The sequence below is a fragment of the Cobetia sp. 10Alg 146 genome, from assembly GCF_029846385.1.
In the GTDB taxonomy this organism is placed as follows: Bacteria; Pseudomonadota; Gammaproteobacteria; order Pseudomonadales; family Halomonadaceae; genus Cobetia; species Cobetia marina.
Genome location: NZ_JARWKT010000004.1, coordinates 230,015 through 428,707 on the forward strand (window position 1 = coordinate 230,015; position 198,693 = coordinate 428,707).

145 protein-coding genes, 7 pseudogenes and 1 CRISPR repeat array are annotated in these 198,693 nt (G+C 58.7%); of the genes and pseudogenes, 64 read left to right on the forward strand and 88 right to left on the reverse strand.

Going from position 1 to position 198,693, the window contains the following annotated elements; translation table 11 throughout:
• Positions 1–246: 246 nt before the first annotated feature.
• The 21 genes from tssM to tssI all read right to left on the reverse strand — a co-directional run bounded on the left by tssM (position 247) and on the right by tssI (position 30,982).
• A complete protein-coding gene (gene tssM, locus QD172_RS09305; protein ID WP_279855585.1) occupies positions 247–2,739 on the reverse strand; it encodes a type VI secretion system membrane subunit TssM in 2,493 nt (830 codons plus the stop codon).
• Positions 2,736–3,755 (reverse strand): type VI secretion system-associated protein TagF, encoded by a 1,020-nt coding sequence (gene tagF, locus QD172_RS09310; RefSeq protein WP_279855586.1) that lies wholly within the window; start codon positions 3,753–3,755, stop codon positions 2,736–2,738. Before tagF ends, tssM begins: the two co-directional genes overlap by 4 nt.
• A gap of 4 nt (positions 3,756–3,759) precedes the next feature.
• The gene (locus QD172_RS09315) at positions 3,760–7,788 is read right to left on the reverse strand and encodes a type VI secretion protein IcmF/TssM N-terminal domain-containing protein (RefSeq protein WP_279855588.1); all 4,029 of its coding nucleotides are present in this window, start codon (positions 7,786–7,788) and stop codon (positions 3,760–3,762) included.
• Positions 7,789–7,799: 11 nt separating this feature from the next.
• Positions 7,800–8,582, reverse strand: coding sequence for a type IVB secretion system protein IcmH/DotU (gene icmH, locus QD172_RS09320; RefSeq protein ID WP_136938000.1), 783 nt, complete (start codon positions 8,580–8,582; stop codon positions 7,800–7,802).
• Positions 8,579–9,922: a type VI secretion system baseplate subunit TssK gene (gene tssK / locus QD172_RS09325; protein WP_136938001.1), complete on the reverse strand. Its 1,344-nt coding sequence runs from the start codon at positions 9,920–9,922 to the stop codon at positions 8,579–8,581. Before tssK ends, icmH begins: the two co-directional genes overlap by 4 nt.
• A gap of 72 nt (positions 9,923–9,994) precedes the next feature.
• A complete protein-coding gene (gene tssJ, locus QD172_RS09330; RefSeq protein WP_279855589.1) occupies positions 9,995–10,603 on the reverse strand; it encodes a type VI secretion system lipoprotein TssJ in 609 nt (202 codons plus the stop codon).
• 10 nt (positions 10,604–10,613) lie between these two features.
• On the reverse strand, positions 10,614–13,322 hold the full coding sequence (gene tssH, locus QD172_RS09335; protein ID WP_279855590.1) for a type VI secretion system ATPase TssH: 2,709 nt from the start codon (positions 13,320–13,322) through the stop codon (positions 10,614–10,616).
• The gene (tssG, locus tag QD172_RS09340; protein ID WP_279855591.1) at positions 13,319–14,446 is read right to left on the reverse strand and encodes a type VI secretion system baseplate subunit TssG; all 1,128 of its coding nucleotides are present in this window, start codon (positions 14,444–14,446) and stop codon (positions 13,319–13,321) included. Before tssG ends, tssH begins: the two co-directional genes overlap by 4 nt.
• Entirely contained in the window at positions 14,410–16,245 is a 1,836-nt protein-coding gene (gene tssF, locus QD172_RS09345; RefSeq protein WP_084208887.1) for a type VI secretion system baseplate subunit TssF, read from the reverse strand. The genes tssG and tssF overlap by 37 nt, the downstream gene beginning before the upstream one ends.
• The gene (gene tssE, locus QD172_RS09350; RefSeq protein ID WP_279855592.1) at positions 16,245–16,733 is read right to left on the reverse strand and encodes a type VI secretion system baseplate subunit TssE; all 489 of its coding nucleotides are present in this window, start codon (positions 16,731–16,733) and stop codon (positions 16,245–16,247) included. The genes tssF and tssE overlap by 1 nt, the downstream gene beginning before the upstream one ends.
• Positions 16,734–16,849: 116 nt before the next feature.
• Entirely contained in the window at positions 16,850–18,349 is a 1,500-nt protein-coding gene (tssC, locus tag QD172_RS09355) for a type VI secretion system contractile sheath large subunit (RefSeq protein ID WP_077377255.1), read from the reverse strand.
• 15 nt (positions 18,350–18,364) lie between these two features.
• Positions 18,365–18,892, reverse strand: a complete 528-nt coding sequence (gene tssB / locus QD172_RS09360; protein WP_077377258.1) for a type VI secretion system contractile sheath small subunit — start codon at positions 18,890–18,892, stop codon at positions 18,365–18,367.
• Positions 18,893–18,985: 93 nt separating this feature from the next.
• Positions 18,986–19,735, reverse strand: coding sequence for a hypothetical protein (locus QD172_RS09365; protein ID WP_084208888.1), 750 nt, complete (start codon positions 19,733–19,735; stop codon positions 18,986–18,988).
• A 46-nt stretch (positions 19,736–19,781) separates the two neighbouring features.
• Positions 19,782–20,240 (reverse strand): copper resistance protein NlpE N-terminal domain-containing protein, encoded by a 459-nt coding sequence (locus QD172_RS09370; protein WP_279855593.1) that lies wholly within the window; start codon positions 20,238–20,240, stop codon positions 19,782–19,784.
• Positions 20,241–21,189: 949 nt separating this feature from the next.
• Positions 21,190–21,573: a hypothetical protein gene (locus QD172_RS09375; protein WP_279855594.1), complete on the reverse strand. Its 384-nt coding sequence runs from the start codon at positions 21,571–21,573 to the stop codon at positions 21,190–21,192.
• Positions 21,574–21,631: 58 nt separating this feature from the next.
• A complete protein-coding gene (locus QD172_RS09380) occupies positions 21,632–22,069 on the reverse strand; it encodes a hypothetical protein (RefSeq protein WP_279855595.1) in 438 nt (145 codons plus the stop codon).
• Positions 22,070–22,343: 274 nt separating this feature from the next.
• Positions 22,344–23,216, reverse strand: a complete 873-nt coding sequence (locus tag QD172_RS09385) for a tetratricopeptide repeat protein (protein ID WP_279855596.1) — start codon at positions 23,214–23,216, stop codon at positions 22,344–22,346.
• A 159-nt stretch (positions 23,217–23,375) separates the two neighbouring features.
• Positions 23,376–24,248: a tetratricopeptide repeat protein gene (locus QD172_RS09390; RefSeq protein WP_176502589.1), complete on the reverse strand. Its 873-nt coding sequence runs from the start codon at positions 24,246–24,248 to the stop codon at positions 23,376–23,378.
• A 3-nt stretch (positions 24,249–24,251) separates the two neighbouring features.
• On the reverse strand, positions 24,252–27,476 hold the full coding sequence (locus QD172_RS09395) for a T6SS effector BTH_I2691 family protein (protein ID WP_279855597.1): 3,225 nt from the start codon (positions 27,474–27,476) through the stop codon (positions 24,252–24,254).
• Positions 27,477–27,480: 4 nt separating this feature from the next.
• Entirely contained in the window at positions 27,481–28,374 is an 894-nt protein-coding gene (locus QD172_RS09400) for a DUF4123 domain-containing protein (protein WP_279855598.1), read from the reverse strand.
• A 1-nt stretch (position 28,375) separates the two neighbouring features.
• Positions 28,376–30,982: a type VI secretion system tip protein TssI/VgrG gene (tssI, locus tag QD172_RS09405; RefSeq protein ID WP_279855599.1), complete on the reverse strand. Its 2,607-nt coding sequence runs from the start codon at positions 30,980–30,982 to the stop codon at positions 28,376–28,378.
• Between the two features lie 301 nt (positions 30,983–31,283).
• Between tssI and QD172_RS09410 the strand changes: the two genes are divergently transcribed.
• The 5 genes from QD172_RS09410 (at position 31,284) to QD172_RS09430 (ending at position 36,916) form a co-directional block, all read left to right on the forward strand.
• On the forward strand, positions 31,284–31,424 hold the full coding sequence (locus QD172_RS09410; RefSeq protein WP_176502593.1) for a hypothetical protein: 141 nt from the start codon (positions 31,284–31,286) through the stop codon (positions 31,422–31,424).
• 86 nt (positions 31,425–31,510) lie between these two features.
• Positions 31,511–32,935, forward strand: a complete 1,425-nt coding sequence (gene aldA / locus QD172_RS09415; protein WP_136938011.1) for an aldehyde dehydrogenase — start codon at positions 31,511–31,513, stop codon at positions 32,933–32,935.
• Positions 32,936–33,107: 172 nt separating this feature from the next.
• Positions 33,108–34,343 (forward strand): mandelate racemase/muconate lactonizing enzyme family protein, encoded by a 1,236-nt coding sequence (locus QD172_RS09420; protein ID WP_176502594.1) that lies wholly within the window; start codon positions 33,108–33,110, stop codon positions 34,341–34,343.
• A gap of 5 nt (positions 34,344–34,348) precedes the next feature.
• Positions 34,349–35,977: a GMC family oxidoreductase N-terminal domain-containing protein gene (locus QD172_RS09425; protein WP_279855600.1), complete on the forward strand. Its 1,629-nt coding sequence runs from the start codon at positions 34,349–34,351 to the stop codon at positions 35,975–35,977.
• A gap of 180 nt (positions 35,978–36,157) precedes the next feature.
• Complete coding sequence (locus QD172_RS09430; RefSeq protein WP_279855601.1) at positions 36,158–36,916, forward strand: IclR family transcriptional regulator; 759 nt, start codon at positions 36,158–36,160, stop codon at positions 36,914–36,916.
• A 304-nt stretch (positions 36,917–37,220) separates the two neighbouring features.
• Here the strand turns inward: QD172_RS09430 and QD172_RS09435 are convergent, their stop codons facing one another.
• The 5 genes from QD172_RS09435 to QD172_RS09455 all read right to left on the reverse strand — a co-directional run bounded on the left by QD172_RS09435 (position 37,221) and on the right by QD172_RS09455 (position 43,482).
• Positions 37,221–38,654 (reverse strand): aldehyde dehydrogenase family protein, encoded by a 1,434-nt coding sequence (locus tag QD172_RS09435; RefSeq protein ID WP_279855602.1) that lies wholly within the window; start codon positions 38,652–38,654, stop codon positions 37,221–37,223.
• A 108-nt stretch (positions 38,655–38,762) separates the two neighbouring features.
• On the reverse strand, positions 38,763–39,722 hold the full coding sequence (locus QD172_RS09440; RefSeq protein WP_279855603.1) for an NAD(P)-dependent oxidoreductase: 960 nt from the start codon (positions 39,720–39,722) through the stop codon (positions 38,763–38,765).
• A gap of 329 nt (positions 39,723–40,051) precedes the next feature.
• Positions 40,052–40,966, reverse strand: coding sequence for a LysR substrate-binding domain-containing protein (locus tag QD172_RS09445; RefSeq protein WP_084208899.1), 915 nt, complete (start codon positions 40,964–40,966; stop codon positions 40,052–40,054).
• A gap of 267 nt (positions 40,967–41,233) precedes the next feature.
• A complete protein-coding gene (locus QD172_RS09450; RefSeq protein WP_279855604.1) occupies positions 41,234–42,490 on the reverse strand; it encodes a Xaa-Pro peptidase family protein in 1,257 nt (418 codons plus the stop codon).
• Between the two features lie 86 nt (positions 42,491–42,576).
• Complete coding sequence (locus QD172_RS09455) at positions 42,577–43,482, reverse strand: phytanoyl-CoA dioxygenase family protein (RefSeq protein ID WP_347882031.1); 906 nt, start codon at positions 43,480–43,482, stop codon at positions 42,577–42,579.
• A gap of 131 nt (positions 43,483–43,613) precedes the next feature.
• On the opposite strand from QD172_RS09455, the gene QD172_RS09460 reads away from it, so the two are divergent.
• The 3 genes from QD172_RS09460 to QD172_RS09470 all read left to right on the forward strand — a co-directional run bounded on the left by QD172_RS09460 (position 43,614) and on the right by QD172_RS09470 (position 48,253).
• Positions 43,614–44,495 carry a LysR family transcriptional regulator gene (locus tag QD172_RS09460; protein ID WP_279855605.1) on the forward strand — a complete coding sequence of 294 codons (882 nt, stop codon included), beginning with the start codon at positions 43,614–43,616 and terminating at the stop codon, positions 44,493–44,495.
• 211 nt (positions 44,496–44,706) lie between these two features.
• Entirely contained in the window at positions 44,707–46,317 is a 1,611-nt protein-coding gene (locus tag QD172_RS09465; protein WP_084208901.1) for a BCCT family transporter, read from the forward strand.
• A 313-nt stretch (positions 46,318–46,630) separates the two neighbouring features.
• The gene (locus QD172_RS09470) at positions 46,631–48,253 is read left to right on the forward strand and encodes a BCCT family transporter (RefSeq protein WP_279855606.1); all 1,623 of its coding nucleotides are present in this window, start codon (positions 46,631–46,633) and stop codon (positions 48,251–48,253) included.
• Between the two features lie 101 nt (positions 48,254–48,354).
• Here the strand turns inward: QD172_RS09470 and iolB are convergent, their stop codons facing one another.
• The 3 genes from iolB to QD172_RS09485 all read right to left on the reverse strand — a co-directional run bounded on the left by iolB (position 48,355) and on the right by QD172_RS09485 (position 51,217).
• Positions 48,355–49,158 (reverse strand): 5-deoxy-glucuronate isomerase, encoded by an 804-nt coding sequence (iolB, locus tag QD172_RS09475; protein ID WP_084208911.1) that lies wholly within the window; start codon positions 49,156–49,158, stop codon positions 48,355–48,357.
• 35 nt (positions 49,159–49,193) lie between these two features.
• Positions 49,194–50,189, reverse strand: a complete 996-nt coding sequence (gene iolG / locus QD172_RS09480) for an inositol 2-dehydrogenase (RefSeq protein WP_088743391.1) — start codon at positions 50,187–50,189, stop codon at positions 49,194–49,196.
• A gap of 107 nt (positions 50,190–50,296) precedes the next feature.
• Positions 50,297–51,217, reverse strand: coding sequence for a MurR/RpiR family transcriptional regulator (locus QD172_RS09485; RefSeq protein WP_176493110.1), 921 nt, complete (start codon positions 51,215–51,217; stop codon positions 50,297–50,299).
• 360 nt (positions 51,218–51,577) lie between these two features.
• Between QD172_RS09485 and QD172_RS09490 the strand changes: the two genes are divergently transcribed.
• The 9 genes from QD172_RS09490 (at position 51,578) to QD172_RS09530 (ending at position 63,801) form a co-directional block, all read left to right on the forward strand.
• On the forward strand, positions 51,578–52,591 hold the full coding sequence (locus tag QD172_RS09490) for a sugar ABC transporter substrate-binding protein (RefSeq protein WP_176502603.1): 1,014 nt from the start codon (positions 51,578–51,580) through the stop codon (positions 52,589–52,591).
• A 73-nt stretch (positions 52,592–52,664) separates the two neighbouring features.
• Entirely contained in the window at positions 52,665–53,783 is a 1,119-nt protein-coding gene (locus QD172_RS09495; protein ID WP_176426449.1) for an ABC transporter permease, read from the forward strand.
• A gap of 110 nt (positions 53,784–53,893) precedes the next feature.
• Positions 53,894–54,676 carry an ATP-binding cassette domain-containing protein gene (locus tag QD172_RS09500; RefSeq protein WP_279855697.1) on the forward strand — a complete coding sequence of 261 codons (783 nt, stop codon included), beginning with the start codon at positions 53,894–53,896 and terminating at the stop codon, positions 54,674–54,676.
• A 118-nt stretch (positions 54,677–54,794) separates the two neighbouring features.
• Entirely contained in the window at positions 54,795–56,786 is a 1,992-nt protein-coding gene (gene iolC, locus QD172_RS09505; RefSeq protein ID WP_279855608.1) for a 5-dehydro-2-deoxygluconokinase, read from the forward strand.
• The gene (iolD, locus tag QD172_RS09510; protein ID WP_279855609.1) at positions 56,783–58,660 is read left to right on the forward strand and encodes a 3D-(3,5/4)-trihydroxycyclohexane-1,2-dione acylhydrolase (decyclizing); all 1,878 of its coding nucleotides are present in this window, start codon (positions 56,783–56,785) and stop codon (positions 58,658–58,660) included. Before iolC ends, iolD (QD172_RS09510) begins: the two co-directional genes overlap by 4 nt.
• A 136-nt stretch (positions 58,661–58,796) precedes the next feature.
• Complete coding sequence (iolE, locus tag QD172_RS09515; protein ID WP_279855610.1) at positions 58,797–59,699, forward strand: myo-inosose-2 dehydratase; 903 nt, start codon at positions 58,797–58,799, stop codon at positions 59,697–59,699.
• Positions 59,700–59,753: 54 nt separating this feature from the next.
• Positions 59,754–61,256: a CoA-acylating methylmalonate-semialdehyde dehydrogenase gene (locus QD172_RS09520; protein ID WP_279855611.1), complete on the forward strand. Its 1,503-nt coding sequence runs from the start codon at positions 59,754–59,756 to the stop codon at positions 61,254–61,256.
• Between the two features lie 100 nt (positions 61,257–61,356).
• Positions 61,357–62,199 (forward strand): sugar phosphate isomerase/epimerase, encoded by an 843-nt coding sequence (locus tag QD172_RS09525; RefSeq protein WP_279855613.1) that lies wholly within the window; start codon positions 61,357–61,359, stop codon positions 62,197–62,199.
• 45 nt (positions 62,200–62,244) lie between these two features.
• Positions 62,245–63,801 (forward strand): sugar porter family MFS transporter, encoded by a 1,557-nt coding sequence (locus tag QD172_RS09530; RefSeq protein ID WP_279855614.1) that lies wholly within the window; start codon positions 62,245–62,247, stop codon positions 63,799–63,801.
• A gap of 139 nt (positions 63,802–63,940) precedes the next feature.
• Here the strand turns inward: QD172_RS09530 and QD172_RS09535 are convergent, their stop codons facing one another.
• The 5 genes and pseudogenes from QD172_RS09535 to QD172_RS09555 all read right to left on the reverse strand — a co-directional run bounded on the left by QD172_RS09535 (position 63,941) and on the right by QD172_RS09555 (position 65,683).
• Positions 63,941–64,336, reverse strand: a complete 396-nt coding sequence (locus tag QD172_RS09535) for a VOC family protein (protein WP_279855615.1) — start codon at positions 64,334–64,336, stop codon at positions 63,941–63,943.
• A gap of 49 nt (positions 64,337–64,385) precedes the next feature.
• Positions 64,386–64,628, reverse strand: a pseudogene (locus tag QD172_RS09540) (transposase domain-containing protein); the annotation flags it as partial.
• Positions 64,629–64,635: 7 nt separating this feature from the next.
• A pseudogene (locus tag QD172_RS09545) lies at positions 64,636–64,743 on the reverse strand (IS30 family transposase); the annotation flags it as partial.
• Between the two features lie 374 nt (positions 64,744–65,117).
• On the reverse strand, positions 65,118–65,348 hold the full coding sequence (locus QD172_RS09550; protein ID WP_279855616.1) for a hypothetical protein: 231 nt from the start codon (positions 65,346–65,348) through the stop codon (positions 65,118–65,120).
• 104 nt (positions 65,349–65,452) lie between these two features.
• On the reverse strand, positions 65,453–65,683 hold the full coding sequence (locus QD172_RS09555) for a hypothetical protein (RefSeq protein ID WP_279855617.1): 231 nt from the start codon (positions 65,681–65,683) through the stop codon (positions 65,453–65,455).
• Positions 65,684–65,826: 143 nt separating this feature from the next.
• On the opposite strand from QD172_RS09555, the pseudogene QD172_RS09560 reads away from it, so the two are divergent.
• Positions 65,827–66,198: pseudogene (locus QD172_RS09560) on the forward strand (helix-turn-helix domain-containing protein); the annotation flags it as partial.
• A gap of 92 nt (positions 66,199–66,290) precedes the next feature.
• A pseudogene (locus tag QD172_RS09565) lies at positions 66,291–67,230 on the forward strand (IS481 family transposase).
• Between the two features lie 40 nt (positions 67,231–67,270).
• On the opposite strand, the gene QD172_RS09570 reads toward QD172_RS09565, so the two are convergent.
• From QD172_RS09570 to QD172_RS09655, 18 genes are all read right to left on the reverse strand, one after another.
• Positions 67,271–68,500 (reverse strand): Gfo/Idh/MocA family oxidoreductase, encoded by a 1,230-nt coding sequence (locus QD172_RS09570; protein WP_279855618.1) that lies wholly within the window; start codon positions 68,498–68,500, stop codon positions 67,271–67,273.
• Positions 68,501–68,861: 361 nt separating this feature from the next.
• The gene (locus QD172_RS09575; RefSeq protein WP_279855619.1) at positions 68,862–69,095 is read right to left on the reverse strand and encodes a transposase; all 234 of its coding nucleotides are present in this window, start codon (positions 69,093–69,095) and stop codon (positions 68,862–68,864) included.
• Positions 69,096–69,151: 56 nt separating this feature from the next.
• Positions 69,152–69,307 (reverse strand): IS66 family transposase, encoded by a 156-nt coding sequence (locus tag QD172_RS09580; protein WP_255317603.1) that lies wholly within the window; start codon positions 69,305–69,307, stop codon positions 69,152–69,154.
• A 24-nt stretch (positions 69,308–69,331) separates the two neighbouring features.
• Positions 69,332–69,520, reverse strand: coding sequence for a hypothetical protein (locus QD172_RS09585; RefSeq protein WP_279855620.1), 189 nt, complete (start codon positions 69,518–69,520; stop codon positions 69,332–69,334).
• Between the two features lie 512 nt (positions 69,521–70,032).
• Positions 70,033–70,416: an IS66 family insertion sequence element accessory protein TnpB gene (tnpB, locus tag QD172_RS09590; protein ID WP_347882033.1), complete on the reverse strand. Its 384-nt coding sequence runs from the start codon at positions 70,414–70,416 to the stop codon at positions 70,033–70,035.
• 396 nt (positions 70,417–70,812) lie between these two features.
• Positions 70,813–70,998 (reverse strand): hypothetical protein, encoded by a 186-nt coding sequence (locus QD172_RS09595; protein ID WP_279855621.1) that lies wholly within the window; start codon positions 70,996–70,998, stop codon positions 70,813–70,815.
• Positions 70,999–71,158: 160 nt separating this feature from the next.
• Entirely contained in the window at positions 71,159–72,658 is a 1,500-nt protein-coding gene (locus tag QD172_RS09600; RefSeq protein WP_136938042.1) for a sugar porter family MFS transporter, read from the reverse strand.
• Positions 72,659–72,822: 164 nt separating this feature from the next.
• Positions 72,823–73,731 (reverse strand): TIM barrel protein, encoded by a 909-nt coding sequence (locus QD172_RS09605; RefSeq protein ID WP_279855622.1) that lies wholly within the window; start codon positions 73,729–73,731, stop codon positions 72,823–72,825.
• A 146-nt stretch (positions 73,732–73,877) separates the two neighbouring features.
• The gene (locus QD172_RS09610; protein ID WP_279855623.1) at positions 73,878–75,080 is read right to left on the reverse strand and encodes a Gfo/Idh/MocA family oxidoreductase; all 1,203 of its coding nucleotides are present in this window, start codon (positions 75,078–75,080) and stop codon (positions 73,878–73,880) included.
• Positions 75,081–75,204: 124 nt separating this feature from the next.
• A complete protein-coding gene (gene iolD / locus QD172_RS09615; RefSeq protein ID WP_279855624.1) occupies positions 75,205–77,055 on the reverse strand; it encodes a 3D-(3,5/4)-trihydroxycyclohexane-1,2-dione acylhydrolase (decyclizing) in 1,851 nt (616 codons plus the stop codon).
• A 337-nt stretch (positions 77,056–77,392) separates the two neighbouring features.
• The gene (locus tag QD172_RS09620; RefSeq protein WP_176493098.1) at positions 77,393–78,157 is read right to left on the reverse strand and encodes an SDR family oxidoreductase; all 765 of its coding nucleotides are present in this window, start codon (positions 78,155–78,157) and stop codon (positions 77,393–77,395) included.
• A gap of 55 nt (positions 78,158–78,212) precedes the next feature.
• Positions 78,213–78,995, reverse strand: coding sequence for an aldolase/citrate lyase family protein (locus tag QD172_RS09625; protein ID WP_279855625.1), 783 nt, complete (start codon positions 78,993–78,995; stop codon positions 78,213–78,215).
• A gap of 62 nt (positions 78,996–79,057) precedes the next feature.
• A complete protein-coding gene (locus QD172_RS09630; protein ID WP_279855626.1) occupies positions 79,058–80,014 on the reverse strand; it encodes an SMP-30/gluconolactonase/LRE family protein in 957 nt (318 codons plus the stop codon).
• A 107-nt stretch (positions 80,015–80,121) separates the two neighbouring features.
• Positions 80,122–81,849, reverse strand: a complete 1,728-nt coding sequence (gene araD / locus QD172_RS09635; RefSeq protein WP_279855627.1) for an L-arabinonate dehydratase — start codon at positions 81,847–81,849, stop codon at positions 80,122–80,124.
• A 130-nt stretch (positions 81,850–81,979) separates the two neighbouring features.
• Entirely contained in the window at positions 81,980–83,206 is a 1,227-nt protein-coding gene (locus QD172_RS09640; protein ID WP_279855628.1) for a Gfo/Idh/MocA family oxidoreductase, read from the reverse strand.
• Positions 83,207–83,563: 357 nt separating this feature from the next.
• Positions 83,564–84,595 (reverse strand): LacI family DNA-binding transcriptional regulator, encoded by a 1,032-nt coding sequence (locus QD172_RS09645; protein WP_279855629.1) that lies wholly within the window; start codon positions 84,593–84,595, stop codon positions 83,564–83,566.
• Positions 84,596–85,270: 675 nt separating this feature from the next.
• Positions 85,271–85,465, reverse strand: a complete 195-nt coding sequence (locus QD172_RS09650; RefSeq protein WP_279855630.1) for a CsbD family protein — start codon at positions 85,463–85,465, stop codon at positions 85,271–85,273.
• A 638-nt stretch (positions 85,466–86,103) separates the two neighbouring features.
• Positions 86,104–87,645 (reverse strand): carbohydrate porin, encoded by a 1,542-nt coding sequence (locus QD172_RS09655; protein ID WP_255303009.1) that lies wholly within the window; start codon positions 87,643–87,645, stop codon positions 86,104–86,106.
• A gap of 372 nt (positions 87,646–88,017) precedes the next feature.
• Between QD172_RS09655 and QD172_RS09660 the strand changes: the two genes are divergently transcribed.
• The 11 genes from QD172_RS09660 (at position 88,018) to QD172_RS09710 (ending at position 103,030) form a co-directional block, all read left to right on the forward strand.
• Positions 88,018–89,286 carry an ABC transporter substrate-binding protein gene (locus QD172_RS09660; RefSeq protein WP_279855631.1) on the forward strand — a complete coding sequence of 423 codons (1,269 nt, stop codon included), beginning with the start codon at positions 88,018–88,020 and terminating at the stop codon, positions 89,284–89,286.
• 15 nt (positions 89,287–89,301) lie between these two features.
• A complete protein-coding gene (locus tag QD172_RS09665; RefSeq protein WP_271302080.1) occupies positions 89,302–90,276 on the forward strand; it encodes a sugar ABC transporter permease in 975 nt (324 codons plus the stop codon).
• Positions 90,277–90,287: 11 nt separating this feature from the next.
• Positions 90,288–91,130, forward strand: a complete 843-nt coding sequence (locus QD172_RS09670; RefSeq protein ID WP_043334057.1) for a carbohydrate ABC transporter permease — start codon at positions 90,288–90,290, stop codon at positions 91,128–91,130.
• Between the two features lie 26 nt (positions 91,131–91,156).
• Positions 91,157–92,797 carry an alpha glucosidase gene (locus tag QD172_RS09675; RefSeq protein WP_279855699.1) on the forward strand — a complete coding sequence of 547 codons (1,641 nt, stop codon included), beginning with the start codon at positions 91,157–91,159 and terminating at the stop codon, positions 92,795–92,797.
• A 45-nt stretch (positions 92,798–92,842) separates the two neighbouring features.
• A complete protein-coding gene (ugpC, locus tag QD172_RS09680) occupies positions 92,843–93,949 on the forward strand; it encodes a sn-glycerol-3-phosphate ABC transporter ATP-binding protein UgpC (RefSeq protein WP_279855633.1) in 1,107 nt (368 codons plus the stop codon).
• 151 nt (positions 93,950–94,100) lie between these two features.
• Positions 94,101–95,750, forward strand: a complete 1,650-nt coding sequence (locus QD172_RS09685; protein ID WP_279855634.1) for an alpha-glucosidase family protein — start codon at positions 94,101–94,103, stop codon at positions 95,748–95,750.
• A gap of 41 nt (positions 95,751–95,791) precedes the next feature.
• Positions 95,792–97,462, forward strand: a complete 1,671-nt coding sequence (locus tag QD172_RS09690; protein WP_279855635.1) for an alpha-amylase family glycosyl hydrolase — start codon at positions 95,792–95,794, stop codon at positions 97,460–97,462.
• Positions 97,463–97,554: 92 nt separating this feature from the next.
• On the forward strand, positions 97,555–98,859 hold the full coding sequence (locus tag QD172_RS09695; RefSeq protein WP_240499546.1) for an ABC transporter substrate-binding protein: 1,305 nt from the start codon (positions 97,555–97,557) through the stop codon (positions 98,857–98,859).
• A gap of 133 nt (positions 98,860–98,992) precedes the next feature.
• Positions 98,993–100,711 carry an alpha-amylase family glycosyl hydrolase gene (locus QD172_RS09700; protein WP_279855636.1) on the forward strand — a complete coding sequence of 573 codons (1,719 nt, stop codon included), beginning with the start codon at positions 98,993–98,995 and terminating at the stop codon, positions 100,709–100,711.
• Between the two features lie 190 nt (positions 100,712–100,901).
• Positions 100,902–101,957, forward strand: coding sequence for a LacI family DNA-binding transcriptional regulator (locus QD172_RS09705; protein WP_279855637.1), 1,056 nt, complete (start codon positions 100,902–100,904; stop codon positions 101,955–101,957).
• 80 nt (positions 101,958–102,037) lie between these two features.
• Positions 102,038–103,030 carry a nucleoid-associated protein gene (locus tag QD172_RS09710; RefSeq protein ID WP_279855638.1) on the forward strand — a complete coding sequence of 331 codons (993 nt, stop codon included), beginning with the start codon at positions 102,038–102,040 and terminating at the stop codon, positions 103,028–103,030.
• Positions 103,031–103,135: 105 nt separating this feature from the next.
• Here the strand turns inward: QD172_RS09710 and QD172_RS09715 are convergent, their stop codons facing one another.
• Complete coding sequence (locus tag QD172_RS09715) at positions 103,136–104,014, reverse strand: ABC transporter substrate-binding protein (protein WP_279855639.1); 879 nt, start codon at positions 104,012–104,014, stop codon at positions 103,136–103,138.
• A gap of 359 nt (positions 104,015–104,373) precedes the next feature.
• Between QD172_RS09715 and QD172_RS09720 the strand changes: the two genes are divergently transcribed.
• On the forward strand, positions 104,374–106,401 hold the full coding sequence (locus QD172_RS09720; RefSeq protein ID WP_279855640.1) for a TonB-dependent receptor: 2,028 nt from the start codon (positions 104,374–104,376) through the stop codon (positions 106,399–106,401).
• 396 nt (positions 106,402–106,797) lie between these two features.
• Here QD172_RS09720 and QD172_RS09725 read toward each other — a convergent pair whose 3' ends face one another.
• Entirely contained in the window at positions 106,798–108,132 is a 1,335-nt protein-coding gene (locus QD172_RS09725) for an aspartate aminotransferase family protein (protein ID WP_153635487.1), read from the reverse strand.
• Positions 108,132–109,190, reverse strand: coding sequence for a phosphotransferase (locus QD172_RS09730; RefSeq protein WP_279855641.1), 1,059 nt, complete (start codon positions 109,188–109,190; stop codon positions 108,132–108,134). The genes QD172_RS09725 and QD172_RS09730 overlap by 1 nt, the downstream gene beginning before the upstream one ends.
• Positions 109,191–109,481: 291 nt before the next feature.
• On the opposite strand from QD172_RS09730, the gene QD172_RS09735 reads away from it, so the two are divergent.
• From QD172_RS09735 to QD172_RS09790, 12 genes are all read left to right on the forward strand, one after another.
• A complete protein-coding gene (locus QD172_RS09735; RefSeq protein WP_279855642.1) occupies positions 109,482–110,480 on the forward strand; it encodes a helix-turn-helix domain-containing protein in 999 nt (332 codons plus the stop codon).
• Between the two features lie 191 nt (positions 110,481–110,671).
• Positions 110,672–111,430, forward strand: coding sequence for a Crp/Fnr family transcriptional regulator (locus QD172_RS09740; RefSeq protein WP_141391901.1), 759 nt, complete (start codon positions 110,672–110,674; stop codon positions 111,428–111,430).
• 162 nt (positions 111,431–111,592) lie between these two features.
• Positions 111,593–120,181 carry a glucoamylase family protein gene (locus QD172_RS09745; RefSeq protein WP_279855643.1) on the forward strand — a complete coding sequence of 2,863 codons (8,589 nt, stop codon included), beginning with the start codon at positions 111,593–111,595 and terminating at the stop codon, positions 120,179–120,181.
• A 45-nt stretch (positions 120,182–120,226) separates the two neighbouring features.
• Positions 120,227–120,586: a hypothetical protein gene (locus QD172_RS09750; RefSeq protein WP_084208949.1), complete on the forward strand. Its 360-nt coding sequence runs from the start codon at positions 120,227–120,229 to the stop codon at positions 120,584–120,586.
• A 1,684-nt stretch (positions 120,587–122,270) separates the two neighbouring features.
• Complete coding sequence (locus tag QD172_RS09755; protein ID WP_279855644.1) at positions 122,271–122,816, forward strand: hypothetical protein; 546 nt, start codon at positions 122,271–122,273, stop codon at positions 122,814–122,816.
• Entirely contained in the window at positions 122,813–124,378 is a 1,566-nt protein-coding gene (locus QD172_RS09760) for a DEAD/DEAH box helicase family protein (protein WP_279855645.1), read from the forward strand. The genes QD172_RS09755 and QD172_RS09760 overlap by 4 nt, the downstream gene beginning before the upstream one ends.
• A 332-nt stretch (positions 124,379–124,710) precedes the next feature.
• Positions 124,711–125,658 carry a site-specific integrase gene (locus QD172_RS09765; protein ID WP_279855646.1) on the forward strand — a complete coding sequence of 316 codons (948 nt, stop codon included), beginning with the start codon at positions 124,711–124,713 and terminating at the stop codon, positions 125,656–125,658.
• A gap of 364 nt (positions 125,659–126,022) precedes the next feature.
• The gene (locus QD172_RS09770) at positions 126,023–126,847 is read left to right on the forward strand and encodes a hypothetical protein (protein WP_279855647.1); all 825 of its coding nucleotides are present in this window, start codon (positions 126,023–126,025) and stop codon (positions 126,845–126,847) included.
• A gap of 26 nt (positions 126,848–126,873) precedes the next feature.
• The gene (locus QD172_RS09775) at positions 126,874–129,468 is read left to right on the forward strand and encodes a hypothetical protein (RefSeq protein ID WP_279855648.1); all 2,595 of its coding nucleotides are present in this window, start codon (positions 126,874–126,876) and stop codon (positions 129,466–129,468) included.
• Entirely contained in the window at positions 129,468–132,080 is a 2,613-nt protein-coding gene (locus tag QD172_RS09780; RefSeq protein WP_279855650.1) for a site-specific integrase, read from the forward strand. Before QD172_RS09775 ends, QD172_RS09780 begins: the two co-directional genes overlap by 1 nt.
• 446 nt (positions 132,081–132,526) lie before the next feature.
• Positions 132,527–132,769, forward strand: a complete 243-nt coding sequence (locus tag QD172_RS09785; protein WP_213115137.1) for a helix-turn-helix domain-containing protein — start codon at positions 132,527–132,529, stop codon at positions 132,767–132,769.
• On the forward strand, positions 132,766–134,058 hold the full coding sequence (locus tag QD172_RS09790; protein ID WP_279855651.1) for a type II toxin-antitoxin system HipA family toxin: 1,293 nt from the start codon (positions 132,766–132,768) through the stop codon (positions 134,056–134,058). Before QD172_RS09785 ends, QD172_RS09790 begins: the two co-directional genes overlap by 4 nt.
• 59 nt (positions 134,059–134,117) lie before the next feature.
• On the opposite strand, the gene QD172_RS09795 is transcribed toward QD172_RS09790, so the two are convergent.
• The 5 genes from QD172_RS09795 to QD172_RS09815 form a co-directional block, all read right to left on the reverse strand.
• On the reverse strand, positions 134,118–134,852 hold the full coding sequence (locus QD172_RS09795; RefSeq protein ID WP_279855652.1) for an NERD domain-containing protein: 735 nt from the start codon (positions 134,850–134,852) through the stop codon (positions 134,118–134,120).
• A gap of 246 nt (positions 134,853–135,098) precedes the next feature.
• Positions 135,099–135,638, reverse strand: a complete 540-nt coding sequence (locus QD172_RS09800; RefSeq protein ID WP_279855653.1) for a DUF4823 domain-containing protein — start codon at positions 135,636–135,638, stop codon at positions 135,099–135,101.
• Between the two features lie 111 nt (positions 135,639–135,749).
• Positions 135,750–136,091: a DUF427 domain-containing protein gene (locus QD172_RS09805; protein ID WP_136938070.1), complete on the reverse strand. Its 342-nt coding sequence runs from the start codon at positions 136,089–136,091 to the stop codon at positions 135,750–135,752.
• A gap of 78 nt (positions 136,092–136,169) precedes the next feature.
• Positions 136,170–137,489 carry an ergothioneine biosynthesis protein EgtB gene (gene egtB / locus QD172_RS09810; protein WP_279855654.1) on the reverse strand — a complete coding sequence of 440 codons (1,320 nt, stop codon included), beginning with the start codon at positions 137,487–137,489 and terminating at the stop codon, positions 136,170–136,172.
• A gap of 288 nt (positions 137,490–137,777) precedes the next feature.
• Entirely contained in the window at positions 137,778–138,704 is a 927-nt protein-coding gene (locus tag QD172_RS09815) for a LysR substrate-binding domain-containing protein (RefSeq protein WP_279855655.1), read from the reverse strand.
• An 84-nt stretch (positions 138,705–138,788) separates the two neighbouring features.
• On the opposite strand from QD172_RS09815, the gene QD172_RS09820 reads away from it, so the two are divergent.
• The 8 genes from QD172_RS09820 (at position 138,789) to QD172_RS09855 (ending at position 146,280) form a co-directional block, all read left to right on the forward strand.
• Entirely contained in the window at positions 138,789–139,406 is a 618-nt protein-coding gene (locus QD172_RS09820) for a TRAP transporter small permease subunit (protein ID WP_279855656.1), read from the forward strand.
• Positions 139,399–140,697, forward strand: a complete 1,299-nt coding sequence (locus tag QD172_RS09825) for a TRAP transporter large permease (protein ID WP_279855657.1) — start codon at positions 139,399–139,401, stop codon at positions 140,695–140,697. Before QD172_RS09820 ends, QD172_RS09825 begins: the two co-directional genes overlap by 8 nt.
• A 34-nt stretch (positions 140,698–140,731) precedes the next feature.
• Complete coding sequence (gene dctP / locus QD172_RS09830; protein WP_279855658.1) at positions 140,732–141,730, forward strand: TRAP transporter substrate-binding protein DctP; 999 nt, start codon at positions 140,732–140,734, stop codon at positions 141,728–141,730.
• Positions 141,731–141,795: 65 nt separating this feature from the next.
• Entirely contained in the window at positions 141,796–142,920 is a 1,125-nt protein-coding gene (locus QD172_RS09835) for an FAD-dependent oxidoreductase (RefSeq protein ID WP_191236806.1), read from the forward strand.
• Positions 142,898–143,227, forward strand: a complete 330-nt coding sequence (locus QD172_RS09840; protein ID WP_217622020.1) for a (2Fe-2S)-binding protein — start codon at positions 142,898–142,900, stop codon at positions 143,225–143,227. Before QD172_RS09835 ends, QD172_RS09840 begins: the two co-directional genes overlap by 23 nt.
• Complete coding sequence (locus QD172_RS09845; RefSeq protein ID WP_279855659.1) at positions 143,224–144,612, forward strand: NAD(P)/FAD-dependent oxidoreductase; 1,389 nt, start codon at positions 143,224–143,226, stop codon at positions 144,610–144,612. The genes QD172_RS09840 and QD172_RS09845 overlap by 4 nt, the downstream gene beginning before the upstream one ends.
• 42 nt (positions 144,613–144,654) lie before the next feature.
• On the forward strand, positions 144,655–145,005 hold the full coding sequence (locus QD172_RS09850; RefSeq protein WP_279855660.1) for a RidA family protein: 351 nt from the start codon (positions 144,655–144,657) through the stop codon (positions 145,003–145,005).
• A 285-nt stretch (positions 145,006–145,290) separates the two neighbouring features.
• A complete protein-coding gene (locus QD172_RS09855) occupies positions 145,291–146,280 on the forward strand; it encodes an IS481 family transposase (RefSeq protein ID WP_279855661.1) in 990 nt (329 codons plus the stop codon).
• Positions 146,281–146,388: 108 nt separating this feature from the next.
• On the opposite strand, the pseudogene QD172_RS09860 reads toward QD172_RS09855, so the two are convergent.
• Positions 146,389–147,311: pseudogene (locus tag QD172_RS09860) on the reverse strand (TauD/TfdA family dioxygenase).
• Positions 147,312–147,640: 329 nt separating this feature from the next.
• Positions 147,641–148,636, reverse strand: coding sequence for an ion transporter (locus tag QD172_RS09865; protein WP_279855662.1), 996 nt, complete (start codon positions 148,634–148,636; stop codon positions 147,641–147,643).
• 185 nt (positions 148,637–148,821) lie between these two features.
• On the opposite strand from QD172_RS09865, the gene QD172_RS09870 reads away from it, so the two are divergent.
• Positions 148,822–149,280 (forward strand): META domain-containing protein, encoded by a 459-nt coding sequence (locus QD172_RS09870; protein WP_279855663.1) that lies wholly within the window; start codon positions 148,822–148,824, stop codon positions 149,278–149,280.
• Positions 149,281–149,577: 297 nt separating this feature from the next.
• Here the strand turns inward: QD172_RS09870 and QD172_RS09875 are convergent, their stop codons facing one another.
• A complete protein-coding gene (locus QD172_RS09875) occupies positions 149,578–150,492 on the reverse strand; it encodes a LysR family transcriptional regulator (RefSeq protein WP_279855664.1) in 915 nt (304 codons plus the stop codon).
• A gap of 148 nt (positions 150,493–150,640) precedes the next feature.
• Between QD172_RS09875 and QD172_RS09880 the strand changes: the two genes are divergently transcribed.
• Positions 150,641–151,681 (forward strand): SDR family oxidoreductase, encoded by a 1,041-nt coding sequence (locus tag QD172_RS09880; protein ID WP_279855666.1) that lies wholly within the window; start codon positions 150,641–150,643, stop codon positions 151,679–151,681.
• A gap of 266 nt (positions 151,682–151,947) precedes the next feature.
• Here QD172_RS09880 and QD172_RS09885 read toward each other — a convergent pair whose 3' ends face one another.
• Positions 151,948–152,724 (reverse strand): SDR family NAD(P)-dependent oxidoreductase, encoded by a 777-nt coding sequence (locus QD172_RS09885; protein ID WP_279855667.1) that lies wholly within the window; start codon positions 152,722–152,724, stop codon positions 151,948–151,950.
• 84 nt (positions 152,725–152,808) lie between these two features.
• A complete protein-coding gene (locus tag QD172_RS09890) occupies positions 152,809–154,605 on the reverse strand; it encodes an NAD(P)/FAD-dependent oxidoreductase (protein WP_279855668.1) in 1,797 nt (598 codons plus the stop codon).
• Between the two features lie 406 nt (positions 154,606–155,011).
• On the opposite strand from QD172_RS09890, the gene QD172_RS09895 reads away from it, so the two are divergent.
• The 4 genes from QD172_RS09895 (at position 155,012) to QD172_RS09910 (ending at position 160,509) form a co-directional block, all read left to right on the forward strand.
• Positions 155,012–157,051, forward strand: a complete 2,040-nt coding sequence (locus tag QD172_RS09895; RefSeq protein WP_279855669.1) for a sigma-54-dependent Fis family transcriptional regulator — start codon at positions 155,012–155,014, stop codon at positions 157,049–157,051.
• Between the two features lie 542 nt (positions 157,052–157,593).
• Complete coding sequence (locus tag QD172_RS09900) at positions 157,594–158,583, forward strand: DUF1852 domain-containing protein (protein ID WP_279855670.1); 990 nt, start codon at positions 157,594–157,596, stop codon at positions 158,581–158,583.
• Between the two features lie 97 nt (positions 158,584–158,680).
• The gene (locus tag QD172_RS09905; protein ID WP_279855671.1) at positions 158,681–159,715 is read left to right on the forward strand and encodes a methionine synthase; all 1,035 of its coding nucleotides are present in this window, start codon (positions 158,681–158,683) and stop codon (positions 159,713–159,715) included.
• A gap of 272 nt (positions 159,716–159,987) precedes the next feature.
• Positions 159,988–160,509 carry a flavin reductase family protein gene (locus QD172_RS09910; RefSeq protein ID WP_279855672.1) on the forward strand — a complete coding sequence of 174 codons (522 nt, stop codon included), beginning with the start codon at positions 159,988–159,990 and terminating at the stop codon, positions 160,507–160,509.
• A 394-nt stretch (positions 160,510–160,903) separates the two neighbouring features.
• On the opposite strand, the gene QD172_RS09915 is transcribed toward QD172_RS09910, so the two are convergent.
• Together QD172_RS09915 and QD172_RS09920 are read right to left on the reverse strand one after the other, a co-directional pair.
• A complete protein-coding gene (locus QD172_RS09915; RefSeq protein ID WP_279855673.1) occupies positions 160,904–162,610 on the reverse strand; it encodes an AAA family ATPase in 1,707 nt (568 codons plus the stop codon).
• A 202-nt stretch (positions 162,611–162,812) separates the two neighbouring features.
• Positions 162,813–163,192: pseudogene (locus tag QD172_RS09920) on the reverse strand (integrase core domain-containing protein); the annotation flags it as partial.
• 57 nt (positions 163,193–163,249) lie between these two features.
• On the opposite strand from QD172_RS09920, the pseudogene QD172_RS09925 reads away from it, so the two are divergent.
• A pseudogene (locus QD172_RS09925) lies at positions 163,250–164,018 on the forward strand (IS30 family transposase).
• Between the two features lie 316 nt (positions 164,019–164,334).
• Here QD172_RS09925 and QD172_RS09930 read toward each other — a convergent pair.
• The 14 genes from QD172_RS09930 to cas3 all read right to left on the reverse strand — a co-directional run bounded on the left by QD172_RS09930 (position 164,335) and on the right by cas3 (position 184,374).
• Positions 164,335–165,255 (reverse strand): hypothetical protein, encoded by a 921-nt coding sequence (locus QD172_RS09930; protein WP_279855674.1) that lies wholly within the window; start codon positions 165,253–165,255, stop codon positions 164,335–164,337.
• A 140-nt stretch (positions 165,256–165,395) separates the two neighbouring features.
• Complete coding sequence (locus QD172_RS09935; protein WP_279855675.1) at positions 165,396–166,058, reverse strand: NADAR family protein; 663 nt, start codon at positions 166,056–166,058, stop codon at positions 165,396–165,398.
• Complete coding sequence (locus tag QD172_RS09940) at positions 166,042–167,082, reverse strand: hypothetical protein (protein WP_279855676.1); 1,041 nt, start codon at positions 167,080–167,082, stop codon at positions 166,042–166,044. The genes QD172_RS09935 and QD172_RS09940 overlap by 17 nt, the downstream gene beginning before the upstream one ends.
• Before the next feature lie 473 nt (positions 167,083–167,555).
• Positions 167,556–167,771, reverse strand: a complete 216-nt coding sequence (locus QD172_RS09945; RefSeq protein ID WP_279855677.1) for a hypothetical protein — start codon at positions 167,769–167,771, stop codon at positions 167,556–167,558.
• A 256-nt stretch (positions 167,772–168,027) separates the two neighbouring features.
• Positions 168,028–168,384: a nucleotide pyrophosphohydrolase gene (locus QD172_RS09950; protein WP_279855678.1), complete on the reverse strand. Its 357-nt coding sequence runs from the start codon at positions 168,382–168,384 to the stop codon at positions 168,028–168,030.
• A 106-nt stretch (positions 168,385–168,490) separates the two neighbouring features.
• Entirely contained in the window at positions 168,491–170,881 is a 2,391-nt protein-coding gene (locus tag QD172_RS09955; RefSeq protein WP_279855679.1) for a DNA/RNA helicase domain-containing protein, read from the reverse strand.
• Positions 170,882–171,336: 455 nt separating this feature from the next.
• A CRISPR array of direct repeats spans positions 171,337–175,392; the repeat unit is 28 nt; unit sequence GGTTGAGCCCCGCGCCTGCGGGGATCGG.
• A 105-nt stretch (positions 175,393–175,497) separates the two neighbouring features.
• Complete coding sequence (gene cas2e, locus QD172_RS09960) at positions 175,498–175,794, reverse strand: type I-E CRISPR-associated endoribonuclease Cas2e (RefSeq protein ID WP_279855680.1); 297 nt, start codon at positions 175,792–175,794, stop codon at positions 175,498–175,500.
• 1 nt (position 175,795) lies between these two features.
• Complete coding sequence (gene cas1e / locus QD172_RS09965) at positions 175,796–176,716, reverse strand: type I-E CRISPR-associated endonuclease Cas1e (RefSeq protein ID WP_279855681.1); 921 nt, start codon at positions 176,714–176,716, stop codon at positions 175,796–175,798.
• Between the two features lie 37 nt (positions 176,717–176,753).
• Positions 176,754–177,455 carry a type I-E CRISPR-associated protein Cas6/Cse3/CasE gene (cas6e, locus tag QD172_RS09970; protein WP_279855682.1) on the reverse strand — a complete coding sequence of 234 codons (702 nt, stop codon included), beginning with the start codon at positions 177,453–177,455 and terminating at the stop codon, positions 176,754–176,756.
• Entirely contained in the window at positions 177,455–178,207 is a 753-nt protein-coding gene (gene cas5e, locus QD172_RS09975) for a type I-E CRISPR-associated protein Cas5/CasD (RefSeq protein WP_279855683.1), read from the reverse strand. Before cas5e ends, cas6e begins: the two co-directional genes overlap by 1 nt.
• Positions 178,208–178,216: 9 nt before the next feature.
• On the reverse strand, positions 178,217–179,290 hold the full coding sequence (gene cas7e / locus QD172_RS09980) for a type I-E CRISPR-associated protein Cas7/Cse4/CasC (protein ID WP_279855684.1): 1,074 nt from the start codon (positions 179,288–179,290) through the stop codon (positions 178,217–178,219).
• 40 nt (positions 179,291–179,330) lie between these two features.
• A complete protein-coding gene (gene casB, locus QD172_RS09985) occupies positions 179,331–179,987 on the reverse strand; it encodes a type I-E CRISPR-associated protein Cse2/CasB (RefSeq protein ID WP_279855685.1) in 657 nt (218 codons plus the stop codon).
• On the reverse strand, positions 179,984–181,669 hold the full coding sequence (gene casA / locus QD172_RS09990) for a type I-E CRISPR-associated protein Cse1/CasA (RefSeq protein ID WP_279855686.1): 1,686 nt from the start codon (positions 181,667–181,669) through the stop codon (positions 179,984–179,986). The genes casB and casA overlap by 4 nt, the downstream gene beginning before the upstream one ends.
• Positions 181,666–184,374, reverse strand: coding sequence for a CRISPR-associated helicase Cas3' (cas3, locus tag QD172_RS09995; protein ID WP_279855687.1), 2,709 nt, complete (start codon positions 184,372–184,374; stop codon positions 181,666–181,668). Before cas3 ends, casA begins: the two co-directional genes overlap by 4 nt.
• Positions 184,375–185,036: 662 nt before the next feature.
• Here cas3 and QD172_RS10000 point away from each other — a divergent pair.
• Positions 185,037–185,390, forward strand: a complete 354-nt coding sequence (locus QD172_RS10000) for a hypothetical protein (protein ID WP_240499551.1) — start codon at positions 185,037–185,039, stop codon at positions 185,388–185,390.
• Between the two features lie 104 nt (positions 185,391–185,494).
• On the opposite strand, the gene QD172_RS10005 is transcribed toward QD172_RS10000, so the two are convergent.
• From QD172_RS10005 to QD172_RS10030, 6 genes are all read right to left on the reverse strand, one after another.
• Positions 185,495–186,418: a LysR substrate-binding domain-containing protein gene (locus QD172_RS10005; RefSeq protein ID WP_254696598.1), complete on the reverse strand. Its 924-nt coding sequence runs from the start codon at positions 186,416–186,418 to the stop codon at positions 185,495–185,497.
• Between the two features lie 207 nt (positions 186,419–186,625).
• The gene (locus QD172_RS10010; RefSeq protein ID WP_279855688.1) at positions 186,626–188,176 is read right to left on the reverse strand and encodes an amino acid racemase; all 1,551 of its coding nucleotides are present in this window, start codon (positions 188,174–188,176) and stop codon (positions 186,626–186,628) included.
• Between the two features lie 136 nt (positions 188,177–188,312).
• Positions 188,313–189,635 carry a dicarboxylate/amino acid:cation symporter gene (locus tag QD172_RS10015; RefSeq protein WP_279855689.1) on the reverse strand — a complete coding sequence of 441 codons (1,323 nt, stop codon included), beginning with the start codon at positions 189,633–189,635 and terminating at the stop codon, positions 188,313–188,315.
• 372 nt (positions 189,636–190,007) lie between these two features.
• Complete coding sequence (locus QD172_RS10020) at positions 190,008–190,997, reverse strand: ABC transporter substrate-binding protein (protein ID WP_279855691.1); 990 nt, start codon at positions 190,995–190,997, stop codon at positions 190,008–190,010.
• 293 nt (positions 190,998–191,290) lie between these two features.
• A complete protein-coding gene (locus QD172_RS10025; protein WP_077372850.1) occupies positions 191,291–191,992 on the reverse strand; it encodes a pseudouridine synthase in 702 nt (233 codons plus the stop codon).
• Entirely contained in the window at positions 191,992–192,885 is an 894-nt protein-coding gene (locus QD172_RS10030; RefSeq protein WP_141391867.1) for a nitrilase family protein, read from the reverse strand. The genes QD172_RS10025 and QD172_RS10030 overlap by 1 nt, the downstream gene beginning before the upstream one ends.
• Positions 192,886–193,289: 404 nt before the next feature.
• On the opposite strand from QD172_RS10030, the gene QD172_RS10035 reads away from it, so the two are divergent.
• The 3 genes from QD172_RS10035 to QD172_RS10045 are packed head-to-tail and all read left to right on the forward strand — an operon-like array spanning position 193,290 to position 195,680.
• Positions 193,290–193,643 (forward strand): DUF1904 family protein, encoded by a 354-nt coding sequence (locus QD172_RS10035; RefSeq protein ID WP_169477152.1) that lies wholly within the window; start codon positions 193,290–193,292, stop codon positions 193,641–193,643.
• The gene (gene rarD, locus QD172_RS10040; RefSeq protein ID WP_279855692.1) at positions 193,640–194,620 is read left to right on the forward strand and encodes an EamA family transporter RarD; all 981 of its coding nucleotides are present in this window, start codon (positions 193,640–193,642) and stop codon (positions 194,618–194,620) included. Before QD172_RS10035 ends, rarD begins: the two co-directional genes overlap by 4 nt.
• Before the next feature lie 37 nt (positions 194,621–194,657).
• Complete coding sequence (locus tag QD172_RS10045) at positions 194,658–195,680, forward strand: YihY/virulence factor BrkB family protein (RefSeq protein ID WP_077372841.1); 1,023 nt, start codon at positions 194,658–194,660, stop codon at positions 195,678–195,680.
• 171 nt (positions 195,681–195,851) lie between these two features.
• On the opposite strand, the gene QD172_RS10050 is transcribed toward QD172_RS10045, so the two are convergent.
• On the reverse strand, positions 195,852–196,283 hold the full coding sequence (locus QD172_RS10050) for an OsmC family protein (protein ID WP_077372838.1): 432 nt from the start codon (positions 196,281–196,283) through the stop codon (positions 195,852–195,854).
• A 318-nt stretch (positions 196,284–196,601) separates the two neighbouring features.
• Here QD172_RS10050 and QD172_RS10055 point away from each other — a divergent pair, with 318 nt between their 5' ends.
• Positions 196,602–197,042 carry a hypothetical protein gene (locus QD172_RS10055; RefSeq protein ID WP_279855693.1) on the forward strand — a complete coding sequence of 147 codons (441 nt, stop codon included), beginning with the start codon at positions 196,602–196,604 and terminating at the stop codon, positions 197,040–197,042.
• 431 nt (positions 197,043–197,473) lie between these two features.
• The gene (locus QD172_RS10060; RefSeq protein ID WP_077372832.1) at positions 197,474–198,637 is read left to right on the forward strand and encodes an NADH:flavin oxidoreductase; all 1,164 of its coding nucleotides are present in this window, start codon (positions 197,474–197,476) and stop codon (positions 198,635–198,637) included.
• The last annotated feature ends 56 nt before the right edge of the window (positions 198,638–198,693 follow it).

Below are 198,693 nucleotides of genomic sequence, written 5' to 3' on the forward strand. Positions count from 1 at the left end.
GTGGGCATCACGGGTAGCAGCCCTCCCTGGCTGCCACCTGCAACGCGTGTTCGGACACGCTACCGCCAGGAGATGCCATCCAGGCACCCCCACTGCGTATGTCCATGCTTCTCCGCTCTCTTGCGCCGGGCCTGCCTTCAGGCCTGTCATCCAAGAGCTCGACTCCTCCGTGAGTCGGCAAAATGAAACCGGTTGGGCGCTGCCCGTCAGTTCTGTTGTGTTCTGTTCAGGTCAGGTCTGGACTGATCAGTTCAGTGCACGCACTTCAATCTCGACACGACGATTGGGGGCCAGACAGGCGATTCTCTCCGCTCGTGACATCTGGCCATCGCACTTGACCAGCGGACGATCACTGCCGGCCCCTTCCGCGCCGATCAGCTCACCCGGCAGCCCCTTGCCCACCAGATAGGTGCGCACGGTCTCGGCACGTTGCAGCGAGAGCTGGCGATTGACCACGGCCGAGCCGATCGGGTCGGCGTGGCCGGTGATGGTGATGCGGCCCAGATTCGGCGTGTTGGAAAGCCGCTCGGCGATGGCATTCAGCTGACGCTGCCCCTCGCCCTGCAGGCCCGAGTAATCCGCACGCCCGAAGGCGAACAGGGTGTCGGATTCCAGCGTGATGGTCTCGACGGTGCTCAGGGAGCGGTCCAGCAGACCATCGATGTAGTTGCGACTGGATGACACCAGGAAGGTGTTGTCCTCCAGACGCGGCACGTCCGGGCGCACCACCTGCTCGGCATAGAAGTTGACCTGACGGCTGGCATATTCCAGATCACGGCTATCGCGCGGCACATCCTCTCCCTGGGTGATGGCCGGGTACCAGTAGACCGGCATCTCGCTGCGCAGCCAGTCCGCCTCGATGTCCTCGCGCGGCGTGCGCGACAGGGACAGATAGGTCTTCAGGGTGTTGTTGCCGAAGTCCGCCAATGCCTGGGCCGAGTTGTCACGCGGCTGGGCGTGGTCCTCGACTCCCGGGACATGGATATCCGTCTCGCGCGGCCCGTCCTCGCGGTCATGCACGCTGATGGTCGGCAGCATGAACAGCGACTGGTTGAGGTTGCTGGCGATCGGCACCAGCATCGTCTGACGCAGCGCGCCGAAATAGACGTCCCGCAGCTCAGGTTCCAGCGTCTCGCCTTCATAGAGCCCGAAACCGAGCGACCAGGGCACGCCATGCTCGTGATGGCGAGCATCGTAGCGGGCCGCGCTGTCACGCAGGGCATCCAGCGTCGCCCACTGGGCATAGGCATCGGGCTCGCCGGCGTCTTCCTCGTAGGCGGCATCCAATGCCTGATCCAGCGCGCCGAGCTCCCGGGTGTTGGCGGTGAAGGACACCGCCCAGGCCAGACACATCGCTCCTGCAAGTGCCAGCGCCAGCCACACCCAGCGCAGCTGACGCCGACGCTGCAGGTTGGCGCCGCCATACAGGCCGACCAGATGCTGATCCGGCAGCAATACCCGCGAGAACAGCCCCGAGACGAACAGCGGCTTGCCATCCTGATGGCCCGGCGCATGACGCTCGGTGACGGCAAAGCGTGACGCCACGTTACGCCCATGGGCTGCCGTGCTGGCCTGCCCCTCGGAGAGCGCACTGGTGAAGTAGAACCCGCGCAGCAGCGGCGCTGCCTGATAGGGATTGACCTTGAGCAGCTCGGTGACGAAATCGGTCAGATGCGGTGCCAGCGCTTCAAGCTCACGCGGGAATTCCACCGCCGCCGGGGCCTCGCGGGTGCGCACGATGTCACCCTCGACCAGACAGCGCTCCCCGGTACCCGCGCAGCGTGCCACCAGGCGAGTCATCGCCTCACTGAACCGTGTACGCCAATCCGCCTCGGCATAGCCCTGGTGCGGGAAGCTCATGCCCAGCACTTCATCGCGCTGCGCCGGTGCCAGCTGGGCATGGAACTCGCGAAAGCCGGGAATGTGGTCACTCTTGGTGAACACCAGATAGATGGGCAGCGCGGCGCCCAGACGCTCGTAGCTTTCCTGGATACGCTCGCGCAGCTGATGGGCCAGTGCCTCGACGTCATGGCGGTTCTGGAGCACCTCATCGATGCTGACCGCGACGATCAACCCATTGAGCGGCTGACGCGGACGATAGCGACGCAGCATGTCGAGGAAGGCACGCCACTTGCCGACTTCCTCCTCGGAGCTGACATAACGCCCCGCGGTATCCAGCAGCACGGCCTCACTGCTGAAGAACCAGTCACAGTGACGGGTGCCACCGATGCCCGCGACACGTGCGCTTTCCCGCTCCGCGAAGGGGAAATCGAGTCCGGAGCGCGACACCAGCGTGCTCTTACCCACCGCAGGCTGACCGATCACCAGATACCAGGGCAGCGTATAGAGCAGATCACCCTGACGGGTGAACCAGCCACCGCGTTTCTCGCTGGCACTCTTGCGCATGCGATCCAGCGCGGCCAGCAGGCGCTCGCGCAGCAGGCTGACTTCCTCGCGGTCCTGGGGCGCGGCGCTGAGCACGGCGTCATCGGCGTTCTGGATCAACAGCGACTCGACATCCTTGCGCTCTCCCACCCCGCGATAGAGCAGCAGCAGATACAGGGCAGAGGCCACCAGAAACGCCAGAATGCCGACCAGCAGACTGTCCAGTGACGAGAAGCCGAGTCCGACACCGGCGCCCCAGACCACGAAGATGCCAAGGAAGAACAGCACGCCCAGCCAATACGGGCGGTACTTGAGGAGGTAGTACTTGAGAACGTGAAGCTTGAACTTGTTCATGTCGGTGCCGATTCATCCTTGGGTATGTCGCCGAATACCGTGTCGTCACTGCCCGCCCTTGTCCCCTGCGGCCCCGGGTCATCTTTCCGGTCATCTGACAGAGCGGCGATGTAGGCTCCCATGCCCAGTGTCGAGGCGTGAGACGCATCCAGCGGGCCAGCGTGAGACTCCCCGCTGCCAAGCAGGCGCCAGGGCCCGAGCACCTCGAAGGCGGAGCCCGCCAGAATGCGCAGTGCGTCATGATCGTCACGCGTGAAGCGCATCAATGTCGGGCGCATGAAGTCATCGACGATCACGCTGATCTGCCCCGGCGCGCCATTGTCATGCTCCAGCCAGTGCAGCCACAGGTCCGCCGCGGGACGCTTCAGCGCGCGCTCCGGCGGCAGTGGCAATGCCGCCTGCCCCCGGGTGTCATCACGCGCGCCCCCTGTCGCCAGCTGCCGGCGCGATGCCTGCATGTCCTGCGTCAGTCGCTGGGCGCTCACGTCGGGGAAGCCACTGGCCAGCGCCCGCGTGAGGTCCCCATAGCGCACGTCTTCCAGAAAGCGCGCGAACAGACGCCGATGCAGCTTGAGATCGGAATCATCCAGCGGGCGTAGCGCCTCGATTCCCGTGAGCAGACGCTCCTGTGCCTTCAGGGGGTCTGCGCAATGCATCACATCGCGCAGCAACTCCCGCACCTGCCCGGCGAAGGTCTCGCCGAGGGTATGCACCCCGACACTGCCCTCCACCACCGGCGAGACGGCCAGCCGCTGGAAGACCAGCAGCGGGTAGCGTCGCCCGGAGGCGTCCTGCGAGGGCGACATGGCCCCCATCAACCAGGCTCCGCTGCTGGCGCGGTAGTGAAAGAAGCACAGCGGCAAGGCATCGAAACGTGCCTGCCAGTCTTCGTCGCGCTCGGCCATGCGATTCAGCGCCCGCTGCCACCAGCCATCCAGTTCCCGGATGTCCTTGTGGCCCGCGTGATGGGCGATGAAGTCCGCGCTGCCGGGCAGCTTGCCGAAGAAGCCGATCATGCGGTCATCTCCCGGCGACCGAGGGCATGGACAGGTTGCGCACCTGCTTGAGGTCCGTCAGTTTCACGCCACCGAAGTTGCGCGCCTCGAAGCTCACCGGGCCCACCGGGGTGTACCAGGTAAAGCGCTGACGGGCGGTATCCAGGTCTGTCACGTCCGCGGACTCGATCAGCTTCAACAGGCTCCAGCGATTGGGGAAGTTGAAGACGGTGATGCGGCGGCCGTCACGTGTCACCACCTCCAGTCGCGCACCGGAGACTTCCGGATCACCCGGCCAGACGAAGCGCTGCCAGTGCTGACGACCATTGCGATAGGTCTGCTGCTGACCGTCCAGCGTCAGCTCGATCGAGATCAGCCGGGAGGAAGGCCGGATCATGATCTCGAAGCCGTTCTCCACATCCGCCAGACTCTCCAGCACTCGGCCCACTGCCGTGCCCTTGGTGATGGTGGCGGTGATCTTGGGGTCCACCAGCGGCGTACCGTCCTGCTCACCCTCTTCCAGGTTGCCGACTTCTTCATTGTCGAAGCGGGTCAGCAGACCGCTATCGGGGTCGATGAACTGACGCAGGTCACGCACCGAGGTCTCGTTGGCGGAATCGCTGACCGGATAGCGGCCACTGACCATGCGATGCCAGGGTGAGACGACCTGCTCGCCCCAGGCGGCGGCCAGCTGTGACGCCACCGGTCCCTGCAGACTGGCCACGGAGTAATCGATGGGCGCACGGAACAGACGCTGCAGCGACTGCACCAGCGGTTCCTGCGAGGTATCGACATTGGCGGCCACATAATCACGCGCCGCCGAGATCTCATTGGGCTTGCCGCCGATCATCTCCGCCAGCAGCTGCTTGGTACGCTTGCCGACATCGCCACGCTCCAGTCCGTCGAGACGTACCTTGAGCTGACGCAGGCGCAGCTGGTAGCGATTCATGACCGAGGCATCGCCATCCTGCCCCTCATCCTGGGCAAACAGGCTGGCGACCGGAGCGAAGTGGTCCGCCAGCTTCCCATCGTGCACGTGCGGCAGGCCCTGCAATGCGCCGGTACGCTGTGCCAGCTGACTGCCATCCTCCTCGACCCACGCCAGCGCCTGATCCCACAGGCCCGCCGACTCGGCCGCCGGGGCCGGTGCGTCACCCTCGGCTTCGCGTGGCTGGGGCGTCTTGCGGGCCTCGGCATCGCGGCTGTCCCAGCGGGTGTTGTCATCCACCACGGCCAGCAGTGTCTTGAGCGGTGAGCGCTGATAGTCGCTGAAGCGCGCCAGACGCTGACGCGAGAGCGCCAGACCTTCGAAGCGACGCACGCCGACATCGGCCAGGAAGCGCTCCCAGGCCTCGGCATAGTCACGTTTGTAATGCGCCAGAATCGCCTCGGCGAATTCGGTCTTGCCCTGCTCGGCATCCGGGTTCTCGTCTTCCAGCACCCAGTCATGCTCCACCGGCAGGTCAGAACTCAGCGTCTTGAGCAACTCGGGACGCACGAACTCTTCCCACACGCGACGCGTGAAGAAGGCCGGCACGGATTCGCCGGCGTACAGCAAGCCACGTGCGCCCTCTTCGGGCAGCATCACCGAGAGCGTCATCGACGGGAAACGGGCTTCGGCCGCCAGACGCAGACGCAGGTATTCCCGCTCCGCCGGCGAGTTGTCGAGCAGGAAGGCCTTGAGGTCACGGCGGGAACGCGCGACGCGATCCTCATCCCGCACCAGAGCAGGAGCCTTGCCCTGCGCCAGATATTCGCTGTAGAGCGCGACATTGTCGGCGATGCGTTGATCTCCCCCCGGCACACGGCGGTGACTGTCCGCCAGCTGATGCCAGGCGCGCGGCAGGGCTTCGCGCACGAAGGCGACGTCCGGATGTTCCGCAGGCTCGCTCAGGATCAGATAGAGCTTGAGCGCATCGTAGGCATCGATCAGCCCGGCGACCTGCTCCGGCGTCAGCTGGTTGAGCACTTCACTGGAGAAGGCCGGACCGCCCGGCATGCCGCCGTCCGGGCTGCCCCCCTCACCCGCCACGGTGCCATCGCCGCCCAGTTCCGCGGACGAGCCACGGAAATTCTCGGCCTTGTCACGCAGCGCTTCACGCCCCTGCTGTCGGGTGCTCCAGTAGGCGTCATTGACGCCGCCGCGCAGGCGGTAATCCGCCTCGCCCTTGAGCTGACTGGCCAGTTCGCCCGGTGAGCGCGGCACGCTGCCCAGCGTCGGGCGCTCGGTGAGACGCTGACGCAGGCGCTCGCCGCTCGAGGTCAGCAGTGACTTGCCATCGGCGACCAATGTCCGCGAGGCATCGCCCCCGGATCCAGCGCCCTCACCGACGTCCTCGCCACGGGTGCGCCGCGAAGCGGACTCGGAGACGATGCCCAGCGAGACCGCCAGACGCCCGACCGCCCGCAGGCGAGCGTCGAGATCTTCCGCCAGCGGTGCCAGAATCTGCTGCTTGAGGGTCGCGAAGTACTGTGCTTCAAGCGTCGCGCTCAGACGCTCTCCGCCATCCAGTCCCATGTGCTGATACCAGGGCAGACCGCCCTCTTCGCGGGCCTGACGCACACGCGACAGCTCAGCGTGGAGCAGGTCGAGCTGCACGCTGGGGGTCACGGCGCCATCAAGCGATGTCAGCTGCGCATCGACGGCCTCGAGACTGGTGCGACTCTGGTAATAGGCGTTGCCGAGCAGGCCCAGCGTCACCGCACCTGCCACCCCGCCCACGCCGATCAACAGCGGGTTCAGGGAACGCCGCTGACCATCGCGCGCGTAGTGACGCACCAGGTTGCGGTCCGGAATCATCACGTCACGGAAGACACCGCCGACGAAATAGGGGCGATCACTGACCGTCGCCGTCGCTGAGGCTGGCGTCGCCGCCTGGGTACCCGCCGGTTCCTTGAGCGCAAAGCCCTGACGGACCTGCTCATCGAGAATCGCCGGCATCGCACTGCCGTCCTGCAGCGCACTGGTGAAATAGACGCCACGTGTCAGCGGCCCGCGGGCACTGTTGCGACGCAGATCGAAGGGCTCCAGGAAGTCCGCCAGCAGGCCTTCCATCTCGGCGATGTATTCCGGGAAGTGCAAAAGCTCGCTGTCCGCCTGCTGGCCACGCTCACGCAGGGCGGCTTCCACATGACCACGCAGCCCCGCCACCATCTTGGGGAAATGCCGGGAGAAGGCTGCCACGACACCCTCGCGACGCGCCTCGGCCACCGAGAACGTCATGCCCCACGGCGCATGGCGGGCATCGCTGTCCAGCGTATTGAACGCGGCGGTGAAGCCCGGCAGCTGATCCGCCTTGGTGAACATCAGATAGACCGGCGGCGAGGCATCCAGCGCATCGCGGAAGTCATTGATGCGCTCGATCAGCTGGCGTGCCAGCGCATGATTCTCGTCACGCGGCGCATGCAGCAGTGCCGGCAGATCCACCACCACCACCAGGCCATTGATGGGCGCACTCCGCCGACGGCGTGCCAGCAGACGCAGGAAGTCGGCGAAGGCACGCGCCGGCTGCTCTTCGGCCACATAACGCCCGGCGGTGTCGATCATCAGGGCGTCGTTGCCGAAGTACCAGTCGCAGTACTGGGTGCCGGAATCCCCGCCCAGCCCCGCCACGCTGGAGCTCAGGCCGGAGCGCGTCAGCAGCGAGGTCTTGCCGGAGGACGACAGACCCAGCACCAGATACCAGGGCAGATCGCTGAGCGAGGCACTGCCACCCTTGTGCAGACCACGCTGGGCACGCAGCATGCGCAGCGCCGACTTGAGACGCTCACGCAGCACTTCGTAATCGCCGGCTTCGGTGGCGGCATCCGCGGCTTCGCGGTCCACTTCCAGCTGGACGAGGTCTTCCAGATCCCGCTCGGCGCGCACCTTGCGATACTTGCGCAGCACGATGGCCAGCAGCCACACCGCGGTCAGCAGCGCCACGGCGATGGCCAGGCGTTCCAGCGAGCCACCCAGACGTGGCACCCACCAGACGCACAGCACGACACAGGCCAGCCACAGCAGTGACGACGCCAACCAGAAACTCTTGAGGAACCCCAGCACCCGTTTCATTCCGTCACGCCTCATGTCGTTGCGAACAGGGACGACAGTCGCTCGATGAGCGCCGTGACCTGAGTATCCAGCAGGTTGTCGAGCACCAGATAGACCGCCCCGCAGCACAGTGCGATCACCAGCAGATAGACCCAGACCGGAATTTCATAACGCAGCAGCTGACCGACCTGGTCCGGCAATTGCCAGCCCGGTGCCAGCACGTCGGATGTCTGACGGTAGCGCGCGATGTCCTGGCCCAGCGTGCTGGCCACGTAGCGCAGCTGATCACGGTGTTCGAGGCGGAACTTGCCCTCGAAGCCCAGCGCCAGACACAGGTGATAGACCTCCAGCACATCCAGGTTGGCCTTGACGTCGGTGCGCAGTGCCTCGAGACGCTCGAAGAAGCCCTCACCCGCCAGATGCACGCCGAAGTAGGTGTACTGCAGCGGATGCAGCTCCAGATGCTGGCGAATGTTGCTGGCACCGGCCCCCAGCACGCTTTCATCGAGGAAGGCGCACAGCGCGTACTGGGCGTCACGCACCTGATCCATGCTGTAACCGACCGCCAGTGCCTGGGCTTCCAGCTCGCGGAAGTAGTCGGCGACCCGGGTCAGGAACTCATCGACGTTGCGCGCTTCACTGCCGCGACGAATCATCAGGATCAGCGAGAAGAAATCCTGGGACAGCGTGCGCAGACGCGTGTCCGCCGGGACCGATGCGCCGGATCTCCCCGCGCCGCCACTTCCTTGGGAAGCCGCCCGGGAAGGATGATGTGCCGCCGTGTCGCTCGGCTGGGTTGCCGTGGTCTGGGTCATTTCAACACCGCCATCAATTCAATCTTGAGGTTGTGGAAACCGCCGGGCACGTAGAAGGCGATGGCCTGCGCGGCCATCATGCGTTCATACATGCGACCCTGGGGTTCCAGCGCGAAATAGTGGTTATCGAGGCGCGAGGGAATCGCGGTGGGCAGGCGCGAGGCATGCACCAGCGAGCCGCCGGGCATGGCGCTGTTGACCACCACTTCGATGTCATCCGGCGAGCCGACCTTGAAGGCACGCGGCACCAGCTCCAGCAACTTGGCGCCGGGCATATCGGCATGTACGCTGATATAGAAGTCGGCATCCACCAGACGCGCATCGTGCAGATGGGCGATGTAGTAGGACGGCTTGGTCTGTTCCAGCGCGATGGGGATGTACTGGTTGGGCACCACGGTGTCCAGCAGCTCGCGCGCCATGGTTTCCAGCGTGGTCAATGACTGGACCGGGTCTTCATGGCGGTACGGCGGCAGGTCACTCAGGCGGTAATCCATCGAGAAGGTCATCAGGCTCGCGACCAGATCCGACAGGAAGGTGTAGAGCTTCTCGGGATGCTGCTGCGGGTGTTGCAGCAGATGCGCCAGCGCCGGGTAGGCACGATTGACCGTATGCAGCAGCCAGAACAGCGCCACGTCGCTTGAGCCGAATTCCGCGACCTGATCGGCGCGCTCGCGGCGACGGCCTGACAAGGTCTCGTGCTTGGCCTGCAGCATGCCGGCCAGGCGCTGGCCCATGGCCATCAGCGTCTCGCTGCTCGAGAGGTGCAGCGCGGGCGGCACGAAGCGCGGCGAGACGGAGAACCCACCGGCGGCATTGCGCGTCAGCACGGCCAGCGGACAATGCGTGCTGCCTTCCAGGTCATCGCCTTCCAGCAACAGACGCACATTGAGTTCCAGCAGGCTCAGCTCGTTCTCGCCATCGCCGTCCAGCAGGTCCGGCAGGGAATCGAAGCGCTGACGGAAGCGACGACGGGCGCCCCGCTGCTGCTCATCTTCCTGCACATTGCCGGCGTAGGGTTGTACCAGGCTCAGCGCAGCATGCACCTTGATCTCGCTGTGGCCGGCCAGCTCTCCCAGGTCACGCGCCCGCGGCAGACTATCGTGCTGGGGGGCATCGAACAGCGTGCCATCCGGGAAGACCAGTTTGAGGCGGCTGAGCTGCAGGCGGCCCTGGGCCAGCGCGCTTTCATCGATCTCAAGCTGCTGCACGCCGAAGGCGAAGGGCCCGCTGCGCGTGCTGGCCTCGCCGAGCTGCCACTGGTGATACTCGTCCTGATACTGGAAGTGCTGGGGCAGCAGGAACATGCCCTCGGACCACCTCACGCGATTATGCTTGCTCACGAATCCATCCTTTATAAAGTCCGTCCGGTGTCGCCAGTGACGTGCCGCCCGTCAGGCGGAATGGCTCACGCCTCATGGCGGTGTCGTCGTCGCCAGCAGGTCTTCGCTGTCGGGCGCCACCGTGATGTAGTGATCGGCCAGCGTCAGTTCGACGCCGTCCGGTGAGGTGAACAGGCCGTCCTTGCGCATCGCATCGGCGTCGAACAGCACGCGCCAGCGCGCGTCCGGGGTCTGGCGGAAATAGGCCGCGACCGCCACGTACCGCGCGCCCGGCTTCAGCGGCGCCTCATCGACGACATGCCCGCCCGGCACCATCACCACTTCGCGGGTATCCAGCAGGGAGTCGCCCAGTACCTTGTCGGCGTGATCCCAGAGGCCATCGGGCGAGGCGCTGGTAAAGGCCTCACTCGCATCCAGTTGATAGATGCGCACCACCACCGACAGTGACGCCTCGTCGACATCCGGATTGAGTGATTCATCGGCATCGAGGGTGAAGGCGACCGTCTCGTCCTGGCTGAACAGGATGTCGCCCACCGTGCCATCCATCTGCTGGCCAAGACGGCTGCCGACCCCGCAGCCGCCGAGCAGCAGGCTGGCGCACAGCATGGCCGGCAACCAATGGCGCGAACGCAGTGACGTGGATCGGCGCTCAGCCTTCACGTGATATCCCCGGAATGACATGTGGACTTCCTCACTGCATCTCGTAGGTGAACTGGCCGGCGTCATCCAGCGCGATGCGGATGTCGCCCACCGGCTGCTGATCGGCCATGCGCTCCAGCACCCACTCCACCAGCGGCGGCATCATCGAACCGCTGAGCAGATGGTCGATGCTGCGTGCACCACTGTCGGTCTGGGTGCAACGCTCGGCGATATGATGCGCAAGCGATGAGTCGAAGCTCAGATGGGCGCCGTGATTGCGCGTGAAGCGCGCGGCCAGACGCGACAGCTTGAGGTCGACGATGCGCGCCAGGATGTCGCTGTGCACCGGGTAGTACGGCACCACCTTGAGGCGGCCGAGGAAGGCCGGCTTGAAGACGCCATTGAGGGTGTCGCGCAGCTCCTCGACCAGCGCTTCCGGTGCCGGCGGGGGCGCCACGCCCAGGCAGCGGTTCATGATCTCGTCGGTGCCGACGTTGGAGGTCAGCAGGATGACGCAGTTGCGGAAGTCGATCTCGCGCCCTTCGCCATCCTCCATCACGCCCTTGTCGAACACCTGGAAGAAGACTTCCAGCACGTCCGGATGCGCCTTCTCGACCTCATCGAGCAGCACCACGCTATACGGCTTGCGACGCACGGCCTCGGTCAGCACGCCGCCTTCGCCATAGCCGACATAGCCGGGCGGCGAGCCTTTCAGCGAAGAGACGGTGTGGGCTTCCTGGTATTCGGACATGTTGATGGTGATCAGATTGCGCTCCCCGCCATACAGGGTGTCAGCGAGGGCCAGCGCGGTTTCGGTCTTGCCGACACCACTCGGGCCGAGCAGCATGAAGACACCGATCGGCTTGTTCGGGTCTTCGAGCTTGGCGCGCGACAGGCTGATGCGCTTGCCGATCTCTTGCAGTGCGTGGTCCTGCCCGAGCACGCGCTCACCCAACAGCGCCGGCAGACGACGCACGGTATCGATCTCATCACGCTGCATCTTGCCCAGCGGGATGCCGGTCCAGGCGGCGACGACCTCGCCGATGGCGTTGCCATCGACACAGGCATGCACCAGCGGCGCCTCGCCACCGGCTTCTTCCAGCACCGCACGTGCGGCGCGCAATTCTTCCAGTGCGCTTTCACGCGCCGCGTCGCTGCCCTCATCATTGCTCTTGTCATTCACCTCGTTCAGAGCGGCGTCAGCCTTGAGCACTGCCTCGACGGCCTCACGCTGACGCGTCCAGTCGGCTTCCAGCGCCGTAACCTGAGCAGTGATGGCCAGTACTTCCGTGTCGATCTCGTCCAGACGCGGGGCATGACTGTCATCGCCGCGCTCGTGTTCCCGGGCCAGCGCTTCCCGCTCGGCCTCCAGATCGCGCAGGCGCTGACGGGCATCTTGCAGCGGTGCCGGCGTGGTCTGCTGGCCCAGCGCGACACGCGCACAAGCAGTATCCAGCACGCTGACCGCCTTGTCCGGCAGCTGACGGCCGGTGATATAGCGGCTGGAGAGACGCACCGCCTGCACGATGGCGTCATCGAGAATCTCCACCTTGTGGTGATCGCGCATGCGCGTCGCCAGCCCGCGCAGCATGTCGATGGCCTGCGGCTCGGCAGGCTCCTCGACCTTGACCACCTGGAAGCGACGCGCCAGGGCGGCGTCCTTCTCGAAGTACTTCTTGTACTCGGCCCAGGTGGTGGCGGCGATGGTGCGCAGCTCGCCACGCGCCAGCGCCGGCTTGAGCAGGTTGGCGGCATCGTTCTGGCCTGCCTGACCGCCACTGCCGATCAGGGTGTGGGCTTCATCGATGAACAGGATGATGGGATGCAGGCTGCGCTTCACTTCCTCGATCACGTCCTTCAGGCGCTGCTCGAATTCGCCCTTCACGCTGGCGCCAGCCTGCAGCAGGCCGAGATCCAGGGTGCGCAGCTCGACACGTGCCAGCGGCGCAGGCACTTCCCCGGCGACGATCTTCTGTGCCAGTCCTTCGACCACGGCGGTCTTGCCGACCCCCGCCTCACCGGTGAGGATCGGGTTGTTCTGACGACGACGCGTCAGGATGTCGATCATCTGGCGCACTTCGTCATCGCGCCCCAGAATCGGGTCGATGTTGCCGGCGCGCGCACTGGCGGTCAGATCGATGGTGTATTGATCCAGCGCCGGGGTCTTGTGACTGCCCGGGCGTCCAGCGCCACCACCCTCACCTGCCGTCTGCCCGCCGCTGCTCGCGGCTGACGGCGTCGGCTGCGAGCGCTCGGCTTCCGGGCTTGCAGCCAACAGGCTGGTGAAATGCAGGCGCAGGTCTGCGGCATCGATACACGCCAGCGGAGTGTCGTGACGTGGCTCGAACGAACGCTCCAGCGCGGAAGCTCCCAGGCCTGCGCGCTGGGCCAGTTCCGGGTCTTCCAGCAACGCCAGCAGCAGGTGCCCGCTGCGGATATGCGCGACTTCGTGGTCGATGGAGGCGATCAACCAGGCCTTCTCGATCAGCCGCGTGATATGTGGTGAGAGTGCCGGCGTCGCGGTGCTGCCCGTCTTCAGGCGCTCCAGCGAGCGATCCAGCTGATCGGCGAGTTGGTCCAGGCCCAGTGAGTAGTGACGCGCGATGCGCAGCAGGTCGTTGTCGTCACCGTCCAGCAGCTTGATCAGCAGATGCTCGACATCGACTTCATACTGGCGCTTGGCCAGGCACAGGCCAGCGGCCTCTTCCATGGCACCGCGGCTGACATCATTGAGCTTGGCGAATAGCGTCTTGAGACTCACGGGGTCACTCCATCGAAGGGAATTCGTAGCAGCACACTTCCCGAGGTGCTGCGGGGTGTCTGGCCCAGCCAGCCGAGGCGGCCCAGCGAGATGCCACCGGCACCTCCCAGGCGGGCCGGCGGCACTTCACTGGGCTCGAGCTGCAGTTCCAGCTCGAAATCGAGCTCCGGCCCGACATAGAAACGGATCAGTTCCGTCATGCGCAGGTGGTCCTCACCGCCGGGCAGAAAGCGGCGGAAGTCCGCCAGGCGCAAGGGGCCGACCGCGATACGCACGCAGGACTGGTAATCCCAGGCGCGCTTCCCGGCCACGGCGCTCTGTCCCAGCCGGGCATTGGCCTGCCCCAGACGCGTCAGCTCCGGCTCGCTGATCTCGAGCCAACGCCCCTGGAAGGGCTTCACCTCACACGGCACGCCGAAGAAGCTGCCCAGCAAGGTGGTCAGGTTCTGCTGATTGCGGGGCCGCTGACCGAGCAGCCCGGCGAAGAAGGAGAACAGCTCGCGCGGCAGTTCTCGGCCGTCCTGATTGCCGAGCCCCCGGCTGGGTGCCGCGTTGTCGCGATTCTCGTCGACAAGGGCATCGTCCCCCGCGAACAGCAGCTGCGCGGAGCGCCCGGAGACACCGCTGAGCGCGAGCAGCTGGCGCTCGAAGTCCGTCTCGCCGCGACGCTCATACTCGATGTGGAAGCGATACTTCTGCCACGCCTGATAGAACAGCGCCGTCATGCGGTGCGAGAACAGATCGAAGAAGGCATGAGCCCCGTCATCGCGCAGCTGCACGTGGCGGTCGATCAACGTCTCGGTGTACGGACGCGGCAGGACACCGGACGGGCCCACCAGCCCCATGAAGGTGACCTGCACCTGGGTCAGCGGCTGGTCGGTCGGCGAGCGCGATGTCTCGCTCTCGAACACGAGATCACTCACTTCGCTGGCCGGGAAGTTCAGCGACAGCTGGCTGCGAAAGCGCAGCGGGTCCTCGTGGGGGCGCAGCTCGGGTTCGAGGCGTCCGGCACGGCTATAGTGCAACCGGAGCAATCGCACCAGCTGGAAGAAGCTGAACCGGTAAGGCTCAGCGCGCGCCTGGTCGATCAGACCAGGGGCTGAGTGCCGGTTCTGGCGGGCCATGTCACGACGTCCTTTTCGCGCTGGCGGCTGCGTAATGTCAGCCGGGTGAAACTGTTGAGCGAGCAGTACTGCCCGAAGAAGTGATCCAGCACCATGCCGAACACGAAGATGCCGCTGCCGATGAACTCCTGTTCATCCAGCTCCAGCGTGATGCCGGTTCCGCGCACGAAGGCCGGGCGTGGATGCCCGATCCGGGTCATCGCCGGCGCGCTCTGGATGCTGGCGATGCCGTTGATCTGGCGACGCGTGGCCTCGAGGTCGCGATAGTTGTAGAGCGAGAGCATTTCCAGCAGCACATCGCGGCCACGCTCCACCAATGACAGATGGTTGAGCGAGAGATGCGAGATCAGGCGCCAGATGACGCCCTTGCCCATCGGCGGCCGCGCCGAGGGCGTCGGCTTGCGCAGGCAGCGGATAGCCTTGACCACCTGCTCGCGCGGCAGCGTGAAGTCACCGCGCGGATGACCGAAGCTCAGTCGCTGCGGCAGATCACGATTGCTGCAGGTCAGCTTGAGGCTAAGCACGTCGCTGGTGGCGTCGATGGCATTGAGCTCACGATCCGCCAGGCGCAGCAGCAGCTCGGTGCCGGCATCCCGCTCACGGGCGGACGGCACCCGCCGCGACAGCCAGTAGCTGGTCTCGCGTGACGGCGCACTGCCCTGCGGCTCGAAGAACGGCGGGCAATAGCGCACGTGATCGCGCTCGGCGGTCTTCTGTACGCGCGTGACGCGGTCGATCGAGATCACCTCGGCGCCGTGCGGATTGCGCACATCGGCCACCACCGGATATTCCGCCTGGGTATGGGTGAGCAGGATCGGCTCGGCCTGACGCTCGAACAGGTTGATCACCGGCGTGCAGCCGAGGCGGAAATGATTGCGCCCCAGACTCTGGGACAGCCGCGACAGACGCTCGTCCAGCGCATAGTCCGCGAAGTGGAAGTGCAGCTCGAAACGCGTGCCGCTGGCGCGTGCCAGCAGACGTGTCAGCCCTTCGACATCGAAGAACATGAACTTGTCGGGGAAGGTGAAGTACTCGTGCAGCAGGCGATAGCCGAGGAAGGAGCGCTCGGGGTAATCGATCAATCCTTCCTCGGGCGCGAACCCGACCGGCGTGAGCGAATCCGTCGGCAGCGCGACTTCTCGGCGCTGGCCGCCCTCATCGAAGCTGACGCTCAGGCGGGTCAGATTGTTGAACAGCAGTTCGTACATCGGGTGCATCAAGGCACCCTCGCCGTCCAGGAACAGGCGCAGGCGGTCGATCCCGAAGCTGCCCACCGACTGGTCATTCAAGGCCTCGAAGGCCAGATCCAGCCGCGCGACGCTGTCCTTGTCGCGGCCATTGAAGGCCGAGCGTTCCAACAGCGAAAAGCCGGCACTTTCCACGCGCAGCGGCCACACATCCACCGGATAGCAGGTACGGAACCGGCAGGCCACGCCTTCCACCGGACGCGAGAACATCTCGGTGTGCCGCGCGACCTGATAGCGCCCGGTCAGCGAGGTCTGCTCACCGGGGTCGAGCTGGGCGATCGACAGCGACGGCGTCGGTCGCAGGTAATGGGGGTAGAGCACATCGAGGAAGGCCTCGACGATTTCCGGCAGATCATCATCCAGCTTCTTGTGAACCCGTGCCGACAGAAACGCGAAGGACTCGACCAGACGCTCGGTGTGCGGGTCTTCGCAGTGGTCGCCTTCCAATTGCAGCCGCGCGGCAATCTTGGGGTACTCACGTGCGAACTCCCGGCCCAGAAAGCGCAGGTGCGAGATTTCTTGTTCGTAATAAGGCAGCAGTTCATCAAGCATCAGGAAAGGTTCTGCACTTTGTATTGCTGAGTGTCGGCATGCAGCACGGCATCGAAGGCCACTTGCCGCGTTGCATCCTTGAGGACAAGGAGCGTCTCGACGCGAAAGCGCAAGAGGCGGTCCTGACCGTCCTGGTCCAGCAGCTTGACCTGCACGTTGCGAAAGCGACGGTCATTGCTTTCGATGGCGTACTCCAGCTGACGCTGGATCAAGCGGCGGTCTTCACTGCTGTGCAGGCCTCGGCCGAGAAAGTCCGGCAGACCGAAGCCCAGCACCGTGCCGCGCAACCCGGGAAAGTCATTCAAGCGCCCTCCCAGCAATTCGCTGCGCGTGTTCACCAGAATCTCGAGGTCACGCACGATGGTGCGCTTGTACTCGTCGAGACTGACGAAGCGTTGCTCCTCGGCGGCTTCTCCCTGATGCGGAGCATCGTCCTGCAACCGATCCCACAGGGTGGGAATGAGGCGGCGGGTGCTATTCATGCGCATGTCGCCTCCTTCATGGCGATAAGCCGCACCGTCAGGCCGGCGTTGGCCAGTCTGACGATGCGGGCGTGCAGGACACGCAGGGAAAAGAGCGAGGGGTCTTCAGTGACGAGATGTCATCAGCTGCGAGTGGACTGCGGCAGCTCTGCGACCAGGCGCAGTGAGGCGGTCAGTTCATCCAGCTGGTAGTGCGGCCGCAGGAAGGTCACGGCCTTGAAGACACCCGGCTTGCCCGGGACTTCCGCGACTTCGACACGTGCTTCACGCAGCGGGAACTGCGCCTTGGCTTCCTGGCTGGCGTTGTCGTCAAGCAGCACGTACTGGGACAGCCAGTCGTTCAGGTAGCGCTCGACACTGGTGCGCGAGGCGAAGCTGCCGACCTTGTCACGCATGATCGCCTTCATGTAGTGCGCGATGCGTGAGGTGGCGAAGATGTACTGCATCTGCGAGGACAGGCGCGCGTTGGCGTTGGCCACGTCGGTGTTGTACGTCTTCTGCTTCTGGGCGGACTGGGTGCCGAAGAAGGCGGCGTAGTCCGTGCCCTTGCAGTGCACCAGCGGGATGAAGCCCAGGTCTGCCAGCTCCTTCTCGCGACGGTCGGTCACGGCGATCTCGGTCGGGCACTTCAGCGCCACTTCACCATCGTCGGTCTGGAAGGTGTGGGTCGGCAGGTTCTCGACCAGGCCGCCGCCCTCGACACCGCGAATGGCGACACACCAGCCATAGTTGGCGAAGGCGTCAGTCACGCGAGAGCCCATGGCGTACGCCGCGTTCATCCACAGATACTTGTTGTGCTCACGGCCATCGACGTTCTCGACGAAGTTGAATTCCTCGACCGGCGTGGTGTCCGGGCCATACGGCAGACGGCCCAGCACGTGCGGCAGCGTCAGACCGACATAGCGCGCATCTTCGGAGTTGCGGAACGACTTCCACTTGGCGTATTCGACGGTGTCGAAGATCTTGGACAGATCACGCGGACCGCTCATCTCGGTGAAGGAGTCCCAGCCGAACAGCTCCGGAGACGCCGCGGAGATGAAGGGTGCGTGCGCCGAGGCGGCCACGTGGGAGATCTGCTCCAGCAGATAGATGTCTTCCGGGCTGCGCGAGAATTCGTAATCGCCGACCAGCATGCCGAACGGCGCGCCACCGAAGGTGCCGTACTCTTCTTCGTAGACCTTCTTGAACAGCGCGCTCTGATCGAATTCCGGCGCCGATTTCAGGTCACGCACCAATTCCTTCTTGGTGGCGTTGAGCATCTGGATCTTCATGTTGCTGCCGGTCTCGGTCTGATCGACCAGATAGCGCAGACCGCGCCAGGAGGATTCCAGCTTCTGGAACTCACTGGCGTGCATGACTTCGTTCATCTGCTCGGAGAGCATCGCGTCGATCTCGGCGATACGCGCATCCAGCACGGCGATGAGGTCCTTGCTGGGCATGACTTCGCCATCCAGCACCTGGGCGACCAGCTCTTCGATCAGGTCGCGCGCACGGGTGCGCTCGGTCTCGGAGCGCGCCACGCGGCTCTCGGAGATGATGCTGTCGAGCAAGGAAGACTGCGGCGCGAAGACGGTATCCTGTGCCTGCGGTGCCACTGCTGATTCACTACGATTGTCACTCATGGTCTGACTCCGCAATCAGTTGTCGTCTTTGCGCACGGCTTGCTCGCGACCGAACTCGTCGCCCAGCGTCTTGAGCTTCTCGCTGTTCTGCAGCACGTCCATCAGCAGCTCTTCCAGCTTGTCGTTGCCGCCCATCTTGTTGCGCAGATCGGCGAGCTTGTTGCGCACGTCCAGAAGCTTGCGCAGCGGCTCGACCTGCTTGACGACATTCTGCGGCTCGAAGTCTTCCAGCGAGTTGAAGTTCAGTTCGACCGGCAGCTGGGTACCATCCTTGCTCAGCGTGTTGTCGACGCGATAGGCAAGGCGCGGCTTCAAGCCCTTGAGGACGCCATTGAAGTTGTCGCGGTCGATGGCGACGAACTTGCGGTCCTTGAGCTTGGGCGGCGGGCTGAGCGGGTTGCCGGTGTAATCACCGACGGCACCGACCACAAACGGCAGTTCCTTCTGCTCCTGGCTGTCACCGATCTCGACGTCGTAGGTGATCTGGACACGGGGTGCGCGAATGCGTCCCAGCTTGTGTTGTGTGCTATCCCTCTCCGCCATGGGGCATTTCCTTATGTGCAGTTGTGAAGTGGTTGCGCGAAGCAAAAATGGGGTCCCGCTGAATCAGCCGGAACATCGCCGCTGACACGCCACTCAGACAGCGGCGATCGCCCTAAGCAGCCGCTGCTTGACGGCGTCATCCATTGACTCGATGTCCGCGACATCGATCAGTTCTTCAAAGGTGTCATTGCCGGCGATTTCGGTGCTGCGCAGGATGGTGTCCTGCTCCGGCAGGTGCGAGGTGATGGGAGACCCCACCACGCAGAACGGCATGCTGCCGAACTCGCCGAGCTTCTCGAAACTGACCGGGAAGCGCAGCCCCAGCAACAGTCGCCCGAGGCCCGGGGCACGATTGACGCAATAGAACAGCATCAGATAGTGCACCACGTAGCGCAGCAGCTCGGCGGTGCTGCGATTGGGGTCCTTGATGATGTGACGGAAGCGTTGCAGCGAGAAGCCATCGAAACCCACCACCCAGCGGGTCGGGCTGGTGACGCGAATCACCTTGCCAGTGGACTCGAGACGTACATCATATTCATGCGGATAGAGACGCGGGGCCGTGCTCAGAAGCTCCAGCGGCACATCCAGCTCCTGCAGCAAGCGGAAAGGCTCGGCATTGGCCGTGGAGTCATAGAGAGCGGTGAATTCCTTGAAGGCATGCTGGGCCTCACGGCCGCTACCGCGCGGTGCCCCTTGCAGGTATTCGCCAAAGATCATCTGCGGGCGAATCAAGGCCCCCAGCGTCGTCAGATAATCCGAGGCGTTCTCATACAACAGGTCACTGACCACACGCGTCTGCTTGCGCTGTCGAATGAAGGCTTCAATGTCAAAGGACGAATCCATGTCAGATACTCTCCGTGCGCAGGTCCTGCGCAACGCGTGGTGAACCTCAGCCAAGCGGCTCGGCACGGGTGAACTCGTAATCGCTGTCAGCGCCCTTCTGCCCCATCAACTCCAGGGTATCGCCGCCCTCCTGCATCTTCAGGTTCAAGGGCGTATCCCGCTCGAGATGCAGATAGGTGGTGCTGTCGGATGTCTCGGCCTCGAAGTCGCCCCACTGAGTGGTCACGAAGTCTCCACCCACGGCATCTACATGCGCTTCCTGCAGGAAGAACGCCGTGGGCTCGCCACTTTCGGGATCACGGTGCAGAGTCAGATCCGCACGGATGAGGCGGCAGTCCTGGCAGGGAAGCGTGCCGACGAAACGCTCGATGGGCGGGGGCGTGTAGTCGGCAGGACCTGTGTCCGGCGCAGAGCTGCAACCGCTCAGCAACAGGAGCCCCACCACCAATGACCCGACAATGGCAATAAAGGGAGTCTTCAAGGTTTCACCGCCTGGTAAGGACATGCCGCCATTTCTTGACATCAATCTGCTTCCCTGTCAGATAAATCAAGACAACGTCTTGCCACCACTACCCTCTGATTGACGTGCTCGATACCGTAAATAGGTGACATCTTGCGGCGGGCATACAGAAGGAAAAGCGTTGACGATACATAGAAGGTAAATCTGTATATTTGTTCTAGCGCAGACGCGAATATGGAAACATATTGCAGGTAGAGATTCCAGCAAGAAAAGCAACACAAGTATCGTTTAAATAACGATTAACGTCATGCTTGCCACGCCACTGAGCGGACGGTTCCATCTTTCATGGAGTCGCAATCATCTGACAGGCAGGCTGCTGTACCTACCCTGGAGCGATAGTAAGGACTCAATCCTGCCCCACCACTCCCGACTCGCCACCACCTGGTACGCAGGTGGGGAAAACACCATCAGAACAATGACATGCTGCCATATACCATACTGGAACAAAAGTGTTACAAAAATACCGAGATTGGGTAACACAAATATGACAAGTCAGTTGCCCATTACGCGACGACATGTCTTCTGACACTTTAAATCAGTTTAAACTAATATCAGAAACAACCCCATCACTGAGTGAAATGACAGGGTCATCGTGTTGATGAAAACCCTCATTATTGACCAGCGATGTCTACTCTTTTCGCTTGCCGCAATTCCTGACCTCTCATTCATGCAGGCGACCATTGCGCAACCATGCAGCCTCACACGCTCACTCATGGCAACCGGCGCCAGCAGAACTGCAGCCAACCTCTCTCGCCCATACGCTAACGAGTCATAGGCCACCCTGATCGCATTGCCGTGCTACAGACTCATCCCCCTCCCCTTGGTTAGAACTGGCTCACGATCATCAGCAAGCATTGAAAGCCCCAAGCACGAAAAAGCCCGAGCCCTGGAAGGGCTCGGGCTGTCTACACAACACTGGGGTGGACTTAGTCTACTAGCGGTAGCTACCGTCGGATTGATGTTCAAGCCCGTAATAGCCGGGATTGAAGCGACGATTTTCTTCTTGCCAGTGTTTAGATTGTTGCCTGGCTTCAACTATCTGCTCATTAGTCATTTTTTTAGAGACTCGTAAACGTCCTGCGCCACCGACACTACCGCTTAAATCATAATACTTATAGGCTTGTACTAAGTCGGCTTCAGTACCGTAACCATTTTCATAATAACGAGCCAAAGGCTGAAAGTATGCCATTGCAAATTCACCATATGGAAGACTACTTGCCTTTCGTCTCCATTTGAAAGCTAACTCTGGGTTTTCATCTCCACCTAAGCCATGCTCATACAAATAGGAAAGTCCTATAGCAGAAGGAGCGTCACCCATTATTAGCGGCTTTCTCCAGCCAATGCCTGGCTTTTACAGTATCCTTCGCAAAAAGGTCTCAGGCATTCTCTCCCCAATATGCTCGACCTAGTAATGCTTGAGCCTGCACATAACCACTACTTCCTGATAGTATTAGAAACTCTCTAGCTTTCTCTAAATTCCGATCAACACACAATCCATCGTAGTACATAATAGCCACAACATAAGAGGCATCTGCAACATCATTTTTTGAAGCAATTTTAAACCCATCCATCGCCTTGCAATAATCTATATCATCAAAGACATTATTTTTATTTCTAAGATATGCATAAGATAAGAAATATTCTTCTCTAGCTGTCCTTGCCTCCCCTTTTTCAATCAGGTCGTTATAGTTATAGGATGCATACTCTTCACTAAAAGCTTTCACATTATTAGTCTGATAGTAAACCTTTGCGCTAGCGGGATTCACGCTAAACAAAATAATACAAATAGAAAAGACAATATATTTGACAATCAAATCACTAGCCTCATAAAACTGTCACTCCTATAAAATATATTGGTACTTAAAATTAAATTATCAATAAACCTGATAGTAGAATAATCCGTAACATTGAGTTATGAGCATAAAATAAGCTCAATACTCTACAAGTTAGCTAAAACATTACACCTAGGTTCCAAAAACTAACCCTTTCAAGTATTGAAGAGTATTAGTAATTAAATTTTAATTCATCACAAGTAACTCAGTAGAAGGGCACATTCGATATGCCCCTTTACTTTAGAATAATAATTTACTACCTAGGCATAACGTAAGTATTAGTTTCTTCCTGCAGCTCTAAAGATAGTCGCTTTGCTTTAGCTATTTCTTCATTAGTCATGCTTTTCATGATTTTAATTTTATCTTTATCTTTAGCAGGCTGCAATTGGTCATAATACTTATATGCTTGCACTAGATCAATATTAGTACCGATTCCTTTTTCATAATATCTACCTATGGCCATATAGACACTAGTATTACTACCTGCTGGCATCTTAGTAGCCTTAAGGAGCCATTCAAAGGCTTTTTTATCACTCTTCTTTACACCCACTCCGTTATATAACATATAAGCAACATTGACCGCTGATAACTTATCATTATTTTTTGCAGCTCTAACGAACCATGCAAAAGCTTTTTCTGAATCTTTATTCAATAGATCATCTATATACGTATCATCTCCCGAATATAACAAGCCTAATTTCCTTTGAGATGCAAAATACCCTAACTCAGCTGACTTAATCAGGTAAGATAAAGCTTTTTGCTTGTTCTCAACCACTAACTCACCTTGATAGTATATGTTAAATAAATTAAACCCCGCATCTACCAACCCATTTTCCCACACGTCTCTAAGTACTTTTAGGCCCTTTTTTTTCTCATCTATGTCATTTTTGCTTTGAAGCAAAAGTAACGCATAAAAATAACCCTTAACCATATTTCCGCTAAGGTATTCCTTTCTTACGTATTCAATATCTCTCAATTTATCGTTTTTAAAAAAAGAAGGCCCTGTATTATCAATTTGAACCACAAAAGGCTCATGGATCATTTTTTCGGCTGTTGAACTTTTATTTTCTATATCGTTTGAACATCCTAACAATAGCGTCAAAAGCACAATAGAAATGAATAGTTTCACTATAACCTGCGCAAAATAAGTTGAATTATATGTTTTCAAGATAATATTGTATGAACTTTGTCACAATATCACCAATGATCTTAAAATATAGCATCTATAAAAGCCCGAGGCCTAGATAAACTCGGGCTTTATGTACAACACTAAAATGGAATTAGTCCACTAGCGGTAGCTACCGTCAGATTGACGCTGAAGGCCATTATAGCCGGGATTGAAACGACGATTTTCTTCTTGCCAGTGTCTAGATTGTTGCCTGGCATCAGCTATCTGCTCACTGGTCATTTTTTTAGAGACTCGAGAAAGTCCTGCGCCTCCGACACTACCGCTTAAATCATAATACTTATAGGCTTGAATCAAGTCGACTTCAGTACCGTAACCATTTTCATAGTAACGTGCCAAAGGGAGAAAATAACCCATAGCAAATTCACCATAGGGTAAACTAGAAGCTTTGAGTCTCCATTTGAAAGCTAACTCCGGATTTTCACTCCCTCCCAAAGCATGTTCATATAAATAGGAAAGCCCTATAGCTGAAGGAGCATCGCCATTATTCGCTGCTTTTTCAAGCCATTTTCTGGCCGCTGCATTGTCAGTTTCATAAAGATCTTCAACATCCTCTCCCCAATAAGCACGCCCAAGTAGCGCTTGGGCTTGAACATACTGTTGTTCTGCTGCACGAGTTAGGAAACTACGTGTTTTATCTAAGTTACGCTCAACACACTGTCCATTATAATACATTATTGCAACATTAAAGGTCGCATCAACAATTCCACTTTTTGATGCGCTTTCAAAACCATGAAAAGCTTTACATACATTAGTTTCTTTAAGCACATTATTTTCGTTTATCAAGTACGCAAATGCTAGAAAATACTCTTCTCTAGGGGTTCTCTTTGAACCTTTATCGATGAGCTGATAGTAATTATAAGATGAATATTCTTGTCCAAAGCTGTCAGACAAATTATCTTGATAAAGAATATCGGCTTTAGCACAATTAATACCAGCCAATAATATAAAAATTGACACAGCCACTTTAAGCATCGCTTAGAGCTCCTCTCTTTTAATATAGATTGTATCTTCTAGCTGGGATTCACCCTGTGATAACACTACTCTAAGAGCTAGATCTTGAGCATCTAACTGACTATATATAGATTTAGAGCCAATCACATATCGATTGTTACTATTAGAAACATCTACCTTTATACCATTATCTGTAGATGATCTACTATTTGGAGTTAAGACTCTATTGTTATGACCTTTTACTTCCTCGATCGCATCCTCAGTGTACTCAAGATTTATACTTGCATAAGTTTTAGCTTTATCTAAAGAAATGTATTGAATACTCAGGGTAGAATCGTTCATATCAGGAGTTTTGATCACAAACTCAACAATATAATAAACCGATAACTCGCCACCCAATGTAACGGCTAGTTGATCTCTCACATCTTCATCTATGTCTGATGATATATCTTTTATGTAGAACTCGATTTCAATACCACTAAACACCATATTCAATCCGTTTAGCTCAGAACTTGCGTTCTCATACTTCTGAATACCGCCGGTATCATACCCGATGAAGCTTCTACTAATCCAAGTCTCAACAGCACCAGGGACATAGGTCTTATACCAATTAATACCGATGGCAATTACCGCGAACGCTATTACAGCCCCTACAAGCAAACTTGCCATAACTCCAGCGATGAGATAGCCTGCAATTAAACCAACAGCTGTAGCGCTTGCGGTTACTGAAGCCATCATATTATTATTTTCTTCGCTAATAGCTCTGCCATTATGTTTATCGGAGTTGGCTTGATCAAATTTATCGACTATATCATAAAGAGCAATCAAACCAGAAACACGCCCTAAAAAATTCCCAAGTACAGTCCATCGTGTACTCAATGAGAAGCTGGCCCAAGAATTAGCAGGAATATGGGCCGAAACACCTTCTGCCAACTTTATTGATGCAGCACCTATTGAGGCTATGTTTGATACTATCGCGTGAAACTTTATTTCTTCACCTTCCACCTTATTCTTACTGACAGATAATGCTACTCCGGCCATAGCAAGTACAGCAGGTACAATTTTGCCATAGCTACTAGAGGTTATTCTTTCTTCTGTTATGCCTTCTAATACAGTGGCCGCAGCCCCTGCATATTCAATATAATTTCCTGTATCATTAGATAGGCTATAGGCCTGATTGATATTATCTTTCTGCTTAAGCGTATGGGTTGGAATTACTACTTCTATACACTTACTTGTACCAGACATACATCTCAGAAGAGGGATGTTAGACTTTCCACCATTGCTAGCTGGTTCTGATTTAAAATTCTCAGCTTTCTTTTTCGAACTATTTATAATCTTATCCTGATAATCATGCAACCATTCTTCATAGTTTGATAGTGTCACCGTCTTACGCTCAAGAAGAATAAACGAAACTTCTTTCGAAGAGGCATTTCCTCCAGCCATACATGACATTTGCACTAACTTCATGAATTTATCAAGTGCTTTTTCTTCTACTATTTGATTAGCATTCGAATTATAGAGATTAACGTTCACAGAATGCTGCAGAAAATAGACAAACGAGTATCCAATAGATTGAATATTTAAGGATTGAGAATTTATAATAGTCTCGTATAATTCTTCTTTATTTTTTGTCTGATATGAACAACTTTCAAAGATAGCATCGAAGACTGCAAGCCATTTCAGGAGCTTACTTTCATCCAAGTAGGTACCGTCACTCAGCTGCGAAGTATCCAACGAGGCATCAGCGATCAAATCCTTATCGAACATGAAAAGGACAGATATAACAAACGAATCATCTTTCAGTACATCTTCCGTTAGCTCTTTCCAACAGGATGCACTGGCAGGTGACAATATCCCACCCTTGATTAGCCGTGAGACTATATCTGTGTATAACCCTCCAATCTCCAAGTTATTGAAAAAACACCCGGGAACTAAGGATTGTGAATATTTGTACAACCACTGCGCATAATCATCATCATGCACACGCATCAAAAAATCACATTTCCGAGTATGATCTTTATACTTTCTATCAAACTCTATCAGCGCTTTAGAGTCATATATTCTATCAATCTGCTCGTTAAAGTTCTCATGGGTGCTCTCCTGCCTAGACTTCAGTATGTCATAATCTATTTGTTTTGCTACAGAAGCAGGACCAGTCACCTTAGGACGATTTTCATCCACAAGTTTATATGATGTAGCAAAACTATCCTTGAATTCCTTAATAGCATTGCTACACAACTTCATCCTACGACGCTCTTCATTTCCTTTCTCAGGATCAAAATATTCATCAATTGCAGCAAGCGCCTGGTGACGATAAGCGTTGAGCTCTTGGATAATACCTATTTCGTCATTGACCGCGAGGATCAAGCCTCTGCCCTCGTAGTCCGTCGAGGCATATCTGAGACGCTCGCTCATCGTCTGCTTCATTTCTTCTGGGCTATAGAGATCACGCTTTGGTCCACTGGACCAGAATTGCTCATCCAGCCCTGCTGCGCCGGGACTATATTCAGCGACCTGATCCAGCTCTTCCAAGCTGAAAGCATGATCTTGTGCCACCCCTGCTTTCCAGTCAGGAACATTGAATTTCTGCAGATACTTGTCACACCAGGGATCACCGCTGAGAATTCTGGATTTCACCTCATCCAGAAACCCTTCAGGCCATGCATGTTCCGTATAGGCATAATACACATCACCGCTCTTGTCAGGAGTCGTGATAGTGACCAGAGAGGCTTGTAACGATTCATTCTTGACGCGTGTGACTTTTTCTTCATCACTCTCGCCATCCCTATTGCCTGACTCGAGCGTACACGGCATCGCCATCTTGTCCAGAGACGGGGGCTGCTTGACGGGGAACTGGTAATATTTTCCATCGGCGGTAATCGCAAATGCGGACCAATACATGCCATCGGGGTTGTCTTTATCGAACAAGTAAAGATAGCCGCTGCGCAATTGGCGAAGGATATATTTATTGACCTGACTGGAGGTGCTATGAGCTATCTCTTCCTTGACCTCAGAGGGAACCACGCGCGTGGTGCGCTTACCGTTTTCAAGTGTCTGGTCAAGCTTTATATCAGTAAAAGCCTTCACCCTATCTTCTGACAATTCAGGGATTTGCTGATTGGCATCATTACGTTGGCAGACAGCATATCGAACAGGCAGGATCGGAAAGCCAGTACGCTTGCAGAAACGACATTCGCCATTCACGACACTCAAAGCGACATGCTGATTTACTATTTGACCTGACATGAGGTTATACCTTTTCCCTGCTTTCCATGATCTTGTCCCAATCGGCGCTCTCAAGCTTGCTGGTCAAGCTGATATAGCTGTGAGTGCTGCGTGAATCAGGTGTCGCTCTGGCGCTCAGTAACTGGCGCATGATCGGATGCTGATAGAACATCGGGGTTGTGACCATCCCGTGGAGCACGAAGACCGAGATATCCTGTCGCTCTTCCAGACCACACTCCTTTGCGGCGACCAGTAACGCATCGGCAGTTGCGGCATCTGCAGAACCTGCCTTGCTCTCTTCCGGCAGCGTGCGATATAGCTCCAGGCAATGATTCAGCATCCCTATCCGTCTAATGGCAGACCACTGCGGCAATGTCAGGTTCAATCTCCCTAGGTGACGCTGCTCACTGTGTGGTGCGATGCTCTGCAGCGCGTGGGCGTTATCCAGGTAGATCCACTGATCGACAGGCCCCAGCAATGCCGATAGCTGCTCGCGGTCAAGAATGGCCTCGAGGCGCTCCAATACCCTGGGGTCATGAAAGCGCAGCAGCGCCTTCTTGCCTTCCGGGGTCGTCTGCTCAAGTTGGCGCTGGAAATATGACACCACGCTGGAGAGCGGCTGGGCTGTGATGACCCAGCCACCGAACGCGACCGGAGTGGTGAGGCTTGCAGAGCGTTGCTGCCTCTCCTTCTCCAGCTCTTTGCCCAGGTGCGTTTCTGGCGGCACCGGTTGTAGATAGAGTTTCTGCGATGGCGTCTGGGCATAGAATCCGTTGCGTACCAGGCCCGCGGATTTCTGGTCCTTCGCACTCAATGCGCGCTGCGGCGTATTGCTTGGATCTACCACGCGATACAGGCGTGACTCGGTAGCCGCTTGTCTTGCCACCTGCAGGAATTCCGCCTCATCCAGCATGGCCATATCAGGACTCCACCACACCGTCGCCATTGGCGGCAGCGCTTTGTCCTTTACTCGGACACAGCAAGTCTTCGCCTTCCGGCAATTCCGTCATCGCGGCATTCAGACTCGTCGGCCCACCGAAGCTGTGCTGCGCACCTTTGACATCAATCTTGCCCGGCGCGTGCAGTTCGATATTGCCGTCCTTGAGGCGGACATAGGCACCACCACAGGTGAGCAGAATCTCCTTGGCGGCATTGATATCGATGTCGTTCTCGGTGGAGGTGATGGTGACGTCCTTTTCCGCCGTCAGGTCCATCGCATCGCTTTGCGCCTGAACTTCGACCTTGCCCTTGCCGGCAAACAGCTTGATGCCGGAGCGCTGCACGAACAGCGAGAACTTCTCGACCACGGCGCCTACCAGACTGCGCCCGGTGGCCAGGTTGATGTCTTCGCCACTGGTGACGCTGAGCGAGCGGCCCTGTGCCAGGTGCGTCGATTCCGGCGTACTGGTGGCGATGCCGGCGGGGGATGTGAGATGCAGCCAGGGCGCATTCAGGCGCGCTGCCTGCCCTCGCCCGCCATTGGTGGCGCTCTGGGCTGAGCTACCGTCGAAGCGGCTACCGCTGTCATCGGCGCCATAAGTGCCTTGGGTATCGTCGCTGGCCTGCTTGATCTGCGTGCGCGCCGCGAGCGCCTCGGCGTTGTGGCTGGTGGCGCTGTCGCTGAGCGTATTGGCTAGCTGATAGGCGCTGGCGAGTTGCTGTTGCGCAGGAGAGAGATCCAGCTGCTCGCCACTGGCCGCGATCTGTCCCCAGCTACTGAGCATCAGGCCGCTGTTGGCACGAATCGCCCCATAGGCGTCCGAGCGCAGCTCGAAGCCGGTGCCACGGAAACTGCCGCGTGTGTTGCCCTGCTGGTGGATCAGGTAGCCGAGGTTGAGCTGGGATTTCTCGTGCTCCGAGTTCAGGCGCACACGCTCCTGATCCGTCGCGTCATCGAACACCAGCTCGTTGTACTTGTTGCCACGATAGGTCTTGCTCTTGAGGCCGGAGAGCAGGCCGTTGGAGTGCCATTGCGGGGTCTGGTCGCCGTTGTAGACCCGCCCGGTGATCAGCGGACGATCCACGTCGCCTTCGAGGAAATCGACGATGACTTCCTGGCCGATACGCGGCACGAACACACTGCCCCAGCCGGCACCGGCGTTGGGCTGGGCGACACGCAGCCAGCAGCTGGCATCGGCGGCACCCTTCTCGCTGCGGTCCCAGTGGAACTGGACGCGCACGCGGTTGAGCGAGTCGGTGTGAATCTCTTCGTTCTCGGGGCCGACGACAATCGCGGTCTGCGGGCCACCCAGATTGGGGCGCGGATGATCGAGAGACGGACGATACGGCTGACTGAGGCGCTGAGATTCGAAGTCGATCAGGTACTGGCCGGTGCCGACATCGGCGTAGTCTTCGTGAGCGCTTTCATTGAGGCCATGCGCCTTGCGTGCCTCGGCCATGCGCGCCTGCAGGCTGCCCGGTAGCGCCTTGAGGTGTGCGGAGACCGGCAGCGCATTCTCGGCGCAGACGGTCAGGCCAAGCACCAGAAATTCGCGCTCACTGGAATCGCCGTCTTCATGGCGGGCGTGCTGGCTGAGTTCGAACCAGCGGCCGACCTTCAACTGGCGGGTACCCCCGGCACCGTAGAAACGCTTGGCGCGGGATTCATGGGCCTCGAGACGATTGACGGTCAGGCGTTCGCCGCGCGAATGGTCATCAAAGTAGTACTCGCCGGGATAGTCGTTGACTTCCTGCTCGCTGAGGTTGCCCTGATCGCTACGCGTGTCCTGGCCTGAGCGCTTTTCGAGGCCCGGCTGCTTGTAATCGAAGGTGCCGAGGCTGACGCGCGTCGGTTGCTGCTGACGGCGGCCGCTCCACTGGGTGATGGAGTCTTCCAGTTCGGTGGCGTCCTGGCGATGGAAGCGGATGACTTGTGGCTCGACCGGTGCGCAGGTCGCGACATCGTCGGTGATGACGAGGCGGTGGCCATTGAAGTCGCTGTCGTCAGTGGCATGTTCGAAGTAGTAGAACAGCCCTTCCTGCTCCATCAGGCGATTGACGAACTGGAAATCGCTCTCGCGATACTGCACGCAGTAGCTGCGCGCCGGATACTCGCGGCGCAGATCCAGCCGCCAGCCGCCCTGGGCTTCACCTTGCGCGATGGCGTGATTCGAGAACACCGACTCGATCACCTCGACCGCGGTGAGGTCCTGGAAGATGCGGCTGTCGCGGCCGAGCTTGAGCATCGCCATCCACGGCACCAGCGTCAGCTGGTAATAGAAGACGCCACCGTCCTCACCGAGCAGCGCGGCGGACTCGACCAGCCCCGAAAGCTCGCGGTAGCTGCCATCGGCCTGACGCACCGAGAGCGCCGCCGGCTGCGCCATCAGGGTCTTGAGCTCGATATCGCCGTTCTGGGAGATGCAGTCGAGGGTATAAGCGAAGGGACGCGACATACGCTCTTCCCCCACCAGGCGATGAGGGATGAAGTCCGCGCCACTCATCTCAAGCGTGAGCAGGCGCTCGTTCTGGCTCAGTGAGACATCAAACGACGACAGCAAGGCGTCGAGTACCCATGAATCTGACATGTTCTGCATCCCTGGCAATTGACGTAGACGATGGCCTTAGGTCACTGGCCCGTCCCTGGCTCTCGATCAGGTGGCACAGCATATAGGAATGCACTGATTTAGTTAATGACTCAACAGAGTGAACACTTACGCTGAAAGCGCGTTAATTCCAGCGAAAGATGCGCCATGAAGGGCCAGAAAGAGGCAACTCAAATGTGGGAATTCTCGCCTGACATTCCTGCACGCGCGTCATGAGATCGTGTCAGAACCAACGGCTTTCCCACTCTCTTTTCGCCGGCAGCATGTAGCGTGAAGCACTGCCATGGCAGATGACATCGCTGAACAGGACATGCCCCAGGATGCCAGCGGAAATCTCTCGATGGCATGGCCGCCGCCACAGGCAGGCATGACAGCCATGGAAGACATGACGATCAAGGTAGTTCCAATCAAAAATTCCATATAAGGAATTTAACTTCCGTATGTGAAAAACAGTTTGACAGTCTTGGCACCGCTTCATAGCCTGTAAGCCAAATTCAGGAGGAGTGATGCATGCGCACTGACAAGAACTTCATCAACAACGAATTCGTCGCCTCATCCCAGGGCGAGATGATTTCGGTCTACAACCCGGCCACCGAAGCACTGGTAGGTCAGGTGCAGGCAGCAACCACTGACGAAGCGCTTGAAGCGGTGAGCATTGCGGCCAAGGCTCAGAAGGACTGGCGTGCCAAGACCAGCACCGAGCGTGCCGGCTACATGCACAAGCTTGCCGAGGCCCTGATGGCGCGCAAGGATGCCATCGGCCAGGCATTGGCAGATGAGTCGGGCAAGAGCCTGGAAGACGCTACCAATGAAGCCGTCTACGCCGCCGACATCACGCGCTACCACGCCGAGTGGGCACGCCGTATCGAGGGCGAGATCGTCCCCAGCGACACTCCCAATGAAAGCCTGCTGCTGCAGCGTGAGCCCATCGGCGTCGTGGCCTGCCTGATTCCGTTCAACTACCCGGTATTCACCCTGCTGCGCAAGATTGCCCCGGCGCTGATCACCGGCAATGCCGTGGTCGTGCGTCCAAGCAACAACACCCCGACCTCCGCCTTCGAGATCGCCAAGGCGATCCAGGATGCCGGTATTCCGGCAGGCATCGTCAACATCCTGGCGATGGACCACGGCACCGCGGAAGCCGTCTGCACACATCCCAAGGTGGGCATGATCACCCTGACCGGCAGCGTCGGCGCCGGTCGCAAGGTGCTGGAATATTCCCAGGTCAACATCGCCAAGTCCTCGTTGGAGCTGGGCGGCAAGTCACCGGCCATCGTCGAACCGGATGCCGATCTGGCCAAGGCAGCGGCACAGATCGCGGCCTCTACCCTCACCAACTGTGGCCAGCTGTGCACCGCCATCGAGCGTGTCTATGTGCACGAATCCGTCTATGACGATTTCGTCGCCCAGCTGAAGCAGCAGATGGAAGGCGTCAAGTTCGGCAACCGACTGGACGATGCCAGCCTGATGGGGCCGCTGATCAACGAGAATTCGCGCCTCAACATCCATCAGATGGTGGAACGCGCCATCGATGACGGCGCCACTCTGGAAATCGGCGGCTACATCCCCGAGGGCAAGGGTCACTTCTACCCGCCGACCCTGCTGACCGGTTGCCGTCAGGACATGGAGATCGTGCAGGAAGAGATCTTCGGTCCGGTGCTGCCAGTGCTGACCTACCGCGATATCGATGAAGCCCTGGAGCTGGCCAACGATCACCAGTTCGGCCTGGCCTCCGTGGTCTTCACCGAGAACTATCGCACTGCCATGAAGGTCGCCAACAACATCGAAGCCGGCGAGCTCTACATCAACCGCACCCCGGCGGACCCCTACCAGGGCTACCACGCCGGCTGGAAGCGCTCTGGTCTGGGCGGTGATGATGGCAAGCACGGCATGCTCGACTACACCCAGACCCGTCTGGTCGTGATGAACTACTGATCACGCCATTCCGTCTTGCCTGTCACGCCTCCGGGGAGCCCTCTCCTCGGAGGCGCTGACGCCCTACCCCATTTCTTTCCGGAAGCGCGCTGTTGGCGTCGAATGACGGCATGCCAAGCAGTGCGCTCCCACACCATCCTGCTAGCCAGTGACCACTGAAAGGCCTGCCACCATGAAAGTTGTCAGTTGCGAGACACACATCGTCGCCACTCCGCCGCCCCACGTCGGCGGCATGTACTGGATCTTCGTCCAGCTACGTACCGCTTGCGGCATTGAAGGGGTCGGTGAAGTCTACGCCGCCACCTTCCATCCGGAAGTCATGAGCAAGGCGATCGCCGATGTCTTCTCGCGTTATCTGGAAGGCAAGAACCCGCATCATATTGAACGTCTGTACCGCGAAGCCTTCTCCAGTGGCTTCACCCAACGCCCTGATCTCACCATGATGGGCGTGCTGAGTGGTCTCGAGATGGCCTGCTGGGACATCGTCGGCAAGGCGGCTGGCCTGCCGGTCTATGAACTGATCGGTGGCAAGGTCCACGACAAGCTGCGTTCCTACACCTACCTGTACCCCAAGGATGCACGCGGCAACTACGACTATGACAACGTCGAGCTGGCCGTCGAGTGCGCACTGGAGAACAAGGAAAAGGGCTTCACCGCATTGAAGTTCGATCCGGCTGGCCCCTACACCGCCTACTCCGGCCAGATGCTGTCTCTGGAAGGCATGGACAAGAGCGCCACCTTCTGCCGCCGCATCCGCGAAGCGGTCGGCAACAGCTGTGATCTGCTGTTCGGCACCCACGGCCAGATGACACCGGCATCTGCCATTCGTCTCGCCAAGTATCTCGAGCCCTATGACCCGCTGTGGCTGGAAGAGCCGGTACCACCGGGACAGAGCGAAGCCATGGCGCGCGTGGCAGACCACACCTCCATTCCGGTCGCGACCGGTGAGCGCCTGACCACCAAGTACGAATTCCACGATGTGCTCAAGAATAACGCGGCCTCCATCCTGCAGATGAACCTGGGGCGCGTCGGCGGCATTCTGGAAGGCAAGAAGATCGCGGCGCTGGCAGAAGTCTATTACGCCCAGATCGCACCGCATCTCTACAACGGCCCGGTCGGCGCCGCGGCCAGCATCCAGCTGGCGACCGCCACGCCCAACTTCCTGATTCAGGAAAGCATCGGCACCTGGGATGGCTTCCACGCCGATGTGCTCAAGGAGAAGATCGAGTGGCGTGATGGCTACATCATCCCCTCCACCAAGCCGGGTCTGGGGGTCGAGCTGGACATGGACGTGGTCAAGGCCAATTCGCCTTACACCGGCCGGACACTGCACCTGAGCATGGACCCGCGTCCCTATGACGTGAAGGAACAGTCCAGCACCGACTGGAAGCGCAAGCCGGAGGCGTAACGCCGATGCAATACGATTTCATCATTGTCGGTGCCGGGTCGGCGGGGTGCATCCTCGCCAACCGGCTGAGCGCCAACGGTCGCCACAAGGTGTTGCTGCTGGAGGCCGGCGGCAAGGACACCTCGCCCTGGATCAAGGTGCCGGTCGGGTTCGCCAAGACCTACTACAACCCGACCTACAACTACATGTATTACAGCAAGGAAGAAGCCGCGATGGGGGGCCGCAAGATCTATACCCCTCGCGGCAAGGTGCAGGGTGGCTCCGGTTCCATCAATGCGATGATCTATGTCCGGGGTCAGGCCTCGGACTTCGATGACTGGGCGCGCGCCGGCAACGAGGGCTGGTCCTATCGCGAGGTACTGCCCTACTTCAAGCGTCTTGAATGCCACCCGGATGGCGATACCGAGTATCGCTCCGGCCAGGGCCTGATCGGCATCACGCCGCTGAAACATGGCGCGCACCCGATCTGTCAGTCGTGGCTGGAAGGTGCCCGCGAGCTAGGGTACACGCTCAATGATGATTTCAATGGCGAACACTTCGAGGGGGCTGGCATCTATGAGGCCAACATCCGCAAGGGACAGCGGGATTCCAGCAATACCGCCTACCTGAAGCCGGCACTGTCACGCGACAACCTCACGCTCAAGCATATCTGTCGGGTGGAGCGCGTGACGCTGGAAGAGACGCCCGATGGCGGCAAGCGTGCCACGGGTGTTGCCTACCGGCTTGATGACGAAGTCATCGAGGTGACGGCGCGTCGCGAAGTCATTCTCTGCGCTGGCGCCGTGGACTCCCCGAAGCTGCTGCAGCTTTCGGGGATCGGCGGGCGTGAGGCGCTGGCCACGCATGGTATCGAGACACAGGTAGACCTGCCGGCCGTCGGTCAGAATCTGCAGGACCACCTGTGCGCCAGCTACTACTACCGCGCCAATCGCACCACACTGAATGATGACTTCGCGTCCTTCTGGGGCCAGGCCAAGGCGGGACTGCAGTATCTGATCAACCGCAGCGGGCCGCTGGGCATGAGCGTGAATCAGGCCGGAGGATTCTTCCGGGGCAGCGAGGCGGAGCCAGAGCCGAACATCCAGCTCTACTTCAATCCGATGTCCTACCAGATTCCCAACGACCCGAGAGCCAAGCTGACACCGGAGCCGTATTCCGGCTTCCTGCTGGCCTTCAATTCCTGCCGACCGACCAGCCGTGGCAGCATTTCACTGTCCTCGGCAGACCCGGCAGACCCGGCGACGATCTGCCCCAACTACCTCAGTACCCAGAAGGACATCGATGAGGTGATTCAGGGCAGTCGTCTGGTGCGCAAGCTGATGGGCGCGCCCGCTCTCAAGGCCGTCACCGAATGCGAGGTCGCCCCGGCCGAGACGGCCCACGATGAGGACAGCATGCTTGCGTATTTCCGCTCCCAGGGTGGCTCCATCTACCACCTGTGCGGTTCCTGCGCGATGGGGCCGGACAAGGCGAACGCCGTGGTCGACAGCCGGCTGAAGGTACATGGCGTGGCGGGGCTGCGCGTCATCGATGCCGCCATCTTCCCCAATATCACCTCCGGCAACCTGAATGCGCCGGTGATGATGGTGGCGGAAAAAGGCGCGGATCTGGTGCTGGCCGACCACGCTGACTGACCCGGCGGATAGCCGCCAACCCCACGAACGGCCCATGGGTCTGGTACCCTATGGGCCGTTCCCCTTTCCACGGATGGGCGATGCAGTCCGAGGCATCGCCCTTCCGTCGTCACAGTGTCACAGCCTTCGGTCAGAAGCCGCCTGTGACCGAGATTCGCGTTTCGGAGTGACCCCGCGTTCATGAATCACGAGAAGACCAAAGCCCCTGCCGTCGACCACAGTGTCATGATTCTGGATCTGCTTGCGGCAGCCTCCTACCCGCTGACGCTCTCGGAAATCTGTGAGTCCACCGGAATCTCGCCCGCTACCGGTCACCGCGTGATCAACTCCCTGCTGCACCATCAGCTGGTCGCTCACGATCCCGGTCGCAAGAAGTCCTATTGCATCGGCTCGCGCATCTTCCAGATCTCCTCGACGATCTACAACAAGCAGAGCCTGATCCCGGTCTTCTACCCCATCGCGGAGATTCTCAAGAACGAGATTCATCGCTCGATCTTCCTGTGCATCCCCATCGGCGACCAGGTGGTGGTGATCTCGAAGGTCGATGCCTCCGGCAGTGGCAGCTACAACCTCTATATCGGCAAGACCATGGCTCAGCACGCCTGCGCCGCCGGCAAGGCGATTCTCGCCATGCGCCCCGAGAGCTCGCGTCAGCTGTACCTGGAGGCTGCGACGCGTATCACGCCCGAACTGGCCGAACGCCGTGACGAGATGGATGCCAAGCTTGAGCGTGCGCAACGCCTCGGGTATGCCGTATCCAGTGGCGATGCCGAGGGACAATTGAGCTGTATCGCCGCGCCTGTACTGAACATGCGCAATGAGCCCATCGCCGCCATTAGCGCCGTCATCAGCCAGGACTGGCTGAATCCGCAGCAGGCACGCGCCTACTCCAAGCATCTGGTCCAGGCGGCGCGCCAGCTGTCCTCGCGCATCATCTGAGGCCGAAAACGTTGCCTGGCGAGCCCGCCATGCTGCACCGCACAAAGTCTTGCCACTATATATAGGTATTTTCAGCGCCCAATATAGGTATTTTTCAGCACCCAGCGATCTGACAGACGCGATGGGCGTTGCTCTGATAGCGAAACGCGGCGGCGACAGCCGACAAGTACCTTGAGGGCGCCTTTTGTCGATGGCGCGAATGGTCGATGGCGCGAATGCAAGATACCCGTGATTCACGGGCCACTCTGGCCTCACGAATCACGGGTATCTTGCGTGGCATCACGGCGGCGCGGCCCGCCTTCTGTCAGGCGATGGCCGGCGCCCCGAGCAGTGCCTTGACCTCGACATATTCCGCCAGGCCTTCGTCACCCCATTCGCGGCCGTTGCCGGAACGCTTGTAGCCACCGAAGGGGGCATCGAAGGAGAACTCTGCCCCTTGCAGATAGCATTGTCCTGCCTGCATGCAGCGGGCGATGGGCAATGCTGCCTCGGCGTCACGCGCATAGACCGCAGATGACAGGCCATAGACGCTGTCATTGGCGATGGCGATCCCCTGCTTCACGTCGTCGTAGGGCAGGATGCACAACACCGGGCCGAAGATCTCCTCACGGGCGATCTCCATTTCATTGCTGACATTGGTGAAGATGGTCGGACGCACATAGTAGCCCTTCTCGAGCCCTTCGGGCGGCTCGACGCCACCGAGCGCCAGCTCGACACCGTCATCGATGGCACGCTGCACCAGATGCAGGACACGTTCGCGCTGACGCTCGGAGACCAGCGGCCCCATGGTGGTCGCCGGGTCGTTCGGGTCACCCACCACCTGCTCATTGGCGATCTCGACCGCCAGGCGGGTCGCCTCTTCCAGTCGCGAACGCGGCACCAGCAAGCGAGTGAAGGCGTCGCAGGTCTGGCCGGTGTTGGCCATCACGTTCTCGACGTTCAAGCGCACGGCCGCGGCCAGGTCGGCATCTTCGGTCACCAGCAGCGGCGACTTGCCACCCAGTTCCTGACAGACCCGCTTGACGGTGGGCGCGGCACTCTCGGCGACCTTGCTACCGGCAATGGTGGAGCCAGTGAAGGACACCATATCCACTTGCGGATGGCCGGACATCACCGGACCGATCTCGCTACCCTCGCCCGTCACCACATTGAAGACACCTGCAGGCAGACCGACCTTCTCGAAGATCTCGGCCATGATGAAGTCCTGCAGCGGGGTCTGCTCTGTCGGCTTGGCGATCACGGTGCAGCCTGCCGCCAGCGCCGGGGCCAGCTTGCCGATCAACTGATGCAGCGGATAGTTCCACGGATTGATCAGCGAGCAGACGCCGATGGGCTCGCGCATCAGCGTCACATCGCCCTTGCGCTCGTCCTCTTCCATCTGGAAGGCGCGTTCAGCGTAGTAACGCATTCCCTCGATGGGGCCTTCCACGTGTAGCGCGCCGGCCAGTTGCACCGGGCAACCCATGGTGAGCACCTGGACGTCGCGCAGCTCATCGAAGCGACGCTGCATCTCATCCGCTGCCGCCATCAGGATATCGTGGCGTTCCTGCGCGGATGTCGTGGACCAGGCAGGCAGCGCCTGACGTGCTGCCATGATGGCAGCCTCCACATCCTGCTCACCGGCGCGCGGCACACTGGCGCACAGCTCGCCGGTGGCCGGATTGATGACCTCCATGCGCTCGCGCCCGAAGGGTGTCTGCCAGTGGCCATTGATGTAGAAGTTGTCGTGATGTTGCATGCCAGACCTCTCGTTGCTGGTGGGAGATAACACTCTCCCTGAGGGTGAGTCTCAAACGCAAATGCCCCGGAGGCCATTCGCACGGCACCCCGGGGCAGTCTTCACGGCTCAGCTGCGGCCGGTAACGCCGACCTCGTAGCCGACTTCTTCCGGCTCGTCATCGGTCAACTCTGCCGGGAAGCCGGTGCCGAGCACACGGATATCGGCGGCTTCCTCGAGACGACGGATGATGTTGGAGGACCACTCACGCGGACCGAAGCGTTCCTGGCCATCGCGGAAGATGTCCATCAGCATCGGGGAGATTTCCAGCGGCACGTCCAGGTTCCTGGCCAGGGTGTCGAACAGGCCGACATCCTTGAGCACCAGATCCATGGTGAAGCTGATGTTGCGGCTTCCGTTCAGGATGACCTGGGACTCGGTCTCGTGGACGAAGGAGTTGCCCGAGGAAATCTTGATCGCCTCGTAAGTGGTATTCATGTCCATGCCGGCCTTCTTGCAGACGGTCAGGGCTTCGGCGACGGCGCACAGGTTGGCGGTGGCCAGGTAGTTGGTCATCACCTTGAGCACCGAGGCGGTGCCCAGTTCCCCGGTGTGCAGGACACGGCGACCCAGGTTGGTCAGCACCGGCAGCACCTGCTCGAAGGATTCGCGGTCACCGCCGACAAAGATGGAGATGTTGCCAGTGGCGGCGCGGTGGCAGCCGCCAGAGACCGGGGCTTCCAGTGCCTTGGCACCGGTGGCCAGCACCTTGTCGGCGATGCGACGCAGTTCGCCGTCATCGGTGGTACTCATCTCGAGCCAGATCTTGCCTTCGCACAGACCGGCAATGATGCCGTCATCGCTTTCCATCACGGCGCTGCAGGCAGCCGGAGACGGCAGGCAGGTGATGACCATGTCGTTGGCTTCGGCGAGTTCCTTGGAAGAATCCGCCCACTTGGCACCCTGCGCGAGGAAAGGCTTGGCGGCTTCCGGGTCAAGGTCACGCACGGTGACGTCATGCCCATTGCGCAGCAGGCTACCTGCCAGCTTGCCACCCACGTTACCGAGACCGATGAATCCGACTTTCATGTGCTGTCCTCTCTGCTGTCTGCCTGCTGGCTGTCCGGTGTACTGCACAGGGCCGCTCGGGACGGAGGGAAATCCTGTCCGGTGTGGCCCATGTCATCTTGAGGCTCACCCTACTGGCCGACCTGCCTGCCAACAATTCATAAGAATTTGGCGATTGGTAACAATTTTTGTGAGCCCGCCTAGACCCCGCGCCTCCGCACAGCGATCCGCGATCCGCGATCCGCCCACAAACGTCAGAGCCTTATGCGCCAGAACCCAGAACCAGATGTCGGAAACAAGAACGCCACCCGAAGGTGGCGTTGTCACGTAACCGCTCTCGCTCTGGCGGATCAGGTAGGCACGCTGCGACTCTGCGACGCCAGCCAGCCAAGGAGGGTCGCGACGCGCGGATCCCGCTCCAGCTCGCGGTGACAGACAGCACCCCATTCACCGCGCCCTGTCGTCACCTGCCCGGTCGGGTTGATGAGTCGACCGTTCGCCAGGTCATCGTCGGCAAAGGGCCCGTTGACCAATGCCACGCCCTCCCCCCGCGCCGCCATCTCCAGGGCGACAGCCAGGGTGTCGACCACGATGCAATTGCGGGTAGGACAAGGGCCTAGCGACAATGCCTCGAAGTAACTCTCCCAATTCCAGCCCTCGGTGTAGACCCCGATCAACGGCAGCGTCTTCAAGGCATCCGCGGGGACCGGGCGTGCATCATCGCCCAGCAGCTGAGGGCTGCAGACCGGGAAGAGGCGTGACTCGAACAACGGCTGCCAGTGGAGGTGATCCGCCAGCGGCGCATCGCGGAACACGATACCGACATCGGCATTGGCCTCATCGAACTCCCAGCCGAGACTGCACGTCATCAGCTTGAGCTCGACTTCAGGATGCATGGCCTGGAAATGCGACAAGCGAGGTGCCAACCAGCGAATCGAGGTCGTCACATAGACCTGAATCGTCAGCGGCTGGGCATGCTGCATCTGGCGCAGAGACTCGGCGCCTTGCACCAGACCCGCCAGCGCTTCACGCACCACCGGATAGAAACGCTCGCCAGCCGCCGTCAGCACCACATGACGGCCTTCACGGGCAAACAGTTTCACCTCCAGACTCTCTTCGAGACGCTGAATCTGGTTGGCGATGGCCGGATGCGTCAGGTTCAGCTCCTCGGCAGCCGCGCGGAGACTCAGCAGACGCGCAGCCGCTTCAAACCCTTTCAGCGAACTCAAGGGCGGCAGTTTCTGCAGTGGCAGAGGGGTTGGCATAGACGACACTCACGAAAGGCGAAAGGCGAGCAGGAAGCAACCGGTACCCATGAACGATAGACGTTCTCGACGCTCTCTCCCGTTCACGGCACACGGCCGCCCTCTGGCCCTCTTTCGCCATGAGACAATGGCAAAGCGGGTGACCGTCGCTGACAGCCACCCGCACAATTGACCTCATGTTACCAAAGCCGCCATGCCGCGTAATGCCGATGCGCGTCGGCAAGCTACCTGGGTCCGGCTCCGCCGGCCTGACTCAACCGGCCTGACTCAAACGGCCTGGCTCAGCAGGCGCTCATCGAAGGGATAGTCCGACAACAGTTCCACCTGACCATCGTCACGAATGTACAGCTGCTCTTCGAGCTTGACGCCTTCGCCGCCGGACTCATGTCCGATATAGCTCTCCACGCATAGCGTCATCCCAGGCTCGAGAATGCCGTCGTAACCCTTGTCCTCGATATCCTCGCGATGAACGATGTAGGGATACTCACCGTTCATTCCGACACCATGTGCCAGGGCAAAGTAGCGACGCGCGCGATAGCCGGGAGGGATGCGCCAGGCACGTTCGGCGTATTCCTTGAAGCTGACCCCCGGCTTGAGATTTTCCATGTTGGTCTGGATCTGGTCATACGCCATGCGATAGAGCGATTTCTGCTCGGCGCTGGCCTCACCCGTGCCACACAGGAAGGTTCTCGAGAAATCCGCGTAGTACCCGTAACGCCCGACCACATCGGTATCCAGCGCGACCAGTTCTCCCGCCTGGATGATCCGGTCGGAACATTCCTGGAACCAGGGATTGGTGCGCGGCCCGGAATTCATGAGGCGGGTCTCGATGAAGTCGGCGTCTGTCTCGATGATGTGCTGATGCAGCCGGGACCAGACGTGATTCTCGGTGACCCCAGGCCGTATGGAGGCCTCCAGTTTGCGCACTCCCTCCTCGACCGCTCTCAGCGAGGAGCGAATCATCTTTATCTCGTTGGGCACCTTGAAGGCTCGCGCCTGCTCAAGAGGCTCCTGAGCATCCAGCACCTGATAGCCTCGCTGCTCGAGCATGAAAGCGGCTTCCGCGGTTGCGCTTTCGATGGCGATCCGCTCACCTCCGCCGCACTGACGCACCAGATCGATGATTTCATCCGCCCAGGCTCTGGTGACGGCTTGTGTATTCTTCTCGTTGAAGTAATAGGAAATCGCCTTGGCCGGGCGAATCTCGTCCACGGTCGGTAGATGGCTGGCCAGGTGTTCGCACCCCGAGAACTCGAACAACACGACCGGCCCTGCGGCGGGGACGAATACGTAGCGAGCGGGATTGCGCGAACTGTACACCTGCATGTTGCGGGACCCGGTGGCATAGCGGACGTGTGCCGGGTCGAACAGGACTGCCGCCGTGATATCGCGTCGGGCCAACTCCTGGCGAACACGCGCGAGTCGGTCACATTGGATCTGCGCAATCTCTTCCGACGTCGGTTCGCAGTCTTCCAGTACATGGGTCGGAGCGAGGATGCCCATCGCCGTCAGGTCCATTTTCATGTGGGATGCCCTGTGGGGAGTGTTCGATCAAGCGCCCGAAAGGCGCATGCAAGTTGAGAAGGCGTCACGGGTATACCGGACATCGATCAGTCGAGCAGACCGTCGGCGCGCTGGACGTATCGGGCTTCCGCCAGAATGTGCTGCTCCGAGACGCGCCCATACAGCTGGCGCGTGCGTTCCAGTCGCCCCACCACTCCCGGCGTTTCGGAATAGGCGAAGATCGCCGTCAGTCGGGGCACCTCACCCGACACCTGCGTGACGCGGTGCAGACTGAACCGCCCCTTGAACAACTGCAGATCCCCCGGGTTGAGACTCAGGGTCTTCACCGCTTCACGCGACTCTCCCCGGATCACTTCGCCCACGGCAGCGTAGTGTTCATCGTTGGGGGTGCGGATGCCGGGACAATACTCGAACTGTCCACCACTCTCGGGCCGTTGGGTCATCATGGTGACGATGAATTCGTTGGTGTCGTAGTGCCAGGGTTGCTCGGTTCCCTCTGGCAGCACGTTGAGCACGAGCCCGGCAAAGGGGTCGGCATACTCGTACACCCGCTCGCGCCCAAGACAGGCCGACACCAGTTGCTTCATGGCCTGCGAGACGTACAGCCGCTGCATCAGGCTATCGGCAGGAATCATGTCGCGCGTCACGAAGCCACTGGTGCGGGTCATGAACAGGCGACGCGGATCCTGGTGGGGCAAGCGGTCGTCATCGGCCGTGAAATAGGCATTCACCTCGCGAGTGTTGAAGAACGCGCACTCGGCGAGACGAGCCGTTTCCGCTTGCATCTGCGCAAGACGCTCCGGACGCAGAAATCCTCTCAATACGGCGCAACCCTCACGTTCAAGATCTTCACGCGCCTTGGCGATCGCGGCCTCAAGCGCTGGAGATCGGGGGTCATGCAGGGGGTAACGCTCGGTATCGACCAACGCGGAGAGATCGACGGTCTCGGCATCGGCCAATGGCGGGGGCATCGCGGAAGTCAGGTCAGTCACGGAGGTATCCTCACGTCATGGGGCTGGGGGACAAGACAGCTCGTGGGTCAGGCACTATGCTGGCCAGAATCCATGCATTTGAGAAACGAGTCATTTCAATGAAATCCATCGGCAGACCCGATACATCAAGCGTGAACGCGCCTCGCCCCTTGCCCTCGCTGGATACGGATCTGCTGCTGGCATTCGTGACCGTCGCCGACAGCGGGAGCTTCACTCAGGCGTCACGCCATCTGCACCGTACCCAGTCCACCGTCAGTCTGCGCATCAGCACTCTCGAGGAACGACTCGGCTACCGACTGCTGATACGCACCAGTCGTCATATGGAATTGACCGATGCCGGCCGAACGTTTCTTCGCTACGCACGCCGCATCCTGCAATTGCAACGTGAAGCCGTGGCTGCCCTCGGTGAAAACGATCAACCGATCACGTTGCGCCTCGGCTTGCCGGAGGACTACGCCACCACCTGGCTGCCGCAGCTATTGGCACAGATCAGTGAGCGTCATCCCCAGATCCGGCCACACATCCACTGCCGGATGTCCACGGAACTGCTGGAACAGCTCGATGCCGGTCAGCTGGATCTGGTCATCGCGGTCAGTCACAACCAACAACGCCAGGGGGAGTTGCTGTCTCGCGAGCCTGTGGTGTGGGCGGCGCATCAACGCTTCGTGCTGGACCCCTGCGCTCCGCTGCCATTGGCACTGTTCCCTGAGCAATGCATCTATCGCGAACGGGCCTTGTCCGCCCTGACGCAGGCCGAACGCGGCTGGCGTATCGATTCCACCAGTCAGAGCCCCAGCGGCTTGAGAGTCATCGTCAATCAGGGCCATGCCATCACGGTGGCAGATCGACGTTCGTTGCCTGAAGACTGGTATGAACTGGGTGAGGACATGGGTCTGCCAACGCTGCCTACCGCGGAGATCGAACTTCATCGCTCTCCCAGCCTGACGCACCCGATATTCGATACCTGTGCAGAGATGATTCGCGAATTGTTGCGAGACGAGGCTCAGACCTGAGGCGAGAAGGTGCCGCCCATGCGGTCTTGCTGCTTATGCACGAATTTTCACTATCCCGAATACGCCCTCCACGCATCCATTGACGACAGCCGAGAAGATTTTTCTCTTACCACTGCCCTACGCTGCACGGCAGTTCACTGCATGCCCCTGATCGACTGGCGCCCTCCCCGGCAACATCGCAAGACACGACAACAAGAACGAGGAAACTCACATGTTCGGAGCATCCGTGCGTCCACTGGTCTTCTGGCCACCTTTCATTCTGCTGTTCGCCTCCGTATTAGCGAGCTTGATCGATCTGGACAGCTTTCTGGCTGTCACCACCAATCTCAACAACCAGGTACTCAGCAAGTTAGGCTGGTTGTTTTCCATCACGGCGCTCAGCATGGTGGTGGCCTGCCTCATCGCCTATCTTTCGCCACTGGGCCGTACCCGTATCGGCGGCGAGAACGCGACGCGACTGTTGTCCCCATGGCGTTGGTTCTCCATCACGTTATGCACCACGTTGGCCGTAGGCATCATGTTCTGGTCGACCGCAGAGCCGCTTTATCATCTTCACTCGCCGCCCACTTCGCTGGACATTGCCGCCAATAGCCCGGAAGCCGCGCGGTTCGCGCTCTCGACCATGTTCCTGCACTGGTCGTTCACGCCCTATGCGATCTACACCGTCCCTGCGCTGATCTTTGCCCTGATGCATTACAACCTCGGCAAGCCCTTCTCGCTCGGCACCCTGTTCGTGCCGCTGCTGGGAGACCGACTGATCGGTCGCAAGGGACGTGTGCTCGATGCACTCGCGCTCTTCGCCCTGGTCTGTGGCATGGCGTCGTCCCTCGGCACAGGGGCCATGACCCTGGCAGGCGGCATCGACCGCTTCCTCGGCACTGGCTCAGGTCCGCTGATGCTGGGCATCGTCACCCTCGCGATCGTGCTGTGTTTCACCGCTTCAGCGGCCAGTGGTCTGCAGAAGGGCATCGCACGCCTGTCCGCCATCAACGCCAAGGCCTTCTTCGCCTTTCTCATCTTCGTGTTCGCCTTCGGTCCGACGCTGACCATCCTCGGCTACGGCACGGAAGCGGCTGGCGAGTACTTCACCAACTTCATGAGCAAGAATCTGTTCACCGGGGCCTTCGACAATGACCCCTGGCCACAGAGCTGGACCATCTTCTACTGGGCCAACTGGATGGCATGGGCACCGATTTCCGCCCTGTTCCTGGGCAAGATCTCGCGGGGCTATACCGTGCGGCAGTTCATGCTGATCAACATGGTGGCGCCCTCGCTCTTCTCGATCATCTATGTCGCGGTGTTCAGCAGCACCACGATCAAGCTGGATATGGAAAGTGGCGGCGCCCTGTATGGCATCCTCTCGGATTCCGGCGCGGGCTCGGTGATCTACGCACTCTTCGATGAGCTACCGATGAGCTCTCTGGTGGGGGGGATCTTCCTGGTCATCGCCTTCCTGTCCTTCGTGACAGCGGCCGACTCCAATACCGATGCCATCAGCCAACTCTGCAGCTCGGATAGCCAGGAGGCTCTGGCAGGCAACGAAAGCGAAGACCGCAGCAAGGGGCGACTGATGATGAAGATCATCTGGGGCTCGACCATCGGCGCCGTCGCCTGGATCATGACCTCCTTCGTCGGCATCGACGGCATCAAGATGCTCTCCAATCTCGGCGGCGTGCCGGCGCTGTTCATCGTCATCGGCGCGACTGCCTCGTTGATTCGACTGGTCTCCATCGGTACCGCCAAGATCGGACTCGAGCACACGCCGTCACGCAGTTATTCGGCAGAAGCCCATCAGCGTTGGCAATCTTCCCAGTCCAGCTGAGCCAACTCGAGATGGCGTGATACTGCAGTCCTCAAGAGAAAACCACGACACCCCCGGGCCGAGAGGCGACGGGGGTGTCGTGGTTTTCTCTTGAGCGTCATGGCCCGCACGGTGGCGTAGACCCTGCGGCCCGCGTGGCGGTCAGAACGCGCGCACCTCTGGAGTAATTTTTGACAGAACCTTCCGTAAATCCTGCCAGCGCATTACATGAACGCGCGCGTATATACGCCGTTGATGAGCGAATCTCAACGCTGACAAAACAGAAATTTATGAGTTAGCATCCGCATCCTCATAAGAAATTATAGGAATGCGCATGTTTGGTTCATCCGTCCGCCCACTCGTCTTCTGGCCACCGTTCATCCTGCTGATGGTTGCGGTGGCCGCGAGCCTCATCAATCTTGAAGGATTCCTCGCGACCACCACCACCCTGAATGACTGGGTGCTCGACAAGTTCGGTTGGCTGTTCTCGATCACGGCGCTTGCCATGGTGGTAACGTGCCTGGTGACATACCTTTCACCATTGGGACGCACGCGAATCGGCGGAGAAAATGCCAGTCGGATTCTGACGCCATGGCGCTGGTTCTCCATCACGCTGTGTACCACCCTGGCCGTTGGCATCATGTTCTGGTCAACCGCAGAACCGCTCTATCATCTGCATACTCCGCCAGGTTCACTGGATGTGGCTGCCAATACGCCTGAGGCTGCCAGATTCGCACTATCGACCATGTTCCTTCACTGGTCATTCACGCCGTATGCCATCTATACCGTCCCCGCCTTGCTGTTTGCCCTGATGCATTACAACCTGGGAAAACCCTTCTCTCTGGGTGCGCTTTTCGTGCCATTGATCGGTGACAAGCTGATCGGTCGCAAGGGGCGTGCGCTGGATGCATTGGCGTTGTTTGCGCTGGTCTGCGGCATGGCATCTTCGCTGGGAACCGGTGCCATGACGCTTGCCGGCGGCCTGGATCGCTTCCTGGGCACCGGTACCGGCACCATGATGCTGGGTCTGGTGACGCTGGCCATCGTGGCCTGCTTTACCGCCTCCGCGGCCAGCGGTCTGCAGAAAGGCATCGCGCGTCTATCCGCCATCAATGCCAAGGCCTTCTTCGTCTTCATGGCCTTTGTCTTCCTGTGTGGCCCGACCCAGACCATTCTCGGCTACGGCACGGAAGCGGCTGGCGAGTATTTCAACAATTTCATGCAGAAAAGCCTGTTCACCGGTGCCTTTGATGGTGATCCGTGGCCGAAGAGCTGGAGCATCTTCTACTGGGCCAACTGGATGGCATGGGCACCGATTTCCGCCCTGTTCCTCGGCAAGATCTCCCGTGGCTATACCGTGCGTCAGTTCATGCTGATCAACCTGGTCGCACCCGCCCTGTTCTCGATTACCTATGTCAGTGTCTTCGCAAGCTCCACCATCGAATTCGATATGCAGAGCGGCGGCGCGATGTATCAATTGCTGAATGATTCAGGTGCCGGTTCCGTCATCTATGCCCTGTTCGATGAGCTTCCGATGAGCGGCCTGGTCGGCATCGTCTTCCTGATCATCGCCTTCCTGTCCTTCGTGACGGCGGCTGACTCCAATACCGAAGCGATCAGTCAGCTGTGCAGCACCGACAGTCAGGCTGCCATGGCCGGAGACAGCGATGAAAATACCAATGACCGCCTGCTCATGAAGATCATCTGGGGCTGCACCATCGGTGCCGTCGCCTGGATCATGACCGCATTCGTCGGGATCGATGGCATCAAGATGCTCTCCAACCTCGGCGGTGTCCCGGCGCTGTTCATCGTGATTGTCGCGACAGCCTCCCTGCTGCGCCTGGTGTCGATCGGTACCGCCAAGATCGGTCTCGAGCACACGCCTTCCCGCAGTTACTCCCCGGAGGCCCACCAACGCTGGGAGAGCACACGCAAATCGTCGGCAACCTCGCAGTAGACTGCGATTGATGCGTCACAACGAAAACGCCCTGCACATTGTGCAGGGCGTTTTCATGAGAGTGTCGACAGTGAGGCAGCTCTCATCATGCGGCTCGGGCATCATTTCATGTCGACGATCCACTCATGCGCGGGGTCATTCTTGAATTTCCAGACCCGCTTGGGGCCAGCCATGACATTGAGATAATAAAGCTCATAGCCGTGTGGAGCGGCGGCGGGATGATACCCCTCCGGTACCATCACACAGCAGCCATCTTCCACCGCCATGGTTTCATCCAGGGATCGGTCATCGGTATAGACGCGCTGGAACGCAAACCCTTGTGACGGATTGAGCTTGTGGTAGTACGTCTCCTCCAGGAAAGACTCTTCCGGCAGATTGTCGGCACAGTGCTTGTGCGGAGGGTAGCTGGACCAGTTGCCAGGGGGCGTATAGACCTCCACCACCAACAGACTATCGGCGGGCTCCGTCTGGGGAAGAATGTCCTGCACGTGACGTGTGTTGGTCCCCTCGCCACGTGTCGAACAGGCCACCTGCTCGGGGCGAATCAGGCGAGCGGCATGATTGCCATGCCCCGGAGCACTGCAGACGGCTATCTCCAGCTCCGTCAGTGCTTCCACTGAATAGGCTATCCCGTCCGGAAGATACACCGAGTACGGCGGCAGGTGTTCAAACACGCTCATGCGTTCACCGATGTTCTCGAACGTCTGGTCACCGGTACGCACGGTTGCGCGTCCCGAGAGCAGCACGAGGCACTGTTCGCGACTCTCGGTGTGGCGCTCGAAACGCTCACCTTGTTTCAGGCGATGTACGCGAAAGCCTACGTGTGTCCAGCCTGCAGATTCCGGAGTGACTTCCAGTAGCGTTCCATCTTCACCAGGGGCATGCGGTCTCACGAGAAGTGTCATGTTCTTGTCCTTTTCAGCAGCAGGGAGAAGTGGGCTCAACGAATCTCACTGAGCAGTACCCGGCGCCCTTCGCGATAGGAAATCAACGCCGCTTCGGCCAGTTCAAGCGCGGCGAGTCCATCCTGCGCGCCGGCCAGCGGGGCACGACCTTCTTGCCAGGCAGTGACGAAATCTCCCACTTCACGCACATAGGCCTGCGCGTAACGCTCGAGGAAGAACCACTGTGGACGCTCTTCCACCACACCTTCCACGCCGGTGAAGCGCAGGCGCGTATCCGTCTCGTTGCGCGCCTCCAGCATGCCCTGGCTGCCAAAGACCTCGATCCGCTGGTCATAGCCGTAACAGGCACGACGCGAGTTGCTGATGGAGACCAACTTGCCGGAAGCACTCTTCAGATTGATGAGTGCGCTATCCAGATCTCCCGCTTCACCGATGGCTGGATCCACGAGGCAGCTGCCACTGACCGTCACCTCCGTGACCGGCTCGCCCAGCAGCCAGACCGCCATGTCCAGATCATGAATGCTCATGTCACGGAAGAGTCCTCCCGAGGCTGCCACATATTCTGCGGGCGGCGGCTCTGGATCACGGCTGGTGATGGTGATCATCTCGAGTTCGCCGATTCGTCCCGCTTCCAGCGCCTGCTTGAGCGCCGAGAACTGAGGGTCATGGCGACGATTGAACCCCAGAGCACAGGTCACGGGGTGCTCCGCCAGCACACCAAGACAGTGACGCGTTCGCGCAAGATCCAGATCGATCGGCTTCTCGCAAAGTACCGCCTTGCCCGCACGGGCCGCACGCTCAAGGAAGTCACAGTGAGTCGGAGTGGAGGAGGCGATCAGAACGCCATCAATCTCCGCTGACGCGAAGATGTCCTCCGCCGTCATCACCGGCACACCATATTCCGCAGCGAGTGAATTGGCAGCCTCCGGGAAGGCATCACTGACACATGCCAGTTGCGCCAGGGGGTGATCAGAGATGGCGCGAGCGTGAACACGGCCGATGCGACCGGCGCCCAGCAGAGCGATTTTCATGTGAAGCGTCCTCCATATCTATGGCGTTTGTTGTTGTTGCGTCTCGAACGAATTGAGAGAGATTGTCGGCGGTCACTACCTCCTGTAGTGCTCGCCTTTGCCGTACTTCAGCCTCGAAGGTTGGCAGCGCCCTCTTCCTGCAATGAGATGTCGTGCGGTGTGGTGCCCTGCACTTCCTCGCTGCCCTGCTGGCGAACGCCCAGTCCGATGGCAAGTGCCTGGGCCAGGCATAGCGTGGACGTCAGACCTCGGAAGCCTTGCACTTCGGCTTCGTTCACCACCAACACGACATCTGCATGGTGAGTCAGCGGGCTCAGGGAAGAGTCGGTAATGAGTATCGTGGGGGTACCGCGCTCACGCGCCACATGGACGGCAGACTGCACCTCTTCTGCGTAGGGCGCGAAGCTGGTGACCAGCAGACAGTCCTGGCGGGAGATCGCTTCTGCCTGCTCGCGATACATCGCCCCCATGCCATCCATCAGGAAGGCGCGTTTGGCGATATGCCGCAATGAGTAGGCCAGGTAGCTTGAGACGACGAAACTTCGCCGTGCTCCCAGAAGGTGAACAGCCTCCGCGGCTTCCAGCAGATCGAGAGCTCGCTCGATATCCTTGGGCGCGATACGTCCTGGCAGTTCGCCAAGTGCCTGCTGATTGGCAGCCGAGAAACTTCTCAACAGCTCGTGAGCGCCAGGACTCTCGCCGGTCACCTCGCGGGCGACCCTGATGCGCTCACTGTAACTGGGCTCCGCTTCGACCAGGCGAGCCCGAAACAGCTTCTGCATCTCTGAAAAGCCCGAAAACCCCAGCGCGTTCGCGAATCGAATAAGCGTCGAGGGAGTGACATCAGCCTTCTCGGCAAGCCCCGCCACCGTGCCGAAAGCCACCTCCTGGGGGTGATCCAGCAAAAAGCGCGCGCTTTGCTGAAGGCGGCGCGACAGATGCGGATACTGCTGCGTGATATGCGCTTCGAGAGATTCAAATGACTGCAATTGGCGTGCAGTCGTCTGCAAGGGGGTTATCTCAGCCATGGGAACTCCTGTCGCGGCTCACCTGCCAATGCGGCGTCGGAGCGGCCGTACCTCGAGTGAGCGATGATTGGCAGTGTAGGCATATGGAATGAAAATTCCAATACAAAAATAAATCGAATATTCCTGTTGCATTCCCCAATTCTGGAATCTACATTCCATAAGCGGATCAAAACGGAACGCCATGTTCCTGCCTTGTGTCAGGGCGCCCGCTGAGTGACAGGCACCACCGTGACGGCACACCACCTCACACAATGAAATGATCCTGCTTGCGCCCATAGAGGCACTGAAACGGGATGCCGAGACGCCAATCCGGCAGCCCGTACTGACAACGACAATAATCAGAGACGTCAGGAGTCATCGATGAACCACGCCAATTCACACGCTCATCCAGTTCCAGCCCATCCCCGTACCGGAAAGCCCCGCCACGAAACGTCCCGCTTTCGTCGCATCACCGCCGGCATCGTCACGGCTCTGCTGGCAGCCTCAGCCGCCAATGCCGTGTGGGCCGCGGACTCCGAGCGCTATGTCATGATCACCCATGGACAGAACTCCGACCCTTTCTGGTCCATCGTCAAACGCGGTGCGGATGATGCTGCCCAGGCGCTTGGGGTCAAGGTCGAGTATCGCGCTCCCTCCACCTTTGACATGGCCAAGATGGCGCAATTGCTGGATGCCGCAGTGGCCTCTCAGCCCGATGGCCTGATCATTTCATTGACCGATGCCGATGCACTGGGCAAGGGCATCAAGAATGCGGTGGACCAGAAGATCCCCGTCATCACCATCAATTCCGGTGGCGACAAATCCAAGGACGTCGGTGCTCGCCTGCATATCGGACAGAGCGAGTATGAGGCTGGGCGTGCTGCGGCTGAGCGCATGATGGACAGTGGTGCCAAGCACGGCCTGTGCATCAACCAGGAACAGGGCAACGTGGGGCTGGATGCCCGCTGTGCAGGCTTCATCGAGGGGTTTGACGGCAGTGCAGACGAGCTGGCGACCAGTACCGATCCGACCGAGATCAAGAATTCCCTGGTGGCATATCTCAATCAACACAGCGAGATCGACTCGATTCTGGCTCTGGGGCCCCTCAGCTCTGAACCCATGCTCAAGGCCATGCAGGAAGCCGGTGCCACCCAGAAATTCCAGCTGGGCACCTTCGATCTCTCTCCCGACATTCTCGCTGCCGTCCAGGCCGGGGAAATGAACTTTGCCATTGATCAGCAACAGTACCTGCAGGGCTATCTGCCGGTGGTCTTCATGCATCAGTACCACCTTCACGGTCTGATGCCGGCTGGCGATGTCGCCACAGGGCCGGGATTTGTCACCGCCGAGAATGCCGGTCAGGTCATCGAGCTGTCAGAGCAAGGCATTCGCTGAGCTCTCCCATCTGGCAACACTTTCATTTCCGTGAGATGGCGCCTTCCTCGAGGAGGCGCCAGGAGAGAACATCATGACCGATCACGCCATGAGCGCTGTTTCAGAGACGGATGACGAGCGCCTCCGCCGCGTTCACCCCTTGAAAGCCGCACTGAAACGCCCCGAATTCGGTGCCATTGCCGGCACTATCCTGGTATTTGCCTTCTTCTCTGCCGCGGCCTCAGGGACCGGGATGTTCAGCCTGGCAGGCATACTCAACTTTCTGGAGGTCTCCGCTCAGCTGGGGATCCTGGCCATCGCGGCGTCATTGCTGATGATCGGAGGGGAGTTCGATCTTTCCCTTGGCTCCATGATCGGCTTTGCCGGCATCCTGATCGCCATCCCTGCCGTGCAATACGGTTGGCCACTCTGGTTGGCCATCACCTTCGCCTTTGCCAGCGCCGTGCTGATCGGCTGGATCAACGGCTATCTGGTGATGCGCACCGGTCTGCCCTCCTTCATCGTGACCCTGGGGTTCCTGTTCATTCTTCGTGGCCTGGCCATTGGCCTGACGCGCTGGACGACCGGCCGCACTCAAGTCGGGGGCATTCAGGAACTGGCGGATCACGATTGGCTGGCGCCGCTCTTCTCCGGCGAGGTATTCACCGGGCTCTTCAGCTGGATGGCGGCGCAGGGCTGGATCGCGACCAACTTCGCGGGCAACCCTAGCGTCACGGGTGTACCGATCTCCATCGTCTGGTGGATCGTGCTGGCCATCGCCGCGACCTGGCTGCTGCTCTACACGCGATTCGGCAACTGGATCTTCGCGTGTGGCGGCGACGTGAATGCCGCTCGCAACGTCGGCGTCCCGGTCATGAAGGTCAAGATCGTGCTGTTCATCTTCACGGCTGTCGCCGCCACCATCTTTGCCTGCCTGCAGGTGATGGATACGGGGTCAGCTGACACGACGCGCGGACTGCTCAAGGAACTGGAAGCCATCATTGCCGTGGTCATCGGCGGCGCTCTGCTTACCGGAGGCTATGGGTCTGCCGTAGGGGCCGTCTTCGGTGCGCTTATCTTCGGCACGGTCCAGATGGGCATCTTCTATACCGGGGTCAACACTGACTGGTTCAAGGTCTTTCTCGGCGCCATGCTCCTGATCGCGGTGCTGTTCAACAACTACGTGCGCAAGAAAGCCCTGGAGGCCAAGTGATGACTGCCAATGCCAACCTGCAACAGGCGCCGGAACAGACCACGACCGCCGCAGACCGAGCCAGAGGTAACACCCCGAAAGCCGCTGACACTCGCACGCCATTGATCGAGATGCAGGCCGTCGACAAGCACTTCGGCAATGTGGTCGCTCTCTCCGACATTTCGCTGAAAGTGTACGCAGGCGAAGTCATGTGCCTGCTGGGCGACAATGGCGCCGGCAAGTCCACCCTCATCAAGACCCTGTCAGGGGTACATGCCCCGACCCATGGTGAGCTGCTGCTCGAGGGCACCCCTGCCAACTTCACGACACCAGGTCAGGCGCTGGATGCCGGCATCGCGACGGTCTTTCAGGATCTGGCGATGATTCCCCTGATGTCGATCACCCGCAACTTCTTCATGGGGCGTGAACCCACCAAGGGATACGGCCTCTTCAAACGTGTCGACTGGGCATTCGCTGACCGTGTCGCGCGGGAGGAAATGGCCAAGATCGGGATCGATGTCCGCGATCCGTCCCAGCCGGTGGGCACCCTGTCCGGTGGTGAGCGTCAGTGCGTGGCGATCGCAAGGGCCGTCTACTTCGGTGCCAAGGTGCTCATTCTTGACGAGCCGACCTCGGCACTGGGGGTCAAGCAGGCGTCCAAGGTGCTGCGCTATATCGCACAGGCTCGCAATCGAGGGCTCGGGGTCATCTTCATCACGCACAACGTTCATCATGCCTATCCCATCGGCGATGCGTTCACCCTGCTCAAGCGCGGTACCTCTCTGGGTAGCTGGCGCAAGGAAGACATCACGCGTGAGGAAGTGCTCAACATGATGGCCGGCGGCGAGGAAATGGCCAGCCTGGATGCGGAACTGGCGGAATTCCAGCGGATGGACGCCGCCACGGTGGCCTGACACGGCATCATCGCGCCGGTCACGCTGCAGCAGAGACGTCGAGGCTGCTCCAACGCCTCGACGTGCACCGATTACTGTCAATGCCGGTCATCACCGGCCTATATCAAGGGACATGCCAATGACGCGCCACTCACCTCACTCACCTGACCTGGATGTCATCTGCCTCGGCCGCGTCGCCGTCGACCTCTATGCCGAACAGATCGGTGCGCGCCTCGAAGACGCCACCAGCTTCAAGAAATATCTGGGCGGCAGCTCCGGCAACATGGCGTATGGCACGGCACGCCTCGGACTCAACTCCTCGATGCTGGGTCGCGTCGGCAATGAACAGATGGGCGAATTCCTGCGCGAGGAACTCGCCTCGGTCGGCTGCGATGTCAGCCATCTCAAACGTGACCCCGAACGTCTGACCGGACTGGTGCTTCTGGGCATCAAGGACAAGGACCAGTTCCCGCTGCTCTTCGTACGCAACGACTGTGCCGACATGGCCATTGATGAAGATGATGTGGACCCGGCGTTCATCGCTCGAGCCCGCGCCCTGGCGATCACCGGCACCCACCTTTCCACTCCCCGCACCCAACGTGCCGCCCGCAAGGCACTGGATGCCGCACGCGAGGCTGGCGTGAAGCGCGTGCTGGATATCGACTACCGCCCCGTACTCTGGGGGCTGACCAGCATCGGGGATGGCGAGACGCGCTTTGTCGCGGACGAGAGTGTCAGTCAGCACATGGCCCGTTGGCTGGGTGACTTCGACCTGATCGTCGGCACGGAAGAAGAGTTTCATATCGCGGGCAACAGTACCGACACGCTGGACGCGCTGCGCGAGGTTCGCCGTCACAGCGATGCCGTGCTCGTGTGCAAGATAGGGGCACGCGGCTGCGTCATCTTCGAGGGCGACATCCCACGACATCTGGAAGACGGCATTCTGGTCGAGGGTGTCAAGGTCGAGGTCATGAACGTGCTTGGCGCCGGTGATGCCTTCATGAGTGGCTTCCTGCGTGGCTATCTTCGCGATGAAAGCTGGGACACTTGCGGCCATTACGCCAACGCATGTGGCGCATTGGTCGTGTCTCGCCATGGATGTGCACCTGCCATGCCCACGGAAGCGGAACTGTTCGATTATCTGAGCCGCCGCGAGTCCGTGCCACGCCCGGACCTTGATGATCATCTGACCCACCTGCATCGCGTCACCACGCGTCGGGTAGCGCACTGGGAGAGCGTGCTGGGGCTGGCATTCGATCACCGTCGCCAATTCCTGGACATGGCACGCGATGTCGAAGGCGACCCCGAGCGCCTGCCACGCCTCAAGCAGCTACTGGTAGAGGCCACCCGCAGCGCGGCGCAACAGGCCGGTATCCAGCGCCCTGCCATTCTCTGTGATGATGTCCTGGGACAGGATGCGCTCAATGACACGGCAGCACTGGACTGGTGGGTAGGCCGTCCGGTCGAGCTCCCCAGCTCGCGGCCTTTGCGCTTCCAGCATGGAGATGACATCGGTAGCCAGTTGCGACGCTGGCCGCGCCACCACATCGTGAAGTGCCTCGTGTTCTATCACCCGGACGATGAGGCCACGCTGCGCCTCGATCAGGAAGCCCGCCTGCGCCAGCTGTATGACGCCTGCTGCATTTCCGGACATGAACTGCTGATTGAAGTGATTCCGCCACGTCAGGCAGATGCCCCCACCTGCGATGAGACCACCGTTCCCCGTAGCCTGGAGCGTCTCTACAACCTCGGCATTCGCCCGGACTGGTGGAAACTGCCCGCTCTGACGACGCAAGGCTGGGAACGCGTCAGCCGAATCATCAGCGCTCGCGACGCCTGGTGTCATGGTGTCGTGCTGCTGGGGCTTGATGCGCCGATCGAAGAGGTCAAACGCGGTTTCGAGCAGGCAGCGCGTTTCCCGATCTGCAAGGGGTTCACCGTCGGGCGCACCTTGTTCACTGCCCCCAGCCAGGCCTGGCTGTCAGGCAGCATTGATGATGCGACCCTGATTCGTCAGGCCGCTGACAACTATCTCGACTTGATCACCCATTGGCAGCAGCTGCGTGATGCCCATTGCGGCGCAGCGGATGTCAGTCCTGCCACACCGCTCGCAGAAGGAGTCCTGCAATGAGCCCCGTTTTCCACTCGGCGGCGGCGCCGGGTACCGTGCGTCTGACCGTCGCTCAGGCACTGGTGCGCTACCTGAGCCGGCAATATATCGAACAACATGGACAGGAAGTCCCCTTGTTCGGTGGCTGCTTCGCCATCTTCGGCCACGGCAACGTGGCGGGTCTCGGCGAGGCCTTGCACGCTGCGGGCGATGATTTCCCCACCTATCGCGCCCACAACGAACAAGGCATGGCCAATGCGGCCATTGCCTACGCCAAGGCCAACAATCGCCGTCGCATCATGGCGTGTACCTCATCCATCGGGCCTGGTGCCACCAACATGGTGACGTCTGCAGGGCTTGCTCATGTCAATCGGTTACCGGTGCTGTTCCTGCCCGGCGATACCTTCGCCAGCCGCGCACCGGACCCGGTGCTCCAACAGGTCGAGCACTTCAATGACCCGGGCCTGAGCGTCAATGACTGCTTCCGTCCCGTATCACGCTTCTTCGACCGCATCACGCGACCGGAACAATTGCTGACCAGCCTGCCCCAGGCGCTGGCCACGCTGCTGGACCCCGTGGATTGTGGCCCTGCCACCCTGTGTCTGCCACAGGATGTCCAGACGCTTGCGTTTGAATGGCCGGAAGACTTCTTCACCCGTCGGGTGCATCACATCCGTCGCGCTCCCGTCGCTCAGGAAGAGCTGGTGGCAGCCTTGGACACACTGCGCACAGCCAAGCGGCCACTGCTGATTGCCGGGGGTGGCGTGCATTACAGCGAGGCGTGCGAGGCCCTCGCCGCCTTTGCCCAGCAACACGGCATTCCAGTGGTCGAGACACAGGCAGGCAAGGGCGCCCTGCCCTGGGACCACGCTCGCAACATGGGCGCAATCGGTGTCACCGGCGCGGCCAGCGCCAACCAGCTGGCACGTGAAGCCGACGTCATCATGGCCATCGGATCACGACTTCAGGATTTCACCAGCGGCTCTCGCACGCTCTTTGAAGCCGCCGGCCAGACACTCATCAACCTCAATGTCGGTCGCTTCGACGCCGTCAAGCATGGCGCACGGCAACTGCAGTGCGATGCCCTGCGGGGGCTTGAGGCCTTGACGGCAGGGCTGGGTGACTGGGCCGCGCCAGACAGCTGGGTGCAACGCCAATCCGGGCTCAAGCAGGAATGGGAAGCGGTCCGCGAGAGCGTGATGGCTGATCAGGGGCTCTCCCTGCCAACCGATGCCCAGGTGCTCGGGGCCGTGAATCGTCAAGCGACAGATGACACCACGGTGGTCTGTGCTGCCGGCGGCTTGCCAGGTGAGCTTCACAAGCTATGGGCAGCCACTGTCCCCGGCAGTTATCACGTCGAGTACGGGTTCTCATGCATGGGCTATGAACTGGCCGGCGGGATGGGCGTCAAGATGGCACGCCCGGAGCGGGACGTCGTGGTTGTGGTCGGCGATGGCAGCTACCTGATGCTCAACTCTGAGCTTGCCACCTCCGTGATGCTGGGCCACAAATTGACCGTCGTCGTACTCGATAACCGAGGCTACGGCTGCATCAATCGCCTGCAACATGCCACCGGCGGCGCCGGCTTCAACAACCTGCTCAAGGACTGCCGCACCGTTCCGGAAGGCGCCCCCAAGGTGGACTTTGCGGCGCACGCTCGTGCACTGGGCTGTCAGGCCGAACAGGTCACGGGGATTGGCGAACTGGACGCCGCGCTCGAGCGTGCTCGGACCTCATCGACGACCTACGTCATCGCGCTGGACACTGATCCATTGCCCTCCACCCAGGAAGGCGGGCACTGGTGGGAAGTCGCCATTCCCGAAGTCAGCGAACGCGAAGCCGTCCGCGACGCCTATCAGGGCTATCTGTCGCACAAACGCCAGCAAGCTCGCTGACGCATTTCAGGGCCGGCCAACCGCCATTGCGACATCCGTTGGCCGGCCTGGACGATACGCCATCTCTCGGAGGCCACCGTGCCTCCCTGCACTCTCGATATCTCAATATCTCAATATCTCGAAGAAGGATACCGCCATGAGCATTCGCCTGGGCATCAATCCGCTGACCTGGACCAACGACGACCTGCCAAGCCTCGGCGCGGATACCCCGCTGGAGGTCTGTCTTGCCGAGGGGCGTCAGGCCGGTTTCGCAGGCTTCGAGCTGGGCAACAAGTTCCCGCGCGAGGCGCAGGCCCTGTCTCGCGCACTCGGCGCGCATGAGCTGGCTCTCGTTTCCGGCTGGTATTCCAGCCGCCTGCTGGAACGCAGCATTGACGAGGAAATTGCCGCGCTGGATGACCACCTTCAGCTACTGAAAGCCTGCGGCGCGACAGTCATGGTGTACTGCGAGGTCAGTCGTTGCGTGCACGGTGACCAGGACATGCCTGTCTCGCGGCGCCCGGTCATGAACGACGCCGATTGGCAACGACTGACCACCGGGCTGGATGCCGTGGCACGCCACATGGCAGACCAGGGCGTGGAGATGGCCTATCACCACCATATGGGTACCGTCATCGAGAGCCAGGCCGACATTGAGCGGTTGATGGCCTCCACCACACAGGTACGACTGCTGCTGGACGCCGGCCACCTGACCTATGCCGGTGGAGACCCCGTCACCATCGCCGAGCGCCACGCGGACCGCATCACCCATGTGCACTGCAAGGACATTCGTCTCGCCGTCATGGATAACGCCATCAACCGTGACAAGTCCTTTCTGGATGCCGTACTCGATGGCGTGTTCACCGTGCCGGGGGATGGCGGAATCGACTTCGCCGCGCTGTTCGCCGTACTGGCACGCAAAGGCTACGGCAAGGATACAGAGCGCTGGCTGGTCGTGGAGGCCGAGCAGGATCCCTCCGTTGCCGACCCGCTGACCTACGCCACTCTGGGCTACCAAAACCTCTCCCGGCTTGCCCGGGACGCAGGCCTCATCAACTGATTTCACTCTTTTCAGACATCGCCACCCCCCTGAACAAGACGCAAAGGATGCCTCATGCAACAGTTACATCACTTCATCAATGGTCAGATCCAACCCGGCGACAGTGGTCGCAATGCGGCGGTCTTCAATCCTGCGACCGGTGAGCAGTCCGCCAGTGTCGCGCTGGCCAGCGCCGAGGAAACTCGCAGTGCCATCGCGGCCGCCAGCGCCGCCTTCCCTGGCTGGTCGAATACCTCGGCGCTCAAGCGCTCACGCATCCTGTTCCGTTTCAAGGCGCTGCTGGAAAAGCACAGCGACGAACTCGCCACGCTGATCTCCCGCGAGCACGGCAAGGTGCATTCGGATGCGCTTGGCGAGGTGACTCGCGGCATGGAAGTCGTCGAATTCGCCTGCGGCATGCCCCACCTGCAAAAAGGCGAGCACTCGCTGAACGTGGGCACCGGGGTGGACAGCCACTCTCTGATGCAACCGCTGGGGGTGTGCGCGGGCATCGCTCCCTTCAATTTTCCGGCCATGGTGCCGATGTGGATGTTCCCCATCGCCCTGGCCACCGGGAATACCTTCATCATGAAGCCGTCCGAGAAAGATCCCTCTGCCCCGCTGCGCATGGCGGAACTGCTGACGGAGGCCGGTCTGCCGCCGGGCGTGTTCAACGTCGTCAACGGTGACAAGGAAGCCGTCGATGTCCTGCTGACCGATGAGCGTATCGAGGCCGTGTCCTTTGTCGGCTCCACCCCGATCGCCGAGTACATCTATTCCACTGCCTCGGCACATGGCAAGCGAGTCCAGGCCCTGGGCGGGGCGAAGAATCACATGGTCGTGATGCCAGATGCCGATCTGGATCAGGCGGCGGATGCTCTGATGGGCGCGGCGTACGGCAGTGCCGGTGAGCGCTGCATGGCGATCTCGGTGGCAGTCCCGATCGGCGAGCAGACCGCAGAGCGACTGCGCGACAAGATCCTCGAGCGGATGGCCACCCTGCGAGTCGGCCCCGGCGAAGTCGAGGGTCAGGAAAATGACATGGGACCACTGATCTCACGCGTGCATGCCGACAAGGTCATCGAGTTCATCGACAGCGGTGTCGCGCAAGGCGCGGAGCTGGTCGTGGATGGCCGTGACATCACGGTGCCCGGACACGAGAACGGCTATTTCGTGGGCGCTACCCTGTTTGATCATGTCCGCCCAGACATGCGCATCTATGCCGAGGAAATCTTCGGACCGGTCCTGTGTCTGGTTCGTCAGGAGTCGCTCGATGAGGCGATCGCGCTCATCAATGCCCACGAGTATGGCAATGGCACGGCCATCTTCACTCGCGACGGTGATGCTGCCCGCCAATACACCACTCGCATTCAGGTCGGCATGGTCGGCGTAAATGTGCCGATCCCTGTGCCGATGGCATTCCATAGCTTTGGCGGCTGGAAGCGCTCTCTCTTTGGCCCGCTTCACATGCATGGCCCGGATGGCGTGCGCTTCTATACCCGCATGAAAGCCGTCACCACCCGCTGGCCTGACGGTCTGCGCAGTGAAGCCAGCCACTTCACCATGCCGACACTCTGATCCACCACTCTCGGGGTCGGGCATGACAGCGTCATGCCCGACCGCTTTTCATCGCGCCTTGCCAGACCGGCAAGGCACATGACCGCCATGGAGGCACGTCATGACGCACAACATGAAAGTGGGTGTCTGTACCTGGACCTTCGGCCCGCTGCCGATCGAGGATATCTTCGCGCGGACCGCACGCCTGGGATTTGACGGGGTGGAACTGCATGGGGATCTCGACGCCTTCACACCAGACATGATCCGCGCCCTTTGCCAGACGCATGGGCTGGAAGTGTTCTCACTCACGCCGGGAGATTACGATCCCGCCTCCCCCGACGCGTCGGATCGCGAGGCTGCCGAGACCTACTATCGACAGCTGATCGACTTTGCCCAGGCGCTCGGCGGCGCGCGAGTCTCACTGCACGGACTCGTGGGGCGAATCCGTCCCGCGGATGGCAGCGATCAAGACAGCGAATATCGCCACTTGGTCGAGGCACTGAAACCACTCTGTGAGTACGCCGCCGAACGCAGTGTGCCCTTGGTCTATGAAGTCCTCAATCGCTACGAATCCCACCTCATCAACACTGCAGCCCAGTGTCGCAGGCTCATCCAGGACATCGGTTCTCCCCAGCTCAAGGTATTGCTGGATGCCTACCACATGAATATCGAGGAAGCTGATCCCGTACGTGCACTTGCCGAGACTGGTGATCAACTTGGACTTTATCATGTGGCCGACTCCAATCGCGGCGGTATCGGCCAAGGCCACAGCCGTTTGGCGGATCAGTTTACTCAGCTTCAGGCCATGCAGTACGCCGGCCCGATCATCGTTGAAGCACCTGCCATGGGCCCTGACCCATTTACGCCCGTCAAGACCGGCGATTATCTGTTGGTTCTGGAAGATCAGCTATCACGAAGTGTCTCGGCCCTGCGTGAACACTGCGCGATCGTCGAGACTGCCTAAGACTACCCGAAGGTATCCCCCACAGAGCCGCCTAAGTTCGGCTCTGTGGGCATAACAACATCTCGAGCAGCGAGTCACGCCAACCCACCAGACTGCTCGAAGCCATCTGCGCGGGACGTAGCCACGTCCAAACGCTGGAGATTCCGTATGACCGATAAACGCTCGCCCGACGGGGCTATTACCTCCCTGTCACGTCAGCAACTCAGCTATTTGATTCGTATCACGCTGATTGCCACTTTGGGAGGCCTACTGTTTGGCTATGACACCGGCGTCATTTCTGGGGCCATTGGCCCCATCGCTGAATACTTCCAATTGACGCCCGCAGAAAAGGGCTGGGCCGTATCTTCCGTGGTCATCGGCTGTATTGGCGGTGCCATCTGTGCCGGCTGGGTCTCCATACGCTTTGGCCGCCGTATGGCCTTCCTGATTGCTGCCATACTATTCCTCCTCTCTGCCATCGGCTCCGCTACAGCAACAGATTTCACCTATTACACGCTATGGCGCATCTTGGGCGGAATGGCAGTAGGCCTAGCCAGCGTGGTAGCACCGATGTATATCTCCGAGATGTCGCCAGGCCATCTGAGAGGCCGTACTGTCAGTCTTTTCCAACAGTCCATCGTCTTCGGACAAATGGTAGTGTTCTTCGTAAATTACTTCATTGCCAAAGGCATGGCTGAACATTGGATGGTCGATTATGGCTGGCGCTGGATGCTGGGCTCAGAGGCTCTACCGGCCCTGCTCTTCGGTATCTTGCTGTTCTTCATTCCTGAGTCTCCTCGCTGGCTGGTGCTCAGAGGACGCCACGAGCAAGCAAAAAGTGTCCTGAGCCGTTTTACCCCTACTGCAGAACTCGACAAGACACTCAACAGTATTGTCTCCTCCTATCGCGACAGCTCACGCGATAATCTGGTCAGTTTGCGGGAGCGCGGACTCTTAGGGCTGGTGATACTCGGTGTGTTCATTGCCAGTGCTCAACAATTGACCGGTATTAACGTTGTCATGTATTACGCACCGGACGTGCTGTCCTCAGTAACCGCCAGTAGCGAGGACGCTTTGCTTCAGACCTCAATCATGGGTGTCACCTTTGTGGGTGGTAACCTGTTAGGCATGTTGTTGATCGACAAAGTAGGCCGCCGCCCGCTTCTCATCGCGGGAAGTATTGGTAGCATGGTCGGGATGTGCGCCTTGGGCATCATTATCGGTCGTGATGCCGTGGGCTATGGCGCTTTGATTGCACTCATCGTCTACGTGGTGTCCTTCGCCATTTCATGGGGCTGTGTGTGCTGGACACTATTGTCTGAGATCTTCCCTAATGCCATTCGTGGACGAGCCATGGCGCTTGCGGTTGCCGGTCAATGGTTTGCGGGCTTCGTGGTCACACAAACCTTCCCGATGTTGCGAGAAAGTGCCTGGCTTAATAGCCTGTTCGGAAGTGGATTCAGCTTCTGGCTCTACGCAGTACTAACCCTGCTAAGTCTTCTGGTAGTCCTCCGCTATGTCCCCGAAACCAAAGGCAAAACATTGGAAGAACTAGAAAATATCACTGGGACACGCCTTAGCAAGCGTCGTCGAGCGCTGGCCAGTGCCAGTGCTAGCAGCTGATACGTTACCTCGTCATCACACAGCTTACTCCTACGTGATGCCTGCCCCTTGCTCGCCATTATGTCGCAACGGCCTGCAAGGGGCAGATGTTTAGCATCAGGAAAACGCCCCCTCGCTCTCCCAGAAGTTGGGGAGCGGCTCAACTCGACACCTGCAATTCGAATCCGGCCTCATCTCGAATCCCTACCCGATTACCATCGGGGTCATACAGATGGATCGTCCTCCCCCAAGGCGTCTCTTCGATTTCGGCATCGATCCCCCACTCCCTGACATCCCTCAAGGCTTGTTCGATATCGCTGACATTGAAGCGCATCTTGGCGCTACCTTGCTCGGGACTCTTGCCTCCCTCTATGGCTCTTCCGCCCTGCTCAATCATCAAATATCCGTCTCCATAGGCTAAACAGCTCAGCCTGAAACCAGCGTCCGCCTTACTGAACAGAAGCGGCAGTTCAAAAAGGCCCTGGTAGAACGCGACACACTCATCGAACCGCTCTGTATTTAATATCAGGCCATACCGTGCGACGTTATGCTTCATTCATGTTTCCTTTAGAGGTGAGCGTTCTGACATTATCACTTGCGAGTGATCAGGTTGTGTGCTGCCAATGATGGGGCAAGAGTTTGTGCACTTGGCTGGACTTATGGGTCTGCAGCCGTTCCACCACGTCCTTCAGGTAGGTAAAGGGCTAATGGCCGTTCAGCTTGGCTGACTGAATGAGGCACATGATGGTGATGAAACGCTGACCACTGCGCAGTGATCCGGCGAACAGCCAGTTTAAACGTCCAAGCGCCCAGGGACGAATTAACTACTCCACCCGGCTGTTGTCGATCTTGAATTCAAGCAATAAGCGCAGCACCTGCGGTATCCAAGCCTCTTGAGTATTCCCCTAGAAACACCTGCGCCGGTGTCCGGTAGCCGAGTCGCTCTCGAGGACGGTCATTCAGCTTTTCGACCACCTTGCGTAGCTCTGCATTGCTGACCTGGCGGAAATCCCTTCCTTTGGGGAGGGCGTGGATCTGGTAACGTTGGGTCTGGGTCAGCTGTCGGTATTCCATACTCTGCTTCACTTTGGTCGGTGAGCCGAGAAGGGTGCCGGCACTGGCCCTCCTGCCTCTACCGTGCGGTCCAAAGTGCTGCGGTTATTCTATGGATCCAGGGTACAAAACCTAAAGCAATATCCTTTTCGATGCTCAACATGATAGATAGCACCTCGAGACGCATGCTGAATGAAGTCAAATCCATATGAAACGTCGAGGATGTCAACAAAGAACACCATAATAAATTAAAACCCCTGCTCTAGGCAGGGGTTTTAATTTATTCAAGAATGGGTTCGACGCGACTCTTGGAACTGCAATATATCTTCATCAATTCTAAATTCAGTATAGGCTGATTTAGCAAGCGCATAGTTAAGCCCAATTCTATTATATTCAAAAACCACTTGCTGGAATGTTAAACTTTCTCTGTTCATCATTTCGTTTATTGCACTACCCAGTAAAGACAGCTCCCCAGCCCGGCCTCTTTCAATAAGTTCTTTTGTCAGCTTTGTCATTGTAATATCTCGATCAATTATGTAATCAAATTGTATCTCAATATACTTAATGTTACAAACCAGAGGATCAACGATCTTCCTACGCTTCTCTTGGCTCAAAAAAATCAGTATAGATCAGAAGTATAGCTGGACTTGATCTGCCTAGAAAAATGTCCATGTGCCAGTGCTTCCTGAGCTAATTTCCCATCCAGCCCCACATACCAAAACTCTTCAACCACCTGTTCCAGCCCAATCCCTATGTCGTCACAGAGTATGCACATTGCATTCCCTAACGCGCGAAAGTCGCCCTCTTGAGCCTCATTTATGACCGTAGGATTGACTATATCGTCATGCATGCCGCAGTCCTCCTTTAATCGAGGCTAAGAGTATAGAGCATGACAATTTCATGCCAGCAAACGATAATAATACGGAAAAGTTATACAACTTGGCCGCAGATTCTGAGTGCAACACCTTAGTTTCCCTGTAAGGTATTGCGCTCATGTCATACTCAGAACTCAGCATTACCGATCGTGCCACTATCCAGGTTTGTCTCTCTCAAGGCATGAGCCTCCGAGCCATTGCTCGATGCCTGAGTCGTTCTCCCTCCACTATCAGCCGCGAAATTCGCCGAAATAGTGAGCCGGACAACGACTACCAAGCTGAACGCGCGCAAGCGTCCCGACTCAAGCATCGGCGCTTTTGCCGGCCCAAGAGAAAGCTTTCCATCGGTAGTGAGCGGTTCGGGCTTGTCGAGTACCTTCTTCGCCGCTACTTGTCTCCTGAGCAGATCGCCGGCAAGCTTCGACACATGAATTTACCCAAGCTTGAAGACGCCTACGTCTGTCGCGAGACGATTTACACCGCCATCTATGTGTAGGGTCTCGGATGTTCAATTGACTAGAATAAGCTATCCTTTGCTTGCTGCCAGAGGGCTTCTTCGTCAGTTCGTTCAGGAGCATCGAGCTGGACATCAAGCCTCATAAGCAAGCGACTACCACACCCAAGATCTGTGCAGAGATCCAGGCGCTCCTGCCCACACCCCGGACACAGTATTGGCGGAGCGCTTTGGCGTGAGCGATATGACCATTCGCCGGTGGCGGCATCGAGACGACGTATATGATCGTCCTCACACGCGTCATAACCTACTGGCCACCCTCAACAGGGAGCAGGAAGAAGTGCTCATCGTCGCCAGAAAGCCCCTTCGCCTGGGGCTAGATGATCTCCTCGTGGTGGCTCGTGCGTTTCTCCATCCGACCGTTTCCCGCGCTACCTTGCACCGGATACTCAAAAGGCGGCAGGTGCCAACGCTTGCTGAACTGGCCCGCCAGTACTAGAAAAATAACAAGCAGGCCCTCTAGGCCTTTGGGACTACGAACCAGGCTACCTGCACATCGATATCAAGTACCTGCCGCAGATGCCCGATGAGGCCCAATGAAGGTACCTGTTCGTGACCATCGACCGCGCCACGCGCTGGATCTATCTTGAGGTGCGCTCCAACCAGTCAGCGAAGGACGCAGAGACGTTCTTCCATGGCGTTATCAACAAGGTGCCGTTCAAGGTTAAGAAAGTGTTGACAAACAATGGAAAATTCTTAGCCGATCGTTTCACATCGGGCGGTGAATGGAAGCCAACAGGAAGCCATCTTTTCAACAAGGCCTGTACACAGCATCTTGCCGAATACCGGCTCATCCGTCCGGGCCCCCACCAAACCAACAGGATGGCCGAGCGATTCAATGGCCGTATCAGCGATGTGCTGGCGACTCGACGCTACGAATCAAGGGAGGATCTGGAGCAGACACTTAAACGTTCCTGTTGGCTCTACAATCACTGCATCCAGCAGAAAGTATTACATCACCAGGCACCGATAACGGCCATGAAAGAATGGCAAAAAAGGCGGCCCTAACTTTTCACATGCGGATATTTATTCACGCGGGACCCGAAATCTAACGAATTCTTTCGCACTCCTGTAATGGGCGCATAGGTACCCACTCACCATTGCAGCGACTAGATTTCAAGGCAGTGGTGACGAATTCGACACCGCGTACCCCACTAATAATATCGGGATACCATAGAGTAAGAGGATCAGCGTTTCTCCCTTGCTGACTCGCCACAATATCCTCATAAAGATCGCTATACAAAGAAGAAAAAGCTTCACGATAACCTTCGGTATGCCCAGGGGCCACACGAGACACCCGCGTTGAAGCCTCATGCAAATCGGTTGCCCCCTTAGTAAGCACGAGAGAAGCCTCATCGAGTCGACGATATAATAACCGATTGGGTGACTCCTGATGCCACTCAAGCCCCCCCAATGTTCCAAATATCCGAAAACTCAAGCCATTTTCCGTTCCAACTGCAGCTTGGGTTACCCACATCATCCCACGTGCCCCATTATCACAGCGCAACAGCACATTTGCGTTATCGTGAGCTTCACGACCCGCCACGCTGGCTGTTACATCGGCACTAACCTCACTCACCGATAGCCCTGAAACATACTCGAGCATATGGAATGCATGTGTTGAGATATCATTTAGTATAAGTGACTCCCCAGCTACATCGGGGTCCATGTGCCAATCGTTCCCTGACTTTTCTGCCTCTGTCAGTTTGGCTAAATGTCCTTGGATGTAATCACATTGCAGCTGACGAATTTCACCCAGTTCACCATTCTCAATCATGGCACGTGCTTGGCGAACCATTGGGTAGCCGGTATAGCCGTAGCCCATGCAGAAACGCCGCTTTTCTCGTTCTGCAATTGTTTGGAGGATGTGAGCTTCTCTTACGTCATTCACTAAAGGCTTTTCACATACGACATGAAAGCCCAACTCCAAAGCCAGCTTTGCCAAAGCAAAGTGGCTATTATTGGGCGTAAGAATGGCAATGACATCTGCGCCATCCTCTCGGGCAGCTTCGTCATGTAATAGTGTCTCACCATCACTATAAGCTCGAGGAATATTGAGCTGTTCGGCTTGCATACATGCTCGAGCGGGGTTTGAGGACAAGGCTCCTGCTACAACACGGTATCGTCCGCCTAGCTGGGCTGCAGCACGATGTACATTACCGATAGCAGAGTTGATCCCACCACCAATCATTCCAAGACGTAAAACCCTGGAATCATTCTCATGTTTCGAGTTATCCGCTCCCCCCTGAACTTGATTGCGGTCGACTTGATTACTCATGGATGGATGTATCATAAGCTTCCCTGCTTGAGATATGGTTTTAATCTTTCTGCCTCACCCGCCAAAGGCTTTAGTCTTTAGGGTCAATGTGAGGTACAAATGCAGACTAGCGCACCCCCTCGGATTTGAAAATGATTTCACTTAGACCTCGACCAATGTGTAATGTGTGATGACCTCTACCGGCTTATGATAATCTTCAATACTAAGTTGGAGGTGCTGCCAGCAGGGATTCATAACCATTCGGGCCCCTCCCGCGATGAGCAAGCATCCAGCGGTGTAACGAATCGGCGATGGGCTTTGCTCTTGTCTCCCTTAGCCGTTGGCGTTCTTTCGCGCTGAGTGACTGTGCCTCGCGCTCCACTTAGTAGAGCCGGCCGATCAGCTCGATAGCCTGCTCGGCGACCTGGCTCTTGCCAGCTACGTGCAGATCGACAAATTTGCGGCGGGCGTGAGCCACGCAGCCGATCTCGGCAACGCTGATGGCGAAGCTCTGCTTATAGCCGCTGTAGTTGTCACAGACCAGCTTACCCCGCCACTTTCCGAGGAAGTCGCGGGCATGTTGACCGCCACGTCCCTCGCTGAAATCGTAGATCACGGCCTTTAATCCGGCATACGGTATGGTGGCGTAGGCCCAAAGGTAGGCGCGGGGCGTCACCTTTTACCAGGGATCAGCATCGGGACCGGAGTTTCGTTGATATGCAATACCAGCTTGGTGAGCGAGAACTCAGTCAGTGCATCGATCAGCGGCTGAAAACGCACGCCGCAGGTGCCGACCCACTCGGCTAGGGTGGAGCGCGGAATCGCCACGCCAGCGCGGGCGAAGAACTGCTCCTAGCGATAAAGCAGCAGGTGATCAATGTATTTGGCGATCAGCACCTGGGCTAGCAGGCCGACGGTGGGGATACCCTTGTGGATGATCTGCGCCGGCATCGGTACCTGGATCAGCGTCTGGCATTGGTCGCAGACACACTTACCACGGATATGACGCTCGACGTGGAGCACGCCCGGTGTGTAGCCCAACTTCTCGCTAATCTCCTCGCCGATCCGCCGTAGCTGACTACCGCACGGGCAGTAATCATTCTCCGGATCATGATGAATCTCGGTGCGTGGCAGTTCGGGAGGCAAGGGGCGCGCTAGGGCATCTTCTTTACCACTGGCGTGGCAGCAGTGAGATTAAGCTCCTCCAGCTCGGTCTCGATGGCGGCGATGTCGGCATCTCACCCCTCCTCCAGCAGGCTGATCTGCAGGACATTGAGCTGCTCGCTGCGCTTGCCGAAGGTATGGCGCTTGGACAATGCCATTTCATAGGGTCAGCTTTTGATTGACCTGCTCGCTGTGGCGTAGCGCTTTCTCCTTTTCATCCACCTTCGTCATCAGCGTTGCCGCCAAGTGGCGGAGCTGATCGGAAGAAAGCTGAGACAGGTCGGGAGGCGTAGTCATCCTGCAAGTATGCCAGCCCGCCGAGGGTAGTGAGATTGAAGCATCAGCGAATAGCGAGCCGGGAGGTTCTATGCCGTACTTGGCCTAGCGTGTCAGACCACAGAGATGACGCCGTCGGCGCCGAGGCGCTGTCGAGGTAGGCCCAGCACCAACGCTATGACCTGCTCGGGGCAGAGCTCAACGCAATCGCCATGACGGTTGCCAGCCCAGTAGAACTTGCCCAAGTTCAGGTGCCTAGCGCACAGCCAGACTCCCAGGCCATCGTGGATCAGCACCTTCATGCGGTTGCCGTGCCGGTTGGCAAACAGGTAAGCACTGTGCGGGAGAGACGCACCGAAGACCTTCACCGCCCGGGCCAGCGCCGCGTCCAGGCCGGTCCGCATATCCAAGGGATCGATGGTCAGCCAAATTCGTCGATGTGGATCATGCGAGCAGCTCTCGGAGCATAGATCGGCAGATGTCGGCCTCCGAGGCAGGCCACTCGATTACCATCGGACCGTTGGGGTGCAGGATTGTGAGGCGAATACGGTTCGCCACCTGATGCTGACGAGAGGTCGCTAATGAAGCAAGGGCCAGAAGCACCGGTACAAACGCCGGTGCTTCTGGCGCAGCCGTTTGCTGACGGGCGATACGGATCCAATTGTGGAGTAGGTTGACGTTCAGGCTGCGCTCTAAAGCAACTCCGGCAACAGAGGCACCGGATTACTGACACGCTTCGACGATCCTGGTCCTGAAGGCGGCAGTGAAGCGGCGACGCTTGCGAGGGACTTACAACATGCTTAAGCCAGTCATGTTAGGTGCCCACATAGTGATGGGTGGACACCTAACATGAAGGGATTTAGGGCTATGCGGTAAATGGAATCATCGACCGCTTACATTTTTCCGCCCTGCACGATCATCAGATAGCTCGCCCCATAGGCCAGGCAGGTCAGGCTGAAACCACCATCTTCCATGCTGAACAGAAGTGGCAGTTCAAAAAGGCCTTGGGAGAACGCGACACACTCATCGAACCGCTCTGTATTCAATATCAGGCCATACCGTGCGACGTTATGCTTCATCCCTGTGTCCTCTGGAGGTAGCTCGGGGTCTCTTGAGCATGCCCCCGATGACAAGGCAGGACGATGTCGCTTTCACAAGAATACGCTCCCGCCGGCGCATGAAGATTGCCAGCGGGAGCGTCGCGCAACAGAGTGATGGAAAGCCTTGAGCGTTGCTGATCTACTCGGTTGTCAGCGGCAAGCCTTGACGCGCCAACCGGCGACGACGCTTGCTGAGACGAGTCCCAGTGATGCCTTCCAGCTCTTCCAGAGTCTTGCCCTTGGTTTCCGGCACGTAACGCAGCACGATCAGCAGACTGAGGAAGGTCAGCACCGCGTAGAGCCAGAAGCTGAAACCGCCACCGACCAGCTCATTGAGAAAGTCGCTCTGGCGCATCATCGGGAAGGTCTGGGTGACGATGAAGCCGAGCAGCCACTGTGCAGCGACGGCCAGTGACATGGCGCGTGCGCGAATCGCATTGGGGAATATCTCGGAAACCAGTGTCCAGCAGACACACCCCCAGGAGATGGCAAACGAGACGACATAGACGATCAGGGCGATCAAGGCGCTGATACCCGGTTCGCCATTGCCGATCACGACACCCAGGAAGGTCATGCCGACAATACTGCCCAGGCTGCCGGCGATCAGCAGCGGTCGACGACCGACCTTGTCGATCAGCAGCATGCCCAACAGGTTACCGGCGACGAAGGTGACGCCCATGATCGAGGTCTGCAGCAGCGCATCCTCATTGCTGGAAGTCACACTGGAGAGTACATCCGGGGCGTAGTACATCACGACATTGATACCGGTCAGTTGCTGGGCAGCAGCGATGAAGACCCCGATGGCCACCAGCCCCAACATTCCCTTGGTGCGCAGAGACGCGTGGCGTTTGCCCTCATTGTGCTGGAAGGATTTCTGGATCTCGCCCAAGGTGCGCTCGATGGCATCGGCATGATAGAAGCGCGCCAGTACCCGCCGCGCATCATCCAGACGTCCTTTCAACACCAGCCAGCGCGGGGACTCCGGCACGAAGGGAATCAGTACCGCGAACAGGATCGAGATGATGGCTTCCGATCCCAGCATCCAGCGCCAGCCATGATTCAGGATCCAGGTCTCGGCCATGCCCTTGGCGATGAAGTAGTTCACGAAGAACACCACCATCTGGCCAAACACCACGGATTGCTGGAACAGGCTGACGGTACGCCCACGCATGTAGCCCGGTGACATCTCGGAAATGTACATCGGTGCCATGACGCTGGCCATCCCGACCGCCAGCCCCCCCAGAATCCGCCACCAGATATAGGCATCGAAGGAGCCCGCCAGGCCAGATCCCAATGCGGAAGCCGTGAACATCACGGCTGACAGCATGAACACGGCCTTGCGACCATAGGCGATGGACAGGCGACCGGCGATGAGGGCGCCACCGATGCAGCCTATGACAACGGATGATACTGCCCAGCCCTTCTCTGCGGCGGACAGGTCGAAATATTCTGCGATCGGCCCGATGGCCCCGGAGATGACCCCCGTGTCATAACCGAACAACAGGCCGCCCAGGGCAGCCACCAGAATGATCTTGATCAGAAAGACGAGCTGGGTTGGCGTGAGACGCTCTTGTGCAAGTGATGTGGGTGAGTTGGCTGAAGAGGCAGCGGTTTCGCGGCCAGGGTGTGAAGTGGGCATGACGACCTCTCGTGATCGATTGTTATAGTATTACGAGAACTGCTGAGGCAGATGTGGCTCGTGCATTCATGGCCCGTGACGGACCACGCTGGCGAGACAAGTCATTGCGGTACCTTCCATGCCCTGCCGTCTTCTGGCGTGATGACGGCAGGGCTTCTTGCGGATCAGGCTTCGGCCAGCCCTTTCTCCAGTATGCTGCGTTCGATGAATTCGCGGCTTTCGCGGGCGTTTTCCAGCGCGCTGTTGTCCTTGGTCGGGTCCACGTCCTGCTCGACGGTGATCCAGCCTTGATAGCCGATGGAATCCAGGCTCTCGCGGACCGCGTCAAAGTCCACACAGCCCTGTCCCAGCGGGCAGAACACGCCCTGGCCGATGGCGGTATAGAAGTCGATGCCATCCTTCACCACGCTTTCGAGTACTGGCGCCTGAATATCCTTGAAGTGGATATAGGCCACACGCTCACCGTAGGTTCGGATCAGTTCTGCCGGATCGATCCCGGCGTAGGTGCAGTGCCCGGTATCGATGCACAGCTTGACCAGATCAGCATCCAGCTCAGCCATCGCACGGTCCACTTCATCGCGATACTCAATGTAGGTGCCGGCATGCGGATGCAGCACCGGTGTGACCGCATATTCCTGACAGATTTCCGCCACCTGACGGATAGTGACCATCATCTCGCTCCACTGCGCATCATCGAGACGGGTCGCGGTTTCCTGCTGGCCGGCTTCATCGGTACGTGGCGAGCTGACATGGTCGATGATGACCATGTAGTTGCCCTGCTGAGGCTTGAGCACTTCACAGGTCGCGCGGGTGTAATCCAGGATTTCCTGACGGCGTGACGCATCGTGCAGATGCTTGAAGATGGTACCGGCGATCAGCTCGAGCCCTCGACTGTCCAACGCGTACGCCAGTGTGGCCTGCTCGGTCGGCAGGTAATTGAGCGGGCCAAGCTCCGTCGCCTTGAAACCGGCGCCGGCGATTTCGTCAAGCACGGTCTGCCAGCTGGGATTGGCGGGGTTGTCGGCAAACTCGATACCCCAGGAACACGGTGCATTGGAAAGCTTGATGTGCATGATGATGTCCTTCTTCTTGGCGTTATCGTTGTCGTTGTCTTTTGGGATGACCATCGTCAGTGACGAGGGAAAGAGGCCTCACATCGGGTACCGACCGAGTGGAAACGGTGGAGCTGACATGAGGCGCTCTTGATGTCGCAGTCAGATCAGAACGCGACCCAGCGATTCTCGTTGTCAGAGGATTCCACACAGCACTCCAGCAACCGCACGCCTTCGATACCTGCATCGATATTGGGGTACCAGAGAGACTCCAGCTCCTGCTCCGACAGGCCAAGGTGTTGAGTGTCTGCGCCGTTACGGCGTGCTTCAGCGCCCTGCATGGCAAGGGCATAACGGTGATAGACATTGGCCCAGGATTCGAAGAAGCCTTCCGCATGGCCGCCGCCGATGCGATTGCTGTTCACGGCGTTGTCGCCCTCGGCCAGATAGCCCATGCCACGTTCCAGAATCCGTACCGGTTCGCCCTGGACCTCGTAGCGCAGCTGGTTGGGATATTCATCCCACCATTCGATACTGGCCTTCTCTCCCACCACACGAATCTTCTGCTGATGCATGGAGCCCGCATTCACCGCACTGGCCCACAGTGACCCCACCGCGCCGTTCTGGTACTGGAGTAACACCTGGGCGTTGTCTTCCAGCGGCGCCCGCGAGGCCACGAAGCTCTGGCGGTGGCACATCAGGCGTTCGACCTTGAGTCCGGTGATGAACTGGCCGGCATAGAAGATGTGCGTCCCGAGATCCCCCAGCACATAGGTCGGCCCGGAAACGGCAGGACTGGTACGCCACTTGGCGCCGCTGCTGACCTGTTCGACCGGCTGGCTATGGAAGCCATGGGCAAATTGCATGTTGACCATGCGCACCTGCCCCAGCTCACCCGACTGCACCATGGCACGTGCCTGATGCAGCATCTGATAGCCGCTGTAGCCATACATGACACCGAAGACCAGACCGCGCGCCTGTGCTTCAGCCTTGAGTTCCTCTGCCTCGGCAACCGTGAAGGTCACCGGCTTTTCACAGATCACATGCAGGCCAGCCTTGAGCGCTGCCAGGCTGATGGCATGGTGGGTACTGTTGGGTGTGGCGATGCTGACCGCCTGAATGCCATCGTCGCGGGTAGCTTCGGCCTCGAAGAGGCTGGCGTAATCCGGGTAGCAACGCTCCGGGTCCAGTCCCAGGTTGGTGCCGAATTCACGCCCGCGTTCCGCGTCGAGATCGAAGGCACCGGCGACCAGCCGAAAGAGTCCATCGCGATGCGCGGCGGCGCGGTGGGCGTGACCGATTTCACTGCCACGGCCACCACCGACCATGGCCCAGCGCAGCGGCGCGAGATTGTGTTCTTCATTGAACATCAGAGATTCTCCTGGCAAATGCATGGGTGCTGATACTTGGTGTTGTCATTGCAGAGGTGTTCATGAGGCCCGTTGCTGCGTGCGCCAGGCCTCACGACTCACGCAGAATCAAAGTCCAGCAGAATCAAAGCCCGCGGCGCTGATGGACACGGCCGGCATTCATGGCGGCCACCTGTGCTTCATCCACGTCCTCGCGGACGACTTCCGGCAGCCCCACATCCCACCAGCAGTCACAGGAAGACCACTTGGTGGAATCGATATCCACCACGATGACGTAGGTACGTGGGCTCTCCTTGGCGCGCTGGTAAGCGGCCCGGAAATCACTGATGTCACTCAGGTGCTCACCGTAGGCACCTTGCGACTGGGCATGCTGGAGGAAGTCGACGCGTACCAGCTCGTCGGCCTGGCTACGACAATCGGCCAGCATGTTGTTGAAGGAAGGATTGCCGCTGTTGTTCTGCAGCTTGTTGATGACCGCAAACCCGGCGTTGTCACAGACGACAACGATCATCTTGTGGCCAGTCAGTACCGAGCTGTAGATATCGGAATTCATCATCATGTAGGAGCCGTCGCCGACCAGGACCACGACCTCGTTGTCGGGGTTGGCGATCTTGGCCCCCCAGCCACCGGCCACTTCATAGCCCATGCAGGAGAAGCCGAACTCGATGTCGAACTTGCCGAGCTGCTTGCTCTGCCAGTTCATGTTCAGCTCTGCCGGCAGGCCACCGGCGGCCGTCAGCACGGTATCACCGGGCTCCTGCACCGCATTGACGCTGGCAATGACCTGGGCGTAGGACGCCATCTGCCCCGCGACGATCTCCCCGCGGTTGGCGCACAGGGATTTCCACTCGGCGACTTCGGCCTGACCCTTTTCCAGCCAGCGCTGATCGGCCTGCCATTCACCCAACCCTGAATCAAGACGCGCCAGCGTGTGACGAGCATCGCCGATGACCGCCATGGCGCGATGCTTGATGGCATCCATATGCGCCACGTTGACGGATACGATTTTCACCGCCGGATTGCGAAATACCGACCAGGACCCGGTGGTGAAGTCCTGCAGACGTGTGCCGATGGCCACCAGCACATCACATTCCGCTGCCATGGCATTGGCGGAATTCGATCCAGTCACGCCGATGGGGCCCATATTGCAGGGGTGAGATTGCAGCAGGGAAGAACGCCCTGCGATGGTCTCGACCACCGGGATATTGCGACGCTGAGCAAACTCCGCCAGCAAATGATTGGCTTCGGAATAATGCACACCACCGCCAGCGATGATCAGTGGCTTCTCGGCCTTTTTCAGCAGAGAAATAGCCGCTTCAATCGAGCGTGTGTCAGCTTCCGGGCGACGAATATGGTGAATACATTCTTCGAAGAGCGCCTCTGGGTAGTCATAAGCCACGCCCTGGATATCCTGAGGCAATGAAATCATGACCGGGCCGCAATTGGCGGGATCCGTCAGGGTCGCGATCGCAGTCGGCAAGGACTGCATGAGCTGTGCGGGGTGAGTGATGCGATCCCAAAAACGAGTGACGGGCTTGAAGGCATCATTGACGCTCAGGCTGGGCTGATGGGCATGCTCGACCTGTTGCAGCACCGGGTCTGGCAGGCGCGAGACATGCGCATCGCCGGCAAACATCAGCAACGGCAGTCGGTTGGTATGCGCAATACCCGCCGCCGTGATCATGTTGGTGGCACCCGGCCCGATGGAGGTGCTCGCGATCCCGATTCGCTGACGCTTGTTGGCCTTGGCGTAGGCAACGGCGGCAACCGCCATGGATTGCTCATTCTGGCCGCGCCAGATCGGGATGGTGTCCTGGATGTTGTGAAGCTGTTGCCCCAGGCAGGTCACATTGCCGTGACCGAAGATGGCGAACCCGCAACCGAACAAGGTCTCGACCTTACCGTCGATGTCGATCTTCTGCGCCGCCAGATATCTGGCGATGGCTTCGGAGACGGTCAATTTTATCGTTTTCATTCCTCTCTCCCGACGAGCATATGGCGTTATTTATTGTGTGCATTCAGGTCGAAAAATCGGCACCTGAAGCTCAGTGATCATGACGCAGGAAAATGATGGTCAGCGCTGAATTCTTCACCGTTTGAAAAGACACTAGCAGTGCCTGAAAACGTTTTCATCCAAATTTCAAAAAAAAGGCCCCACCTTGGATCAAAGTTCAATAAGGTCATTCATGCATGATTGAAGTGGCCTATCCGACAGGCTGAAAAGACACGTTTCACCTATCGAGAGGCGTATCAGCAACGTCGGCTTGTCCCGGCCCTCTTCCCCACGACACAGCCCATACAGACCCGTCCCTCTAGACCAGTCCACCATCCACGATATAGGTCTGGGCGGTGATCATCCGGCTATCGTCCGCGGCCAGGAACAGCACCATCCGTGCGACGTCCTCCGGCTGCACACGTTGATGCAGACTCTGATTTTCCAGCACCTGGCGCTCAAGCTCCGGGTCCCACCACAAGGCTTTCTGGCGCTCGGTGATGACCCATCCCGGCAAGACCGTATTGACGCGAATTCCGGCGTCTCCCATGTCACGCGACAGTGTCCGCGTCAGGCCGATGGTAGCGGCCTTGGCGCTCGAGTAGCCCGTGATATCACGCGAACGCCGCAAGAAACTGGGAGAGCTGAAGTTGATGATCGACCCGCCGCCCGCTGCCTGCATGCCAGCAAACACCGCCTGGCTTGCGAAGACTACATGTCGCAGGTTGGTGGCCTGCAGGTTGTCCCATGTCTCGACATCCAACTCCGACAAAGGCACACGCGTATCCCGAGCCGCATTGTTGATCAGTACTTCAATCGTCCCGAACTCATCAGCGGCGGCACAGATCACAGCACGAAGCTGTGTAATATCGGTCACGTCACAATGCTGATAGCGTACCTTCCCACCTGTGCCAGAGAGCTGCTCCACCAGCGCTTCGCCTGACGCATCATCGATATCGACGAAGCTCACACAGGCCTGTTGCTTGCAGAAATGCTCGACCAGCGTGGCGCCAATGCCACTCGCGCCCCCACTGATGAAGACATGTCGCCCCTCAAGACTCGGATAACGTGCAAATTGACTCATGTTGCCTCTCCTCTCCTATCGCGGGTTCGTGACTTGCAGGTAACGCACGCCTCGATCAATACCCTTCGCGGTGATCCGTCTCGCGCTCCATGGCACTCAACAACTCGCGGGCCCCTGCCGTCAGCAGACGAGTATCTGACCCGACGGTGACGAGGTCACAGCCACGTGCCAGCATTCGCTTTGCATGCGCTGCCCCCCCATTGTGGATACCGACGATCTTGTCATGCAGACGAGCCCGCTCGATGAGCTGACCGATCAAGTCATCCATCGGGCCATCTCCGTGATCGAACCCCGGAGCATGGCCATGAGAGAGCGCCAGATCCGCGGGACCGATATAGAGGCCATCCAGCCCCTCGACAGCGAGAATTTCCTCGAGGTTCGCCACACCTTCACGGGTCTCGATCATGCCCAGCACCAGCATCTCGTCATTGGCATGCTTCGCATAATCTGCCCCGCCATACAGCATGGCGCGATGAGGGCCGAAGCTGCGCATCCCCAGCGGGGGATAACGACAGGCAGCCACCAGTGCCCGGGCGTCATCGGCCGTGTTGATCAAAGGCGCGATCACGCCGTAGGCACCGGCATCCAGCACCTTCATGATCAAACCGGGTTCCAGGCTCGGCACTCGCACCAGCGGAATGGTGTCAGTGGTGGAGATGGCCGTCAGCATCGGCAGCAGATCGCTGTAATCGATCACCCCGTGCTGCAGGTCGATGGTCAGGCTGTCCCAGCCCTGATGGGCCATGATCTCTGCCGAAAAGGCACACGGCATGGAGAGCCAGCCATTCACGACGCCCTCCTTTCGGGCAATGCGTTGCTTGAGGCGATTGAGGCGCATGGGGTCTCCCTCTGGAGTTCATCAATGGTGGAAGTCACAAGGGACGGGGCACAAGGAACAGGTCACGCGTGAGGTTCACGGGTCGTGACCCGGGAGGGTGAGCGTTCCCCACTCGGCATGTCGGGGGATGCTGGAGAGCGAGAGGCAAAGGGGGCGACGGGGACGCCCGGCACCTCGACCTCCAGCGCGAACACGCTGCCGGACAAGGGGGCCGCGGCCAGCGCCTCAGGGCTCATGCCCTTGCGCAAGGTGGTCACGTAAAGCGTTGTCATGTCAGCCCCGCCGAAGCACGGCATGGTCGGGCCGGGACATGGCAGGTGGACCTGGCGCGCCAGACGTCCCTCGGCATCCCAATAATTGAGCACTCCGCCAAAGACGCCTGCACTCCAGTAGCCTCCCGCCATATCCATCGCTCCGCCATCGGGGCGGCCGTGCAGTGCAGGCTGGGTCTCGGCGAATACCCGCGGTGTGCCCATGACACCACTTTCCGGGCAGTAGTCCGCAACATGGATGGTGTCGCGTCGCGTATCCGCAAAAAGCATGCGCCTTCCATCAGCGCTCCAGGCCAGGCCATTGGCGACGATGAGACCTGACTGCAGCCGTTGGGTCTGTCCAGTGGGAGCGACATCATAAAAATGCCCCAGCGGCCGTGAACGACTCGCCTCATCCATGGTGCCGATCACGAAGTGTCCATTCGGCGCGACCTTGCCATCATTGAAGCGCGTGCCAGCCAACGGCTCTCCGGGTGGGCAGGCCAGGAACTCCAGTGCACCAGACGCGAAATCGAGCAGATGGATTCCCGAGCGCATGGCAACGATCAGACGCCCATCGGCACAGCGCCCGAACGCCCCCAGCGTCTCTGGCAGCACGCGACGCTCTCGCTTGCCATCGCTCAGGCAGTAGCGCTCGATCGCCGGGGCATAAAGGTCTGCCCAGAACAGGCTGTTGCCACTGGCATCCCAGACCGGGGATTCGCCCAGTTCCGCCCGGGCCTCTATCAGCAGTTCGATTTCCGCCATTTCCTGGACTCCCGTCGACGATGGCCATGGCACCTGCGTGCGCGCACGCCTCCCATACCTCTGCTCCGATACCCTCGACCTCATCTCCCTGCTTCACGCAGCGACGCTCAATAGATATCGGGTTCAGGGGTACTGCCAGGCGCGCCATTGGCAAAGTCGAAGTCACAGCCCTCGTCCGCCTGGGTGACATGTGCCTTGTAGAGAGAGGCATAGCCGTGAGGGTGCCGATCTCTGGGCGGCTGCCAATCAGACAGTCGACGCTGGATCTCTTCCTCAGAGACCATCAGGTCCAGCCGACGATTGGGGACATCGACCGCAATGATGTCACCGGTCTGAACAATGGCCAGCGGCCCGCCGACGGCGGCTTCCGGCGCCACATGCAGAATGCAGCTGCCATAGCTGGTGCCGCTCATGCGCGAGTCGGAGATCCGCAGCATGTCGCGCACGCCTTGCTTCAACAGCTTGGCCGGAATCGGCATCATGCCCCATTCCGGCATGCCGGGGCCGCCCACCGGCCCGCCATTCTTGAGCACGATGATGCTGTCGGCCGTGACCGGGAGGTCCTCATCATCGATACGTGCCTTGAGGTCGGCGATGTTCTCGAACACATAGGCAGGCCCTTGATGGACATGCAGGCGAGAGTCGGCCGCGGTCGGCTTGATGATGGCACCCTTCGGCGCCAGGCTGCCGGTCAGCACGGCAGTCCCGCCCGAGGCATTGACCGGACTGTCCAGCGGGAGAATGACTTCCGGGCGCCAGACCTTGGCACCCTCGATGTTGTCGCCCAGGGTACGGCCGGTCACGGTCATGGCGGAGAGCTTCAGCTCACTGCCGATGTTCGTCATCAAGGCCGGAAGCCCTCCGGCATAGAAGAAGTCTTCCATCAGATATTCGCCGGAAGGCTTGAGGTTCAGCACCAACGGTACACGACGCGATATCTCGTTGAAGCGCTCCATCGGCAGCGTGATTCCGAGACGCCGCGCCATGGCCACGATGTGGATGATGGCGTTGGTCGAGCCACCGATCGCCATGTCGACGGCAATCGCGTTATCAAAGGATGCCTCGCTCATGACATCGGTCGGCTTGAGATCTTCCCAGACCATTTCCACCGCTCGCTTGCCGCTGGCGTAGCACATCCGGTTGTGATTGGCGTCCACTGCGGGAATGCTCGAGGCCCCCGGCAGGCTCATGCCCAGCGATTCCCCGATCGACATCAGTGTCGCGGCCGTGCCCATGGTCATGCAGGTGCCCGGAGAGCGGGCAATACCGTTCTCGATCTCGTTCCAGTCACTCTGACTGACGTTGCCGATACGCCGTTCATCCCAGTACTTCCAGACATCCGTCCCGCTCCCCAATACCTGCCCACGGTAATTGCCGCGCAGCATGGCGCCGGCCGGCACATAGATGGTCGGCAGATTCATGGAGATCGCGCCCATGAGTACGCCCGGCGTGGTCTTGTCACACCCGCCCATGACCACGGCACCATCCACGGGGTAGCTGCGCAGCAATTCCTCGACTTCCATGGCCAGCATGTTGCGATACATCATGGCGCTGGGCTTCATCAATTGCTCACCCAGTGACATGGCAGGCAATTCGACAGCAAAGCCCCCCGCCGCCGTGATGCCACGCTTGATATCCTTGACCCGCTCAGGGAAGTGGGAATGGCAGGTATTGAGGTCATTCCAGGTATTGATGATCGCGATCACCGGCTTGCCGACGAACTCCTCTCCCCAATAGCCCATCTGCTTGACGCGGGAGCGATGCCCGAAAGAGCGCAGATCATCCTGCTTGAACCAGCGATTACTGCGCAGATCGTCGACCCCTTTCCTGTTCATCCCGTACTCCTTGCAACGTGATTGACCGAACAATGGCGTAGCAGAACCCGCACCGGCTGCCGCGAGGGCGACCCGTCATTGCGTCATTCCTGAATGAAGTGGCGTTGGCTATCTCAATGAAACAGCCGAATCAGCGCGCCAATTGACTGTCCCGCCGCGAGGGCAGAGACACCCAGTCACCATTGCGCCGACTTGAGTCGAGCGCGGTGGCAGCGAATTCGACACCGCGGACCCCGCTACGGATGTCGGGATACCAGAGGGCAAGCGGATCGACAGGGATGCCCTGCTGGCTGGCCGTGATGTCTTCATGAAGATCGCTGTACAGCGAGGAAAAGGCTTCGCGATACCCCTCGGGATGTCCAAAGGCCACTCGCGAGATACGCGTGGAGGCATCATGCAGGCCGGCCGCTCCCTTGGAGAGCAGTAAAGGGGCGCCATCGAGCCGTCGGAACAGGAGCTGATTGGGGGTTTCCTGGTGCCACTCAAGGCCGCCGAGACTGCCGAAGATCCGGAAGCTCAGGCCATGTTCTGCGCCGGCCGCCGCCTGGGTAATCCACATCAGCCCGCGGGCGCCATTGGCATAGCGCAACAGTACGTTGGCGTTATCGTGCGCTTCGCGTCCGGCCACGCTGGCGGTCACGTCGGCACTCAACTCACTTGTCTCAAGTCCGGAAACATACTCGAGCATATGGAAGGCGTGAGTCGCGATGTCATTGAGAATCATCGATTCTCCCGCGATGGCCGGATCCATGTGCCAGTCATGCCCCGCCTTCTCGGCATCCGTCAGGCTGGCCAGATGCCCCTGGACGTAGTCACATTGCAGCTGACGAATCTCGCCCAGTTCCCCGTTCTCGATCATGGCGCGTGCCTGACGCACCATCGGATAGCCGATATAGCCATAGGCCATGCAGAAGCACAGACCTGCCCGCTCGGCGATCGCTTCAAGCTCGCGCGCCTGAGCCGGATCATTGACCAGCGGCTTTTCACAGACGACATGAAAGCCCAGCTCCAGAGCCAATCTGGCCAGGGCGAAGTGACTGTCGTTGGGCGTGAGAATGGCGATGACCTCAGCCCCATCTTCACGAGCGGCTTCCTCGCGCAGCAGTGACTCACCATCGCCATAACCACGTGCGATGTTGAGTTGCTCCGCCTGCTGGCGTGCACGCTCAGGATTTGAGGACAGTGCCCCTGCCACGACGCGGTACCGCCCACCCATCTGTGCCGCTGCACGATGGACCTGACCGATGAAGGACTGGACACCGCCCCCTATCATCCCCAGACGCAATATCTGCGGAGTCTCGTCATGAGACTGGGTCTGGAGGCGTTCGGCGCAAGCGGTTGTGGTCGGCTGAGTCATGGTGCATCCCGGCTTCAGGCATGAATGGCATTGTTGTTTTCTCGCGCACCACAGTCGTGAACCTCTTGGCACAGTCGTGAACCTCTTGGCGTCGGTGCGTGGCATACCGAGCAGCCTAGCGCAGCCAAACCGGCTTTGAAAATGTTTTCAAAGCCATTTAGACCAAGGGACGAGACGGGAGAAAACCAGGTGATCCGATGGGGTTCAGCGCATGGCGCATGGCACCTGGAAGATGAGCACCTGAAAGATGTAGTCGCTGTGCAAGCGCTGGAAGACAGGCGCGAAGTCCAGAGAGAATCCTCTGGAGCTTCATCCTGAGTGAGACGTATCCAGAGCAGGTTTCGTCAAGAGTGGGTCTCAGCCGACGTGCTGGGTCGTGCCGCGCTGGGTGATATGACATGGCATGATGATACGGTCTGGCGCCGTATCCCCTTGCTTGATGCGCACGAACAACAACGACACCGTCTTGTTGACCATTTCCGTGAAGGGCTGGCAAATCGTCGTCAGATCATAGGATTTGCTTGAGGCAAAGCGGATGTCATCTACCCCGACGATGCCGATATCCTGCGGAATCCGGTGAGAGAATTCGTGGCGAATCGCATCCATGCCACCACAGGCCATGATGTCATCGAAGTAGAAGATACTGTCAGGAATGACCTCGGCGGCAGCGAGCAACTCACAGGTCGCTTCATATCCTGCGTCGTAGCTGTGACGGTGCCCCTCGCCCACGCCATGCAGCGTGAGTCCGCGCTGCTCCAGGCGTTCGATGAAACCACGCTTTCTGTCCAGTGTGGCCTGTTCCTTGGTCGATGCTCCCACATAGGCCAGGCGGCGATAGCCATGATCAATGAGATGATCCGCTGCCATTCGGCCCATCTCGACATCGTCACAGGTGACAACGCTTGCACCGGAATCTTCGCCATCACGCCCAAAGATCGCGACCGGCGTGTTCTGTCTGGCACAGGCTTCGACCAGCTCAGGAGGGACAGAGGCCGACGTGACGATCAGTGCATCGACGTGATACTCCATCACCAACGAGACGGCTTCCGAAATGCTTTTCTCGGTGTTCACGTTGATCAGCAACGTATGGCAGTTGTGTCGTTGTATGGCCGCCGAAAACTCGCTGAGAATCGCCAGATAGACCGGATTCTCGAAATTCGTCACGAGAATGCCGATCAAGCTGGACTGTGACTTGATGCCTCTCGCCAACCGATTCGGCTTGTATCCCAGGCGCTCTGCTACCGCCAGAATACGACTGCGCATCTCGGGTGAACTGCTCCCTTCCGGATTCATGGCACGCGAGACTGCCGCTATCGAGACATTGGCCTCTCTGGCCACATCCGTGATGGTGACGCGCTTGGTGGCAGGTGCGCTGTCGGTTTTTTTCATGCTCTCTCCCTAACGAGGCTCAATGCCCAATATCTCATCAAGGCATTCCACCCCACATTGGATAATCATTGGCCGACCATATCGCGGATCACGCAAGCATGCAGCAGGCACATGATGAAGGATACAGCCGTATCACGTTGGCTTTGACGTGTGCCACCAGAGAGTCAATATCCTCCTTTCGATAACACGACCCTGGCGACTATCTCTGGCAGCATGAGTGCTCAGGACCACAGTAGAACTGACGCAACAGACGATGCATCGGTTACTGAAGCCTCGTCGTGGTACACCCAGACGATGACCTTGGATACGACTTGGAGGTCGCCGATCACGAAGATATTGCAAAGGGCTTTGGCAGTAGATGTGTTTCTATGCCCCTATAGCCCCCTCCTGGCAATGGACCAATGAGCACATCAATGGCTTGGCACGGCAGTACTTCTCCAGGGAGCAGTCTCCAAGAATGTCAGTACAGCTGAGCTACGCAAGATGCGTCGAGAAACCGAATGACCATTCCCGACAACGCCTCTGCTGTCGAATAGCCAGCCCAGGTATTCTCGAGAAAATATTTTAATACCCTGCATGCCATGCGTGCTGCTCTTGTTGTTGGAGCTCAGACACAAAAAACCGATGCCTGCAAAATGCAAGCATCGGTAACATAAAATATATATTAAAAAAACTTCACGAACCGGACAGTTTATCCCATTCTTTTTCAGCATCTTCTTTCTTCATGCCATAACGCTCTTGAACCTTCCCGACAAAGTGCTCCTTGCGACCCGCAATTTCGTCGACATCTTCATCGGTAAGCTCTCCCCAACCTTCGCGAACCTTACCTTTGAGTTGCTTCCACTTACCTTCGGCGATATCGCTATTCATGGCAGCCTCCTAAATAAAACAGATAATGCGACAAATAAAAATCAACCAATGACCAGTCACATGCTGTGATTGAGCCTCATGGCAGGCCACGAATATAAGCTAGCACAGATATTAGTGGTCAACAACAGCCCTACCGCTTCAACTCATTGGTGGCGCTGCCATTGACTTGAAATGAAATATAGCGCGAGCCAGCAAATCCGATACAACGTCATCGACAAAAAGTTCCCTTCATCTTTGCGTGGCATATCGTCGTTTACCGACCCCCAACAATTAATATAAAACCGTCATTAAATGTATAGGGCAAAACGTTCAGCATAACTCATCGACAACTCACTACAGGGTGCCGGATGATCTATTTTCACAACGAATCTATCCTTTATTTGCCTCTCGTAAGCTCATAATGTAATTCATACACGAAAGGCATCATGGTTATCAAGCTGCATAAGCAAGGGATAACGACACCGAAAATTCATGCCAACTTCCCAAGCAGCTCCTTCCAGCATTACGGAGAAAAGATATCGCTGGTCAGCTTGGGGTCAGCGTCTCAACCATCCAGCGCTGGCGTTACAAAAAACCCGCGGCTAACCGCGGGCAAGATCGAAACACTGGCAGGCGATGACTGGCTTGGCATCCTGCTCCTAGAACCATACCTCGCTCTGGACGCCGAAGGCCCATTCACCTCCCGTGAAACCTGCACTCCCGAGCGCATCTTCATCCGAGAAGTCATTGAGCTCCTCATCCCAGTCACTCCAGGACGCGAACAGGCGGATCTCCGGACGTTTCCAGAAGCCACCAACTTCAGGCTTGAAGGTCGGCGCGATGGTGAATTTTCGATAGCTCCCTTCCACGGCAGTGCCTGAGGCACCGGGATCCAGGTCCATCCATTGATAGCTGAGTTCGTATTGCATCTCGAAATTCGCCGTCAGCTCATTGGCCAGACGCGCATTGAACGTCGCCCATGAGTATTCGTCGCCTTCGGCATAACGGTCTTCACTGACTTCCGCCAGCACGGCCGGTGCCAGGCGCCACTTGGGCGCGAGATAGGTCGTGCCATACAGGCCGAGTCGAGTCGAGGTCGCGTCATCTGTCAGATTCCCGTCCCCCCCGATGACCTTCGTCTCCGCGCCAAGCCCTCGGCCATGCAGCACGGCGGCCTTGAAGCTGCCGTCGGCGAGACCAAAGAAGCTGTCGCCATGATAGGCCAGCATGGTATGGAACCCGGAATCCGCGGCTGTGGCGCCCGTGTCCATGGCGCGCTCTTCGTTGTCTGCGGCAGACAATGCACTGACCATCCACTGCCAGTTGCCGACGTAGTTGTTCATCGTGAAGGTCAGGTTGTCGGTATCGCCGCCAGTGTCGGAATCCTCGGTCGGATATTCACTGTAACTGCGTCCGTAGACCGAGAAGTTGGCTTTCCAGTCATCGGTGAGCTGGACGTCGTAGATACCCGCGCCGGTGCCGGCAAGGAAGATGAAGTCACTGTCGAGCCAGTGGATGTCGAAGTTGTCCCGATCGAAGCGCTTGCCGGCCCAAATGGCGGAATTCTCGAAGGCGCCAGTGAAGCTCGGCAGATCGCTCAACTCCACGTAGACCTGTCGTACGTTCAGGCTGGACTCGTCCGAGGTCCAGTCGTTGCTGGTCTCCACCCCGTCGGCAATCATGGTGCGGTAGTGCGCCTTTGCCCCGTTGTCGTAGCGGGTCTTGTAGTTGAGCACCGTCTCGACATAGGTATCGGGCTCATTCCCCAGCCGCCCGACCGCTCCCCCCACCGACCCCGCCGGGGTGAGATAGGGGCCGCCATCAATGCTCTTGCCCCCCTCCCCGATCAGGAGACCTGAGCGGGCATAGGCATTGAAGGAGAAACCTTCCTCGCCACTGGCCTGACGCTCCACGGCGGCCAGACGCTCTTCAAGGTCCTCGGTCTGCGCGGTCACGCGCGCGGGTTGATCAGTCTCATTCGTTCGGCGCTGAACGGCCATCGCCTGCTCTGCCTCGGCGGCGCGGCGTTCCGCTGCTCTGGCCCGCTGTTCGGCGTCATTGATGCGCTGCTCCAGCTCTGCGAGCCGCGCCTCGATGTCGCCCGTGCTGTCGGCAGTGGCGAGACCACTGGTACTCATGATGGCAATGGCAACAGCCATGGCCAGAGGGGCCTTGAGCGGGCGCTGGGGGGAAGTAGTCATGTTGAGAGAGCCTTTGTTGTTGTTGACGAATCACTCGCTTGGCGATGATCAGCGAAGTGGCGCCTTCGTCATTGGCGTTGTCGTAGGCGCCATTCTCACTTAATCGTTTAAGACCCTAGTGGCAATCTGGCCTCTCAGACACACGACCTATGTCGAAATTCGACCAAAGGGGAGCGATTACCGCGTAAAACTCCCATTTCTGGCGACATATCAGCGACAGCAAGACCAAAGTTCAGGTTGCGGATATCGACGCCAATCGCTTGACTGTGATCACGCCTTAATCGTTTAAGAAGCACCATCGGACAACCTCAGGATTCTCCCCCGCCAGATGGCCGATGAATGCCCAACAACAACAAGTGACGAGGATTTGCCATGCAACGCAAGACACTGATCGCTTCAAGCGTCGCCCTGCTGGGAGTGGCCACCACCGCCCCCGCCATGGCCGCGGACCTGACCATCTCCTGCGGCGCGGTCGGGGCCGAGCTGGAACTCTGTGAACAGGGCGTCGCGGCCTGGGAGGAAAAGACCGGCCATGAAGTCGACATCGTTTCCACGCCCAATTCCTCGACGGAACGCCTCTCGCTCTACCAGCAGATTCTGTCGGCCCAGTCCGGGGATATCGACGTCCTGCAGATCGATGTGGTCTGGCCGGGGCTGCTCGCCAATCACCTGCTTGATCTGCACCAGACGCTCGGCGAAAAGGCGGCGCAAGGCCACTTCGCGACCATCGTCGACAACAACACGGTGGATGGCCGCCTGGTGGCCATGCCCTGGTTCACGGATGCCGGGGTGCTCTACTACCGCAAGGACCTGCTGGAGAAGTACGGGTTCGCACCTCCCGAGACATGGCAGGAATTGACAGAGACCGCCACGCAGATCCAGGCGAAGGAGCGTGAGGCGGGCAGCGAGAAGATGTGGGGTTACGTCTTCCAGGGACGTGCCTATGAGGGCCTGACCTGCAACGCCCTGGAGTGGGTCGCCAGCAATGACGGCGGCGCCATTGTCGATGCCGATGGCGAGATCACCATCGACAACCCTAACACGGCCTCGGCACTCGACCTGGCCGCCAGCTGGATCGGCGAGATCACCCCGCAGGGCGCACTCAATTATTCCGAGGAAGAAGCCCGCGGCATCTTCCAGTCCGGCAACGCCGTCTTCATGCGCAACTGGCCCTACGCCTGGTCGCTGACCCAGAGCGATGACAGCAAGGTGGCCGGCAAGGTCGGGGTGGTCAAGCTGCCCCATGGCGCCGAGGGAGAAAGCGCGGCGGCACTGGGCGGCTGGAATCTGGCGGTCTCGAAGTACAGCGAGAATCCCGAGCTCGCCTCTCAGCTGGTGGCCTTCCTCACCGGTGAACCCGAGCAGAAACGCCGAGCCATCCAGGCCGCCTACAACCCGACCCTCACGGCGCTGTATCAGGACGAGGAAGTGCTCACCGCCGTGCCCTTCTTCGGCACGCTCTACGACACCTTCACCAATGCCGTGGCCCGTCCGTCAGCCGTCACCGGAGACAACTACGGCCAGGTGAGCAATGCCTTCTTCAACGCGACCCATAGCGTGCTGAGCGGCGAGCAGAGCGGTGCCCAGGCGGTTGCCCAGCTCAAGAGCGAACTGTCACGCATCAAACGTCGTCGCTGGTAACCCGGGAGGTTTCGCATGACAACCACGCTCAATGAGTCAGTGTCGACGGGCTCGCCCTCGGCCAGGACTCGCAAACGCGGCACCAAGGTCAGACGCCAGCGGGTACGCGCGGCCTGGACCTATCTCGCCCCGATGCTGGTCGCACTGGCGCTGGTGGCCGGCTGGCCCCTGCTGAGAACCTTCTATCTCAGCCTGACCGATGCCTCGCTCTCGGACACGACCGGTGCCGCCTTTATCGGCTTCGAGAACTATCTCGTGAAGGACGACGGCGTCTGGTACGGCCTGCTGGCTGACCCGGTGTGGTGGAATTCCGTCTGGAACACCGTCTATTTCAGCGTCATCTCGGTGTCGCTGGAAGTCGTCTTCGGCATCATCGTGGCGCTGCTCCTGAATGCCGAATTCAAGGGACGCATGCTGGTCCGGGCCGCGGTGCTGATTCCCTGGGCCATCCCGACCATCGTCTCCGCCAAGATGTGGGCCTGGATGCTCAATGACCAGTTCGGGATCATCAACCACCTGCTGATGGGGCTGGGGCTGATCGATGCGCCCCTGGCCTGGACGGCGGATGCCGATCTATCGATGTGGGCCGTGATCATGGTCGATGTCTGGAAGACCATCCCCTTCGTGGCACTGCTGGTACTCGCCGCGCTGCAGATGCTGCCCAAGGACTGCTATGAGGCCGCCGAGGTCGATGGCATCCACCCGGTGAAGGTGTTCTTCCGTGTCACCCTGCCATTGATCACCCCGGCCCTGCTGGTGGCCGTGATCTTCCGCCTTCTCGATGCACTGCGCGTCTTCGATGTCATCTATGTGCTGACCTCCAACTCGTCGAGCACCATGACCATGTCCATCTACGCCCGCCAGCAACTGGTGGAGTTCCAGGACGTGGGCTACGGCAGTGCCGCCTCCACGATGCTGTTCCTGATCATCGCGCTGGCCGTCGTGGTCTACCTCTACCTTGGCCGCCGCCAACTGGGAGTGGATAAATGAATCAGCCTCCGATGAATCGCTACCAGATGACCCGACTCGCCAAGCTGGTCGGCAAATGGGCCTTGATCGCCATCATCATCGTCTACGCCGTGTTCCCCTTCTATTACGCGGTCATCACCTCGCTGAAACCGTCCAGTGAGCTGTTCGAGGTCAACTACTGGCTGACCTCGCTGGACTTCAGCAACTATGCCCAGATCTTTGCGCAGAAGAGTTTCCTGCAGGCGATCGGCAACTCGATCCTGATCGCCTTGAGCGTCGTGCTGATCGCGCTGCTGCTGGGCATCACCGCCTCCTATGCGCTGGGGCGCGTGCGCTTTCGCGGCCGCTCCACCGTGATGCTGATCATCCTCGGGGTCTCGATGTTCCCTCAGGTCGCGGTGCTCTCCGGGCTGTTCGAGGTGATTCGCAGCCTGAATCTCTACAACAACCCCGGTGGCCTGATTCTCAGTTACACCATCTTCACGCTGCCCTTCACCGTCTGGGTACTGACGACCTTCATGCGTCAGCTGCCCATGGAACTGGAAGAGGCCGCGATCATGGACGGCGCCACGCCGTGGGAGACCATCACCAAGGTCTTCCTGCCCCTGATGTGGCCGGCCATGGCCACCACCGGGTTGCTCGCCTTCATCGCGGCCTGGAACGAGTTCCTGTTCGCCTTGACCTTCACGCTGACCGACAGCGAACGCACCGTGCCGGTCGCCATCGCCCTGATCTCCGGCGGCAGCCAGCATGAGCTCCCCTGGGGCCCGATCATGGCCGCCTCAGTCACCGTCACCATACCGCTGGTCATCCTGGTGATGATCTTCCAGCGCCGCATCGTCTCCGGCCTGACCGCCGGCGCCGTCAAAGGATAATCGTCATGTCATTGCTCGAAGCCCAAATGCAGACCTCCTCCAGCTGGTGGCGCGGTGGCGTCATCTACCAGATCTACCCGCGCAGCTTCCTGGATAGCAACGGCGATGGCATCGGCGATCTGCCGGGCATCACCGCCAGACTCGATTACGTGGCCTCCCTGGGCGTGGATGGCATCTGGCTGTCGCCCTTCTTCACCTCCCCGATGCTCGACTTCGGGTATGACATCAGCGACTACCGGGATGTCGACCCGATGTTCGGCACCCTGGAGGACTTCAAGACCCTGCTGGAGCGCGCCCATTCCCTGGGCCTGAAGGTCATGATCGACCAGGTGATCAGCCACACCTCCGACCAGCACCCCTGGTTCCAGCAGAGCCGTCAGGACCGCACCAATGACAAGGCCGACTGGTTCGTGTGGGCAGACCCCAAGCCCGACGGCACGCCGCCCAGCAACTGGCTGTCGATCTTCGGCGGCTCGGCCTGGACCTTCGATTCACGTCGCCAGCAGTATTACCTGCACAACTTCCTGACCAGCCAGCCCGACGTGAACTTCCACCACCCGGAGGCCCGACAGGCACAGCTCGACAACATGCGCTTCTGGCTTGAGTTGGGTGTGGATGGCTTCCGCCTGGATACCGTCAATTTCTACTTCCATGATCAGGCCCTGCGCGACAACCCGCCGGTGCCGGCGGGCGAGGCCAAGACACTGGGCGCGCCGGATTCCAACCCCTATACCTGGCAGCGACACGTCTATGACCTGAGTCGCCCGGAAAACCTCGACTTCCTGAAAGCGCTGCGCGCCCTGATGGATGAATTCCCGGGTACCACCACGGTCGGGGAAATCGGTGATGACAAGCCGCTGGAGCGCATGGCGGAATACACCGCTGGGGGCGACAAGCTGCACATGGCCTACGGGTTCGATCTGCTCAATGCGCCGCATTCCGCAGGCTATATCCGCGAAGTCATCGAGCGCTTCCAGCGTCTGGCCGGTGATGCCTGGCCGTGCTGGGCGCTGTCGAATCACGACGTCGTGCGCAGCGCCACACGCTGGGGTGCCGACGAAGACCCGGTGGCCTACCCCAAGGTCGCTCTGGCCATGGTGTTGTCACTGCGCGGCAGCGTCTGCCTCTACCAGGGTGAGGAGCTGGGCCTGCCGGAAGCCGACGTGCCCTTCGAGCGCATTCAGGACCCCTACGGCAAGGTGCTGTGGCCGGAATTCAAGGGCCGCGACGGTTGCCGGACCCCCATGCCCTGGCGTCAGACGGACCAGGGGGACTTCTCGAGTGTCGAGCCCTGGCTGCCGGTCGATGAACGCCACCTCCCCCTGGCCGTGGCCAATCAGGAAGACGACGCCAACTCGGTCTTGCATGCCACCCGCGCCCTGCTGAATTTCCGCCATCAGCATCCGGTATTGCGTGAGGGAGACATTCAGCTGGTGGACGTGGGTGACGAGCTGCTGGGCTTCCTGCGCGAGCATGACGGCAAGTGCATGCTGTGCCTCTTCAATCTCACGGGCGCTGAACAGGTCACCGCACTGCCGCAAGCCTACGCCGGCAGCGCGCGTCTGCTCGAAGGCGCAGGCTTTACTGCCGAGCTGGACACGGCCCAGTCCCAGGCGGCGCGGCTGGTGCTTCCCGCCTATCAGGCTGCCTTCCTGGCACTCGACTAACCTTCTTTCGAAAGCCGGTGCCGAGCACCGGCTGGGAGTCGCAAGATGACAAGCGTAACCCTCTCCAAGATCAACAAGACCTTCGGCAGCACGCACATCATCAAGGATCTGGATCTCAAGATCGGCAGCGGCGAATTCGTGGTCTTCGTCGGGCCGTCAGGCTGTGGCAAGTCGACCCTGTTGCGCCTGATCGCCGGACTGGAATCGATCACCGACGGTGAGATGCATATCGCCGGCGATCTGGTCAATGACCTTCCCCCGCGTGAGCGTGGCGTGGGCATGGTCTTCCAGTCCTATGCCCTCTACCCGCACATGACGGTGTACGAGAACATGGCCTTCGGCCTCAAGCTTGCCAAGACCGACAAGGAAAGCGTCGAACAACGCGTGATGGAGACGGCGCGCATCCTTCAGCTCGAGGAGTTGCTGCACCGCAAGCCCAAGGCGCTTTCCGGCGGCCAGCGACAGCGCGTCGCCATGGGGCGCGCCATGGCGCGTGAGCCGAAGATCCTGTTGTTCGATGAGCCGCTCTCCAACCTGGATGCCTCACTGCGGGTGCAGATGCGCAATGAGATCGCCCGCCTGCACCACCGCCTGGGCTCCACCATGGTCTACGTCACCCACGACCAGGTCGAAGCCATGACCTTGGCCGACAAGATCGTGGTACTGCGTGATGGCCGTATCGAACAGGTCGGCAGTCCCCAGACACTTTATCAGGCACCGGCGACCCGCTTCGTGGCCGGCTTCATCGGCTCCCCGACCATGAACTTCCTGCCGGCGGAGCTATTGAGCAGCGATGCCAATAGCTGTCGCATCACGACGGCCGGGATCGGCGAGCTGGGCCTGCCTCGCGATGCCGGTAGCGAGCGTGTTGGTAGCCGTCTGATGCTGGGGGTTCGTCCCGAACACCTCTGCCTGGAAGAGGCCCGTGGCGACAACGCCTTCGAGATCGTCAACGTCGAGTACCTGGGCAACGAAGTCTATGTCTACCTGGACCCGAAAGACGGCGACAGCCTGCTGATCCACCGCAGTGAAGCCCCCAGTCAGTGGAAGATCGGCCAACGCGTCGCGCTGGTGCCAGATCTGGAGAATGTGCATCTGTTCGACAGCCAGGATCGCGCGTTGAACCTGACTCAGCAACGCCAGGCAGCCTGACGCTCAGGGGCTATTCTCCGGGGTCTATTCTCCAAGGCCTGGGCGTCAGGAGCGAGTATCTAGAGCCGACTCACGGCGCCTCAAGCCAACCGCTTCATTCTCCGCAAGGACCGCACGGGCGGGAGCCATGGCTTCCGCCCAGGAGACTCGCATGTCCACGATTCGAGACACACAGGTATCGGCCCACGATTGGTGGCGCGGCGCCGTCATCTATCAGATCTACCCGCGCAGCTTTCAGGACAGCAATGGTGATGGCATCGGTGATCTGCCGGGCATCCTCGAGCGCCTGGATTACATTGCCTCGCTGAATGTCGATGCGATCTGGCTATCTCCCTTCTTTACCTCCCCCATGAAGGACTTCGGCTATGACATCAGCGACTATCGCGATGTCGACCCGATGTTCGGCACCCTGGAGGACGTCGACCGTCTGGTCGAGGCAGCGCATGCGCGCGGCCTGAAAGTCATCATCGACCAGGTACTCTCACATACCTCCGACGCCCACCCGTGGTTCGAGGAAAGCCGCCAGAGCCGCGATAACCCTCGCGCCGACTGGTATGTCTGGGCAGACCCCAAGCCCGATGGCGCGCCGCCCACCAACTGGCAATCGGTCTTCGGGGGTTCCGCCTGGCAATGGGACACTCGCCGCTGCCAGTACTACCTGCACAACTTCCTGACCGAGCAACCGGATCTCAACTTCCACCACCCTGAGGTCGTGACGGCCATTGTTGAAGAAGTGCGTTTCTGGCTGGAACGGGGGGTGGATGGTTTCCGATTGGATGCCATCAATTTCTGCACACATGGTGAGCTGAAGGATAACCCGCCACGACGTGAGATCGCCGAGGGCTTCATTGGCGTGCGTCCGGACAACCCCTACGGCTATCAGCAACATCTCCATGACAAGACCCAGCCGGAGAATCTCGCCGTTCTCGAACGGTTACGACGTCTGCTCGATGAATACCCCGGCACCACCAGCGTCGGCGAGATCGGCGACGATGACTCCTTGCGCGTGATGGCCGAGTACACCCAGGGCGACCAGCGGCTGCACATGGCCTATTCCTTCGATCTGCTGACCGAGAACGCCTCGCCTGAGCACCTCCAAGCCACCGTACGCTCGATGGAAGCGCAGATCGGGGACGGCTGGCCGTGCTGGGCACTGGGAAACCACGACGTCACACGCTTGGCAACGCGCTGGGACGCCGATGCCTCCCCGGCGCGCCTGCGCCTCTATCTCGCCTTTCTGCTGACCCAGCGCGGCAGCGTCTGTCTGTATCAGGGCGAAGAACTGGGGTTGAGTGAGGCCCAGCTGCGTCATGACCAGCTGGTGGACCCCGCCGGCATCACCTTCTGGCCACGCTACAAGGGGCGCGATGGCTGTCGGACCCCCATGCCGTGGCAGGCCGGTGAGTCACATGCTGGCTTCTCTCGCGTATCCCCCTGGTTGCCGGTCCCCGACGCCCATCATGCCTTGGCCGTCGACCATCAGGACAACGATCCGGCATCGCTGTTGAATGCCAGCCGAGACCTGCTTGCCTTCCGCCGCCGACACCCCGCCCTGATCCGAGGGGATATCCACTACCACTCGCTGCATGAGGAAGTCATCTGCTTCACGCGTCACTCAGGCGGCGAGTCGTTGCTGATCGCGCTCAACTTCTCTGCACAGGCCCTGACTCTGGAGACCGCCTGGCGAGCGGAAGCCCTCGAGGATGCCCCCGGCATGATCAATGGTCACTGGCAGGCCGGCCGCCTGACGCTGCCGCCCCACGGCATTGCCATTGCGCGCTGTGTCAGCGAGGCGCACTGAATCTCCCTCTTGCCGATCACGCGACTCACACGGAGGTCACGATGACCCTGTCTCAACTCGATCCTGGCGCACGTCTCGACTGGTGGCGTGGTGCCACGATCTATCAGATCTATCCCCGCAGTTTCATGGATGCCAACGGCGACGGCATCGGCGATCTGGCCGGCATCATCGAGCGCCTGCCCCATGTGGCCAGTCTCGGCGTGGATGCCATCTGGCTGTCGCCCTTCTTTACCTCGCCGATGAAGGATTTCGGCTATGACGTCGCGGACTATCGGGATGTCGACCCGATGTTCGGCCACCTGGACGATTTCAAGCGGCTGGTCTCGCAAGCCCATCAGCTGGGAGTGCGCGTGATCATCGACCAGGTGCTGTCTCACAGCTCCGATCAACACGTCTGGTTCCAGCAAAGCCGCAAGGACCGTCACAACGCCAAGGCCGACTGGTATGTCTGGGCTGACCCGCTCCCGGATGGCAACCCGCCCAACAACTGGATGGCGGCCTTCAGTGGTCGCGCCTGGACCTTCGATGCCAAGCGCCGCCAGTACTATCTGCACAACTTCCTGGCCAGTCAGCCGGATCTGAATTTCCATCATCCCGAGGTGCGCCAGGCGCAGCTGGACAACCTGCGTTTCTGGCTGGACCTCGGGGTGGATGGCTTCCGGTTCGACGTCGTTAATTACTACTTCCATGACCGCGCCCTGACCGACAACCCCGCAATGCCGCGCGAAGGCGTCAACCCGGGCAACCCGCAGAGTTATCAGCGGATGCAGCACAATATCGAGCAACCGGAGAATCTGGCGTATCTGGAGCGCATCCGCGACCTGCTCGATGAGTACCCGGGCACCACCAGTGTCGGCGAGATCGCCGGCAATGACCCTCTCCCGACCATGGCCGCCTATACCGCCGGCCAACACCGCCTGCACATGGCCTACACCTTTGACCTGCTCAACAGTGATGGCGATGCCCGCGCGCTGTACGACGTGCTGACGCGCTTTGCCGAGCAGGGGGAAGACACCTGGCCTTGCTGGGCGCTGTCCAATCATGACGTGGAACGCAGTGCGACCAGCTGGGGAGAGTCGCGTGCCCTGCTCGCCCTGACGGTGCTGTGTTCGCTGCGTGGCAGCCTGTGCCTCTATCAGGGGGAAGAACTGGGACTCCCAGAAGCGGAGCTGGCCTTCGAGGATCTGCAGGACCCCTTCGGCATCAACCTGTGGCCCGAGATCAAGGGCCGCGATGGCTGCCGCACGCCGATGGTCTGGGGTGACAGCCCGGACGGTGGGTTCAGTCGTCGCGCGACGAAGTCCGGAGTCGAGGCTGAGGCCACACCCTGGCTACCGGTCTCCCCACGGCAATTGCCATTGTCGGTGGCGCAGCAGGAAAGGCGTGATGACAGCTTCCTGTCACGAGCGCGTCGCCTGCTGCGCTATCGCGGTACGAGCCAGGTGCTGCGCGAGGGCGATCAGACCCTGATTGCGCCCGAGCGGCTGCCTGACGACGTCTTCGCCAGCGTGCGTCAGCAAGGCGCGCAACGCCTGCTGTGTCTGGCTCACCTCGGGGCAGGCGACACGCCGAGCGTGATCGACCCGAGCCAACTCGCGCCAGACATCACCACCTGGACCGCCATCGAGATCGCCGGTGTCACGGCGACACACACCTCTCACCACCCCCTGTCGCTGATGCCAGGCAGCGCCATGTGGCTCGCCCTCAACTGACGCCTGGCGGATTCGATGATTCACGGGATGCTCGGTGGATGACGGTCATCCCGGACGCCGCAACAACAATCACAATGATGGAGTCGTACGCCATGCCTTCTGTTATCAGCACCCCACGCCACCGGATGCTCACGACCCTCAAGGGTAGCGCCGGTGCCCTGCTGTTGAGCGGGGCCTCATTGACGGCACCACTCGCACTGGCCACCGAGGTCACGATTGCCTGTGGCCCCGGTGGAGATTCCGACATGTGCCCGGAGCTCGCCCAGCAATGGGCCGAGCAGTCCGGCAATCGCGTCAATGTGATCTCCACTCCCAACGACACCACCGAGAAGCTCTCGCTGTATCAGCAGCTGCTCAGCAGCGGCTCCAGCGACATCGATGTGCTAATCGTCGACATGGCGTGGCCGGGGCTGCTGGACGATCACCTGGTCGATCTTTCCCGCTACCTGCCCGACGACGCCACCGAGGGCTTCTTCCCCGCGCTGATCGACAACGGCACCGTGGAGGGCCGTCTGGTAGCCATGCCCTGGTACACCGACGCAGGCGTGCTCTATTACCGCAAGGACCTGCTGGAGAAATACGACCAGCAAGTGCCGGAGACCTGGCAGCAACTCACCGAGACGGCGCGTACGATCCAGGCGGCCGAACGCGACGCCGGCAATGCCGATTTCTGGGGATACAGCTTCCAGGGACGCGCCTACGAGGGGCTGACCTGCAACGCACTCGAGTGGGTCGCGAGTCAGGGCGGCGGCACCCTGGTGGATGATGCCGGTGAGGTCACCATCGACAACTCGCACGCCGCGCAGGCACTCGACCTTGCCGCCTCCTGGATCGGCAGCATCGCCCCGGAAGGAGCGCTGAATCATACCGAGGAGGAGTCACGCGGGCTGTTCCAGTCGGGCAATGCGCTGTTCCTGCGCAACTGGCCCTATGTCTGGAAGCTCAGCCAGGCCGAGGGCAGTCCGGTGGCCGGCAAGGTCGGCATGGCGCCCCTCCCCCATGGCTCACAGGGCGAATCCCGCGCGACCCTGGGCGGCTGGAATCTTGCAGTATCACGCTACTCGGAGCACCCGCAGGCCGCAGCGGAGCTGGTCGCCTATATCACCGCTGCCCCGCAGCAGAAGGCCCATGCCATGAAGATGGGACGCAACCCCACCATCGAACACCTCTATCAGGATGACGAGGTGCTGGCGAGTAATCCCTCGATGGGTGAGCTCTATGAAGCGCTCCGGACCGGCGTCGCGCGTCCGGCCTCGGTGACGGGCGACGCCTACGCTCGCGTCTCCAATGCCTTCTTCAACCGCACCCACCGTGTGCTTTCCGGCGAGGAGACGGGCACCCAGGCGGTGGAAGCGCTAGGCAAGGAGCTTGAGCGCATCGGCCGCCGGGGCTGGTAACACCACCGTCCCCCGCTCCGCCCAGACAACCCACTCTGACCGCACGCTGGAAGGCCTCTCTCATCCAGGCGAGGCCTTTCACGCCTGCCGGCTTCCGTGTGACTAGCGCCGCATCGACGACAAGGAACGTGCAATGACGCCTACCCAACTTCATCGCCATGCCACACACGACTGGTGGCGTGGTGCAACGCTCTATCAGATCTATCCGCGTAGCTTCATGGACGCCAATGGCGACGGTGTCGGCGATATCGCCGGCATCATCCAACGCCTGGACTACCTCGCGACCCTGGGGGTGGACGCGATCTGGATCTCCCCCATCTTCACCTCGCCCATGCAAGACTTCGGGTATGACGTCTCGGACTACCGTGACATCGATCCCCTGTTCGGCACTCTGGAGGATTTCACGCGCCTCATCGCCCGCGCACATGAGCTCGGACTGGCCGTCATCATTGATCAGGTGCTGTCACACAGCTCCGATCAGCATGTGTGGTTCCGGGAAAGTCGCCAGTCCCGGGACAATGCCAAGGCTGACTGGTACGTCTGGGCTGACCCACGTCCAGATGGCAGCGCGCCCAACAACTGGCTAGCCGCCTTTGGTGGGCCGGCCTGGACCTTCGATTCGCGGCGCTGCCAGTACTATCTGCACAACTTCCTCGCCAGCCAGCCGGATCTCAACTTCCATCATCCCGAGGTGCGTCAGGCACAGCTCGACAATCTGCGTTTCTGGCTGGAACTGGGCGTCGACGGATTCCGCTTCGACACCGCCAACTTCTACTTTCATGATCGGGCGCTGACAGACAATCCCCCGTCATCGGACGACTATCGTAGCCGCGGGCATCCCCGCAGCTATCAGCTGCTGAAGCACAATGCGGATCAGCCAGAGAATCTCGACTATCTGGAAGAGATTCGTGCCCTGCTGGATGAATACCCGGGCGCCACCAGTGTCGGCGAGGTCGGGGGCAGCGACCCGCTCCCCGCCATGGCAGCCTACACCGCGGGTCAGCACCGCCTGCACATGGCCTACACCTTCGACCTGCTCAACAGCACGGGAGATGCCATGGCATTGCACGCCGTTCTGGCACGCTTTGCCGAACATGGCGATGACGCCTGGCCGTGCTGGGCGCTGTCCAATCATGATGTTCCGCGCAGCGCCAGTCGCTGGGGTAGTGACCGTGCCCTGTTGGCTCTGACAGTTCTCTGCTCATTGCGGGGCAGCCTCTGCCTCTATCAGGGCGAAGAGCTTGGATTCGAGGAAGCGGAGTTGAGCTACGCCGAGCTGCAGGACCCCTTCGGAATCGCGCTCTGGCCCGAGGTAAAGGGACGCGATGGATGTCGCACGCCCATGGTGTGGGAGCCTCATCGCCATGGTGGATTCTGCGCCGACTCCCTGTCGCCCTGGCTCCCCGTCCATGTTCCACATCAGTCACAGGCGGTCTCGTTGCAACAAGAGGCGCCCGAGAGTCTGCTGAATCACGTTCGCCAACTGCTGGAACTGCGTCGCGAGAATGCGACGCTGAAGACGGGGCAACAGACACTCATCTCCCCGTCCGTGCTGCCGAAGGGTGTCTTTGGTGTGATACGTCACGACCGTCATCAGCGGATGATGTGCCTGGCCAACCTGGGACACCAATCAGGCCACAAATCAGGCCACGACAACTCTCCCGTCATGCTCGATCTGACAGCCCTGCTGGGCTCGCGAACGCTGCATGGCCAGTGTCATGACCCGATAGAGATCGTCTCATTGCCCGGTATGGCCACGCCTATCCTTGAGGCAGGCCAATTGAGACTGTCGCCGGGGATGGCAACCTGGCTGGTCGTGCCAGCCGATGCGTCAAGAGACCAGGATGGGTAAAGGAAAGGACCAGCAAGGGGCGCTTGCGACCGACCACCTGCCCGGGGCATTGTCCCGGGCAGATGGCGTGCAAAGGCAGCTCAGTCTGGTCGCACCGCCTCCATCACTTTCTGGGCATTTCTGGTACGTGGCGATATGCTATCTCTGCACTTAATCGTTCAAGCTTTTCATCTTCAGGAACCCGACGCCTGTGTCATCGCCTCGCCGTATCACTCTCAAGGAGCTAGCCGCAGAACTGGGCGTCTCCACCGCCAGTGTTTCCAACGCCTTCAACCGCCCCGACCAGCTCTCGCCTGCATTGCGCGAGCGGATTCTCGAGGAGGCCAAACGGCTGGGCTATCGTGGTCCGGACGCCAAGGCGCGAAGCCTGCGTACGGGGCGCTCACGGATCATCGCCGTGGTACTCGCAGAGACACTGACCTACAGCCTCAAGGATGCCGTCGCCAGCGAGCTGTTGTCGGGCATCGCCGAAGTGCTGGACGCCCACGGCCATACCCTGCTGCTGCTCTCGGGTCGCCAGGATGCCTCTCAGGTGCCGGGGTCTTCCAGCATTGCCGATGGCTTCATCGTCTACGGGCTGATGGCCAGCATGGCGCTGGTGGAAGAACTCCAGAGCGCGGGTCACAAGCCCATCGTGGCGGTCGACTTCGATCTGGGCGACCACCCCGCCATCCACGTGGATGATGAGCCCGCCTGCTACGCCATCGCGCAACATGCCCTGAAGACACCCGCCAGTCGCATCGGCATCGTCAACCTGCGCCTGACCGAAACAGCCTGCAACGGCCGCATCACCGAGGCCCATGCGCTGCTCCCGGCGGGTCGAACCATCACCCGCTCGCGACTGGCGGGTTTTCATCGTGCGCTGGCTGAGCGGGATATCTCCCCCGATTCTGTGACGATGTGGAACATCGAGGAAAACACCTACGAGGTCTGCGCGCCGGTGCTGGCAGAGATTCTGGATCTTCCGGCCAGTGAACGGCCAGACCTCCTGCTGTGCATGTCCGACCGCATCGCGTTGACCGCCGTGACCTTAGCGGAACAACGTGCCATCCGGATTCCCGAAGACCTGCGTATTACCGGCTTTGATGGTATCGAGGAAGGGCAATATCGCTCACCACGCCTGACCACGGTCCAGCAGGACAGTACCGAGAAAGGCCGCCTTGCCGCGCGAATGATTCTAGGGCTGGAACCCGCCTCGCCTCGCCTGCTCACTACCCAGCTGATCCAGGGTGAAACCTGTCCGTGAAGAGACCTCGCGGAGAGTGACGCTATGGGACTTGGCAGGTATTATCCCCAGCCCGTTCATCGCAGCCGAGGGAGGTTCCCATGCCGATCCTGCACAGCATCATTCACCGTATCGACAAGGGCAATAGCGAGACGCCGGCCCAGCTGGTGCCTGCCGCCACGACCCTGGCGGCATCCGATGCACTGGAGGATCTGGTGTCCGGGCTCAATGATGCCTACCACGGCAAGGCCAAGAACTGGGGCCGTTTCAATGAAGACGCGCCTGCTGCCTTCCCCACGGAACTGGCGGCCTTCCTCGCAGGTGATAGCGATTTCGCGAGCCTGACCCAGACGCTTGCCAGTCGTCTCATGCCGTTGATCGATGACAACCTCCCGACAGGCGGCCATCTGCTGGTGGTGGATCACCAACAGGGGGAGACACGCCATCTGTTCATGGCGTTGCTGCACCATCGTGATGGTTTCGCGATCGACGAGACCCTTGCGGTGACGCCTGCCCGTCAGCTCAACCTGACCCAGATGTCATTGGCCGCGCGACTGGACATCAGTCAGTGGCAAGGCAGTTCGACCTCTCACCCCTATCTGTCCTGGGCGCGCGATCGTGGACGCACCAAGCTCGCCGAGGCCTTCTCTGAAACGCTGGGCGCGCAGGAGCAGCGGGATGCCGGGCAGGAAACCCGCACCCTGCTCAAGGCGTTCAGCGACTATGTCGAGAAGGAAGACATGGCCGAGGAAGCCAGTCGGCAGAAGACCGATACCCTGGTCGATTATGCCACCGACCAGGCCAAACTCGGCGAGCCGATCACGCTGGATCAGCTGTCTGAGCTGATCGATGAGGAGCACCCGCAGGCCTTCTACGACCACATTCGCAACAGCGACTATGGGCTGTCACCGGAAATCCCGCCGGACAAGAAAACGCTCAACCAGTTCAAGCGTTTCACCGGGCGCGCCGCGGGCGTCTCGATCAGCTTTGACTCGCATCTGCTGGGCGACTCAGTGGAATACGATGAGGCCAGCGATCGTCTGATCATCAAACAGGTCCCGACGGGCCTGCGTGATCAGCTCAAGCAGCGCTAAGCCTCTGATCAGACAACATCGCCTGATGCATATCCGTCAGACACACGAAGGCCAGGCATCTGCCTGGCCTTCGTGTGTCTGACAAGAAACCGTGTGCCCCGGCCTTTACAGCCCTTCGAGAATCTCATTCATCTGGGCACGCACACTCTGCAAGCCATTGCCGGAGAGATACCAAAGCCCCGGGGATAGCACGATAACACCAATGTCCGCACCGCCAGCATCGGCCAGCGCGGCCTTAAGCGCGTCAGCATCCATCGGGGTCTGGCCAATGGCAGCACTGCGATCAACCACATACAGAACATCCGGCGCCATCTCGACAATATTCGCTGGCGTCAGCGGGTAGAAAGTACGCTCACCACGGCTGACCGGCTCTACGGAGTTCGGCAGCGCCGGCTGATCGATCTGCAGCAGCTCAGTGACAATCGGCTCCTGGCGCAGAACATAACGACCGTCGTTATGGGTCACGACCAACGCGTCAAGATCTTCCGCCAGCCCTTCACGCGCCGTCGCAATATCCAACTTGAGCGCTGCCAGCTTCTCACGTGCCTTTTCCTCGACATGATACGGGGACGCCAAGCTAAGTACCTTGCCGCTCAGTGCTTCGAAGTAGTTGCCTTCTTCGAAAGTGACATCACGCGTCTCCGCCACAGCCTTTAGCACCTCAAGTGATCCAGATTGACGACCGGTGACCAAAATCAGGTCCGGCTCCAATCCCGCGATCGCCTCGACATCAGGCTCCTTGAGCCCGCCGATATCTGCCCGACCTTTGACCAGATGTGACACATAGGCGGGCGCAGATTGATGTGGAACCCCGACGAGGTGCTCAGCTAATCCCAGCTCATCCAGCGTATCGGCAGCGCCCCAGTCCAAACTCACGACGGAAGGGCCATGCTCTCCCCCGGCGACTTCGTGTGCCTGTGCACTCAAGGGTAAAGCAGCCAACAACAGAGTAGAGACAGACAGGGTGAGCCCAGCGACGTTCATCGACATTCTCTTTTATTGAATAGTAATTAATATCATTTGTGTTTGCGATGCTAGCACGACTGCTTCCCCAAAATCATGCAACTGTGCGTTGCACAACCCGCAATTTACGAGCAACCCCATGCCACTACCAAGAGTTGCGAAAAACGCAACTCTGACAGCAGAGAAACACACCTGAACTAAAAAATACGAATGTTTATCATTTATTTTCGTAAATACGAAAAAAAGATCGACATTGAAGCGATAGCGCCTGTCGCATTCCCTACCCGAAGTCGACGTCAACAGAGCACTCAGTGGCCCACAACCCTAAAAAACCTCGTGGCTCAATAACGACATAATCGCGACCTCAAGGATCCAGGAACATGACAGTCCCCGCACTCCCCTTTGCTCGATCGGCCTTGGCTATCGGTATCGCCGCCGCTTGCCTACCTGCTGGCGTACAGGCTGACGAATCCAGCCAGTTGGAACCTGTGGTGGTGACAGCTTCCGGCTACGAACAGGTGATCTCGGATGCCCCTGCCAGTATCTCGGTCATTACCGGCGAGCAGCTCAACAAGCAGTCGTACACGGATATCACTGATGCCATGGATAATGTGCCTGGCGTCTATGTTACGGGGGGCGGGAATTCTCAGGACATCAGTATTCGAGGGATGGACAATAGCTACACGCTTTACATGATCGATGGCCGCCCGCTCTCGGCTGGCCGCTCCGTCAATACCAATGGCAATGATGAAGGCAAGCAGATTGGCCTCCCCCCGATCTCGATGATCGAGCGAGTGGAAGTGATTCGCGGACCGATGTCATCGCTGTACGGCTCACAAGCCATGGGCGGCGTCATCAACATCATCACCAAGAAGGTGGCGGATGATTGGTCGGGGTCTGTCACGACGGAATATACCCACTCGCTCAACGACATCAGCAACGACGGGCAGCAGCTGAGTTTCTATACCAGCGGGCCGCTCATCGAAGGCCTGCTCGGGCTCAAGGTTCACGGCAACTGGACCGGTTATGAAGAAAGCGATTACCAGGGCAGTGATGACAATGCCGAAAGCACGCCTGACAGCGACATTCGTCAAGGGGGGGCCGAATTCACGCTGACGCCGGATGAGGACAATACGTTCACGCTCGGCTATACCGCGTCCAAGCAGGAATATACCCACAATGCCGGCGTGAGCATTGCGGATGATTCCGAAACCAGTCGCTATCGCTATGACAAGGACGTCTACACCCTCGGCCACAAGGGGAGTTACGGCAGCTTCCTCACGGACACCTATCTACAGCACGACATTTCGGAGAACGTGCTGGATTCCGATGACGAAAAGCGTGAAGAAGTCACCACGTTCAACAACCAGACCACATACTTCTGGGGCGATCATATGCTGACCTTCGGCGGTCAGTACAAATTCGAGCAGCTGACGGATGAGACCAATGGCTTGCTGGCCTCAAATGTCCCGGGGGCTGTTGATAACGTCGATCGCTGGATTGCCGCACTATTCGTCGAGATGGAATGGAGTCTGACCGAGGACCTCAACGTCACCACCGGCTTGCGCTACGACGACGATGAACTGTTCGGGGGTCATCTCTCTCCACGCGTCTATGCCAATTATCACCTTGATCCGCAATGGACGCTCAAGGGCGGGGTCTCCACGGGCTACAGCCAACCGAGTCTATCCGATGCAACAGAGGGCTTTGGACGTCGAACTGGCCAGGGCAGTGCCGTCATCATCGGCAACGAGGAGCTGGATCCGGAAACCAGCACCAACTACGAGCTGGGCACCGTTTTCCAGAACCAGTCAGGCACACTCAGCGCCGGCGCCACCCTGTTCTACACCCAGTTCAAGGACAAGATCTCCGAAGACCGCCTCTGCCAAGGCCCGGATGAAGGTTTCTCCGATCCCGCCTTCCGCGAGTGCAGCTATGCCGGCACTGATTACTATTTCGTCAGCACCTACCGCAACATCGACGAAGCTGTCATGCAGGGCATCGAGCTGTCACTGGACTATGCCATCACGCCAAGCGTGAATCTTAGCTCCAGCTACACCTACACCGACTCCGAGCAGAAAAGTGGTGAATTCAAGGGCGAGCCCTTGAACAAGATCCCGGAACATATGCTCAACGTGGCGCTGGACTGGCAAGCCACTCACGATCTCAACCTGTGGGCACAGGGGAACTACCGTGGCGAAACCAGTGATTACCTGTCACGTACCAGCATGAGCGAAGGCACGCCGAGCTATACCTTCTTCGATGTGGGTGTCGTCTATGCATTGAACGAGAGCGCTCGCGTCAAGGCTGGCCTCTACAACATCGCTGACAAGGAAGTCACCAATGACACCTACGGCGTGGTGCTGGATGGCCGCCGGTTGAACCTTGGGCTGACCATGGACTTCTGATCCTCGACCAGATCCACTCATGCTTACGCAACAAGGGGAGCCGAGGCTCCCCTTGATGCATTGCAGCTCATGGTTTCAAAACAAGACGTCAGTCATGGGGCCGGTGTCTTCATCAGCAGCTTCCATCAGATCCACGAGACTCGCTGCCACTTTCCTCCAGCAACCACTCGCGAAAGGCTTGCACCTTGGCAAGCGTTGCCCCCAGGCCGATGAATCACGTAATAGGCCAAGGAAGACGCGCATATTACCTCATCGAAAAGTCTCACCAGACGCCTTCAAGCAATTACATCGTGAGCCATTACCGCACGAGCCAGTGCAATCCCCTGCTTATCAATTGCAACCTGCCGCTCCGAAGCGGAGTTATTCATCGATGATCCATGACGTATTGCGAGTGGGTTACCTGGCAGTCGTTCTCAAGGATTGCTCGAACCTGTCCAGGAAGAGGTCGGCTTCCGAGCGCTCGATGCACAGTGGCGGGCGGATCTTCAAGGTGCTTCCGGACTTGCCGGCCCCGCCGATCAACACGCCATTGCGCTTGAGGTCGTTGATCAACGCCGTGGTGCGCTGGGCGTCCGGCGCTCCGTCACGCGTCGGGTCACAGAGATCCAATCCCAGGAACAGCCCGGCGCCTCGTACATCGCTCACCTCCTCGAAACGTGCCTGAATATCTTGGAGCTGTCGCTTGAAGTACTCGCCTTGACGTGTGGCATTGGCCATCAGGTCTTCCTCGTCGATCACGTCCAGCACCGCCGTGCCCGCCGCCACGGCGACCGGTGAGCCGCCGAAGGTATTGAAGTAGCCCACATCGGTATTCAGGACCGCCAGCAACTCCTCGCGTGCCGCCAGCCCGGACATCGGGAAGCCGTTGCCCATCGGTTTGCCCATGGTCACCACATCCGGCGTCACGCCGTGGCGCGAGAAGCCCCACATCCCCTGCCCCGTGCGCCCGAAGCCGGGCTGGACCTCATCGGAGATGAACAGGCCGCCCCGGGCCTGCAGGAGTTCGACCGCGGGCTTCAGGAAACCTGCGGGGTCTGCATAGATGCCATCGCTCGAGAAGATGGAGTCGACCAGCAGCGCCGCGCATCCATGGCCCCTCGCCTCCAGCTGTTCGATGCCGAACCGCACCTGCTCGGCGAACCAGGCGGCCGGGTCTGCCTGCTCACTCATCCGGGAGATCGGCAGGATATGCACGTGATCCGGCGGCGTTCCCTGCTTGTAGGAGGATGGTGAGACTTCCGTCACGGCGGCCGTGTTGCCGTGATAGGCCGCCTCGGTGACGATGATCCCCTGCCGGCCCGTCCAGCCACGCGCCAGCCTCAGCGCCATGTCGTTGCTTTCACTGCCGGTACACATCATCACCAGTCGATTGAGCGTGCGCGGCAGCGTGTCCAGCAGGCGCTCGGCATAGCGATGGATGCCTTCGTGCAGATAGCGGTTGTGCACGTTGAGGGTCCCCATCTGTTCGGCGACCGCCTGGACCACGCGAGGATGGCAGTGGCCGATGGACGGCACATTGTTGTAGACATCCAGGTAGCGCTTACCTTGATCATCGAACAACCAGACCCGCTCCCCTCGTACGATGTGCAGCGGCTCCTCATAGAAGAGCATGGACGTCGGCCCTACCGTTTCCAGCCGCTTGCGTACCAGTGCGCCGATTCGCGCATCTGCCTTGTCGATGTGCGCCATGCTGAAGGCGTTCTGATCCAGAATCCCGCGTACCTTTTCCATCACGCCATCCTCACCTTGTCATTGATTGCCCGATCTGTACCTGTCCAATCTGTACTCGTCCGATCAACATCCGCCTGATCGTCGTGTTCTTGCATGCCCGGTGTCTGCACGACACCTTGCTGGCCCTCTCGTGACTGGCCCCCTCGTTGCTGAACATAGCGCCGCGCCATGATGGCCGTATCCCGGCTGAAACCATCACTCAGTGTCTTGCCTTCCTTGCTCTCCTGATGCGTGGCCAGCCAGGCACACAGCAGAATGCGACGCAGCATGATGAAGGTATCCAGCATTGCTTCATCTGCCGCAGGGAATTCGGCCACCGAACGATATCCCTTGATCCAGGCGTCTCTGAGCTGCGGGATGCACGAATCCGTCTCGTGGAAGCTGATCGCCGCAGCGAAGTCATAGGCATACCAGCAGAAGCCGCAGTCATCGAAGTCGATGATCGCCATGCTGTCCTGTGACACCAGCAGGTTGGTCAAGCGCAGGTCGGCATGGACCAGACCGAACTGCTGTGGCGCCGTGCCATACAAGGCAATCTCCGACTTGAGATAAGGGATGGCAGCATTGATGGCCTGGGCCTCTTCCACCGTCATGCCCGGCGCATTTCGCCAATCGCCCCACAGCCCACGGGGCGAGATCATGCTTTCCAGGTCCCAACGCTTGCGCACGAAGCCCTCCGGGGGCTGCCAGCGACGGCTGTGTTCGTGCAGCGTGGCATTCATCGCGCCCAGCCGTTCAAACCACTGCGGCAAGTCATCGCCGATATCCGGCTCACTGCCGACCACATGCTCGAAGGCCACCACGTACAGGGATTGCCCGCCGGCGGAGATGCTCAGCACAGAGCTGCCTGTCGTGGTCATGACCGGGGCCGGCGTATTGATCCTTGCCGTCGTGCGCAGGTCATCGATCCAGGCCAGCTCGGACTCGATCTCCTCCCGGCAGTGATAGTCCGGGCGGTGAACCCGTATGATGATCCTGCGTCCCGCCTCGTCGTCCTCGGCCAGAAAGGTCGCGTTCTCTGACATGGTCAGCAGCGAGATCCGCGAGGTTTCCGCCATGTGCCATTTTTCCAGGCAAGTGACCAACTCGTGTCTTGTTTGATTTATCAGAGTTTCCGTATACATCTCACCACCTCGCTGACATGGGAAGACCGGGGATCTTGCGGTCTCGGTGTCACACTTCGTCTGCGGTCAGAAGCCAGTGGCCAATCTCACGACCCACGATCTGGCTCACGGCATGACTCTGTGCGCGAAAGTTGCATGACTCAGACTAACGACAGCGTGAGGTGATGCGTTATCAGCATCCGGCAAAGCTGAAAACACCAACAAGAACAATGAGTTGATTGATCAATGCACGAAGATGTATCACGAACGGACGACAGTGATGCCACCTGGCAGCACGGGATTTTCGAGCATGCACCAGGCAAGTGCACACGGGAGGCATGGGACGTCAATGAACAGGCGCATAACCTGACCGACTGGTCGCAACACTACGATCAGTACGGTCAGGGCGCCTTCTACGGACGTATCGATGAACTCCATCTGCCGGGAATGCAGGTATTCAAGGAATACACCAGCCAGGCATTGGACCAGCAATGTCATGTCTGGCCGGATTCCCTGTGGATCGGTATTCCCGCCGAGCGACAGCCCTGCCGGATCAATGGCTACGCGCTTGAGAAAGGCGACATCATGTGTCAGCCGGGCGGACAGGATTTCGCGCTGACCACGCCAGACGCCTTCGCGATCCACTGTCTCGTGCTGCGGCGTGACTGGCTGCTCTCGATGGTGGGGGAATCGGCGCTAACACTGCTGGAGAGTGACCCGCAACACACGATGCGCCTCGGGGTATCGCAGAAGACTCGCCGAGCGGTCACCTTCCTGATGGAAAGACTACTCAAGCGGCAGCGTCAGGGGTTCGAGGTTCAGGTGCATCAGGGCATCCTGTCACTGGCCGTGACCGCCATCCTCGAAGAAAGGATCCCTCTCACCGACCGCTATCCCAGCTACCACCACCGACGACAGGTCGTAGAGCGGGTGCGAGAGCATGTGAACGGCGCAGCGCCTGTCCCGATCAGCATCGACATGCTCTGCGGCATCGCTCATGTCAGCCAGCGAACGCTGCACAACAGTTTCACCAGCATTCTCGGTATCAGCCCGATGCAGTTCATCCGCCTGAATCGCCTCAATCAGGTGCGGCGACGGCTGTGTGAACCTCAGGCAACGAGTACGATAGGACAGATCGCCAGCGACTGGGGCTTCTATCATCTGGGCCAGTTCGCGCAGGACTATCGCCGCCTGTTTGGCGAGAGTCCCTCGCACACCCTGTCGCGCCATCGACGCAAGAGGTAGGCAGCAACGGGCGATCGCAGCAGAAGGTAGCAGCAGAAGACAGCAGACAGCAGACAGCAGACAGCAGCACAAGGTAGCCGAAGAAGGAGGCTGCCAAAGGCGACAGACGCGGGTGGCACAGGGAGACGTGCCCTGCCCATCCCCCAACACCTGCCCATATCAGGGACAGGTTTCCTCGGGGAGGAAAATGCATGACGGATCAGTTGTCACATGAACAGAATCATCTGCTAGCGGGATTGTCCGCCGAGACGACCCAACGCCTGGCAGCGCATCTGGAGCCGATCCATCTGTCGCTTGGCCAGGTGCTGTATACCGCGGGGAGTGCCTTGAGCCACGTGTACTTCCCGATTGATGCCATCGTGTCGCTGCTTTACGTGACCGAGAATGGCGCATCCGCCGAGATCGCGGTCGTCGGCAACGAAGGCCTTGTGGGAATTGCGGTGTTCATGGGCGGCGAAAGCACCACCAGCCGTGCCATCGTGCAAAGCGCTGGCAAGGCGCTGCGACTGCCGGTGCATCACCTGAAGGCGGAATTCAACCGACATGGAGAAATGCTTCACCTCCTGCTGCGCTACACGCAATCCCTCATCACCCAGATGTCCCAGACGGCCGTCTGCAACCGACACCATTCGATCGATCAACAGCTGTGTCGCTGGTTATTGCTGTCGCTGGACCGTCTGCCAGGCGATCAGCTGGACATGACGCAGGAATTGATCGCCAACATGCTCGGGGTGCGCCGTGAGGGGGTCACGGAAGCCGCAGGAAAACTGCACAGGCAAGGTGTCATCGAATACCACCGCGGGCATATCACGGTACTCGACCGCCCCAGGCTGGAGCAGCTCTGCTGCGAGTGCTACGCGGTGGTAAAGAAGGAAAGTGATCGTCTGATGCCCTATTCCATGACACTGCCGATGACAGACTCTTCAGGAGACGACACCCCTTCCCTGTGAGCACTGCGCTCTCATGCAACGGCTGGCCGAGACCGAGACCGGAACCGGGCCCGGGGTTGTGTGCGCTAGCGAACCGACGAAAGCACAAGGCTATCGCATACTGTCTGGTGATGGATTTCCGCGCGCCCTACCGGGACTCGCGCATCGACCAGGACAGCGCTCGTGACCCTTTTCTCAGGCAGGATATTCCGCGCTTATCCCCCGACAACCCCCTGGCATGACACTGCTCCGGTGCGAGGCGAGCTGTTCAGCATCGAGCGTCTTGAACAGCACGCCTCAAGCCTTGCGCTGGCACAGAACGTGACGGAAACCCCCTCTCGCGTCCTGCCACTGTCGAGACGCCTTGAAGACAACGCCAAGGTACTGTTGAAAGCGTATCGCGCCAGTGCAAAGGAAGTCGCGGAAGACCGCGATATCGTCCCTGCCGCCACCTGGCTACTCGACAATTATCATCTGATCGAGGCGCAGGTACGTGAGATCCGTGATGACCTGCCACCCGGCTATTATCGCCAGCTGCCCAAGCTGGCCGAGGGCCCTTTCACGGGATACCCCCGTGTCTTCGGGATTGCCTGGGCCTTTGTGGTCCACACTGACAGCCATCTCGACCTCGACACGCTTCATGGCTTCATCCAGGCCTACCAGCGTGTTCAACCCCTGACGATCGGTGAGCTATGGGCGGTGGCCATCACGCTGCGCATCGTGCTGATCGAGAACCTTCGCCGGCTTGCCGAGCAGATCGTCAATGAACAGACGGCACGCAATGACGCCGACACCCTGGCAAGTCAGTGGCTGATTCCCGAAAGCCAGCATCACACCCTGGACCCCACCACCCTGCCTCAGGGCAAGACACCGCTGACGGCACCTTTCGTCGCCCAGCTGGCCAAGCGCTTGCGCGGTATCGATACGCGCACTCATCCCATGATGAGCTGGCTGGAGCGTCGAGTCCGTCTGCAGGGCTCCTCCATCGATGAGCTGGTACAACGGGCTCAGCAGCGTCAGGGCGCCGCCAACGTCACCGTCCGCAATATCATTACCAGCATGCACTTCGTCTCGAGCATTGACTGGGCCGATGTCTTTGAAAGCCTCAGCCTGGTCAATGCTCGCCTCATGGACGCTCCGCGTTTCTCCACGCTCGATTTCCCGACCCGCAACAGCTATCGAAGTGCCATCGAGCAATTGGCACGTGGCTCTGAGCACAGTGAGCTTCACATCACCCAATGCGCGCTGGTGGCGGCTCGCGAGGCGGCAAGCGCCACCGAGGATGCCAATGAGTCAGCGCGACGAGGTGACCCGGGGTATGTGCTGATCGCGGCGGGACGCAAGGCATTTGAAGACACCCTCGGATATCGACGTACAGGGCGCCAACACCTTCGCCACTGGTGCATCGCAGGCGGCATCAGTGGCTATGTCGGCCTGATCGTCCTGACCACCGCGGCGCTGCTGTGGATGGCCTTGCAGGGCATCGCGTCACTGTCCTCGGAGGCATTCAGCGCTGGATGGATGTGGCTGCTCGGCCTGCTGGGGCTGCTGCCCGCCACTGAGCTTGCGACCTTGCTGGTCAGTCGTCTCATCATCTTCTGTGTCGGACCGCAGCCATTGCCCAGTCTCGACCTGTCCGAGGGCGTACCACCTGACTTGCGCACCCTGATCGCCGTGCCGACCCTGCTGACCCGCGAGGCAGATCTCCAGGAGCAGATAGAGCGCCTGGAAGTGCACTATCTGGCCAGCGGTGGAGGCTCGATCTTCTATGCCCTGTTGACCGATGGCGTGGATGCGGCGCATGACGTCATGCCAGAAGACACTCGACTGCTATCGTTCGCCAACGCGGCCATTGCGGACCTGAATCTGCGCCATGGCGACAATGAGGGATTTCCCCGCTTCCTCGTCTTGCATCGTCGCCGAGTCTTCAATGACAGCGAACACTGCTGGATGGGGTGGGAGCGCAAGCGCGGCAAGCTACATGAGCTCAATCGCCTGCTGCGCGGTGCAGACGACACCACCTTCCTGCCCACTGAACGCATACCGGCCGGGGTACGCTATGTGATCACGCTGGATGCGGACACTCGCCTCCCTCGCGGGGCCGCAAGCAAGCTGATCGCCAAGATGGCGCATCCTCTGAATCATCCCCGGTTCGACAAGCACCGCCAATGCATCGTGGAGGGGTATGGCATCCTTCAGCCCCGTGTCACGCCGTCCCTGCCGATGGGCAGGCAGGGCTCCCTCTTCCAGCGCCTGTTCTCGGCACCCGGCGGGGTAGACCCCTATGCGGCCGCCACCTCGGATCTTTATCAGGATCTATTGGGCGAGGGGTCCTTCGCCGGCAAGGGTATCTATCAGATCGATGCGTTCGAGGCAGCCCTCAAGGGGCGCGTCCCAGACAACCGCGTGCTCAGCCATGATCTGTTCGAAGGGGTCTTCGCGCGCGCCGGTCTTGCGTCAGACATCGAGGTCATCGAGGACTTCCCGTGCCGCTATGAGGTCTCGGCCAAGCGCACCCACCGCTGGACCCGTGGTGACTGGCAGCTGCTGCCATGGATCGTGTCACGCAAGATGCCATGGACCGGACGACTGAAGCTCATGGACAACCTGCGGCGCTCACTGCTGGCGCCGCTACTGCTGTCGTTTCTGGTCGTGAGTTGGGGATTGCCTCTCTCCGCCGCTCTGCTGGGCACGCTGTGTGTGATGATTGTGATCGCCGCCCCGCCGCTGATCCCTCTCGTGCTGTCGCTTGTGCCAATGCGCTCCGGCATCAATCTGCGGCACTATTTCCAGCAATGGGGCAATGACCTGACGCTTGCCGCCTCCCAGACACTGCTGTGGATTGCCTTCCTGCCAGACCAGGCCTGGCGAATGCTGGATGCCATCGGGCGTACCTTGCTGCGTCTGACGATCACTCGCCGCCACCTTCTCGAGTGGACCACCGCAGCTCAGACTTCCGGGCAGCCGCGACTGTCACTGGGTGGCGCTTATCGCAGCATGGCGCCTGGGACATTGCTTGCGCTGTGCGCCGCTGCCGGTGTACTCAGCCAGTCCCCACAGACCTGGCCGGTGGTGGTGATGTTCGCCGCCTTGTGGCTCGCCGCCCCGGCGATAGCGCAATGGGTCAGCGGCTCAAGAAGTCTTGCCCCGCAGGCCGCCTTGTCCTTTGAGGAAAACCGCGAGCTACGCTTGATCGCTCGCCGAACCTGGCGCTTCTTTGAAACCTTCGTCACCGCGCGTGACAACTGGCTTCCGCCGGACAATTTCCAGGAAACTCCTCAGCCCGTCATCGCGCACCGCACCTCGCCCACCAACATGGGCCTGTATCTCATCTCCATTCTGGCCGCCCGGGATTTCGGCTGGCTGGGTGCCAACAAGAGTGCGGAACGTCTGGAAACCTCGTTGAAGGTGATGCAGTCGCTGGCAAAGCATCGCGGACATCTCTTCAACTGGTATGACACTCGAGATCTCAGGCCGCTGGACCCGAAATATGTCTCATCGGTCGATAGCGGCAATCTGGCCGGACATCTGCTGGTCGTCGCCAATGCCTGCGACGTCTGGGCGAAGACCTTGCCATCGGAGAATCTTCACCAGGGCATCATGGACCACTTGAGTCTGGTACATGAATGCCTCGCGCAGGCCCCCTCGGCCCATGCTCAGCAGATGACGCGCCTGCGTCCCGGCATCGCCGCGATGGAAGCCCACTTGCAGGCGACCTCCTCCGAAGGATTCATGGAACAGCTGCCCGCCTTGCATCCTCTTGCGGATCACGCCACCCACCTGGCTCATGAGGTGCTGCGACACGTCCACGCCCCCTGGGCCGAGGACCTGCTGTACTGGATCGGTGCCATGCGCACCTCGATTGCCGAACATTGCCATGATGCAAGAATGATCCACCATCCCGACCCTCGTGAACGCCTGATGGCACGTTTCCACGAGATTGCCTCCACTGCCAGACACATGGCGCTGGAGATGGATTTCACGTTCCTGCTCGCACCAGAACGTCAGTTGCTGTCAATCGGATACTCGGTAGAGGGCAACATCCTCGACAGCAGCTGCTATGACCTGCTCGCGTCTGAAGCCCGTCTCGCCAGTCTGTTCGTGATCGCCAAGGGGGATGCCCCGACACGTCACTGGTTCCGCCTCGGGCGCACGGCCACTCCGCTGGAAAATGGCTCGGCACTGATCTCCTGGTCGGGTTCGATGTTCGAATATCTGATGCCGTCGCTGGTGATGCGCGCGCCGGCAGGCAGCCTTCTGGAACAGAGCAACCGTCTGGCCGTCGCCAGACAGGTCGCCTATGCCAGCGCATTGAAGGTGCCATGGGGGATTTCCGAATCGGCGTACAACGTACGCGATGGCCACTTCACCTATCAGTACACCAACTTCGGCGTCCCGGGCCTGGGGCTGAAACGGGGGCTGTCCGCCAATCTGGTCATCGCGCCCTATGCCACTGCCCTCGCCGCGATGGTGGACCCTGTCGGGGCATACCGGAACTTCCTGTCGCTGCAGGAAATGGGCGCCCAGGGACGACACGGGTTCTATGAGGCGCTCGATTTCACTCTCACCCACGTCTCCGCAGGCGAGCGCTTCGCGATCATTCGCAGTTACATGGCCCACCATCAAGGCATGACGATCGTCGCCATTGCCAACGCGCTTCACGACGGGAACATGCGCGAACGCTTCCATCGAGAACCGATCATCCAGGCCTGCGAATTGCTGCTGCAGGAGCGTGTCCCGCGCGACATGTCGATCACCCACCCTCGCGCCGAGGAGGTCGCGTCGGCCCCGAACGAGACGCTCGGTGAAAGCCGTGCCATCCGCCATGTCACACAGCGTCTGGTGGGCGCGCATCTCACCCACCTCCTCTCCAATGGGCGCTATTGCATCATGCTGACGGCCAGCGGAGCGGGCTATAGCCGCTGGCAGCATATCGCCATCAGTCGCTGGCTGGAGGATGCCACCTGCGATCATCTGGGCAGTTTCGTCTTCCTGCGCGACCGCAAGACGAAAGCCCTCTGGACGGCCAGTGACTCACTGCCGGGCAAGGCAAATGAGGAGGCGCTCGCCCCGGCAGATCACGAAGCCACCTTTGCCGAGGATTACGTTCGCTATACCCATCGCCAGGACAACCTGACCACGCATCTGGATATTCTCGTCTCTGGCGAGGACGACAGCGAAGTCCGGCGCATCTCGCTCATCAACAGCGGGCGAACGGCCCGCGAGATTGACGTGACCTCCTATGCGGAGCTGGTCCTGACGGCGCCCGCGACCGAGAACGCCCATCCGGCGTTTGCCAAGTTGTTCGTGGTTACCGAGTACCTGGAAGAATACGCGGCGCTGGTCGCGACACGTCGCCGTCGCAGTCCGGATGATGATGAAATCTGGGCGGCGCACTTCGCGGTCGTGGAAGGCGAGACCCTCAGCGACCTCCAGTACGAGACGGACCGGGCGCATTTCATCGGCAGGGGTCGCACGGTACGCACAGCGACCGCTCTGCAGGCCGAGCACCCCCTGACCAACACCACGGGCACCGTGCTGGACCCGGTATTCTCCCTACGACATTGTCTGAAGGTCCCGCCGGGCAAGATCACCCGGATCGCGTTCTGGACGGTGGTCGCGGACACCCGTGAGGCCTTGCTGGATCTCATCGACAAGCACCATGACCGCAGTGCCTATGAACGAGCCAAGACACTGGCCTGGACCCAGGCTCAGGTTCAGCTCCATCACCTGGGCATCACGCCGGAAGAAGCGACGGACTTCCAGCGCCTGACCGCGCCGATCCTGTATGCCGACGCGCGCTTCAGGGCCTCACGAGACACCATGGCCCGCGGAGCAGGGCCACAATCCGCACTCTGGCCATTGGCCATTTCCGGAGACCTGCCAATCGTGCTGGTGCGCATCGATGCCATCGACGACATGGCACAGGTGCGTCAGCTGCTGCGCGCTCATGAGTACTGGCGAATGAAGCGTCTCGGGGTCGATCTGGTGATCGTCAATGAGCGTGCCTCTTCCTACGTCCAGGATCTCCAGCAAGCGATCGAGGCGGCCGTCAACAGTAGCCAGACACGCCCGCGCATCCATGAAGGGCACGATCAAGGCTCCGTCATCGTCCTGCGTGCGGACCTGATGAACCTTGCCTCCCGCCTGTTGCTGCAGTCCGTGGCCAGAGTGATGCTGCTGGCTCAGCGTGGGCCGCTCGCCGATCAACTGGCCTTGATACCGCCGTTACAGCTCTCCGCGCCCGTCCAGGCCTTCCCCGAGGTGGCCACGCCTCCCACCGCGCAGCACACTGCCACCCGACAAGACGAGTCCGCGGCGCTTGAGTACTTCAATGGCCTGGGCGGCTTCGATAAGCACGGCAAGGAATACGTGACGATTCTGGAGCAGGGATGCACCACACCCGCTCCGTGGCTCAATATCATCGCCAATGAAGGCTTCGGTTTTCAGGTATCGGCAGAAGGGGCGGGCTACACATGGGCGGACAACAGCCGCGAGAACCCCCTCACGCCCTGGTCCAATGACCCCGTGATGAATCCTTGCGGTGATGCCATCTATCTACGCGATGAAGACAGCCTGGCGGTGTGGACGGCAACGGCCTCGCCGATCAACGACAACGGACGTTACGTCGCGCGCCACGGATTTGGTCATAGCCGTTTCGAACACGAAGCACAGGGTATTGCCCTGGACCTGATACATTTCGTCCCGCTGAACGACCCCGTCCGCATCTCGCGCATGACCCTGGAGAACCGCTCTGATCGGCCGCGCAGACTCTCTGTCACCGCCTATGCCGAATGGGCACTGGGACTCACCCGCGGCACATCCGCTCCCTTCGTCGTCTCGTGCAAGGATGATGACACTGGCGCACTGCTGACCAGCAATCCCTGGAGCATGAACTTTGCCGGGCGCATCGCCTTCGCTGATCTCTGTGGCCTGCAGACGTCATTCACGACAGACCGCTGCGAGTTCCTGGGGCATGGGGGGCACCACGCCGCTCCCGCCGCTCTCACCGGGAACACTCCCCTGTCCGGTGCCATCGGGGCTGGCTGGGATCCCTGTGCGGCACTCCAGTGCCTGATCGAACTGGCCCCCGGAGAAAGTGTCGAGATCGTCTCCTTGCTGGGGCAAAGTCATTCACGTGAAGACGCCAGGCACCTCATACATCAGTATCGACAGGCTGATCTCGATGCCGAGCTCGCCGCCGTCACCGCGTATTGGCAGGATCGACTGGAGGCCGTGCAGGTCTCCACCCCGGATCGTGCCATGGACATCATGCTCAACGGCTGGTTGCTCTATCAGACCCTGGCCTGCCGGATCATGGCTCGCTCTGCCTTCTATCAGGCCAGTGGCGCCTATGGTTTCCGTGATCAGCTGCAGGATGGCATGGCGCTGTCCTTCGCCAGTCCAGACACCACACGCCATCACCTGCTGCGGGCCGCATCACGCCAGTTCGTGCAGGGCGATGTGCAGCACTGGTGGTTGCCGCATTCAGGCCAGGGCGTCCGCACCCGCATATCCGACGACCGCGTATGGCTGGCGCATGCCTGCGCCCAGTATGTCCTGACATCAGGGGATATCGAGGTGCTGGATGAGTCCGTCAATTTCCTGGAAGGCCCCCTGCTGGGCAGTGATGAACACGACGCCTTCTTCCAGCCCATGATCGCGGATACGGCGGCGACGCTGTATGAACACTGTGCGCGTGGCCTTGATCAATGCCTGACACTGACGGGAGAGCACGGCCTGCCATTGATCGGCGGCGGGGACTGGAACGATGGCATGAATCGAGTGGGAGAAGCCGGCAAGGGAGAAAGCGTCTGGCTGGGATGGTTGCTGATTCGCACCCTGGACCTCTTCGCCCCTCATGCGGAACGCCGTGAGGGGGAAGCGAGTCGAGCGGCATGCTGGCGTGCCCATGCCATCTCGGTGCGTGAGGCCATCGAACAGCATGCCTGGGACGGAGCATGGTACCGGCGCGCGACCTACGACGACGGAAGCTGGCTTGGCACTCGGGAGAGTGAGGAGTGTCGTATCGACTCGATAGCCCAGTCCTGGGCAGTCCTGTCCGGGGCCGCTGACCCACGCCATGCCCTGCAGGCCATGCAATCACTGGATGAAGAGCTGATTCGCCACGACCCCGGGTTGGCACTGCTGTTCTGGCCGCCCTTCGATCATCCCGAGCGAGATCCGGGATACATCAGCGGATACCCCCCTGGACTGCGGGAAAACGGCAGCCAGTACAGCCATGCCTCGATGTGGGCCATTCTGGCCTATGCACAGCTGGGACAGGGCGATAACGCCGTTCGGTTGTTCTCGCTGCTCAACCCCATCAATCATGCGCTGTCTCGACAGGACACGGCGCGCTACAAGGTAGAACCCTACGTCGTGGCTGCCGATGTGTATTCCATCGCCCCCCATGAGGGTCGTGGCGGCTGGACCTGGTATACGGGATCCGCTGGCTGGATGTATCGGGCGGGACTGGAAGGCATCCTGGGCATCCGTCGCGAAGGGGACGTGCTGATCATTGCCCCGAACCTGCCTGCCAGCTGGCCGGGATTCACGGCCACCATCAGCATGCTATCGACTCACTACACCGTGGAAATCAAGCACTCCACCCTGGAAGACCTCACCCTGACAGAGGCACACATCAATGGGGACACCACCCTGTGTGAAGCAGGCGAAGTCCACTTGCCTCTGGATGGCGGACATCACCACCTGAAGCTGATGATACCGGCCCGCCCTTCCCCCGACATGCTAAAGGAACCAATGTCATGAGCCTTCATCACCTCGAATCGATGCACATCTCCCGGGAGGGACACCATGAAGTACTTTCTTGATTTCCTGTTATCGGGCGGCACTGTCTATCAGAACCTCATGAAGTATGTTCCCGAAGGCAGCCCCCCCTACTCACACTGGTTCCCCATCGCGAGCACGCAGGATATCCCTCACGATGGCGCGACCCTCCGACTGCCCATCTCGCTTCTGCTTGAGGGAGAACTCAAGCAAGTCATCATTGAAGGTGCCATGAAGAAAAGCATAAGGAGTTACGTCGATGCCGAAAGTGGGGTCTGCGAAGTGAGCTGCCACGTCAGCGTCGACCGATTGCTGCACAAGGATGGCCGTGAAATCGCCGCACTCTCGAAAGACTTCGGCACCATTCCCCTGTCGGCGACAAGCTGAGCCGCACCTTGTGTGCGGGTGCAATCCGGCCATCTCGAAATCTGCTTGAGCGGGATGACGCCCAGCATCTTACCGGCGGAACCGAAACGCTGATCTAGCAGCTGCGTCGCGATATTCACGCGGACAAGGTACTGACTGGACAGGTCGTCCGTCATCTCGAGCGCTTGCCAGACAGGATTGCGCCGAGCGTCGAGGATGGCAGCGGGCAACGCATGAACTGTGAGGTGGAGCAGGTCTTGTTGGCTGTTCCGCCACGTCAGGCACTCCAGCATATCCAATTCACGCCGGCACTCCCGAGCGCCTTGACGGCACAGTGGCAGCAAAACGCGACCTGGATGGCACTCCATGCCAAGAATACCGCCATCTACGATCGTCCTTTCTGGCGCGAGGCCGGCTTGTCCGGCACCGCACGCAGCGCGCGTGGCCCAATGGTGGAGATTCACGATGCCAGTCCAATCGAAGGCCTCGGTGCACTCTTCGGATTCGTGGGGGTACCAGCTGGTCTACGATGTCAGATCATGCCGGACGCATTACGTCAGCACTGCCGCGCACATCTGGGTCGCTTATTCGGCCCTCAGGCGGCCAGCCCCCAAAGCGATGTTCTCAAGGATTGGGCAACCTCACCGTTCATCGCGAGCCCGGCAGACCTGGAAGGCGTGGCATCCCATGTCTCGATCCCGCCACCGTAAGCGAATGAAGTTCCTAGGCATCTACACCTGTTCGGCATTGCCAGTGAATAGTCGCCACAATTTCCAGGCCATGTCGCGAAGGCCATTGACGCCGTACGCCGTGGTGTCGAACAGATATCGACTGCCCACTAGCGAAAATTTCACTGTCTGGATAGTCGATATCGCTCTCCTCGCTAGACTGCCCCCCCCCAAAGTGGCACCGCTGTATTATGGCTCGAGGCCACGATATGAAGCATTTAGAGCTCGCATGACGGATGCGTGCTTTTCTTCCCCAGTTTCCATATGGCGCATAAATGACACCTCAATAGCCCATGGTCTTTACCCAGACAACACTAATAAATGATGGCAACGAAACATCTCCACAAATGATATTTACCTAACCCCGGCCATCTGCTAGATTTGGATTATCGAGGCAAAATCCTCGGTCGGGTTTGGCGACTCGAATACCTCTAGGCGCATCAGCGCCCCAGACCATGATAGGCGCTTTTTTTGTGCCTGCCATGCGTTATGGCGGTCGTGCGTGGGAGACCCTCGGGTCTGCCGGTTTCCTAGAGTGCCGGTTCGCCAACCTGCGTACGGCCGCCCCCATCACTGTTTGGCGACAGCGGGAGCGGCTCCTCAACTCTAGGAGCTTCAACCATGGTCATTCAGACTACGGCATCTCCGCGTAGCCCCGATCTGCCCACCCCCTATGGCGGCTATCCCGATCCCCCTTCCCAAGACTGTCGCGCACGCGTTGTTGACGACTGCAGTGAGGTGCTGTCATGACCTCAAATTCTTCTCACACCATACCAACACCTTCATCTACTCCTCATGTGCCCTCTGTTACGGGCAAGACAATAGCCGAGTCTACCAAGACGCCTGAGACTTCGGTGTCATACGACTCATCATCTACCATCACCTCAGAGAGCCAACGTCACTCTCCTCCCCCTCACACCTCAAGCACTCCCACATTCCAAGACTCCTCGACTGCGGCAGCTTATCGGCGAGGACAGTTGATCAAACAGCACTTCCAGCAGTGGCTGAAAGCACTGAAGGATAAGCCGACCCATTTCACAAAAGTCAGCTGCCGCAACGAGCTGATGAAACATCCAGAGTTGGCGGGCTATAAACCCATTATTGTCCTGCAGCGTGTCGGTGACCTGATCGATCGCCTGGTCATTGATGGTCACGTTGTGCAATCCGACACCATCGGCAAGCGTCGCCGCGTCTATCAACTCATCGATAGCACTTCGGAGTGCTCACCGGATATCCCACTGCCGAGCAATCGTCAGGATCTTCCCACGTCGAAAACCGACAGCACATCGCATCTACCGCTCGATGAAGCACTGCAGGAACAACGTCGAGCCTTGAAAAAATCCATGCGGGCCGCGAAGGCGGAAGCCGAGCACCTCTATCAGCTGGCAAAGGACTATCCGGAGGCGAAACCAGACATCGCTTTGCTTCAGGAGGATGCGATTCAGCGCGCTTGCGAACTCCAGGGACAACTGGCCGCCGTGCTGGCGCTCTCTGCAAAACGCCATGCTGGAGGTGCCTCATGACGCCGCGTCAGATCAATCGATTACTGCCCTCTCTGACAAGCCCGACACTCAGAGCCTGGCAAGCGCGTTGTATTGAGACAGCGCTTCAACGCCTTTCGGATCAGCAGCCCCATTTCCTGTGCCAGGCCACCCCGGGTGCGGGCAAGATGCTGATGGCAGCCGTCCTGACTGAGGAACTGATTCTCAACGGGAGCATAGATCACGTCATCTATCTGGGCCCTACCTCCGCCGTGGTAGAGCGTGCGCGTGAGACGTTTTCGCAGATTCTGGGGCGTCCCATGCAGGGCAGGCTGGGGGATGTCGGTATCGCGCTGACCTATCAAGCGCTCAGCTTCCGCCTGGAGGAACTCAAGCAACTCTGTCGCCAAGGACGTGTCCTGCTGGTCTGGGACGAAAGCCACCATGCCGCCGGCGCGACAGCATGCGCCGCAAAAAACGCCCACACCAGCTCGGCAGTCACCGGCGCCAATCAGTGGGGGTTGGCGCTCTTGGCATTGGAGCGCGATGTTCGCTTTACGCTCGCCTTGTCAGGCACCCCTTGGCGCACTGATGGCAGCTGTCTTCCCATGCTGCGTTATCTGGCGCCGAGTCATGAAGTCGCCACGACATCCGAGCAAGCGGTGCCAACACTGACATCGGCTGACAGTGACCGCCTCGCGCTGATCCCAGACTTCACTTATACCCTGCGTGATGCCATCCAGGATGATGTCTGCCGTACTCCCCAGATATACCTGATAGATAACGACGACATACGTCTGGTGGCAGAACAGCAGGCGCAGCGTGAGACACTGTATTACCAAAGCATCCCGGCCTTGTTACGTCATCCCGGGGTGCATTACGCCGCCTTGCTGCGTCACCCGGGGCCTCAGCAGCATTTGCTGGACATCAGCTGCCAACGCTTGCGACAGCTTCAGGAGAAAGACCCGACCGCCGCAGGATTGGTGGTGGCATCCAATATTTCTCATGCAGAAGACATCGCCGATTGTCTGAAACAGATGGGTCAGACGGTGTGCCTAGTAACCAGCCAGACGGAAGGAGCGCACGCACGACTTGAGGCGTTTCGCTACGGCCATACCTCGTGGGTTGTCTCTGTCAACATGGTCAGTGAAGGGATCGACATTCCCCGCCTGCAAGTATGTTGCTACCTCAGCCACGTCAGAACCGAGCAGTATTTTCGTCAGGTACTAGGCCGGATCATACGACGTCGACATACACAGGATGATGCGTGCTATTTCTATGCGCTCAACGAAAGCACGTTACGGCACTACGCCTACCGGCTGTTTGACGACTTGCCCGACGAGCATGCTGCAATCCAACTGGATTCCTTCTCCTCCCCAACACTACCCGCCCCGATCGTCTATCCAGCCACTGATTCGATAGCCTCCAACGACCCCGGCACGAGCGGAGAACTCCCCACGATTGACATGCATGGCGCGCCACATGCTCAGGCCCCCATGAGTGAGTGTGTGAGCTTCTCAGAGGGAGTACGAGAGATCACTCTTGATCTGGCAAATGATGTGGCGTTCTCCAACGCCTTCTTGGCGCGCCTGGTATCGCTCTGATCACAGGAGGCGACTCGGCAGCCACGCCCGCCCGAACAGCAGATGATTTCACTTTTTTACAGCTTAATCCTAAATATAACATCCACAAATCTCACGCTTGCTAGTGGTATTACTCGAACAACCCTGCGTATGCGTGACTCTCAACTCTCCATGCCTTCTGGAGCATGCATTTCGGGTTGGCTGATTTACGAAGGGTGATAGCGTGAAATTCGATGGCCACCTCACAGCGCATATCGTCCCTTATTCCAACTTTTCGACATCGATGGAGATCTCTCATGGTGTCCAGACCACCGACAGGTATCCACCCGCCTCAAAGACGGAGACATCAGACAATGCAAGTGCTCCCCTATCAGGGAAACCAGGACTCTCTGCCGGGACTTTGCCTGACGGTCTCGGCACGAAAGCTGATCATGGCAAGCCTTGCACCGAGTACCATCCGAGCCTTCCAAAGCGACATACGGATGTTTCTCAGACGTGGCGGCACCCTCCCCAGCACCGACACGGAGATTGCCAACTATCTCACCCGGTGTTTCGAGGACGGCTATAAACCGAATACGCTCAAACGGCAGCTGTGCTCGTTACGGCGTTGGCACCTTGTCATGAATTGCCCCACCCTGGGCAATGAGCAAATGATCAAGGGGGTCATGCGCGGCTGTGCACGCCTCAATGAAGTGCCGGTGAAACGTGCACCAGCCTTGATGAGAGACGATCTGCATCAGCTGCTGAATAGCCTGGATTTGAGCGAGTTACGAGATCTACGCGATGCCGCCATGTTTTGCCTGACGTTCTATGGAGCATTTCGTTACAGCGAAGTCCTCAATCTTCGTGTCGAGCACCTCACATGGGATACACGAGGCGTGCTGGTCAGGCTCGCCCGCAGCAAGACCAATCAAGAAGGACGACATGAAGTCAAAGCTATTCACCATGCGGATACCTCGCTCCCCTACTGCCCCGTCAATCTCCTGTATCGCTGGCTGGAAGCCGCCCATATCCAAAGAGGTGCGGTATTTCGCAGCGTCTCGCTGGGCGGCAGGCCGGGAGGCTCGAAACTCTCTCGGACTGCATTTCAGAATGCCTTGGTCAGAGGTCTTGAGCGGTCAAACCTGGCCTCACGCGGATTCAGCACACATAGCATGCGTGCTGGCCTGATCACTGAAGCTCATCTACGGGGGAAGAGCCTGGAGCAGATTCAACGCGTGACAGGTCACAGACATCTCAGCACCTTGACGGAGTACATTCGGGTCGCAGACCCCTTCGAAAACAGCGCCAATGACTTTTGATAAACATGAGCAGTGCATTACCGTTCAATAAACGATGAATTGAAAAAAGCGATCAGATGCAAAGCCATAATAAGAAATTACTACCAATATTGACGCCAAAAAGCCCTAATGCTCGCGAAACGGTCGATTTTGACGGTTAACTGATGCAGTAGATTCTTGCCACTTGAGTTATGCTATTAGTACACACTGAATCAGCTTGAATATATTAGGAGGCGGCACTCCCAGAGATATCGTTCTACAGGTCAGGTGCATCACTCGACTGATTATCACTACTCAAAGTTACCCGCGTTTCCTAGACATGAACTCGACGAATGATTCTCTCATACGTCTCGGCCCCCCTTTGCCTATCGTTGGAGTCATCAATATGCCAGATGCTATCTATACACCGTCACTGGTGAAAATCAGCGCTGACAAGACGCTTGTCATCCATCAGCGAGTACTCGAGGTGGACACCGCCGAGCTAATGAACGAGGAGCATGCTTTTCGACCATCGGTCGCGACAGAAAGCCTGCCCCTAGCGCCTGTCCGCTTCCGTAACAACGTCCAGTCGACTCACACTTCCGAGGAGTTCGTGAATTTTCATGTCATCAATGCCATCGTATCCACGCAGAAAGTACCCGTCTCACAAAGTGTATTTTGTATCGAGATCGATATCGGCAAGCTCAACGAAGATGAAGTCCAGGTGGTGAGATTCTATTACCAGGTGCTACAGCCTCTGCTCGAGCTTGGCTGGGAATGGATCAATATCCACAACCTACATACCACTGGCGATTTCAAAATTAACGATAAAAAAATATGGAACTATATACTCAGAAACTTCATTAGTGATAAAAGATTACAATACGCATGGAGCAATGTAGTCACTCAACAAAACTTGCCAATAACACACAAGCAAATCTCTTCAATGTTCAAGCATCGCTATTCCATTGACTCGATTAGAAAGTTTATGAACACAATAATGGATAGCGCTAATAAAAGTCAAAGTAATGCATCTAAAGATAGAAATATAGCAAACGGCGCCACTGTCGATAAAACAAGTAAGAAGAACACCCATAGCAAAAGAAAAGATAATAGGAAGCAGGAATCAGATACCAACAAGAAAAGCAATATAAAAGAAAAAAACAAGTACTCGAACAATAAGAGGGAAAACGACTCAGATTCGCAAATTGATTGGCTTTATGAGCTTTGATTGACTGATAAACAGGAGGCTTTCAAGTGAGTGAACACCAACTACCTGACCAAATATTGGCTAATTACGACCTCAATGCGATCGGGTCCCGCTGGCCCCTTGTACCGGAGTGGCTCAAGAGGAGCCTCCCACCCTTGATTGCCTCAGAATATCGCCTCAGTGCTCGCCTCTTTGCCGCCGATTACTCGGAGCCAGACCTTGTTCCCCAAGTAGAAGAGTTTCTAGAAAGCCAATTTTTTATGGAAGATGAGTCACATCGAAATCATAGAATGTCTCACTGCCTTCATTACACGGTGAACTACCGATTTACATCGCTCACTGATCCTCGCGTAAGCAGTATCCGAAAGCTGCTTAGACTGATTTTTTGTCAGCCTCGTCGTACTGTAAGACGTGGCTCTGCCATCAAATATTACACCCAGATACTTGAGCTTAGAAAGACGCTTAAGCGGCTACTTAACTGGGGCGACCTGGATGATATTCAAAACAGTTTCCCCAGACCCATTTCCCCTACCCTGGGAGAGCAGTTAGTTCCTCCTCCGGAGCATTTTTCCGATGCTGATTTGGAGCTGCTCGAACAGTTTCTTCATGCCTATGATAAAGCAACTGATCGTCCATCGGAGCATCCCAACCATCTGCGCAATAAGAAATCGACACGCGCTTTGCTTGACGAAATTTATCAGTCGAGCCAGCTCACTCGTAGCCCAATAAGAAAACAGCATATAGCTCGCAATGAAAATCAAAAAAGACGTCAACATGTCGATACCATTCTTCGTGATTCGCCACTTTGGGCCAGTGACAAATCTTACAAAATTCATGCTGAATATACCGACTATCGCTCCCTTGACAGGTCAATCCAAGCACTTGACCATGCCTTAATAGAGGATGATGAAGAGCTCACGGATGACAATGAACATCAGAATGAATCATCATCTAATGATCTGAACCAAAGCAGTATCTCACCCCTCGACCCAGTGAAAGAGCTATTCCATAACACGCTGCTTTCACAAGGCGATCAGGCGCTTCACCTTGAGAGCGTACAGCTCTTGCAACAGGCCCGCAGTCTCAAGACATCTGCAGACATCAGCCTACGCCCACAAGAAGAGGTTCTAGCAGCTTTACGTATCTTCCAACCACCGAAAGATGAGGAATTTCTCATAGAATCTGAGAGTGCCATTGCAAACCGACAAGCCTTGGCATTTCTTAGCATTCTACTTTGCAGTGGAATAGCACCTGAGCGCTTGCTGCAGACGACGGTAATCTCCCGATCCCCCAAGCTGCCCCTCAATAGCGACAGCAATCGTGAGTGGATCATCTGCCAGACGCTGGATCAAATTCCCAGCTGGTCACCGGAGGAGGGGCTACTTCACTACTCTGTCAACAAGGCACCTACCGAAACCATCATCACGTTGCCCTTGCCCAACGCTCTCAATCACTCACTCATGGCCGAAAAGGTATGGCTCCCCGGCGCCCAGCCTTTCAAAGCACTGAAATCAATAATCGAGAAAAAACTCAAGCGCTGGGGGGATAATCGCCCGGGAAGTACCCTGACGTTGAGGCGCGTGTCTGCCAGTCATCATCATTGGGTGGTGCCTGCCTGTGAAGATGAAGTGATCGCGACCTGGTTGCGAGGCGAGCTCCCGCTCTCACTCTCTGCCCCGGCAACGTATCGAACGATACCTCTGCACAAGATTCAGAAGGCTTTTCTCTCGGCTCAAGCTGCGCTTGGCCTATTTCCCTTGTTAGAAGAAGACTGTCGTACACCTCGCGAAGATCACACCGTGGGATCCACAAAAGCCCAGGAGCCGAGCTATTTCAAACGTCCGCTTCATTTGCTGACGCAACTTACCAAGAACCACGCCATGCTGGTTACCTCATTGATTACCTCACAAGGGAATCGTAGTAACGACTTACGGGCAGTCGGCGAAGCCATTGCCCGGCAAGGTCAGATACTGGGAGCGCTGACCTTACTTGCATGGCAGCTCTTCACCTTGGCTCGCCCAATTGGATCCAAAACCCAATGTGAGCAGCTGGAAAATACGCTCTGGCTACGCGACAAGGATTCGGCTCGGGCACAGGAAAGCCGCCAAATTCCACTTGTCCCTGCCCTTGGCGCATTGCTCCGGCTTCAGCATGAGTGGCGGGAGGAATGGCAACGATGGTGGAAACGCCACGGTGGCAAAGCAGACTTTCTTAGGCATGAACAAGTCGCCTACCCCGTTCAATGGAAGTTCAATGCCTCGACAATGATGTTGACGCAGCAACGCATGCAGCATGCTGACTGGCGGCAGTGGCTCCAGGATCTTCCAACATTCATGCCTTCGCCTTTGGCAACTGAATTGAGCCAGTGGGGCCGCCAGCCTTCCAATATCACGCGCCACAGCATGATCACCGCGCTCCAATCGCGACTTTCTCACGCTGAATTTAGTGCGCTCGCTGGACACACCACCCAAGGACATTCACTCCAATCCCCGTCCAGTGATCGGAGCCTGATTCAATCGGCGACACGAAGCGCACTAACCGATGTTGCCAAACGATGCGGCTTGACGCCGGATCTGCTTCACAGAGACGACCTCCCATGGCCCATTGAGCACGCCACACCAGCCATTCAAGGAGATAGATGATGAGCGCTGTTACCCCCATTGACCTTCGGAAGAAAACCGATGTACCTGCCCAGGCCACGATCCAAGAGCTTACAACTCCGAAGCTGTCTCCGATCGAACTTTCGAAAACACTGGGTAGGGTATTCCGTCGCTGGAATGATCCAGATCATCGCCTTTTCTCCTCCTCTGAAGAGCTCAGACATTTCCGTATAAATGTCGCGCGCTACGCCTGGCAACGGCATAAGAAAAAGGTAACCAGGGCACAGGCTAGAGCGCAAAATGCGCCTTCCACCAAGCCATCTCGCGCTCGACACAGTGCTACACGCTTGAACCAGCAAAATGTACAAGCCTTGATTCGCAACGCCATCCAGCTTGCCAAGGAAGCTGAACTCGACTTCAGCTCCCGAAAGGTCACCAAGGAAGTCGCGCTTGTACTGACTCACCTCAACCGAGAGCCTGACTTCGAGGCTACGATTCCGACCAGTATCAAGCGTCCGGTCAGACCCTCATCCGCGGCTACCTCATCACGAGATATCAAGGTTCAGCAACGGGTGCTGGATTCGGTACGCGCCCTGCAGAGCATTCCCGCCAACCAATGCACGCCAGAGCAGTCTCTTCTCTTCCTGGCCCTGAGCATGGGTACCCTGCTAGGGATGGAGGAAGAAGTGATTCGCCATACTTTGCTGAACTTGAGCCCAGAGCATCTGCCACGCCTGAACACCAAGCGCAGCCCCCACCATTGGTTCATCGGCTGTCTGCCAGGGTTATCTCGAACACATCCAGCCCATTACCGGCTAAAAATCCCGAATCATCTCAGGAGGCTACTCAGGGCTTGCCGTCAGTCCCCTGTCCCATCACCAGCCACCTCCTCCCAGCAAGCAGATGTATGGTGGTTCTCCTCGGATGCTACGCTGGATCTGAACAGTCCATTGGAAGCGCGAACTGCCCATCTGGATCAGCTCTTGGTCACCGGTCTGTCACAGCTACTAGATAGCCAGGCACCACGCAAGACTGGTTCCTCCGCTTCGCTGAAGCGTGTTCGTTCATTGCTTCGTCATGCCTTTCGGTGCACGACATTGTTAGGCCCTGCGCCCCTCTGGTCACAGCTGCTTCGGCGCTACCCCCTACCAGTGTGTAGCTGGCGTTCTCCTTGGCAGCATGACGAAAGCCTCTTTTTTTCGGCGGAAACTCTCCCTACTTCCAGTACGTCAAGCGCTTCCGGCGCAATGGATGTCTCTGAACCGGAAGATATCGAGACCGATCTTCACACCCCTGAACTCCTTATGGGAGGAGGCGTCAGGAGTAACGAATCGTCACCATCAACCTCCCCTCGATACTGGCAGGATCAACTTTCAACAGACTGGTATGTGAAAGCAGGCAACCAACTGTATGCGTATATCACTGAACTGGAGCATGAAGGCCTGATAACCCCCAGAGGGGAACCCGCGATCCAGCGGCATGACACCATTACGTCTCGCTACGCGGAGAGACTGATACACATGCTGGGCGAGGACAGCTATCCACTCTGGATATTGCTATGGCTTTCTTATCAATCGAGCACTCAAGGCAACAAAGCCAGCACGCTCAGGACTTACCTGAGTCGACTGACGCCCACCTCTATGATGATGTTGCCCGATATCCCATGGTTGACGCTCTGGGATGGAGAACTGATGGAGGCGATCAGCGAACAGCTACCGACTCAGAAAGGCTGGGACACTTCGACGTCCCACAACTTCTTCCAGACGTTCAATCAGTTCATCAGCTTCTGCCAAGGTAACGATCGATTAACGGGTATTCCCCCCGTACAGGGTGAGGGAGGTCGCTTCATCAGTACATTGCGTACACATCTGATCATGCCGCACGAGGCGGAACATCTGACCCGAGCGCTCTCCCGAAGACGGAGTGGATTACGGCGCAGCTGGCTGATCGCCTTCCTGCTTGGCTACTACGGGGGCCTGCGAGCAGGAGAAGTCATGGCATTGACACTACATGACGTCATCATCAATCAGCCAGGAGATGACGGCCCCACCTACTGTTACATAGAAATCCATGCTGGCAAGACTGCAAATGCTCGGCGCAGCGTTCCTCTTCATCTTCTGATATCCCCAGAGTTGATGACGCTGGTGAGAGAGTGGATTGATAGGCGCCGAGAGTCCTTTGCTGGCCAGCAGCGTTTGAAGAACATTGCCTTGCTGGGGCCAGAAGGCTCTCCGCTGGGCTATTCAAGAGAGAGCTTGCTGACCCCGCTCATGGCATGGGCCCGGCAGTCTCTCCGAGGTGCCCTCACGCCCGGAATGAAGCTGGAGGACATCCACTTCGATTTTCATCTCTTGAGGCACAACGCGATCTCGTGGCTCGTACTTCGCCTCTACAGCGACGACTACCCTCAGCTCCTGGATCGTCTTTCCTCCGCCTGCCGAGGGCATTGGTCCTTCACTCCCCCAGCCCTGGCGAACTGCCGCCGAGCGGTCTACGACGTACTGGAAAAAGATGCCAAGGCACGAGGTCACCGTCTCGAGTTACTCGCCAAGTTGATCGGGCACCGCAACTCTCAAACACTGACACATCACTACACGCACGTGCTGGGTGAGATACATGGTGAGGTACTTCTGGAGCTGATGAAGCGACGCTGAAGGCGAAGGCCGCATACTCGTATACTGGCTGTCGCCTATCGAAGCCGAAGCGCAGGTGGACGGCGGGCTAGAGATAGCCCAACCCCGATGCATCACCCTCCATCACTTGCGGTGTTGCACTTCAGAGTCCACCTGCGCCATCTCACGCCCGGCGGTCGGGATGAATCAGGAGGTGCAGTGGGCCGTCCGAGTCTGTACACACGGATGGAGCATTAGCAGTTCATGCGTGGTGCGATGATCTCCTTGATACTTTGACAACCTGATCGCCCTCAATTGTCCTGAGAGGGAAAAATTGCAGCACTTGCAACCCGCACACCAACTATTTTCCCTATAGGGAAAAATTAAGGCCTACTCCGGTACACCTAACTAATTATCCCTATAGGGAAATTTTTAAGTATACTAAATTGTTTGCAACAACCCGCTTTCTTATCGTGAAAGGTCTTAGCATGCCTCTATCGCTAGCAGTTCCCATTCATGATGCCGCAACGCTTGGCAAGTTGATTCGCCGCTCTCGCAAGCAGCAAGGGCTAAATCTTGAAACCCTCGCAGGTCTTTGCGGGTTGAGCATTCGCTTTCTGAGTGAGTTGGAAAACGGCCGTGACAGCTGCGGGTTGGGTCGCATATTGATCGTACTTGATACGCTAGGCATCGAGCTGTCCGCTGTTCCACCGGAGGGATCCGAATCATGATATTGCCGGATTCGTTGAACGTATGGCGCGACACGCAGCATGTAGGGACGTTGTGGCGCGGCACGGATGGCCGACTGATGGGCTTCGAATACAACGATACCTGGCGACAGAATGGGCATGCCATTTCGTACAGCTTGCCACTAAGCCAAAAGGCTTGGCAGCCCCAAGACCTTCTGGCGCATCACTGGTTCGCAAATTTGCTGCCTGAAGAGCAAGCCCGGGCGGCGCTGATCAAGCGCCTGGGTATACCAGACGACGACTTCTCGCTACTGGCGACCATCGGCGGCGATTGTGCTGGTGCGCTGACGATCCTTCCGAGCGATCACATGCCGCCGTCAAGAGCCCTACCGTCATCCCTCGATGACAACTACCGCGAGTTGCCGCTCGATCGACTTGCGCAATGGGCTGGTGCTCGCGAGCGGTATGCCCTGATGAACGAAGGAGCTCTGGCCAAACGCCCTCGTCTCTCGCTGGCCGGCGCGCAGGACAAGATCCCTGTGCGACTGTGGAACGATACACTCTATTTACCTATCGGAATCGAACCCTCTACCCATATTCTGAAATTCGCCGTCGAAGGGCGTGAGCAAGTCATTCTGAATGAGCTGTATCTGAACAATCTGGCACGCTTGGGGGGGATAGCCTGCCCGAGGACCACGATGGTCTATGCCGGCCGACATCCTTACTTGATGGTCGAACGCTACGACCGCTTGGGTATTGAAAGCGGACACGTCGAGCGTTTGCATCAGGAGGATCTGTGTCAGGCCATGGGCGTGTCGCGGAATCAGAAATACCAGGCTTACGGTGGGCCACGTTTCGGAGAAATCGTGCAAACAGTCCGCGAAGCCTGCCGACCCTCAGCGGCATCCATTCAGCAGCTGCTTCGCTGGCAAATATTCAATGTGCTGGTTGGCAACAGTGACGGCCATGCCAAGAACGTGTCCTTGTTACAGGACTCCCGAGGTCGTTGGCAGATCGCCCCAGCCTATGACCTCGTTGGCACCATAGTGCTCGGTTACGATTCAGACATGGCCTTCTCCCTCGGCGGGGAGTTCAATTCGATGCAGCTGCTACCGCGCGATTGGCAGGCCTTTTCGGATGAGTGCCGATTCAGTTATCCGTTTGTGAAGCGCCAAATTCAACAGATGGTTACCATGCTCGCTGATCTATCCGACTCAGTCATACTCAAGGAGCAGCTACAGCAAGCCGGTCTCGAAGGCAAAGGCTGGACGAGGTTGCAGCAGCAACGTCAACACATTCAAAAGCAGTGCCGCCGTGCCGAGCGATGGTAGTGCCTGTCAGCGAAATTCAAGTTTGGATGTTGCCTCGTTCGGGGCCGTGAAGGCAGTCATCACAACGCCTGAGTGACACGACACTGGGGGAAGGTCGAGCAACCCAGAAACTGCTGGCCCTGCTTCGGGCCTGACTTGACCACGCGAACCACCATTGCACTGCCGCATTTCGGGCACTGACGTGTCGCCGGGGATTCATTGCGCTGCTTGAGATGCTTCACATGAGCGCGATGCGTCGCCAAGGTCGGTGCCAGGCGCCCCGTCAACAATGCCTCGTGCATGGCCTCGACCTGTGCCTCGCTGAAGACGGGCGTCGCGAAAGAGCGGATATACGACACGAAGCCAGTGCCACGCGTCACATTGGGCGGCATCTCGGTCTTCAGGACCGCGCTACCCACGAAGATGATCACCGAATGCAGGTACTCGGAAGGCACGCCGAGCGTCGCCTCCAGCGCCTTGAGGTGCTTGTAGTTCTGGCGCAACGGGTTCTGGAAACTGAAGGAACGGCGATGGAGCTTCTGTGTCCAACGCGCCTGCTTCTCGCTGCCGAAGATCCAGCCCTTCATGTTCTTGGTTTCCAGCACGAAACACCCATACGGCGAGAGCAGGACGTGATCGATCTGAGTGGTGCCGTCCGGCGTCTTGAGGGTGACATTGTGCACGGCACGATAGACATGCTTATCCAGACGACGACGTGCCACCCAACGCACCAGCCACTCGCCCAGAATCCCCTTGAACCATGAAGACTTGAAGATCCCGACAATCAGGACAAGGGGCAATATCCAGGCAAACATACTCCATACTTGCGTAATGACGGGTGTGAAATCCATTTCACGAACTCCATATACTATTATCGTGGCCGAGCACCCTGTCATGCTGGCTCGCCTGGCCATCATGACAGGGTGTTGGGGAATGACATGACGATGTGATGCGCTTGCAACTGGTCATGAGGTGTAGCGCCAATGACTGACGAGAGATCGATATCTCGCAGCAAGCGCAGCCTGTCTATCAAGCCCGCTCAAGGGACTAGCGACATCGTGTCACTGCCTGCCGTAGAGCGAAGACACGAATTCATTGACGGGCTTCGACAGCAGATCCTGGGGCCGGTCCCCACCCAGGGTCGCCAACCCACTCTGGCCCTTCGCTATCGCGGAGGCTTCGACGGTATTGGTCGCGACGTCTATCACCTGAACCTTGACCTCGATTTGATCAGGCTTGCCGGACCATTCTGTCGCCCTGTCCTCCCAGTGCACAATGGTAGGGAATACCAGATATATGGCGCCTGCCTGCATGGCAGCGTCCCACGCCTCACTTCTTGATTGAGTGGAATTGCCATAACTCACGTTATCTGCGTACTTGAGAAAGGCGCCCTGAAGTATCTGAGCCGTGGTCATCCCAGACCCGTTATACCGCTGCGAACCATAGACGCCATCACGTGGCACCGAGACGTACAGGGGCTCGTCGGGGGCCATCGAAAAGCCGGATGTGCCGTTCGACTTCATGAGTTGGTGACTATCCGCACATGCCGCCAACAAAAACATTGCCGACAATAATGACAGCGCTCTTATCATTTTTCGCATCTTGTCATCTCCGTCCGAGTTGGAGTTATCCAGCTATAGCTCATGTCAAACATGCGGTGATTTGGATCAGCGGGTCAAGCCAGGGCTGTCAGCCTTCAGCTCTGAGTAGTATCACTCCACCTCCAACGTGACCTTCTCTCCATCAAACGCCAGCCGCCCGGCGATCGCCTGCATATCCTCGATGGGCTGATCGTAACTCCAGGCGATGTCGGAAAGATCCGGCAACGAGTAATAGGTACTGTCGCCCTTGAAGGGACAATGGGTGACGGTGTGAGAGACCGAGAGCTTCGCCATCGCCACATCGGCGCGCGGCAGGTAGAGCCTCGGTGGATAGCCCTTCTCGCGCAATTCCAGCGCGTTGCCGGTGTCGGCGATCACTGTCTCACCGACCTGTATTCGCACCCGCAAGGATAGCGGGTGCAGCGTGATACGCGGTTCGGGATGGTCGGCCATGAACACTCCTTTACGGGTTGGAAGATAGAAGCGGCAGATGAAGGTGCTTGGAGGCGAGTTCTGAAGGGCGTAAGCCCATCATGCCCCACCGTCCTTGGCGAGACGGAAGCCGGAGAACGCCCAGCGCGCCTCGGGCGGAAAGAAGTTGCGATAGGTCGCGCGGATGTGGTCTGCCGGCGTGGCACAGCAGCCTCCACGCAGCACCATCTGGCCGGACATGAACTTGCCGTTGTATTCGCCCAGGCTGCCCGGCAGCTTGCGAAAGCCCGGATACGGACGATAGGCGCTCCCCGTCCACTCCCAGACATCGCCGAACATCTGACTCGGTGTGCCTTCGGCTTTCGCGGCTGCGACTGGCTGCAGATGATCCTGATCAACGAAGTTGCCCGAGAGAGGGACATCCTGAGCCACCGTTTCCCACTCGGCCTCGGTGGGCAGGCGCGCACCCGCCCACTGGGCGTAGGCATCGGCCTCGAAGAAGCTGACGTGGCAGACCGGGGCGCTCAGATCTACCGGCACCAGGCCGCCTAGGGTGTAGTGATGCCAGACGCCGTCGCGCTCGACCCAATAAAGCGGTGCCCGCCAACCTTCCGCCTTGACCGTCGCCCAACCATCCGCCAGCCAGTGCTCGGGAGTGGCGTAGCCACCGTCCTGCATGAAGGCGAGAAACTCGCCATTCGTCACTGGACGATCCGCCATCAGGAACGCTTCGACAAATTGACGGTGGCGGCCCATCTCGTTGTCGTAGGCGAAGCCGCCTCTAGAGGCATCATGGCCGATCTCGCGAATCCCGGCAGGATAGGCAATCCACCCCAACGGCGGCACCTCCTGCTCCGGTGTCGGTGCCAAGCCAGGCACCAGGTCATCCCGATAGGCCGGACACAGCGGGTTCTGCGCTAGGATGTGCTTGATGTCCATCAACAGCAGCTCCTGATGCTGCTGCTCATGCGGTAGGCCCAACTCCAGACGACGCAGAATCTCCGGCAGATGTTCCTGGGGTGGATTCTCCAGCAAGGCCTGCATGGCTTGATCGACGTGCGCCCGATAGCGATAGACTTCGTCGACGGTCGGGCGCGAGATTGCGCCACGCTCGACGCGCGGGAACGGCACGCCATGGGTCTCGTAGTAGGAGTTGAAGAGGTGATCATAGGCGGGATCGAGCGTCTGATAGCCGGGCTGAAACGGCTTCAGGATGAAGGCCTCGAAGAACCAGCTGACATGGGCGATGTGCCACTTGGGCGGGCTGACATCCGCCATGCTCTGCACCATGTAGTCTTCCTTGTGCAGCGGCGCACAGACCGCCTCGGTGGCAGCTCGCACCCGCTGATACGCGCGTAGCCACTCCTTGGCATGCAGGCTATCGGGGCTTTCGATGACGGTGTCATGGGCAGATGACATAATGGCTTCCTTTGCGAGTCTGGCTCTCTCCATGAAACGTGATAGGACAGGGCCGGGCGGCCAGCACCGCTGGAACGCCTCCCCTGCCCCGTCAGCGCTTGACCGGGATGATGTACCCACCCTACCACTCGTGCGGCTGATGCCAACTCTTCACGGAACTTTGGCCTTTGAGCTCCCTTCCACATGGCTTTCTAGTACTGTCCAGAAATTCTCTAAGCCACCTTCAAAAATTAACAATAACACAGAAAATAACTTGGCAACTTTCCATATTATATTCTCACAATAAAACTACCGCTCCAACACGCCCTCAGAGTTACTCTCATAGAACTTAAAAGCATCGTTAAGAATGCTAACAAAAGATTTAGTGAGACCGGACTTACCGCGCTGCCTAGGTAATATTAAGCTATAACGATAAGCAATGCGAGGTTCGAAAATCCGAACTATAAGCCCGAGTTTTTTATAGTGAAGAGCAGTAATTGGATCGACGAGTGAGACACCACTGCCTGCTAGCACAAATGCGCAGGCTGCATAATGTAGCTGAGTATCTACTACAAGCTGGCGGCTCACGCCGGCTTGCTTAAAAGTATAGTCAATTTTATGACGAATACTTTGTTCGGAACCAAGAGAGATAAAAGACTCTCCTTCTAGGTCTTGTGGTCTTATAATCTCTTTATTAAGTAATGAATGCCCTGGAGGAAGTACACAAACTAGTCGGCTGTCAGCCAGCGTTTCACATTCAATAGAAGGATCATTAATTTCTATGCCTGAGATAATTCCTAAATCGAATTGCTGGCTAGCAACTAAATCTATTACCTGCTGCGTACTACGCACTTGTAGAGTGACCGAAACCCCTGGATGTTGATTGCAAAAGCGATGTGTAAGGCTTGGTATAAATTCCATCGATACGGCTGGCATCGCTCCAATTCTTAAAGATCCTAAATGAAATTCACGTAGCTCCTCAGCAGCACGCGATAGCTTTTCCAATGAAACAAAAGCGCGTTCAACTTCTTCAAAGAAAAACCTCGCTTCGGGGGTTGGGACCAAGCGTCGACGACAGCGCTCAAACATTGTCACGCCAACTGTATTTTCAAAGTCGGACAGCAGCCTGCTGACAGCGGGCTGAGATATGCAAAGCACCTCCGCAGCAGCTCTTGCAGTACCACTGTTCATGACCGCGCGAAACGCCTCGATCTGACGGTACGTTAATTTTGCCATCCTCCCTCCCAGATGAAAACATCATGTTATCAAGTGATGTAAATAAACGACTTGATGTTATACATCTGCCCAGCGAATATGTCGATGACACATCGTCATGGCCCATCACCACAAGACAACAAACAAGAAGGCCTTATGGAAAGACTCTTCCGCTACCTCCTGACAGGGCTGATCAGCACCGTGGCTGCCTTTCAGTTCGTTCAGGTCATTTCGCGCTATGTCTTTGAGACTCCTCTTATGGGGCTTGAGGAGATGGCAATCATTCCCACCATCTGGCTGTACATCCTCGGAAGCGTAAACGCATCACGAGAGGACAACCAGATCAGGGCCAATGTGCTGGATATCTTCTTAAAAACATCTCGTGCTCGTGCCGTATTACAAGCCGTATCAGATGGCATCAGCATCATCGTCACTCTTTGGCTAAGCAGTTGGGCATGGGACTTCTTTTCCTACTCTTGGCGAGTTGGTAAGGAGACGCCAACGCTCTATCTCCCGACCTTTATCTATGAGTCAGCGCTATTCATTGGCCTGATCCTGATGGTGATTTTCATGAGCTGGCACTTTCTGCGCAATCTGACCTTCCTGATCGGCTGGCGTAAGGAGGCGGATCACCCTCTCGAGGAGCCGGAATATTCGGAAGCTACAGAAGAAAAAGAATACCAGTTGCTGACAGCCAAAAAACAGGAAAAGCACCATGATTGAGATCGCTCTACTGGCTTTTGCCATCCTGATCATTCTGCTCACCTTGGGCGTACCACTGCCCTTCTGTTTCGGTGCAGCCCTGATGGTCATGACCTTAGTCGGAGAAGCCACCATGCGTGGCATGATGGTGTGGGGTGCCAGTCAGCTAACCAACCCCGTTCTGCTCGCCATTCCTCTGTTCGTATTCGCTGGGACTCTGATGAGTGTCAGCGGCATAGCAGGCAGCTTGCTCAAGTTCGTCAACGTCTTCGTTGGCCGGATCCGTGGTGGCCTCGGCGTAGTGGCTTCTGTCAGCTGCGCGATCATTGGCGCCATTTCTGGCAGCGGTCTGACAGGTATTGCTGCGATTGGTCCGCTCTTGATTCCGGAGATGGAGCGCAAGGGATATCCCCGCGCCTATGCCACCGCATTAATCGCCAACTCATCTATTTTGGGACTGCTTATTCCTCCCAGCGTTACCATGATCGTATATGGCTGGGTCACTGACACCTCGATCCTTGCCAGCTTTCTAGCGACGTTAGGGCCGGGCCTGCTAATCATGTTTAATTTCGCTATGGTCAATATGGTCATGTCGCGAAATTTTGACCTTATCCTTGACGAGCCGCTTTCGATGGGTCAAATGATCCGTGATGCCGGAAGCCGAACCGTGCATGCCTTTCCTGCTCTGTTAATGCCCGTGATTATCCTAGGCGGCATCTATGGTGGCATCATGACTCCCACCGAAGCTGCAGCCATCGCCGTGATCTACGCACTGCCGGTGGGCTTCATGATCTATCGCGGTCTGACGTGGAAGACCCTACTGGAATCTGGGAAAGAGTCCGCCACCGCCGTCGGTGCCATTCTGATCATGATCCTGTTCAGCCTGATGCTTAGCCAGATCTACGTAATGGAAAGCATTCCTCAGGCTCTAGTCGACATGATCTTCGAGATCACCGACAACAAGTTCGTCTTGCTGCTGCTAGTCAATCTGCTTCTGTTCTGCATTGGCATGGTAGTCAATGATATCACTGCCATCATCCTTACCGCCCCCCTTTTGCTACCGCTAATGCAAGCGCTTGGGGTAACCCCCATACAGTTCGCCGCGATTATGGGAGTCAATACCGCTATGGGTGGTGTAACACCTCCCTACGCAAGCATCCTCTATTTGGGGGCGCGTATCGGCAAGGTGAAGTTCACCGAAGTCGTAAAACCCGCCATGATTCTGATCCTTTTCGGCTATATCCCGGTTGTCATATTGGTATCCGCTTGGCCTGACCTATCCGAGTATCTACCAAGGCTGTTCGGCTACTAAAACCACCCGTTAAAAAATGATGAAGGAAATAACAATGAAAACATCCATGTTCAAGAATCTCGCTCTGAGCACAACCCTCTCGATCGCCATGGTCGGTATAGCCGAGGCTACTACCCTCAAGCTATCTCATGTGCGTCCTCAGGACACCGCCATCGACCAGGCCGCCCAAGCCTTCGCCAGCGATATCGAGAAAGCTACCAACGGCGAACTAAAGATCCGCCTATTCCCAGCCAATGCCTTGGGCGATTACACCGTCGTCCAGGAGAGAGTGGGGCTTGGTGCCGTCGACATGGCCGTGCAGCCGCCGGCCTCTGGAACAGACAAGCGCTTCCAACTGGCCTATCTACCTTATTTGGTACAGAACTGGGATGACGCCCAACGGGTCTTTGCCACAGGAGCGCCGATGCGTGAAGAGATCGAGGAAATTTACGCCGATCAGAACATCCACGTGCTAGCCGCTTGGCCGGTCTACTTCGGCGGGGTCGCCCTCAACAGAGAACTCGAGAAAGCCGCCGACCCGATGATCGACAAAGGCGCTAAACTACGTGTCCCCCCCATGAAGTCATTCCAGCTGACTGCCGATAACATCGGTTTTATTGGCTCCCCACTCCCCTTCTCCGAGGCGTTCACCGCCGTACAAACTGGGGTAGTCGATGGCGTGATGGGCTCCGGCGCAGAAGGCTATTACGCATCATTCCGTGATGTGACCCAATACTACCTACCGATCAATACCCACTTCGAAATGTGGTACCTGCTGATCAATCAGGAAATCTACAAAGAACTCGACAGCGCACAGCAAGTCGCCCTTTCAGAAGCTGCTGCCAACTTCGAGACCGCTCGCTGGGGAAGCGCCGAAGCGGATCAAACGCGCAACGAAGGACTACTCAAAGAAGCCGGTGCAACCATCATTCCGGTCACTGACGAACAGATCGATGCTCATGCCCGCATTGTGCGTGAAAAGGTCTGGCCGGAAATCCTCGATGACATTGGTGCCGACTGGGCCAACGATGTGCTCGACAAGGTTCTCCAGTAAATCTGAAAGCCCGGTTACGCCGACCGGGCCCTTTCTCCCGATATAACAACTTCTCAGGATTTACCATGACGCAAACGACGACTCGCGGGTTGCGCCAGGCCGATGTGTGCCTGCTCGGCGGCGGCCTGGTCGGAATGGCAGTAGCCTTGGGGCTTCAACGCAACGGTCTTCAAGTGGCCGTCCTAGATGAAGGCGATACGGCGCTCCGAGCCTCACGTGGGAATTTTGGACTTGTCTGGGTGCAAGGCAAGGGCGATACCCTGCAGGAATACGCTGACATTTCGCGACGCTCCGCCAGACTATGGCCGTCACTGGCCAAGCACCTGCTTGAAACCACCGGGATCGATATACAACTCGAGCAGAACGGTGGGCTTTATCTATGCCTATCGGTAAAGGAGCTCGAGGCACGCGACACTATGCTATCTAAGATGCGCGAAGCCGCTGGAGGCGATTATCCATACCGCACCCTGAACCTCGCCGAAGTTAGAGAATACATCCCAGAAGCAGGAGATAGCGTCGCCGGCGCCACTTGGTGCCCGGAAGACGGCCACCTCAACCCCCTGTTACTGCTGCGTGCAATGACCGCTCGCTTTCTGGCGCTCGGCGGACGGATCAGCAATGGCGGCCGGGTTACCTCGATCGACGCCCTATCACCGGGGTTTCGCGTGCATGCACCTGACGGCAGCTGGGACTGCGAGCGTGTCGTACTCAGCGCGGGACTCGGCAATAGAGACCTCGCGCCCCAGGTCGGCATGTCCGCTCCATTGAAGCCCAACCGCGGCCAGGTACTGGTCGGCGAGCGCGTGCGTCCTTTCCTCAACTATCCCACCGGCCATGTCCGCCAAACTGGTGAAGGAACGATACAGGTCGGCGATTCTAAAGAAGACGTTGGCTTCGACGAAGGCACCACCACCGATGTCATGGCCAAGATAGCTAAGCGAGCCACTCGCATGTTTCCCCTGCTGCGAGACGTCAAACTGGTGCGCGCATGGGGCGCACTGCGCGTGATGACGCCCGACGGCTACCCAATTTATCAGGCCTCGACCGAATGCCCCGGGGCCTACTTGGTCACCTGCCACAGCGGCGTCACCTTGGGTGCCCTGCATGAAGGCCCAATCGCCAACTGGATAGCCAGTGATCAAACGGACTTACCGCTGGAGGTGTTCAGTGCCCAACGCTTTGCCCTTTAATCGCCTGGCCAGCTGCAACACCGAGATGGTCACAGTCTACGTCGACAACCAACCGGTGCGCATGCTAGCCCACGACAGCGCGGCCGCGGCGGTATTGGCCGCTGGCTGGCTACCCTCCCGCACTACACCAGCCAGCGGCACTCCGCGCGCGCCCTATTGCCTGATGGGGGCGTGCTTCGAGTGTCTGCTCGAGATCGACGGCGTCGCCAGTCAGCAAGGCTGCATGATCACCGTCCGCGAAGGCATGCACATTCATCGTCAACTCGGCGCCCGCGAGCTCCAGTTTTCACAGGAGAGATCCCCATGACCGCAAGGCAGTACGACCTAGCCATCATCGGGGCGGGCCCAGCCGGGATGGCGGCCGCTGCCGAGGCCGCCGCTCAGGAGCTCGACACAATAATAATCGATGAACAGGACAGCGTCGGTGGCCAGATCTACCGCTCGATTAGCACCCCGGCGCTGATGGACGAGCGCATCCTTGGCGCCGACTATTATCGTGGCCGCTCACTGCTCGAGTCGCTCAACGCCGCTGACGTCGATTACCTACCCAGCACCACCGTCTGGGCCGTCGAACCAGGCCTGACCCTGAACGTCTCCTGTCAGGGCAAAAGTCAGCAAGTCCATGCCAAGCGCCTTTTGATCGCTACCGGTGCACAAGAACGCCCGGTGCCTTTTCCCGGCTGGACGCTGCCGGGCGTGATGACCTGTGGCGCCGCCCAGGTGCTACTCAAGAGCAGTGCTCTAACGCCCCCTACGCCCCTCGTATTAGCGGGCAGCGGGCCACTACTAATGTTGATCGCAGTCCAGCTGACCCGGGCTGGTGTCCCGATCGAAGCCCTCCTCGACACCACACCACCTCACAACCTGTCGCGAGCGCTACACCACTTAGGCGGTGCACTTCGCAACCCTCGCCTACTCATGAAAGGTCTGGGGATGCTCGCCAAACTCAAGTATGCCGGTGTCAGGCACCTAAAGGGGGTCGAAGATCTGATCGCCGAGGCCGGGGACGGCGAGCACCTGAGCCAGGTGCGCTTCACGCATCGCGGTGAGGTCAAGCAACTGGCGTGTACCTCTCTCCTGGTCCACCAGGGTGTGGTACCCAATGTTCAACTGACTCGAGCTCTGGAGCTCAGCCACCAGTGGGATGACTTGCAGCAATGCTGGCGGCCGCAGCTTAACGCATGGGGTGAGACACCACATGCCGGCATCTTCGTTGCGGGCGATTCTGGCGGCATCGCCGGCGCCCAGGCCGCCGAGGAATCTGCACGGCTGGCGGTACTTGAGATGGCGGCTCAGCTCGGTAAGCTCAATGAGACCCAGCGTAACGAGAAGGCAAAGCCCCACCAGCGCCGCTCAGCGCATCACTTGGCCATTCGCCCTTTCCTCGACGCGCTGTATCAGCCAGCTAAGACCTTCCTTGTGCCCGCTGACGGCACTCTTGTCTGTCGCTGCGAGGAAGTCACCGCTGGGGAGCTTCGCCGAACCGTCGACGAAGGCTGCCGGGGGCCAAACCAAGCCAAGGCGTTCTGTCGAGCCGGCATGGGGCCTTGCCAGGGTCGGCTTTGCGGCCTGACGGTGTCACAGGTGATCGCCGAGCGCAGCGATCAGGCGATAGATGCTGTTGGCTATTACCACATCCGCTCACCGATCAAGCCACTTACGCTTGGTGAATTGGCCGACATTGATGACTAATGATCCTTTTATAGTGTTCTTGCTACAAGGAAAGACCCAACCATGTCCATTACTCGATATGAAACCGGTGTACGCATGAGCCGCGCCGTCATTCATCACGACACCATCTACTTTTGTGGTCAAGTGGCGGAAGACCGGCATGAGGATATCAGTGAACAGACTCGCACCATGCTAGCTAAAGTGGATGCCCTGCTTGAACGTGTCGGTAGTGACCGCGAGCACCTGCTCTCGGCCACTATCTACCTCAGGGATATGTCCCTGTTTGAAGAAATGAATCAGGTTTGGGACGCTTGGGTGCCGGAGGGTCATGCCCCGGCGCGAGCATGCGTGGAGGCGCGCATGGCCAGTCCTGAGCTTCTCGTAGAAATCTCCGTGGTGGCCGCACTAACTTAACAAATACTGTTAATCATATTATCGAGATTAATATCTCTAACAAATTCAACTTACTTATGGCGAGCTCGAGGAAATAATTTTCGAGCTCGCTGAATATATAAGCTAATATACTAAATCAAGATAGCCATCAGCCCTTCCACATATAATCACTCATAGAGCTATCACCCTCTATTTCATGAAGATTCGTTCCTAGTTGTAGGGTGCCGGATGATCGGATTTCACAACGAAGCTATCCTTTGTTAGTCTCGCGTGAGCTCATCAAGCAATTTATTCAGGAAAGGCTTCATGGACATCAAGCTGCATAAGCAAGCGACGACGACACCGAAAATTCGTGCCGACATCCAAGCAGCTCCTGCCGGCTTGACCAACAAAGATCTTGCTGGTCAGTTTGGGGTCAGCGTCTCAACTATCCAGCGCTGGCGTTATCGTGATGATGTCCTAGATCGTTCTCACACACGTCATAACCTACTGGCCACTCTGACCTCAGAACAGGAAGAGATAGTCATCGCCGCTCGTGAGTTACTACGGCTGGGACTCGATGATCTACTTGTCGTTGCTCGTGAATTCCTGAACCCCAAACTGTCACGTTCCGCGCTTCAGCGCATGCTCAAACGGCGTGAAGTGCCAACTCTCGCCAAGCTGGTGCGTCGAGACGCGGAAGGCGACGAGAAGCCTAAGCATCGGCCTTTCAAGGATTATGAGCCCGGGTATGTGCACATAGATATCAAGCATCTGCCCCAAATGCCTGGCGAAGATCACAAGCGTTATCTCTACGTCGCGATTGATCGTGCCACTCGGTGGGTGTATCTGGAGGTCAGATCAAGTCAATCTGCAAAGAATGCCCGGGCGTTCATGAAGCGTGTGGAAGAGGAGGCTCCCTTCACGATTCGAACCGTGCTCACGGACAATGGTAAATCCTTTACCGATCGCTTCACCGTGGGTGGCGAGCGTAAGCCCAGTGGGCATCATCTTTTAGATCAGGAATGTCAGAACCATGGCATTGAGCATCGACTGATCAAGCCAGGCAGACCCAAAACGAACGGAATGGTAGAGCGCTTCAATGGGCGTATCAGCGATGTGCTGGCGACTCGGCGTTATGACTCAAGTGAGGATTTAGAACAGACACTCGAGCGTTATTGCTGGCTCTATAACCACCACATTCCTCAGAAGGCACTACACCACAAAGCGCCTATAGCAGCAATAAAGGAATGGCAGGTCGAACGACCGGAGTTGTTTACTCAAGCTGTAATCAATCAGACGGAACCCGACACCTAGTTAGCTCCATTAGGCTCACTACTGGGTGCCCTCATTCGACATTCAAGAAGGCACCCCTGCAAGTCCTTTTAAGTTCAGTCTCGAGAGGCTTTTGTGATAAAGCCAGCCTCAATTCTGCATCGGGATGTTCTCTTCCCAGCGAAAGCCGATACCGCCGCCCTGCCATACACCATTCTCCAGCGGGCTGGGGCTATGGATATCCACCTGCAGCGGCAGGCCGAAGCCAAGTGCCAGATCCTTAGTGCCACGCACGATACTGCGATGCATGATCCGCAGGCCTTGCTCCTGTGCCGGCAAGTGCGCGCCGGGCGCGGCCCGATGAGCGACCGCCAGGTTATCGATGAACACGCCGTCGTTTTCCTGGTACTCGAAGTCGTGGGCGTAACCCTCGGTGAGTCCGTCATTCAAGATGGCGTTGTACTCACGGCAGAGCTGCGTCAGCTCTTCGGCGGTCAGCAGCCGGAAGGAGTCCTGATCGGGTAGCTTCTCGATCACTGCGCCGGTCATGCCCAGATGAAGCCAGATGCACTTGCGTCCGGAGTGGGGTGCTCGTGTACCACAGGATGTACGGCCCCGGAGGAGGAATTCACCGAAGCAAGACGGCGCCAGAAAGCCTGACGCTCGGTAGACAAGGCGTCATGGGCCGCGCCCTGATGGGCAAAGCAGGTACCGCCGCCTTTCTCGGCCGGGCGGATGATGTGGTAGCCAGAGTGCGAAAACGTATCGGTGTTGAAGCTGCCGTCGTTATGCCATTGCGGCCCGACACCGGGGATGCCGTGACGGCGATCGTTCGACAGCCGGAAGATGTGCCGGTTGCCATCGGGCGTGGCCGGATGCATCCCGTGAGTACTGTGCAGCTCCTTGCCGCCCCACCAGTAGCTGGCACGCAGAAAGTCATCGGCCTCCAGGGGCGTATCGCACTTGAAGACCAAGAAAACCCCGCTCGGCCATGATCTTCTCCAGCGTCTCAAGCACTGGTGCAGGCGGCGCGTCCTGAGCGGACAGATCAATTCCCCGCACCTCGGCGCCAATCGGCTCCAGCGGTGTGATGCTACCGCCGAATTGCTCGATGACAGCCACCTGTGCCAGGTCGAACGGAACGCCCGGCGCTGACTCGGCTACCTCAGTGCGTATTGGATTCGCCATAACACTGACCTCCTGTCGCGGCTCCCATGCTGGCGAGACGCTGATGTGTCATCAGGCCGCGCTATCGCTGCGCGACGACACCCGCGGCTCACAGACTCTCAGCGTGGGATGAATGTGTCAGCATTCTCGCAAACACATTCCCGTGCGCCAAACCCCAGCCCATCTAATCCCGAACGCCGCGAGTGGCCCATAAGGGTGACGCTGGTCAATCACGTCACTCGTATTTCTTCTGCCAACTCTTCACGGCGATGCGCTCCTTGAGCAGTTCCAGCATGTCGATCAGCACTTGTTCGGTGATCTGCTCCGTCCTTGGGTCAGTGCGTGCCCAAGCATCGAAACCACTCTCTGCCAGATGCCCCACCAGCGCCGAGAACTCCTTGGAGCGCAGGCCCGCCAAGGCTTCATCGACAAGGTGACAGGCCAGATCCGACAGCGAGCTTTCCAGCCCTTTCGTCAGCTGGGTGCCCATGGGCAGGCGCGAGACACGCTGGAGCTCCGGGCTCTCCGCCAGGGTGCGACTGACCAGCCCCTGCACATAGCGCAGGGTATCGTCGCGGTTCTGGGTATAGATATCCCCTGCCATGGTCTCGAGTCGTAGGCTGATCTCTTGGATCAAGGCCTGCTTGCGAGGCTCCACCACACGCTCGATCACCGACGATGAGAGGTCATCGCTATCGCGCAACTGCTGCTGCACGTTATCGAGCATGCGCAGGGAGATACGGTCCGTCAGCTCCTCCAGCAGGATGTCGAGATACTTGGCCGCCACTCCGTAGAGGTACCAGCGGCGAACATCGATCATACCGAGGCGTTGCAGACGGAACAGCAGCGAGATCACACGCAACACACGCAACAGACGGAAGCCGCTCAGCGGGATACACCCCAGCACGTCATACCAGTGCACGAAGGGATAGAAGAACCAGCGGTGGTAGCGCCGCTCCGCGATGGCCACTGCCCATCCCGCTAGCACATCGAGCAGGAAGACGGCGACGAACGCCAGGTCGATGGAGAAGAAGTTGGCGTGGATGTTCTGCTCATAGGCCGCATGCAACCCGGGTGTTACGGCCTCGAAGGCCGTGTTCAGCGGGGGGATCAGGAAGAGGCTATCGAACAGCAGCAATGCCAGATTGGCGATCACGAGCACGATGATGAACAAATCCCACCACAGATGTATCCGCTCCCTGGCGGACGAGGGCGTGCGGGTGGCTGGCATGACAACTCCTTGGCGATTGTTTCAGAATGCGTAACGCGTCTTCCTGACTCAGCCTACAACGCATCAGACGACCACGCTGGAAAGGTCGCTGTCTGCGAGAGCCACCAGCGCTCCCGGAGCACGTCCACCGGAAAGCACAGCCCCGAAATCGCCGTAGACAACCTATTAGTGAGGGAGACATCCGCATGAAACAAGCGCAAGTGATGACATGGGCTGCTGTGATGAGCGCAGCACTCACCCTGGGCGGCTGCGCAGGCGCTCAATCCGCTGGGGATTATCAAGGTGTCGACGAGCCACTGGAGAACACCTATTGGAAGCTGGTGACACTCGATAACCAGCCAACACCTGTGGTGGAGGGCAAGCGTGAAGCCCATATCGTTTTACATACACAAGACTCGCGAGTAGCCGGCTCCACCGGCTGCAATCGCCTGATGGGGGAATATCACCATGACGAGCAAGAACTCGGCTTCAGCCGTCTGGCCACCACGAGGATGGCATGCCCCGGTGAAGTAGCAACGCTCGAACGCGATTTCCTCGCGACACTCAATGACGTATCGGGCTGGCAGATAGAAGGCAAGACATTGACGCTGACCGATGAGCAAGGTGTGTCGCGTGCCCGCCTGGAGGCCGTTCACCTCTATTGAAGAGCCATAGGCCCCAGTGACAAGGTGTCGGGACGGGAAGAAATGCCGTGCACTGCTTCATCGCGCCTGAATCACTTGTCCCGCTCCAATTGTTTGCGGCATCCACGCCGCAAGACATTCCTGTCATCTCGCATGTTCGGACTGCAGGGAGCATGAAGGGACTCACCTCAGCATCACGCCTTTATCAGACGGTGAATTGTTTCTGGTAAAGGTCTATACCGGATAGGTCATCCGAGGCCCAGACTGCCGTGGACATCATGTGGGTCATTCTTTGCCCTCGCCACTCCCCGGCAGCCCTCAAGCGCGAGAGCTGGATGCATGACTCTGGCAGTGTGAGGCACCTCTCTCACTGCCTAGCTTGTCGTGAAGAAATTCAATGAAGGTACTGATCCGTCGACTTGCATACCTGCCTTCCGGAAACACAGCGTACAAATTCACTTCAGGGATTCGATAGTCATTCAGCACAACTTCCAGTCGTCCGGCCTCAATATCCTCTGCCACATCCACCATCGATTTAAATATCACTCCAGCCCCTGCAATCGCCCACTCACGCAACGCGCCACCATCGCTGGCCATTCGATTGCCCGCCACCGTCACGGAAAATACCTGCCCTGCCTCTTGGAACTCCCAATGGTTCTGGGGCGCTCCTGGGCGAGCGAGCACCATGCACTGGTGGGATGATAGCTCTGATGGATGTTGGGGGCGCCCTGCGTCCTGCCAATAAGCAGGTGCCGCACACACGACACGATGGGTACTGACGAGACGTCGTGACGTCAAGCTTGAGTCCGCCATCGGTCCATGACGAATGGCCAGATCAAATCGTTCATCGACCAGGTCCAACACTCCATCGGATAGCACGAGTTCAAATTTTACTTCCGGGTGCTGTGTCAGGAACTGATCGATCAGCCGTGGCAGGTGCGTGCGGCCAAAATCATTGGTCGCCGTCAGCCTGATGGTGCCACTCAGCGACCCTGTGCCCGAGATCCGCTCAAGAGCCTTGTCATACTCGGTCAGGATCCTTTCGCTGTCGTCTCGAAATTGTTCGCCTTCCGCCGTCAAATGCATGGCACGCGTTGTTCTGACGATAAGCTTGGCCCCAACCTGCTGCTCAAGCTTCTGTAAGGCCTGGGTGACCAATGACGGGGACTGGCCTCGCTGACGGGCGACCGCCGCCATTGACCCACGCTCACAGATATCCACAAAAAGTTTCATTAACGCCAAGCGATCCATTATTCACCACTTAGTGAAGGATGAATTCATCAGTCGAGCATTTATTAGCAAAACAAACAATGCCACTGTCAGGCCGACGACATGGGCGCCCCCCCTCCCATGATTATGCGCCACAGGACAGGAGAGTCTCATGAGCCAACATCACCTATTAGTCGCTGGCGCCAGTGGCGTCATCGGCCGTGCAGCAACAATGGCCTTTGAAGAGGCAGGATGGCGAGTCACGACACTCTCTCGCTCCTCAGAGGGCCCGGGAAGCGGACACCACGTCAGCGCCGATCTCCTGGATGTAGCCTCTTTACGAGATGCAAGTGATGTACTGAGCAGTGTGACGCACGTATTTTACGCCGCATTGAAACCGGATCCGGACCCTGCCACTGAAGCACAACAGAATGGCGACATGATGCGGCACCTCTTCCAGGTGCTTGAAGAATCCCAAGCGTCAATCGAGCATCTGGTCTTCGTACAGGGCGGAAAAGTCTACGGTGCTCACCTCGGGGTCTACAAAACACCGGCTCGAGAAGAGGACAGCCGGCATTTCCCCCCCAACCTGTATTTCGAGCATGAAGATCTGGCTCGCGAACTCGAACGCAAGGGGATTCGTTGGACCGCATTGCGTCCCGACATCGTGATAGGCCACTCCCTGGGTTCAGCCATGAACCTCGGCAACCTTATCGGTCTCTATGGCACGCTTTGCCGGGAGCTCGGTGTTGCCATGCAATTCCCCGGCACAGCGCGTGCCTACGATATCTTGCTGAATATCTGCGATGCCGATCTGGTGGGCAAAGCCGCCCTATGGGCCATCGCAGAGAACCAGCAAGGGCCCTATAACGTCACCAATGGTGATCAGATTCGGTGGCGCCACGTCTGGCCAGAGATCGCCAACTGGTTTGGGCTCGAGACTGGCGAGCCTCAACCTATTTCGTTGGAGACACGTCTCGCTGCCGTGTCAGGCACCTGGAAGACACTTGCAGAGCGCCAAGGACTTGCCGAGACAGATATCGACAAGATTGCGCAAGGTGGCTTCGGAGATTTCATCTTCCATGTCGAAAAGGACGCTGTCTTTGATTTGACGAAGGCTCGCCAAGCCGGCTTTGCAGAAATGTGTCGCCGCTCCCCCCAGAGCCTTATTCAGCACCTTGAGGCTATGAGGGAACACCGCCTGATCCCTTGACGCTTAATCACTCGACCCTCTGGTACGCGCATGCTCGATTCGCCCCAAGTGCTTCAGCCATGACGTACTGCAGGAGCGCTAACACGCTGACAGATAACCGCATGATCCTACGCGGTTACCGAGTAGACCACCCCACGAACGAGGGTCATAAAGCCTTCAAGTGACAGGAGTCAGGAGCCGTCACGACAAACAGGCCACCTTCCATTAGCGGAAGGTGGCCTGTTTGTCGTGCTGTCATCATGTATTGAAGCATGATCAGCGCTAGCTCATAGCGTGAAGCCACCATCGACGGCGATGGCCTGCCCTGTCACATGCTCGGCCTGGGCGAGGTAGACCACCAGCTGCCCCATGTCCTCCGGTGTCTGGGCGACTCCCTGGGGTAACAGGCTCTTCTGCAGGCGCTCCCATGCAGCGGGCTCGCTTTCCCCTTCTTCGCTCCAGCGCGCGGAGAGTCCGCTCTCGCCCCGCCACATGCCGGTACCCACCACGCCCGGGCAGATCGCATTGACGGTGATGCCTTCCGCTGCGACCTCCTTGGCGACGGCATTGGTAAAGCCGATGACCGCGAACTTCGAGGCACAGTAGTGCGACAGATCAGGAAAGCCGACCTTGCCGGCCATCGAGGCCACGTTGATGATCCGCCCGAAGCCGTGTGAGCGCATCACGGCGACCTCGGCCTGAGTGCACAGGAAGGTCCCGCGGGCATTGACGTTCATGACGCGGTCCCACTCCTCCACCGTCAGCGCATCGATGGAATGGATGCCGATGATGCCGGCATTGTTGACGGCGATATCAAGTGGGCCAAGTCCGGCTTCGGCCTCTTCGATCAAGCGCCGCACGGACGCCGCATCCGAGACATCAACCCGCAGCGCCAGACACCGTCTACCCAGTGCCTCCACTTTTGCCGCCGTCTCGCGGGCGATGGCGAGATCCAGATCCGCCACCACGACATCCGCGCTCGCCTTGGCCAATGCCAGCGCGATCCCCTGACCGATACCGCGCCCGCCCCCTGTCACCAGTGCAATCTTGTCGTTCAGTTGCATGAGTCGTCTCCTGAATCTCTCACTGAAATCTGCAAATGCTGCGCTGCTGCCACGGCGCTGGCACACTGCCCAGCGCCACTGGCCTCAGCTCAGGTGGTGAACTTCCTGAAGGCCGTAGACCGGCGTCGGTATACCCTCGAGCCGCGCCTTGAGCTGCAGCGCCAGATACTGGGAATAGTGGCGGGACTGGTGCAGGTTGCCGCCGTGGAACCACAACGCCTGCTGCTGGGTCGGCTTCCACATGTTGCGCAGCTCCCCCTCCCAGGGCCCGGGGTCCTTGAGCGTATCGGAGCCCATGCCCCAGCATTTGCCGACCTTGTCGGCGACCTCCTGCGAGATGATTCGTGCCGCCCAGCCATTCATCGAGCCGTAGCCGGTGGCATAGACGATCAGATCAGCGGGCAATTCCGAGCCATCGGTCAAGGTGACCGAGCGCGGATTGATGCGCTCGATGCCGACGCCACTGCGCAGCTTGATGTCACCATTGGCGACCAGATCACAGGCGCCCACATCGATGTAGTAGCCGGAGCCGCGGCGCAGATATTTCAGGAACAGGCCCGAGTCGTCATCGCCGAAATCGAGCAGGAAGCCTGCCGCCTCCAGTCGACGGTAGTAGTCGGCGTCGCGCTTTCGGATCGCCTCGAAGATCGGGCGCTGGAAGTCAGGCAGTATCCGGTAGGGGATCGAGGCAAAGATCAGGTCCGCCTTGTGGTGATCGATGCCGTTCTGCACCGCCTGCTCGGAATAGAGCGGCCCCAGCGCCTCTTCCATCAGCGAGTTGGACTTCACCACATGCGTGGAGGAGCGCTGCAGCATGGTCACATCCGCGTCGTGCTCCCACAACGCGGCGCAGATATCGTGAGCGGAATTGTTGGCGCCCACCACGACCACCTTCTTGCCACGATAGGCATCCGGCCCCGGGTGCTGGCTGGAGTGTTGCTGCTCACCTTCGAAGGTTTCAGCCCCCGGGAAGTGCGGCACATTGGGCATACCCGACATGCCTGTGGCCAGCACCAGCTGCTTGGGACGCAAGGTCACGGGCTTGCCGTCGCGTACCACCTCGACCACCCACTCGCCGCTCGCCTCATCGAACTGAGCACTCTCACAGGTCGTGGAGTTCCAGTAATTCAGCTCCATGATCCTGGTGTACATCTCCAGCCAGTCCGCGACCTTGTCCTTGGGTGCGAACACCGGCCAGTTTGCCGGGAAGGGGATGTAAGGCATGTGGTCGTACCACACCGGATCATGCAGACACAGGGACTTGTAGCGATTGCGCCAGGCATCGCCCGCGCGCGGATTCTTGTCGATCACGATCGTCGGCACATCCATCTGTCTGAGCCTTGCGGCCAACCCGATACCGCCCTGACCGCCACCGATGATCACGCAGTACGGCTGGCGCTCGTAGCCCAGCTCAGCCTCTTCGCGCTGACGCGACTCAAGCCAGGTCTCACGTTGCTTGTTGGCACCATGCTCGGCGCCCTTGGGGCGCTGCATGCCCAGCGGCTCGGGGAATTCCTTGAGTTCACGCATGGCGGTCAACAGTGTCCAGCAGCGCCCTTCCTTCAGGCGCAACAAGCCCTTGCCACGTGCATCTGCGGTCTCGAAGGTGAACCAGGCTTCGACGATGCCGCCGGCCTCACTGGCCTCACCATCCAGTTGCCAGCGAGAGGGAGCGACATGCTCGAGGGTCGCCGCGAGCATCGACTGGATCTCGTCCTTGCCCTCTGAGGTCTTGATATTCCAGGTGAAGGCGATCAAATCGCGCCAGAAGCATTCCTCGCCAAACAACGAGAGAACCCGGGCGATATCGCGCTGAGTCAGGGAGGACTCGAAATCATCGAGCCATTGCTGAGCGATCTGAGTTGGCGTGCGTGCGGTCATGGCGTCTCTCCGCGTGTTGTTGGATGTTGTAGTCACGCCTTCCATCCAAGGCATCAAGCATGCCAGCTTCGTCATGCACGACTGACAAAGCTCGTAACCACTTGTCATCAATGACAAATATTCGCCACTACCGCACCATCACTCTCCTCGTCTCGCGGGGCATTTCACCTTCCTCGTGACAACTGTACGCCGTACGCCTGACACGTCGCGTTACACCTGTAACGCCCCGACCAAGGATGCAGGACAGGGTAATTGACGCTCCCGCCACACCGCATACGCTTGAAGGAGTACACGCCGCTTTTGCCATGGCCCCTGTCGTGACAACCGCGATTGCCACAGCCACTTTCACAAGTACCATCGCCACTATCAAAAGAGCCGTCTCAAGACGGCCAGCGCCGAGGCAGCCATGATCCGCCAACTCGAAACGATGCCGTCCGACAAGCGGCAGCATATCCAGACCCTGATGCAACTGGGCGAAGGCCGCGACGCCTTCCCTGAGACTCAGCGCGATGTCATCCGCCGTTCCTGGCAGCGCTGTCTGGAGGAATACCAGCTCGACCCGAGCCGCCCTCGCCCCGTCCGCGTTCTCACTCAGCAGGCACTGCGCGATCATCAGGAGTCGGCGGATGAGCTGCTGCACGTGGCGCGTGCCGGTGTGGATCGACTCTATAGCCAGGTCGCAGAACATGGCTATGCGCTGATCCTCACCGATCAACGCGGCATCGCGGTGGATTTTCGAGGTCAACGTGATCAGTTGAGTGAGCTGCGGCGGGCCGGGCTCTACCTCGGCTCGGACTGGAACGAGCGCTATGCCGGCACCTCGGCGGCAGGCACCTGTCTGCACGATGGCGCAGCCGTCACCTGCCATCAGCGTGAGCACTTCGATGCCACCCACATCGACCTGACCTGTACGGCGGCCCCCATCACCGATCCCCAGGGCCGTGTAATCGCCGCCCTCGACATCTCGGCGCTGAAGTCGCCCCGCCCGCAGGAGAGCCAGACCTTTGCGCTCTCCCTGGTCACCCTGCATGCCCGCATGATCGAGGATGCCTACTTCCTGCATCGCTACCGGGATTGCCTGATCCTGCGCTTCGACACGGCGCGGGAATTCGTGCACCTGAATGGTCGTGGCCTGTTTGCCATTCAGGAAGATGGCAAGGTGATCGCCGCCAATCACGAAGGCCGACGCCTGATCGATGCGCATCTTGAACGCTGGCCACCGTGGACGGTCTCCACCCTGCCCGCCGTCACACAACTGTTCGATGGAGAGCTCAATGAACTGCTGAGCATCCCGCACGCCAACCGGGATCAGATTCGTGCATTCCGCCTGCGGGCGGACGATGCCACCGTCTTCGTGACCCTGATCGAGCCGCGCGGCTATCCGGTGAAGGCTATCCCCACCGTCAGCCAGCAGGATGACCCGGTGCCCGAGCTAGACCAGCTCGCGGGAGATGACCCTTCCATGCACCGGCTGCTCAAGCTGGCGCGGCGCATGCGCCATGAGAATGTGAGCATCCTGATTCGTGGTGAGACGGGCACTGGCAAGGAAGTGTTGGCGCGGGCGCTGCATGACAGCGGGCCACGCGCCAAGGCGCCCTTCGTGGCGGTGAACTGCGCGGCCATTCCAGAATCGCTGATTGAAAGTGAGCTCTTCGGCTATCTGCCGGGTGCCTTCACGGGAGGAAGGCCCAAGGGCATGCGCGGTCTGATCCAACAAGCCAACGGTGGCACGCTGTTCCTGGATGAGATCGGCGATATGCCATTGCCGCTCCAATCACGCCTGTTGCGTGTCCTCGCCGAGCGGGAGGTGTCACCCCTGGGGGCCGAGACGCCCATCAAGGTAGATATTCGCGTCATCACTGCCACCCATCGTGATGTCACGGAGCTGATCGCCAGCGGGCAATTCCGCGAAGACCTCTACTACCGACTCAACGGCGCCGAACTCCTGCTGCCCGCGTTGCGTGAGCGTGCCGATCGTCACTACCTCATTCGCAAGCTGCATGCGGTACTGCAGGCCGAACGCGATCAGTCACTCCACCTGCGCGCCGATGCCATCAGTGCGCTGCTGTGTCATCACTGGCCGGGCAATATCCGCCAACTGCGCAATGCGATTGCCTTCGCGATGGCCACCGCGGAAGGCGATGAAATCACCCTGCATGATCTGCCGGAGGTCTGCCAGGCCAACACCGGCAGCGCCCGCGAGACTACCAGGCCGCTTGCCGCTGCCTCCCCCTTTGCATCCGGCGCTTCCTCGACCCCTGCCTCTCCAGCGTTCGCATCTGCAGGGACTGATGCGGACGCCAGCGAATTGCTCGAGCTGTTACGCCACACGGACTGGAACGTCAGCCAAGTCGCCCGCCAACTCGGCGTCTCGCGGCCCACCATCTACCGCCGCATGCGACGCCACGGCCTGGTAGCGCCCAATCATCAGCCGCTCGCCCCATGAGCCCACTGCATCTTCATGGCCGAGAATGAGGGCCATGAAGGATGCATCAGAATGTCGTGCTATGAAGTGTCAGAGGGTTGCCACGCAAGCTGGCTCGAGCGGAAGTTCGGGCCAGCGTGTGTGTTTCCATTCTTCCCCCTCTTCCCCCTCTTACCCACTCCTCGAGTCAACGTCTCTGCGGCTCACATTGCGCGCTTGCTGAGCCCGCCTACCCCCGCTCGATTCGCCTGCTTTCACAGCGGCACGAACGACGACCGCCGTCATCATGAATTTCACTCAACTTGAATATTAAAAAATCCAGTTTGTCTCATGGAGCCCGGAGCTAGATACTCACCTGCATCAGATCGTTGATGAAGACTTCCCATGGCGCTGCACTTCACCGCCGCCAGAGCCTTCACACGGAACGTGATGGCGAGCAGCGTGCCTCTCCCGGCATGGATGCGTTCTCACAGAGGGCAACCCGCTCACGAGACGCCTGAAAGATCACGGGAAGATGTCGACGACACAGTGAATTTTCTCTCTCAGGATCAGGGTGAACGGCCATGAGCAACGAATTCGGTTTCAGCATCAAGAGTCTGCGCTTCGACGAGAACTACACGCCGGCGGAAAACACCCGCCTGACCACCAATTTCGCCAACCTGGCGCGTGGTGAGAGCCGTCAGCAGAACCTGCGCAGCACGCTGAACATGATCAACAACCGATTCAATGCGCTGGCCAACTGGGACAACCCCAAGGGCGATCGTTACTCCGTCGAGCTGGACATCATCTCCGTCGAGCTGAACATCGATGCCGCGCGTTCCGACAATGCCCTGCCGATCATCGAGATCCTGCAGACCACCATCGTCGACCACCAGACGAATCAGCGCATTGACGGCGTGACCGGCAACAACTTCTCGTCTTACGTGCGCGATTATGACTTCAGCGTGCGCCTGCTGGAGCACAACAAGGGCAAGGACTCCTTCAGCGTGCCAGAGCAATTCGGCGTACTGCACGGCAATCTGTTCCAGGCCTTCGTGGGTTCTGCTGCCTACAAGGAATGCTTCAAGAAGCCGCCGGTCATCTGTATCAGCGTCTCCACCACCAAGACCTATCAGCAGACCGAGAACGTGCACCCGATCCTCGGGGTGGAATATCGCCAGGATGATGATTCCCTGACCGATGCGTACTTCAGCAAGATGGGCCTGAAGGTGCGTTACTTCATGCCGCCGGGCAGCGTTGCGCCGCTGGCCTTCTATCACACCGGCGACCTGCTCAACGATTACAGCAATCTGGAACTGATCAGCACCATCAGCACCATGGACACCTTCCAGAAGATCTATCGTCCCGAGGTCTACAACGCCAATTCCGTGGCCGGCAAATCCTATCAGGCGAGCCTGAAGCAGCAGGACCATTCACTGACGCGCATCGTGTACGACCGCGAAGAGCGCAGCCAGCTCGCCATCGAGCAGGGCAAGTTCGTGGAAGAGAGCTTCATCAAGCCTTACCAGAACCTGCTCGAGCAGTGGTCCGCCAACTGGTCCGCCAACCGATAAATTCATCATCGGTCAGCTCACTGATCCGCAAACAGCGCGCGCTGATCGACGAACGACATTCACTATCTGAACCATTCCAAGGACAAGGTTATTCATCATGACGAGATTACTCCCGACCTCCACCGCTGGCAGCCTGCCGAAACCGTCCTGGCTCGCCGAACCGGAGGTCCTCTGGTCCCCCTGGAAGCTCGAAGGTGAGGCACTGATCGCGGGCAAGCAGGATGCTCTGCGCGTCTCCCTGCAAGAGCAGCAACACGCCGGGATCGACATCGTCAGCGATGGCGAGCAATCGCGTCAGCACTTTGTCACCACCTTCATCGAACACCTGAATGGTGTGGATTTCGAGAAGCGCGAAACCGTCAAGATCCGGGATCGCTACGAAGCCAGCGTGCCGTCCGTGGTCGGCCCGGTCTCCCGCCAGAAGCCGGTGTTCGTCGAGGATGCCAAGTTCCTGCGCTCGCAGACCGATCAACCGATAAAGTGGGCACTGCCGGGGCCTATGACCATGGTCGACACCCTCTTCGATGGCCATTACAAGAGCCGCGAGAAGCTGGCGTGGGAATTCGCCAAGATCCTCAACGAAGAAGCCAAGGAACTCGAAGCGGCAGGCGTCGACATCATCCAGTTCGATGAACCGGCCTTCAACGTGTTCTTCGATGAAGTGAATGAATGGGGTATCGCCACGCTGGAGCGTGCGATCGAAGGCCTCAAGTGCGAGACCGCCATCCACATCTGCTACGGCTACGGCATCAAGGCCAACACCGACTGGAAGAACACCCTGGGCTCCGAATGGCGCCAGTACGAAGAAGCCTTCCCCAAGCTTCAGCAATCCAACATCGATATCGTCTCGCTGGAATGCCACAACTCCCACGTGCCGATGGAGCTGATCGAGCTGATCCGTGGCAAGAAGGTCATGGTCGGTGCCATCGATGTCGCCAACAACACCATCGAGACACCGGAAGAAGTCGCCGAGACCCTGCGCAAGGCACTGCAGTTCGTGGATGCCGACAAGCTCTACCCCTGCACCAACTGCGGCATGGCACCTCTCTCCCGTGAAGTCGCCCGCGGCAAGCTGCAGGCACTCAGCGCCGGCGCCTCCATCGTGCGCAAGGAACTCGAAGCGCAGCGCTGATCGCTTGGCGAGACAGAGCACGGGTTAGCACACAGCACTGACAGATAGCGCCAAGCTAGTTCCGAACCGAGTTGGCTCGACGATAGTGCTCGGGAGTGTAAGCCGCTGCGGCTGATACCGCCGCAAACAAAAATGGCCATCGTGAGTGATTCACGACGGCCATTTTTTCATCACTCTTATCCTTGTCACCCAAGCGCCCAGTCCCGCGCTATCGCTGCAGCCCCTCCCCTACGGCTGACAATTACCACCTCCCCAATCTTGCAGGACCTGTCATGTCACTCTCCGATACCGACACCAAAGCTGACACCATTATCGACCCCACCAGTTTCCGTGAAGCCCTCGGCCACTTCGCCTCCGGCATCACCATCATCACCACCCAGGTCGACGACGAACCGATCGGCTTCACCTGTCAGTCGTTCTATAGCGTCTCGATGAACCCGCCGCTGGTCTCCTTCAGCGTCAAGGCAAGCTCTTTCAGCTACCCGAAGATTCGCCAGGCAGAGCGCTTCGCCGTCAACATCCTCTCCAGCGAGCAGAGCCACGTCTCCAACCAGTTCGCCATGCGCGGCGCGGATAAATGGCAAGGCATCGACTGGCAGCTCTCTCCCCTCGGCAACCCGGTCATCAATGACAGCCTGCACTGGCTCGACTGCAAGATTCACGCAGAGCACCCAGCAGGTGATCACCTGATCGTGATCGGGGAAGTGAAAGGACTGAATCTGGATGTTGCAGGGACGGCGCGGCCATTGTTGTATTTCAAGGGGAAGTACGGGGGCTTGGCTGGGGGAGAATAAGACTGGAGAAAACTGGTCGGCTGAATCCTTCAGGATCAGACTAGGGGATTATGAGTTCGCTTTTAAAACAATAATCCACTGACATAAAAGGGGAAGCAACCGTAATCAAACGAAAGGTACATTTCTTTGGAATCATTGGATTAGCTAAGATTGAAGAGAGCATCCGAAGCTGGTGTGTGTACCAGAGATGTACCGTTTTAGAGATCCCTCCCCACTTTCGAATAGCATGCCTCTGATAGGGCGTAAAACTGCTTCTCTCAAAGGCATGCTGACCGCTTACGGTCAAAAGGGTACATCCAGACGACTTGCAAAGAGTCGAGCCCAGCCATCTCGTCACCACACTGATGAGATTTTCTCTAAGATCATTGAAGAACGTAAAGTGACAAGTAATAACCTAATCAAAGGAATCCTTTACAAGTTCCGGCAGCCGGCGCCTTATCATCTTGTATGAATTTGGAAGGCCTCTCGGCTGTAGCTCTCGGGTCGTACCAAGGACAGACTCTTGACGCTTCAGTTGCTTTCTACGATTAACGAGTATTTCTATAGTTGTACGCTCCGACTCAGGTACCAACAACCGGTCGAATAAGATACTCCTAGCCGTCTTTGAACCGACTAGATCAATATCCATCGACCAGCGAAAGCAGAATACGCCAACGGATTCAAGCACCTGCATGGCGCGCGAATGGTTGGAGAAGAAGTAATCAAGAAGTTTTTCTCTTTCATGCTCATCGGGCAGCATTTTTTCAATTAGACAGCCATTATTGAATTCTCTCTTATATCGTGGAAACCCTTTGGTGTCACGACTAACGGACAATTCGTCATGCAAATAGGGGAGAAAATAGTCTTTATCGACGACGGAAGCAAAATCAATCTTAAGTTCTTTCAGAAGATGATATGCGTGTGGCAGTGACTGCACACTATCTAGACTGATAATTGAGACACTATACTTCGAAAAACTTAGCCCGCCACTCTCAATCAAATAGCGTACTAATTCTCCGTCAATTGGACCTTCTGTTAAAATAACGTAGTCGGCAAAAAAGAACTCAGAGTTTCTTCTGCGATGAAAATTGTAATACCGATCTCTATCAATACTATTTTCAATCCAGAAGCCACTTGGCAGCTGGGTGACGGTGATTTCAAATCCTCTGGTGCTGGAAGAAACCCTTCGGCAAAGTGCAACTTCTTCATGCTCTAGGCTGTCGAGCATCACTGTGGAGTGAGTCGTGAAAAGCACCTGAAGAGGAAGCCCCTTTAGTGCCGCAAGCAGTGAACGCTGTGCTTGAGGGTGCAGGTTCTGCTCCGGCTCTTCGATTCCCAAAATGTATGTTCCGCCCAATGCCTCGGCTAGATAAGAATAGAGACCAATTGCAGCAAGGCTTTGGGTGCCGCTGCCACAGTCTACGATGTCTACAGACGTATTACCATCCACTACGCGCAGAACTAGATCTTGTATCAAGAGACTGTAGTCAGGGGGCGTTGAATAGTCCAATTCAAACTCGAACGAGCCGTTCAGGTGCGTAAGACCTCTGAGGTACTTACTCAAACTTCTGAAAGTGCGCTCCTTAATAATTGATGCAGCGTCTGTGACCTTAGGAGAAATATTGTCCCTTTTTTTCACATGATCTTTCACCCAAGTCATCACTGTCTCTTGGAGTATGCTCTCTTGCCCCCATTGAATAGCCTTTTCATTTCGAGAGACCGGAATGTAAACGTAGCGAATGTAGGTCTTTAGAGTATTCATAAAACCTTGCGGAGGCGTTTGCCATGATCCGTTATGAAAAATCTCCCAGTTGGCCGATCTCTTATACTTTAAGCGGACCCTAATATTGTTTCCGCCTACGGCTATTCTGGGCAAACTGCACACACTTGGTGCGTCTGAAAATTCCAAGTCGATAATGGCTGTCGATGTCTTTTGGAATGCATGCCTAGATGACTCGAAATGCTGACGTTCATCTTTGAAATTGAAGAAAGCATTGAGAGCCCTTAATACTGAAGATTTACCACCACTGTTTTGGCCAACCAAAGCAAGCTCTGTTCCAACTTCTATTTCAGCCTTCCGAATTCCCCTAAATTTCTCAAGGCGGATTCTTATGAGTTTCAAGCCTACCTCCTGCGTGAACCATTATGTTAGACTAAATCCTATTCGCGACTAATGTAAAAGGTCGCAATTGATTGTAGCTGGACTGCGAAAACAATGAGATTGCGCTGGACTACTTTAACCGAGGACAAAGTAGTGAATTTGCTGCAATAAGCTTATTTGTAGTGTAGTGGTCAAGTTTTTTGGACACCGAGCTTTGAGCATTCCAGTAGTTCTTTTCTGCCAAGTTCAGCGGTAACCCAGCGTTATGCTTGTGCAGCCTGAGCCTGCTGTAGTAACCGATCATATAATCAGTAACAGATCGCTTCGCCGCAGCAACATCGGGATAGCCCATCTCTGGTATCCATTCCGTTTTCAGGCTTCTGAAGAAACGCTTTGTTGGGGGCATTGTCCCAGCAATTGCCACGGCGACTGAGACTCAGCGTCATTCGGTAGCGCCAGAGCATCCGCCGGAGTGCCCGGCTGGTGTACCGGCACCCCTGATCCGAATGAAACAGGATATTCCGTGGCTCTCCACGCGGGTTTACGAGCATACAAGTCGACGACTACTGCCAGATAAGCCCAGCGTGCCCCTGTCCAAATATAGGCTTGGCCGCAGATTCTGAGTGCAACACATGAGTTTCCCTGTAAGGTATTGCGCTCATGTCATACTCAGAACTCAGCATTAGCAATCGTGCCACTATCCAGATTTGTCTCTCTCAAGGCCTGAGCCTCCAAGCCATTGCTCGATGCCTGAGTCGTTCCCCCTCCACTATCAGCCGCGAAATTCGCCGAGATAGTGTGCCGGGCAACTGCGCAAAGAGCTCATCCATTGCATGCGGCATGGCAAAAGTACGCGTAAGCCTCGCCGTGATGAGACGGGCCGCCGAGGTCAGATCCCCGACATGGTCAGCATTCACCTTCGCCCGCCCGAGGTCGACAAGCGCGAGATGCCAGGACATTGCGAAGGTGGCCTGATCAAAGGCAAAGGTAATGCTTCAGCGGTTGAAGCTCTTGTAGAGTTCAGTAATGCATACTTGATACTAGCAAAGATGCATGATGCTACTACGACTTCTGCCGTAGAAGGCTTTAGTTCCGCCCTGAATAGAAAGCCGTTGGCAACATGGAAAACTCTGACGTATGGCCAGAGACGAGAGATGGCCATGCATGCCGCTATCACGCAAAATTCTGGCGTCACCATCCACTTCTATGACCCTCGTAACCCTTTTTGGCAAGGTGGCAGCTACGAGAATATCGATGCCTAACTCACCATTACCCCCCTATGGGAGCGGATCTGTCACTGACCAGTCAGGAAGAGCTGAATGCCATTGCCTTCGAGCTGAATATGCGGCCTCGAAAACGCTTCGACTTCAAATGTCCTATCGAGGTGATGAATGAACTGATTGCAAAGCACAATGAAGGACCACCCTGATTTCAATAGGGTGGTGCACTCATAGCCTGCACCCACCTTGTCTTTTCTTACGAACGATTTACACCTCTTTTGGTCTTTCCTTTCAGACACATTAGCTTTTACCAGTGCTACCTACAAGATGCACAGCGTAGAAAACGTTCTCAATAGCTCTCGGAGCGCTTAGAAAAATAGAACCAGTCAACGACTTTTCAAGCGCTTTATCAATGCCACGAAAAAGCAACGCTTCCCTCTTTGCTTAACGCAAAATTTTCGGAAAATTTGGAACCACGTAGCAATTGAAAGTTTGTCCGAAAATAGTGACTTATTATACGCCACACTACTTAATTCCGTAGAATTTCAACGCAGCTTCTGCCAACACTGTTGTTGCTACGGAAACCCCAATATTCCAGGTTCCCTCCGTAGCTTTCTTTAAATTTGAGGCTACCCAATTCTTAGCGCCTTCACCAAAAGGCTCATCTTCACTTGTAGGCTCTTCTGCGTCGACTATTTCAGCAAACTCAGCCGCATCATCTTTCGGTATACCTGCAGCCTCAAGGAACCCCACGATCGACTCTCTATTCCGTTCTTCAACAATTACCGAGATGCTCGACCCATGGTCACCAGCGACAGCAGTGGTTACATTTCCGTAAATAATCTGTTGTGTGATTTGCTGGACCTTTTTCGAGTTGGTACGTTCCGACTTGGGAGCACCGAAGGTTATATGTACCGCCGCGGGAATAGATTTTTCAAGCTGCAATGTCAGCTCTAATATTCTACTTCTTACCGCCTGCTGGATTTCGGAAAGAGAAACACGAGATATATTTCCTGCAATTTCATTACAGGCATAGTTCTCATAAACATTGCCTTGCAATAGCAAAATCAAATTGGAAGCGTCTATACCTAAACTTCCACCATCAGCGCTTCTTTTTACCAGCTCATCAACGGCAGAAATGCTTTCCCGTATTTCATAGTTTGTCCAGCTCGCCCCAGCAAATTTTTCTATTAAGTAAGAGGGTATCGGAGCATTTTTTATACCGGAACCGAATGGACCAGAGAATGTCCCTCGGTAACTTACGCCTATGATTCGGTAATCTGGTAGCTCCGCCTCCTTTGGGTACCCCTCAGATTCATGTTTAACCCATTCCTCTAGAATCTCGCTTCCAAGTCTTGCGGCAAGAAGCCGAAGCTTTAGCAACACTGATCCTAGGTCGGACCCTTCCTGGACTACTGACTCCTGAACCTGATGCAATAGTGACAATTCTTTTCTCCATGAAATGGCACTGCGTAGCTAATACGTATAACGCCTGGCTCACGCGCCGATAAAGAGCCGCAAAGCGCCGGGGAACCGGCCGCCGTGTAGCCGATTGTTAGGGCTCAATATAGATTTGGGCGAAGCCCCTAGAACAATTCCGGTTGTGGTTTTTCACCATCATTTGAGCCACTGGCGGTGACTATTTCGATCGGTTTACCTAGTAGCATGAAGTCGGAAATTCCAAGTGGTGGTACCGTCTTCAATACACCTTCCATATCATCCATAAGTTTCTCTCTCAACTCCATCAAGAGCCTACCTAGGACGTTCTGACCAACCAATGTATCGCCGGTATTGCCCGTATCGTCTGCTACCTTTGCGCCCCAATAGTCATCCTTACGTGACTGTTCAACAATAGGTTGACTACCTGTTGCAAGCAGCAGTCGACCGAATTCCTCGTAGTTCTGTGCGAGCTTCACGCGCAGGCACCACCGCATCACTTTGTGTCTGATTTCGTCCCAATCAGGCCTTGAGTTTTTGCGATGCGGCTTGCTCTTCATCTTAGCGGTCATTGGGCTGTGCTGCCCAATGATCTGGCGCTGGACATCCGACATATGAGGATAGCGGCAAGCCTGATATAGGGCCTCTGTCGTCAAGATATGGACGCCGTTGATCTGCAAGGGGTAACCCGCCGCCATGTTGGATAGGCCACCGAAAGCCTCTTTTGTTTTATAGAAGACGACTACCTCGCTGCGGACGTAAGTTCGCAGCTGACTTTTCTCAGGTAGATCGACGTTAGAGCGTGAGATCATCGAAGATGTTCCTCAGAGAAGAGTAGCCCTCCCTCGGCAGGAGCGGATACCAGTGCAAGGCACCAGAGGTTGCCTCAGGATCACCCCACCACATAGCAATAGGACAGTTGTTCGGGCAATTTCTATACGTGACAAGCATGGAGCCAAACCCTACGCCGAAAGGACTGAAGCCGAGAGGCTTCATGGAGGACTTCGGCTTTTCACTCATGGCTCTGATCTTAGCACCAGCGATCAAGAATTCGCTCTCCAAAATCTGGCGTCCGGCCTCCGACGAGAATGGTTCAATGGGCTTTGCAGATGGTTGCCGCGGTTCGAAAGGGTATTTCGACGGTAAGGCCATGTATGCTTGAACCTCGGCCGCGCTTGGGGCTGCTGTGGGCCATAGCACTCCAGAAATGTTCTTATGTGCCTTCTGGTTCTCGATCGTCAATACTCGCCAGTATTCGACACTAATCTTCTTGCCTGAATTTGCTATGACCCTCTTTAGTTTCTGTGCTGTGAGGTACTGGCCCAAAGTGTGATAAGCAGCAACGATAACATGGACCCGTGCGCTCTGCGGTGCATCATTGACAATCCACGCTTCCAGATCATTGCCCACGCGGTTACCGCTGAACATTACATCGTCGAGGTATATAAAATCGCCTCCATCTTCTCCGCACGCTTCTAGGTCGAGACCAAATACTTCTTCGAGGCACTTCGAGAACAACTTCAGCATCTCTTTCTGGCTCTGCCCATTCTGCTGGATGTTCAACAAGTTGGCAGTTGACCAGTATCCCGCAGGATCATCTCCGGCAAGCTCCTGGTTTGTAACAAGGCTGCTCAGGAAATCCTCTACCTCATGACTAGTAATGAAGGTCTGCTTAATGACGTGGTTAAACTCACGAATGAACGGGAGCTGCTGAGCGGGCGTAAACTGCTGAAGCCAACGGTCGACATGTTCCGGCGTCGGCTCGGAAAGATCTCCTTGTCGATAGGTCCTGATCTCGTTCGCGACGGAAATGAGAAGGTCATCACGTTCACTCATCTGGTGGTCTCCTGACAATCGATAAATAATAACTCGTCACAGTATTTGCACCGACAGTCGGCTCACTGATAGGCAACCCAGTACGCATATAACTGGCATGCGCCCTAACAGTAATTAGACAGCACGCTCGTTTAATGTCTTAAAAAAAGCACTTGTTCAACATTCTTATACCGCCACATCTAACTATTGCATTTTCGTTGACATGCTATACAACACCAATGAACAAGTATGCTGCGTTTCCAGCACCGCCACTTTGGGTTGTTACTCGCCTTAACAGGCTTCTTCCTTAGCTTGCTACTCAGCACGCGAGTCACAACTCGACCTCCCCGCCAACATCTTTAGAATCAACAACACGAACTACCTGCCCGCCTCTTCGTCCTCCACAGCGGCATACTGAGCTTCTCGTAGTCGCTGAGGGCGTCTAGCACGGCGTCGATGACCTTCTTTGGGAATAGGCCGTGCTTCACCTGGGCTTAGCTGTGATTGCGGACCTGGGCCATCACCGCCTCGTTGCGCTCGATGCGGTCGGCGATACCATTGGCGAAGCGCAACTTGTCGTCGTCGCTGACTTCTGCGCCGCAGAGGTCGGTGAGCCGGTCGATAATCTCGTTAAGGCGCTGCTTCTCGAGATCGTGGTGCTTGCCTGAACCTACTTCGCTAACTAGGAACGGTCGTAACAACGGCACCATACGGGGTCTTGTGAAACCGCTGGCTTATTTTTATTTTAAAAATCGGCCTTAAGTTCCGTCTTCAGAGTGGAGAATAAACTGCATGGGTTTATCTTCAAGCACTAAATCGCCATTCGTGACCGCTTTTAGTGCATCTTTTAAACCGAAAGCTAAGTCTTCGGCCCTGCTTGAGCCCGAATTCAACGGGAGGTAGCTTGAGGGGCGAAGAAGCTAGCAGAGAAGGCCGCTACAGGGGATAAAACGGCCACACATCAAGTCAGTCTTGGTAGTGCGTGTACTTTTTTGCACTTCCCTGCACTTGGTTGGCGGGATATTTCTCCGCATTCTTCTCCATCTTCGCCCGGCATGCCGCTTCGATATCCACGTCCAGCTTGCTCGCCAGCCGGATCAGATAGAGCTGAACATCGGCAATTTCATCACGCACAGCGGCCAGTTGCTGCTCATCCAGCTCCCGAGACTGCGCTTCGGTCAGCCACTGGAAGCACTCCTGCAGCTCAGCTGCCTCCACCGTCAGCGCCATGGCCAGGTTCTTGGGCGAGTGGAACTGATCCCAGTCGCGCTCGGTCGCAAACTGATCCATGGCGTCTCGAAGCTGCTTGAACGGGTCTAACATGTTGTACTCACCTAATTTGCGTTATCGGGTAGCGCTGAGCATGCCTGCTCTGCCGCTCGCTATCCAGTCGGCATCGGCAAAGGCGTCGATCCGCCCGCCCACTCGCTTACAGCACGGAAAGAAATTCGCCGATGACCTTCAGATCCTCAAGCTCGTCCTCGAGCACGATGTCCTTGTAACCGAAGGCGTTGGTCTGGGGCTTCAGCACGATGCGCTGGTTCACGAACTCACCATACTCCTCGACTTTCTCGCTCTGATAGAGCTTGATCGTGAAGCTGCCGCCATGGTCGGGGTCCTCGATGGCGCGATGCTGTACCACGACGACCTTGCCTTGCCGTGTGCAACCAGGATTGGCGCGGAACAAACACCAAGCGCCGTTGGGGATGCGCCGATTCATAGACTCCCCCACCACCCGGCTGACAAACAGGTCGGGGCTCGCGCGCATGAAGTCCGGTATCTCAACCCAGTGCTCGGCGTCGGCGATCTGCATCTCGCTGAACCCGCCCGCGGCGATACTCAGATCGTACACGGGCACATGGCGCTCGAATGGCGCTGCCTGGTCACGCGTCACGATGGGAAGGTGCAAGCCATCCAGCGTCTCGGCCTCTTCCGTCAGCTCGGCATGCTTCAATGAGTCCTGTGAATGAGAAAAGGCAGCGAAGTATTCGCGAGTCTCTCGATCCGTGGCATAGAGGTAACAGCCCTTCTGGCCACGCGTCATCAGCGTTCGGTAGGTGTTCTTGATGATCTGATCCGCCACGGCACGAGCCTGCTCTGGTTGCTCCTTGAGCATTTTCTTGTACCCGTGAACCGAGCGGTCTTGTCCTGCTCGTTTGGCTGCGTTTGTCACCACGCGGCCGTCACGAATCACGAAGTCGTCGCCGATGATGACGCCGACGTAGTCGAACTCGAGCCCCTGGCAGGTATGGATGCAACCTACCTGCTCTGCTGATCCATCAGCGATCGCCCACAGCATGCCGTCATCATTGAGGTTCCACTGGGCAGAGAAGCCATGCTCAGGGAAGACGATGTCCATGGCATGCTGGTCCTTCTTGCTCTTCCAGGGCCAGCAGTACCCCGCTACCATCCGTGCCTTATTGGCTTTGCGGTTCTTCTCAAGAATCGCCTTGCGCAATTCGATCGGATCATCGAATACCTTGAACTCGTAATCGATACCGTCGAGGTCGGTGTTGGCGGTCGTCCGTATCTGCAGGGAATGATCCAACCAGGCGAGATAGCCATCAGAACCGTTGCAACGGAACTGTGAGGAAAGTTCGAGCTCATGCACCTCGGCGCCACATTCATCTGCCCGACGTTTGACTTCCTCAACCGTCCCGACATCCTTCAGCGTGACCCGCTGCGCTTCATCGATGAAGAAGATGGAAAATCGCGATGCCGAGATAATTTCTTTGATCTGGCTCTCGCCCAAATTCTGATACATCCCGGATTTTTCATTTAGGCGATGTGCTTCATCCACGATCAGCGCATGGAAGGTATCGGGCTCCGCGCTGACGTAGCTGCCTGAGCCCTTGAACAGATTATCGATGTGGGTCTTCTTGCGCGTGCCGGTCAGACGCTTCTTGAAGACTTCACGAGGGGCAGAGTTGCGAGACACGTACTGCGTCATCATCTCCCGGTTCGTCAGTTCGACAAGCAGATTGATCGCGACGACTGACTTGCCCGTCCCCGGCCCACCCTTCACGATCAGGCACTGCTTCTTGCCATTGCTTGCCTTGTGAGCGAGATCCACAGCGGTTTCGTAGACAAGCTTCTGCTCATCGATCATCAAGAATTCAGCATTTCCCTGCATCATCGAGCTGAGCGCATCCGCCAGATTCTTGCTCGGCTTGATCACACCGTGTTCGATGCGATACATGATGTCGTTGCTGTCACCGTACTTGATGTGCTGACTCAGAAACCTGGAGAGCTTCAAGGCATCCGGTGAGATGAAGACAGGAGCTCGATTAGTGTGATTCGCATAGAAGGGATCATTGATGGCATCGCCCTGCTTCATGTTGTGTAGATAAGCACAAGGCACCAGCCGGATCGACTCGGAGCGGACGGTCTCGTTGTAGTCCTCGATCAGCGCACCATAGGACCAGGCTTGATAGGAGGGATGGTTGGTCTCCCGCACACCGCCCCCTAACTGAGTGCGAACGATGGCATCTTTGGTCGTCACCTCAGCGGTCTGCCACTGCTTCAATTCAATGATGACAGCAGAGTCTTCACGCTGATCATTCTTGCCGGTCAGAATGAAGTCCACTCGGCGATTGGTCAGCGGAATGTTGTATTCGATGGCCACACCTGCCGAAGCGGGTATCCCCTCGTCGAGGAGAACGCTCATCATGAAGCGCAAGGAGTTCTCCCAGGAGGCCACCTCATTACGCGGCGAATTGCGGCTTAGTTTGCGTGACACCTCATTCTCAATGGCGTCAGCGATGACATTGGCCCGGACGTCGTCAATGAACTGCTGTTTGGTAGCGTTGTAAACCAGCATGCCCGTTGGGGCTCCTCTCGGTGGTGTGCATCGTTTCTCATGCCATCACACGGCTACCGCACGGCGCTTACCGCTGGGGCGAGCTCCGTCTCATGGTCTTCCACCATGGCGTCCTGCCTTGGCGAGAAATGCATATTAAATATAGGAAATTTCAAGAAACCTAATAATAGCGGAGTCAAGGCAAGCGCGAGAAGGAATCGTTAGTTCACTGCGACACACTGCGTCGCATTAACGAGACACTCAGCTCGATACCAACGCTTTCTTGCCGCATCAACTTGTGACGCGCCAGGCCTGCAATGGAGATATTCTCATGGCCTACCTGGGGGTTAACACTTGCAACAAGAGCGCTTAAGGGCCCGTAAGCAAAGAAATACGCTACCGGACGTGGAGCTTCCACCGGGCAGTATGTCACCGCCATATCCATCTGATCATTGTGGCGTCCAGATGCCCGCCATCGGTTAAACCCCGCGCCTGCAGGGATCGGCTGTCGCCCTTGCGGGTACCGCGAAGCCCCTTCGGTTGAGCCCCGCACCTGCTGGGATCGGACCAATGCCAGCGTGCCGCGCCGTTGCACAACCGATTGAGCCCCGCGCCTGCGGGGATCGGTGATGCCACTGCATGCTGCCCAGATCGCCGTCCGGTTGAGCCCCGCGCCTGCGGGGATCGGGCGATGCCCTCCACGCGGGTGGTTACCTGGGCCGGTTGAGCCCCGCGCCTGCGGGGATCGGCATGGTAGAAACCGGGCCGCCGGGGCCTTGTTCGGTTGAGCCCCGCGCCTGCGGGGATCGGCGTAGGCCAAAGGCCACTTCCACATAGCCCACCGGTTGAGCCCCGCGCCTGCGGGGATCGGCTGTTTTACATTGACGTCAATAACACGGCCCACGGTTGAGCCCCGCGCCTGCGGGGATCGGGCTACCTGTTCGATTCGGCCCACACCCATCTTGGGTTGAGCCCCGCGCCTGCGGGGATCGGTCGCAGGATGAACTCGACACCGGTCTCCAGGCCGGTTGAGCCCCGCGCCTGCAGGGATCGGGCCTGCGGCAGCATTTCCTCGAACACGTATTCCGGTTGAGCCCTGCGCCTGCGGGGATCGGGTATCGAACGTCACCAGACTGATCTTCGCTGGCGGTTGAGCCCCGCGCCTGCGGGGATCGGATTGATGCAAAGTGGACCACACGGCCCTGAGCCGGTTGAGCCCCGCGCCTGCGGGGATCGGTTGCAGGTTCTCGACACCGGCCATGATGGTGGCGGTTGAGCCCCGCGCCTGCGGGGATCGGGGTTGCATACGAGTCGTTCCAGTGCTGGTTGGCGGTTGAGCCCCGCGCCTGCGGGGATCGGTCTGTTCTTCCCTGGCCAACAGTTCCCGCTCCCGGTTGAGCCCCGCGCCTGCGGGGATCGGCTCTCAATGCGATCACCTCTCCCTCTCAATACCGGTTGAGCCCCGCGCCTGCGGGGATCGGGCGCTGTCTCTCCAGCTGTCACACCACTTGCCCGGTTGAGCCCCGCGCCTGCGGGGATCGGCTCGGCAGCGGATTGGAATCGTAGTCGCCTACCGGTTGAGCCCCGCGCCTGCGGGGATCGGGGCCGTATATCAAGCTGAGTGAAGGCGAGACGCGGTTGAGCCCCGCGCCTGCGGGGATCGGTCCGTGGCAGGGCCGTTCTCCTTGAAGCCCAGCGGTTGAGCCCCGCGCCTGCGGGGATCGGTGAATGGCCGTGACCTTCATGCCCTCTGTGACCGGTTGAGCCCCGCGCCTGCGGGGATCGGATCCTCGGCCAGTGCATACTCGGCCGTGCCCAGGGTTGAGCCCCGCGCCTGCGGGGATCGGTGATCAACCAGCCCCATCTGGTGGCCCAGCGACGGTTGAGCCCCGCGCCTGCGGGGATCGGGGACATTTCCGGCCCGAGATCACCGAGGTGTACGGTTGAGCCCCGCGCCTGCGGGGATCGGTTCTGCTCGGCGTGTGTCAGGCGGAATCTCACCGGTTGAGCCCCGCGCCTGCGGGGATCGGCCTCTCCAAAGCAGACGAGCCCCTCCCTCCGGCGGTTGAGCCCCGCGCCTGCGGGGATCGGGATTGAGGCCAAGTCGAGTGCTGGGCGGATCCCGGTTGAGCCCCGCGCCTGCGGGGATCGGGTGACCGAGGCGGAACGCTCGGCCATTGATGCCGGTTGAGCCCCGCGCCTGCGGGGATCGGGGCACTCGCATAGTGGTACGAGTCGGGATAGTCGGTTGAGCCCCGCGCCTGCGGGGATCGGACCATGTTGGTGGATGCGAAGCGCTCGATGTACGGTTGAGCCCCGCGCCTGCGGGGATCGGCCCATGACGACGCCGACCATCAGGTGGCAGACCGGTTGAGCCCCGCGCCTGCGGGGATCGGGACTGCATGGCGTTGTAGCTGTCTTTCGCGCCCGGTTGAGCCCCGCGCCTGCGGGGATCGGCCGTCCGATAAAGCTGGGCGCGCGCGCCATCGCGGTTGAGCCCCGCGCCTGCGGGGATCGGACATGGATGATCTCTCAAGCCGCTTCGACCTGCGGTTGAGCCCCGCGCCTGCGGGGATCGGGACCGTGCACTCTTCATCCGTGCCGAGGATCACGGTTGAGCCCCGCGCCTGCGGGGATCGGCTCGTTAGAGGAGGTCTGGTTGAGTGGCGGGACGGTTGAGCCCCGCGCCTGCGGGGATCGGCCTGCAGTGACACGCTGTAGGCCATCGCATCACGGTTGAGCCCCGCGCCTGCGGGGATCGGGCGTCCGTGAGGCGCAGCTCTTTCTGGCGCAGCGGTTGAGCCCCGCGCCTGCGGGGATCGGGCACGAATTCCAATTACCGAGAGCCATGCAGAAGGTTGAGCCCCGCGCCTGCGGGGATCGGGCGGGCGGCCGTGCCCACCGCTTTCACCGCGGCGGTTGAGCCCCGCGCCTGCGGGGATCGGAGGACGTGGTATGTGGTGCCGGACAGCGGTCCCGGTTGAGCCCCGCGCCTGCGGGGATCGGCTGGCGATAGATAGCGCGGGGAATATAAAAAACGGTTGAGCCCCGCGCCTGCGGGGATCGGCCCGGCCACCACGGCGGCATTCAGGTCGCTGGCGGTTGAGCCCCGCGCCTGCGGGGATCGGCTGTTCCGCATGCTCGTGACCTGCTTAATCATCGGTTGAGCCCCGCGCCTGCGGGGATCGGATCGAGCCACTTGGCCGCGATAGGCCGGCACCACGGTTGAGCCCCGCGCCTGCGGGGATCGGCATCCTATCGGTCCACCCGAGCAGGAACAGGGCGGTTGAGCCCCGCGCCTGCGGGGATCGGACAAGGGCACCCAGCAGGATCTCGCCGGCCAGCGGTTGAGCCCCGCGCCTGCGGGGATCGGCGCTGCATTGGTGCCTGCATCCTCTCGCCGGGCGGTTGAGCCCCGCGCCTGCGGGGATCGGGCCAGCTGCGTTTACCTGACCTAGACGTGATACGGTTGAGCCCCGCGCCTGCGGGGATCGGCTACCTTCGCCGCCCCAATCACGGTTCAGGATCGGTTGAGCCCCGCGCCTGCGGGGATCGGTCGATTGGGTCAGACGAGAAGCTCCTGGACTACGGTTGAGCCCCGCGCCTGCGGGGATCGGTCGCGAGTATCCTTGGGATTAAATGCTTCATCCGGTTGAGCCCCGCGCCTGCGGGGATCGGGGATTATCCCCAGGCAACACACGTACATATGGCGGTTGAGCCCCGCGCCTGCGGGGATCGGTTAATTCTCAATGTTTTCCATTCTCCCGTAGACGGTTGAGCCCCGCGCCTGCGGGGATCGGTGACCGTGACTAATAGCGCCGTGTGACGCAGTCGGTTGAGCCCCGCGCCTGCGGGGATCGGCGACGGCTCCGGCACTCCGGGGTCTCCTCGTCCGGTTGAGCCCCGCGCCTGCGGGGATCGGTGCAACTGGCGTCTGACGACGGATGGCGCGAGCGGTTGAGCCCCGCGCCTGCGGGGATCGGGGCGGTATGAACCAGCTCCGGTACCTGATCATCGGTTGAGCCCCGCGCCTGCGGGGATCGGTCCCTCTCGCAGCGCCTCGATTCGGGCTCGCGCGGTTGAGCCCCGCGCCTGCGGGGATCGGCTCTCAACATCGAATTCATAGGTTCCATCTTCCGGTTGAGCCCCGCGCCTGCGGGGATCGGTCCGCGATATCCTTCAGCTTCCCAAGCTCATCCGGTTGAGCCCCGCGCCTGCGGGGATCGGTGGCCGTCCATCGTGTACAAGCTGATGTTGTACGGTTGAGCCCCGCGCCTGCGGGGATCGGTCCTCCGTCATGACCTTCAGGCCCCAGGCGACCGGTTGAGCCCCGCGCCTGCGGGGATCGGGCCTTTCCATTGGCAGCACTCCGGTTCGCTAGCGGTTGAGCCCCGCGCCTGCGGGGATCGGTGCGCCGGGGCAGGATGCGTAACAGTCCCATGCGGTTGAGCCCCGCGCCTGCGGGGATCGGTCAGGTGCCATTATTGGTGTCTGGTGTGTCGCCGGTTGAGCCCCGCGCCTGCGGGGATCGGACTAATCATAAGTAATTGTTTAATAGAAGAAAAATCGCCACCGGAAAATCCACCAGCAATTTTACTCATTTCTTGAGCAATACGATTTTGAAAAGTCGAATAAAATCAATCAGTTGGATTCATCGGATAAAAGCGTACCAAGCGCAAACCGTCATGATCGATGGGTTCGCGCCGATTGCCACCATAGGTCTGAAATTCATAACCTGATTCATGATTACTGGACCAGGCTATAGCGACGTTGCCATCTTCAGCCAACGCATCAACTTGCTCCCAGATCATTTCGCGGATGCGTTGACTCACATCACCGATATAGACACCAGCACGAATCTCCAGCAGCCAAATCGCTAGCCTACCGCGTAGACGCGGTGGTACGGCTTCAGTCACCACTACCAGCATGGCCATGTCACTTACTCCTGTGCCCCTGATCACCCACAGAGACTGGTTCCGGAATGGCTGGCAACATGGCTTCCGGGGCTGGTGATGGTGGTTCAATATCGCCTGCCGCCAAAACATCTTCGATCATAGGAATCAACCTCTGCAAGATGCGACTTTTCTTAAAGGCATCACGGCATGCGATGCGCACCTCTCGCTCAGGGGTCGCGGGTTGATGTGCGGCTATACGAAAGGCCGCAGGAACGACGGTCTCGAATTTGACGATATCAGCAATGTCGTAAACAAAGCTTTGGGGCTTACCGGTATGTAGAAAACCGATGGAGGGTGCATAGCCTGCGGCAAGAATCGCGGCTTCAGTGATGCCATACAAACAAGCAGTGGCGGCAGATAGACATTGATTGGCCACGTCTGATGATTTCCATTGCATCGGGTCATATCGCCGCCCATGCCACTTCACGCCATACTGTTTGGCCAGCATTTGATAAGTCTTGCGAACCCGAGCACCTTCCATGCCACGCAACTGCTCAATACTGCGTCTCGAGGGAGGGGGCTCGCCAAAACGTAGTTCAAACATCTTGCGGACGACTTTCAAACGCAATGAGTCATCCAATGCGAGTTTTGCCTGATAAAGCAACTTATCGGAACGTGCACCTCCAGGCTGACCTGCGCTGTAGAGGCGCGCACCAGCCTCACCCACCCAAATCAGAAGAGTCCCCACAGTCGCCGCTAATTTTATAGCGGCGTGCGACACTCGCGTCCCAGGTTCAAGCAGCAAGCAGGTCACTGAGCCGACAGGAATATGCATGCGCTCGCCGTTCACTTCATCAATGACGACGAAAGCCCCATCCCGAACGTCGACCTGCCCCATGCCAACAAAAATCATCGACATGCGATCTTTCACAGGAATTGGCTTGAGTGGAATAAAACTCATCGCGGCCTCCTTGGCGTCGATCCTTCAGGTCAATGGATTAGGGACGACGCACCAGCGGTAGTCCGCAGCCAAAAGCCTTGGCGCGCCCCAGCCCTTGAGAAATAGTCTCGATCAGCCTCCCCGGATCGGTAACCTCCAGCAGCCCTTCGTAATCAACACTGGAAAAACGAATGGCATCACGGCGGCCAGGCTTTTGAATAACATGTTGGCGATAGCTACTCACTTCCGGGTCCATCACCAAGCGAAAACCACCATTGTCAGCACGGATTTTGAGCCAGTCACGAGCCGCTTGGTCCATCGCCTGTACACATGACTCACTCGTGCGCTGTTCAGGCGGAAACAGCTTCTTGGCTGCCATCAATACATCGCTGCGTAGCGAGTGTTTGGCGCCTTCCACACGCCGGGCAACTGTGGGATTGGCGCGCAGCCGAAAGGCCAGTTGATCACCTACCGACAGATTCGGCTCGAAAGACTTGCAGTGCACATCCAACAGTCCTTGAGACGCTGCTGGCTGACGATCGGAAAGTACATAGAATAACGGTAATCCCTTAGGCGCCTTATTCTGTGCGATATCGCTTTCTTCCATTTCCTGACGAAAAAGGAAAGGACGAACGCCCTCATGTTCAGGGAAAAGTTGCCAGAGCAATTGATGAGCGGCATAAGCTCCGCCGCCCAATATATCGAACAAGCTTTCTCGGGAAAGACCATTGAGGTCGACCCGTACACGTGAGAGATACATCAGTGCTGCTCCTTGGCATCGGTGTCGCGCACGAAGCGCCGATATTCGACGCGTGGTCCAAACTGCCAACGGTCCCGGCTCAAAGGTTGATCCCAGACATCATTGCACTCCACGCGGTGATCATCACCGTCGAGACACTTGGCGCTACCCTCCCAGTAGTACATCACTTCATCCGGCAGCTGCAGAAGATGCTTCTCACCAGGAAGGATGTGCTCGAAGTCGCTATCGAGGGCAGCCCGCAATGTCTCGGCAGGCACCCTACGAGCTGCGACAGGAGCGGCCAAAGGGCATGACTTGCGCCCCAGAAAGAGCGGAAAATATGGACGCTCTAGCGCCTTTTCCATAACCTCAAGCGATATCGTCGCCGATGCTGTAGCCGATATCGCGACGGTCCAAAGGCCATCACAGCGATAATCTCGACTGGACAGAATCGTGTTAATGGCTTTGCCTGGTGCGCTGAGCTCATCGCGCCGAGTGCGATAGGTCACCTTGGCTTGAGCCGAGGGCACTTGTGCGGTGTGATAATCCCTCAGCAAGAAGCCGGGCGAGCGCTGCTTGACGGCAACGCAAACGCTTTCGCCAAGTGCCTGCTGGCCTGCATTGTCATCGCGGCGGATACCCAATGCGGCACCGAGCAATCCGATGATAGCGCCGCGCCCGGGATGTGTAGCGGTGAGTCGCGTTCCGCCCGCGGTAGCCCTCCCCCAACTGGCGAGCGGTGCATAAAGCCGAAAAACCAGATACTCCGTCATATCAGCTCCTTAATGAGCAACATGCAGAAACTCGATCAGCGATGCGAGGCTGCCGGTATGCACCTCGCCATCCAGATCGGGGGTGGAATAATCCGGCTCGGCGGATACTACGAAGCGCCGCTTGGCCCCCGGGCCGTAAGCGGTATCAAAAGCCTTGGCCTGTCGCTCCAGGCGAGCGATGGCTTCCAGTGACTGATCCTGCCCAACAATCGGACGCAGAAACGCAGCAGAAAGGGAGCGCGGCTGCTGATCGCCCTGCTCAGCGAGAACGTAACTGGCATGAGCACGAGAGCCAAAACTATTCTGCTTGCCCTTGGGTGAGGTAAGCACGGCGGACTCTACTAACGCCGCGATGGCACGCTCAGCCAGCTCGCTGTTGCCCTGAAGGTTGTCGACCAGCTGCCGACGATCGATACAGATATAGGTGTAGAACAGGCCCGCACCGAAGCCGGCTTCGCCCACATGCGCGGCGCCGCGATGCTCGTCGCCAGTATTGAGATCGTCCACGGCAGTGAAATAATCGTCTTCCACTTCCGCAGCATGCACGGTGATCGCGTGTGCAACCTGACAGGCTGCTTCGACGTTATAGGCGGGGACCGCTGCCAGCATGCGACCAAAAAGAGCAATGTCAGCGGCGGCCGGCTTGTGACGCAAAAGATCGAGATCGGCTTTGTCGGGTGCACGGTTCTCAGCTGCCAGTGTCTCGATCAGAGCATCCACCGCGGCTTGCTCCTCGGGCCCAATATGCACCAACTGGCTCGTCGCCAACTCATTCTTGGCGACATCACCGAATACTTTGGCAATCTCAGTTGCCCAAGCTTTGGCGTCTTTCTCCTTGACACCTTTTTCGAGCAAGCTGACATGGGCTTCAATACCCACTCGCTTGGTACGCTGTCCACGGTGTTGGCCAAGCGCTTCTTCGAATAACGCCGAGGTACGCCAGGTGCGCTTGAGGCTTTGTGACGACACTCTCAGGCGTTTGGCGCCGCCCATGATGGCGGTCTTGGGCCGGCCCAGGTCATCACGATTAAGGTTGGCAGGCGGATAGGAGGTCAGAAGGTGAAGCTGAATGAAATGGCTCATGGTCAAAATCCTTTTCGTCATGTCGGCAATGGAAAATCGGTCAAGCGCGATCGCGCTGGTACTGCGCCAATGCTTCGAAGTAATCGCTGGCCCACACGAACCCCAGCCGTTTCGTGGGCTGAGTCGCCGGCTGGCCACGGTACTCACGCCACCAGAGGGCGATGTTGTCCGCCAGATGCACCACGCTGATATCGCACTTGTCGATCAGCGCCAGCGCACGGCGCAGCCGCTGTACCAGCTCTTGTGGAGAATGGCAGTCCATCAATTGCTGAAAACGCAGCTCGCCCATGCGAGGCTTTCCGGTGCCATTCTTTTCTTGCCCCAGACGACTACCCAGCGAAACGCTGGGCGTTTCACTCCGCACCTCCGCGAGCACTAGCGCAATGCAGATCCACAGCTGCAAGCGCTCATCACGATAATGGGATGACTGCTCAGGCAGCTGCTGCCACAGTTGACGGAAGCCATCGCTTAGCATGGCAGCTTCGACTGTTTCACAACGCCGAAGCCGTGCGCGCATCCCTTTCGGCCAAGGTGGTGCCTTGGTGTAGGTAGCCAAGTTTTGCGGGGGTAATGTCAAACGCTGCCACCAGAGCCGCACCTTGAAGCCTTCATCGGGTGACAGCGCCAACAACCGCTCCGGGACCATTTTCTCCCGCGACGGCTTTTCGGCCACCTCATGCATCTCCATCTGGATCATGGCACTGCCTCCTCGGTTGGTGCGTTTCCTTGAGCTTCTGTCAAAGTAAAGCCGCCATCTTTGGCGAACTGGGAAACGATCTTGCTGCCCTTACTGTTACTGCGACCACTCAGCCATGACAGAAGCTGACGGCGTGCCCGCGTCACCCGTTTCATGTCCAGCTCAGAGAATGGGCCGTTCAGGGCCTGAGCTTCGAATAGTGTCAGTGCTTCTTTACGCAGTGCGTGATACCAAGCCCGAGCTACCTGAGATGGCATATGAGGCCCTTCGCCCTGCTGAAGTGCCAGCTGCATATCTCGCAAAGCACGAAAGAACGCCGCTTGGGTGGCTTCATAGAACTGACTATCGACGGATGTCAGGTCCCCCTTGGCATCGGCATGCCGCGAGAACCAGGCATTCTTGACCTGCTTACGCGTCGTCTCGGCCGTCTGGCGCGCAAGCTCAATGAACGTCTGCACCCAAGTGCGTAATCGCGCCTGTTGCTCTGCCGGCACCACGACCAGTGGCAGTTCCTCACTGCACCAGCCCCGTAGTTTTGCTTGATCCATGTCGTAGCCGAAAATCCATAGCCGGGGCTTCAACAACGCATCGATGTCCTCACCGGCACGCAGCTCCTGCGCAACGAAATCCACTTTATGACTGAAATAGTCATGCATCACGCCCGCTGGCAGGGCACCGCTACCTTCCTCATCGCTGAGTACAAGGTTCGACCAGTGCCTATAGCCCAATCCGTCGGCCCGACCTTTAGTGGAAAGCGGTAGCTCATTGGGCTTTTGGGGGTTGCGACGGTATGGCGTCAGAGGATGCTGCCAGGGGCCATCATATTTGGCTCCATAACTCTTGGTGCGGATCTCACTCACCCGTTGCAACACCTTGCGACCACAAAGGTCACAGCAGCCTTCATCATCGCCAACCTCCAGCCTGATGCGCCTTGGCATAGCCCAGTATGCATACATGGGATGCATCTGTTCCGGCAGAACTTCATTGCCGTTCTTGCCGCTGGCACGGGTGGCCCCTACCCAAGGGAAAAGAGTGTCATCATCGGGACATCGATCGCGAATAGGGGCTTTAGCGGAAAACGCTTCAATAGGCATCACATTCAGCCACAACCGTTGCCAAAGACTGGCGCCCGCTTGGTCAGGCACAATCAGTGTGGTCAATGGGCCACCGCCCCTCAGCCCAACGCGAGTGCCACGTCCATCAAATGGACCATTAACCTGCATGGTGAACAGCGCCAATGCCGCACAATCCTCACAGATCGCCACGACACGGCCTCGTTTGACGAAATGATCTTTATTCTTCTCAAGGCCGTTTACACTCGGAGAATCGATCAACAGCTTTGCAACCGACACTGGTTTGGCATCCGCGAGCGGATCGAGATCTTGCATGAAACGCGGACCATCACCTTGAAACTCGAAGGCCTGCGCGAAAGGCACGAATGCCTCGTCCAGCGCCTCGCCGCCAGGAGGCTCGATACTGCGATCCACCCACTCACCGTAATCCTGCGGCGGGTACACCGTCTGCAACAGACCGATCAGGAACTGGTAGGCTGCGCCTTGGAAGTCCGCCCGTGGCAAGGCCAGATCAACAATATTCGGATCGGAAATAGCCGAGGGGGAGCGATAGGCAATACTTCCCCCCCGAGTACGAAAGGGCAGCCAAGGATCTTTCAGCAGATTCATACATCCCCTCCAACAAGGTGTTTTGAATATGTGGCCGACGTTGAGCCAAACTCTAAGCCACGACTTGGCCCATACACATTCTCGGCATCCATTTCTGCCAGCCAAGGCTGTACGAAGCGCAGCGCTTTATAACGGTCCTGCAGGGCCTCCCATTGAGTCGTGTAGCGAGGCGGCAGGCTGGCCAGTTTGTCAGCTTGGCTCAGGCGCAACTTGATCTGGCTCAGCATGTCGGTATGCCGCTCACTGCCTGCCAGTAGCCTCAAAGTGCCATCGCTGTTAAATATCAGTAACGCGACATTGAGGGTCGGCTCATCGACCAATCGGGTTCCAATCTCTTGCTCCTCCTGCCACTGATGACGGCTCCCTACATAGCCATCCTTCAGTGCCAGGGCGTTGAAATTCGCCATCGAGCCGGCCACGTTCTGCATGCCGCGCTGCTCCCAGCGTGCCCCCTGCAGTCCGTCGGGGACATGACCGGCGACGTCGCCATAGACGCTTTCGATCAGGGTTCTGGCTTTTTCAGGCATACGAATTTCGCCCTGCTCACGCAGGACTCGTTGGGTGAGCCATAGCAGGGAGGCGTCGCGATAGACAAAATGAGTCCCCTCCAAGGTGCGTTTCAGCCAGTGCTCATCGGGAGTTTCTGACCACTCGGGTGCAAGTATCTTGAGGACAGGCGGGCATCGGACTCCGCGAACGTGACGCTGCAGGCGACCAGCGCGTTGAATCAGCAAATCGATCGGGGCCAGATCACTGATCATCAAATCGACATCACAGTCGAGGGATTCCTGAAAGACCTGCGTACTGATCAACACTTGACCACGACGCACATTGTCTGTGGAGGTCTTGCCCAGCCGCGCGATGACATCAGACTCGATACGCTGGCGGTCACACATGGCAAAACGGCTGTGGAACAATAGGCAGCGCTCCGGCGCCGGGTGGCGCTCACTAACAGCCTCAAAGGCGCGAATGGCGTCATTGACGGTATTGCGCACCCAGGCAACACACTTACCAGCCTCAACGGCTGACATGATTGCCTCGATGGCCTGATCTTCCTCGGTGAGCCAATCAACACCGACGGCACGAGACACTTCAGCCCTTGCCGTCAAGGCAACTTCGCAAAGGGGAGCTTCCGATACCTGCGTCAGCAGTGGGAAGTCATGCATCATCAGCGGCTGAGGGTCGAGACCGAGTCCTATCCGCCAAGCCATACACAAATCATTGCGCATGGCCTGAGGTAACGTGGCCGTCAGGAGAATGGCGCTACCTCCCTGCTGGGCGTGATAACTCAATAGCTTGCCGAGCAGCGTCTGCATATAGTGATCGTAGGCATGGACTTCATCGATGATCAGTACTTTGCGGGCCAATCCATACAGGCGCAGCGACTGATGACGAAACGGCAGCAACCCCATCAGTACTTGGTCGATGGTGCCTACCCCGACATCGGCCAATAGGGCCTTCTTGCGCGAATCAGCGAGCCAGCGGTTGCACTGAGCCGTCGCTGTGGCCTCGCTCTCCTCATAATTGCGATCACCCGGCTGCGGCTGGTCGATGGCCAGAGCAAACTCTTCATTCAACTTGCTGGCACCGTGCGCCAGCACGAAAGATGGGCAGGAACCCGCGCGATAGAAACGGCGGTGGAGAGCACCGAGACGAGAATACATGGCATTGGAGGTCGCCATGGTGGGTAAAGCAAAGTAGAGCCCTTCGCCATGTCCGGCTGCCAGTAGTCGCTGGGTCAGAATACAGGCAGTTTCGGTCTTTCCTGCCCCGGTGATATCTTCGAGAATAAATAGTTGTGGCCCCGGAGATAGCCTCAATGTCTCGGCCTCATGCTGTAATGGGGTCGGCGTAACCGACTGCCCATCAAACCAGGAAGACAGGCCTGCATATGGCAACGGCTTGAGTACTTGCTCAAACCCGGTATCGCGTAGTACTTGCTGAGCTCGCGGCTGAGCATAGTCCCTCCAATAGTCCACAAGCGGCATCTCACTGACGCAATAACGGAAATACGCCTGATTCGATCCCAACCAATCACTGAGCGTCACCCAACCGGCGATGGTCCAGCTCAGCGATTGAAAAGTCTGAAGCCACTCAGCCGAGAACAATTTTTCAACAGGCCACTCGACATCGACAAGACGCGCCCAGTCGGCAACGAATTCTTGCGCCACGACAACATCGTCAGCACAGTCATCGGAACCGAAGAAACGCGAAAGTTCTAGCGATGTGCCCGCTACCGGCTGACCGTGATGGCCAAACATGGGGGACAACAAGACAGGAAGCGTCTCTGTCAATCGGCGCCGCCGCTGGCGCTCCGGCATCCCGCCGGGCCACCTGAGCGTGCCGGCCTCCAACCAGTTCATCCAACGCTCTTGCCACAGAAGAGCCCCTAGCCGGTCGTGGCGCTCACTATAGGTGAATCGAGGCAAAGCAGGCACCAGCCCACTACCCTGTGACTGGGCAAGCCCCTGAAAAGTCCGCGAAAACTTACCTAAATCATGAAGCCCTAAAAGGAAGACAGAAAAACGTTGCAACGCTGAGGGCGCCATTTGTAATTGAACAGCCATACGTTGCGTCAGAGCCCGCTCAGGCGACAGAAGGTGCCAGCCTACAGCTGCTACATCGAGGCTATGGTACGGCAGGAGGTGATAGGGAACGCCTTTGTCTTCTGACTTGGCTTTCCCCCAATAACGGTAGTAACTCATTAACGAACTCCATTTCGTTTGAGGTCACTTTATTTACAGACCCTAATGAGACTTTCAAATAAATTCCACTATAAAATGATCTACATGGCTGCCGCACGGCGCTGCAGTAGTGCAAGCTCCGTTTAGAAACCGTAGGCCCCAACGCTATGCTGAGTTAGTTAACAACCGAAAAATTGAATATTTAAGTTTCGTGAAATCTAATAATAGCTTAATCAATGCGCTTGCGAGTATAGAACGTCAGTCCAATGCGACTCGCTGCGTCGCTTGAACGGTACGCTGTCTCAATATCCAGTGCTTGACCTTCAATGGATTTTGCCGGCGGCCTTGTTCCAAACAGAAAATTTCCGCGCCGTGCGTAAACTCTTACATACATTGTCCGACTGAACTGATACCGAGCTTCAGGAAATTCATACACCTACGTAAGACATTGCCAACAAATCCTGAAAATCCACTTTTCCCAACCCCACGGGAAATTTCCGCCCAGGCACGGAAAATTCCGCTTTTTCTAACCCACGATATCACTAACCCACTGATTTAAAGAGAAACTGGTGATAAGGGAGGCTCTGCCTCGCGCTCACATTCAGGGATATAAAAAACTAATGTTGCACTGCAGCATCAACAGGCGTAAGACTGTCATGAGGTTCCTTTACGTGGAGAGCACAATGACTCAACAACCTGCCTGGTCTGAGTTGGTCCCGACGACACCTGCTGCGATGTTCGATGTCTGGAAGCTGGGGACGACATCGGTGGAGATGTGGTCGACGGCGATGTCGACCATCATGTCGCGCACGCAGTTGTGGGGGACGCAGTCGCCGCTGGATCCGAAGATGATCGCGGAGAACCAGAAGATGGTGTCGGAGAAGATCGCCGCCAGCTGGGAGATGTGGTTCGTGATGCAGAAGGCGTGGATGAACGCGATGTCGGGTGGCAAGGTCGTGCCGTGGTGGACGACGGGTACGCAGTTCATCAAGCCGCTGCACAAGCGCACGACGGCCAATTCACGGCGCCTGTCGTGAGTCTGCGATACCCTTGCGCGAGCCTGGCGAGATGATGGATGAGAGCGAAGACCAGTGGCGGTGGGCGGGAGACGCTCACCGCCACTGACGTTATGGGCGAGAGGTCACCCTTGAGTGGCGGAGGTGGCTGTGCGGCTGGCTTGCGTGTCCAGACAGGCTTGCCAGATACGCTCCGCGACCTGTTGTTCGTGCTCGGCATGCCGAAACAGGCAGATATCCAGAGGAGCGGTATGGCGTTCATCCCCGACGATGCGCAGGCGACTGGCGTTGAGTTCATCCCGTACGGCGCGCTCCGGTACCCAGGCGATGCCGCTACCGGCCAGGGCCCCGCGCTTGAGCACGTCTGACATCGAGCATTCATAGCAGAAGTTGAGGCGTGCCGAGAGGGATTCCCGATTGAGGATCAGCGCGGTGAGTCGCCCGAGATAGCTGTCACTGGAGTAGCAGAGGTACGGTTGCGGAGTGTCGCTTTCCAGCGAGAACAACGCCTGCCCTGCCTCATCCACTGCACTCACCGGCACCAGACGCTCGGACTCCAGCACGATGGAGGGATAGCGCACCATGTCGGTGAGCGTCGGCAGCAGTGGGCTGTTGTAGGCGAGCATCAGATCACAGTTGCCGCTGATCAGCGCATCGACACAGCCGGCGACGTGGTCCGGCACGATACGCGCCTTGAGCTTGCCCAGTCGGGTCTGGAGTTGTTCATGCCAGTCGACGAAGAAGCTGACCGCCAGCGTGTGGGAGGCGGAAATCGACACCACCTCTTCGATCTTGGGCACGAAGCCCAGTGCTTCTTCCCGCCCGACCCGCAATACCGAGAGCGCATCCTGCGCCGTCCGCTGGAAGGACTCGCCGGCCGGTGTCAGCCCTACCGGAAACAGGCTGCGATCGATCAGGGTCGCGCCCACCCAGTATTCCAGATTGCGTATCCGGCGGCTGAAGGCCGGCTGAGTCACGTTGCGCAACTCAGCCGCGCGCGAGAAATTGCGCGTGACGGCCAGCGTGAGGAAGTCTTCCAGCCAGTTCATTTCCACAGCGATTTCCTGGAGTGAGGCATGTAGCGCCGCAGTATAGCGTGGCTGGTCTTCCTGTCCTCTTGCATGCCCTCATTCCTTCCTTCCTTCCTTCCTTCCTTCCGCGTAGTCAGTGCTATCTGTTTCCCTCGCTGTTTTCACAGCGCCACATTCTCCACCTCGACGTCTTTAGCACGAGGTCATCGGCACGAGGTCATCGGGCTATTGCGCCAGGGCGATGCAGCGGCGTGCCAGTATCTCCGAGGGGTCCAGCAAGGCCACGCGCTCACGCAGCGCGGTCGGCAGTTCGATCAGCGGCAGCTCCGTACAGCCCAGAATGACCACCTCTGCCCCCTGTGCTAGCAGATGCTCGATGGCGGCTTCCAGCATCAGACTGCATTCGCCTGAGGTGTGACCCGCCTTGACGCCCTGCTGTCCGTAGATGGCGTCCATCACGCAAGCCTGATGGGAGGCGTCCGGCACCAGCGTCTCACGCCCCGAGGCCTCGAGGATGTCGTGGTAGACCCGACTGGCCACGGTGCCACTGGTCGCGAGCAGGCCGACACGCGATACGGGCGTCTCCCGCGCGGCGATATCCTCCACCACCGCATCGAGCATGTTGACGATGGGGATGTTGATATAGGGCTGGATACGCGCCACGAAGGCATGCGCGGTATTGCAGGGAATCGCGATGGCATTGGCACCATCCGCTTCCAGTCGCTGACAGGTGGCGAGCATCGGGATGCTCGGGTCTTCCCCGTTGCCAATCAGATTGGCGGTACGATCGGGAATCTGCGGATTCTGCTCCACCACCATCTTGAGGTGATCCTGATCGCGCTCGGCGCGTGTCAGTCCCACCACCTTGCGCATGAAGTCCACCGTCGCGGCGGGCCCGACCCCGCCTAGCACGCCCAGCTTGAACTGCCGCCCTTCCTGCTCGCGATCATGTCCCAGCGCGTACTCGGCGTAGATTCGATTGGAATCCAGCAACGGCACCGGAATCAGAGGCTGCAGCGAGGCCATCATCACCGGGATCTCGCTCAGGCCCGGCACGATGATCTCCGCACCCTGACGAATGAGATCATCGCAGGCTTCCATCAGCTGCTGCAGACATTCACCGCCATGATGGCCGCTCTTGATGCCGGTCGGGCCATAGATGGCCTCCATCAACGCCTCACGCTGCACGCGCGCCTCCGGGTAGAGCACCTCGAGCTCCGCGCCGGGCTCGGCACCTTCCGGCCGGGACATGGGCTCGGATACGGGCCCGGACAGACGACGCGTGAAGATGCCAGAGGCGCGAACGTAGCTTGAGGTCAGCACACCGATCTTGCGAACGTCAGGGTACTCGCGGCGAATGCGGTCCTGCAGTGCCTCGAAGATATCCACCACGTTCACGCTGATTTCCGGGGTGATCTCGGCCAGGAAGGTATGCGAGAGAAAGCATGGCACCAGCGCATTCTCGACCTTGCCCTGCATGTCCTTGAGCACGTTGTAGACATAGAACTTGCGGCGCAGCGGGTCATAGCCCTCTTCCGCGATGCCGGGGCCATCCTCGAAGTGACGTTGTTCGAAGGCGATGTCCACTCGGCGCGGGGGCTTGCAGTACTGGGCCGCTCGCACGGTCTTGAGCAATACATCCGCGCTGCCCAGCGCTCCGAGCCCGCCGACCACACCGTAGCGGGTGACGGTGTCCGGCGCGTTGCGGGGCCCGCCAGCAGCGAGTCCAGCAGCAGAAAGCCGATTGACAGAAAGCCGTGTGGCAGACGCTTCCATGGCGCGATTCTCCTGACCATCTTTGACATGCCTGTCGGCCTGAGGGCGACAGATTCCTGGGGAAGGACGACCGGCAGCGCCTCCTGGCTGCCGGTCAGTGGGAAGTGAAGGCCACTTCCCTCCATCAGCGCGACGCTCAGCTCAAGGTCGAGCGCATCACGTGCGGGGTGTTGAAGACCTCTTCATCGAGTGCCTTCTCGCTCTTGGCGACCAGACAGCTCACGGCGCAGTCGCCGGCCACGTTCAGCCCGGTACGTGCCATGTCGAGCACACGGTCGATCCCGGCGATGATGGCGACCCCTTCCAGCGGCAAGCCGACGGAGGTCAGCACCAGCGACAGCATGATCAGCCCCGCCCCCGGCACGCCCGCCGTGCCGATGGAGCCCAGAGTGGCGGTCATGATGATGGTGACGTACTCGGTCATGCCCAGATCGACACCGTAGGCCTGGGCGATGAACAGCGCGCAGACACCCTGATACAGCGCGGTGCCATCCATGTTGATGGTCGCGCCCAGCGGCAGCACGAAGCTCGAGACGCTGCGCTTGACGCCCAGGTTCTGCTCGGCGGCCATCATGGTCACCGGCAGGGTGCCGGAGCTTGAGGTGCTGGTGAAGGCGAGCATGATCGGCTCGACACTGCCCTGGAAATACCGCACGGGATTGAGGTGCGCGACGAAGCGCAGCAGGCCGCCATACACCACCACGGCGTGCACGATGCAGCCCAGATAGACGATGGCGATCACCTTGGCCAGCGGCGCGAGCATCGCCAGCCCGTAGGTCCCGGCGACCCAGGCCATCAGCGCGAAGACACCGTAGGGCGTGAAGGCGATGACGATGCTGGTCATTCGATAGATGATTTCCGCGGCGGACTCGAAGAACACGCGCACCGGACGCGCCTTCTCCCCGACCAGCGTGATGGAGAGGCCGAACAGGATCGCGAAGACGATGATCTGCAGCACATTGCCCTCGGCGAAGGCCTCGACGGCATTGGTCGGCACCAGGCCAAGCAATGTCTCGACGGCGGTCGGCGCTTCCCGCACCTCGACACCGGCGGCGCTGCCCAGGTCGATACCCACGCCCGGCTGGAAGAGAGCCGCCAGCCCCAGGCCGATGGTGATCGCCACCGCCGTCATGCCCAGATACAGCCCCAGTGTCTTGAGACTCAGTCGCCCCAGGCGGGAAAGGTTGTCGAGCGATGCCACGCCGGTGACCAGCGAGACGAAGACCAGCGGCACGATCAGCATCTTGATCGCGCGGATGAACAGATCCCCCAGCGGCTTGATGTCGGCGGCGATATCGGCACGTCCGGTCTGGTTGAGCAGGATGCCCAGCCCAAGGCCCAGCACCAGTGCAATGAAGATCTGTTTCCAGAGCGGCAAGCCTGTCCACGGGGACAGCAAGCGCGCGATAGGACCAGAGGTGCGCGAATCGCGCTCGGCGAACGAATCAGTATCAGCCATGAGGTAAACCCTGCTTGTCATTGTTGTTTGCTGCGCGTTGAGGCGACGCAGAATGCGGGGCCATGGTGATACAGCGCGAACAGGTCCGACCAATTCTTTATTTTGATTTTCCATGCAAGATTTGCATGACGATGCCGCGATGGGGCTCGACGGGCAGTGAGAAGGTGCCAGAAACGCGAGAACCCCGCTCCAGGAGCGGGGTTCTGATCAGACATTGCCGGCGACAACAGCCACGCAGACTGTGTCATCCAGTATCGCCACGCAGGCTGTGTCATCCAATATCGCCGAGTTTCAAGACCGAGTTTCAAGACCGAGTTTCAAGACCGAGTGTTCAGCCGTGCAGACGGAAGTGACAGGTTCGGGATCGACACGTCAGGCGTCCGGCAGGCCAAGCGCCTTCTGCACGGCAGGCCAGGCGGGTTCGCCATCTCGAGTGGTCACGCCTTCCAGCCAGCCCTTTACCTTGGCGGGATTGGCCTTCATCCAGGTGCCAGCCACCTCTTCCTGCGGGCGCTCTTCCTTGCCAAAGCCATAGATCAGCTCGCTCTGCTCCTCGGAGGTGAAGGCGATCTGGTCCAGGAAGACGGAGGCGTTGGGGTGCGCTTCGGACCATTTCTTGTTGGCCAATGTCTTCACATCACTGGCGCCGCCACCCGGGCCCCACAGGTCCTTGGGGTCCTCCAGGAAGACCATGTCGTATTCGACCCCCATCCAGTGCGGGGTCCAGCCGACGAACATGACCCACTCATCGCGCTTGATGGCATTGGCCACCGTCCCCAGCATGCCGGCGGTGGAGGATTCCTTGAGGTCCCAGTCACCCAGGCCGTAGATGTCTTCGTCGACGGCACGGTTGGCGATCTCGCTGGAGCCCGAGCCGATCTCGATGGAGTAGATGGTCTTGTCGAACTTGTCGGCGAATTCCGGCTTGTCGACATCGTTCAGTGAGGTGACGCCGGCTTCGGCCACATAACGCGGTACGGCGAAATTGGCTCGCGCGCCGTTCACGTTGTTGCCCAGATCGACCATGGCGCCTTTTTCCATCGCCGCGTTGTACATGGTGCTCTGCCCCGGGAGCCAGGCGGCCAGGTAGACATCCACTTCCCCGAGCGAGATGCCCTCATAGGTGATCTGCGCGCCCAGCTGACGCGTGGTGGGGGAATAGCCCAGCGCCTCGAAGATCTCGGAGGCGATTTCGGTCTTCATGGTCACGCCCGGCCACGGCGGCGCCGCGAATACCACACTGGCCTCTTCCGCGGCGCTTGCCGGTGCCGAGAGGGTCGCCAGCAGTAGGCCACTGCCCGCCAGCGCCATGCGCAGCGGCAGGGGTTTCATCAGGTGGGACTTGGTGAAGGGGGACGACATAGTGGATTTTCCTCGTTGTTGTTATGGAGACGCCATTGTCATGAAAATACTGGAAACAAGCGTTTGATTGAAGACGATCTCAGTATAAATTTCACTTCTGCAAAACGCACTTCCCGCAAAGAAATCACAATACGAGCAGACAACGCTTACCTTAAGCGCGATCGTTGGATCGATACAAGGTTCAGCGGCCAACGACGCACATGAAAAAGCCCCCGCCATTGAGGAAAAATGACGGGAGCTTTTCATGACGATATGGCGCTGATGATCAGAAGCTAACAATCAGACGCTGACAATCAGAAGCTGGCGATCTCTTCCGGACGCAGGAAGCGACATTCGCCAGGTTCCAGCTCCGGGTCCAGCTCCACGTCGCCGATGGCTTCACGGTGCAGGGCTTCGACATGATTGCCGATGGCCGCGAACATGCGCTTGACCTGGTGATAGCGGCCTTCGGTGATCCACAGCAGACCCACGGTGGCCGTTTCCATCTCCAGGCGTGCCGGACGCGTCGGCTTCTCTTCGCCATCCAGCATCAGGCCGTGTTCGAAATCTTCCACCGCACGCGCCAGCTCATCCCCTTCCAGCGGGCGCGCCAGGGTCACGCGATAACGCTTGGCACAGGCTTTCTTGGGTGAGGTGACGCGGTGGTTCCACTGGCCGTCATCCGTCATCAACACCAGACCGGTGGTGTCGACATCGAGACGCCCGACGATGCTCAGGCGCTCGACATTGGGCAGCTCGATCAGGTCGTGCGCGCGCTCGTACAGGCCCGGCTTGGTGGTGCATTCGACATTGGCCGGCTTGTGGAGCATCAGATAGCGCAGGCCCATCAGTTCCAGGTGCTCGCCGTTCCATTCGACGCGCATGCCATCCTTGACGGCACGCGCGGTGTTCTTGACTACCTCACCATCCACGGTGACATCGCCGCGATGCACGACCTTCTTGGCATCGCTGCGGCTGAGATCCGTGGTTTCGGTAAGGAATTTGTCCAGGCGCATCAGGCCTCCAGAGTGAAATGATCGGCGTCCATCCACGCCGGAAACTTGGTTCGAAACTCGTCGAGGGCGCCGCGTTCAAGCGTCACCGTCTCGATGAAGGGCTGGTCTGGCGCGGGGTCGAGGATGGGCTCGCCCTTGAAATCGCAGACCATGGAATCGCCGGTATAGTGCAGCCCGTTGGCATCGTCACCCACTCGGTTGACGCCCACCACATAGGCCAGATTCTCGATGGCGCGTGCCTGCAGCAGGGTGCGCCACGGGTGACGCCGCACGCCCGGCCAATTGGCCACGCACAGCAGCAGGTCATATTCGAAGGCGCTGCCGGTGGCACACTCCGCCGCGCTCATGCCGCCAATCACGGGGCGTTGACGCAGCCAGGTCGGGAAGCGCAGGTCATAGCAGACGGACAGCTGGATCCGGAAGCCGTTGAGCTCGACGATCACCCGCTCATTGCCCATGCCATAACGCTCATGCTCGCCTGCCATGCGAAACAGATGGCGCTTGTCGTAATGTCTCAGCTCACCACTCGGCGTGGCCCACAGCATGCGGTTGTAGCACTCGTCTCCCTCGAGTACCGCAATGCTGCCCGTCATCACGCAACCTCGCGCGACAGCCTGCGCCTTGAGCCAGGCGACACTCTCGCTGGTCTCCATCGGCTCGGCCATCTCACGGGAATTCATGGTGAAGCCGGTGGCGAACATCTCGGGCAGCACGATGAGGTCGGTCAGGGCATTGTGGCCGTCAGGGCCGGTCGTCAGGCCAGCGGCGTCCAGCTGCTCGCCCAGCAGGCGACAGTTCTCTGCCGGGTCTTCCCAGCGCAGATCGGCCTGCACCAGGCTGACACGCAACTTGCCTGCGTCTTCCCACGTTGCTGATGGATTCGTCACTGTCATGCCGTCTCCCTGATCCTCGGTCATCTTGCCCTCATGCCGCCCTCCCGGGACACGCCTTGCGGGTGATGGAGGGTGTGAGGCCTGCATGCCATCGCGAGCATGAATGCGCCCATTCTACCGTCTGTGGCGCTCAGATGTGAGAGGCAATGCGGGAACTGGCCCACAACTCCGCGCGGCTCAGCCAGCGGATGTGTGCATGAGTCGCCGATGATATATTGACCATCGACATGCTGCCGCGGCCTGAAGGCGCGACGCAGGCCATCGCTTCCCCTTATGCTGATGTTGCGCGGGGCTTGATGCCGGCTCCGTCAGCGCCGGCTGATGAAGCTCGGCGCATGGACCTCGGTCCGCTTGTCGCCCACGCGCGCTGTCACCCCCACTCATTCGTGCTCCAGGAGCCCTGCATGCCTCAGCTTCGCTTCCATGGCGTTACCCCCGCCCGTCTCGCCCCCGTCTCGCGCACGCTTGTCGACCAGCTCAGTGAGGCCACGGCGACGCCGCGCGATGAGTTCACGCTGGAGTGCATCAGCACGCAATATGTCTTCGACGGCCAGACGGTGGATGCCTTTCCCTTCGTCGAGGTGCTGTGGTTCGAACGCGGCCAGCAGGTCCGTGACGTCTGTGGCGAGGCCATCCACCAGGCAATGCGCGAAGCCGGCTACCCCGAGGCCGAGACCTTCTTCCTCGCGCTGAGCCCCTCGGGCTACTACATCGCGGGCAAGCCACTGGCTCAGGATGGCGAGAGTGACTCGCGATGAGCCAGGCGCAGAGCACGCCAGAAAGTGATGAAGCGGCAGCCCTGGCCCGTCGCGAAGGCCTCAAGGGGGCCGGCTACGGCCTGACGGCCTATGCCATGTGGGGCTGCTTTCCGCTGTACTTCGCGCTGTTTTCCGGCATCCCCGCCTGGGAGGTGTTGCTGCACCGCATCCTGTGGAGCTGCGTGTTTCTCATCCTCCTGATCAGCCTGCTGAAGCGCTGGTCACCGATTCGCAGCGCATTGTCCAGGCCACGGCAACTATGGCCGGGGCTGGCGTGCGCCTTGTTGATCGCGGCCAACTGGGGGATCTACATCTTCGCGGTGGAGCAGCATGAAGTGCTGCAGGCAAGCCTCGGCTACTTCCTGACGCCATTGGTCAACGTGGCACTGGGCATGCTGGTGCTCAAGGAGCGCCTGACTCGCCTGCAGGGCGTGGCGCTGGGGCTGGCGGCGCTGGGCCTGAGCCTGCAGTTTCTCAATCTCTCCGAGCTGCCCTGGATCACACTCTCGCTGGCGCTGTCCTTCGGCACCTACGGGCTGCTGCGCAAGCGTGTCGCGCTGGATGGCCTGTCGGGGCTGTTCGTCGAGACGCTGATGCTGGCGCCCCTCGCCCTGCTGTTGATCGCGGGTCTGTGGCAGGCAGGCGAGTCACGCTTTCTGGCCACGGGCATCGGCCCGCTGGAGCTGCCCGCCAGCGTGCTGCTGATGTCCAGCGGTATCCTGACGGCGCTTCCGCTGCTGGCCTTTGCCGGCGCGGCACGCCGCCTGCGCCTCGCCACCGTCGGCTTTCTGATGTACATCAATCCGAGCATGCAGTTCGCCATCGCGTTGCTGGTATTCCACGAGACCTTGCAGCCCTCGATGCTGCTCACCTTCGTGTTGATCTGGTCAGGGCTGGCGCTCTATTCGACCTCGACCCTGCTGGCACATCGCGCCGAAAGCCGCAGCCGACGGGCACTCAAGGGCGGCACCTCGTGACGCCTTGCCAGTCCACCGACTCTCCAGGAGGCCATTGATGCCGGACACGGCTGACGATACCTGGCGCGCGCGACTGCTGCGCTTTCTCCCCCGCCTGATCGCTTTCGCCTGGCGGGTGCTGGGCCAGTTCATCGCCAATCGTGGCGTGCTGCTGGCGGGGGGTGTGGGCTACAACATCCTGCTCTCCAGCGTGCCGTTGTTCGCCCTGAGCTGCGTATTGCTGACGCATCTGGTCGATGAGTCACGTCTGATGAGCATCATCGCCATCCAGGTCCAGCATCTGGGACCCGGGCAGGAAGACGTGCTGCTGGATGCCGTGCGCAAGTTGCTGGACAACCGTGACGTGATCAGCTGGATCGGGATGGGGGGCTTGCTGTTCTTCGCCGGGCTGGCCTTTCGCATGCTGGAGGATGCCATCGCGCTGATCTTTCATCAGCACCCGGTGATTCGCAAACGCAGTGCCTGGATCTCGGCCCTGCTGCCCTATGCCTTCGTGATGGTACTGGGGGCCGGCCTGCTGGCACTGACCCTGCTGGTGGCACTGGCCTCGGCGATGAATGATGCCCTGACCCTGCTGACCGGTATCGAGGTGACCCTCGGCGAGGCGGGCAGTGAAGTGATCTACCTGATCAGCATCGTCGGCATGTTCGGGCTGTTCAGCGCCATCTACAAGATCCTGCCCCAGACACGCGTCTCCACTCGCCGTGCACTGGTCGGCGGGCTGGTCGCGGCGACCCTGTGGGAGCTGACACGTCTGGCGCTGAGCTGGTACTTCACTCACCTGTCCTTCGTGGGTGCCATCTATGGCTCGCTGGCCACCTTGATCGTGTTGCTGCTGGGCCTGGAGGTTGGCGCCATCATCCTGCTGCTTGGCGCTCAGGTGATCGCGGAACTCGAGCAATGCTCACGCGAGAACATCCGCTGGTACCGCACGCCCAGCCGTACCCCTCTGACGCGTCTGCAATCCCGCCGCAACGCCATGCAACATGCCGGGGCGATCAGCGAAGAGGAACTGCCACCCGATGAGCCAGATGATGCGAAAAGGCCCGACGAACGCTGACCGGAATGGAAGCGGATGGAGATAGGGCTAGAGAGAAATGGAAAGAGAGATACCACGCAAAAAACCGCCCCTCAGGGCGGTTTTTTCATTGGCGCACCCCCCTGCTGAGGTGATGCGCCTTCACGCCATAGCTGCCTCACCCGAAAGAGCCGAGGGCAGCTGGCGAGCGTCTCAGCTGTCGAGAGACGCCTCAAGGGTGATCTCGGCAGTGAACAGCTTGGAGATCGGGCAGCCGGCCTTGGCCTTCTCGGCGGTCGCCTGGAAGTCCGCGTCACTGATGCCCGGCACCTTGGCCTTGGTCACCAGCGCGATCCTGGTGACGCTGAAACCGCTGTCATCCTTGTCCAGATGCACGGTCGCGCGAGTATCGATGGCGCTCGGCTCATGGCCTGCCTCTCCCAGCATCATCGACAGCGCCATGGAGAAGCAGCTGGCATGCGCTGCGCCGATCAGCTCTTCAGGATTGGTACCCGCGCCGTCTTCGAAGCGCGTATTGAAACCATAGGGCTGATCCTTGAGGGCACCGCTTTCACTGCTGACGGTACCTTTACCCTGCTTGACGCTACCTTCCCAATGCGCGGAACCGGTTTTCTTGATCGTCATGCGTGTCTCCTTGACTGGGTGAACTCTCAGGGGGCCGTTGCCCTCTCCCCATCACATTGTCATGCCAGGCGACGACTTCAAGGGTCCGACACCAGATAACCGCCCTGACCACCGGATACGCCAGCCACCTCACCTGCCAGCGATGCAGGAACGTCAGCGAGAGTTGATTTCTCGTCATCTGCCCCGATCTCTCTTCCATCAGCGTCCAGTACAGCGCAACGGCTGGATGTCTCTTGCACAACGAGCAAGCGCTCATTGACATGCTCACGGAATGGCCTGGCCCATGCTCCACGCCGTTTCCCCAAAGGAGCACTCGACATGTCATTCACGACCCCTTCGCCCTTCCGAGCAGGCACTTCACGCAAGACGCGCTACGGTGTCGGCATCGCTACCGTGATGCTGGGCTGCCTGAGCCTGTCCCCGGCCTATGCCTTCGACGAGATGAATACCGAGACAGGAGTCAGTGGCGCCGCTGCCTCCCAGCACTCCTCGAACGGCGAGCCGACCACCAGCCACTCCACGCGTACCGCTGATGATTCCCGCGACAATGGGGCGAACTACCAGCAGCACCAGCAGCCCGAGGCCAGCCAGCAATCCAAGGATGAGGCCAAGCGTCAGGTACAGAAAAGCCTCGACGGCGGAGATATCGGAAGCCAGGGGGGACGACATGCCAATACTGGCCAGGCCAAGCCGACCGAGAACTGGTTCGGCTGCCCACCTTCCGGCGGCAAGCAGACTGCCCAATGTGACGGCAAGTGATCGCCCGGACTGAGCCCTCGCGCTAGACACGATTCCCGCGGATGAAACAGGCCCCGCAACCCTTGGTTGCGGGGCCTGTTTCGTTGCATGCACATGCGTGGGTGAAGGGCATGTGCATGGAAAGCAGTACACCGTTGCCACAATATGCAGCAACCGTGAAGTGATTACGAAAATCCCTTGATATTCAGGCAATTACGCAATCAAGTTGTCGAAACGACAACACTCTCCTTCCAGTGATCCCGCTTGTGACACCCCACCTCGGCAGGCACGATATATCGCATACAGATGATCCGTCGATCATCCCTCAAGGCCACTGCACGGCGTCTGCATGACGCCAGCACTGCATCGATTTCCGTCTTGTTCAGTACGCAGTCAGTGCAGGTCCCACGACCGGATACGACAGCGGAGTCATCTCCGCAGGAGAGTTACGCATGACAGACACCAAGACACTGTTCACCGCCCACACGCTTGGCGAGCTTGAGCTTCGCAATCGCCTGGTGCTCGCGCCGATGACCCGTACCAGCGCCCAGGAGGATGGCCTGGTCCACTTCGACATGGTCGATTACTACCGCGATTTCGCGCGCGGCGATTTCTCGTTGTTGGTCACCGAGGGCCTGTACACCGATGAGGCCTTCAGCCAGGGCTACGCCAATCAGCCGGGACTGGCCACTCAGGCCCAGCAGGACAGCTGGCGCCCGGTGGTCGAGGCCGTGCATCAACAAGGCGGCCGACTCATCGCCCAGTTGATGCATGCCGGCGCCCAGACTCAGCACAACCGCTTCAAGGATGAGGTGGTCGCGCCCTCAGAGAGCCGGGCCAGTGGCGAGATGCTCAGCTTCTACGGCGGCTCCGGCCCCTTCCCGCTGGCTCGCGAGATCAGCGAATCGGAGATTCACGAGGCCATCGCCGGCTTTGCCACCAGTGCTCGCCTGGCCAGGGAAGCTGGCTTTGACGGGGTCGAGCTGCACGGTGCCAACGGCTACCTGATCCACCAGTTCATCAGTGAGCGCTTCAATCAGCGCGACGATGCCTGGGGCGGCGATGCCACTGCCCGGCTGGCCTTCCCGCTCGCGGTGATCCGCAGTGTGCGTGAGGCCGTCGGCGACGACTTCCCACTCGGCATGCGGCTGTCGCAGGGCACCGTGACCGAGCCGGACCTCAGCTGGGCCGGTGGACCTGACGCGGCTCGTGCGCGCTTCTCGCATCTGATCGAGGCTGGCCTGGACTTCCTGCACCTGACGGGTGGCGATGTCGCCGCACCCGCCTTCCCCGAGGCAGCGAATGCTGACGAGCGCTCGCTGAGCCTGACGGCGCTTGCCGACCAATCGCGCAAGGCACTGGAGTCAGACATCACGCTGATCACCAATGGCGGCGTGGACAGCCCCGAGAAGGCAGTGGCGGCGCTTGAGCACGCCGACCTGGTCGCGATCGGGCGTTCGGCACTGGCCAATCACGACTGGCCCAAGCGCGTGAAACGCGACACCTGCCTGACGCCCTTCGACTTCGCGATGCTGTCTCCATTGGCCACCCTGGCCAACGAGGAAGACTGGCGCATCGCCAACGACAAGCCGGCCAACTGCGAAGGCCGCTGCTGATGTCGGCAGACTGAAGCAGGACGCAGCGGGCCCCGCCACTCAGTGGCGGGGCCCGC

Coding starts and splice junctions, on each gene's coding strand:
- QD172_RS09450 (WP_279855604.1), bottom strand. CDS start 42,490: ATGAAAATGGACCTGACGGCGATGGGCATCCTCGCTCCGACCCATGTA.
- QD172_RS09770 (WP_279855647.1), top strand. CDS start 126,023: ATGCCAGATGCTATCTATACACCGTCACTGGTGAAAATCAGCGCTGAC.
- QD172_RS09905 (WP_279855671.1), top strand. CDS start 158,681: ATGACGAGATTACTCCCGACCTCCACCGCTGGCAGCCTGCCGAAACCG.
- tssG (WP_279855591.1), bottom strand. CDS start 14,446: ATGGCCCGCCAGAACCGGCACTCAGCCCCTGGTCTGATCGACCAGGCG.
- QD172_RS09620 (WP_176493098.1), bottom strand. CDS start 78,157: ATGAGTCAATTTGCACGTTATCCGAGTCTTGAGGGGCGACATGTCTTC.
- tssB (WP_077377258.1), bottom strand. CDS start 18,892: ATGGCGGAGAGGGATAGCACACAACACAAGCTGGGACGCATTCGCGCA.
- QD172_RS09785 (WP_213115137.1), top strand. CDS start 132,527: ATGCCTCTATCGCTAGCAGTTCCCATTCATGATGCCGCAACGCTTGGC.
- QD172_RS09940 (WP_279855676.1), bottom strand. CDS start 167,082: ATGAGTGAACGTGATGACCTTCTCATTTCCGTCGCGAACGAGATCAGG.
- QD172_RS09910 (WP_279855672.1), top strand. CDS start 159,988: ATGTCACTCTCCGATACCGACACCAAAGCTGACACCATTATCGACCCC.
- QD172_RS10050 (WP_077372838.1), bottom strand. CDS start 196,283: ATGACGATCAAGAAAACCGGTTCCGCGCATTGGGAAGGTAGCGTCAAG.
- cas5e (WP_279855683.1), bottom strand. CDS start 178,207: ATGACGGAGTATCTGGTTTTTCGGCTTTATGCACCGCTCGCCAGTTGG.
- QD172_RS09365 (WP_084208888.1), bottom strand. CDS start 19,735: ATGGATTCGTCCTTTGACATTGAAGCCTTCATTCGACAGCGCAAGCAG.
- QD172_RS10005 (WP_254696598.1), bottom strand. CDS start 186,418: ATGAACTGGCTGGAAGACTTCCTCACGCTGGCCGTCACGCGCAATTTC.
- QD172_RS09370 (WP_279855593.1), bottom strand. CDS start 20,240: ATGTCCTTACCAGGCGGTGAAACCTTGAAGACTCCCTTTATTGCCATT.
- QD172_RS09765 (WP_279855646.1), top strand. CDS start 124,711: ATGCAAGTGCTCCCCTATCAGGGAAACCAGGACTCTCTGCCGGGACTT.
- QD172_RS09645 (WP_279855629.1), bottom strand. CDS start 84,595: ATGAAAAAAACCGACAGCGCACCTGCCACCAAGCGCGTCACCATCACG.
- tssF (WP_084208887.1), bottom strand. CDS start 16,245: ATGCTTGATGAACTGCTGCCTTATTACGAACAAGAAATCTCGCACCTG.
- QD172_RS09835 (WP_191236806.1), top strand. CDS start 141,796: ATGACGCAAACGACGACTCGCGGGTTGCGCCAGGCCGATGTGTGCCTG.
- cas2e (WP_279855680.1), bottom strand. CDS start 175,794: ATGGCCATGCTGGTAGTGGTGACTGAAGCCGTACCACCGCGTCTACGC.
- QD172_RS09855 (WP_279855661.1), top strand. CDS start 145,291: ATGGACATCAAGCTGCATAAGCAAGCGACGACGACACCGAAAATTCGT.
- QD172_RS09375 (WP_279855594.1), bottom strand. CDS start 21,573: ATGGGTGACGCTCCTTCTGCTATAGGACTTTCCTATTTGTATGAGCAT.
- QD172_RS09815 (WP_279855655.1), bottom strand. CDS start 138,704: ATGGCAAAATTAACGTACCGTCAGATCGAGGCGTTTCGCGCGGTCATG.
- iolD (WP_279855609.1), top strand. CDS start 56,783: ATGAGCCCCGTTTTCCACTCGGCGGCGGCGCCGGGTACCGTGCGTCTG.
- QD172_RS09710 (WP_279855638.1), top strand. CDS start 102,038: ATGCCGATCCTGCACAGCATCATTCACCGTATCGACAAGGGCAATAGC.
- dctP (WP_279855658.1), top strand. CDS start 140,732: ATGAAAACATCCATGTTCAAGAATCTCGCTCTGAGCACAACCCTCTCG.
- QD172_RS09470 (WP_279855606.1), top strand. CDS start 46,631: ATGTTTGGTTCATCCGTCCGCCCACTCGTCTTCTGGCCACCGTTCATC.
- QD172_RS09425 (WP_279855600.1), top strand. CDS start 34,349: ATGCAATACGATTTCATCATTGTCGGTGCCGGGTCGGCGGGGTGCATC.
- QD172_RS10055 (WP_279855693.1), top strand. CDS start 196,602: ATGTCATTCACGACCCCTTCGCCCTTCCGAGCAGGCACTTCACGCAAG.
- QD172_RS09550 (WP_279855616.1), bottom strand. CDS start 65,348: ATGACAAAGCTGACAAAAGAACTTATTGAAAGAGGCCGGGCTGGGGAG.
- QD172_RS09670 (WP_043334057.1), top strand. CDS start 90,288: ATGAATCGCTACCAGATGACCCGACTCGCCAAGCTGGTCGGCAAATGG.
- tagF (WP_279855586.1), bottom strand. CDS start 3,755: ATGATCGGCTTCTTCGGCAAGCTGCCCGGCAGCGCGGACTTCATCGCC.
- QD172_RS09430 (WP_279855601.1), top strand. CDS start 36,158: ATGAATCACGAGAAGACCAAAGCCCCTGCCGTCGACCACAGTGTCATG.
- cas6e (WP_279855682.1), bottom strand. CDS start 177,455: ATGTATCTCTCACGTGTACGGGTCGACCTCAATGGTCTTTCCCGAGAA.
- cas3 (WP_279855687.1), bottom strand. CDS start 184,374: ATGAGTTACTACCGTTATTGGGGGAAAGCCAAGTCAGAAGACAAAGGC.
- iolG (WP_088743391.1), bottom strand. CDS start 50,189: ATGAAAATCGCTCTGCTGGGCGCCGGTCGCATCGGCCGTGTTCACGCT.
- tssE (WP_279855592.1), bottom strand. CDS start 16,733: ATGCGCATGAATAGCACCCGCCGCCTCATTCCCACCCTGTGGGATCGG.
- QD172_RS09845 (WP_279855659.1), top strand. CDS start 143,224: ATGACCGCAAGGCAGTACGACCTAGCCATCATCGGGGCGGGCCCAGCC.
- iolC (WP_279855608.1), top strand. CDS start 54,795: ATGACGCGCCACTCACCTCACTCACCTGACCTGGATGTCATCTGCCTC.
- QD172_RS09675 (WP_279855699.1), top strand. CDS start 91,157: ATGCAGACCTCCTCCAGCTGGTGGCGCGGTGGCGTCATCTACCAGATC.
- tssI (WP_279855599.1), bottom strand. CDS start 30,982: ATGTCAGATTCATGGGTACTCGACGCCTTGCTGTCGTCGTTTGATGTC.
- ugpC (WP_279855633.1), top strand. CDS start 92,843: ATGACAAGCGTAACCCTCTCCAAGATCAACAAGACCTTCGGCAGCACG.
- QD172_RS09950 (WP_279855678.1), bottom strand. CDS start 168,384: ATGTTAGACCCGTTCAAGCAGCTTCGAGACGCCATGGATCAGTTTGCG.
- QD172_RS09805 (WP_136938070.1), bottom strand. CDS start 136,091: ATGGCCGACCATCCCGAACCGCGTATCACGCTGCACCCGCTATCCTTG.
- QD172_RS09780 (WP_279855650.1), top strand. CDS start 129,468: ATGAGCGCTGTTACCCCCATTGACCTTCGGAAGAAAACCGATGTACCT.
- QD172_RS09820 (WP_279855656.1), top strand. CDS start 138,789: ATGACACATCGTCATGGCCCATCACCACAAGACAACAAACAAGAAGGC.
- QD172_RS09865 (WP_279855662.1), bottom strand. CDS start 148,636: ATGCCAGCCACCCGCACGCCCTCGTCCGCCAGGGAGCGGATACATCTG.
- QD172_RS09495 (WP_176426449.1), top strand. CDS start 52,665: ATGACCGATCACGCCATGAGCGCTGTTTCAGAGACGGATGACGAGCGC.
- tssJ (WP_279855589.1), bottom strand. CDS start 10,603: ATGTCATTCCGGGGATATCACGTGAAGGCTGAGCGCCGATCCACGTCA.
- QD172_RS10035 (WP_169477152.1), top strand. CDS start 193,290: ATGCCTCAGCTTCGCTTCCATGGCGTTACCCCCGCCCGTCTCGCCCCC.
- QD172_RS09650 (WP_279855630.1), bottom strand. CDS start 85,465: ATGAATAGCGATATCGCCGAAGGTAAGTGGAAGCAACTCAAAGGTAAG.
- casB (WP_279855685.1), bottom strand. CDS start 179,987: ATGATCCAGATGGAGATGCATGAGGTGGCCGAAAAGCCGTCGCGGGAG.
- QD172_RS09885 (WP_279855667.1), bottom strand. CDS start 152,724: ATGCAACTGAACGACAAGATTGCACTGGTGACAGGGGGCGGGCGCGGT.
- QD172_RS09625 (WP_279855625.1), bottom strand. CDS start 78,995: ATGCGCCTCAATCGCCTCAAGCAACGCATTGCCCGAAAGGAGGGCGTC.
- QD172_RS09870 (WP_279855663.1), top strand. CDS start 148,822: ATGAAACAAGCGCAAGTGATGACATGGGCTGCTGTGATGAGCGCAGCA.
- QD172_RS10045 (WP_077372841.1), top strand. CDS start 194,658: ATGCCGGACACGGCTGACGATACCTGGCGCGCGCGACTGCTGCGCTTT.
- QD172_RS09715 (WP_279855639.1), bottom strand. CDS start 104,014: ATGAACGTCGCTGGGCTCACCCTGTCTGTCTCTACTCTGTTGTTGGCT.
- QD172_RS09410 (WP_176502593.1), top strand. CDS start 31,284: ATGGCAGATGACATCGCTGAACAGGACATGCCCCAGGATGCCAGCGGA.
- QD172_RS09610 (WP_279855623.1), bottom strand. CDS start 75,080: ATGTTCAATGAAGAACACAATCTCGCGCCGCTGCGCTGGGCCATGGTC.
- QD172_RS09655 (WP_255303009.1), bottom strand. CDS start 87,645: ATGACTACTTCCCCCCAGCGCCCGCTCAAGGCCCCTCTGGCCATGGCT.
- QD172_RS09665 (WP_271302080.1), top strand. CDS start 89,302: ATGACAACCACGCTCAATGAGTCAGTGTCGACGGGCTCGCCCTCGGCC.
- QD172_RS09890 (WP_279855668.1), bottom strand. CDS start 154,605: ATGACCGCACGCACGCCAACTCAGATCGCTCAGCAATGGCTCGATGAT.
- aldA (WP_136938011.1), top strand. CDS start 31,511: ATGCGCACTGACAAGAACTTCATCAACAACGAATTCGTCGCCTCATCC.
- QD172_RS09760 (WP_279855645.1), top strand. CDS start 122,813: ATGACGCCGCGTCAGATCAATCGATTACTGCCCTCTCTGACAAGCCCG.
- QD172_RS09630 (WP_279855626.1), bottom strand. CDS start 80,014: ATGGCGGAAATCGAACTGCTGATAGAGGCCCGGGCGGAACTGGGCGAA.
- cas7e (WP_279855684.1), bottom strand. CDS start 179,290: ATGAGCCATTTCATTCAGCTTCACCTTCTGACCTCCTATCCGCCTGCC.
- QD172_RS09725 (WP_153635487.1), bottom strand. CDS start 108,132: ATGGAAAAGGTACGCGGGATTCTGGATCAGAACGCCTTCAGCATGGCG.
- QD172_RS09875 (WP_279855664.1), bottom strand. CDS start 150,492: ATGAAACTTTTTGTGGATATCTGTGAGCGTGGGTCAATGGCGGCGGTC.
- QD172_RS09315 (WP_279855588.1), bottom strand. CDS start 7,788: ATGAAACGGGTGCTGGGGTTCCTCAAGAGTTTCTGGTTGGCGTCGTCA.
- cas1e (WP_279855681.1), bottom strand. CDS start 176,716: ATGAGTTTTATTCCACTCAAGCCAATTCCTGTGAAAGATCGCATGTCG.
- QD172_RS10025 (WP_077372850.1), bottom strand. CDS start 191,992: ATGCGCCTGGACAAATTCCTTACCGAAACCACGGATCTCAGCCGCAGC.
- QD172_RS09570 (WP_279855618.1), bottom strand. CDS start 68,500: ATGAGTAATCAAGTCGACCGCAATCAAGTTCAGGGGGGAGCGGATAAC.
- QD172_RS10060 (WP_077372832.1), top strand. CDS start 197,474: ATGACAGACACCAAGACACTGTTCACCGCCCACACGCTTGGCGAGCTT.
- QD172_RS09800 (WP_279855653.1), bottom strand. CDS start 135,638: ATGCGAAAAATGATAAGAGCGCTGTCATTATTGTCGGCAATGTTTTTG.
- QD172_RS09600 (WP_136938042.1), bottom strand. CDS start 72,658: ATGCCCACTTCACACCCTGGCCGCGAAACCGCTGCCTCTTCAGCCAAC.
- QD172_RS09535 (WP_279855615.1), bottom strand. CDS start 64,336: ATGAAGCATAACGTCGCACGGTATGGCCTGATATTAAATACAGAGCGG.
- QD172_RS09700 (WP_279855636.1), top strand. CDS start 98,993: ATGACGCCTACCCAACTTCATCGCCATGCCACACACGACTGGTGGCGT.
- QD172_RS09440 (WP_279855603.1), bottom strand. CDS start 39,722: ATGAAAGTCGGATTCATCGGTCTCGGTAACGTGGGTGGCAAGCTGGCA.
- QD172_RS09595 (WP_279855621.1), bottom strand. CDS start 70,998: ATGAAGCATAACGTCGCACGGTATGGCCTGATATTGAATACAGAGCGG.
- QD172_RS10020 (WP_279855691.1), bottom strand. CDS start 190,997: ATGTCGTCCCCCTTCACCAAGTCCCACCTGATGAAACCCCTGCCGCTG.
- QD172_RS10000 (WP_240499551.1), top strand. CDS start 185,037: ATGACTCAACAACCTGCCTGGTCTGAGTTGGTCCCGACGACACCTGCT.
- QD172_RS09730 (WP_279855641.1), bottom strand. CDS start 109,190: ATGGCGGAAACCTCGCGGATCTCGCTGCTGACCATGTCAGAGAACGCG.
- QD172_RS09500 (WP_279855697.1), top strand. CDS start 53,894: ATGCAGGCCGTCGACAAGCACTTCGGCAATGTGGTCGCTCTCTCCGAC.
- QD172_RS09740 (WP_141391901.1), top strand. CDS start 110,672: ATGACGGATCAGTTGTCACATGAACAGAATCATCTGCTAGCGGGATTG.
- QD172_RS09695 (WP_240499546.1), top strand. CDS start 97,555: ATGCCTTCTGTTATCAGCACCCCACGCCACCGGATGCTCACGACCCTC.
- QD172_RS10030 (WP_141391867.1), bottom strand. CDS start 192,885: ATGACAGTGACGAATCCATCAGCAACGTGGGAAGACGCAGGCAAGTTG.
- QD172_RS09420 (WP_176502594.1), top strand. CDS start 33,108: ATGAAAGTTGTCAGTTGCGAGACACACATCGTCGCCACTCCGCCGCCC.
- QD172_RS09390 (WP_176502589.1), bottom strand. CDS start 24,248: ATGCTTAAAGTGGCTGTGTCAATTTTTATATTATTGGCTGGTATTAAT.
- iolB (WP_084208911.1), bottom strand. CDS start 49,158: ATGACACTTCTCGTGAGACCGCATGCCCCTGGTGAAGATGGAACGCTA.
- QD172_RS09520 (WP_279855611.1), top strand. CDS start 59,754: ATGCAACAGTTACATCACTTCATCAATGGTCAGATCCAACCCGGCGAC.
- QD172_RS09955 (WP_279855679.1), bottom strand. CDS start 170,881: ATGCTGGTTTACAACGCTACCAAACAGCAGTTCATTGACGACGTCCGG.
- rarD (WP_279855692.1), top strand. CDS start 193,640: ATGAGCCAGGCGCAGAGCACGCCAGAAAGTGATGAAGCGGCAGCCCTG.
- QD172_RS09690 (WP_279855635.1), top strand. CDS start 95,792: ATGACCCTGTCTCAACTCGATCCTGGCGCACGTCTCGACTGGTGGCGT.
- araD (WP_279855627.1), bottom strand. CDS start 81,849: ATGAACAGGAAAGGGGTCGACGATCTGCGCAGTAATCGCTGGTTCAAG.
- iolD (WP_279855624.1), bottom strand. CDS start 77,055: ATGAAAACGATAAAATTGACCGTCTCCGAAGCCATCGCCAGATATCTG.
- QD172_RS09795 (WP_279855652.1), bottom strand. CDS start 134,852: ATGTTTGCCTGGATATTGCCCCTTGTCCTGATTGTCGGGATCTTCAAG.
- iolE (WP_279855610.1), top strand. CDS start 58,797: ATGAGCATTCGCCTGGGCATCAATCCGCTGACCTGGACCAACGACGAC.
- QD172_RS09880 (WP_279855666.1), top strand. CDS start 150,641: ATGAGCCAACATCACCTATTAGTCGCTGGCGCCAGTGGCGTCATCGGC.
- QD172_RS09850 (WP_279855660.1), top strand. CDS start 144,655: ATGTCCATTACTCGATATGAAACCGGTGTACGCATGAGCCGCGCCGTC.
- QD172_RS09945 (WP_279855677.1), bottom strand. CDS start 167,771: ATGGTGCCGTTGTTACGACCGTTCCTAGTTAGCGAAGTAGGTTCAGGC.
- QD172_RS09720 (WP_279855640.1), top strand. CDS start 104,374: ATGACAGTCCCCGCACTCCCCTTTGCTCGATCGGCCTTGGCTATCGGT.
- QD172_RS09400 (WP_279855598.1), bottom strand. CDS start 28,374: ATGGCCATGCTGGATGAGGCGGAATTCCTGCAGGTGGCAAGACAAGCG.
- QD172_RS09555 (WP_279855617.1), bottom strand. CDS start 65,683: ATGCATGACGATATAGTCAATCCTACGGTCATAAATGAGGCTCAAGAG.
- QD172_RS10010 (WP_279855688.1), bottom strand. CDS start 188,176: ATGGAAGCGTCTGCCACACGGCTTTCTGTCAATCGGCTTTCTGCTGCT.
- QD172_RS09660 (WP_279855631.1), top strand. CDS start 88,018: ATGCAACGCAAGACACTGATCGCTTCAAGCGTCGCCCTGCTGGGAGTG.
- QD172_RS09825 (WP_279855657.1), top strand. CDS start 139,399: ATGATTGAGATCGCTCTACTGGCTTTTGCCATCCTGATCATTCTGCTC.
- QD172_RS09790 (WP_279855651.1), top strand. CDS start 132,766: ATGATATTGCCGGATTCGTTGAACGTATGGCGCGACACGCAGCATGTA.
- casA (WP_279855686.1), bottom strand. CDS start 181,669: ATGAATCTGCTGAAAGATCCTTGGCTGCCCTTTCGTACTCGGGGGGGA.
- QD172_RS09395 (WP_279855597.1), bottom strand. CDS start 27,476: ATGTCAGGTCAAATAGTAAATCAGCATGTCGCTTTGAGTGTCGTGAAT.
- QD172_RS09900 (WP_279855670.1), top strand. CDS start 157,594: ATGAGCAACGAATTCGGTTTCAGCATCAAGAGTCTGCGCTTCGACGAG.
- QD172_RS09895 (WP_279855669.1), top strand. CDS start 155,012: ATGATCCGCCAACTCGAAACGATGCCGTCCGACAAGCGGCAGCATATC.
- QD172_RS09485 (WP_176493110.1), bottom strand. CDS start 51,217: ATGGCTGAGATAACCCCCTTGCAGACGACTGCACGCCAATTGCAGTCA.
- QD172_RS09435 (WP_279855602.1), bottom strand. CDS start 38,654: ATGCAACATCACGACAACTTCTACATCAATGGCCACTGGCAGACACCC.
- QD172_RS09465 (WP_084208901.1), top strand. CDS start 44,707: ATGTTCGGAGCATCCGTGCGTCCACTGGTCTTCTGGCCACCTTTCATT.
- tssM (WP_279855585.1), bottom strand. CDS start 2,739: ATGAACAAGTTCAAGCTTCACGTTCTCAAGTACTACCTCCTCAAGTAC.
- QD172_RS09935 (WP_279855675.1), bottom strand. CDS start 166,058: ATGATCTCACGCTCTAACGTCGATCTACCTGAGAAAAGTCAGCTGCGA.
- QD172_RS10015 (WP_279855689.1), bottom strand. CDS start 189,635: ATGGCTGATACTGATTCGTTCGCCGAGCGCGATTCGCGCACCTCTGGT.
- egtB (WP_279855654.1), bottom strand. CDS start 137,489: ATGTCATCTGCCCATGACACCGTCATCGAAAGCCCCGATAGCCTGCAT.
- QD172_RS09490 (WP_176502603.1), top strand. CDS start 51,578: ATGAACCACGCCAATTCACACGCTCATCCAGTTCCAGCCCATCCCCGT.
- QD172_RS09640 (WP_279855628.1), bottom strand. CDS start 83,206: ATGACTCAGCCGACCACAACCGCTTGCGCCGAACGCCTCCAGACCCAG.
- QD172_RS09445 (WP_084208899.1), bottom strand. CDS start 40,966: ATGCCAACCCCTCTGCCACTGCAGAAACTGCCGCCCTTGAGTTCGCTG.
- QD172_RS09525 (WP_279855613.1), top strand. CDS start 61,357: ATGACGCACAACATGAAAGTGGGTGTCTGTACCTGGACCTTCGGCCCG.
- QD172_RS09735 (WP_279855642.1), top strand. CDS start 109,482: ATGCACGAAGATGTATCACGAACGGACGACAGTGATGCCACCTGGCAG.
- QD172_RS09750 (WP_084208949.1), top strand. CDS start 120,227: ATGAAGTACTTTCTTGATTTCCTGTTATCGGGCGGCACTGTCTATCAG.
- icmH (WP_136938000.1), bottom strand. CDS start 8,582: ATGACCCAGACCACGGCAACCCAGCCGAGCGACACGGCGGCACATCAT.
- tssC (WP_077377255.1), bottom strand. CDS start 18,349: ATGAGTGACAATCGTAGTGAATCAGCAGTGGCACCGCAGGCACAGGAT.
- QD172_RS09685 (WP_279855634.1), top strand. CDS start 94,101: ATGTCCACGATTCGAGACACACAGGTATCGGCCCACGATTGGTGGCGC.
- QD172_RS09605 (WP_279855622.1), bottom strand. CDS start 73,731: ATGCACATCAAGCTTTCCAATGCACCGTGTTCCTGGGGTATCGAGTTT.